General features: G+C 41.8%; 213 protein-coding genes and 3 tRNA genes (1 of these 216 running past the window's edge). 92 read left to right on the top strand and 124 right to left on the bottom strand.

Features of this window, described 5'->3' with window-relative positions:
- Together ACEQZT_RS08035 and ACEQZT_RS08030 are read left to right on the top strand one after the other, a co-directional pair.
- Positions 1–642, top strand: partial view of an aspartate-semialdehyde dehydrogenase gene (locus ACEQZT_RS08035; RefSeq protein ID WP_370088916.1) — the 3' portion only. Its footprint begins 351 nt before the window's first position; 642 of the gene's 993 nt are visible here — the last part of the coding sequence; its start codon lies off the left edge, out of view; it ends in the stop codon at positions 640–642.
- Positions 643–647: 5 nt separating this feature from the next.
- Positions 648–1,844, top strand: a complete 1,197-nt coding sequence (locus tag ACEQZT_RS08030) for an RsmD family RNA methyltransferase (protein ID WP_370088915.1) — start codon at positions 648–650, stop codon at positions 1,842–1,844.
- Here ACEQZT_RS08030 and ACEQZT_RS08025 read toward each other — a convergent pair.
- The 13 genes from ACEQZT_RS08025 to ACEQZT_RS07965 all read right to left on the bottom strand — a co-directional run bounded on the left by ACEQZT_RS08025 (position 1,813) and on the right by ACEQZT_RS07965 (position 16,146).
- Positions 1,813–3,630 carry an ATP-binding protein gene (locus tag ACEQZT_RS08025; protein ID WP_370088914.1) on the bottom strand — a complete coding sequence of 606 codons (1,818 nt, stop codon included), beginning with the start codon at positions 3,628–3,630 and terminating at the stop codon, positions 1,813–1,815. The genes ACEQZT_RS08030 and ACEQZT_RS08025 overlap by 32 nt on opposite strands.
- A 46-nt stretch (positions 3,631–3,676) precedes the next feature.
- Positions 3,677–4,327 carry a hypothetical protein gene (locus ACEQZT_RS08020; RefSeq protein ID WP_370088913.1) on the bottom strand — a complete coding sequence of 217 codons (651 nt, stop codon included), beginning with the start codon at positions 4,325–4,327 and terminating at the stop codon, positions 3,677–3,679.
- 1 nt (position 4,328) lies between these two features.
- Positions 4,329–4,838 (bottom strand): hypothetical protein, encoded by a 510-nt coding sequence (locus ACEQZT_RS08015; RefSeq protein WP_370088912.1) that lies wholly within the window; start codon positions 4,836–4,838, stop codon positions 4,329–4,331.
- Positions 4,839–4,860: 22 nt separating this feature from the next.
- Positions 4,861–5,964: a hypothetical protein gene (locus ACEQZT_RS08010; protein ID WP_370088911.1), complete on the bottom strand. Its 1,104-nt coding sequence runs from the start codon at positions 5,962–5,964 to the stop codon at positions 4,861–4,863.
- Positions 5,948–6,427, bottom strand: a complete 480-nt coding sequence (locus ACEQZT_RS08005) for a hypothetical protein (RefSeq protein ID WP_370088910.1) — start codon at positions 6,425–6,427, stop codon at positions 5,948–5,950. The genes ACEQZT_RS08010 and ACEQZT_RS08005 overlap by 17 nt, the downstream gene beginning before the upstream one ends.
- A complete protein-coding gene (locus ACEQZT_RS08000; protein WP_370088909.1) occupies positions 6,417–6,974 on the bottom strand; it encodes an RNA polymerase sigma factor in 558 nt (185 codons plus the stop codon). Before ACEQZT_RS08000 ends, ACEQZT_RS08005 begins: the two co-directional genes overlap by 11 nt.
- An 88-nt stretch (positions 6,975–7,062) precedes the next feature.
- Positions 7,063–8,568 carry an o-succinylbenzoate--CoA ligase gene (menE, locus tag ACEQZT_RS07995; RefSeq protein ID WP_370088908.1) on the bottom strand — a complete coding sequence of 502 codons (1,506 nt, stop codon included), beginning with the start codon at positions 8,566–8,568 and terminating at the stop codon, positions 7,063–7,065.
- A 6-nt stretch (positions 8,569–8,574) separates the two neighbouring features.
- Positions 8,575–9,564, bottom strand: a complete 990-nt coding sequence (locus tag ACEQZT_RS07990) for a 3-oxoacyl-ACP synthase III family protein (RefSeq protein ID WP_370088907.1) — start codon at positions 9,562–9,564, stop codon at positions 8,575–8,577.
- Between the two features lies 1 nt (position 9,565).
- A complete protein-coding gene (locus ACEQZT_RS07985; RefSeq protein WP_370088906.1) occupies positions 9,566–10,294 on the bottom strand; it encodes a beta-ketoacyl-ACP reductase in 729 nt (242 codons plus the stop codon).
- A gap of 68 nt (positions 10,295–10,362) precedes the next feature.
- Positions 10,363–12,798 carry a TonB-dependent receptor domain-containing protein gene (locus tag ACEQZT_RS07980; protein ID WP_370088905.1) on the bottom strand — a complete coding sequence of 812 codons (2,436 nt, stop codon included), beginning with the start codon at positions 12,796–12,798 and terminating at the stop codon, positions 10,363–10,365.
- 4 nt (positions 12,799–12,802) lie between these two features.
- The gene (locus ACEQZT_RS07975) at positions 12,803–13,666 is read right to left on the bottom strand and encodes an alpha/beta fold hydrolase (protein ID WP_370088904.1); all 864 of its coding nucleotides are present in this window, start codon (positions 13,664–13,666) and stop codon (positions 12,803–12,805) included.
- A 65-nt stretch (positions 13,667–13,731) separates the two neighbouring features.
- On the bottom strand, positions 13,732–15,228 hold the full coding sequence (locus tag ACEQZT_RS07970; RefSeq protein ID WP_370088903.1) for a sodium/pantothenate symporter: 1,497 nt from the start codon (positions 15,226–15,228) through the stop codon (positions 13,732–13,734).
- 189 nt (positions 15,229–15,417) lie between these two features.
- Positions 15,418–16,146, bottom strand: a complete 729-nt coding sequence (locus ACEQZT_RS07965) for a LytR/AlgR family response regulator transcription factor (protein ID WP_370088902.1) — start codon at positions 16,144–16,146, stop codon at positions 15,418–15,420.
- Positions 16,147–16,218: 72 nt separating this feature from the next.
- Here ACEQZT_RS07965 and ACEQZT_RS07960 point away from each other — a divergent pair, with 72 nt between their 5' ends.
- Positions 16,219–18,132, top strand: a complete 1,914-nt coding sequence (locus tag ACEQZT_RS07960) for a 7TM diverse intracellular signaling domain-containing protein (protein ID WP_370088901.1) — start codon at positions 16,219–16,221, stop codon at positions 18,130–18,132.
- On the opposite strand, the gene ACEQZT_RS07955 is transcribed toward ACEQZT_RS07960, so the two are convergent.
- The 12 genes from ACEQZT_RS07955 to ACEQZT_RS07900 form a co-directional block, all read right to left on the bottom strand.
- On the bottom strand, positions 18,098–18,706 hold the full coding sequence (locus ACEQZT_RS07955; protein ID WP_370088900.1) for a class I SAM-dependent methyltransferase: 609 nt from the start codon (positions 18,704–18,706) through the stop codon (positions 18,098–18,100). The genes ACEQZT_RS07960 and ACEQZT_RS07955 overlap by 35 nt on opposite strands.
- Positions 18,697–19,485, bottom strand: a complete 789-nt coding sequence (locus tag ACEQZT_RS07950; protein WP_370088899.1) for a hypothetical protein — start codon at positions 19,483–19,485, stop codon at positions 18,697–18,699. Before ACEQZT_RS07950 ends, ACEQZT_RS07955 begins: the two co-directional genes overlap by 10 nt.
- Complete coding sequence (atpG, locus tag ACEQZT_RS07945; RefSeq protein WP_370088898.1) at positions 19,485–20,366, bottom strand: ATP synthase F1 subunit gamma; 882 nt, start codon at positions 20,364–20,366, stop codon at positions 19,485–19,487. The genes ACEQZT_RS07950 and atpG overlap by 1 nt, the downstream gene beginning before the upstream one ends.
- Before the next feature lie 19 nt (positions 20,367–20,385).
- The gene (atpA, locus tag ACEQZT_RS07940; RefSeq protein ID WP_370088897.1) at positions 20,386–21,966 is read right to left on the bottom strand and encodes a F0F1 ATP synthase subunit alpha; all 1,581 of its coding nucleotides are present in this window, start codon (positions 21,964–21,966) and stop codon (positions 20,386–20,388) included.
- Positions 21,967–22,000: 34 nt separating this feature from the next.
- Positions 22,001–22,537, bottom strand: a complete 537-nt coding sequence (atpH, locus tag ACEQZT_RS07935) for an ATP synthase F1 subunit delta (protein ID WP_370088896.1) — start codon at positions 22,535–22,537, stop codon at positions 22,001–22,003.
- A 2-nt stretch (positions 22,538–22,539) separates the two neighbouring features.
- Complete coding sequence (locus ACEQZT_RS07930) at positions 22,540–23,034, bottom strand: F0F1 ATP synthase subunit B (RefSeq protein ID WP_370088895.1); 495 nt, start codon at positions 23,032–23,034, stop codon at positions 22,540–22,542.
- A gap of 82 nt (positions 23,035–23,116) precedes the next feature.
- Positions 23,117–23,320 carry an ATP synthase F0 subunit C gene (gene atpE, locus ACEQZT_RS07925; RefSeq protein ID WP_370088894.1) on the bottom strand — a complete coding sequence of 68 codons (204 nt, stop codon included), beginning with the start codon at positions 23,318–23,320 and terminating at the stop codon, positions 23,117–23,119.
- A gap of 35 nt (positions 23,321–23,355) precedes the next feature.
- Positions 23,356–24,387, bottom strand: coding sequence for a F0F1 ATP synthase subunit A (gene atpB, locus ACEQZT_RS07920; protein WP_370088893.1), 1,032 nt, complete (start codon positions 24,385–24,387; stop codon positions 23,356–23,358).
- Positions 24,388–24,420: 33 nt separating this feature from the next.
- Entirely contained in the window at positions 24,421–24,768 is a 348-nt protein-coding gene (locus ACEQZT_RS07915; protein ID WP_370088892.1) for a hypothetical protein, read from the bottom strand.
- Positions 24,765–24,932: an AtpZ/AtpI family protein gene (locus ACEQZT_RS07910; RefSeq protein ID WP_370088891.1), complete on the bottom strand. Its 168-nt coding sequence runs from the start codon at positions 24,930–24,932 to the stop codon at positions 24,765–24,767. The genes ACEQZT_RS07915 and ACEQZT_RS07910 overlap by 4 nt, the downstream gene beginning before the upstream one ends.
- Before the next feature lie 25 nt (positions 24,933–24,957).
- Positions 24,958–25,374 (bottom strand): polymer-forming cytoskeletal protein, encoded by a 417-nt coding sequence (locus ACEQZT_RS07905; protein ID WP_370088890.1) that lies wholly within the window; start codon positions 25,372–25,374, stop codon positions 24,958–24,960.
- Positions 25,375–25,383: 9 nt separating this feature from the next.
- On the bottom strand, positions 25,384–26,253 hold the full coding sequence (locus ACEQZT_RS07900; protein ID WP_370088889.1) for a M23 family metallopeptidase: 870 nt from the start codon (positions 26,251–26,253) through the stop codon (positions 25,384–25,386).
- Positions 26,254–26,425: 172 nt separating this feature from the next.
- On the opposite strand from ACEQZT_RS07900, the gene ACEQZT_RS07895 reads away from it, so the two are divergent.
- Genes ACEQZT_RS07895 through uvrC form a run of 3 tightly spaced genes read left to right on the top strand, consistent with a single transcriptional unit; the run spans position 26,426 to position 32,969 of the window.
- Positions 26,426–28,906, top strand: coding sequence for a methyltransferase (locus ACEQZT_RS07895; protein WP_370088888.1), 2,481 nt, complete (start codon positions 26,426–26,428; stop codon positions 28,904–28,906).
- Positions 28,903–31,170, top strand: coding sequence for a penicillin-binding protein 1A (locus ACEQZT_RS07890; RefSeq protein ID WP_370088887.1), 2,268 nt, complete (start codon positions 28,903–28,905; stop codon positions 31,168–31,170). The genes ACEQZT_RS07895 and ACEQZT_RS07890 overlap by 4 nt, the downstream gene beginning before the upstream one ends.
- Positions 31,170–32,969: an excinuclease ABC subunit UvrC gene (gene uvrC / locus ACEQZT_RS07885; protein ID WP_370088886.1), complete on the top strand. Its 1,800-nt coding sequence runs from the start codon at positions 31,170–31,172 to the stop codon at positions 32,967–32,969. The genes ACEQZT_RS07890 and uvrC overlap by 1 nt, the downstream gene beginning before the upstream one ends.
- A 29-nt stretch (positions 32,970–32,998) precedes the next feature.
- Here uvrC and ACEQZT_RS07880 read toward each other — a convergent pair whose 3' ends face one another.
- The 9 genes from ACEQZT_RS07880 to ACEQZT_RS07840 all read right to left on the bottom strand — a co-directional run bounded on the left by ACEQZT_RS07880 (position 32,999) and on the right by ACEQZT_RS07840 (position 42,694).
- The gene (locus ACEQZT_RS07880) at positions 32,999–33,586 is read right to left on the bottom strand and encodes an FISUMP domain-containing protein (RefSeq protein ID WP_370088885.1); all 588 of its coding nucleotides are present in this window, start codon (positions 33,584–33,586) and stop codon (positions 32,999–33,001) included.
- Positions 33,587–33,619: 33 nt separating this feature from the next.
- Positions 33,620–34,477 (bottom strand): gliding motility protein GldN, encoded by an 858-nt coding sequence (gldN, locus tag ACEQZT_RS07875; protein ID WP_370088884.1) that lies wholly within the window; start codon positions 34,475–34,477, stop codon positions 33,620–33,622.
- 22 nt (positions 34,478–34,499) lie between these two features.
- On the bottom strand, positions 34,500–36,131 hold the full coding sequence (gene gldM, locus ACEQZT_RS07870; protein ID WP_370088883.1) for a gliding motility protein GldM: 1,632 nt from the start codon (positions 36,129–36,131) through the stop codon (positions 34,500–34,502).
- A gap of 22 nt (positions 36,132–36,153) precedes the next feature.
- Entirely contained in the window at positions 36,154–36,963 is an 810-nt protein-coding gene (gldL, locus tag ACEQZT_RS07865) for a gliding motility protein GldL (protein WP_370088882.1), read from the bottom strand.
- Between the two features lie 44 nt (positions 36,964–37,007).
- Positions 37,008–38,042 (bottom strand): SUMF1/EgtB/PvdO family nonheme iron enzyme, encoded by a 1,035-nt coding sequence (locus ACEQZT_RS07860; RefSeq protein WP_370088881.1) that lies wholly within the window; start codon positions 38,040–38,042, stop codon positions 37,008–37,010.
- 145 nt (positions 38,043–38,187) lie between these two features.
- A complete protein-coding gene (locus ACEQZT_RS07855; protein WP_370088880.1) occupies positions 38,188–39,141 on the bottom strand; it encodes a PorP/SprF family type IX secretion system membrane protein in 954 nt (317 codons plus the stop codon).
- Between the two features lie 43 nt (positions 39,142–39,184).
- Positions 39,185–39,976 (bottom strand): uroporphyrinogen-III synthase, encoded by a 792-nt coding sequence (locus tag ACEQZT_RS07850; RefSeq protein ID WP_370088879.1) that lies wholly within the window; start codon positions 39,974–39,976, stop codon positions 39,185–39,187.
- Positions 39,977–39,997: 21 nt separating this feature from the next.
- Positions 39,998–41,080, bottom strand: coding sequence for a DUF4271 domain-containing protein (locus tag ACEQZT_RS07845; protein ID WP_370088878.1), 1,083 nt, complete (start codon positions 41,078–41,080; stop codon positions 39,998–40,000).
- Positions 41,081–42,694, bottom strand: coding sequence for a hypothetical protein (locus ACEQZT_RS07840; protein WP_370088877.1), 1,614 nt, complete (start codon positions 42,692–42,694; stop codon positions 41,081–41,083).
- Between the two features lie 26 nt (positions 42,695–42,720).
- On the opposite strand from ACEQZT_RS07840, the gene hemW reads away from it, so the two are divergent.
- The 3 genes from hemW (at position 42,721) to ACEQZT_RS07825 (ending at position 45,433) form a co-directional block, all read left to right on the top strand.
- A complete protein-coding gene (gene hemW / locus ACEQZT_RS07835) occupies positions 42,721–43,851 on the top strand; it encodes a radical SAM family heme chaperone HemW (protein WP_370088876.1) in 1,131 nt (376 codons plus the stop codon).
- A gap of 70 nt (positions 43,852–43,921) precedes the next feature.
- Entirely contained in the window at positions 43,922–44,287 is a 366-nt protein-coding gene (locus ACEQZT_RS07830; protein ID WP_370088875.1) for a hypothetical protein, read from the top strand.
- Positions 44,288–44,341: 54 nt separating this feature from the next.
- A complete protein-coding gene (locus ACEQZT_RS07825) occupies positions 44,342–45,433 on the top strand; it encodes a YARHG domain-containing protein (RefSeq protein WP_370088874.1) in 1,092 nt (363 codons plus the stop codon).
- A 10-nt stretch (positions 45,434–45,443) separates the two neighbouring features.
- Here the strand turns inward: ACEQZT_RS07825 and ACEQZT_RS07820 are convergent, their stop codons facing one another.
- Positions 45,444–46,154 carry a LytR/AlgR family response regulator transcription factor gene (locus tag ACEQZT_RS07820; RefSeq protein ID WP_370088873.1) on the bottom strand — a complete coding sequence of 237 codons (711 nt, stop codon included), beginning with the start codon at positions 46,152–46,154 and terminating at the stop codon, positions 45,444–45,446.
- Positions 46,155–46,172: 18 nt separating this feature from the next.
- Complete coding sequence (locus tag ACEQZT_RS07815; protein ID WP_370088872.1) at positions 46,173–47,216, bottom strand: sensor histidine kinase; 1,044 nt, start codon at positions 47,214–47,216, stop codon at positions 46,173–46,175.
- 190 nt (positions 47,217–47,406) lie between these two features.
- Between ACEQZT_RS07815 and ACEQZT_RS07810 the strand changes: the two genes are divergently transcribed.
- On the top strand, positions 47,407–47,712 hold the full coding sequence (locus ACEQZT_RS07810) for a hypothetical protein (RefSeq protein ID WP_370088871.1): 306 nt from the start codon (positions 47,407–47,409) through the stop codon (positions 47,710–47,712).
- On the opposite strand, the gene uvrA is transcribed toward ACEQZT_RS07810, so the two are convergent.
- From uvrA to ACEQZT_RS07795, 3 genes are read right to left on the bottom strand one after another with little or no spacing between them, the layout of a single operon-like run.
- Positions 47,699–50,521: an excinuclease ABC subunit UvrA gene (gene uvrA / locus ACEQZT_RS07805; protein ID WP_370088870.1), complete on the bottom strand. Its 2,823-nt coding sequence runs from the start codon at positions 50,519–50,521 to the stop codon at positions 47,699–47,701. The two genes, ACEQZT_RS07810 and uvrA, sit on opposite strands and share 14 nt — an antisense overlap.
- A gap of 16 nt (positions 50,522–50,537) precedes the next feature.
- The gene (locus ACEQZT_RS07800) at positions 50,538–51,269 is read right to left on the bottom strand and encodes a TIGR00730 family Rossman fold protein (RefSeq protein WP_370088869.1); all 732 of its coding nucleotides are present in this window, start codon (positions 51,267–51,269) and stop codon (positions 50,538–50,540) included.
- 1 nt (position 51,270) lies between these two features.
- Positions 51,271–52,197 carry a TIGR01777 family oxidoreductase gene (locus tag ACEQZT_RS07795; RefSeq protein ID WP_370088868.1) on the bottom strand — a complete coding sequence of 309 codons (927 nt, stop codon included), beginning with the start codon at positions 52,195–52,197 and terminating at the stop codon, positions 51,271–51,273.
- Between ACEQZT_RS07795 and ACEQZT_RS07790 the strand changes: the two genes are divergently transcribed.
- Together ACEQZT_RS07790 and ACEQZT_RS07785 are read left to right on the top strand one after the other, a co-directional pair.
- Positions 52,196–52,774, top strand: coding sequence for a hypothetical protein (locus tag ACEQZT_RS07790; RefSeq protein WP_370088867.1), 579 nt, complete (start codon positions 52,196–52,198; stop codon positions 52,772–52,774). The genes ACEQZT_RS07795 and ACEQZT_RS07790 overlap by 2 nt on opposite strands.
- 59 nt (positions 52,775–52,833) lie before the next feature.
- Entirely contained in the window at positions 52,834–53,229 is a 396-nt protein-coding gene (locus ACEQZT_RS07785) for a lysozyme inhibitor LprI family protein (protein WP_370088866.1), read from the top strand.
- Positions 53,230–53,283: 54 nt separating this feature from the next.
- On the opposite strand, the gene ACEQZT_RS07780 is transcribed toward ACEQZT_RS07785, so the two are convergent.
- The 8 genes from ACEQZT_RS07780 to arsB form a co-directional block, all read right to left on the bottom strand.
- Positions 53,284–56,145, bottom strand: a complete 2,862-nt coding sequence (locus ACEQZT_RS07780) for a TonB-dependent receptor domain-containing protein (RefSeq protein ID WP_370088865.1) — start codon at positions 56,143–56,145, stop codon at positions 53,284–53,286.
- A gap of 82 nt (positions 56,146–56,227) precedes the next feature.
- Complete coding sequence (locus ACEQZT_RS07775) at positions 56,228–57,415, bottom strand: hypothetical protein (RefSeq protein WP_370088864.1); 1,188 nt, start codon at positions 57,413–57,415, stop codon at positions 56,228–56,230.
- Between the two features lie 223 nt (positions 57,416–57,638).
- Positions 57,639–58,634, bottom strand: a complete 996-nt coding sequence (locus ACEQZT_RS07770; RefSeq protein ID WP_370088863.1) for an AAA family ATPase — start codon at positions 58,632–58,634, stop codon at positions 57,639–57,641.
- Positions 58,635–58,729: 95 nt separating this feature from the next.
- Positions 58,730–60,055 carry an NAD(P)/FAD-dependent oxidoreductase gene (locus ACEQZT_RS07765; protein ID WP_370088862.1) on the bottom strand — a complete coding sequence of 442 codons (1,326 nt, stop codon included), beginning with the start codon at positions 60,053–60,055 and terminating at the stop codon, positions 58,730–58,732.
- A gap of 54 nt (positions 60,056–60,109) precedes the next feature.
- A complete protein-coding gene (locus ACEQZT_RS07760; protein ID WP_370088861.1) occupies positions 60,110–60,703 on the bottom strand; it encodes a protein-tyrosine-phosphatase in 594 nt (197 codons plus the stop codon).
- 74 nt (positions 60,704–60,777) lie between these two features.
- Complete coding sequence (locus ACEQZT_RS07755) at positions 60,778–61,197, bottom strand: ArsI/CadI family heavy metal resistance metalloenzyme (RefSeq protein WP_370088860.1); 420 nt, start codon at positions 61,195–61,197, stop codon at positions 60,778–60,780.
- A 66-nt stretch (positions 61,198–61,263) separates the two neighbouring features.
- Complete coding sequence (locus tag ACEQZT_RS07750) at positions 61,264–61,587, bottom strand: ArsR/SmtB family transcription factor (RefSeq protein ID WP_370088859.1); 324 nt, start codon at positions 61,585–61,587, stop codon at positions 61,264–61,266.
- A gap of 23 nt (positions 61,588–61,610) precedes the next feature.
- Entirely contained in the window at positions 61,611–62,657 is a 1,047-nt protein-coding gene (gene arsB, locus ACEQZT_RS07745) for an ACR3 family arsenite efflux transporter (RefSeq protein ID WP_370088858.1), read from the bottom strand.
- A 58-nt stretch (positions 62,658–62,715) separates the two neighbouring features.
- Between arsB and ACEQZT_RS07740 the strand changes: the two genes are divergently transcribed.
- The 6 genes from ACEQZT_RS07740 (at position 62,716) to ACEQZT_RS07715 (ending at position 66,154) form a co-directional block, all read left to right on the top strand.
- Positions 62,716–63,366, top strand: coding sequence for a DUF4230 domain-containing protein (locus ACEQZT_RS07740; protein ID WP_370088857.1), 651 nt, complete (start codon positions 62,716–62,718; stop codon positions 63,364–63,366).
- Positions 63,367–63,431: 65 nt separating this feature from the next.
- Positions 63,432–64,247 carry a 1-acyl-sn-glycerol-3-phosphate acyltransferase gene (locus ACEQZT_RS07735; RefSeq protein WP_370088856.1) on the top strand — a complete coding sequence of 272 codons (816 nt, stop codon included), beginning with the start codon at positions 63,432–63,434 and terminating at the stop codon, positions 64,245–64,247.
- 117 nt (positions 64,248–64,364) lie between these two features.
- Positions 64,365–65,294: a GNAT family N-acetyltransferase gene (locus ACEQZT_RS07730; RefSeq protein WP_370088855.1), complete on the top strand. Its 930-nt coding sequence runs from the start codon at positions 64,365–64,367 to the stop codon at positions 65,292–65,294.
- Positions 65,295–65,374: 80 nt separating this feature from the next.
- A tRNA-Gly gene (locus ACEQZT_RS07725) sits at positions 65,375–65,447 on the top strand.
- Between the two features lie 128 nt (positions 65,448–65,575).
- Positions 65,576–65,660, top strand: a tRNA-Leu gene (locus ACEQZT_RS07720).
- 323 nt (positions 65,661–65,983) lie between these two features.
- On the top strand, positions 65,984–66,154 hold the full coding sequence (locus ACEQZT_RS07715; RefSeq protein ID WP_370088854.1) for a hypothetical protein: 171 nt from the start codon (positions 65,984–65,986) through the stop codon (positions 66,152–66,154).
- On the opposite strand, the gene mutS is transcribed toward ACEQZT_RS07715, so the two are convergent.
- A complete protein-coding gene (gene mutS, locus ACEQZT_RS07710; protein ID WP_370088853.1) occupies positions 66,151–68,757 on the bottom strand; it encodes a DNA mismatch repair protein MutS in 2,607 nt (868 codons plus the stop codon). The two genes, ACEQZT_RS07715 and mutS, sit on opposite strands and share 4 nt — an antisense overlap.
- 181 nt (positions 68,758–68,938) lie before the next feature.
- Here mutS and ACEQZT_RS07705 point away from each other — a divergent pair, with 181 nt between their 5' ends.
- Complete coding sequence (locus ACEQZT_RS07705) at positions 68,939–69,472, top strand: RNA methyltransferase (RefSeq protein WP_370088852.1); 534 nt, start codon at positions 68,939–68,941, stop codon at positions 69,470–69,472.
- 62 nt (positions 69,473–69,534) lie between these two features.
- On the opposite strand, the gene ACEQZT_RS07700 is transcribed toward ACEQZT_RS07705, so the two are convergent.
- The 3 genes from ACEQZT_RS07700 to ACEQZT_RS07690 form a co-directional block, all read right to left on the bottom strand.
- Entirely contained in the window at positions 69,535–70,377 is an 843-nt protein-coding gene (locus ACEQZT_RS07700) for a hypothetical protein (protein WP_370088851.1), read from the bottom strand.
- Between the two features lie 71 nt (positions 70,378–70,448).
- Positions 70,449–71,810, bottom strand: coding sequence for an ATP-binding protein (locus ACEQZT_RS07695; RefSeq protein WP_370088850.1), 1,362 nt, complete (start codon positions 71,808–71,810; stop codon positions 70,449–70,451).
- On the bottom strand, positions 71,800–72,486 hold the full coding sequence (locus tag ACEQZT_RS07690) for a response regulator (RefSeq protein ID WP_370088849.1): 687 nt from the start codon (positions 72,484–72,486) through the stop codon (positions 71,800–71,802). Before ACEQZT_RS07690 ends, ACEQZT_RS07695 begins: the two co-directional genes overlap by 11 nt.
- A gap of 87 nt (positions 72,487–72,573) precedes the next feature.
- Between ACEQZT_RS07690 and ACEQZT_RS07685 the strand changes: the two genes are divergently transcribed.
- Together ACEQZT_RS07685 and ACEQZT_RS07680 are read left to right on the top strand one after the other, a co-directional pair.
- Positions 72,574–74,181, top strand: a complete 1,608-nt coding sequence (locus tag ACEQZT_RS07685; protein ID WP_370088848.1) for a murein L,D-transpeptidase — start codon at positions 72,574–72,576, stop codon at positions 74,179–74,181.
- A 3-nt stretch (positions 74,182–74,184) separates the two neighbouring features.
- Positions 74,185–75,102: a hypothetical protein gene (locus ACEQZT_RS07680; RefSeq protein ID WP_370088847.1), complete on the top strand. Its 918-nt coding sequence runs from the start codon at positions 74,185–74,187 to the stop codon at positions 75,100–75,102.
- 78 nt (positions 75,103–75,180) lie between these two features.
- Here the strand turns inward: ACEQZT_RS07680 and ACEQZT_RS07675 are convergent, their stop codons facing one another.
- The 8 genes from ACEQZT_RS07675 to ACEQZT_RS07640 all read right to left on the bottom strand — a co-directional run bounded on the left by ACEQZT_RS07675 (position 75,181) and on the right by ACEQZT_RS07640 (position 83,175).
- The gene (locus tag ACEQZT_RS07675; protein WP_370088846.1) at positions 75,181–75,708 is read right to left on the bottom strand and encodes a ferritin; all 528 of its coding nucleotides are present in this window, start codon (positions 75,706–75,708) and stop codon (positions 75,181–75,183) included.
- A 34-nt stretch (positions 75,709–75,742) separates the two neighbouring features.
- Entirely contained in the window at positions 75,743–76,078 is a 336-nt protein-coding gene (locus ACEQZT_RS07670) for a hypothetical protein (RefSeq protein ID WP_370088845.1), read from the bottom strand.
- Positions 76,059–76,244, bottom strand: a complete 186-nt coding sequence (locus ACEQZT_RS07665) for a hypothetical protein (protein WP_370088844.1) — start codon at positions 76,242–76,244, stop codon at positions 76,059–76,061. Before ACEQZT_RS07665 ends, ACEQZT_RS07670 begins: the two co-directional genes overlap by 20 nt.
- Before the next feature lie 218 nt (positions 76,245–76,462).
- Positions 76,463–76,906 (bottom strand): hypothetical protein, encoded by a 444-nt coding sequence (locus ACEQZT_RS07660; RefSeq protein ID WP_370088843.1) that lies wholly within the window; start codon positions 76,904–76,906, stop codon positions 76,463–76,465.
- Positions 76,903–79,365, bottom strand: coding sequence for a TonB-dependent receptor domain-containing protein (locus tag ACEQZT_RS07655; RefSeq protein WP_370088842.1), 2,463 nt, complete (start codon positions 79,363–79,365; stop codon positions 76,903–76,905). Before ACEQZT_RS07655 ends, ACEQZT_RS07660 begins: the two co-directional genes overlap by 4 nt.
- Complete coding sequence (locus tag ACEQZT_RS07650; RefSeq protein ID WP_370088841.1) at positions 79,346–80,758, bottom strand: HTTM domain-containing protein; 1,413 nt, start codon at positions 80,756–80,758, stop codon at positions 79,346–79,348. The genes ACEQZT_RS07655 and ACEQZT_RS07650 overlap by 20 nt, the downstream gene beginning before the upstream one ends.
- Entirely contained in the window at positions 80,758–81,879 is a 1,122-nt protein-coding gene (locus ACEQZT_RS07645) for an imelysin family protein (protein WP_370088840.1), read from the bottom strand. Before ACEQZT_RS07645 ends, ACEQZT_RS07650 begins: the two co-directional genes overlap by 1 nt.
- 69 nt (positions 81,880–81,948) lie before the next feature.
- Entirely contained in the window at positions 81,949–83,175 is a 1,227-nt protein-coding gene (locus ACEQZT_RS07640; RefSeq protein WP_370088839.1) for a DUF4856 domain-containing protein, read from the bottom strand.
- Positions 83,176–83,411: 236 nt separating this feature from the next.
- On the opposite strand from ACEQZT_RS07640, the gene ACEQZT_RS07635 reads away from it, so the two are divergent.
- Positions 83,412–83,798 carry an acyl-CoA thioesterase gene (locus tag ACEQZT_RS07635; protein WP_370088838.1) on the top strand — a complete coding sequence of 129 codons (387 nt, stop codon included), beginning with the start codon at positions 83,412–83,414 and terminating at the stop codon, positions 83,796–83,798.
- Here the strand turns inward: ACEQZT_RS07635 and ACEQZT_RS07630 are convergent, their stop codons facing one another.
- A complete protein-coding gene (locus ACEQZT_RS07630; protein ID WP_372530144.1) occupies positions 83,799–84,485 on the bottom strand; it encodes a LuxR C-terminal-related transcriptional regulator in 687 nt (228 codons plus the stop codon). It abuts the gene before it with no gap.
- A 68-nt stretch (positions 84,486–84,553) separates the two neighbouring features.
- On the opposite strand from ACEQZT_RS07630, the gene fumC reads away from it, so the two are divergent.
- The 6 genes from fumC (at position 84,554) to ACEQZT_RS07600 (ending at position 90,871) form a co-directional block, all read left to right on the top strand.
- Positions 84,554–85,957, top strand: coding sequence for a class II fumarate hydratase (gene fumC, locus ACEQZT_RS07625; protein WP_370088836.1), 1,404 nt, complete (start codon positions 84,554–84,556; stop codon positions 85,955–85,957).
- Between the two features lie 77 nt (positions 85,958–86,034).
- A complete protein-coding gene (locus ACEQZT_RS07620) occupies positions 86,035–86,652 on the top strand; it encodes an Ezrin/radixin/moesin family protein (RefSeq protein ID WP_370088835.1) in 618 nt (205 codons plus the stop codon).
- Positions 86,653–86,727: 75 nt separating this feature from the next.
- The gene (gene map, locus ACEQZT_RS07615) at positions 86,728–87,519 is read left to right on the top strand and encodes a type I methionyl aminopeptidase (RefSeq protein ID WP_370088833.1); all 792 of its coding nucleotides are present in this window, start codon (positions 86,728–86,730) and stop codon (positions 87,517–87,519) included.
- 50 nt (positions 87,520–87,569) lie between these two features.
- Positions 87,570–89,363 carry a chloride channel protein gene (locus ACEQZT_RS07610; protein ID WP_370088832.1) on the top strand — a complete coding sequence of 598 codons (1,794 nt, stop codon included), beginning with the start codon at positions 87,570–87,572 and terminating at the stop codon, positions 89,361–89,363.
- A 398-nt stretch (positions 89,364–89,761) separates the two neighbouring features.
- Positions 89,762–90,232 carry a TlpA family protein disulfide reductase gene (locus ACEQZT_RS07605; protein WP_370088830.1) on the top strand — a complete coding sequence of 157 codons (471 nt, stop codon included), beginning with the start codon at positions 89,762–89,764 and terminating at the stop codon, positions 90,230–90,232.
- Between the two features lie 15 nt (positions 90,233–90,247).
- Positions 90,248–90,871, top strand: a complete 624-nt coding sequence (locus ACEQZT_RS07600; protein WP_370088828.1) for a thioredoxin family protein — start codon at positions 90,248–90,250, stop codon at positions 90,869–90,871.
- A 75-nt stretch (positions 90,872–90,946) separates the two neighbouring features.
- Here the strand turns inward: ACEQZT_RS07600 and hpf are convergent, their stop codons facing one another.
- The 4 genes from hpf to ACEQZT_RS07580 form a co-directional block, all read right to left on the bottom strand.
- The gene (gene hpf / locus ACEQZT_RS07595) at positions 90,947–91,246 is read right to left on the bottom strand and encodes a ribosome hibernation-promoting factor, HPF/YfiA family (RefSeq protein ID WP_370088827.1); all 300 of its coding nucleotides are present in this window, start codon (positions 91,244–91,246) and stop codon (positions 90,947–90,949) included.
- 25 nt (positions 91,247–91,271) lie between these two features.
- Positions 91,272–92,147 carry a tyrosine-type recombinase/integrase gene (locus tag ACEQZT_RS07590; RefSeq protein WP_370089540.1) on the bottom strand — a complete coding sequence of 292 codons (876 nt, stop codon included), beginning with the start codon at positions 92,145–92,147 and terminating at the stop codon, positions 91,272–91,274.
- A gap of 73 nt (positions 92,148–92,220) precedes the next feature.
- Positions 92,221–92,415 carry a 30S ribosomal protein S21 gene (gene rpsU / locus ACEQZT_RS07585; protein WP_348283332.1) on the bottom strand — a complete coding sequence of 65 codons (195 nt, stop codon included), beginning with the start codon at positions 92,413–92,415 and terminating at the stop codon, positions 92,221–92,223.
- A 52-nt stretch (positions 92,416–92,467) separates the two neighbouring features.
- On the bottom strand, positions 92,468–93,631 hold the full coding sequence (locus tag ACEQZT_RS07580) for an acyl-CoA dehydrogenase family protein (protein ID WP_370088825.1): 1,164 nt from the start codon (positions 93,629–93,631) through the stop codon (positions 92,468–92,470).
- A gap of 126 nt (positions 93,632–93,757) precedes the next feature.
- Here ACEQZT_RS07580 and ACEQZT_RS07575 point away from each other — a divergent pair, with 126 nt between their 5' ends.
- Positions 93,758–95,068, top strand: coding sequence for a UDP-glucose/GDP-mannose dehydrogenase family protein (locus tag ACEQZT_RS07575; RefSeq protein ID WP_370088823.1), 1,311 nt, complete (start codon positions 93,758–93,760; stop codon positions 95,066–95,068).
- 46 nt (positions 95,069–95,114) lie between these two features.
- Here the strand turns inward: ACEQZT_RS07575 and ACEQZT_RS07570 are convergent, their stop codons facing one another.
- Complete coding sequence (locus ACEQZT_RS07570) at positions 95,115–95,858, bottom strand: DUF547 domain-containing protein (RefSeq protein ID WP_370088822.1); 744 nt, start codon at positions 95,856–95,858, stop codon at positions 95,115–95,117.
- Between the two features lie 169 nt (positions 95,859–96,027).
- Between ACEQZT_RS07570 and ACEQZT_RS07565 the strand changes: the two genes are divergently transcribed.
- From ACEQZT_RS07565 to ACEQZT_RS07555, 3 genes are read left to right on the top strand one after another with little or no spacing between them, the layout of a single operon-like run.
- Entirely contained in the window at positions 96,028–97,575 is a 1,548-nt protein-coding gene (locus tag ACEQZT_RS07565; protein WP_370088820.1) for a glycine--tRNA ligase, read from the top strand.
- Positions 97,572–98,363, top strand: coding sequence for a zinc-dependent peptidase (locus ACEQZT_RS07560; RefSeq protein WP_370088818.1), 792 nt, complete (start codon positions 97,572–97,574; stop codon positions 98,361–98,363). The genes ACEQZT_RS07565 and ACEQZT_RS07560 overlap by 4 nt, the downstream gene beginning before the upstream one ends.
- Before the next feature lie 9 nt (positions 98,364–98,372).
- Entirely contained in the window at positions 98,373–99,704 is a 1,332-nt protein-coding gene (locus ACEQZT_RS07555; protein WP_370088816.1) for a deoxyguanosinetriphosphate triphosphohydrolase, read from the top strand.
- Here the strand turns inward: ACEQZT_RS07555 and ACEQZT_RS07550 are convergent.
- The 6 genes from ACEQZT_RS07550 to ACEQZT_RS07525 all read right to left on the bottom strand — a co-directional run bounded on the left by ACEQZT_RS07550 (position 99,701) and on the right by ACEQZT_RS07525 (position 113,719).
- Positions 99,701–100,066, bottom strand: coding sequence for a hypothetical protein (locus ACEQZT_RS07550; protein ID WP_370088814.1), 366 nt, complete (start codon positions 100,064–100,066; stop codon positions 99,701–99,703). The genes ACEQZT_RS07555 and ACEQZT_RS07550 overlap by 4 nt on opposite strands.
- A gap of 94 nt (positions 100,067–100,160) precedes the next feature.
- Entirely contained in the window at positions 100,161–102,764 is a 2,604-nt protein-coding gene (locus ACEQZT_RS07545; RefSeq protein WP_370088812.1) for a T9SS type A sorting domain-containing protein, read from the bottom strand.
- A gap of 103 nt (positions 102,765–102,867) precedes the next feature.
- Positions 102,868–103,614 (bottom strand): LytR/AlgR family response regulator transcription factor, encoded by a 747-nt coding sequence (locus ACEQZT_RS07540; protein WP_370088811.1) that lies wholly within the window; start codon positions 103,612–103,614, stop codon positions 102,868–102,870.
- A 1-nt stretch (position 103,615) separates the two neighbouring features.
- Positions 103,616–105,445 (bottom strand): histidine kinase, encoded by a 1,830-nt coding sequence (locus tag ACEQZT_RS07535; RefSeq protein ID WP_370088809.1) that lies wholly within the window; start codon positions 105,443–105,445, stop codon positions 103,616–103,618.
- Between the two features lie 216 nt (positions 105,446–105,661).
- Positions 105,662–109,657: a choice-of-anchor Q domain-containing protein gene (locus ACEQZT_RS07530; protein WP_370088807.1), complete on the bottom strand. Its 3,996-nt coding sequence runs from the start codon at positions 109,655–109,657 to the stop codon at positions 105,662–105,664.
- A 126-nt stretch (positions 109,658–109,783) separates the two neighbouring features.
- Positions 109,784–113,719 carry a response regulator gene (locus tag ACEQZT_RS07525; protein ID WP_370088805.1) on the bottom strand — a complete coding sequence of 1,312 codons (3,936 nt, stop codon included), beginning with the start codon at positions 113,717–113,719 and terminating at the stop codon, positions 109,784–109,786.
- 186 nt (positions 113,720–113,905) lie between these two features.
- Here ACEQZT_RS07525 and ACEQZT_RS07520 point away from each other — a divergent pair, with 186 nt between their 5' ends.
- Genes ACEQZT_RS07520 through ACEQZT_RS07495 form a run of 6 tightly spaced genes read left to right on the top strand, consistent with a single transcriptional unit; the run spans position 113,906 to position 122,153 of the window.
- Positions 113,906–116,299: an RND family transporter gene (locus ACEQZT_RS07520; protein WP_370088804.1), complete on the top strand. Its 2,394-nt coding sequence runs from the start codon at positions 113,906–113,908 to the stop codon at positions 116,297–116,299.
- A gap of 17 nt (positions 116,300–116,316) precedes the next feature.
- Positions 116,317–119,667, top strand: coding sequence for an isoleucine--tRNA ligase (gene ileS / locus ACEQZT_RS07515; protein WP_370088802.1), 3,351 nt, complete (start codon positions 116,317–116,319; stop codon positions 119,665–119,667).
- Positions 119,667–120,305 carry a lipoprotein signal peptidase gene (locus ACEQZT_RS07510; RefSeq protein ID WP_370088800.1) on the top strand — a complete coding sequence of 213 codons (639 nt, stop codon included), beginning with the start codon at positions 119,667–119,669 and terminating at the stop codon, positions 120,303–120,305. The genes ileS and ACEQZT_RS07510 overlap by 1 nt, the downstream gene beginning before the upstream one ends.
- Positions 120,292–121,038 (top strand): DUF1835 domain-containing protein, encoded by a 747-nt coding sequence (locus ACEQZT_RS07505; RefSeq protein WP_370088798.1) that lies wholly within the window; start codon positions 120,292–120,294, stop codon positions 121,036–121,038. The genes ACEQZT_RS07510 and ACEQZT_RS07505 overlap by 14 nt, the downstream gene beginning before the upstream one ends.
- 45 nt (positions 121,039–121,083) lie before the next feature.
- Entirely contained in the window at positions 121,084–121,809 is a 726-nt protein-coding gene (locus ACEQZT_RS07500) for a hypothetical protein (protein WP_370088797.1), read from the top strand.
- A 38-nt stretch (positions 121,810–121,847) separates the two neighbouring features.
- Positions 121,848–122,153 carry a hypothetical protein gene (locus ACEQZT_RS07495; RefSeq protein WP_370088795.1) on the top strand — a complete coding sequence of 102 codons (306 nt, stop codon included), beginning with the start codon at positions 121,848–121,850 and terminating at the stop codon, positions 122,151–122,153.
- 54 nt (positions 122,154–122,207) lie between these two features.
- Here the strand turns inward: ACEQZT_RS07495 and ACEQZT_RS07490 are convergent, their stop codons facing one another.
- The 3 genes from ACEQZT_RS07490 to ACEQZT_RS07480 form a co-directional block, all read right to left on the bottom strand.
- On the bottom strand, positions 122,208–123,230 hold the full coding sequence (locus tag ACEQZT_RS07490; RefSeq protein WP_370088793.1) for a hypothetical protein: 1,023 nt from the start codon (positions 123,228–123,230) through the stop codon (positions 122,208–122,210).
- 30 nt (positions 123,231–123,260) lie between these two features.
- Complete coding sequence (locus ACEQZT_RS07485) at positions 123,261–125,966, bottom strand: CHAT domain-containing protein (RefSeq protein ID WP_370088791.1); 2,706 nt, start codon at positions 125,964–125,966, stop codon at positions 123,261–123,263.
- Between the two features lie 127 nt (positions 125,967–126,093).
- Positions 126,094–127,563: an Ig-like domain-containing protein gene (locus ACEQZT_RS07480; RefSeq protein WP_370088789.1), complete on the bottom strand. Its 1,470-nt coding sequence runs from the start codon at positions 127,561–127,563 to the stop codon at positions 126,094–126,096.
- 218 nt (positions 127,564–127,781) lie between these two features.
- Between ACEQZT_RS07480 and ACEQZT_RS07475 the strand changes: the two genes are divergently transcribed.
- Together ACEQZT_RS07475 and ACEQZT_RS07470 are read left to right on the top strand one after the other, a co-directional pair.
- The gene (locus ACEQZT_RS07475; protein ID WP_370088787.1) at positions 127,782–130,202 is read left to right on the top strand and encodes a tetratricopeptide repeat protein; all 2,421 of its coding nucleotides are present in this window, start codon (positions 127,782–127,784) and stop codon (positions 130,200–130,202) included.
- The gene (locus tag ACEQZT_RS07470) at positions 130,202–130,936 is read left to right on the top strand and encodes a LytR/AlgR family response regulator transcription factor (RefSeq protein ID WP_370088785.1); all 735 of its coding nucleotides are present in this window, start codon (positions 130,202–130,204) and stop codon (positions 130,934–130,936) included. Before ACEQZT_RS07475 ends, ACEQZT_RS07470 begins: the two co-directional genes overlap by 1 nt.
- On the opposite strand, the gene ACEQZT_RS07465 is transcribed toward ACEQZT_RS07470, so the two are convergent.
- Complete coding sequence (locus tag ACEQZT_RS07465; RefSeq protein WP_370088783.1) at positions 130,937–132,145, bottom strand: alpha/beta fold hydrolase; 1,209 nt, start codon at positions 132,143–132,145, stop codon at positions 130,937–130,939.
- Positions 132,146–132,223: 78 nt separating this feature from the next.
- Here ACEQZT_RS07465 and ACEQZT_RS07460 point away from each other — a divergent pair, with 78 nt between their 5' ends.
- The gene (locus ACEQZT_RS07460) at positions 132,224–132,862 is read left to right on the top strand and encodes a DUF6134 family protein (protein ID WP_370088781.1); all 639 of its coding nucleotides are present in this window, start codon (positions 132,224–132,226) and stop codon (positions 132,860–132,862) included.
- Positions 132,863–133,038: 176 nt separating this feature from the next.
- On the top strand, positions 133,039–133,404 hold the full coding sequence (locus tag ACEQZT_RS07455; protein ID WP_370088779.1) for a LytR/AlgR family response regulator transcription factor: 366 nt from the start codon (positions 133,039–133,041) through the stop codon (positions 133,402–133,404).
- Here the strand turns inward: ACEQZT_RS07455 and ftsY are convergent.
- The 6 genes from ftsY to ACEQZT_RS07425 form a co-directional block, all read right to left on the bottom strand.
- Complete coding sequence (gene ftsY / locus ACEQZT_RS07450; protein WP_370088777.1) at positions 133,394–134,347, bottom strand: signal recognition particle-docking protein FtsY; 954 nt, start codon at positions 134,345–134,347, stop codon at positions 133,394–133,396. The genes ACEQZT_RS07455 and ftsY overlap by 11 nt on opposite strands.
- A 94-nt stretch (positions 134,348–134,441) precedes the next feature.
- Positions 134,442–134,591 carry a DUF4295 family protein gene (locus tag ACEQZT_RS07445; RefSeq protein ID WP_370088775.1) on the bottom strand — a complete coding sequence of 50 codons (150 nt, stop codon included), beginning with the start codon at positions 134,589–134,591 and terminating at the stop codon, positions 134,442–134,444.
- A 2-nt stretch (positions 134,592–134,593) separates the two neighbouring features.
- Positions 134,594–134,776 (bottom strand): 50S ribosomal protein L33, encoded by a 183-nt coding sequence (gene rpmG / locus ACEQZT_RS07440; protein ID WP_370088773.1) that lies wholly within the window; start codon positions 134,774–134,776, stop codon positions 134,594–134,596.
- A 101-nt stretch (positions 134,777–134,877) separates the two neighbouring features.
- The gene (locus ACEQZT_RS07435; protein WP_370088771.1) at positions 134,878–136,326 is read right to left on the bottom strand and encodes an aminopeptidase P N-terminal domain-containing protein; all 1,449 of its coding nucleotides are present in this window, start codon (positions 136,324–136,326) and stop codon (positions 134,878–134,880) included.
- Positions 136,327–136,472: 146 nt separating this feature from the next.
- Complete coding sequence (rpmB, locus tag ACEQZT_RS07430; RefSeq protein ID WP_370088769.1) at positions 136,473–136,712, bottom strand: 50S ribosomal protein L28; 240 nt, start codon at positions 136,710–136,712, stop codon at positions 136,473–136,475.
- Positions 136,713–136,808: 96 nt separating this feature from the next.
- Positions 136,809–136,958, bottom strand: coding sequence for a DUF5522 domain-containing protein (locus tag ACEQZT_RS07425; protein ID WP_370088767.1), 150 nt, complete (start codon positions 136,956–136,958; stop codon positions 136,809–136,811).
- Positions 136,959–137,013: 55 nt separating this feature from the next.
- Here ACEQZT_RS07425 and rocD point away from each other — a divergent pair, with 55 nt between their 5' ends.
- The 13 genes from rocD to ACEQZT_RS07360 all read left to right on the top strand — a co-directional run bounded on the left by rocD (position 137,014) and on the right by ACEQZT_RS07360 (position 155,003).
- Positions 137,014–138,255: an ornithine--oxo-acid transaminase gene (gene rocD / locus ACEQZT_RS07420; protein WP_370088765.1), complete on the top strand. Its 1,242-nt coding sequence runs from the start codon at positions 137,014–137,016 to the stop codon at positions 138,253–138,255.
- 88 nt (positions 138,256–138,343) lie between these two features.
- Positions 138,344–140,242 carry a tetratricopeptide repeat protein gene (locus tag ACEQZT_RS07415; protein ID WP_370088763.1) on the top strand — a complete coding sequence of 633 codons (1,899 nt, stop codon included), beginning with the start codon at positions 138,344–138,346 and terminating at the stop codon, positions 140,240–140,242.
- A 90-nt stretch (positions 140,243–140,332) separates the two neighbouring features.
- Positions 140,333–142,117, top strand: a complete 1,785-nt coding sequence (locus tag ACEQZT_RS07410) for a tetratricopeptide repeat protein (protein ID WP_370088761.1) — start codon at positions 140,333–140,335, stop codon at positions 142,115–142,117.
- A gap of 102 nt (positions 142,118–142,219) precedes the next feature.
- Positions 142,220–142,837, top strand: a complete 618-nt coding sequence (locus tag ACEQZT_RS07405) for a response regulator (protein WP_370088759.1) — start codon at positions 142,220–142,222, stop codon at positions 142,835–142,837.
- 115 nt (positions 142,838–142,952) lie between these two features.
- On the top strand, positions 142,953–144,866 hold the full coding sequence (locus tag ACEQZT_RS07400; RefSeq protein ID WP_370088757.1) for a PQQ-binding-like beta-propeller repeat protein: 1,914 nt from the start codon (positions 142,953–142,955) through the stop codon (positions 144,864–144,866).
- A 69-nt stretch (positions 144,867–144,935) separates the two neighbouring features.
- The gene (locus tag ACEQZT_RS07395) at positions 144,936–148,124 is read left to right on the top strand and encodes a caspase family protein (protein WP_370088755.1); all 3,189 of its coding nucleotides are present in this window, start codon (positions 144,936–144,938) and stop codon (positions 148,122–148,124) included.
- 1 nt (position 148,125) lies between these two features.
- Positions 148,126–148,890: a hypothetical protein gene (locus ACEQZT_RS07390; RefSeq protein ID WP_370088753.1), complete on the top strand. Its 765-nt coding sequence runs from the start codon at positions 148,126–148,128 to the stop codon at positions 148,888–148,890.
- Between the two features lie 8 nt (positions 148,891–148,898).
- Positions 148,899–150,059, top strand: a complete 1,161-nt coding sequence (locus ACEQZT_RS07385) for a hypothetical protein (RefSeq protein ID WP_370088751.1) — start codon at positions 148,899–148,901, stop codon at positions 150,057–150,059.
- Positions 150,060–150,186: 127 nt separating this feature from the next.
- Positions 150,187–151,170, top strand: a complete 984-nt coding sequence (bioB, locus tag ACEQZT_RS07380; RefSeq protein WP_370088749.1) for a biotin synthase BioB — start codon at positions 150,187–150,189, stop codon at positions 151,168–151,170.
- Between the two features lie 101 nt (positions 151,171–151,271).
- A complete protein-coding gene (locus ACEQZT_RS07375; RefSeq protein WP_370088748.1) occupies positions 151,272–152,375 on the top strand; it encodes an aminotransferase class I/II-fold pyridoxal phosphate-dependent enzyme in 1,104 nt (367 codons plus the stop codon).
- Positions 152,376–152,434: 59 nt separating this feature from the next.
- Complete coding sequence (gene bioD, locus ACEQZT_RS07370) at positions 152,435–153,037, top strand: dethiobiotin synthase (protein ID WP_370088746.1); 603 nt, start codon at positions 152,435–152,437, stop codon at positions 153,035–153,037.
- Positions 153,015–154,304, top strand: coding sequence for an adenosylmethionine--8-amino-7-oxononanoate transaminase (bioA, locus tag ACEQZT_RS07365; RefSeq protein ID WP_370088744.1), 1,290 nt, complete (start codon positions 153,015–153,017; stop codon positions 154,302–154,304). The genes bioD and bioA overlap by 23 nt, the downstream gene beginning before the upstream one ends.
- Before the next feature lie 18 nt (positions 154,305–154,322).
- Positions 154,323–155,003, top strand: a complete 681-nt coding sequence (locus ACEQZT_RS07360) for a DUF6090 family protein (RefSeq protein ID WP_370088743.1) — start codon at positions 154,323–154,325, stop codon at positions 155,001–155,003.
- 71 nt (positions 155,004–155,074) lie between these two features.
- Here the strand turns inward: ACEQZT_RS07360 and ACEQZT_RS07355 are convergent, their stop codons facing one another.
- Positions 155,075–158,377 carry a WD40/YVTN/BNR-like repeat-containing protein gene (locus ACEQZT_RS07355; protein WP_370088741.1) on the bottom strand — a complete coding sequence of 1,101 codons (3,303 nt, stop codon included), beginning with the start codon at positions 158,375–158,377 and terminating at the stop codon, positions 155,075–155,077.
- A 222-nt stretch (positions 158,378–158,599) separates the two neighbouring features.
- Between ACEQZT_RS07355 and ACEQZT_RS07350 the strand changes: the two genes are divergently transcribed.
- From ACEQZT_RS07350 to hemB, 5 genes are all read left to right on the top strand, one after another.
- The gene (locus ACEQZT_RS07350; RefSeq protein WP_370088739.1) at positions 158,600–159,343 is read left to right on the top strand and encodes a DUF6090 family protein; all 744 of its coding nucleotides are present in this window, start codon (positions 158,600–158,602) and stop codon (positions 159,341–159,343) included.
- Entirely contained in the window at positions 159,343–160,128 is a 786-nt protein-coding gene (locus ACEQZT_RS07345) for a DUF6090 family protein (protein WP_370088737.1), read from the top strand. Before ACEQZT_RS07350 ends, ACEQZT_RS07345 begins: the two co-directional genes overlap by 1 nt.
- Before the next feature lie 124 nt (positions 160,129–160,252).
- On the top strand, positions 160,253–160,879 hold the full coding sequence (locus tag ACEQZT_RS07340) for a hypothetical protein (RefSeq protein ID WP_370088735.1): 627 nt from the start codon (positions 160,253–160,255) through the stop codon (positions 160,877–160,879).
- Positions 160,828–161,910 (top strand): WD40/YVTN/BNR-like repeat-containing protein, encoded by a 1,083-nt coding sequence (locus tag ACEQZT_RS07335; protein ID WP_370088733.1) that lies wholly within the window; start codon positions 160,828–160,830, stop codon positions 161,908–161,910. The genes ACEQZT_RS07340 and ACEQZT_RS07335 overlap by 52 nt, the downstream gene beginning before the upstream one ends.
- Positions 161,907–162,881, top strand: a complete 975-nt coding sequence (hemB, locus tag ACEQZT_RS07330) for a porphobilinogen synthase (protein WP_370088731.1) — start codon at positions 161,907–161,909, stop codon at positions 162,879–162,881. Before ACEQZT_RS07335 ends, hemB begins: the two co-directional genes overlap by 4 nt.
- Here the strand turns inward: hemB and ACEQZT_RS07325 are convergent.
- From ACEQZT_RS07325 to ACEQZT_RS07310, 4 genes are all read right to left on the bottom strand, one after another.
- Complete coding sequence (locus tag ACEQZT_RS07325) at positions 162,832–163,668, bottom strand: hypothetical protein (protein ID WP_370088729.1); 837 nt, start codon at positions 163,666–163,668, stop codon at positions 162,832–162,834. The genes hemB and ACEQZT_RS07325 overlap by 50 nt on opposite strands.
- 74 nt (positions 163,669–163,742) lie before the next feature.
- Positions 163,743–164,120, bottom strand: coding sequence for a co-chaperone GroES (locus ACEQZT_RS07320; RefSeq protein WP_370088727.1), 378 nt, complete (start codon positions 164,118–164,120; stop codon positions 163,743–163,745).
- 22 nt (positions 164,121–164,142) lie between these two features.
- Complete coding sequence (gene rmuC / locus ACEQZT_RS07315; protein WP_370088725.1) at positions 164,143–165,498, bottom strand: DNA recombination protein RmuC; 1,356 nt, start codon at positions 165,496–165,498, stop codon at positions 164,143–164,145.
- Positions 165,499–165,525: 27 nt separating this feature from the next.
- Complete coding sequence (locus ACEQZT_RS07310; protein WP_370088723.1) at positions 165,526–166,251, bottom strand: pyridoxine 5'-phosphate synthase; 726 nt, start codon at positions 166,249–166,251, stop codon at positions 165,526–165,528.
- Positions 166,252–166,303: 52 nt separating this feature from the next.
- Between ACEQZT_RS07310 and ACEQZT_RS07305 the strand changes: the two genes are divergently transcribed.
- The 10 genes from ACEQZT_RS07305 to ACEQZT_RS07260 all read left to right on the top strand — a co-directional run bounded on the left by ACEQZT_RS07305 (position 166,304) and on the right by ACEQZT_RS07260 (position 175,410).
- Positions 166,304–166,753, top strand: a complete 450-nt coding sequence (locus tag ACEQZT_RS07305; protein ID WP_370088721.1) for a GatB/YqeY domain-containing protein — start codon at positions 166,304–166,306, stop codon at positions 166,751–166,753.
- A 1-nt stretch (position 166,754) separates the two neighbouring features.
- Positions 166,755–167,327, top strand: a complete 573-nt coding sequence (locus ACEQZT_RS07300) for a CvpA family protein (protein ID WP_370088719.1) — start codon at positions 166,755–166,757, stop codon at positions 167,325–167,327.
- 2 nt (positions 167,328–167,329) lie between these two features.
- Complete coding sequence (locus tag ACEQZT_RS07295) at positions 167,330–168,001, top strand: hypothetical protein (RefSeq protein ID WP_372530142.1); 672 nt, start codon at positions 167,330–167,332, stop codon at positions 167,999–168,001.
- 5 nt (positions 168,002–168,006) lie between these two features.
- Positions 168,007–168,870, top strand: a complete 864-nt coding sequence (locus ACEQZT_RS07290; RefSeq protein ID WP_370088716.1) for an NAD kinase — start codon at positions 168,007–168,009, stop codon at positions 168,868–168,870.
- 159 nt (positions 168,871–169,029) lie between these two features.
- Complete coding sequence (locus ACEQZT_RS07285; RefSeq protein WP_370088714.1) at positions 169,030–170,112, top strand: hypothetical protein; 1,083 nt, start codon at positions 169,030–169,032, stop codon at positions 170,110–170,112.
- A 3-nt stretch (positions 170,113–170,115) separates the two neighbouring features.
- The gene (locus ACEQZT_RS07280) at positions 170,116–170,805 is read left to right on the top strand and encodes a DUF6089 family protein (RefSeq protein ID WP_370088712.1); all 690 of its coding nucleotides are present in this window, start codon (positions 170,116–170,118) and stop codon (positions 170,803–170,805) included.
- Positions 170,806–170,889: 84 nt separating this feature from the next.
- On the top strand, positions 170,890–171,609 hold the full coding sequence (locus ACEQZT_RS07275) for an isoprenyl transferase (protein ID WP_370089539.1): 720 nt from the start codon (positions 170,890–170,892) through the stop codon (positions 171,607–171,609).
- Entirely contained in the window at positions 171,606–174,260 is a 2,655-nt protein-coding gene (locus tag ACEQZT_RS07270) for an outer membrane protein assembly factor (protein ID WP_370088710.1), read from the top strand. The genes ACEQZT_RS07275 and ACEQZT_RS07270 overlap by 4 nt, the downstream gene beginning before the upstream one ends.
- Before the next feature lie 25 nt (positions 174,261–174,285).
- Positions 174,286–174,819, top strand: a complete 534-nt coding sequence (locus ACEQZT_RS07265) for an OmpH family outer membrane protein (RefSeq protein ID WP_370088709.1) — start codon at positions 174,286–174,288, stop codon at positions 174,817–174,819.
- 63 nt (positions 174,820–174,882) lie between these two features.
- Positions 174,883–175,410 (top strand): OmpH family outer membrane protein, encoded by a 528-nt coding sequence (locus ACEQZT_RS07260; RefSeq protein WP_370088707.1) that lies wholly within the window; start codon positions 174,883–174,885, stop codon positions 175,408–175,410.
- 48 nt (positions 175,411–175,458) lie between these two features.
- On the opposite strand, the gene chrA is transcribed toward ACEQZT_RS07260, so the two are convergent.
- The 6 genes from chrA to ACEQZT_RS07230 are packed head-to-tail and all read right to left on the bottom strand — an operon-like array spanning position 175,459 to position 181,343.
- Positions 175,459–176,640, bottom strand: a complete 1,182-nt coding sequence (chrA, locus tag ACEQZT_RS07255; RefSeq protein ID WP_370088705.1) for a chromate efflux transporter — start codon at positions 176,638–176,640, stop codon at positions 175,459–175,461.
- On the bottom strand, positions 176,640–177,602 hold the full coding sequence (locus ACEQZT_RS07250; RefSeq protein WP_370088703.1) for an isopenicillin N synthase family dioxygenase: 963 nt from the start codon (positions 177,600–177,602) through the stop codon (positions 176,640–176,642). Before ACEQZT_RS07250 ends, chrA begins: the two co-directional genes overlap by 1 nt.
- Positions 177,603–177,647: 45 nt before the next feature.
- Positions 177,648–178,325 (bottom strand): DNA repair protein RecO, encoded by a 678-nt coding sequence (gene recO, locus ACEQZT_RS07245; protein WP_370088701.1) that lies wholly within the window; start codon positions 178,323–178,325, stop codon positions 177,648–177,650.
- On the bottom strand, positions 178,325–180,484 hold the full coding sequence (locus tag ACEQZT_RS07240) for a hypothetical protein (RefSeq protein ID WP_370088699.1): 2,160 nt from the start codon (positions 180,482–180,484) through the stop codon (positions 178,325–178,327). Before ACEQZT_RS07240 ends, recO begins: the two co-directional genes overlap by 1 nt.
- Positions 180,435–181,022 (bottom strand): thymidine kinase, encoded by a 588-nt coding sequence (locus ACEQZT_RS07235; RefSeq protein ID WP_370088697.1) that lies wholly within the window; start codon positions 181,020–181,022, stop codon positions 180,435–180,437. The genes ACEQZT_RS07240 and ACEQZT_RS07235 overlap by 50 nt, the downstream gene beginning before the upstream one ends.
- Positions 181,023–181,343, bottom strand: coding sequence for a 2Fe-2S iron-sulfur cluster-binding protein (locus ACEQZT_RS07230; protein ID WP_370088695.1), 321 nt, complete (start codon positions 181,341–181,343; stop codon positions 181,023–181,025). It lies immediately after the preceding gene.
- 19 nt (positions 181,344–181,362) lie between these two features.
- Between ACEQZT_RS07230 and ACEQZT_RS07225 the strand changes: the two genes are divergently transcribed.
- The 4 genes from ACEQZT_RS07225 to ACEQZT_RS07210 all read left to right on the top strand — a co-directional run bounded on the left by ACEQZT_RS07225 (position 181,363) and on the right by ACEQZT_RS07210 (position 184,645).
- On the top strand, positions 181,363–182,631 hold the full coding sequence (locus ACEQZT_RS07225) for a hypothetical protein (protein WP_370088693.1): 1,269 nt from the start codon (positions 181,363–181,365) through the stop codon (positions 182,629–182,631).
- Between the two features lie 54 nt (positions 182,632–182,685).
- On the top strand, positions 182,686–183,192 hold the full coding sequence (locus ACEQZT_RS07220) for an RNA polymerase sigma factor (RefSeq protein ID WP_370088692.1): 507 nt from the start codon (positions 182,686–182,688) through the stop codon (positions 183,190–183,192).
- The gene (locus ACEQZT_RS07215; RefSeq protein WP_370088690.1) at positions 183,189–184,001 is read left to right on the top strand and encodes an anti-sigma factor domain-containing protein; all 813 of its coding nucleotides are present in this window, start codon (positions 183,189–183,191) and stop codon (positions 183,999–184,001) included. The genes ACEQZT_RS07220 and ACEQZT_RS07215 overlap by 4 nt, the downstream gene beginning before the upstream one ends.
- Before the next feature lie 344 nt (positions 184,002–184,345).
- Positions 184,346–184,645 (top strand): GIY-YIG nuclease family protein, encoded by a 300-nt coding sequence (locus ACEQZT_RS07210; protein WP_370088688.1) that lies wholly within the window; start codon positions 184,346–184,348, stop codon positions 184,643–184,645.
- A gap of 110 nt (positions 184,646–184,755) precedes the next feature.
- On the opposite strand, the gene ACEQZT_RS07205 is transcribed toward ACEQZT_RS07210, so the two are convergent.
- Positions 184,756–185,190: a hypothetical protein gene (locus ACEQZT_RS07205; protein WP_370088686.1), complete on the bottom strand. Its 435-nt coding sequence runs from the start codon at positions 185,188–185,190 to the stop codon at positions 184,756–184,758.
- 74 nt (positions 185,191–185,264) lie between these two features.
- On the opposite strand from ACEQZT_RS07205, the gene ACEQZT_RS07200 reads away from it, so the two are divergent.
- Positions 185,265–185,504, top strand: a complete 240-nt coding sequence (locus tag ACEQZT_RS07200; protein WP_370088685.1) for a hypothetical protein — start codon at positions 185,265–185,267, stop codon at positions 185,502–185,504.
- Between the two features lie 30 nt (positions 185,505–185,534).
- Here the strand turns inward: ACEQZT_RS07200 and ACEQZT_RS07195 are convergent, their stop codons facing one another.
- From ACEQZT_RS07195 to ACEQZT_RS07155, 9 genes are all read right to left on the bottom strand, one after another.
- A complete protein-coding gene (locus ACEQZT_RS07195) occupies positions 185,535–186,377 on the bottom strand; it encodes a tetratricopeptide repeat protein (RefSeq protein ID WP_370088683.1) in 843 nt (280 codons plus the stop codon).
- Positions 186,349–187,467: a hypothetical protein gene (locus tag ACEQZT_RS07190; RefSeq protein ID WP_370088681.1), complete on the bottom strand. Its 1,119-nt coding sequence runs from the start codon at positions 187,465–187,467 to the stop codon at positions 186,349–186,351. Before ACEQZT_RS07190 ends, ACEQZT_RS07195 begins: the two co-directional genes overlap by 29 nt.
- 224 nt (positions 187,468–187,691) lie before the next feature.
- The gene (locus tag ACEQZT_RS07185) at positions 187,692–188,615 is read right to left on the bottom strand and encodes a DUF4249 domain-containing protein (RefSeq protein WP_370088679.1); all 924 of its coding nucleotides are present in this window, start codon (positions 188,613–188,615) and stop codon (positions 187,692–187,694) included.
- Complete coding sequence (locus ACEQZT_RS07180; RefSeq protein ID WP_370088677.1) at positions 188,615–190,987, bottom strand: carboxypeptidase-like regulatory domain-containing protein; 2,373 nt, start codon at positions 190,985–190,987, stop codon at positions 188,615–188,617. The genes ACEQZT_RS07185 and ACEQZT_RS07180 overlap by 1 nt, the downstream gene beginning before the upstream one ends.
- Positions 190,988–191,099: 112 nt before the next feature.
- Positions 191,100–191,600, bottom strand: a complete 501-nt coding sequence (tpx, locus tag ACEQZT_RS07175; protein WP_370088676.1) for a thiol peroxidase — start codon at positions 191,598–191,600, stop codon at positions 191,100–191,102.
- Positions 191,593–192,165 (bottom strand): 5-formyltetrahydrofolate cyclo-ligase, encoded by a 573-nt coding sequence (locus tag ACEQZT_RS07170; protein WP_370088674.1) that lies wholly within the window; start codon positions 192,163–192,165, stop codon positions 191,593–191,595. The genes tpx and ACEQZT_RS07170 overlap by 8 nt, the downstream gene beginning before the upstream one ends.
- Before the next feature lie 13 nt (positions 192,166–192,178).
- Positions 192,179–193,717 (bottom strand): YifB family Mg chelatase-like AAA ATPase, encoded by a 1,539-nt coding sequence (locus ACEQZT_RS07165; RefSeq protein WP_370088672.1) that lies wholly within the window; start codon positions 193,715–193,717, stop codon positions 192,179–192,181.
- Positions 193,718–193,797: 80 nt separating this feature from the next.
- Complete coding sequence (locus ACEQZT_RS07160; protein ID WP_370088670.1) at positions 193,798–194,157, bottom strand: hypothetical protein; 360 nt, start codon at positions 194,155–194,157, stop codon at positions 193,798–193,800.
- A 116-nt stretch (positions 194,158–194,273) separates the two neighbouring features.
- Positions 194,274–195,914 carry a hypothetical protein gene (locus tag ACEQZT_RS07155; RefSeq protein WP_370088668.1) on the bottom strand — a complete coding sequence of 547 codons (1,641 nt, stop codon included), beginning with the start codon at positions 195,912–195,914 and terminating at the stop codon, positions 194,274–194,276.
- Positions 195,915–196,011: 97 nt separating this feature from the next.
- Between ACEQZT_RS07155 and ACEQZT_RS07150 the strand changes: the two genes are divergently transcribed.
- The 9 genes from ACEQZT_RS07150 (at position 196,012) to ACEQZT_RS07110 (ending at position 203,049) form a co-directional block, all read left to right on the top strand.
- Positions 196,012–196,257, top strand: coding sequence for a type B 50S ribosomal protein L31 (locus tag ACEQZT_RS07150; RefSeq protein ID WP_089355172.1), 246 nt, complete (start codon positions 196,012–196,014; stop codon positions 196,255–196,257).
- A gap of 88 nt (positions 196,258–196,345) precedes the next feature.
- Positions 196,346–197,527, top strand: coding sequence for a GlmU family protein (locus ACEQZT_RS07145; RefSeq protein WP_370088666.1), 1,182 nt, complete (start codon positions 196,346–196,348; stop codon positions 197,525–197,527).
- A 1-nt stretch (position 197,528) separates the two neighbouring features.
- Positions 197,529–198,644, top strand: a complete 1,116-nt coding sequence (locus ACEQZT_RS07140; RefSeq protein ID WP_370088664.1) for an ATP-binding protein — start codon at positions 197,529–197,531, stop codon at positions 198,642–198,644.
- Positions 198,637–199,059 (top strand): ATP-dependent zinc protease, encoded by a 423-nt coding sequence (locus tag ACEQZT_RS07135; protein ID WP_370088662.1) that lies wholly within the window; start codon positions 198,637–198,639, stop codon positions 199,057–199,059. The genes ACEQZT_RS07140 and ACEQZT_RS07135 overlap by 8 nt, the downstream gene beginning before the upstream one ends.
- Complete coding sequence (hemC, locus tag ACEQZT_RS07130) at positions 199,059–199,988, top strand: hydroxymethylbilane synthase (RefSeq protein WP_370088660.1); 930 nt, start codon at positions 199,059–199,061, stop codon at positions 199,986–199,988. The genes ACEQZT_RS07135 and hemC overlap by 1 nt, the downstream gene beginning before the upstream one ends.
- Positions 199,989–200,005: 17 nt before the next feature.
- The gene (locus ACEQZT_RS07125) at positions 200,006–200,854 is read left to right on the top strand and encodes a peptidylprolyl isomerase (protein WP_372530141.1); all 849 of its coding nucleotides are present in this window, start codon (positions 200,006–200,008) and stop codon (positions 200,852–200,854) included.
- Positions 200,854–201,756, top strand: coding sequence for an NAD(P)-dependent oxidoreductase (locus ACEQZT_RS07120; protein ID WP_370088656.1), 903 nt, complete (start codon positions 200,854–200,856; stop codon positions 201,754–201,756). Before ACEQZT_RS07125 ends, ACEQZT_RS07120 begins: the two co-directional genes overlap by 1 nt.
- Complete coding sequence (locus ACEQZT_RS07115) at positions 201,749–202,639, top strand: RimK family alpha-L-glutamate ligase (protein WP_370088654.1); 891 nt, start codon at positions 201,749–201,751, stop codon at positions 202,637–202,639. The genes ACEQZT_RS07120 and ACEQZT_RS07115 overlap by 8 nt, the downstream gene beginning before the upstream one ends.
- Positions 202,640–202,677: 38 nt before the next feature.
- Positions 202,678–203,049 carry a hypothetical protein gene (locus tag ACEQZT_RS07110; RefSeq protein ID WP_370088652.1) on the top strand — a complete coding sequence of 124 codons (372 nt, stop codon included), beginning with the start codon at positions 202,678–202,680 and terminating at the stop codon, positions 203,047–203,049.
- On the opposite strand, the gene ACEQZT_RS07105 is transcribed toward ACEQZT_RS07110, so the two are convergent.
- The 5 genes from ACEQZT_RS07105 to ACEQZT_RS07085 all read right to left on the bottom strand — a co-directional run bounded on the left by ACEQZT_RS07105 (position 203,046) and on the right by ACEQZT_RS07085 (position 207,306).
- A complete protein-coding gene (locus ACEQZT_RS07105) occupies positions 203,046–203,879 on the bottom strand; it encodes a biotin-dependent carboxyltransferase family protein (protein ID WP_370088651.1) in 834 nt (277 codons plus the stop codon). The genes ACEQZT_RS07110 and ACEQZT_RS07105 overlap by 4 nt on opposite strands.
- A complete protein-coding gene (gene pxpB / locus ACEQZT_RS07100; protein WP_370088649.1) occupies positions 203,867–204,505 on the bottom strand; it encodes a 5-oxoprolinase subunit PxpB in 639 nt (212 codons plus the stop codon). Before pxpB ends, ACEQZT_RS07105 begins: the two co-directional genes overlap by 13 nt.
- Before the next feature lie 16 nt (positions 204,506–204,521).
- Positions 204,522–205,271, bottom strand: coding sequence for a 5-oxoprolinase subunit PxpA (gene pxpA / locus ACEQZT_RS07095; RefSeq protein ID WP_370088647.1), 750 nt, complete (start codon positions 205,269–205,271; stop codon positions 204,522–204,524).
- Positions 205,272–205,345: 74 nt separating this feature from the next.
- On the bottom strand, positions 205,346–206,548 hold the full coding sequence (locus ACEQZT_RS07090; RefSeq protein ID WP_370088645.1) for an Nramp family divalent metal transporter: 1,203 nt from the start codon (positions 206,546–206,548) through the stop codon (positions 205,346–205,348).
- Positions 206,545–207,306, bottom strand: coding sequence for an NRDE family protein (locus ACEQZT_RS07085; RefSeq protein WP_370088643.1), 762 nt, complete (start codon positions 207,304–207,306; stop codon positions 206,545–206,547). Before ACEQZT_RS07085 ends, ACEQZT_RS07090 begins: the two co-directional genes overlap by 4 nt.
- Positions 207,307–207,366: 60 nt before the next feature.
- Here ACEQZT_RS07085 and ACEQZT_RS07080 point away from each other — a divergent pair, with 60 nt between their 5' ends.
- Positions 207,367–208,308, top strand: a complete 942-nt coding sequence (locus ACEQZT_RS07080; RefSeq protein ID WP_370088641.1) for a CPBP family intramembrane glutamic endopeptidase — start codon at positions 207,367–207,369, stop codon at positions 208,306–208,308.
- Between the two features lie 97 nt (positions 208,309–208,405).
- Here the strand turns inward: ACEQZT_RS07080 and ACEQZT_RS07075 are convergent, their stop codons facing one another.
- The 9 genes from ACEQZT_RS07075 to ACEQZT_RS07035 form a co-directional block, all read right to left on the bottom strand.
- Positions 208,406–208,843 carry a hypothetical protein gene (locus ACEQZT_RS07075; RefSeq protein ID WP_370088639.1) on the bottom strand — a complete coding sequence of 146 codons (438 nt, stop codon included), beginning with the start codon at positions 208,841–208,843 and terminating at the stop codon, positions 208,406–208,408.
- A 10-nt stretch (positions 208,844–208,853) separates the two neighbouring features.
- Positions 208,854–210,452 (bottom strand): WD40/YVTN/BNR-like repeat-containing protein, encoded by a 1,599-nt coding sequence (locus ACEQZT_RS07070; RefSeq protein WP_370088637.1) that lies wholly within the window; start codon positions 210,450–210,452, stop codon positions 208,854–208,856.
- Position 210,453: 1 nt separating this feature from the next.
- Entirely contained in the window at positions 210,454–210,990 is a 537-nt protein-coding gene (locus ACEQZT_RS07065; protein ID WP_370088635.1) for a hypothetical protein, read from the bottom strand.
- Positions 210,991–211,165: 175 nt separating this feature from the next.
- Positions 211,166–211,561 (bottom strand): hypothetical protein, encoded by a 396-nt coding sequence (locus ACEQZT_RS07060; protein ID WP_370088634.1) that lies wholly within the window; start codon positions 211,559–211,561, stop codon positions 211,166–211,168.
- 283 nt (positions 211,562–211,844) lie between these two features.
- Positions 211,845–212,273 (bottom strand): DoxX family protein, encoded by a 429-nt coding sequence (locus ACEQZT_RS07055; RefSeq protein ID WP_370088632.1) that lies wholly within the window; start codon positions 212,271–212,273, stop codon positions 211,845–211,847.
- A 22-nt stretch (positions 212,274–212,295) separates the two neighbouring features.
- Positions 212,296–213,780: an ankyrin repeat domain-containing protein gene (locus ACEQZT_RS07050; RefSeq protein WP_370088630.1), complete on the bottom strand. Its 1,485-nt coding sequence runs from the start codon at positions 213,778–213,780 to the stop codon at positions 212,296–212,298.
- Positions 213,767–214,339 carry a hypothetical protein gene (locus ACEQZT_RS07045; protein WP_370088628.1) on the bottom strand — a complete coding sequence of 191 codons (573 nt, stop codon included), beginning with the start codon at positions 214,337–214,339 and terminating at the stop codon, positions 213,767–213,769. Before ACEQZT_RS07045 ends, ACEQZT_RS07050 begins: the two co-directional genes overlap by 14 nt.
- A gap of 5 nt (positions 214,340–214,344) precedes the next feature.
- A complete protein-coding gene (locus ACEQZT_RS07040; protein ID WP_370088627.1) occupies positions 214,345–216,027 on the bottom strand; it encodes a T9SS type A sorting domain-containing protein in 1,683 nt (560 codons plus the stop codon).
- A gap of 529 nt (positions 216,028–216,556) precedes the next feature.
- Entirely contained in the window at positions 216,557–217,312 is a 756-nt protein-coding gene (locus ACEQZT_RS07035; protein ID WP_370088625.1) for a helix-turn-helix domain-containing protein, read from the bottom strand.
- A gap of 412 nt (positions 217,313–217,724) precedes the next feature.
- Here ACEQZT_RS07035 and ACEQZT_RS07030 point away from each other — a divergent pair.
- Positions 217,725–217,799 (top strand) — tRNA-Pro (locus ACEQZT_RS07030).
- Positions 217,800–217,828: 29 nt separating this feature from the next.
- Here the strand turns inward: ACEQZT_RS07030 and yaaA are convergent.
- The gene (gene yaaA / locus ACEQZT_RS07025; protein WP_370088623.1) at positions 217,829–218,602 is read right to left on the bottom strand and encodes a peroxide stress protein YaaA; all 774 of its coding nucleotides are present in this window, start codon (positions 218,600–218,602) and stop codon (positions 217,829–217,831) included.
- A 51-nt stretch (positions 218,603–218,653) separates the two neighbouring features.
- Positions 218,654–219,619, bottom strand: coding sequence for a polyprenyl synthetase family protein (locus ACEQZT_RS07020; RefSeq protein WP_370088621.1), 966 nt, complete (start codon positions 219,617–219,619; stop codon positions 218,654–218,656).
- Positions 219,620–219,807: 188 nt separating this feature from the next.
- On the opposite strand from ACEQZT_RS07020, the gene ACEQZT_RS07015 reads away from it, so the two are divergent.
- A complete protein-coding gene (locus tag ACEQZT_RS07015) occupies positions 219,808–220,419 on the top strand; it encodes an NYN domain-containing protein (protein ID WP_370088619.1) in 612 nt (203 codons plus the stop codon).
- Here ACEQZT_RS07015 and ACEQZT_RS07010 read toward each other — a convergent pair whose 3' ends face one another.
- Genes ACEQZT_RS07010 through ACEQZT_RS07000 form a run of 3 tightly spaced genes read right to left on the bottom strand, consistent with a single transcriptional unit; the run spans position 220,420 to position 223,482 of the window.
- Positions 220,420–221,508 (bottom strand): chorismate mutase, encoded by a 1,089-nt coding sequence (locus tag ACEQZT_RS07010; protein ID WP_370088617.1) that lies wholly within the window; start codon positions 221,506–221,508, stop codon positions 220,420–220,422.
- A complete protein-coding gene (locus tag ACEQZT_RS07005) occupies positions 221,505–222,668 on the bottom strand; it encodes a pyridoxal phosphate-dependent aminotransferase (RefSeq protein WP_370088615.1) in 1,164 nt (387 codons plus the stop codon). The genes ACEQZT_RS07010 and ACEQZT_RS07005 overlap by 4 nt, the downstream gene beginning before the upstream one ends.
- Complete coding sequence (locus tag ACEQZT_RS07000) at positions 222,661–223,482, bottom strand: prephenate dehydratase (RefSeq protein ID WP_370088613.1); 822 nt, start codon at positions 223,480–223,482, stop codon at positions 222,661–222,663. Before ACEQZT_RS07000 ends, ACEQZT_RS07005 begins: the two co-directional genes overlap by 8 nt.
- 264 nt (positions 223,483–223,746) lie before the next feature.
- Here ACEQZT_RS07000 and ACEQZT_RS06995 point away from each other — a divergent pair, with 264 nt between their 5' ends.
- Positions 223,747–223,893 (top strand): hypothetical protein, encoded by a 147-nt coding sequence (locus ACEQZT_RS06995; RefSeq protein WP_370088611.1) that lies wholly within the window; start codon positions 223,747–223,749, stop codon positions 223,891–223,893.
- Between the two features lie 64 nt (positions 223,894–223,957).
- Here ACEQZT_RS06995 and ACEQZT_RS06990 read toward each other — a convergent pair whose 3' ends face one another.
- Both ACEQZT_RS06990 and ACEQZT_RS06985 read right to left on the bottom strand, forming a co-directional pair.
- Entirely contained in the window at positions 223,958–224,377 is a 420-nt protein-coding gene (locus ACEQZT_RS06990; protein WP_370088609.1) for a transposase, read from the bottom strand.
- Between the two features lie 225 nt (positions 224,378–224,602).
- Positions 224,603–227,056: a zinc-dependent metalloprotease gene (locus tag ACEQZT_RS06985; protein ID WP_370088608.1), complete on the bottom strand. Its 2,454-nt coding sequence runs from the start codon at positions 227,054–227,056 to the stop codon at positions 224,603–224,605.
- A 47-nt stretch (positions 227,057–227,103) separates the two neighbouring features.
- Between ACEQZT_RS06985 and ACEQZT_RS06980 the strand changes: the two genes are divergently transcribed.
- The 4 genes from ACEQZT_RS06980 to ACEQZT_RS06965 are packed head-to-tail and all read left to right on the top strand — an operon-like array spanning position 227,104 to position 229,719.
- The gene (locus ACEQZT_RS06980; protein ID WP_370088606.1) at positions 227,104–227,967 is read left to right on the top strand and encodes an alpha/beta hydrolase; all 864 of its coding nucleotides are present in this window, start codon (positions 227,104–227,106) and stop codon (positions 227,965–227,967) included.
- Positions 227,964–228,764: an alpha/beta hydrolase gene (locus ACEQZT_RS06975; RefSeq protein ID WP_370088604.1), complete on the top strand. Its 801-nt coding sequence runs from the start codon at positions 227,964–227,966 to the stop codon at positions 228,762–228,764. The genes ACEQZT_RS06980 and ACEQZT_RS06975 overlap by 4 nt, the downstream gene beginning before the upstream one ends.
- Complete coding sequence (gene thpR, locus ACEQZT_RS06970; protein ID WP_370088602.1) at positions 228,757–229,290, top strand: RNA 2',3'-cyclic phosphodiesterase; 534 nt, start codon at positions 228,757–228,759, stop codon at positions 229,288–229,290. The genes ACEQZT_RS06975 and thpR overlap by 8 nt, the downstream gene beginning before the upstream one ends.
- A 12-nt stretch (positions 229,291–229,302) precedes the next feature.
- Positions 229,303–229,719 (top strand): energy transducer TonB, encoded by a 417-nt coding sequence (locus ACEQZT_RS06965; protein WP_370088600.1) that lies wholly within the window; start codon positions 229,303–229,305, stop codon positions 229,717–229,719.
- A 386-nt stretch (positions 229,720–230,105) separates the two neighbouring features.
- Here the strand turns inward: ACEQZT_RS06965 and ACEQZT_RS06960 are convergent, their stop codons facing one another.
- Positions 230,106–230,591, bottom strand: a complete 486-nt coding sequence (locus ACEQZT_RS06960; RefSeq protein WP_370088598.1) for a DUF6702 family protein — start codon at positions 230,589–230,591, stop codon at positions 230,106–230,108.
- Between the last annotated feature and the right edge of the window lie 95 nt (positions 230,592–230,686).

Genomic DNA, 230,686 nt, shown 5'->3' with positions numbered 1-230,686 from the left:
GATCGAATCATCGCCAACCCGAATTGCTCAACCATCCAAATGGTGGTAGCATTGAAACCACTGCACGATGCATTTAAAATCAAGCGAATTGTTGTATCCACGTATCAGTCTGTGACGGGATCCGGAAAGGGAGCAGTAGATCAGCTCGAAGGGGAACGAAGTGGTAAAGACATTCAAAAAGTATATCCTCATAAAATTGATATGAATGCCCTTCCTCATATTGATGTATTTCAGGAAAATGGATATACCAAAGAGGAGATGAAAATGGTAAAGGAAACCATGAAAATCATGGGTGATGATTCGATCAAAGTAACATCCACATGTGTTCGGATTCCAACCATTGGTGGTCATTCTGAAGCAATCAATGTAGAGTTCGAAAATGAATATACACTAGAGCAGGTTTATTCACTACTTTCAAAAGCACCGGGTGTAACTGTGGTGGATGACCCCTCAAAGAATGAGTATCCAATGCCATTAAGTGCTCATGACAAGGACGATGTGTTTGTGGGTAGAATCCGGCGAGATGAAACTCAACCTAAAACATTAAACATGTGGGTAGTTTCTGATAACTTGAGAAAAGGTGCTGCCACCAATACCATTCAGATAGCTGAGTACATGCTGGCACACAGCCTCGTGTATTAAGGTCGATGAATCAGCTTGATCTTCTCTTGCAGAAAGATGTGAAGGAATTCATTCGTGAAAACGCGGATTCCGATCCGAAAAAGCTGATTCTGAATCCTCCTGGTGAGTTTAAGGAGTACATCAAGGAAATTGCTGATCAAATCCAGTCTAGACAGAAAGCAAAAAACAAACTCGCTGATTGGGCTGAGGATTTTGACCTTATAATGCCCCCTGCTCTCTCGATCGAACAGGCCTCCTCAGAATCAACGTGTCACTACAAGCAAGAACTTATTCATGGTAAACATCTTATTGACCTCACAGGAGGCATGGGCATTGACTGCATTGCCTTAAGTGAAAAGTTTGAAAGAACAACTTATGTTGAAGAGCAAGCTGAATTATGTGAAGTTTTCAAACACAATGCTCAAACTCTTGGTAAAGAAATCGAAGTTGTAAATGAATCCGCAGAATCATTCCTTTCCCGATTTGATGATAATACTACCGACACCACTTTTTACATTGATCCGGCTAGAAGAGATATTCATAAAAACAGAGTTTTTCGCATTGAGGATTGTTCTCCCAATTTGATTGAGATTCTTCCATTGCTTAAAACGAAAGGACACAAGACATTGGTGAAGTTTTCTCCAATTCTGGATTTACAGGCTATCACATCAACCGTAAACGGGATTCAAGAAATTCACATCGTTTCGGTGAAAAATGACTGCAAGGAAATCCTTCTTTTACTCGATTTTGAATCCAGAAGCAATGTGCAAATCATCGCTGCAAATCTTCAAACAAACCAGCCTAATTACGCCTTCTTCTCAGGTAATGAATCCAACTCGAAGGTAGCATACGGCATGCTCAATAAATACCTCCTCGAACCTAACAGTTCGGTGATGAAGGCAGGAGCGTTTAAGAGGATTTCGGAGGATTTTGGACTATGTAAACTTGGTGATAACACACACCTTTATACATCAGACAGCCAGGTTAGCAGTTTCCCAGGTAGAACTTTCGAGGTAATTGCCACTGCTAACAAAAAGAACATTTCTCGCTATGCCGACAAAGGAAAGATCAATGTGATTACCAGAAATTACCCCTTGAATGCGAGCGAATTGAAGAAAAAATGGAAGCTGAAGGATGGTGGAGATCTTTTTCTAATTGGCTTTAGAGATATTTACGGAAAGCCTCAGACGGTTATAGGTCAGAAGATTGATCGTTCAGAATAACTCTAAATACCGAACCCTTACCCAGCTCACTTTCAACCTCCATTTTACCACCTAGCCCTTTTACAAAATCGAAGCAAAGTGCAAGTCCCAGACCATTTCCTGTTTCTCCCGCCGTTCCATCTGTACTTGTTAATCCCCCTGTAAAAATACTCTCCTGCATTTCCTCTGAGATACCAACGCCCTGATCAATCACCTCAATCACTGTCACCTGATCACCCTTCACAGCACTGATTTCCACCTTGGAGTTTTTATTGGAAAATTTGATAGCGTTTACCAGCAAGTTCCTCAATAAAATACGAACTATGCCTCTGTTAGAATGAAGGCTGATGGTACTATTTCGATCATATACCAGCTCAATTTTCTTTTCCTCCAGCCGTTCTCGCAACTCATCCTCCAGCTCTATAATTACGTAGTTCAATTCAAAGGTTTCTCTCTGCAAATTTTCTCCCTCCATCTGGCCCTCAGCCCATTGAAAGATGTTGTTTAAAAGATTAAGTAGGTTAGAAGTTTTCTCTCTCACCTCCGGTAAATGAGGCTCTATCTCTTCCTTGCTAATCAGTTTCTGGTTAAACATTTCTATCACTGAAGATACAGATTGAATGGGGGACTTCAAATCGTGCGAGACAATAGCGAATATTTTGGTCTTGAACGCATTTAGCTTTTCAAGCTCCTTCTTTTGCCTGCCAATTTCCCTCACCACAAGCACAATGATGGTGATCAAAACAGCAGCGATCACAAGGGCAACCACCAGTCCCTGAATGATAAATTGTCTCTGCTCAGCGAGTGTGGTGCTGATTTGATTTTTTTCTTCCAGAACTCTCAGCCTAAACAGTCGTTGGTAATAAGCTAGCAACTCAAGCTCATTTCTAACCTGAGCGTTTTGTACACTGTCTTTGTATACCTCATACCTTATTTGGTTTTCATATGCTTTTTGATATTCGCCCAAATCTCCGTAGCAATTCGCAAGGGTCTTGCTTGAGATATAGATAAGCTCCTTTACGCCCATTTCGGTCGCCATCTCACTAGCTAAAATGGCATGCTCCAAAGCATGAGCTGCATCTCCTTTCTTTCGTTCCAACTCCGCCTTTAGCTGATTCGCTATCAGGCTCGTCCGCTTAATATCATATTTTTTGGAGGTGGTATGGGTGAGCTCAAGCAGCGAGTCAGCTATATCCAATTTCCCCTGCTTCAGATAGGTCTCGGCCATATTTGAATAAAGAATAGGGGAAAGGTGAATGAAAGAATCTTCAAGTTTGTTCTCTGCTTTGTTCAAGTAGTAGTGTGCCGAATCATATTGATTCAGATTAAAAAAAGCACGAGCAATATTGTTGTAAACTGCAAAAAGCCTTCGTGATCGCTGATACTTTTCCTGAATGCCAAGCTCTAATCGATAATAGTTAATAGCATCCAGATTGAACCCTACTGCATTGTAAACATTTCCAATGTTACCATAATTCTTTGCTACCAGCTCTTCGAAATTATTCGTTTCTGATAGTTGCAAAGATTTTTGAAGAGACTCGATGGCATCCATTTGATTTCCCAGGGACCAATGGGCATTGCCAATCCGATTGAGTGCGGCGGCTTTTAGTGAATCATTGTTAATTTTTTCAGCAAGGCTCAGAGCCTCTTGTGATCTTTCTAAACTCTCGTTGGGATCATCATATAGGTCATCTTGTGCTTCGGTAAGCAGCTTTAATATTTGCTCACGACCCTGACCGTTCTGGGAGAGAACCTGACCAGAAATCAAAACACAAATCAAAATCCATGTGAGATTGGTGAGTTTCACAATGAGAAGATAATTCGTTTTTGATACTTCCCAAAGTTAATTACCCCTAGAACCTGCCAAATCGAAAACTAATCATCGCCGTGGTGCCCGAGACGTCTTCATCCTTTACATTTTCCAGTTCTGTTCCGGAAATATATCTGTACGTCATTCCTGCGCCTAGCCGGAAGTATTTTGTAATATTGAATTCCACTTCAATCCCTGGCTCTGCTACAAAAAACACTGAGTTTTCAATTGTGAACTCTGAGTCAGCTGGGTTATTCACAAAGTAATCTTTGTCTACCACCTCCATTGTGCCAGCCCCTAAGACTACTGGAATGCTGATATGAATAAGTTCTCTTGGCGCAATAGTGCCCCCTATTAAAATTCCTCCATATCCGCCGTGAAGATTTAACTGTTTTGGTTCTGTTTGACCTGGTACTAACCCATCAAACTCAATGGCGGTAACCAGCCCGTACCCTGCTACTCCAAATAAGTATCTTCTGTTTATAATGAAACCTCCGTACGCCCCAACCAGCATGCCACGCTCGCCCATCAAGTCACCTATTTTCAAATCGAGAGCACCAAAAGCATTGAGGTCATTTTTTTTACTTAGGAGCGATTTCACTTCTTCATCCTTAGGATCATTGGTATCCATGTATCGCTGACCAAAGGAGGTGACAGTGCAAAATATAAGGATGAGGTACGCTAACTTCTTCATATCAGAAAACATATTTGAAAGAAATCGCTGCATCCCAAAACCTTGCTTTGGTGTGTCGCATACCAATGAAATTGAAGTAGGGTTTGATATCAAAGCCAAATGTAGCTGGCACTTCTAGCCACCGATACTCAAGGCCCAGACTGGCATCCACTCCCATTGCAAAGAAGCTTTTCTCCTCATACAAGAATGCATCACCGGCGGCATTGGAAAGTATTTTGGAGATATCATCAAATTTCTCGTACCCCACATGCCCACCAATACCGTAATGAAGATAAAATCGATCATTGAATGAAAACTCCATTGGCTCATGAAACAGGTACTGTGCGGTAAACTGCATACCTTCATTTCGTCCACTTAGGATCATTTCCACTGCTTCATCTTCGTTGATGAATTTTTTGTAAGTGATCCCTGAAGTGTGTCCAAGTCTGAGGCCTGAGGACTTTTCGTACAACTGCTGGCCTGAAGCGGAAATAATGGTCAGGGAGAAAAAGACAAGTAGGAGTTGTTTCATGGGCTTCCGGTGGTGACGGTGCTTAGTCTCTATCTACGAAAATAGGAGTTTCCTTTATGGCTACAATCAACTCTCCCCCGTCTGCCTCCACAATCAACTGACTGTGACGGCTGTTGGTGTTTCCAACAAAACCGGAAAGCGAAATCTTGCCTTCATTTGCAAACAATTCCTTTTGCATGGTAAGCATGCTATTGGGTAAAATCATCTGATCCTCCGGCCCTTTGATGTAGGTTTTGATGTATGAAGCCTGGTTTAAAATAAGATTTATATCTGTGGATTTTCCAGTGATATCTATGCTATTAAAGTCTTTTACGATTCGGCTCAGATAGATGTCTCCATAGCTGAAATCTAGCCTAGCTGAGCCAGTCAATAGATCGGAGGTGAGGTTGGTAAAAGATCCCTCACACATAATTTCGTTTGCTTCCAGTAAATGGATTTTATCGTTTCTTGAGTTGAATTGAATCCTTCCGATTTTGTCTACTCTTATTTCAGAGCTTCCACTTTCAATATTTAGATTCTGTGCCTCGTCTATTCGGATTTCTGACCCTCGCAGAGTGAAAATCCCATCTTTCAATTTCCCGAATGAGGCCTTGCCGAAACTATGCTTAAGATTGAGTGACTCTGTTAGATTATTGGCTTTGATATCTCCATGAGAAATATTCAGGTCCACTCTTCCTTCTAAGTTGGTCATGTACAGGTCTCCGTACTTATTTTCGACGCTTAACATTACGTTTTTAGGCAGCCACACCTGATAATCGACTTTCAGTTTGTTACTGCCGATGGCTCCTTCCACTTCGCTAACTACACTTCCAAAAAATCCACCTGAACTCCCAATTTCTGTAACAGCTGAAATCACGCTCCCAACTTTTCGAAATTTCACCTCCACACGTGACATGGATTTTGCAACCGCAGCGGAATTTTTTCCTTCCGCTCTTACGAGAACTTCAAACCGCACAGAGTCGTGATTCCAGGTGCGCACGATCACCTCACCGTATTTGCTCACCACCTCTACTTTGGCATTTTCAGGAACGGCAAAAGAGCGTTTGAAATCACGCTCCTGCCTCACTTGTGCCAAAAGTGGTACAGCAATAAATAAGCTTAATAATATGTTAAAGCACTTCTTCACTCTTCTCTTTTTCCAGCTCCGATAATATTTGTTCCAAAATCTGCAGCTTCAACTGATAGTTTTCCATCATGGCGGTGATTACCTCCTGATTGTCCACATTATCCTTTAGGTCTGCCTTTAGCTCTGCGAATGCCAGATCCATCAATTGCAAATCCTTCAAAATTCTGTCATCCTTCAGCTTGCTTTTTACCAGAGTGATTTTCTGATTGATCTCACCATTATAGTAACTTTCCAACTCTGCCAATTCATTGCTTGCTTTAGACTGTGGGTTCATGAAGAAAATGGCTCCTGCTATCACAAATGCAAAGCATGCTACTTTTCCAATAACCTGCCAGGGGTCATTCTTTCTTGACTCTGAAGGAATTATCCCGGAGATTTCGTTCCATCCTTTCTCAGTATCAAAAGGATAGAGCTCAAAATCTTCCATATTGTTCTCGATATGTTCTTTTAGACTATCCCGCATTTTGACTCCTTTCTTCAACTAATAGTTTCCTTATCCTTGCTTTCGCCTTACAATACTGCGCTTTCGAAGCTGATTCCGACACGCCTAAAATTTCGCCAATCTCTTTATGATCATAACCTTCAAACAGATATAGATTCAATACAGTCTTGCAGCCTTCCGGCAAGAGATCTATAACCTGCATGATCTGTGCTGCCTGAAACTGCGTATACTCAAAATCATCTTCCTCTTCCTCTACAAAATCAGCATTTTCTTCTAACTGAGCTGTATCCAATTTCTTCTTGCGAATCGCATTAATGCAATTATTGATCACAATTCGCTTGATCCATGAGCTAAATGTGTTCACTTCTCTAAGCGATGGCAGCTTCTGGAAAGCATCAATAAACGATTCCTGAAGCAAGTCCTTTGCCTCTTCCTCATCACCCATCATCCGTCGACATATGTTATACATCGCCTTTGCATAGAGGCCATAAAGTGACGACATGGCCGCCTGGTCTCCCTGCTGACTCTGTATAATCAGGTGCTTATGGATGGTCTGTGTGGTGCTCACGATCTATAAAAAGACAATACTTTTTATCAAAGGTTTCTCCCCTTTACGATTTTTCTAAAAAAAGGGTGAGTCAAAGGTATATAACCTGTTAGAGCTTCTTGGAAAAAAGAGTATTCAGGCTCTTCCGATCAATCTTTCCACTCTCCGTCTTGGGGATTTCAGACACAAATTGAATGTGCTTGGGGATTTTGTATTTAGCCAATTTTCCAGCACAAAAATCGAGAATATCAGCTTGGTTAAGACTTGAATCTGCCACAATGATAGCTTTTCCCACTTCGCCCCAACGATCATCCGGGACTCCAATAACTGCTACTTCATGAATTGAAGGGTGCGTTTGCAGTAATTTCTCCACTTCGGCTGGGTACACATTTTCGCCTCCAGAGATAAACATGTTCTTGATTCGATCCTTGACATAATAGTATCCCTCAGCGTCTCTGACCAGAATATCCCCAGTGCGAAACCACCCACCTGTCAAGGCCTCTTTTGTAGCTACATCGTTGTTCCAATAACCCGGAGTAACCACCGGTCCACTAATTAATAGTTCACCTTCTTCTTCCTCATTGGCTTCTGAGCCGTCCTGCTTCATCAATTTCACATTCACAAAAAAGTTTGGTGTACCAATGGATCCAATTTTTCGGATGGCATCATCGTGATGGAGAGAATAAATATTGGGTCCGGCTTCCGTCAGTCCGAATCCCTGTCTAATAGGTACCCCTTTCGATTCCCATAGTTTTATCAATTGAAGTGGCATTGCCTCTCCACCAACTATAAAATAGCGTACGGATTCAAGTCCAACCTCGTTAAGTACTTCTTCATCCGCCATCATTTTGAGCATGGTAGGAACGCCCATAAACAGTGTGGCCTCTTCATTTTCGAGTAACCTCAACACATTGGCTGCATCAAATTTCCTGAGCAAGGTGAAAGACCCTCCCTGGAGCAGAAAAGGCATTAGCAATACATTCCATCCTCCAGTATGGAAGGGCGGCATGCAGATAACTGTGTGATCACGCGAGGTGATATCCAACCTGATTTGTGTATTTACCGCATTCCAAAAAGCCATTTTGTATGAGTAAATAGCTCCTTTTGGGAAACCAGTAGTGCCTGAGGTATAAATGATGAAAAGTGGATCATCATCTTTCAGACTTATTGAATTAAACGAATGCTCAGGATCGCTGACGTCTTTTGAATATGAAGTGAGTTCACTCATTTTCCAGCGATGCTCCGGATTGCATTTTATTTCGTTTGGATCAAAAAGAGAGTCAAACTTTTCTTCAGAGATAAGCATCCGTGGCTCACAGTTGTTCACCATGTACCCAATTTCTCTGGCTGACAGGCGGTAATTCAAGGGTACAATGATGAACCCCAGTTTCATGGCTGCCCCAAGGAGCACAACGTATTCCAGCCTAAATTCTGACAGAACAGCCACACGATCACCTGGCTGAATACCTTTATTTTGTAAATGCTGAGCTAGTAAATTGGAAAGATTGTTGAGTTGGCGATAGGTGAGACTATCGCCTGTCTCTGCATCCGAAACCGCTACTTTAATGGGGGCATATTCCGCCCACCGCTCAATCCAATCTTTTCGAAAACTCATAACGCCTTAAAATCTAAATGCGGCACTGGCAAATGCGAGACCACCACCAGAGCCAATGAAATAGATTAAATCTCCTTTTTTTACTTTCCCTAGCTGGACAGCTTCATCCAATGCCATAGGAATGCATGCAGAACCAGTATAACCGTATTCATGCATCACTGTGTGTGCTTTCTCTTTGGGTAGGCCTAGTTTGTCCAGTGTTGCCCAAATGCTGTTGATGTTGATCTGCGTGAACATAAACTGATCCACGTCCTCCACTTTTGTGCCTGATCTTTTGGCCAACTCATGCGCCATGTCCGACCATACGTCGGGATTCAATTCACTTGGAAATCGCTTGACAAATTTTAACAAGTGATCTTTATTCTCCACCACCTCTTGAGTCGTCGGCTGAAAAGTTCCGCCTGCATAGATGCCCATCCAGTCGCAATATTCTCCTTTGGTTCTAAGCTCGCTGGCAAGATATCCTGTATCTGAATCTTCGGTGGCCGCCAGAATCACCGCACCTGCACCATCGGCAAACAGATTGCAGGTTTTTTTATCCAATTTATTCAGGTACTTGCTCATTGCGTAAGCACCTATGACCATCACTTTATTGTAGTTTTCGTCAGCTTTGATGTACTTAACAGCAGTGTCCAGCCCGATGACAAAACCTGCACATGCAGAATTTAGATCAAAGGTTCCGGCGTTGATCATGCCCATTTTGTACTGAACCTTGGAGGCTGTCGAAGGAGAAATGTATTCGGGTGTGTCTGTGCAAACGATCAGCAAGTCGATATCTTCCGGCTTCAAACCTGCACGCTCCAGATTTACTTTTGCCGCTTTGATGCAGAGGTCGGCTGTTGACTCATCCTCATCACACCATCGACGGTTTAGAATGTGCACATTGGCTTCCAGCCACTCCGAAACATTTTCACCTAAAATCTCATCAAAATAGGTATTAGGAATGATGTTTTTGGGAACATACATCCCGGTTGAAATGATTCTGGCGTTTCTCATATTATACAGTCATTCCTCCATCCACACTAATTGTTGCTCCGTTGATATAACCTGCTTCTTCTGAAGCTAAAAAGCAGTAGGCATTTGCGATATCTTCCGGCTTGCCCAAAGTACCAGTTGGCACTTTTGATTTCATCATGTCAATGACATTATCCGGCATAGCCATCACCATATCGGTGGCAATAAAACCTGGTGCAACGGCATTTACAGTCACCCCTTTCCGACCTAATTCTCTGGCCCACACCTTTGTCATCCCAATCACTCCAGCTTTGGTAGCCACATAATTGGATTGACCAAAATTTCCATAAATACCCACAACGGATGACGTATTTACAATTCGACCATAACCTGCTTCTGTCATGTATCCTTGTATGTGCTGACCACAATTAAACACTCCGGTCAGGTTCACATCAATCACTTGCTGCCACTGCTCAGGCGTCATTTTTTTCAAGGTGGCATCTCTTGTGATGCCCGCATTGTTGATCAGAATGTCGATTTTTCCATGTTTCTCAATCACGGCACTTGTAGCCTTACCAACCGCTTCATAATCTGCGGTATTCACTTTATAAAACTCACCATCAATCTCGGCTGCCAGCGCATTACCAGCCTCTTCATTGAGATCCCAAATAATAACTTTCGCTCCCTCAGATGCGAATTTTTGACAGGTTGCTTTTCCAATCCCATTTGAACCACCAGTCACGATGGCAACTCTATTTTCTAGTCTTTTCATTTATATCAGTATTTAAAGGCCGATAACTGATTGTTACCGGCCTCTATATTGCACAACTCTACTTATTCCTATTTTCCAGGAATGTTTAGTTTCAATTCAATGCTGTATAGTCTTCCAATGAATGGTGATGCAGTGAATTCACGATATTCTCTATCGAAGAGATTAGTCACAGCCATTGATCCGGTTAGCGTATCAGTGATTCGATAGCCGAGTCCAAGATCCACATTCACAAATCCTGCGAGTGGTCCATAGTTCCATGAATCTGTACCTCGTGCATTCTCAACAATGGGAGTCCCTCTATACGTCAGATCCTGAGTGGCTGCAGCGATTTGGAAACTAGAGAAGTAATCATACTCCTCAACCCATCGGACAAATACATTTCCGAAAATTTTGTTCTTGTTGTAATTGAATCCAATGCTTGCCTTGTTTTTAGGTGCATTAACAAGTAAATCTAATTTATTCACTGTGCCATCCCCATCAAAATCATTTTCTAAATCATTCTCATCTATTGGATAGTCGAAATAAGAGTAATTAAAATCCAGAGTGATATTCTGATTTACCAGATAGTTTAATCCAATGTCAAATCCGTAGGTGTTGAACTTTCCGAAGTTTACATACGTGGCAACTAGCCCGCCATAAACTCCATATGCAGATTGAACATCTTCAATTGGCGTGTCGCCTCTATGTGTTGTAACGCCCACAACTGTCACAGGGCTTAAAAAATCCTCAGAAATATTGTAGTAGGCATTTACATCAGCATAGAGCTTTTTTGAACCGACATTTCCTTTATAGCCTATTTCATATGTTTGAAGTTTTTCAATACTCTGCTTCTCGACTTTAGATCCATCAGCCAACGTAAACCCTTCTGCATTCCCCAAAATGAGGCCTCCAAATAAGTCTCCGTACATATTGAGAATGGTTGGAGCAGCTACACCCTGACCATACGTAATACGAAATGTTCCACTTTCAACAGTCTTCGTCAAGCCTAGTTTAGGTACGAGGTTGAACCCATACACTTCATGGTTATCTGCGCGAACAGCGGCAGTTGCTTTAAATCCAGATCCAAAGCTGTATTGTCCCTGACCATACCAGCCTATTTGGCTTACGGTTATGAAATCATCTTCATTTTCATCCAACAAATAGGTACCATGTGAGTTTGCAAAATCCTTTTGATACTGAACTCCAGTTACGAAGTTGAAGGCTCCCCAATTGTTGTTGTACTGAACTTCCCCGTTCCACCTTTTGGAATCATCAATGAATCTTGCACCACCTTCCAATGAAGATGCAAAAGCTTGCTCATGGGTAGCTCCACCATCTCTGGCAGCATAGTAGGCTTTTGTCCGATCATCCAAGGAATGAGTATCACGTGTGTCACTCAGGCTCAAATAAGCTTGAGCAAAAATGCGAGGTGACACATAGCGCATATGGAATGTCTGGATTTTCCAGTCAACAATTTCGTTTCGACCTACATTCGTTGGAGACAGGTACGTACTATTGCTCGCATCATATGAGAAGATGAGATCTGAGTCATCGTTTAGCGAGTAGTACATACCCAATCCTCCCTTTATAAATTCAAAACCATTATCCAGGTCAAGTTCTTCATATCCTTCCTTACCTGGGTTTCCGTCCCTGTCTATGTATACAGAATCAGCAAATTGGAATTCTTCGCCACGGGTATATTCAAAGTTTAGTTTGAATGCGAGTTTGTCATTTAAAATCTGAGCGTGACGCAAACGGCCGGTGAAAACACTTTGATTTCCTGCTCCGAGTGCAACGGTAGTACCCTCAGATGCTCTTGGATCTTTGGTGATGATGTTGACTAATCCATTGTGGGCATTTGGTCCGTAAAGTGCTGAGTTTGGACCAAGGATTACCTCCACGCGATCAATATCTTCTTTGATCTGTGGGCTCAACGGGCCAAATGGAAGTCCTGTCGCAACAAGACTTGAAAATCGACCGTCGGTCACCTGCGTGTTTTTTGCGTTGAAGTTGCTATTGAATCCCCGAACGTTTATTCCTGTTCCAACCACTCCAGATCGGATATAATCAACTCCTTTTAGTCTGGATAGTAATTCTCCCGTATTAAACGAGCCCCAATTTTCCAGGTCTTTGCTTGATATTATTTCGATTGTTGCTGGAGTCTCTGTGATCTTCTCTGGTTGTCTACTACCGGAGATTACCACCTCTTCTCCGAATACGGTTCCTTCCGCCAGTTGAAAGTCGATGGTCACAGCCGACCCACTAACAGATACAGATTGCTCCATGGCCTGGAATCCAACAAAGCTAGCCACGACTACATAAGTGCCATTGGCTAATCCTTTGATTTCGAATTTTCCGCTGGGGTCAGTCACATCGCCATTGGTGGTTCCTTTAATTACTACATTGGCACCAATGAGTGCCTCCCCGGTCTCACTGTCTGTGACAGTACCGGTAATGCTTCCTCCCTGAGCAAATATGCTCACAGAAAGCAGCGTTAAAACGAGGGTTAAGTACAGGTTTTTCATAACTTTAGTTTGTTAGCATTTGTTTAACAGCTCGATTGAAGCCTGCCGGATTATCCATTTGTAACATGTGTCCGGCAGCTTCAATCATTTTAATTTTCACATTAGGTATTTTATTTCCCATCTCAGCCACTTGCTGGGTGGTCATTCCTGCATGCAGGTATCTATTAGGTATTAAAAAGTCTTTTTCTCCAAAGAGCACATAGGTAGGAACCTCAATTTGATCCAACTCATTGTAAATCGGATGACTTAACATCCCTTTCACTCCCATTTCTCTTACTTTGGCATATTCTGGAAACCAGGGAGCTTCTTTGGCTTTCAGTCGGTCCTGGATCATCTCCTCTGCCAGTTCGGGCATATCCACAAAGTTGATTTTATATGCAGCTCTAATTTGATCCTCTGTATGACTCATCAAAGCAGTGGCACTGGAAAACTGCTCGAGTATTTTAGCTTCCTCTGCGGTGAACGTTTCAAATCCTGCCGGAGCAGCCAGGATCAACTGGCTTAACCAATTCGGTTTCTTAAGTGCGGTTACGATGCTCACCTGCCCGCCCATTGAATGGCCCATAAGAATGACATTATTCAGCTCTTGTTTTTGAACAAATGCGTCGAGCGATCGAGCGAAAAAGTCTATATAATCCTCCTCTTCAAAATCTCTCAAAGTGGACTGACCATATCCGGGCAGATCTAATGCTATACATCGATACGCATCACTTAGGCCATCAATTGTAGGGTACCAGTTTTTGATGTAGCCACCGAGACCATGCACCATGACAATAACAGGTGCTTCTTCAGCACCTTCATCTACATAGGCGATTTGAATATCATCGAAGATCGTGACCTTCTTTGTTTCATATTTATAGTTAGGCATGAATTCATCATTTTGAGCAATTGTGAATTGCGCTAAGCACAGAATCGATATCGTGATCAGGCTTTTCATGCGATGGATACTTTTTCTTTTCTTGACCTGGCATATGCATACAATATCAGGCCTATTGCAAGCGATCCTAAAATCGCAAGTGTTGATGCAATGGCGGGATTTCTAATTTCTTCCTGCATGTAGGGAGTTAGGCGGCCGTAATACACCGAAAAGTGAATAACTATTGCCGAAACTGAACTGATAAAAGGAACATGCACTGGCACTTGTTTTAGAAACGTCCCAAAAAGTACCGGCACAAAGGCCGCCGAGAAATAGGCATAAACGCCATTCTGTGCGAAAATTCCAACACTTAGATCCGGTGATATTAGTTGTTGCCAGCTAAATGCAAATGAGGCAATAGCAAGAAACGCAATAGTAAGTCTATTCAAAATCACCGGTTGTATTTTTGGCTCTCCGAAAATGGGCCGAATCACGTCTTGTGTAATAGTTGTACTTAGGCTTTGAATCAAGCCTTCTAAAGTAGACAGACCCGCAGAAATCAATCCCATTACCACAACAATTCCAATCCCGGCAGTGAACTTTTTCACTACGTATGCAGAAAGCACTCCATCGAGGCTGAGCAGGCTGCCATCAGCTGTAAGATTAGGAAATTCCAGCCTGGCATACAGACCTGCAAAAACCACGAGGAAGAAGAGGAATTCAACTATTACTCCTACAATAAGGTACGTATTGACCTGATTGTCATTTTTTAGAAGAAGTGATTTAGTAATGATGTGGGGCTGGCAAACAATGGCGATACCCACAACGACTTGACAAAAAATTATTTCGAAGTAGTCCCTAAACATGGGGCTGCCAGGATTCGTCCCCTGCGCCAATGCCGGATCTATAGCCTCCAACTTTGCTAAAAAGCCATCCACCCCATTTGAAAAGTGTTCAAAACCAGACGTGAGCAGAATGAAAGCAACAACAATCATTAGAGAAGCCTGGATCATATTGGTGTACACCATAGAGTTTGCCCCTCCGAACATCATGTAACCAAATACGAAGACCACCACAGAGATAAGAACGTAGATTTCTTCTACATTCAGGGCTTTGGAAAGTAGCTTACTTAGACCCACACAAATAAGTACGATGAACGTGATGAGCAGCAAGGACACGAAACCAAAGAAGAGGGCATAACTTCTATTTTCATATCGGCTTCCAATCCATTGCGCCATGGTTAATGCTTTTACGGATGTGCCTATTTTTCTAAACCCTTTGGTGATTACAATCAAGGATACCAGTGCTGAGATAGACATTACCAGTCCAAATGAAAGAAATCCGCTGATTCCGTAAAAAGCGATGAAACCAGGATTGATGATGAATGTGGCGGCACTGGTCATGGATGCTGCCAAGGCCAATCCCACAGCAACAGGAGAAAAGGCAATATTGCCAAGGGCATAATCTGAGATGTTTTTCGTTTGAATCGCTCCTCTGATCACAAAGAAGAGAATCAGCGCCATATATGCGATCACTGCCACCCAAACATATCCTGTAAAACTCTCAGAAGCCATATTTTTCACTTAATACAGCTACCAATTTTTGCTTATTCGAGCGTATTGACAACCACATTCAGGTGAAGGCAGGATTTTTTAAGGTGAACGAAACCATTGTCGTGGTAAAAGGAAAATCCTCAATCAATCATTTAATCGATTGAAAAAAAGACAATACAAGCATTCGTAAAAGACAGAAAATTTAAAATTTCATATTATTGAGAGTCGCCTCATGAGATCCTCGCGATAGGTTTTCCCGATAGGAATGTTCTTTTCCGAAATCTGAATGTAGTTATCCTCAATTGCCTGAATGTGCTCTACATTGACAATGTAAGAGCGGTGTACCCGCATAAACTTAGAGGCCGGGAGCTTTTCCTCGAGTGTCTTGAGTGAATAGCTAAGGATATAATTGCTCTGCTTGGTCATCAGAATCGAATAGATATCATTTGCTTCTATGTATCGCACATCTTCAAATTTCAACTTCTCAAGTCTGTTTTTAACCTTAACAAACAGGTGCGACTCGCTCACCACCGTGTCCTCTTTTTGGTTTCCGGATGCCAGGTGGTGTCGGTGTAAGGCAATCTCAATAGCTGATACAAGCTCATCATCATCAAAAGGCTTGATCAGGTATCCGTCCGGGTTGGTCAGTTTAGCCCGCTCCAGGGTTTTTTGATCTCTGTCTGACGTCAGGTACAAAACAGGTGTGTTGGTTTTGTTCTTAATGAGTGAAGTCACCTCTATGCCGTCCATTAGCCCGGCAAGATTTATATCCATGATTACGATATCCGTTTGCTGCTTACCCAACGATTGGAGCAACTCTTCGCCAGACTCACTAATTCCCAAAATATCATAGCCTCGCTCCTCAAGCGTAATGCTTAGGTTTTTAGCCACAACAAAATCATCTTCGGCAATGAGCACTCTGGTTTTTCCATCAGACATCCTTCAAATGTAACCGCAAATTCCGAACTAAAGCGGACACGATTATATTGCAGGTCAATATTTTATTTCTGAATGCGCCGAGCTACCATTTCTCTTCTGTTCATTATAGGAGTCTTGTTCTTAAAGGCTCAAGGACTTTACCTTGATAGTCTCTTACAGCAACCGGCAGATTCCAATGCGTTTTCGAATAGTGAATGGTACTGGACCATGCTTGTCCTTGACGAAGACAATCAACTGGTAGAAATCCCGGGATGGAGTCATGTAATTGTGTATGACGAAGATAAAATTCATCGAACAGGTACGATGCTAAAAGGAGATCAAAAAAGTTATTTCTCTTATAAGAATATCATTGATGCAAATGCAGATTCATTGCTAATTAAGTTAAAAGGGGATCATCCACTTTTTGAATTAGCCAATTCCACTATCTCACAGTTTACTCCAAGCACATGGCGATTTCATGAAAGGCAAAGACTAATAGCTCATGGTTTGTTTTTCGGGATTTTGATCGTGATGGCACTCTACAACCTGATGATATACATGGCGGTAAAGGATCAAAGTTACCTCTGGTATGTACTCTCTATCATTGGTTTTGGTCTTTACATGGCGTTTTACTACGGTTTTTCTTTTGAACATTTCTGGCCCGATCGACCTCACTGGAATGCATATTTCTTTGCATTGATCATCCCATTAACCAACATCAGCAGGATACTTTTTACAAAAACATACTTGCATACGAGTGAATATGTTCCACGTTGGAATACATTCTTTACCGTCATTCTTATCCTATATCTCACTCCAATCATTATGTGGCTGATTAGCTGGTTGGAAATTAAAGATTGGCTGGTAGAAACCAACTACGTGATTGGCCTACTGGGTGCAATAACCATGACCGCCATCACGCTAACCAGCATTATCGTGTATAAGCGCGGATACAAGCCGGCACTGTGGTTTCTTGTGGCATTTGCACTTTTCAATATTGGTGGCATTCTGTTCATCTTTCGGGAGCTTAATTATCTCCCTGATAATTTTCTAACACGATACATCGTGCAAATAGGGGCTGTGGCACAGGTTGTCTTATTTTCTCTGGGACTGTCTGACCGGCTAAACCGCACGCGAAAAATGCTGGCACTTGAAACCATAGAAAAGGAAAAAATAGCCAGAGAGAAGGAGATGGAAAAGAAGCTTTTGGCTGAAAAACAAAAGGATGAATTGGAGCGGCAGGTAAAGGAGCGGACGAAGGAGTTGGAGGAAACCCTCAGTCAGTTAAAGATTTCAGAAAGCGAGTTGAGGGAGTTGAATCAAGTTAAGTCGAAGCTTTTTTCCATTATTTCCCATGAGCTTAAAAGCCCATTAACAACTGTAGATTCATATCTTAATCTTTTTATAAATCACTATAATAAACTCACACCAGAGGAAATTTCAGAGCTGAGTGATAAAACTCGATTTTCACTCCAAAACCTTATCCTTCTGATGGACAACCTCCTTCTATGGTCTCGTCTCCAGCAAGAGAGTTTAACTTTTAACCCAACAAAAGTTGATTTACGTAAGGCGATTGATAAGTCACTTAAACTTTTTACTTTGTCATTAGAACAAAAGAAAATTCGAATAGAAATTGAATCAGGTGTTGATGACGCTATGGTGCATGCAGATAAAGACATGCTGGAGTTTGTAGTTAGAAACCTGATTCATAACTCCATCAAGTTTACTCCTAAGAATGGTCGAATTAAGATAACTGCTGAAAACAACGAAGGGTACTCTCGGATATCAATTATTGACACAGGAATTGGGATGACCAAGGACATGATACGTCAAATTCTGGATCGTGAAGAGAGCTTTACCCGAGTGGGAACTGAACAGGAAAAAGGCTCTGGGATTGGCCTGCTGATGTGCAAAGATTTTATTGAGAAGAATGATGGGACACTCGAAATAAGTACTGATAAAGGAACCACTGTTACTTTTTCTCTTCCTGAACATACACCGCACTAAATATCCCTCTTTTGAAGAAAACCATTGATTTTTCTATAAATCCGTTATTTATTATGGCTAGCGGAATATTCGACAGCTTTTTCGAATCCAAACCAGATGTTGCTTTGAAAAACCAATGCATAATCATCAAAAGAGTACGCTTGGCTCTTTCGGGGTGAAAGTCTGTGACAAATAAACTCCCGTTCACTTTGAGCATACCCTTGCACTTTACAAGAACAGATCTAAGATTCCTTTCACCAAAACAATCGAGAAAAAAGGGGCAAATAATAATATCGTACTTTCTGTCAGACGTGTAATCCAAAAAATCGCTATGAATAAAGTCAGTGTGGCGATTGACCATTCTCTTCTTGGCAAGCTTGAGCATCTTCTTAGATTTTTCTACATAATCTATCCTTTCACAATTGGGAATGTGCTCCAAAATTTTTCCTGTACCACCTCCTAGAATAAGTACACGATCCTTACTATCTATTTCATTCAAGTGCATAGATTGAGCTTCAATCAAAGATTTACCAAATACCATTTTGGAAAGTCGATCATAAAATGGGGCAATGAAATCAAAATCATTTACAGCCATTCAAAAAGTATTGGCACTAAAAATACGCCATCTCCAATGGATCGATACCGTTGATTCGTGTTAAACCACGTAGGATAAATCGCCATTAATCCATATGTGAAGAACCCCAGAAAGAAATAAAATGCCATTAGGTTTAACAGCAAGAGTGAAATCGCAATCCCAATAGATAACAGAATCAGAATCAATTTTTCAAGCTTCTTTTCGCTCAATTCTGTAGCAATAGATAAAAAACCATCTACCGAATCTTCATTCTTTTCAAACCAGCTGAATAATATGAGATTGATGAAAGTAAGTAAAAAGAGTAACAGAAAAACACTCCAATCATACATCTCGCTTAGAACCATTGGCACCATCAAAATTCCCAAAGAATAAATCAGCGCCACATAAAACTCTTTTGACAAGTAACGTGAAAGACGATATTGGACCAATAAATAAATAAATGAAAGTGATGCCAAAGCCACCCCTCCTTTTAAAATCACGACAGGAATAAAAAACAGCAGTACAGTCATTAAGCATAGCATTACACTGGCTAAGACTATAAGTAACTTTCTGTGTTTTTTATGAAATAAGTATCTCTCCCTATTCGATTCTATCTGACTAGTCGCATCTCTTAGGTGGTCTGCCGTATATATCAGCCATACTGTGCCACCAAGTAAAGCATACACTTCCCAGCCCGGCTTTACCCCAAATTGGACACAAAAAAATCGGAGCAGTATTACCGCTCCGATTACAATGTCTATAGATAAAATTTGAGCTATTCGATATGCTCGACCGATCATTACCCTTGAGCCAAAGCCTCAGCACCACCAACAATCTCAAGAATCTCCTTGGTAATTGCTGCCTGACGAGTTCGGTTATAAGTCAATCGAAGTTCTTTCAAAAGATCATCAGCATTTTCAGTTGCCTTATCCATGGCTGTCATCCTGGCTCCATGCTCAGACGCATTTGATTCGAGTAACGTCTTATAGAATTGAATCTTCAGAGACTTTGGCACCAGCTCGTTGAAGATAAATTCCTTAGAAGGCTCATAGATATAATCAATCTCGCCCTCAGTTTCCTCAGCTTCAATTTCCTGAATTGGCAGAAACTGCTCTTTCTGAACGATCTGAGTAGCCACGTTTTTAAACTCATTGTAAACAATATCTACTCTGTCGTACTTCCCATCTAGGAAACCAGCCATTACCATCTCTGCAGCTTCTTTTGCATCAGCAAAGTTTAGCTTCTCTATCAAGTGTGAGTAGGTCTTGATCACATTGTATTTTCTCTTTGCGAAATGCTCAAATGCTTTCTTTCCTATAGGAAGGATTTCCAAATTCCCACTTGCCTCTGCATGGCTATACTTCTCAGCAATCAAAGCTTTCACTCCTTTGAAAACGCTACTGTTGAATGCACCGCAAAGCCCCCTGTCTGAAGAAACGACTACAATCAGTACCCGCTCAATATTTCGCTCCTCAGAGAATGGATTGTCGCCTGCATCCGTTCCGCCAGCCGATACATTCTGAATAATTTCAGAAAGCTTTTGGGAATATGGCCTCATTTGAATGATACGATCTTGCGCTCTTCTCAACTTGGCAGCAGCAACCATTTTCATGGCTTTTGTGATCTGCTGTGTCGATACAACCGATTGAATCCTACCTTTTACCTCTTTAAGATTGGCCATCTTATAATTGTTGTCTTATTTATTTCTTAAACCTTGATGCAATATCCTTAGCGATCTCTTCTGTTTTTGCAACAGCCTCATCGCTTAGTTTACCAGCTTTGAAGTCTGCCAAAGCATCCTTACCAGTGGTCCTCATTGCATTAATAAATTCTGTCTGGAATTCTCTTGCTTTGTTCACCGGAACTGGATCAAGGAATCCTTTAGTAGACGCATAGATAATCGCAACTTGCTCCTCTACCGGAATAGGAGAGAACTGAGGCTGTTTCAGGATTTCCTGGTTCTTTCTACCTCTGTCAATGGTTCTTTGGGTTGCAGCATCCAGATCAGATCCAAACTTAGCGAATGCTTCGAGCTCACGGAACTGTGCCTGATCTAGCTTCAAGGTACCAGATACTTTCTTCATTGACTTAATCTGGGCGTTACCTCCCACACGTGATACCGAGATACCTACGTTAATCGCCGGTCTGATACCTGAATTGAAAAGGTTCGTCTCCAAGAAGATCTGACCATCCGTAATCGAGATTACGTTCGTAGGAATGTAAGCAGATACGTCACCTGCCTGGGTTTCGATAATCGGAAGAGCTGTCAATGAACCACCACCCTTTACTTTTCCTTTCAATGAAGGAGGAAGGTCGTTCATCTGGCTAGCAATAGAATCATCGTTGATCACTTTTGCAGCACGCTCAAGTAGTCTTGAGTGAAGGTAGAATACATCTCCAGGGTATGCTTCACGTCCCGGAGGTCTTCTTAATAGAAGCGACACCTCACGGTATGAAACAGCCTGTTTAGAAAGGTCATCATATACCACAAGTGCAGGTCGTCCAGTATCTCGGAAGTACTCACCAATAGCAGCACCAGTCATTGGAGCGTAGAACTGCATTGGAGCAGGATCAGATGCAGAAGCACTAACCACTACTGTATACTTCATGGCACCAGCCTTCTCAAGCTGAGCAACGATTCCAGCTACCGTAGAAGCTTTCTGACCTATGGCAACATAGATACAGAATACTGGCTCACCTTTATCGTAAAATTCTTTTTGGTTAATGATGGTGTCAATTACCACAGCAGTCTTACCAGTCTGACGGTCACCAATTACCAACTCTCTTTGACCTCTTCCCACAGGAATCATTGAGTCAATTGCAGTAATACCTGTTTGAAGCGGCTCACTTACAGGCTCACGGAAGATTACCCCAGGTGCTTTTCTTTCAAGTGGCATTTCAAAAGTTTCACCAGTGATCTCTCCTTTTCCATCAATAGGCATTCCCAATGTGTCCACTACTCGCCCACACATTCCATCACCTACTTTGATGGAAGCAATTCTTCCTGTCCTTTTTACGGTATCTCCCTCATTTACCTCACTTGAATCTCCAAGAAGTACTGCTCCTACGTTATCCTCTTCAAGGTTAAGTACAAGAGCATTCAAGCCGTTTTCAAACTCCAAAAGCTCACCCGCCTGAGCATTTGAAAGTCCGTAGATTCTGGCTACACCATCACCTACCTGTAGTACGGTACCTACTTCTTCAAGTTCAGCTTCAGTTTTGTGGTTTGAAAGCTGCTCTCTTAAAATTGCTGAAACCTCATCAGGTCTTACTTGTGCCATAATTTTATCTGTTTAGCCTGTCGGCTTAATGTTATTATTTTGAAAACTTCAGTTTTAAATCTTTTAGCTGTCCGCTTACGCTCTCATCTAATTGACGATCACCAAGTCGAAGAATGTATCCTCCCACAATTTCAGGGTCTACTTTCTCCTTAAGTATCGGCTCTTTGCCTGTAATGTCTTTTGCTAGTTTTTCGAATGCTTTCTTCATGTCTGCATCCAGCTTTATGCTTGTAGTTACAGAAACTTCAGAAAAACCTTTCTTAACATTGTATAGGTGAAGAAACTCCTTTGCAATATCCTCCAACAAGCTTTCTCTACTCTTCCGCGTAATGATATCAAATGATTGAAGAGTTAACTCATTCACCTTACCTGTAAATACTTTTTTTAAGATGTCGGCTTTCTTAAAGTGCGAAATGATAGGGCTTTTCAGCATTAGTGAAAAATCCCTGCTCTCTTCACAAACGTTAAGAAAAGATTCCATGTCTGCTTTCACACTATCCAGCACATTCTTTTCTTCAGCCAATTCTAAAATTGGTGTCGCATACCGAACCGCTATTCTGCCTACAGACATTCTTAATTAACTTTTACGTCCTTGATAAACTTATCAACCAAAGCTTTTTGAGACTTATCGTCTGAAAGCTTCTCTCTCAATACTTTCTCTGCAATTTCCAATGACAATGAAGCAACTAAATCCTTCACTTCTGTCAGAGCAGCCTTTTTCTCTACTTCGATTGCATCTCTTGCATCCTGAATCATCCTTGACGTGATGTCAGATGTCTCGGCTTTCGCATGCTCAATGATGTGGCCTGCTTCAGTTTTTGCTTCTTTTAAAATGGCATCTCGCTCAATTCGAGCCTCCTGCAGAAGGTACTCATTGTCAGCTTTGATTTGCTCCATTTCCTCTTTCGCATTGTCAGCAGCTCGAAGTGAATCTTCAATTTGGTGCTCACGTGCTTTGAGTGCACTTAGGATAGGTCTCCAAACGAATGCACGAAGGATGAAAAGAACAATAAGGAATACGATCAGTTGCCAAATGATCAGTCCAATGTCGGGGGTTACTAGTGCCACGATATATATTGTTTAATAGTAAAAGTCTTTGTTAAAACCTGGCCATGCCACCTAATGTGGTCATAGCCAAGTTTGATAAGGATTAATTTCCTGATCCAGCCAATAGTCCAACTACAACGCCGAAAAGAGCCGCACCCTCAATAAGGGCTGCTGCAATAATCATTGCTGTCTGGATTTTACCAGCTGCTTCTGGTTGTCTTGCAATACTTTCAGTTGCTCCTTTACCGATCAAACCGATACCAAGACCCGCTCCTAGTACTGCTAAACCTGCTCCAATTGCTCCCATGATAAATTATTTATAGTTTAAAAATTGGTTTCTAATTAATGGTGCTCCTCTACTGCCTGACCGAAGTACAAAGCGGAAAGAAGCGTAAATACATATGCCTGCAACACTGCCACAAAAAGTTCCAACATGTTCATCACCGTAGCGAAAACCGCCCCAACCACACCTATCGTTAAGCTTTGGAAAATGAAAGCCAAACTGATGATACTAAGTATCAAAATGTGGCCTGCTGTAATGTTTGCAAACAATCGAATCATCAGTGAAAATGGCTTGGTGAAAATTCCGATGATCTCAACCGGCCAAAGTATGATGTATAATAAAATCTTACCGGCCCATGGCATGGACTTACCTAATGGATCCACAATGTGAAGCCAGTATGTTTTTCTTCCGGAAAAAGTGGTGATAATTAAAGTAAGTACAGCAAGCGTAAGTGTCACTGAAATATTTCCAGTCATATTCGCCGCACCTGGCAATAACCCTAGCAAGTTTCCGAACCAGATGAAGAAAAAGACAGTAAGTAGAAAAGGCATGAACTTCTCATACTTTTTGCCGATGTTTTCTTTGGCAATATCATCTCTAATAAACATGATGATTGGCTCGAAAAAGGATTGAATTCCTTTTGGTGCTCTTCCCACATTTTTCTTATATCCTCTCGCAACCGCTGAAAAAACAAGGATTAACAATGCCGCGTCGATGAAAAGGAAGAGAACATTTTTAGTTATGGAAATGTCAAAAACATGCGCGCCACTCTCCAAAGAGATGTGCTCATGATCCATCACATAACCATTGTATGGCTTGATGTTGTGATCTTCATCATAAAAATTAGCAGATGAAAAAACATCAAGACCTTTTTCTTCTGAGTAAACGATTACAGGAAGGTGAACGGTAAGTCCGTGATAAATTTCCCAAACATGAGAATCCGAAATGTGGTGATTGATTAATTCACTTGGATTGAAAGGTTCATCATCACCTTTTTCGCCTCCACCACCGGCCAGAGAAAGGCCTGGTATTGTGAGCAGCAAAATGACCAAAAACTTGTTGATTTTCAGAAAGTTATATTGCTTCAACATGGAGCGCATTTTCATCGGATATTCGTTCGTTCCTCAATTTCGGCGCAAGTTAGTCAAAGCCATAACTATTTCAAAGATCATGTAAACCAAATAGAGGATAATAAACTGAACAACCAGATTAAAAAGATCTGTCTGAGTGTACATCAACACTAAAATGAAAATCAAAGAAGAAAGAAGTCTAAGAACAACTTTGACCAATGATACCTGGGTGCTCCACTCCTTGGGTGCCCAGCTTTCCATCCGAAACAGAACGAATGTTTGGATGGCAAAAAACATAACCATCAACAGGTATGCAGGATGAAATTCTATTTTAGATGCAAGAAGCTGCTCGGCTGCAATAAGCAAAACCGTGAGTAAAATCAGGGTAATCCACTTCTTCATTTGAGTGCCTTTAACAATAACCAGATGGTTCCCGCCATCGCCAGGAATGTGCCAACTAAAATAAATATTGGACTTGTAGACAGAAATCCGTCCAGATAGTATCCTCCCAAAATCAATGCTAAATTCAAAGCAACCAGCTCAAAAGCCAGTCCATAGAATTTCATGTAAGACTTTTCTCTATTTCCCTCCTCAGGCCTTGAGGGCTTGTGGCTCTTCTTTGTCTTCGGGCTTTCCAATCTTTATTTCTTTGCTTTTTACGCCCATTTTACATTTTCCATTGAAGGTAGCTCCTGATTCGACCAAAAGCTTATTGGTAATGATGTCACCGTCTATGGTAGCCGTTGCTTTGAGAACTAACTGCTCGGTAACTTCAATTGTGCCTGCAATGTGCCCTGCTACTTCTGCATTTTGAGCTAGCACACTTCCATCTACCTGAGATGAGTGGCCAAAAGCAGCTTTTGATTTTGTTTTGATGTCTCCGATAACCTTGCCCTCTACACGAATGTTGCCAAAAGTCTCAATGCTTCCGTTTACAATCGTGCCTTTCCCAATTATATTACTAGAGTTACTTAGTTCCTCTACTTCTTTTTGATTCTTATTCAACATAGCGTGATTTTAAAGTGCAATATACTCCTGAGGGTTTACAGGGTTGCCATTGTGCCAAAGTTCTAAATGCAAATGTGGCCCTGAAGTTAGCTCACCCGTATTTCCAATTGTGGCTACTACTTCCCCAGCTGCCACAAAATTACCAACGTTTTTAAATAATTCCGAATTGTGTTTATATACAGAAATTAAATTGCCGGGGTGCTGAATTGCTATAATATAACCTCCATCCAGTGTCCAGGATGACATAATTACCACTCCATCTGCCACTGAGCGAACAGGTTCATTTTCCTGAGCCACGATATCTACACCATAATGGTCCTTCTTCGGGTTAAATTCATCTGTTATTATTCCATCAAATAGTGGGCTGAACAGGTATACATCTCTTAGCTCATAGACATTTGATGATACGGCGATAGGTAGTGCAGTTATTTCTGCAAGTTCAGATCCTTCAAATTCTGCCCTAAACTGAGAATCCACGGGCTGAATACTCTCGGTTAGCTCTGTTGGCTGCAGGTCTGATTCAGGACTTACCTCCAGATTCTGAGCCAGTTCCTCGCCGGCAATGATTCTCCTGATATTTTCTATATAAATGTCCTTGTTACTAACCTCTTGCTCCAGGGAATCAATCATCATAGATAATTCCAGCACCTGACGATTGGCCTCCATTTGCGCGTGTCTTGGATCTAGCCATTGCTCCAATGCTACGGTTACAAGATAAATGGCAGATGATAGCACCAAGACTCCAACACCCGCTAGTAATAAAAACAGCCTGGCATAATTGAAACTAAATGTGGTCTTTTCCGCAAAATTCTCTTCATTGCGAATAATGAGCAGGTATTTGTTCGTTAGCCAATTACTAAATGTCTTTCTTGCAGCCATAAATTGGAATTTAAGGCGACAAAGGTATGCAATCACCCCTTGTTTTATCTTTACACCAATTTGAATTTGAGATCGTTATTTATTGAATCAGTCTAAACCCATTTTGAAGAAACTTATCTCCATTTGTTTTATTGCTTTTGTGATTGGGTGCTCACCATACAAAAACAATCCCATGAGCAACTCTTTCCACGATCTCACTGCTCATTACAATGCATATTTCATCGCAAATGAGCGAATCAATGAAATTGAAAAATCAATTTTCGAGAGTCAGGAATGGAACTACAACAAAGTGCTTCCTATCTATGCTCAATTTGATTCAGTAAAGTCAGCTTCTTTCAAAACCCAAATTGAAGATTGTATTCAAAAAGCATCGATAGCCATACAGCGGCATCCGAATAGCAAGTGGGAGGATGATAGCTATATTTTGGTGGGTAAAGCCAGATATTACGCAATGGAGTTTCCGGATGCAATCGAAACCTTTAAGTATGTAAACACACACAGTGAGGATGATGATGCCAGGCACCAGGCGTTAACGAATTTGATAAGAAGTTTTACTGAATTTGGAGAATATAAAAATGCAATAGCAGTTACAGATTATCTGGCTAAGGAAAAACTTAACAAGGATAATCTACGAAGACTTCACTTAAACACGGCATATCTATACCAGAAGAAGGGAGATAAAAGCAAAATGGTTGGGGCTTTAGTTAAGGCAGAAGAATTGCTGAATTCATCTGATAAAGCTAGGATCAATTTCATTATAGGTCAGGTATATCATGAGCTCGAATTTGAGGGTGAAGCCTTCAGGTATTATAGAAATGTATTAAAAAACAGTCCAACCTACGAGCTAGAGTTTTACGCTAAACTCTACATGGCGCAAGTGACTGAGCTGGCCAAAGAAAACGACTTAAAAAAGATTCAGCGTTACTTTAAGAACTTGCTTCGAGATCCAAAAAACAAAGAATATCAAGACAAAATTTATTTTGAGCTTGCAGGTTTTGAATTGAAGAATGGCAACATAGATGAGGCCATTGTAAACTACAAACAATCTGTGAGGACCAGTAAAAACAACAACAGACAAAAAGCCTATTCATACCTGAGTCTTGGGAAAATTTATTATGACACCCTGAAAAACTTCGTGCTTGCAAAAAGCTATTATGACAGCACAGTGAGCTCCATGCCAAAAGACGAAGAAAACTTTGAAGCCATCAAAGTACGGCAAGAAATTCTGGTTGATTTTGTAAAGCAGATAGTAACAATTCAGGAAAATGACAGTCTCCTCCATCTATCCACTTTACCTAAAGATTCGGTACTTTCAATGCTAACAGCTCAAATTGAAAGTGAACGCGCGGTAGAAAAGGAAAGAAAGAAAAAAGAAAAGCAGGCAGCTATCAATAGAGCCAGGAACATCACACAAAGTAGCGGAGATAATTTAATCACTACCGCATCTGCGGGCTCTGTTTGGTATTTCAATAACTCTAATGCTCTCGGAAAAGGAAGGAGTGATTTTATTCGAAAATGGGGAGATCGGCCGCTTGAAGACGACTGGAGAAGGAAAAATAAAGCAGTGGTAAGTAGCTCCAATGAGGAAACGTTGGTTTCCAATAATGTTTCAGAAGCTACTGGTGAAGAAGAGGTGGAATCACCTGCTGAAGAAGAAGCTCAAAAAATGATGAGCTCAATCCCTTATACAGAAGAAGCCAAAGCTTCCCTGCTTGATGCTATTGAAGATGCGCTCTATACTTTAGGAAATATATACAGCCTGCGACTCGAAGAAGATGCCAATGCTGCTCAATCATTTGAAGATTTACTTAGTCGCTTTCCTACAACAGAATACGAACCGGAGGTTCTTTACCAACTATACCTACTTTACAAAGAGCTGAACCCTGAAAAGTCGAAAGAAAAGGGAGAGCTGCTCAAAAGAAAGTATCCTGAAACTATCTATGCGAAGCTTGTCGACAACCCAAACTATCGTGAGGAGAGTTTTGCAATAAGTGAGCAGCTTAAGAAGCTATACAAGAAGCTATATGGAAAGTACAAAGAAGGCTCCTACAATGAAGTGTTGTTTTCATCAGATAGCGCATTGCACCAGCATCCTGACAATGAGTTTAGTGACAACCTAGCGCTATTAAGGGCACTCACAGTTGGAAAAACAGAGGAGAACCATAAATATCAGTTTGAGCTTGGCGAGTTCATAAAAAAATATCCTGATAGCGAGCTTAATCCATATGCAAACTCACTACTAAAAGCATCAGAAGATTTCCAGCAAAAAAGATACAATAGCGCTAAAGCCAAATTCATAGAAGACTTCAACCAAAAGCATTTGTTCGTGATCGCCTACGACATTAAATCTGACATGACAGACAAGCTACCATCGTTGGTCGATGCATATTTGAAATCCAAGAATCTCACGAATCTAAAAACGGGCAACCTAATTTTAAGCGATGATAAATCGATGTTGTTGATCAACATCTTTCCCGGGAAGGGCACTGCCACCAGCTTTCTGAAAACCTTCAATGAGGAAGCCAACTTGAAAGATACTTTTAAGGGTCAAAAATTTGACACTTTTGTGATAACTGAAGATAACTTTGACATATTCTACAGAACCAAGGATGTGTCTGCGTATCTCACATTTTTTGAAAAACATTATCAATGAAGCAAAAGCTTATTAAATACTCACTAAGAACCTTATGGATCTTGTTTATCCTCGGAGTGATCGGCGTTCCAAGCATCTTCATGATGGTAAAAAATGATGCGTTCGGATGGTTTGGCGGACTACCCAGCCTTCAGGCACTTGAGCGTCCTGATCCTGATTTGTCGTCTGAGCTTATTAGTGCTGATGGTGTCTCACTAGGAAAATATTTTCGAAAAAACAGAACACCAGTTACTTACGATGAACTTTCCCCTGAGTTAGTAAACACGCTTTTGGTTACAGAGGATGTCCGATTCAAGAATCATTCAGGAATTGACCTCAAAGGTTTGGTTAGGGCCATCGTTGGGAAAATGACCTTCTCCTTTCAAGGTGGCGGAAGTACGCTCACTATGCAGCTGGCAGAAAATTTGTTTAAAACAAACAGTGCAGAGCAGGGTACACTTTATAAGTCAAGAGCTCTTGGCCAAATCATTACCAAGATAAAAGAATGGATCATTGCCGTACAGCTTGAGAAATCATACACGAAGGAGGAAATCCTGGCCATGTACCTCAATACTGTCGAGTTTGGAAGCAACTCATACGGTATTAAAGTCGCTGCGAGTACGTTCTTTAACAAACTCCCATCTCAACTCAATTATTCAGAATCAGCTGTATTGGTTGGAGCCATAAATGCGCCCACTCGCTGGAGTCCAGTATTGAATCCTGACAATGCGCATAGAAAGAGAACGGAAGTACTTTGGAACCTGCACAAATATGGCCTGATTGATCGTATTCGCTTTGATACCCTCAATCGTGATTCCATCCAGCTCAACTATAAAGTAGAAAATCAAAATGAAGGCCTTGCGACCTATTTCAGGACAGTAGCAAGAAACTATCTAGTAAACTGGGCGATAGAGAATGGATACGACCTTTTTGATGATGGTCTCAAAATCTATACAACCATAGATAGTCGAATGCAGCAATATGCGGAAGAAGCGGTGGCTGAAAGTATGGATACGCTACAGCAGATTTTTGATGAACATTGGAAAGGAGAAAACCCATGGATTGATAACGATAATAATGAAATTCCTGAGTTTTTGGATATGGCAATGAAGCGTACAGATGCTTACAAGAATCTAAGATCGAGGTTTGGAGCACAAAAAGACTCAATCGAATATTACCTCAATAAGAAAAAGAAAATGACTGTCTTTTCCTGGCAAGGAGAAATTGACACCCTTTTCAGCTCCTATGATTCGCTGAATTATTACAAGCGGTTTCTTCAGGCCGGTTTTATGTCAATGGATCCAAGAACAGGATACATCAAAGCGTGGGTAGGAGGAATCAATCACAAGTATTTCAAATTTGATCATGTCCAGCAGAGCAAAAGGCAACCAGGCTCTACATTTAAACCGATTGTTTACACCGCCGCGCTTGATAATGGATGGTCGCCGTGTCAAACAGCCGTTGACGCTCCGGTTTCATTTAGTTTGCCAGGTCAAGACCCACCCACCTGGGTACCTCAAAATTCTAACGGAAAGTTTTCTGGAGAAATAATGACACTTAGACAGGCTATGGCTCAATCGGTAAATAGCATCACAGCGTTTATGATGAATCGAATTGGCCCATCGACTGTTGTTGATTATGCTAAAAGGCTTGGGGTGAAGAGTCATTTAGATGCAGTTCCCTCCCTATGTCTTGGAGCCGGAGGAGACGTTTCCATTTATGAAATGGTGGGTGCCTATTCCACCTTTGTAAATAAAGGAACTTTCATAGAGCCATTTTTCATTTCAAGAATTGAAGACAAAAATGGAAATGTCATTCAGCAATTTGTGCCGGACGAACAAGAAGCAATCAATGAGGAAACCTCTTACCTAATGCTTCATATGTTGAAGGGAGTGGTAGAAATGGGTACTGGTCGTGGACTTGATCCAAGTTTAAAAATTGATAATGAGTTAGGAGCCAAAACTGGAACCACTCAAAATGCCTCTGACGGTTGGTTCATTGGGGTAACCAAAGACTTAGTTTCCGGTGCATGGGTTGGTGGAGATGATCGCAGCATCCGATTCAGATATTGGGCCATGGGACAAGGAGGTCGAACAGCCATGCCTATCTGGGAAAGATACATGATGAAGGTCTATGCGGATAAGACACTTGGATATGAAAAAGGCTACTTCGAAAAACCAACTAAACCATTAAGAACTGTCATTGATTGCGAGCTCTATGACGAGAACATAAATCCGTCTGACACTGTTGATTACGATGTAGTTGATGAAGACGATTTCATGTAATGCAATTTCAACGGTATTCTAGAGAGGACTACTTAAGACTTCCTGAAAAACCCGGGATCTATAAGTTTTTAGATAGTGAAGAAACAATCATTTATGTAGGTAAGGCGAAAATTTTAAAGAAAAGAGTAGCAAGCTATTTTACCAAGGCTAACCTCGACAATCGAAAAACGTACCGTCTTGTATCAGAGATCCGATCGATAGAATTTATTATCGTCTCGTCTGAGTTTGATGCACTTTTACTAGAGAACAATCTCATTAAAGAGCATCAGCCCAGATACAACATCCTCCTAAAGGATGACAAAAGTTTTCCGAGCATTTGCATCACCAACGAGCGATTTCCACGCATTTATTCTACCAGGCGAATTGACCATACGAAAGGTGAGTATTTTGGTCCATATACAAGTGTGAAAGCAATGAATGGGGTGCTAGATCTCATTCGCAAACTCCATAAAATACGAACTTGTAAATACAATCTGTCCGAGGAAAACGTAAAAAAGAAGAAGTACAAAGTTTGCTTGGAATATCACATTGGAAACTGTCTTGGCCCGTGCGAAGGATTACAATCAGAGGAAGACTACCTTAAAGACATTGATGAAGCCAAGAAAATATTAAAGGGGAAGTTGAGCATTGTTGGTAAATCATATAAAGAGAAAATGCAAAATGCAGCTTCCGATCTAAAATTTGAACTAGCTCAAACTTATAAAGATAAACTGGAGCGACTTGAACAGTTCCAATCCAGATCTCTGATTGTAAATCAGAAAATTACGAGCACAGATGTATTTTCTATGACCACCACAGAAAATGAAAAATCACTTTTCATTAACTATATGAGAATAGAAAATGGTGCCATTGTAAACTCAGAAACAATAGAAGTCAAGAAGAAAATTGAAGAAGAAAACGAAGAAGTGTTTCGCTTTTCAATTTTCGATCTTAGAAAAAAATATAACAGCACTAATCCAACAATACTCACGAATACTCCTGTAGAGCCTTGGGAGGATGTTGAAATCACGGTACCTAAAATCGGTGACAAAAAACACCTGGTTGACCTTTCCTTCAAAAATGCGCTTTTCTATAAGAAAGAGAGACTTTCTAAAAAGAGTACACAACCCAACGAAGGCCTGCTCCAAACACTTCAGCAAGATCTAAAACTCCCGGATTTACCGATCCACATTGAGTGTTTCGACAACTCGAATATTCAGGGAACAAACCCTGTGGCTTCAATGGTATGTTTCAAAAATGGCAAACCATCAAAATCAAACTATCGAAAGTTTAAGATTAAGACGGTAGTCGGTCCTGATGACTTTGCCTCCATGAAAGAAATTGTTGGGAGAAGATACTCGCACTTGAAAAGAGAGGGCATGCCTTTCCCTAATCTCATTGTCATCGATGGTGGCAAGGGACAATTGAATGCTGCATGTGAGGCACTAAAAGAACTGGATATCTATGGTCAAATCCCCGTTATCGGCATAGCAAAGAAGCTTGAAGAAATATACTTTCCGGAAGACAACATTCCCATTTATATAAGCAAGAAATCTACATCGCTAAAGCTGATACAGCAGCTCAGAGATGAGGCACACAGGTTTGCTATTACCTTCCATCGTCAAAAAAGAAGCAAGGCATCAATTCAATCAGGATTGGATGCAATCAAAGGGATTGGGAAAAACACAAGAGAGAAGTTGATGAAAGAGTTTGGCAGTGTCAACCGATTAAAGCAGAGTTCTGAAAAAGATCTATCAGATCTAATTGGTCCCTCCAAGTCGAAAATGATTTTTGAAGCCATAAAAAAAGGAGACCTGTAAGATCTCCTTTTTTTCTTCAGTGATACTTCTTATTCACTATCCTTTACGCATCTACAACTGTTTCTATGCCAGTCACCGATCACGCTATGATAAATCTCTTTAGAACCTTTTTGAACTGAGATAAGTCCGGAGGTATTGTCTGATTTCTTTTCGGCATCCCAATAGTTTCCACTGATTCCGATATTTTTAAATACTCTACCCGGATCTCCGAATCCACCCAAAGCTAAATCAATACCACTTTCTCCACCTTTCTGCAACGCAATACCAGCATCATGAATGCCTCCAAATGTACCAAATAGAAGTTTCCACTCACCGATGGTTGGCACATGCCATCCATCCGGGCAAGCCTCCACTGCCGCCTTGAATGTATAAAGTCTTCCAAACGCCTCACAATATGCTGACTCATTCTTGTAGCAAAATGAGTCAGGAACCTCATAAGCCAAATTCTCTGCCATCCAGGTTCTCTTGATTGTCACTCCTCCTTCAAGCATTATGTCAATGGTAACAGTCTTATACGTTTTCCCATCACGGGAATCTGTAAACTCTCCATATTCTTGAGCAGAAACTAAAAAACAACAGATAATCAGAATTGAGGAAAGTAAATTTCTAATATTCATCTTACGGTGGATTAGGGTTAGGTTCATATCACATTAATATTCCCAGAGCTCTGATTCGTACTCCATCAAGTCATACTCATACTTCTGCTGGATTACAATCACACTCATAGGGTCTCTTGCCATATCATCGGCATATATTTGTCTAATATCCAGATTTTTAGCATTTGACACCTTAATGATTGGTGCGTTAAACAATCTTAGTTCGAACGCATCACTCATGTTCATATGCTTACCTGGATTATGGTTATTAAAATACAGTGCCTTATCAGCATATGGTCCTCTGAAAAGGTCTACTACATCATCATATCTGAAATGTGCAACTGTCTTCTCAAAACCTGCAGGATTGTACAATGATCCAGCTGATCTTGGTAAAGCGATACTAATTGTACGGATGTAATTGTACATTCTTGATCGGTTTCGATCGAAAATCACATCTTCCTTCAAATAAAGTACTGAAAACAAATCCGGGGGAATTGCTTCTTGTCTTGCTTCCTCAGTTTGTGTATCAGCAGCATCAGCACTCGAGTCATCCCCGAAAGAATCGAACCCTCCAGAGTTAAAGCCTCCACCTACGAAAGGATTTTGCTCTCTCTCTACTGAAATGTTCGACACAAAAATGATGTCAGGCATAAAGTTGATACAAGAATCTGATCGATATGGGGTAAGTAATCCTTCATCCACAGCTTCAATCAACAATCGAGACACCTCACCATTCAATGAAAAGAAAGGCAAATTTTGCTTTTCTTTCATGTCCATGCGTCTCCAGACAGTCTTCTTAAACATCACCTGAGACTCCTCGACCTCCGGTTTCACCAAAGGTGCAAGCTCTTCCTGTGCATAACCAAAGGAAAGCGAGAGACTAAACACGATTACATAACCTAATTTTTTCATAACACTGTTTTAACTGACAAGTTTATTTCAACGATATGTTGATAAAGCGCTGGAATTTTTGAAAATCTTCCACTTGCTTTCTAAAGTTTTGTCTTTGTACTTTTTTGATTTCAATCACTAACTGATCTCCCTTTCTACCAGACATTCCTCGCAGGTTAATTTGCTCACCAGCTCTTATAGAGCCACGGCCCAAACCACCACTAACCAACGTGATTTCTGCTTCGGCAACTCTGAATTTCGCATCATTAGGTAGGAACTGAGCAAAACTCTCATCAGGTATGGCTCTCAAGAAAAGCTCAGGAGTTCTTGCAGGAATTCCTTCTTTCTGATTTACCTCCCCAGCACTTGTGAAAACCTTAATATCCGGTGCAGGAATACCTCTTACGCCAAACTCTCTTGATCCAATTACATTGCCATTTGAAGAAACCGTTAATGTAACTTTGTTTGCTTTTGGAACAACTGTAACCTGCCCCGTTTGTGAGCCTTTGATTGCATCACCGCCCTTAGCAGTGAATGATGGATTGTAAGAAGTTCCCAATGCAGGAACTTGCACGTCTAGCGCGTTACCACAGTTGTAGTAAAGTGCATTTACAGACTGAGATTGAATCTGAATAACCGGACGTACAACATAATAATCAATAGTATCTGTGAACGTAGTATCAGTACCACCTCCCTGAGGAACGGTGATTGATGCAATGATCTGCTTCTTGGCATTTCCATTTTTATCGTAATTGCCAGGGGTTGCTGTAAATTCAACTTTACCAACGCCTCCAACAACTGGTGCTTCTTCTCCATTGTAAGTCATGATCAATTTATCATTAAGACCTGATGCAGAAGCAGCAATAAACATATCTGCTTTGTACTTAGTACCAGCTGCTACATATTGAGATTCCGGCATTACAACCGGCTTGATCTGATCGAAAGTGATGTCTTTAAGACCAACTCTTTTCACAAGGAAATCCAGCGCTGAAGTCTCAAACGCAAGCACATTAGCCTGAAACTCACTCACCGTAGCAAGACCAGCGTGAGTTGGTGAATTTTCAAAAGCCAACTGAGACCACTTCTTACCTTTTTGATTCTCATCCTTGCTGTAGATAGGATCTTCCTCAGCATCCAAAGCAATCTTGTGGTATAGTTTCAACTTAGATTCATCTGCTCCATTCTTTTTAAGCAATTCTTGAATATATTCAGCATATCCATTAAGTTTTTGCTTCATAGCAGCACCATTTCCTTCACCACCTTCTTCCACAGGCATCATGTAGTTACCAACCTTATCATAGTCAGTCTTTCCATTGATGAATCGTCTGTCTCCTTTGTGGCCTTCCATATAGCCTCCAGTGATTTCTACAAATTTTTCTTTGTACTCCTCCATTTCAGCCATGATTTTGGTTGTTTCTGCGCGTAATGCCTCCGCGTCAGCAACAACTTTCAAATCGTCAGCTCTGTTTCCCTTATCTTTTGCGGCAGACTTCATACCAGAAATAGTCCGAGCATTACGCTCAGATGTCTCAGCATTCGCTCGCTCCAAACTCTCATTGATAAAGGCGAATTTGTCTAGAACTGTGGAACTAACGTTTAGTGCTAATAATGCTGTCAGCACCAAATACATCATGCCGATCATTTTCTGCCGTGGGGTTTCTTTTCCTCCTGCCATAATTAAATCGTTTTAAGGGTTATTATTGATTACCTCTCATTGCGGTAAGCATATTACCGTATACTTTATTAAGAGCAGAAATGTTCGATGTTAGCTTATTAAGCTCAGCCTGGAAAGCAGAAGTTTCCTTACCTGCTTCAGCCATGCTCTCAAGCGCTCCACTAATATTTGAGTAAAATTTGTTCAACGCCTTAGTGTGGCTCTGAGCATCTTTTAATTCCATTTCATAAACTGCATTAAGAGCACCAAGACTCTTAGTTACATTCTGAACCTGGCTATGATATTCTTTGGTATCTTTTGTTGCATCAGCCATACCGGACATAGCCTCCATAGCCTGAGCGTAAGATTTGTTCATTTCAGCAAGCGATTTAGAAGCAGATTTTACATTGCCAGCATACTCGTTAGTTGCTACTGCTGCATCGCTAAGGTTTGACATTTTCTTAGCTGACTCAGCCATGTTTCTCATGCCTTCACCCAAGCTTTTGATCAACTCAGGGCCAACTTTTGCCTCGGCAAGCATTTTATCCATCTGTGCTGCAGCACCTGTGGCCTGAGGAACTGCTTTACGAGGAGCCGCTGCAGGACCATCATAGTCGTCAGCTAACTCTGGATAAACCTTTGCCCAATCTGGCTCAGCATGCTTTGGTTCGAAAGCACTCAAAAAGAAAATAACAGCCTCAGTGGTGAGACCAACCCCAAGCATTAGGGCTGCACCAGGCATGTGAAGAATTTTAAACATCGCTCCCACGATAACAACTGCAGCACCTATTCCATAGATTTTTGGCATTATAGTGGAATAGAGTAGCTCCTGAAATCCGCCTTTTTTGCTCATTGTAATAATATTTAGGTTAGTAATTTATTCGTTTATTGTTTTTATTAAAATTCGTATCCTGATGATCTTCCTAGGTATGTCATAGCACATCTAAACCCAATTGAAGCTCTGGTAGTATCCTGGTGTTCAAAAGCTCGAGTACCTGTTTCAAGGTAGTAAGCAATATCCTTCCATGATCCACCTCTGATCACTTTAAATGGAATATTTTCATCAAAATAAGTTGGGTTCAAATCCCAAGTTAGTGGCATGGCTGATTGGTTATACGCATCTTCACACCATTCGGCTACATTTCCAGCCATATCGTATAGACCATACTCATTAGCAAAGTAGGTTCCAATCGGTGATGTGTAGGCATAGCCATCATCAAAGTAGTTACCTCTGCCAGGCTTGAAGTTTGCCAGCAAACAACCTTTAGCATTCCTTATATAAGGGTTACCCCAAGGGTACTTTGCCATATCTCTACCGCCTCTTGAAGCATACTCCCACTCTGCTTCAGACGGAAGTCTGAAGTTTGGCATAACAGGAAGGCCAACGCTTCTTCTGTAATCATTTAAATAATTCGTTCTCCACTCACTAAAGTATTTTGCAGCATTCCAATCAACGCCCACTACCGGGTAATCATCGAATGCTGGGTGAGACCAATAGTAAACCACCAATGGATCTCCCATGTGGTGAGTATAGTCTCTTGTCCATACTGTAGTATCTGGCATTAAATCAGCAATTGAATATCCAGTTGGTAAATCAATTTCAGAACTTTCCTGCAGATTTTGTGTAAACTGTCGGTACTCATTGTTTGTGATTTCAGTATCATCCATAAAGAATGCACCAATGGTTACCTGTTTATTAAAATTTATCTGAGTAGCGGCTACATCTTCGTCCGCCTGCCCCATATGGAACGTACCAGATGGAACTGACACCATACCAAATGGTCTGGTCATTTCCCACCCTTGTCTGTCTGGAGCTCCAATTAGCTCTCCTCTGTCACCTTGATCTCCGCCAAAAAGACCACAACCTGAAAGAATTATGGCGCAGCAAAGGACAATACAATTTGAGATTGTAAAAACACGCATTTTATTCATAACACCTTTATTGAACATGCAAGTATGTAAAATAAACAAACTTTAACAAGAATTATTGCACGATATTCTGCCTAAATATATAATCATAAATCGATTTAGGACAAGTTTTGCTTTCAAATTTGGATGAAGGCTTTTTTCCACCTGACTAAAATGTGAACCTCGGAGTTTTAACTGCCTTCCGTCCACCGAACACCAAATCAGGTAAATCATAGCGAATATACACCTCGTGAGAGGTTGGTTGCTTAGCATTTTTATCCTTCACCACATAGTCAAACGAATAACCAGCCTTTAACTTATTGTCCTCTAGAAAAGAATATCCTAATAATAGACTCAATGACTCTGCTCTGCGGAATGCAAGTCCTCCCCACATTCGCTCCTGATAAACAGCTATCGCACTAACATCATACGTATAGGTGTTGAGATCTGAACGCACCATGACTGTAGGATTAAGAACCAACTCCCTCATAATTCCTAGTGAGGTTCCTCCCATTAATATGTAATTCATTGGGATTTCGTTTCTGGCTTGCGTTCCAAAATCAAAAGATGGCTGTAATAAATTCTCTACAGAGACTCCAACGAAGTAGTCCTTTCTGGATTGAAAATACACTCCCATGTGAAGGTTAGGTTTTAGCTGCGATTCTTTTCCATCTGGTATGTATGGATCTGGATTATCCACTGCTCGATAATTGGGATTTAATGCCTGAGAGTTTATTGCCGGCATTAATCCAATAGATAAATCACCAAAGCTGAATGATTTTTTGGCTGAAATAGAAATTCGAGCCTGAATTGAGTTGATCGGACCTACCTGATCATTGGCTATCGAAATACCAACTCCTGAAAAAGTGCTCTTCACTGGCACTACCAATGAAAGCAATTGGGTAGTAGGAGCTCCCTCCGGATCGAAACTAGCATCATAGCCCGCCCACTGGCTTCTATGATGTGCCGCCGCAAAGGCTTGATCTTCTGTCCCAACCCAGGCAGGATTATAATAGGACGGATTGAACATGTAATGATTGAAAAAGAAATCATTCTGCCCAAACCCGAAGTGAGTAAGACAGATCAATAGAAACGCAAAAAATATCCGCGAGCCTTTTTTCATATTGTAAGTATAACTCTTACAATTTACATACCCTTATTTTCTCCTAAAGGTTATTTGCCTCTTTAATATATACCTCTAAAGCACCAGTCATAGACGGAGCATTGGGTAGTGGAGCCTGAATATCCAAAATCAATCCAGCTTCTTTCACGGCTTTAGATGTTGTAGGGCCAAAAGCTGCAATTCGGGTATTGTTTTGCTTAAACTTCGGGAAGTTTTGAAGCAAAGACTCAATACCTGAAGGACTGAAAAATGCGATGATATCATAAGTCACATCATCAAGGTCTGACAAGTCTGACGCTACAGTTCTATAGATAGTCGCTTCAGACCATTCAAATCCATTCTCATTCAGAAAATTAGGAATATCATCGGTTCGGATGTTCGAACATGGGAAAATAAACTTCTCTCCCTTGTGTTTCTTGATTACGTTGAGTAAATCTGAAGCGGTACGCTCTCCTGTAAATATTTTTCGTTTACGAATTACGATGTACTTCTGAAGATAATTAGCCGTGGTTTCTGAAATACAGAAGTACTTCATATCCGTTGGGATTTCGATCTTACTCTCAGTGGCAAGCCGAAAGAAATGATCTACCGCATTTCGGCTGGTAAAGATTACAGCAGTGTGATCAAGAATGTTCACTTTTTGCTTCCTGAACTCTTTTATATCAACCGGATCAATTTCGATGAATTGACGAAAGTCAATTTTCAATTTGTATTTTTCCGCTAATTTGTGATAAGGTGAGTTTGGGTCGGAGGGTTCAGGTTGAGAAACTAAAATACTCTTCACTGCCTTTAAACGCTCTTTATCCATTACCAAAAGATCATCAGTCGCACTCATGTAAGTCTCTACTTTTTATAATTATTTGTAGAAAAATCCCAGTAAAATAATAGCAGGGATGATTTCCGTGGCACAAAGGTAGGAAATAATAACAAGTTTTTTACGAGGAGAATTATTAACAAACTTTAATGTGAACCATACCACGAATAAGATTAGGGTAATGGGGAACAAGACAATAAATCCGCTGGAAATCCAAGTCTCTGAAGAGGTATTGAGAATAAAATCTACAACTAAAAACAACAGGACTGGTATCAGAAAGACCAGGCTAAAATTTAAATAATCAAAAAGCTGAAAATTTTTCAGCCCCCGGAATTTGAAAAGCTGTGCGACTACAGTGATCACCACCCACTTGGCCATCACTAGCATAAAAATCAGAACAGATAATTGTATCCACTTCCATAGATACTCACCGAGTGAGACAGGCGTAGCTACAAATTCTACATCTACAAGTCCGTTTAAGTATAGCCCAATAAAAGCAAGCGAAAGAGCGTAAAATGAAACCAAATTCATACTCACCCCACTAAGGAAGTTTGTATTCACAAATTCATAAGAACTGATCTTGAAAGTAAACGTTTTGCCAACGAGGTAGGAAATCCGAGATGGGTAAGAGGCTGTGATGACGCCAGCGAGCCCCAACAAAAGAAGCAACGCAATAATGGTGAATTCCTTGAACTCGCTTCGCACAGCTCGCGGAACGGACACCTCATCCTTCACTACAAGAAGCTCCTCGAAAATGACTACCTCACATTTCAAATCCGCCAAGCTGCTCTTGGAACTTAACGAAACATAAAGCGTATCAGAATCAGCATTGGCATACAGAGCTGATGGTTCGTAAAATTTGCATTCATTAATAACATCAATCAGCTTGCCATTGACCCAGACAAAAAGCTCATCTGAGTGACATATTCTGATTTGTCCTTCAGGTCGGGTATTGATGAAAAACCCGGCCTGACCTGTGCCTTCCAGTGCCGTAATAGGGATGATTTTACCATCCGAATCTGTGGCCATCATTACCTTGGTGTAATCCGTCACCACAATGGTGTCCCTCTGGGCAACTGCGCACCCTGCAAAAATCAGAAATACAAAAAAGGTAATTGATCTCATTTAAAATTTTGAAACGTATCCAAAGTGAATCTTCATGGTGGAAAAAGAAATAGCCTGCGCGTCTGAATCTCCAACAGCCAGCGCAAAACTAAATTGACCAGCCGAAGTAGCAAGTGCAAATCCCAGTCCTAATCCATAAGGCTGATCTGAAATATTTCCACTCGTATAAATAAGCTGATCATAAAAGACATATGCAAAGCTGTTGTTTTCAAAAAATGATCTAAACTCCGCTCGACTCAACAGATATCGCTCCGCAAAAATTGACTTCTCATTGAAACCCCTCATTGAATTTAATCCACCTAAGCGATAAAGCTCATTGGTCAGCAATTCGTCATTTTGCAAAAACCCACTTTCAATTCTGTGGAAAAATGCCTGACGCTTCATCAACCTCTTTTGATACATGAGTATTGCCTCTAAACGATAAAAGTTTGTCTCTGCTTGAATCGTATCGTAGTAGCTATCGGGTAAACTGAGGTTGCGATTTATATTTTTTCTTCCTGCGGATATAGCTCCTTTCCAGACCACCCCTTCTTTGAGTACCCCCAATGAAGAAGCTCTACCTTTTGAAAGTTGAAGTCCATAAATATTTCGGGTAAAGTCCGCCAGGCCTGAGCTGACAATAGTTTCCAAATCCGTGGATAGCAGCGAGCCATTTGTTCGCTCAAACTCAAGGAAAAGCTCTGAGCGTGGCGAAATAAAAGTATGCAGTCCAAGGCCGGTTTTTCTGGTTATGAACGTAGTGTCTTGCTTGAGTAGGTCGAAGCGAAAAGAAGGCGCTAGCTTAGACTCCAGAAAGAAGGGATGTTTGTAAAACAGATTTAAACTCTGCGACTCTTCAGAAAATCGCTCCCAGTGCAATTGGAACTCCTTTCCGGATCGAAAGAGGTTTTGCAAGTCCAGATCTATACTGCCTACAGCTACTGTCTTTCCGGCTTGCACCTGCTGCAGACCCAGCACGCCCTGAAATGAGCTAGAGGTGGATTCCTGAATATCCAAAAACACTTTTGCTCTATTATCCTTAAACGACAGGTCTGTTGGTCTGCCTAGGCTGAGAAACGACGATCGCTCAATTTTCTGCCCAATCAACCGATAATCTTTTTCACTAAACAACTCCCCCGGAACAATGTCAAGTAATTGAAAAATGTATGATCTGTTGGTTTTGGGAGTCTCAAAAAAATAAGAAGAATCATAGCGAATTTCCGGACCAGGAGAGATCATTAATTTCCCTGTAAGTATCCGGTCTGAGAGTCGGGTTGAGTCCAGATAGATGGAAGCAAAAGGGTATCCATTGTTCGCAAATTCTTTTAGCTGCTCACTCAAAAACTTAGGCAACTTCTTCCCCCGAAAGTCAGGCAGATTGACCTTCAGTCGGTCACCCTTGTGCAGGTAAACAAAAGTGGGGGCCCCTCTTTCTATCAAAGAATCAATCCCTGAAAAATAGTAGCCGTCGTTAAGCCACCTTAGCTGGAGGTCTTTTAGATGTCTGACAAATTGAATCGAGTCTTTGAATTCGATACGATCTTGCGCTTTTCCATCCACAAACAATTCTGCGCTAATCTGGGCATTGGCAGAAAATGCACACACAAAAACCAGTGGAATCAGGATTCTTTGCATCGGTCTTTGCAATTTAGCTCCAAATCATGGCAGGTATTTACATCCACATTCCTTTTTGCCGACAGGCGTGTCATTACTGTGACTTCCACTTTAGCACCAACCTGAAGACGCAGGGGGAGATGGTAAAGTCCATTGCCACAGAGATTCGGAATCGAAAAGATTACCTCAACGAACCTGTAAAAACAATCTACTTCGGGGGTGGCACACCCTCACTTTTGAATGTGCAGCAGCTTCACCATCTACTACAAACCATCAGTGATAATTTCAAGGTGGTAGATGGGGCCGAGGTTACACTAGAAGCAAATCCTGAAGATCTTACTTTAGAGAAATCGAAAATGCTTCTGGCCTCAGGCATCAACCGTCTGAGTATTGGTATGCAGACGTTTGACGAAACTAAACTTCAGTGGATGAATCGTGCACACTCCTCAACTGAAGCGAGAAAAGCATATGAAAATGTTCGAAAAGCAGGATTTAAAAACATCTCACTGGACTTGATCTACGCCATCCCTGATCATGATCAAAGCGCCTGGGAGACAGACATCAAATCCATCACCGAGCTGCAGCCCGAACACATTTCCATGTACGGACTCACCATCGAAGAGAAGACCGTTTTTGGAAAGTGGGAGGAGCAAGACAAGTTGGTGCAGGTGCCTGAAGATGAAGCGGCCAATCAGTACCTGTATGCGATTGATTATTTGAAGGATTCCGGATACATACAATACGAAGTTTCCAATTTTGGAAAGGAGGGGTTTTACTCCCGACACAACAATGCCTACTGGGCGGGTGTGCCCTACCTGGGTGTTGGACCAGGGGCTCACTCTTTTGATGGCTCATCAAGGAGATTCAATGTTCGAAACAATGCACGCTACATCAAAGCAATCAATGAAGGCCTGTCTTTTTCTGAAACGGAAATACTTTCTGAAACACAAAGGCTGAATGAACAGATTCTCACTCAGCTAAGGACAGCTAAGGGACTGGACTTAGAGACATTCGAAAAATCGAGTGGGAAATCACTGGCCCAGCTTCATGCTGCCTTCATTGATGAAATGAGACAAAAAGAGCTAATCGAGATTGAAGATAATTGCCTCCGTCTCAAGCCGCTCGGCTTTTTGGTTGCGGATGAAATTGCCTTGCGGATGTTTTTTCCAGAGGAATAAATTTCATAACTACCCTCCTATCAAAATATCATGGGATAATGCGCCTTTAGCCCTACTTTTGCGAACGCACATGGACGCAACGACTAAAAAAGCCCTTCTACTACTCAAATCACTGATCTTTCACTATCACGGCCTGGACGATGAGGAAAGAGAGATGCTAGAGCAGACGGCCTCCAAGATGCAGGCAGCTGATGAAATGGAGTGGGCTAATAAGTTTATAGCCGAAGATTACCTCTCAGCTTTTGAGCGTTCGCGAGAGTTTCTCTCCAAGGTGTTTTCTAAGATGAGTGAGTTTGAGCGCATCAAACACCTGATGGAGGTGTGGGAGGAAACCCACAAAAAAGGCTATGTGACCGAGATGGAAACCACCGCGATCCTGACATTATCTAAAGACTGGCATGTAGAAAAACAGTTTTTGGAGATGGTGAAGGATTGATATCATTCGCGGAATATTCAAATTTATTTTAATCAAAACCATTATTTTCGAATAATGAAGTATTGTGTCATTTTATTCTTTATTTGTCCTGTTCTTTGTTTAAGTCAAGCAGTTCTACCAGTTCAGCAGCCCATTCCAGAATTCGCACTAAAAGGAAAGTCCGCTAATGAATTGAGAATTATGAGGAACGAGATTTTTGCGCGCTATGGTTACATATTTAATTCTGAAGACCTAGCTAACCATTTTAATACTAAAGCATGGTATTCTCCAATAAATTCAAACGTCGATGACCACTTAACTAATGTAGATAAATCAAATATTGAATTGATTTTGAGGTTTGAAAATCTCGCCAAAAAACAATCATTTCAACCAACAATTGAAAGTAAGACGGATGCTTATTTCAGAGTCATTAATGATCCAATAACGGGAGATAAGCTCGAAATTTCCAGGAATGTAACTTTTCATAGACACTATAAATTTGGCACAATTAGAAAAATAATTGAAAGAACCTTTACCGGGGCTGAGAAAAATCCTACAGTTATATACTCTGAAACGATTGACTCTAACAGTCATTATTGGGCGACAACTAAATATTTTGATGATTTAAAATTCGAAACCGACTTTTACCATGCTATAGAGTATGGTTGCTGTGGTGCCGAAAATTATGGGGAGCTTTATAGCTACTCTTCAGATGAACCTATTCTCAAATTCAATAATGATTTCTTTTTTGTTGACATTCCAAATAGTAAAATTGAAATGTTTATTGGGTATAGTCACCAAGAATTTCGAAGGGATGGTTTATCAATTGCAAAACTCTCCTTATCCTCATTAGAAGGAGTAATTAGTACAATTACATTTATAGCCAAAGATCAGAGAACTAAAGAAGATTTGCCTTGGTATTGGACCCCAAAAATTGAACTACGATCCGATGACGAAAAGAATCAAATTATTACAGATTTGAATGAGATCAGGTTGTGGGGATGTGATTTCGCAAAAACCCTCAATGACATAAATGGTTTTTCAGTTTTTGTTGAGTTTCAACACGAAGGATCAGGAAAAATTAAAAATTATGAAATTCCAATCACAAAAGGGAAGTTTTATGGACTTAGTCAATCAGACACAGAAATAATTTTAGATTTTGATTAAGCTTTCACCCTTACAAACTCATCATCTCCCTAAACCTCGCCGACTGCCTTCGGCTTACTTCTATTTTTTCGCCTCCTTTTAGCTGTACCAGCAAGCCTCCATTAAACCACGTGTCGATGGATTCCACCCAGCCCAAGTTGATGATGTGCTTACGGCTGGCACGGAAAAAATGACGGTCATCCAGCCGCTCATCAAGCGCATTAAGCGACTTGTGAATCATGGGTTTGAACTTATCAAAATAGACTTTGATGTAGTTGCCATCAGACTCGAACAAGCGCACATCCTCCAGTTTCACGAACCAGCACTTGTCCCCATCTTTGACAAATACCTGATCCTTGCTGCTTAGCTTCTCGTCTTTTGCAGATTTTTTTGACGCCTTAATAGTGACTTTATTCAGCGCTTCAGTAAGCCGCTCCGGCTGTATGGGCTTTAGCAAATAATCAAGCGCATTGTATTCAAACGCCTTCAACGCAAATTCGTCATAGGCCGTGGTGAAGATAACCTGCGGTACACGCTCCATGTCTTCCAGCATTTCAAAACCTGTTTTGCCCGGCATTTGGATATCCAAAAAGACTACATCAGGGTCTTGCTTTTCTATCTTCTCGATGGCCTCATCAGGATTGGCAGCCTCGTCTATTATTTCTATTTCCGGGTGGCTGGCCAGAAGAGAGGTCAGTTCTTTTCTTGCCAGTCTTTCGTCATCTACAATAATCGCTTTCATATTCGTCAGGTTGAAAATCTATTCCAGATCCCTCATGGTTTGATCAAAATGTGGGATTGTGATAGAAGTTAATACAGTGTCTTTTGTTTCGTTTCTAATTTCAAATTTGGCTGCCTCTCCGAAAATAAGCTCCAGTCGCTTCTTGGTGTTTTCCAACCCAAAGCCCTCTTCTGCCACATTCGCATTCGCAAGCTGTCCGGTATTACGGATTTGCAGTATCAGTTGTTTTCTCTTCACCACCGTGGTGATGCTGATCTCCCCTCCGTCCTTTAAGTTAGATATTCCGTGCTTAATTCCATTCTCCACCAGTGTTTGAAGCATCAAAGGTGGTATCATGTATTTGCCTGAGTTTCGATCGATATTAAACTTAGTGGTCAATCGTTCTTCATAGCGTATCGATTCCAGAGCCAGATAATCCATGACCGTTTTTAGCTCTTCAGTAAATGGAATCAGCTTTTTTCGGTCGCTTATTAGTGAATTTCTGAGGATATGGGAAAGTTGTGTAATAGACTCTTTGGACTTTCGTGGGTTCTCATCCACCAGCGCGCGGATGCTGTTTAGCGCATTGAAAATAAAATGTGGATTTAGCTGTGCCTTTAGGTTAATCAGCTCCACCTCACGTGCGGCAGTCTCCGCCTTCAGCGACTTATTATACCGCTCCACATAGTGGAAGGCAAAATAAAAAATGGTCCAGATGAAGTAAACCGCCCAGGAGCCAAGCGTGTTGATCAGGATGGTCAAAACCATCAGATCGGCTTTAGAAAGGCTGCCAGTGAAGTACTCGATGATGAGTAGATAGCCATAGTTTAGCACACTCAGCAAAAACGTGACCGCCAGCAACCGGGGGATTAAAAAGCTAAGACGATAATTGAGCCACCCATTTTTTACAATGATATTTCTAAAAATGTGGGTGGAAACGATAAAATAGATGACCTGATAGCCCACGCCAAATACCTGCGACATGTCGAATCGTTCGGCTATGGTATACAGGAAAATCTGGATGAAGCCGTAAATCCCCCAACCTAAAATCTGGCATAACCAATATATTTTGCTCTTCGTCATCCGGGGCTAAAGCTACAAAATCAGGTTTTATAAAAATCCAGAAACTTCATGGGTGAAAACATACGCTGATGAGTGGTTTTTTAACAAATCATTAACGCTTAAGGCGGTTTTATTAATGATAATTAACAAACCTGCGCCTTAATTCATCGTAATGTAGACAGGACTAAACTCAAATAAATAAAGACTAAAAATGAAATCACTACTCTTAATTTTAGCGCTATCAGCCACCGCTTTTGTAAGTACAGCCGAGGCGCCACAGCATATCGATCGAGGATTGAATATGCAGTTAGATACCGATCTGGTATTCCAGCAAATGGTACGAATCTATAGCTATGAAGGTGAGCTTGTTCGGGAATTTCCCGTTTCTGCAGTAGCCAATAATCAGATCAGCGTAGTAGATCACATGATTTTGGAAGATAGCGATTTTGCCTTTGATGATAGAGGCGACTATTACTACTTTGGAGACTCTGAAAACATTCAGGCTATTGTAAACTGAGCTCTTCTTTCAGAAACTTCGCAGTATAACTTTTTTTGACTTTCACGATCTCTTCCGGAGTGCCCTGGGCAATTATTTCCCCACCGGCAGAACCTCCCTCCGGACCCAGATCGATGATGTAATCCGCCACCTTAATCACGTCCATGTTGTGCTCAATAATGAGTACCGTGTTTCCTTTATTCACCAGCTTTTGAAGAACATCCAGCAGGTGTTCTATGTCTTGAAAGTGCAAGCCTGTTGTAGGCTCGTCCAAAATATAAAATGTTTTACCTGTGTCTTTTTTGGAAAGCTCACTTGCCAGTTTCACACGTTGAGCCTCTCCACCCGAAAGCGTAGTGGCATGCTGACCAAGCGATATATAGCCAAGACCCACTTCATCCAGTGTCTTGAGTTTCCTTACAATTCGAGGTTGGTTTTCAAAGAATTCAACCGACTGTGACACGGTCATATCCAGCACGTCTGAAATCGATTTTCCTTTGAATCTTACCTCAAGCGTTTCCCGATTGTAGCGCTTGCCTTTACAGGTTTCACATGGCACGTGTACATCCGGAAGAAAATCCATTTCGATCAAGCGCATGCCTCCACCCCCACAAGTTTCGCATCTGCCTCCTTTTACATTAAATGAGAATCTTCCGGGTTTGTAGCCTCTGATTTTTGATTCAGGAAGCTGGGCGAAAAGGCTTCTGATCTCTGAAAAAACTCCGGTATATGTTGCCGGATTAGATCGTGGTGTCCGCCCGATAGGTGACTGATCCACTTCGATGATTTTATCGAACTGATCAATTCCCTCGATTTTTTTATACTCAAGCGGCTCCTGTCTGCTTTTGTACAGGTGCTTTCGCAAAATTGGGTAGAGTGTTTCATGGATCAACGTCGATTTACCGCTTCCTGAAACTCCGGTGACCAGAATCAAATTGCCCAGCGGCAGTTTCAAATCAACTCCTTTCAGGTTGTGGCCCTTTGCTCCATAGAGTTCCAGCCACTTACCATTCGTGCCTCTGCGCTCTTTCGGAATTTCGATTTTGCGTTTGCCATTTAGATAATCAGCAGTAGAACTGCCCAGCTTCAAAAATTCTTGCGGATTCCCCTGAGCCACCACATGCCCGCCATGCCGTCCTGCTCCCGGCCCAATATCCAACACCTCGTCGGCCTCAATCATCATGTCCTTGTCGTGTTCCACCACGATGACTGTGTTGCCAAAATCTCTCAGATCTTTTAAAGCCTGAATCAACTTCACATTGTCCCGCTGATGAAGCCCAATGCTGGGCTCATCCAAAATGTAAAGGACATTTACCAGCTGTGTACCAATCTGAGTGGCCAGCCTGATTCGCTGAGCTTCTCCCCCGGATAAAGTTTTTAGTGGTCGATTCAGACTGAGATAATCCAAGCCAACATCTAGTAGAAAACCAATTCGCTTTCTTAGTTCTTTCAGAATTTCGGTTGCAATCACCAGCTGGCGTTCATTTAGTCTCTCCTCCAGATTTTCCATCCACTGACCCAGCGAATGAATATCCATTTCAGCTAGCTCCCCAATGTGTTTATCCGAGATTTTATAATGTAGGGCCTCCTTCTTCAGCCGATACCCATTGCACAAAGGGCATGTCCGGGTGTCTGTAAATTCCTTTACCCAAGCTTGAATTTTTTCTGAGCCACCATCTTTTTGTTTTTCCAGAAAGTTGATGATCCCTTCGAATTTTGTATGCCAGTCTGTGCCCGGATATTTTACAGAACTGACGGCTACCGGAACACTGTCACCATACAAAAGCACATCGATGATCTCTGACGGTATTTTCTTGATAGGGGTTGAAAGATTGACCTTATTTCGCTTGAGTATCGCATCAATTTTCTTGAAGATCCAGATATCACGGTACTCACCTAATGGAGCAATTCCACCGCGACTGATACTCAAGGAGGGGTCCGGGATGACGGACTCTTTAGAGATTTCTTCGATCTGTCCCAGGCCATTGCATTCCTGACATGCGCCATACGGTGAGTTGAAGGAAAAAGTGTTTGGCGCAGGTTCGTCATAAGCGAGTCCTGTCTCTGGATCCATAAGGTTTTTGGAGAAGTGAGCGATGCTCCCATCTTCTTTCTGGATCATCATCACACCATCCCCATGACGCAGCGAGAGGTTAACTGATTCTCTGATCCGCTTTTTATCTTTTTCTGACACTTTGATTCGATCGGTTACAATCTCAATGTCATGGGTTTTGTACCGGTCCACCTGCATTTTTGGCACCAGATCCTGAACTTCTCCGTTCACTCGAACCTTGGTGAATCCTAGCTTTCTGATCTGTACAAACAGCTCTCGATAGTGACCCTTTCTCCCTTTCACCACCGGTGCAAGGAGTACCAGTTTTTGCCCGTCATAGTTTTTCAGGATCATGTCGATGATCTGATCTTCTGACTGGCGGGTCATCTTATTTCCCGAAAGGTAGGAGTAAGCCTCTCCTGCACGTGCATATAGCAGACGAAAGAAATCGTAAATCTCAGTAACCGTACCTACCGTGGATCTGGGGTTTCGAGAGGTTGTTTTTTGCTCAATGGAGATCACAGGACTCAACCCGTCGATTTTGTCAACGTCCGGGCGCTCCATGTCCCCTATGAAAGCTCTGGCATAAGCACTGAAGCTCTCCATGTATCTACGCTGACCCTCGGCATAGATCGTATCAAAAGCAAGGGATGACTTGCCACTACCACTGATACCGGTAATGACAATCAGCTTATTTCTTGGCAGGGTGACGTCAATATTCTTGAGGTTGTGCTCCCTCGCCCCAATAATCTCAATTACTTCCTCTCGCTTTTTCAATTCCTGTGACCCTGTTTTAGAAGTTAGGGCTCAAGTTGTATTTACTGTAGAAATCGTCAATCACGGCAACCGCCTCAGTGGCAGTATCAACCACATGGAACAGATCAAGGTCTTTCGGGCTGATGTTGGCCTCCATTTCCAGCATGGTATTTTTCAGCCAATCTACCAATCCTGACCAGTACTCTTTTCCAACAAGGACAATCGGAAACTGACCAATCTTCTTGGTCTGAATGAGTGTGAGTGCCTCGAAGAGTTCGTCCATGGTACCAAAACCTCCAGGCAACACGATGAAGCCCTGAGAGTACTTAACGAACATAACTTTGCGAACGAAGAAGTAATCGAAATCGATACTCTTGTCTATGTCTATGTAAATATTGTTGCTCTGCTCAAAAGGCAGGTCGATGTTCAATCCTACTGACTTTCCGCCTTGCGCATTGGCTCCTTTGTTACCCGCTTCCATGATACCAGGTCCACCACCGGTGATCACCCCATATCCATGTCGTACCACCTTAGCAGCTATTTCCTCAGCAATTTTGTAGTATTTATTGTCGGGCTTGGTTCGTGCCGATCCGAAGATGGATACACACGGACCAATTTTGGCCATCTTTTCAAACCCTTGTACAAACTCACCCATCACTTTGAATATCACCCACGAGTCTGCACTCTTAATTTCATTCCAATCTTTTTCCTTGAAGGCCTCAAGTATTCTTGCTTCCTCCTCCTTTGTTATAATCTTTTTTTCTTCCATTCTATTGTAGTAAATCTTGCAGCGCATGATCTAACGCCACATACTTAAAATTAAATCCCGCGTCCTCAATTTTTTTGCTGGACACGCGATTGCCACCCACTAATATATCTGCCATTTCACCCACAATCAATCGGAGCGCAAATTTAGGAACATTCGGCAGCCAAAGTGGCTTCTTTAGTTCAGTTGCTATTGATTTTGTGAATTCCTTGTTTGTCGCAGGTGCAGGAGACACTCCATTAAAGGTGCCAGCCTTACCATTTTCCAATATGTGAGCAAAGATGCCACAAAGGTCATCCATGTGAATCCAGCTCATATACTGATTGCCGGAAGCCAGCGGTGCTCCAACCCCAAACTTAATGGGTTTCATCATTTCGACCAGCGCACCTCCTTCATCACTCAGCACAATCCCAATTCTAACCTTAGATGTTCTGATGTTCAATTCATCAAAAGTATTTACTTCCTTTTCCCAATCTGCCACCACATCAGCTAAAAATCCATCACCCTTTTCAGAACTCTCATCAACCAACGTATCACCGCTATCCCATCCATAGTATCCAATTGCCGAAGCTGATATGAAGTGCTTGAGGTTGGGGTTAAGGACAGAAACCTTATCCTTTAGCAACCTCGTTGAGTCGATTCGGCTATTGTAAATCTCCTTCTTCCATGCATCAGACCATCGCTTATCAGAGACTCCAGCTCCCGCCAAATGAATGATCGCATCGGCAGATGTAATGGCCTCATCTTCGATCTCCATCTTTTTCACATCCCAGTAGAATGTCTGGTAGTGTTTTTGCGTTGGATTCCGAGAAAGATGATGGACGGTATATCCTTTGGAGCTGAGAAGCTCATTAAGTCTGGATCCTACCAGGCCAGTTCCGCCGGTAATGAGTACTGTTTTGATTTGGTCGTTTAGATTTGTTGAAGACATGAGAAAAATCGTTTATAAACATACTCTCGGATTCCTGCTTTTGTTTGTTTTAGGGACCTTATTTAGTCAAAATAAATATGATGCGAAAGCAACCCCAACACAGATCAGTCTGGAAGGTAAGACTTTGAAGGGATACAAAACAAATTTTGATTTCAACTGGGAAAATGTGCGCAGGGGCTGGTGGAAATATGCGCGTGAGTTTGGCACTCCGCTTAATATGAAGACCTACTATAAGGTCACCATTCCGTCGAGCACAACAGACGGCAATGTAGATCTGGAAATATTCACTCAAACGACGGAGGTAAAGGGTGGATCAGAATTCTTTCTGGGGCTTGAAAATGAAAAATATAAAGCTCAGGCCATGGCTCTGATTCTTGATTTCAAAAAGAAATATTACATCGATGTATTGGTAGCCACCATTGACCTAAACTTGAAAAAGGCAAACGAGCTGGGAGATCGATATAAAGCTGCAACTTCGGAAAAGGAACAGCAGGAATTGCTGAAAGAGATCACCGAACTGGAAAAGGAGAATGATCAACTGAAGGAGTGGATAAAGGGAATTGAGAGAGAAAATTAATTACAATTTGGTAACTCGTTTCTATTAAAAATTTTTCCTCCTTCTACTTATTTTGCTAAATGCGACAAATCAAATACTTCCTCGTTGCTATGGTTGTTTTCTCGTGCAGTGAAAACCGAGAAGACCCATGCACGGAATTTGACAAGGTGGATTTAGAAATGCTAAACCTGATCAATCAAATTAAGTCTAAACATGGAGACAATAAAAAATTTCTCAGCAACTTCAATATGGAACAGGTTTATTGGGTTCAATACAGAGATCATCATTTGAAGAGCATTTATCCGGAAGACTGGAATCGGCACTATCGTAAAGAACATGGGAAGGATGTGTTTAACCCATGTAAGTGCAAGGAAATGACTCGCTTTACCAAACGTCGGATCGAGGAATTGAAGCTCTGGTTAAATAATAATGGCCCAACAACACAAGATGAATGCCCTAGTCTATGGAATAGATAAAAAAAGGAGATGCATTGCACCCCCATTTTATCTATGATTTGAACTACCTTAATTTTAATTGAAAGAGTATCGGAAACCAACGTTAACTGTTGTTCCAATTGACCGTGCCTCGAAAGGTCTGTCTTCAACACCAAAGCTCTGATATTCCCACTCACGCTTATCGTTAAGAATATTATTCACCTTAAGGGTAAGTCTCATTTTTTCATTCTCACCGAAGGTCTTGTTAGCACTAAAGTTTACACTTGAGAACGGTACACTATACACATCTGGAATTCCATTTACTCCTCCTGTGTAGGTAAGAGTAGGGCCTTGTACGTTGTAGTACAACCCAAGTTCCAAGCCTTTTGACACACCATCATAGGACAATCCAGCATTGATGATGTAAGGAGCCTGCCCCTGAAGCTCTCGCTCTCTGGAAACATTTTCATTAGTTCTTGCTGATCTTTGTCTAGCTTCAAATTCCTGGTTAGTCATGGTGATTTGTGAAACGGACCAGGTAGTGTTTCCACTAAGGAATAAGTCGGATATTGCTGGATTAAGTACACCAAGGCTTTGTCTGATCTCTAATTCAGCACCATATACGGTAGCGTCCCCTACGTTTTGAGGCTGAAAGTTGTTGTCAGCGCCTGAAATTTGAACGATTTCGATAGGGTCATTGAATTTTTTGTAAAAACCTGACACAGAAAGAATCTGTCCTCTATCTCCAAATCGCTCCCATCTCAAATCAAAGTTATTGATGAGTGTAGATCTGATATTTCCATCCCAAATTTGATTACCCTGGTTATCCTCAATGGGGCTCAAAGAACCCAAGAAAGTTCTGCCAGTCAACGGATCATAGTACTCAATGAATGAGGCTTCTTTGAAAGAGTATCGAGCAATCGTTTTGGTGTAAGCAAATCTTACATTTTGGCTTTGGCTTAAGGAATATGTGAAATTTCCTGTAGGGAAAAGATTAAATTCATTGATTACCTCCTCATTGTTAAGAACCACTCCACTTTGGTTTTGACCAGTATAAAACTGAGAATAAGCCTCAGCCCTTAAACCGACGATAGCTTTTAGATTTTCCAAAGGAATAAATTCATTGGAAGCATATATGGAGTAGTTGCTGGTAGAAGCATCAAATTGATTAACGTTACCACCTACATATTGAGCTACGTGGAAGTTAGCATCCTCATTTGGCCAAAGGTTTTCTTCTTCCATCAACTCATTGAATGAGCCATCAAAATCGTTTTGGTTTACATCCAGGTCAAACTGACGAATGATGAAGTCCCTGTTTTTGAAAGTAGCACCAACTCCGAATTTAATGTTTGCGTCACGACCAGATATTTCATATTCTCTCTTCGCATCCAGTCTGCTTGAATAATTTATTTCATTTAGCTCTCTCCAAATTCGCTGTGGTAAACCAGAGTTTCCAGTTCCGATCTCATATTCTCCACCATTAGGAAGGACTTCATACTTTGTAAATCGAATATCTGGATCATTGATTGAAGATCTAGTTGGAGAAAATCTCCAGTTTAAAATCCATTTATCCAAGAAGTACTCGCCGGATAATAGAAGGTTCGTCATTGACTTTTGAGAATACTCAAGGTTTGACTGAATAGCATCTACATCAGTACCGATAGCTTCTGTTGTCTCTGAATTGAAAAAACCAGCTTTTGATTCACCATTTTGAAGCCGAAGAATGTTGATACGGTATTTGGAGTTATCTCGCTTCAGAGCAAATCCTGCCATTCCGCCGAGGAGTACATTTCTCACTCCATACGAACCAATCTGCTCCTCAGCTAAAACAAGCTGAGATTGATTCTGATCTATAAGATATCTGCTGAATAATGCATCGTCATAAAACTCTGAACTACTTCGATAGGTAAATGCGAAATTATAGCCTAATGTACCTAGGCTGATATCTTTTTGATTACCCGTTGCAAAACCTAAATTATAATTCATGAAGCTTGACTTTTTGGTAGCGCCAAGTTGTTTATTGAAGCCATCCAGTTGTTGCTTGTAGATCATTCCCTGCTCAGATGATGGATTCAGGATGTATGCATTCTGAACGTCAGTAACTTGTGCGTCAGAGATGTGAAGTTTTCTTGTTCCATCATCAAATCCAAGCCAATCTGTTTTTCCCCCTTCATAAGTAAGGAAATCACTATTGAAGTGCATCTGTGGGTTGAATCCCATGCCTATTTGTGCCGTTGTGGTTTTGATATCCGGTACATCCTGAGTTTCGATATTCACAAGTCCTCCTGTGAAATCAGCCGGAAGATCGGCAGTAAAAGTTTTTGCCACCACAATGTTTGAAAGCACGTTTGTTGGGAAGATGTCCATTTGCAATGTGTTTCTATCAGGATCAAGACCTGGAATTTCCATTCCGTTAAGGAGCGTCTTTGTATATCTGTCTCCGAGTCCTCTTACATATACATACTTGCCACCTTCAATGGAAACACCTGTAATTCTCTTTGCAGCAGATGCAGCATCACTATCTCCGATTTTCCGGAAGCTAGCTGCTGAAATTCCATCGATCAGGTTGGCTGACTTACGCTTTACCGTTATCATGGCTGCCTCTGTGGTATTAATAACTTCTGCTGTTACCACCACTTCTTCAAGCAACTCCACATCCTCCTTCAAGCTGATTTGATCTATTAAAGTAGTCTCATCAGCAGAAACTTGTAGCCCACTTATTGTTACTGTTTGGAATGAAACAAATGAAGCTTGTAAGTCATATGTTCCTGGTGTGGTCTGAATTTCAAATTTTCCATCAAAATCAGTGATGGCTCCAGTTGTGGTGCCTTTTATTTGCACCGTCACTCCGAAAAGAGGTTCACCGTTTGCGTCCTCTATTACTGTCCCTCGAATAATTCCTTTTTGTCCAAATGCGTTGATCGAAATAATCAAAAAGGCGAATAAAATGTATCTCATTTGTGTTAAAAATTTCTCTATCAAAATGTGCAAAAGCCCGGTGATCGCACACCGGGCCTTTTTGTCAATATGTTTGTTTCTCTTAGTACGCTCCTCTTAGTGAGGCCATAGTCCATGAGTTAAACTCAGAAGTTGTGGCTCCAACTGTTGCTGCAGATACTAGTGTTTCAAAAGCTGCATCTGCAAACTGTCCTGCAGTTACTGCAGTAGACACACCATCGTTATCCCACATATCAGCTACTTCAATGTTGGTGAATGTGCTTGTTGTAGCGTCGAAATCGTAAGAGCTACCAGTATCTTCATTCATTCCATAGAAGTATACTCCAGTGATATCTACGTTAGTATCTGAATCGGTATCGATTGACCCTCCAGCACCGCCAAGCATCACAGAGAAGTTTGTGATCGCATGTGCAGGCTCAGCTGTTCCTTCTCCTCCGTCAAGTTCAAAAGCCTTATCACCAGGGTTGATGATTAGTCCATTGTTGATGGTTCCTACATATCCCTGATCTGTATCGATTGCATCGTCACCGTTGTTCCACACAAGTACGTGATCTACATCAACAGCACCTCCGAAGAATTCAACTCCGTCATCCTGATTAGCAACCACTTCGATGTGATGAACTGTAGTTCCAGAACCTACACCACCGAAAGTAATTCCGTTGATTTCGTTTCCTTCACCAATGTTTGAACCGCCGTGTCTTACAGATACATAAGTAATTGTTCCTGAATTATCATTGTCAGCAGTTCCTCCGTAAAGACCATTTGCATCTGTTGCAGGGATACCTTCAATGTTTGTTGATTCAGCATCACCTGAAACTGAGATAGTAGCATTACCTAAAACAATAAGGCCACCCCAAAGCCCGTCCACATCAGCGGAAAGGTTCGGACTGTCGATATCACCTGGCTCAATTTCATCAGCAATAGAGGTCATGATGATTGGAGCAGCTGCAGTACCTTGAGCGTTTAGCGTAGCGCCTCTTGCAATAATTAAGGCTGTTGCGTTTGCTCCTGTTCCTGCTTTTCCTTTGATAATCGTACCTGCTTCAATAGTAAGTGTAGCACCAGATTCAACAGCAATTCTTCCAGCTAATACATAAACAGAATCAGAAGACCATGTTGTATTCGCGGTGATGTTGTTTTCAACAAGCACACCCAAACCACCTTCCAATTCGTTTACCGGTACCTCTATGGTCGTGGTATCATCATCTCCACAAGAAACCACCATGAGGGCTCCTGTTATCAACGTTGCGATTGCAAATAATTTTTTCATTTCAGTTTTGCGATTTAAATATTTTGATAGATCAATTTGTGATCGCAAAATTGAATTTCAGATGTTACCTGAGGTCGTTCTGGCTGTTATGAAAGGATTAACGATTGCCGCATTTTGTTAAAAGCGTATTAGGAATATTACGGGATTGTTAACAGCTCATGTTTTGGCACAAAAAAAACCTGTCAGAACAGCTCTAACAGGCTTTTTTACATAATATGAATGTCTATTTTGATATATTCACTTTAGAGAGGATAGATTTGATGATATCGTGTGTAGTGACCTCATCTGCTTCAGCTTCATAGTTTAGCAATATCCTGTGGTTCAGCACATCATCGGCAATTTCCTTGATATCCTCAGGAAGCACATAATCTCGCTGATTAAAGAATGCCATTGCCTTAGCAGCAAGATTTAGGTTGATGGATGCTCTTGGAGATGCACCAAACTGAATGTATTGCGCTTCGTCTTTTAGACCATACTCCATTGGGTTTCGCGTAGCAAATACCAACTCAATGATGTATTTCTCTACTGATTCTGAGATAGTCACCTGATTGATTTCCTGTCTGATTGAAAATATGTCTTCCTTGGTGAGCACAGTCTCGAGCTGAGGATTAAAGCTCATATTTGATATTCTTCTCATCACCTCCAGCTCATCATCTTTGCTCAAATAATCCACATGAACTTTTAGCATGAATCGGTCTACCTGTGCTTCCGGTAGTGGATAAGTACCCTCCTGATCAATAGGGTTTTGTGTAGCCAATACAAGAAACGGACGATCCAGCTTATAAGTGGTATCACCTATGGAAACAGTTTTTTCCTGCATAGCTTCAAGCAATGCGGATTGAACTTTAGCAGGAGATCGGTTTACCTCATCTGCCAGGATCAAGTTTGCGAAGATCGGTCCCTTTTTCACCTCAAACTCTGCCTTCTGCTGATTGTAAATCATCGTACCCACCAAGTCTGCAGGTAAAAGGTCCGGCGTAAACTGGATGCGTTGGAAATCTAGTTTTAAAGCATCCGCAAGTGCATTGACTGTGAGAGTTTTTGCAAGCCCGGGCACTCCCTCCAAAAGGATATGACCCTGAGTGAACAAGCCAACCAACAGTCGATTGACCATATACTCCTGACCAATAACCACTTTACCAACTTCAGAAATTACTTTGTGAATTTTCTCCTGATGCTCTTTCTGAAGATCCTTATCTACTACTACTTGCTCTTCCATGCTTTTTCGTTTCAGTTTGGCTTGCAAAAATATGACTTGATTACAAATAGAAAAGGAACCATTTGAAGTAAGGAAAAAACGGAGGATTTTCGGTGTTAAATCTTGTTAACGGACGATGGCCTCCTCAAAAATTTCCTATTGAATGTTCGAATGATCAGTCGTGTGCCTTTGTCATAGGTGAAATAACTCCACACCCAGTTATTCAAAGTGATAAGTTTATTTCTAAAACCGATGAGGTACATGATGTGTACAAACATCCAGATTAGCCATGCAAAAAATCCTTTGAAATGCATGCCATTGGGCATATCTACCACGGCTTTATTTTTTCCAATGGTCGCCATGGCTCCTTTGTCAAAGTAACTAAACGGCTCCATCTCTTTCTCTTGTATGTCCCTGGTCAAATTTTTTGCCAGATGCTGCCCTTGCTGTATGGCTACAGGTGCCATCATGGGGTGTCCATTTGGATAATCCTGAAGCTGCATCATCGCCACGTCACCAATTGCGAAAACATTGTCAGTTCCTTTCACCCTATTGAATTCGTCTACTAATATTCTGCTTCGCTCCACTGAGGTAGCATTCAGTCCTTCAACGACATTGCCTCTTACTCCGGCAGACCAGACTACCGTTGCTGTTTCTATTGTGCCATTGTTGAGTTGCACAGTGTCTCCATCATAGTCTTCTACAAAAGTGTTGAGCTGAACATTGATGCCCATCTTTTTGATGTAATTCAATGCTTCTCTGCCAGCAAAGTCACTCATTCCATTGAGAAGTCTGTCTGAGCCTTCGATGAGATGAATCTTCATCTGTGTAAAGTCCAGATCAGGATAATCCTTAGGCAGGATATATCGCTTGAGCTCAGCCAATGCACCACTAACTTCTACCCCGGTAGGGCCACCGCCAACCACCACAATATTCATCAGCTTTTCAAACTCGGCCTTATCCTTCGTCATCACAGCTTGCTCAAAATTCTGCAAGATGTGGCTCCTAATATCCAGCGCATGAACCACCCGCTTCAAAGGCAATACTTTGGGACGGAAATCTTTCTTGTTGAAATAATTAGTGACTGAACCATTTGCCAGCACCAGATAATCATACCTTAGATTCCCAACGGTAGTCTCCACCTGATTGAGAGTCGGATTTACCCCTGTCACTTTTACCATTCGAAAGAAGTAGTTGGGATTTCCTTCGAAGGACTTTCGAAGAGGACCTGCTATAGAGTCTGGCTCCAACCCGGCAGTAGCCACCTGATACAAAAGTGGCTGAAACGTATGGAAGTTATTTTTGTCCAGAAGTACCACCTGAGCCTTCGTTTTTCTCAATCCTTTAGCCAGATTGAGTCCTCCAAAACCACCTCCTACAATTACAATTCTTGGTAAATCAGTATCCGGTATCGTGAGGGAAAGATGAGCTGGAATCGGCATGATGTGATGTGTTTGCTCATAAAACAAATACCGCCAGAAATAATTCTAAAAAGTTTACTTAATTGAAGAAAATATAAAGTGCATCTCATTCGCAATCTGCATAGATCTTTGATCGTACACCTCTTCCTCATTTCCGGTACCATCAGACACTTTTGGATCCTCATAAAATAGCTTAATACGAGCATCTGCTCCGAAAACAATTGGACATTCCGCATCTGCTTCAGAACAAGTCATAATCGCTGCAAATCCCAACCCGGGATTGATAGGATCGTCAAATGTTTTTGAATAGCAGATCATTGGTGCACGTTTCTCTGAGAACTTTACCTCGTAATGGGGATTGTCCCCTTCTCCTTTTTTTATGTCAAAACCTGCTCTTTCAATCGCTGCAACTGCATTGGGATGAAAGGCTGTAGCCTCTGTACCACCGGAATAGGTTTCCACCTTCACACCATAATGATGAGCCATAGTCAGTGCCCAGATTTGACTCAGATGGCTCCTCCGTGAGTTATGGGTACAGATGAAATTGAGTTTAGGATCATCCGCTGACTTTATGTATTGAATGATATCATCCAAAATGGACCTTCGTTCAGCAGTGATTTCGACGGATATCGCCTTTTCAAGGTAGGATGCTATTCGTGGGTAGATCATTGGTATTCTTTGATTTAATAAATAAAAGGGTGGGTAACTAAACCCACCCCTAGCCCCTCCGGGGAGGGGAATTTTTAACAACAAGCTGCTGCCTGTTTCTTCTGATTCTGTTCTACATCTTCCAAGAAGTGATAGACTTCCCATTCATATCCATCCGGATCATTAACCCAGAACTTGTCCTGGATGGCATAGCAACAAGCCGTTTCTGCTTCTTCAAGTTCCACCAACTTATGCCCTCTGGCCAAATTTAGCTTTTCATTTAATTCTTCTTTGGTCTTAACCTGAATGCCGTAGTGGCCTGATGTGTTCACCTTCTCCGGATTTTGAATAAAGGAAATGGTCAATGCCGGAGCGTCCAATTCATACTTGGCGTAATCGTCCTTCACTTTAGCCGCACTTTCGTTGAAGAATTTATCATAAAACTCAAGTGTCTCGCTAATGTCACTTACAAATAATGAAATGTGCGTTCTTGGAAATACATTTTTCTGTTCCATTGTATTGCAATTTAATTATCAAACATTTATATATCGTATTATTACGATGAATTAATTTAAATTTTTTTAGCAGCAGGTTGGATCGTAACTGTCCATCAATCCCTGAAGTCGATTTTTTACTGTACTCCAAACTTCTGGATTAATGCAATAGCACATCGAGGTGCCTTCCACAGTGCCTTTGATCAAGCCGACACTTTTCAGTTCCTTTAGATGCTGAGAAATGGTAGCCTGTGCCAAACCCAATTCCTCTACCAGGTCACTATTGATGCACTGATTTGCTTTAATCAAGTGCTCAATTATTGCCACTCTGGCCGGATGCGCAAATGCCTTGGCTACCAGCGCCAGCTCGTTTTGTTCCGAGGTAAATAAATCAGTTCGGCTAACTCCCATATCGTAATATTACGATGAATAAATTATTTGGTTGCAGTGTAGTATTTTTTTCTTAGCCAGAAAGCTACTCGCACCAGTAAAATTAATGCAGGAACTTCAACAAGCGGACCTATCACACCTGCAAACGCCTGTCCCGAATTCAAGCCGAAAACCGCAATCGCCACTGCAATCGCCAACTCAAAGTTATTTCCAGCAGCAGTGAAAGCGACAGATGCGTTTTTGTCATATTCTGCTCCAACAGCCTTGCTCACAAAGAATCCAATTAGGAACATCAAAATAAAATAGATCAAAAGTGGAACAGCAATTCGGAGTACATCCATAGGAATCTCTACGATTAATTGGCCTTTTAGCGAAAACATTACCACAATAGTGAAAAGTAAAGCAATGAGTGTGACTGGTGAAATTGTAGGAATAAATGTGTTTTGATACCAGCCTTCACCTTTCAGCTTGACAAGCAGCCACCGACTTAGGATTCCGGCCAAAAATGGAATACCCAAATAAATGGCCACACTTTCTGCTATTGTCAATATAGAAATATTCACGATCGCCCCGTCAAATCCAAAGTAGGGTGGAAGTACTGTAATAAAAAGCCAGGCATAGAAACTGTACCCAAAAACCTGAAAAACGCTATTTAATGCAACCAGCCCGGCTCCATATTCGCTACTTCCTTCTGCCAGGTCATTCCATACAAGCACCATAGCAATACATCGGGCCAGACCAATCAGTATCAAACCTATCATGTACTCCGGATAGTCCTGAAGAAATGCGATGGCTAGTATGAACATCAAAAGCGGTCCGATGATCCAGTTGAGCAATAATGAGAGAGATAGAATCTTGACATTTCGAAACACTTTGGGCAATAGTGAATAATTGACCTTTGCAAGCGGCGGATACATCATTAAGATTAGGCCAATCGCAATCGGGACGTTCGTGCTTCCCGAACTCATCCCATTGACCTGATCTGCTACACCCGGAAAAAAATAGCCAATTCCGACCCCAAACAACATCGCTATGAAAATCCATAAGGTAAGATTTCGATCCAAAAAGCTCAGTTTCTTCATGTCATTCATTTATTTATCGCAATATTACAATGAATAAACAAACAATCAAAAGTTGTATCTTAAACCCATGATCAATCTGGCAAAACTGATTTTGAAAATCCTTCCATGGCTACTGACTGTTGGTCTTCTGGGATGGATGCTCATCCAGGAGAAAATGAGTTTTTCGGGAGAGCGTATTACGGAAATTGAAACAAATACCATTCTGACCAAAGTGGAGCAGCTTGGCAACATGGAGCTGGTGAAATATAATTTTCAGGAAGTCACGGAAATCAGAAAAATTGCCAATTCGATCGATTTCAAGCTATTCAAGTACAAGCCACTCCCTGACTCCAAAGGAGTGCTGATCAGCCAGGGGAGTGCTGCCGGGTGCATCGATCTCAGCAAGATAAAAATGGAGGATATCCGAAGTGAAGGCGACACCATTTACCTTTCATTGCCTGCTCCAGAAATCTGCTATTTCAAAATCGATCTGGAAAAATCCAGACTCTACGATCTACAGATTGAATACATGCGACAGGAAGATCGCAAAAACTTTGTGCAAGAGCTCTATAAGGTGGCAGAGGAGCAAATCAAAACTTCAGCCCTGGAGTCAGGCATTTTGGAGCAGACCAAAGAAAACGCCCACTCCGTACTCAGGCCCATTTTAGAAACGATTTCAGACAAAACCATCATACTAAGTTTTGAGCTGGAGCAGCCCCCGATCATTATGAATGACTAATACTTTTTGCCCATGCCCTCAAACCATTTTATCATTGCCGTTACTCAAAGTTGAAGGCACACCTGATGGAGAAATTTGTAGAAGTTCGGAAACTGATTGCTGACAAGAACCCTTCCCTGCTCAAGTGGCTGCCGGGGTTCGTGATTCGATGGGTAGAGCGGATCATTCATCAGGATCGGGTGAATGCCTTCATGTGGGAAAATAAAGATTCGGATGCGTTTGAGTTTAGTGAAGCTGCCGTCAAACTACTTAATCAAAAGCTGAGCATCAAAGGAACTGAAAACATTCCTCCAATATCTGAAAGCTGTATTTTCGTAAGCAATCATCCGTTTGGAGGTATGGATGCCATCACTATCATCCATTTACTGAAGGATGTACGACCAGATATCACCTTCATTGTAAACGACCTCCTCATGGCAGTTAAAAACCTGAAGAAAAAGTTTGTGGGGGTAAACAAAGTAGGTCGCAGCGCTGCACAATCCCTTCAAAAAGTAGAAGAGCAATTTGCTTCTGATTCTGCCACCTTTCTCTTTCCGGCCGGACTGGTTAGTCGGAAAATTGCCGGAGAAATAATGGATCTGGAATGGAAAAAAACGTTTGTCACCAAAGCCAAAAAGTATAAGAAGCCTGTGATCCCTGTACACATTGACGGACGACTGACCAACCGTTTTTATCGATTGGCCAAAATCAGAAAATTTTTAGGCATTAAATTGAATATCGAAATGTTCTTTTTGGTGGACGAGCTTTTCAAACAGGAAAACAAGGAAGTGAATATTGTGATCGGAAAGCCTATGCTGCCTGAAACATTTACCCGGGACAGGACTGATTTTGAATGGGCCCAGTGGGTTAAAGGAGAAGTGTATAAATTAAAGAATAGCTGATGTTAATAACAGCTTTTAAATAAATAACAATTCCTCCCTTGAGGGAGGTTAGGAGGGTGTTAATCAATTTTTACATCCGGGTAGTCCCCTCAAGGGACAATAAGAATAGCGCAAGAAATGCAAAACCAGCAAGATATCATACCACCAATCGATCGGGAGCTGCTAGAGCAGGAGCTCAATGAGGAGCGATTTATCAGAGATACCAATAAAGGAGGAAATAAAATCTACATTGTCAATCATCACAACTCGCCCAACACCATGCGTGAAATCGGGAGGTTGCGGGAGGTCTCTTTTCGCTATGCAGGAGGTGGTACCGGACAGGAGGTAGATATCGATGAGGCAGACACCAGCGAGCGATGCTATGAACAACTGGTGGTGTATAGTCCGGAAGACCGGGAGATTGTAGGAGGGTATAGGTTTATTACGGGTGAACGATCTAAAAACCCCGAAACAGGAGCGTTTGAGCTATCCACAGCACATTATTTCAACTTCTCCGATCAGATGAAGCAGGAATTTCTGCCATGCTCTATCGAGCTGGGTCGCTCATGGGTGCAACCGAATTATCAGCCAGCGATCAACCCACGCAAGGGCCTGTTTGCATTGATGAACATCTGGGACGGACTGGGATGCCTGGTGACGAACTATCCCGAGATCAATTACTTCTTTGGGAAGGTGACCATGTACACCAGCTACAACAAAGAAGCGCGGGACATTCTGTTGTCATTCATGGCGCACTATTTCCCTAACCGACTGGGTCTCTGCGAGCCGAAACCAGAACTAAAAGCTGGATTTGATGATACGCTTTTCAAAGAGCACTTCACCACGGAAATGAACTATCAGGAAGGATTTAAGCTTCTGCACAAACTACTCAAAGAACGCGGTGAGTTTGTCCCTCCATTAATCAACATCTACATGAGCCTGTCTGATACCATGATGACCTTTGGTACGGCCCAAAATCCGGATTTTGGAGATGTGGAAGAGACGGCTATTCTGGTAACTATTGCTGATATCCACCAGGAGGTGATTGACCGGCATGTGAATTATTAAGAAAAAAGAGCTTGGATTTGGTATTGCAATTTTGAATGGTTCATATAAATTTGCAGTCCTTTTCAAAGGAAGAAGGATAAGCGAGAGTAGCTCAGCTGGTAGAGCACAACCTTGCCAAGGTTGGGGTCGCGGGTTCGAATCCCGTCTCCCGCTCAAACAGATTGTAGATTTAAGAATTTACGATTTTAGATTTTGGCCCTTAGGGGCCATTTTTGTTAAAAGCATGTTTTGTGCTCGAAAAATCTAAAATCCAGAAATCAAAAAATCCACAATACTAATTTGCCTCGGTGGTGGAATTGGTAGACACGCAGGACTTAAAATCCTGTGACCATTGCGGTCGTATGGGTTCAAGTCCCATCCGAGGTACAAAGCCTGATTCGAATGAGTCGGGCTTTTTTTGTTGGCACCCTCCGCACAGGCAGCACCTTCACAGGCTCAGGGTGACATTCACACCTTAAAAAAGGTTAATCTAATTTTCCCTTAACAACAAATTCTTTCGATCAACACAGCCCTTTGAATCGACTAATCTCCCTATAAGATCGAAAGGAAAAACACTGCAAAATCGGCCTAGTAATTTCACCTAGATGAAATCCATGATTTACCGAGGAATTAGGCCTCAGGTTTTTTATCAGCTTTGTATTGTCCTAAGAAGACAAAAAAAATTAAACCACACTTTTAAGAATAAACATATGTTTAACGAAGAACTAGAAATGACCCTGGAATGTGCAGTGAAAGTGAGAAAGCACCTGGTGCGAATTCTTGAAGGTAGACAGGATTCAAGGTTAGAGATGCAGCTGCAATACGTAAATGGCCTGATCATGGAAGCCAACTCCATGCAAGACGAAGTGCTGGCGGCTTAAGATCCTTTTAGCACTTCTTTTAGTTCATTGAGCTTAAGCAGTGCTTCCACCGGTGAGGTGGTATTCACATCAATATTTCTAAGGATATCCAGCATGCGCTCCATGCGCGGATCCGCTTCAAACAAATTCATCTGGAACTGCTGAGTAGGCAGTTCCTCCAGTTTCTGACGGTCTTTGTCCGTCAGTTTTTCTTTTTCCAGGTGTTTCAGAATTTCATTGGCCCTAATAACGATCTCATTGGGCATCCCGGCCATCTGCGCCACATGAATACCAAAGCTGTGTTCGCTTCCACCCTCAACCAGCTTACGCATAAAGATCACTTTGTTTTCCAGCTCTTTTACTGAAACGTTAAAGTTCTTCACTCGAGGGAGATCCTTTGCCAGCTCGTTGAGCTCATGGTAGTGGGTAGCAAATAAAGTCTTGGCTTTTGCTTTTGGGTGATTGTGCAAATGCTCCACAATGGACCAGGCAATGGAAATTCCATCATACGTACTCGTTCCCCGTCCAATCTCATCCATCAGCACCAGTGAGCGATCGCTCAGGTTGTTGAGGATGCTGGCAGTCTCCGTCATCTCCACCATGAATGTAGACTCCCCGCGAGACAGGTTATCCGATGCACCCACTCGGGTAAAGACCTTATCCACCAGTCCGATTTTTGCATATCCGGCAGGCACAAATGATCCCATCTGAGCCATTAAAGTGATCAATGCAGTTTGACGAAGGAGTGCGGACTTACCGGCCATGTTCGGCCCGGTGATGATCATTACCTGCTGAGATTCATTATCCAGGTACAGGTCATTGGAAATGTACTCTTCCCCTTGTGCCAGGTTTCGCTCGATCACCGGATGGCGTCCCTCCTTGATGTCAATTACCTTTTCCTCAGAAATATTCGGCCTACAGTAGTTGTAGGATTGAGCTTGCTGTGCAAAGCACGACAGGCAATCAAGTTGCGCAATCACCTTGGCATTTTGCTGGATGGCGTCAATGTATGAGTGAGCAAACGAAACAATTTCAGCATATAGCTTTTGCTCCAACACCTGAATTTTAGATTCTGCACCAAGGATTTTTTCCTCGTATTGCTTCAGCTCCTCGGTGATGTATCGTTCTGCATTGACAAGCGTCTGCTTTCTAATCCACTCCTCAGGTACCTTGTCTTTGTGCGCATTGGACACCTCCAGGTAATAGCCAAATACTTTGTTGTAGGCGATCTTCAGGGAACTGATTCCGGTTCGCTCCGTCTCACGATCTCGGATCCCTGCCAGAAAATCTTTTCCCGATGTTGAGATAGCTCTCAACACATCCAGCTCATCATTTACACCCGTCTGAATGACATTGCCCTGATGAAGCTGAAGAGGAGCGTCATCCTTGAGTTCGCTGGCAAGCTTTTCAATCAGTTTCTCACACGGATTCAGTAGGTCGTGAAAAGCATCAAATGCCTTTTGGCCTTTCAGTAATTCACGAATCGGATGAACCTGCATCAAGCTCTTTTTGAGTTGAAGCAACTCCCTTGGATTCACCCTGCTGGTAGCTACCTTCCCAACCAAACGTTCCAGATCACCAATCTTTTCCAGATATTCATTGAGTGATGATTGAATGTCATCATCTCCGGTGAGTGCCTCCACCACATCCAATCGCTGGTCGATTTCAGGTTTACTTTTTAGCGGGAGAACCATCCATTTCCTCAGCAGCCTCCCACCCATGGGTGTCTGCGTCTGGTTGATAGTCTCTATCAATGAAATTCCGTCCGGTTGTGCGGATTGGATGAGCTCCAGATTTCGAATGGTGAAGCGATCCAGCCATACGTATTTGTTCTCCTCAATTCTGGAGATAGACTTGATGTGATTCGTTTCTTTATGTTCGGTCTCGTCGAGGTAGTACAGGATGGCTCCTGCAGCTAGCACACCTTCCGTCAACTCTTCAATTCCATAACCTTTCAGGTTTGGCACATTGAAGTGGGTTGTGAGCTTTTCGTACCCATAATCCTTACTGAAGATCCAGTCTTCCAGCGCGAAGGAAGAAAAGTGTTCGCCGTATCGAGCTCCGTACCAATCCCGATTCGGTTTGGGGTAGATAATCTCTGATGGCTGAAATCCACGAATAAGCTTATCTACATAATCTTCAGAACCTGCCGACACCATGAACTCTCCTGTGGACAAATCGAGAAATGCGACACCACTTTTTTCCTTACCGGGATAGATAGAGGCCAGGAAATTATTTTTACGCTGATCGAGTACATTATCATTCAAAGAGAGACCGGGCGTCACAAGTTCAGTCACTCCTCGTTTCACAATTCCCTTCACCGATTTTGGGTCTTCCAGCTGATCACAGATCGCCACCCGGTAGCCGGCTCGAACTAATCTGGGCAGATAGTTATCCATTGCGTGATGAGGAAATCCCGCCAGCTCCATTTCTTTCTGCGAACCATTGGCTCGTTTGGTCAGTACAATATCAAGCGCCTTACTAGCTTTCACTGCATCCTCCCCAAACGTCTCATAAAAATCCCCAACCCGAAACAAAAGCAATGCACCCGGATACTTGGTCTTGATCGCATTGTATTGCTTCATCAAGGGTGTTTCTTTTGCTTTCGTCTTTGTGCCTGCCATTGCAGATGGATCGGTTTAGTTTTGTGGTTTGGATTGCAATATTAATAGTTACCGATCGATTAATGTTGACTAGAAGTGAAGACCATTTATCAATATGTCATCCTGAGGGACGGAGGATCTAACTAGCAAGTAAAAAAGATTCTTCACTGCGTTCAGAATGACACTGTTTATAAAATAAGAAATGCGAAAAATTAAGAACGAGGAGCTTAATCGTTTGTCGACGGATGAATATAAAAGTGCTGAAAAAAATCCTGTGGTTTTGGTGCTGGATGATGTGCGCAGTGCCATGAACGTAGGGTCAGCTTTTCGGACATCCGACGCGTTTCGTGTTGAAAAAATATACTTGTGTGGCATCACCGCTCAGCCACCTCACCGGGAGATTAATAAAACGGCACTTGGAGCACAGGATTCGGTTGAGTGGGAGCATGCAGAGCAAATCACCGATTGCATTACCAACCTAAAACAAGCAGGCTATCAAATTGTGGCCGTTGAGCAAGCGGACGAAAGTACCAGCCTCCTCAATTTTAAAATTCGATCAGATCAGAAATACGCTTTTGTATTCGGTAACGAAGTATTTGGAGTGAATGACAAGGTAGTAGAAACGGCAGATACCGTGCTGGAAATACCTCAATATGGCACCAAGCATTCACTGAATATTTCAGTGAGTATTGGGGTGGTGCTTTGGGATTTTGTGTCAAAATATAAGCCCGCCTAAAAAAGAAAGGCCAGATCACAAAAGACCCAGCCATTCACCGCTTAAACCATAGTTCAGGAGAACTATTTTCCTAACCTAATTTGAGCTGATCCCACCTCGTCATTTTCATGATACACAAGGATGGAATAAATTCCTTCTTTCAGTTTTTGCTCTGGTTGAAACTTCAACTCAATTCTCTTTTTGCTCTTCTCAATCATGTTGCTTGTTGAAGCATAGTAAACCGGAATTTCAGTGACATTTACCGCCAGTTTACCACTGAGCTCTCTACCGGTCTGCTCTCTCACCACCAGACGATAGTTTGAATCTATACCGTATGAAAGCGCGTCAAAACTTACCTCCAGTTTGCCCATTTTCTTAGCACGTACTGTCAGCTTATCGTTCTTTTTCTTCATCGCATCTATTCGATAGTTTTCAGTAGAAAGCACATTGTCCACAAACTTATCATCCGGACTTTCTTTTAGACTTGCAATCATCAGATTTGCCTGGCTCAGTTCATTAGACAGCCTTTCATTTTCACGAGATAGTTCAGCTATTCTTGCGTTCAACTCATCATTGAGTTTTTTGATTTTTGAAGACTCGGCTTGATAAACAATCGCTGGTGTGTCCTTAGACATCTTGGCCAGAGCTTTCTCCTTTTCAGCCAACTTCGCTTTCAGTTTTTCCAGATCTTTATCGAGATTTTTATTCTTGCCTTCATAAGATGCTAATTGGGATTTGAAGTTTTTAATCTCTTTTTCCAACTTCATCTTTTCAGAAAGGGCTTTTTCAGATTTTAATTTCTCGCGATCCAACTGCCCTGATATATCCTTATTAAGCGCGATTTTCTCAAAGGCCACAAACATTACCACTAGCAGTAAGGCAGTAGATGCTATTGCCACTACTTTTGATTTACTTTCTGTTTTCATTTTCAATTTCCATTTTGATCATTCAAACGAACCGATCATTAAAGCCTTCTTAAAAGGAAATTAAAATCACATTAAAATTTTCGAGGAAAATCAATATGCATTCTGGTACCTGGATTTTCATTCTTCACCTCTATTCTGGCATTGTGTAGCAAGATGATTTGCTTAACCAGGGCAAGCCCAATTCCATAACCACGAAAGGAAGATGTTCTGCTTCCCCTAAAAAATGGTTCAAAAATTTTTTCAACCTCATCAGGTTCAATCCCAATACCACTGTCTACAATATCGATACACAACGACATGGAGCTGATGCTGAGGATCACCTTCACTTTTGATCCTTCGGAATATTTACATGCATTTTCAATCAGATTGCTAATTGCCAAAACCAACATTTCTTCATTCCCCTGGATGATAAACTCGTTTTCTGCCTCAGGTAAATCCTGATAAATAATTTCAATAGGGGAATCACGCTCCTTTCTTACCTGCTCTACTGAGAGAAATAAAATTTCATCAATTCGAACAGATTCCGGTTTCAGGGCAGCCTCGGAAGATGTTAATTGGAACAAGCGCAAAAGGCCGTTAGTCAGTTTTTTTAGTTTTAGCAGTTCTTCATTTACAGAAATCAACACCTCTCTGTACTCAGTTTCATTTCGCTCCTGCATTAGCACAACCTCAATCTGGCCAAGAATGGTTGTGAGGGGTGTTCTTAGTTCATGAGATGCGTACGAAACGAATCCTTTTTGCGTAGCGAAGGCATTTTCAAGACGATTGAGCATCCGATTGAAGGTCAAAGCCAGGTTAGCCAGTTCATCTTTTCCATTTCCTTCATCAAGTCGGCTGCTCAAGCTCTTTTCTGTAATTTGATTCACTTCTTCAATGATGTCGTTTACTGTCTTGAAGGCTCTGGAAACGAATACCATTCCAGAGAGCCAAACAATGATGAGGGAGATAGGAAATACAATCAGTAAGACAGTCCTTAGGTATGAAAGCTTACCCAGCCCATATCTGTCGTAAGCTGAAGCAATCACCACAAAACGATCGTATTCGCTTATATAAAGCGCTCCCACGTAATCTTTAGTATTATGTGTAAACTCAACTTTCTGCTCCAACCGTATCTTGTCAATTAGCTGCTGATCAATATGGTCTCCAATAATTGTCGGGTTAGAATAAACCATCTGATTGAGGAAGTCGTAAACGATCACTTGCTCATCTGGTAGCGAAGCAGTGTTTTCATCAATAATCCTTAGCAGTTGCTCATCTATTTCTTCAACATCCACCAACAGTTTAGCCGTGTTTATCGCCTTTTCATACAGACGATCATAAAACTGTTCTTTTCTAAAGTTGGCTGACAATACGTAGATAAGTAGAAAGGCAAACAAATTGATTCCTGCAAGAATCAAGGTGAAAATGATGACCAGTCTTGTTTTAATCTTCATCTGGTTCTCTAAGTGTATAACCCATACCTATCACCGTATGAATCAGTTTTTTTGAAGCATCCTTATCTATCTTCTTTCGAAGGAAGTTTACGTATACGTCGATCACGTTTGTGCCGGTATCAAAATTCAGATCCCAGACTTTTTCCGCAATGTCTATTCTGGAAATTACCTTTCCGCGGTTTCGTATCAGGTATTCTAGGAGTGCATACTCCTTGGCGGTAAGGTCTATTCTTTTGTTTGCTCTTTTTACCATCTTGGTTTCAAGATCGAGTTCCAGGTCTGCAACCGTTAGCAGCTTTTTGTGTGATGAACCTTCAGAGCGCTTTATCAGCACATTGAGCCTGGCAAGCAACTCCCTGAATTCGAATGGCTTTAGCAAATAATCATCAGCTCCTGATTCAAACCCACTAATTTTATCTTCAATGGTACCCATCGCAGTTAGCATCAAAATCGGGACATTACTGTTTGTCTCTCGAATCTTTCTAGCGACATCATATCCATTTGCACCTGGCAGATTTACATCAAGTATGATTGCATGAAAAGATCCTGAGCTGGCTAGCCTGGAGCCAATGACTCCATCGTAAGCTAATTCGACATCAAATTGATTTTCTAAAAGACCCTTTTGTATAAGCTTAGCGACTTTCGCTTCATCTTCAATGATGAGGATTTTTTTCATCTATTTGCTAACATGCCCTGCTTCAACGTAAACGGATTTTGCTTGTTGCTTAGAAACTCGGAACTAAAACAAAGTACCTTTAACGCCATGAAGCCTTTAAAAATCTTATTATTCACAATTGGTGTAATCTCGTCCTTGGCTCTCTCCCCTGTAGATCAAGACGAATTCATTCGTCAGAAAGTGGAGATGATATCGTCAGGAATTCCGGTCCTTGTTGGAGAAGATCCAATCTACTGCAGAACAGTACTCCCTAGATTTTATCAAGAGCGTCAATTTAAGAAAGCATGGAATGATAAGGATGCAAAAGAATTGATTCAGGCTGTTTCTGATGCAGATGAAGAAGGACTCACCCCGACCGACTATCATCTGGAACTACTTCAGAAACTTCAGGTCACAGAGAAAGATGAAATACAGAAAGCTGAATATGATTTGTTATTGACAGATGCTTTTTTACTCTACGCCTCTCACTTTCTAAATGGAAAAATAAACCCGGAAACAGTTGATAGTGAGTGGCAGGCTGTTAGGCGCGAAGGAGATGCTAAGGTAGTATTGGAGGAGGCGCTCAATAAAAATAAAGTTCGTGAAGTGCTCAAAGAATTAGCTCCTGACCATATTGGTTATAAAGGGCTGAGAAATGCCCTCAGAGAATACAGATCCGTGGCAAAAAAAGGAGGCTGGGAATCGATCCCCGCTGGTGAAACCTTAAAGCCAGGCATGGTTGACAGTGTTCGAATACCACGATTGATCAGCCGACTTAAAACTTCATTAGATCTAAAGCAAAATCCAGCCGATCAGTTTACCTATTCGGAGCAATTGGCAGAAGCTGTCAAAAATTATCAGGTAAGAAATGGGCTGGAGGCCGACGGCAATCTTGGGAAGCTCACAACTGCCTCTCTCAATGTACCGGTTGAGGATCGCATCAATCAAATAATCATAAACATGGAGCGCTATCGCTGGGCGGCTGAAGAAATGGGTAGCCACTATGTGATTGTGAATATTGCTGATTATCAACTTCAAGTTTTTAAGGATAAGAAGAAAACTTTTGAAGAGAAAGTGATCGTGGGGAAACCCTTTCGGAAAACTCCGGTTTTTAGTAGCAAAATGTCTTACATGGTATTGAACCCAACCTGGACAGTACCACCTACCATTCTTTTCAACGACATTCTACCGGAAGCCAAAAAAGATCCCGGCTATCTGGTGAACAAGAACATTAGGGTGTTAAGCGGGCAAGGCAGCAATGCCACCATCATCGATCCATACACCATTGATTGGAGTACTCTTTCCAAATCAAATTTTCCTTACACTCTCCGACAAGATTCTGGTCCTACTAATGCTTTAGGTGCCGTAAAATTTATGTTCCCAAACAAGTACAACGTTTACATACATGACACGCCAAGCAGGGAACTGTTTAATAGGACAGACCGTGCCTTTAGTTCCGGATGTATTCGACTGAATAACCCATTGCAATTTGCAGGCTACCTGATGCAGGGGCGGTCAGATTGGACACTGGAAAAAATTCAGCAGGCAGTGAAAGAAGGAAAAGAGCAATCCGTTATGCTAAAAGAGCCTTTGATGGTGCATATTTTGTATTTGACATCATGGGTTAGCGAAGGCAAGGTTCAGTTTAGAAGTGACCTTTACGAAAGAGACCGTCCAATCCTAAAAGCTTTGGGAGATAAGCCTCCTACTATTTAGTCTATGAAGAAATATTTGCTATTCGTGGTGAGTGTTTGTGCACTCCTTCAATCGAGTGCATACACCGATGAACGAGCGGGATTTACGATTACAGTCAATGGTGAATTGAATCCTTATCGCATATTTTCGACTTTCGTGATGCCGGGCTCTGAAGTTATCATTAGCAGTACGGAGGCCATCACCGTGAAAAGCACTCAACTGACAGTCAATTCTACTTCATTTAATACACGCTGGCGGGTTATTGCTTCTTCAAAATCAGGAGCTTACACGGTTGATGTCACCAATCAGTCTGGGAAATTGATCAAAGTAAATGTGCTGACCCTCACTCCGTTGACTCAATTGAAAGGTGAATACCTAAATGGCTATCGAATTGGCCTTTACCCGGAGCAACCACTCAGGGGCAACCCCATTTACAACGCACCGAAAGGATTATTTGAAGTCACACCTGATAATAAAGATTTGATGCTGACGCCTCACTTTTCTGTGCGCCAGTTCTTGTGCAAACAAGCCGGAGGGTTTCCCAAATATGTCATTGTCAGAGAGCGGTTGCTTTTGAAGTTGGAATACATGCTGGAACGGGTAAATGAAAAAGGATATGCCATAGAAACCTTCGGATTCATCAGCGGGTATCGTACGCCTTTTTATAATAAATCAATCAAAAACGTTCAATACAGTCGTCATGTGTATGGTGGAGCAGCTGATATCTTCATCGATCAGAATAAAGATGGTAGCATGGATGACCTGAATAAGGATGGAAAGATTGATGAGAAAGACGTACGGATCTTTTATGATATTGTAGACAATGAGTACACAAAAGATCGTTACTCAGCCTTTGTAGGCGGGCTGGGCTTCTATCGTAAAAACAGTAACCACAATGGCTTTATCCATGTGGATGTGAGAGGAAGTAAGGCAAGGTGGTAATAAAAAAGCTTCCCGTTGGGAAGCTTTAGATATCTCAATAACGTCTCCTTCGACAAGCTCAGGATGGCATTTATTTGCTTACCCTTCTTCGTACTTTATTTCAAGGATACGCTCCTCAAACATACCAAGTGCGATTTTGTCTTCGCCAAGTACATCGAACAATTCGAGCGCTCTTCTTGCCACATACTCTTCTTCGATCTGCTCTTGAACGAACCATCGCATAAATTCCTCTGTAGCAATGTCATTGTATTTTCGGCACTCGCCCACGATCTCATGAATAGCGTCAGAAACTGCAATCTCATGCTCTAGTGCTTTTTCAAACACCTCACGAAGTGAACCAAAATCATGTTGACTTTCACCTACTGTTGGAGATACCGCATCGCACTCCATATCGCACAGGTAATGAAATAATTTCAACTGATGCTTACGTTCCTCATCCGACTGCTTAAAGAAAAAGTCAGCACTATTATCATACCCTCTCACATCACACCAGGCAGCCATCGCCAGGTAGGCAGCTGATGAGTGTGCTTCCATCTTAATTTGTCTGTTCAACACATCAACGATCTCATCTTTGAGAACATGATGTCTTCTTAAAATATCTTTCATAACAAGTTCTTTTCCCTTTTTTACTTATAACTGCTCAGAAGTTGAATACGTTCTTTCTTAAAATCTTCTGAACAGCGCTATTAAGTGCTAAGGTATCGAAGGTTCCGTTTAGAAGCTCTCTAAATTCCAGTATCTCGCGAAGGGATAATACGAGGAATCGATCGCAGTGAGGGAGGTGTATGATCTCTACATCAGGAGCTGTGCTTTCCAGTAGTTCCATGATATCAAAAGCCATGATGCTTTTTCTGAAAGCATACAAATCGCAAAGTTTGAAAGCGATCTCTTCCTGATCATACATCAGCAAAAATGAGTCTGTAAGCTCGCATTGCTTGATTGAAGCACTTCTGGTTTTATAAATCTCTTCCTGCATTTTGACACATGGCATGTAATGTTGGACATGACTTACAGTACTTTCCCTTTTTCTTCATGTACTTAAAGCAGCACTCTTCCTTCAGTTTTTTCCCCTTCTTTTTCTTCTTAAGAAGGTGCTCTTCATAGAGCTTGGAAACCGGAAGTTGTAAAGGGATACTACTCATTCGTCAAATCCTTATTTAGAATCTATCTAAATACAACGCAAACGTAAATCCAGTTCACGAATGTTCCAAGCTTATTTAGAATTATTCTAAAGTTGCAAGCGGCGACAAGCATTAACTCAAAAACTGTTCAGAATATTCCCACTTATAGGAGGGTTAGGAGATGGTTTTTAAAACACCCCTAGTCCCCTCAAGGGGACATTTGATAATCTAAAGTTTAGTCAAAAATCCTGATTCCAGATGGAAGAATCGTTTGGGATGGTGATTTTAATAAACTTATGTTTGGTGGCATTGTGGCACAGGTTGCAGCTACTGATCATCAATTCATAATTCTCCAGAAACAGCACTTCATTTTTCTGCCTGATTGCTTCCTCTACCTTTTCGATTTTGGGTAAAAGCATCGCCTCTGAAAGGTTGCTCAAATTGAAGTTGTCATGAATGACATCACTCGCAATCAAATTCTCTGTAACTTCCTCCAGTTCATGGGTGTAGAAGTCCGCCAACTCCCAGTTTTGGTTTGTTCCAGCCAGATATAACTTCTGTGAAAAACGCTGATAATACCCCATGGTTTCAATGACAGGGTATTCTTTTACTTCCTTTTTCTGCTCTTTTTGAGAACAGGAAAACAGGAGTGCTGCTAGAAATAACAAACTCACATACTTCATAACTTCAATTGCAGAGTTAGGTAATAGTTTCTTGGCTCAGACGGAATGATCCCCGGTCCGGGATATCCGGTAGCTCTCCTTGTGAAATACTTCTCATCCAACAAATTGTTTACCCCGGTTTCAATTTTAAATCGTTTGATCACATACGATAGGGACAAGTCCATGATGCTGTAGGCTGGGATTATTCCTTTGATACCAGCCTGATCCGGATCCCTAGAGTTTTCTACATCTGTGAATTGGTCAGATATGTGCGTGAACTGGAAGCTGCCCAACAAATTCCTGTATCCAAACCTCAATCCGGTTTTTAAATTCACGTCCGGTACAGCCGCCACCTCACGGCCTTTTACATTGTTATCCTCAGAATTCAAAAATCTAGATTTTGTAAAAGCGGAATTGATAAACCAATTCAGCTTGTAGTCACCAGACATCTTCATAGTCTTGGCCAAATTCCAATCTACAAAAATTTCCAAACCCAGAATCAACGCATCACCCACATTCTTTCGCTCCCTGCCTGCCCTGTCATTGGTCACATCATCTATTTTACCTTCATATAAAATTCCGTATATCCCGGCATCATAAGATATAATGCCTTTCCACTTTCCCCTAACCCCCAGATCGAAGGTGTAACCATTTTCATCTGTGATATTTGGATCAACAACAAAGGTTGGATTAGTGATCCGAATGTTGCTAAAAGTAACCGAGCGATAGTTTTGAGAGAGGTTCGAATAAATTTCCAGATTATCATCCTTGCTATAGCTCAACCCCACTCCCAGTAAAAGAAAAGATCGCTGAAATAATCTGTTTTCAGTAGAATCACCAAGAGGTGTCACATTATTAGCAAGGTCTAAAGTTTCTACATTGTATACGCCATTAGCTTCGGTTTTTATGTACTCGTACCTAAGTCCCGGAGTTATAGACAATCGCTCATTTATGAAAATGATATTTTCACCAAATAACGCCAAATTCCTATTTGGGTATCGGTAGTTTGCCTGATTCACATAATCGGGATCTTCATCTAACGCCAAGTTAAAATCTGCGTCAGCACCTTTACTGCCTGGGCCTTGAAGATCGGCATTGTTAGCATGGTAATATTTTGATCCCAGCAACAATACTGCATCCTTTTTTCCTAGCCCATAACGTGTTAGGTATCTTAATTCAGCTCCCCAATTCTTAAATTCTGACTTCAGCAAGTCGCGGGAAAAAGTATAATTTCCATTTTGATCCCTCTCGTCTTTCTGCTCCACAGGATTGACCATTGGATCTCTTGGGTTCCCTCTAAACCCAACTGCATTTCGCTCGGCATCAAGTCCAAATAGTGTGAGGCTTAAATCTGATCGTGTGGAAAGCTTATGCTCGAGCTTCAGTGCATATAACTTCCAGTTTACTTCGAACCAATTTCGGGATCGATTACTCACAGTGTAAGCGGAATCAGACTGAAACCATGAATCCGTCAGGCCTCCCGGCTGCTGAGCTAAATAATTGAGTGATGTGAATTCAAACGTAGCGGATGTGTTTTCAGTGAATGCATAGCCGAAGCTGCCAAAATAATTTTTGGACTCAAATCCGGAGTTCGGGCGAAATCCATCGCCCGTCTTGTAGTTGAAGTAGGTGTAATAAGAGAATTTGTCAACTGTCCCGCTAAGGGAATTAAATGAATTGAACAAACCAAAGGAACCAACTGACTGTCGGCTGATCAATTCGATCGGTTTCTCTGCCGGTTGCTTCATTTTAAAATTGATCAGTCCTCCGAATTGCGTTCCATATTGTAGCGATGCGGCACCCCTCACAACCTGAATTTCGCTAAGGGCCTCTGCTGGTGGAGTGTAGTAGCTTTCCGGATAACCCAACACATCTGCACTGATGTCATACCCATTTTGACGAGTGTTGAAGTTTGAGGTTCTGTTTGGATCGAGCCCTCTTCCTCCTACATTTAGTTGCAGGCCTGCATCTATACTTTCGTAGATATTGAGCCCAACTACCTGAGAATAAATCTGGCGAGCATTATTGGTTGCTGCATTGCCTACCATCTGATCTAACAAAACAACCTCCGATTTTTTTCCGGCATAAATGGCCGTTCCTTCCACAGGCTGCAGCCTGTTAAGTGCGAAAATCTCCTCTCGCTTTCGGCTGATCACTACTTCAGAAAGCTCTTGCTGAAATTCTTCCATTGTGATGGTGATTTCCTGGTTTCCTGTGATCTCAACTTCAAACTCCTGAGTCTGATATTCCAGCGACATCACCACAATCTGATGTGTGCCCGACGGCAAGTTATTTATCCTAAAAGCTCCGGATATTCCGGTGCTCGTCAGTTGGCTGGTGTTGCGATTATAGACCTCTGCCTTACTGATGGGCTTGCCGCTTTCACTATCTATTACGGTACCCGAAAGCGTATACTGAGCCATCAGTGGCCCTACCATCAATATCCCTGCAACCGCTAGTTTAAATCCCTTTAATCTCATCCTTGAATGGCAGTATCCAGTTTTTATGTTTGAATGATTCTTGTTGCTTGGCCAAATCAACCGAGGGGTCTATAAATGGTTGGCTCCTCCGGCCATTTAATGCAGCATGGCTCTCTACATAGACCTCAACTTCTTTTCCCTGTGCTGCAAAATGATCGCGAAGATAGTGCGCATATTCCAGGACAAAATCAGGCTGAAATGACATTTGTTTCTCCTGAAAGGAGGTTAGAAAATCACTATTGTCAATGTAAAAAATCTCGTTGTTAGTTCGATCAATAATCTTGAAATTGGCATAACCAGCTTTTTCCATCAGCATCACTCTCCATGAAAAACGAAAGCCCTCTTCTGTCCAGAAAAGCTCACCGGGATACAAGAGGTATCGCCAGGGAAGTAACAGCTGGATAACAAAGAAGATAGTAAGGAGAGTGAGTTTCCATTTTGGTGTCCTTGGTGAATTTGATTTAGATGTCATCTCGAATGTAGTGAGAGATCTATCCTCTTTATAAATGCTCTCTCCTTTTGATAGTAGATTTCTCGTTGCACTCGAAATGACACTTATAATTTTATTTATTGCTTCTATTATTCTTTCATTCACCCTCGCATCAAAGAATATCAGTGCACTCACAATCATAATGTATGGGAACATGCCAATTGGGAAAAGTACGCGAGTGAGCATATGGAAGATAATCACCATGGCAAATGCAAAGAGCCTAGTTCTTCGCCACAATAACAGAAATGGAATGCATAAATCATAAATCACTCCCCCCCAGCTGAAAGCGTAAATAACCCATTCCTGATGAAGAAAGTCTCCTAGAATTGGAACGTCGTATTTTCCGGGAAGCCATATTTTGAGGGGCATTGCACGAAACAGCCAATCGGAATTAAGCTTGGCTAAACCTGCGTAGAAATAAACAATACAAAGTAGCAGCTTGATACTATCAACACTCCATTTGGGCACATACTGCTGTGATCCTTTTTGGCTTGCATCCCGTGAAAAGTATCGTTCTGCAGGTAGAAAAATCATAAGAAAACTCAGCAGGCTTATGAAATAATAGTGGTTCAGGTAGGTGGTTTTATCCATCAGCTCGATGTAGGTGAAGCTGAGAAAAAAAGTGACGATTGATAATCTGTATCGATATCCGATGGCTACAGCAAGAGCAGCAAGTCCACAAATGATGAAAAGTAAGTACGTATAACCTCCAAGCGGCTTGACCCACTCAAACCCATAATACGAAAAGAAAAAAGACGGTTCTATGTATAGCTTTTTGATCCAGCCGTTCCCCCAAAATCGAATGATGCTGACGAACATCATCAAGCCAAAGAAAATACGAAAGACTGCCAGTGGGGCAGCCTTTGTTTCTTTTAGGAAATATGGTTGATCAAAGAAGGACATCAATCTCCATCAGCATCTACATAGTCCACACGTATATTGAGTGCCTGAAGCATATCCACTTTCATATTGATGACATTTTTTTGGAGCTCATCGTATGTCTCAAGCATCATAGAGTTGTCACTCTCAATCTGCACTGAAAAATTAGCTTCTAATCCTTCAGCCTCATTTTTTGCCAAATCAAATTGAGCATTGATAAGTTCTCCCAAGTCTTCACCCTGACTAATCTCCTGAACAAAGTCGAGGTATGCTTTTAAGCCTAAACCTTCTACAGGAAGGTTTGAATCCGGTGACTTTCCGTTGAAGAATGTTTGCATCGCATTTAGGCCAGCCATGAAAAGCTCTTTTGATTTTCCACTGTACAATCCTTCTACTTTTTCAGAGGCAGTCGATCCAGTAAACACCCCTGCCGGAATGCCAATTTTTCCTGCTCTTAAGTGCTTCTCGTAATAGAAGATGTAATCATTGACCAGCTTATTGACTGAGGAAGTTGCTTCAGATCCACTATTGTTGACAAACGTATCACGATATCCATTTTTCCAATCATCCAGTACGGTAGTAGCTAATGTTTCTAACCTTTCTGTCAGATCCAGTAAGAAAACCTTGTATGGATGATTGACCATCTCCTGCGAATACAAATCAATGATTGCCTGATCTGTGTCTCTGACTCCATAAATCAAATATTCAATTGCAGGAAATCCTTGTTCATCTTGTTTGTTGACAGACGTCAGATCATAGTTTCCATCCTCAATGGTTTTGACCAGATCACCAATATTGGTTGGATAGATGTTGGTATAGTTGATCAGCGTGATTGATTCAGCTTTTCCAATTTCAAACATCGCCACCTTTTGCCATGCGATATTCGCATTCAGCCAGGCAATTCTTATGTTTTCCAGATTTTCCTGAGAAGGTGTTGAAGTGAATGTCTCAGTATTTGCATGAAGTTCTGTCAAGGCAGAAACATATGATTCATAGCCGGGGATAATGATATTATCCGCCCAGTTTTCCAGCATCGCCTTTCGGTCAAAATTATCATTGGCGATTCCACCCTCATCTTCAGAGCATCCGATGAGAGTTAAGCCTGCAACAGCTATGAGGCTAAAAATCAAATGTATTTTCTTCATTCTTCTCAATTTCTCAAACCTTTCAAAGGGGGCATTTAACCCCCTTCAATTTTTAATTTGTCTTTACACTTAGCTGCCAGCCTCCTCTACGGTAAAGGAGAATTTTGCAGCTATGTCATTTGAAATATCATCCAGGGTAGTTGTGGTTACATCCCAGAATCCATTTCCGGCCATCAAATCGTCGATCATGGTATTCACTTCAGCATTCGTAAAGTATGATGCTTCACTATTTGGCTGTCTGGTGAATTGAAGGCTGTACACAAAGCCTATTCCTTCAGACAGGTCATGAAATACGGAAGCATAATCTATCGTCTCCGCTTCCAGTCCTGCTTTACCTTGCTGTAGGTAGTATACCGCTCTGATCGCAATGATCATCGAAAGCTTTTCCCTTATGATTTCTGCCTGAGTATCTCTTACCTGATAATCGCCCGCTACAATTGCAGCTCTTCCTAGTTTGAATGCATTGAAGATATCATCAGCAATTCCAGTAAAATCTTCATCACCCTCCACTCTTCCGATGTATTTGTACAGGAAACTATCATTGTCTCCAAGTGTAGCATTGGGATTTGCTTCGTTTGTCGCTTTCGCATAAGCATAGCCGTATGCTTCATCCCACTTGTGCTCCATGCTAGTATACACTTTGCCATCTTCAAGCATACCTGCATCATTATCTTCAACATTGGTTCCTCCATCCAGCACAGATGTGCTTATATAATTGTTGACAATCTGATCCACGAATAGTGCACCGATCAATCCTTTACCAAAAAGTTGATTTAACTCTAAACCTTTGCCATTTACGTATCGGACAGAACCACCACCTGCTTGTTGGATCTGACCAGCAACACCGGCACTTGCCTCTGTTTCCCAATTAGGAAATACATCAGCTACTTGTTCCGCAATCCAGCTATCAAAATCGGACTTGATCTCTGCAGAAAGCGTGGCATTTGCAGAAAAGAAATCAGCGGATGCGGCTGTTTTACTTCTTACACTTTTGTCAGAAGCATTCAGCCCAAAATTGGATTCATCGGCAAAATCCTGAGCACCTTCTTCATGCGCAAACATGGCATCTATGGTAGCTTCTGAAAGAGCAGGATTGCTAAGAGCAGATACAATTTCCTCCGCCATAAGCGTGCGTGTGGTCTGGCCACTAAAAGATACGGTGGACTCGCCATCTCTACTAAAACTATATGTATCCGGTACTGTAATCTCGATTCCCGGATTATCGTCATCTCCACAGCTGGTTGAGCATATGGTTATCCCCAAAAGGAGTGCTAAAATTTTTGTTTGTTTGATCATAATTATAAGCGTTGCAAAAATATATTCTGTTGTTCTGTTTAGAATCATTCTAAACAATGCAAAATTGAATTTCAGACCAGTTTCCTACAATCGCTATCGGTGGGGAAATTTTGTATCACTAGAAGTAGTGATGTGACTAGCTAAGGCTAGTGATTATATAACTAGTTTTCGTGACACTAGCTAAGATTAAAACCTTAAATCGAAGATGTCTGTTATTCTCCGTAAATGATTCCAATATGACCTTAGACGAACGAATAGAAAAATCAGAAACGCGAATTTTCAAAGCGGTTTTCCCAAATACTACTAATCATTACGACACACTTTTCGGGGGCACGGCAATGCATGCCATGGATGAAGTAGCGTTTATCACGGCCACCAGATTTAGCAGAATGCGAATGGTGACGGTGAGTAGCAGCAAGATCGATTTTAAAAAGCCTATTCCAGCCGGAACAATTGTCGAATTGATAGGAAGAGTTACTGAAATAGGAAATACGAGTCTGAAAGTTTCCGTCCAGATTTTTATTGAAGAAATGTACTCAGAAAGTCGTGAGCAGGCGATTGAAGGCGAGTTTTCATTTGTAGCAATTGATTCTGACAGAAATCCAATACCTATTCCAAAATAATCAGGAACGGACTATGCCCGACTCCAGTGCATAAACGATCAATTCTGCTGGTGAATTCAGGTTTAATTTTCTAAGAATATTCTTTCTGTGAGAGTTAATTGTATGAATGCTCAAATGCAATTCCTCAGCTATTTGGGCTGTGGTTTTTCCTTTGGTAATCAACTCCAATACCTCATATTCCCGAGGTGAAAGAGAGGTGGGTTCACAATCTTCCTCCTTTTCAGGATTATGTACAACCAAGTCCAGAATATTATTGCAGAAGAATCGGTTGCCCTGAGCAACGGCTCGGAGCGCATTGACAATTTCTTCCTCACTGCAATTTTTCGTTAGAATGCCCTTAATTCCCATTGCCAGAAGCTGTTGAATGGACTCCCTGGTCTGACTATTTGAGATTACCAGAAAACTACAAGAGGTACTCTTCTTTAGCTCCTTTAGAACAGGAATAAGCTCTCTGTCCTTATCTGATATGTCAATCACCACCAGATCTGGAGAGGTAGTTTGCACTGAGTTACTCAGATTAGATGGAGTATCGATCATTTTCACCACCTCAAATCCTGGCATTGCCTTGATCAAAGAGGCAATACCCTGACGGGTCAGATACTGAAAATCTGCAAGTAGGACTGAGGTTGTCAATGTCTTATTTAGAATAATTCTAAACAAAAGTATGTCGGAAATTTGATTAAGCAAAAAGCCGACTCATTTGAAATTCAAAAGCACAATCCCGTGTTAGATTTGTGCCAACAAATTATTGCAACATGGAATACCGAATAGAACATGATACAATGGGCGAAGTGAAAGTGCCTGCCGATAAATATTGGGGTGCACAGACTCAGCGCTCACGAGACAACTTCAAAATAGGAGGCGAAAAAAATCAAATGCCGATGGAGATCATCCGAGCGTTTGCGATTTTGAAAAAATCAGCCGCCGAAACTAACATGGAGTTAGGTGTTCTGGCTAAAGAAAAATCTGACCTGATTGGGAAAGTATGCGATGAAATCCTGGAGGGAAAACTCGATGATCAGTTTCCGCTTGTGGTTTGGCAAACAGGATCGGGAACTCAATCTAACATGAACTCTAATGAGGTTATTGCAAATCGAGCACATGTTCTTAATGGTGGATCTTTATCCGACGATAAAAAAATCATCCACCCTAATGACGATGTAAACAAGAGCCAAAGCTCCAATGATACCTTCCCAACAGCCATGCATATTGCGAGCTACAAGATGGTTGTAGAAAATACCATTCCGAAGGTGAAGAAGTTGAGAGATACACTTCATAAGAAGGCAGAGGCTTTTATGAATGTGGTGAAGATTGGTCGAACTCACTTCATGGATGCAACACCGCTTAGTCTTGGACAGGAATTTTCTGGTTATGTATCCCAACTGGATCATGGCCTGAAGGCATTGAATAACACGCTGGATCACCTGTCTGAGTTGGCACTTGGTGGTACGGCTGTTGGAACAGGTCTAAATACGCCTGAAGGATATGCAGAGCTCGTTGCAAAGAAAATTGCCAAGTATTCAGGTATGCCAATGAAAACTGCCGAAAACAAATTTGAGGCGCTGGCCGCTCATGATGCTATAGTTGAAACACACGGAGCTTTAAAGCAGCTTGCTGTAAGTCTAATGAAAATCGGCAATGATATCAGGATGCTTTGCTCAGGTCCTAGAAGTGGAATTGGAGAAATCCTGATTCCTGAGAATGAACCTGGGTCATCCATAATGCCAGGAAAGGTAAACCCAACGCAATGTGAAGCCCTCACGATGGTGTGTGCTCAGGTGATTGGAAATGACGTAGCTGTCTCCGCTGGAGGTATGACCGGACATTTCGAACTGAATGTATTCAAACCGATGATGGTATTCAATTTGCTCAATTCTGCCCGATTAATTGGAGATGCATGTGAATCTTTTAATGATAATTGCGCCATAGGAATAGAGCCAAATCATGAGGTGATTAAGGAAAAATTGGAAAATTCCCTGATGCTGGTAACGGCCCTTAACACTCACATTGGCTATGAGAATGCGGCTAAAATTGCCAAAAAAGCTCATAAGGAAGGCACTACTCTTAGAAAAGCGGCCATCGAGTTGGGACTTGTTACGGATGAACAATTTACGGAATGGGTTAAGCCTGAAGATATGATCGGATCGCTAAAAAGTTGATTCTTTATCCATTATCAAGAGATTTTTGTACTTTAGTAACATTAATGATTGCGTAAAAACCCAATTTCAACAGGAAGATGAAAAAATCAATATCACTTATCGCATTGGCACTCTGCTGTGTATTTGCATTTGAAGCAAATGCTCAGATGGATAAAAAGGAAGCTAAAGAGTGGAAAAAAAGAATCAAAAAGCTTGAGCCAGAACAGTACAAGCAACTCCTTGACGAGAATAAATCTTTGAAAGGTCAGGTAACAAGTCTAAAAACAGAGCTTGGAAATATCGATGATAGACTTGCTGAAAAAGATGAGCAAATTTTGACTTACCAAACACAAATTGGTGACTTGCGAACAGAGCTATCAAGGCTGCAAAGTAAGCAACCAGCTGATAATGTAGCTACCAAGAACACAGGTGGTGGAATTGATGAAAGCAAAGGAATTGTTTTCAAAGTGCAGCTAGGTGCTTACGGCAAGAAAGAAGATCTTTCTAAGTATGACAACTCTCCAAACTTTGGTGCGGAAAGTGCTGATGGCCTTCAGAAATACACCATCGGTGTATTCAGAGATTACTGGGAAGCAGACAATTTCAAAAAGCACCTAAGATCGATGGGTGTGAAGGATGCCTGGGTAGTTTCTTACAAAGATGGGGTGAGAGTTCCAATCAAAGATGTGCTTGAGGGGGTGACCAAAAAGTCATAAAAATTTACACAAAACATGTGAAGCCCTGATTCTTAGCTAAGAGTCAGGGCTTTTTGTTTGTATTTTTGCAGTCGCATGATCAAATACAAAACACCAGAGGAAATAGAAATCATGAGGGAAAGTGCCCTCACCGTCTCCAAGACATTAGGTCTTATGGCTGAAAAAATTGAACCCGGCGTGAATCTATTAGATCTTGATCGCCTGGCTGATGAGTTCATCCGAGACCATGGTGGGGTACCCGCTTTTTTAGGTTTATATGATTACCCAAAGTCGATCATTACCTCAGTAAACGAGCAAGTGGTTCATGGAATTCCAACAGACCGACATCTGGAAGAAGGGGATGTTGTTGGTGTTGATATAGGTGTTTTAAAAAATGAATATTACGGTGATCATGCATACACCTTTGCTGTAGGAGAAATTGATGATGAGGTGAAGCAATTATTACGAGTAACCAAAGAATGCCTAGACAAAGGCATTGAACAGTTGGTGGCCGGAAATAGAATCGGTGACTTGAGCTTCGCTATTCAGCAGCATGCCGAAAGTCATGGCTATGGAGTAGTGCGGGAGTTAGTGGGACATGGTTTGGGAAGGAAAATGCATGAATCTCCCGAAGTGCCAAACTTTGGTAAGCGTGGTAAAGGCAGCAAAATTCAGGAAGGATTGGTTGTGGCTATTGAACCGATGATCAACATGGGAACGCGAAGAGTCATCCAACTAAATGATGGCTGGACAATCATTACAGCTGATAAAAAACCATCTGCTCACTTCGAGCATGACGTTGCTGTTGTAAATGGTAAACCTGAAGTCCTCTCTACCTTTAAGTACGTGGAGGAAGCTCTCGAAAAGAAAAATGCAGTGATTATTTAGCTTCCTTTGTATGCTGAATCTATCGCATACCTTTGCCCTAGTTACGTAAAATGGCAAGTCAAGGAAAAAGTACGTTCAGCACATTGATGATGAAGTTTTTGGTGTGGCGAATCAGACACATCAGCGACAACAACTTCTTGCTTATTACTGCCGGACTGATTGGGGTTTTTTCCGGTTTGGCCGCTGTTCTCCTGAAAACCACCGTTCATGCGATCATTCATTATCTGGAATTGAATTTAAATCTTTTCGGATTCAATTATTTATACCTCGGATATCCCCTCATTGGCATCTTGCTAACCGTGATTGTCGCCCGCTATGTTTTCAAAGAAAATCTTGGACATGGCATCACTCAGATACTTTACTCTATCTCCAAAAATTCAAGCATCATCCGCAGCACCAGGATGTACTCCCGGATGGTCACCAGTGCTATCACTGTTGGATTTGGGGGATCGGTTGGACTGGAGGCCCCTATTGTGGTAACAGGTTCAGCTATTGGATCAAATCTGGCACGGCTCTTCCATCTTGGCTATAAAAACAGAACCGTGCTACTTGGTTGTGGTGCTGCAGGAGCTATTTCTGCAATCTTTAATTCACCGGTTACGGGGGTGATTTTTGCTATGGAGGTTATCCTGACTGAGGTGAAAATCAGCAGATTTATTCCATTGCTAATTGCTTCTGTTTGTGGCCAGTTGGTTGCTTTGGTTTTGCTAGGTGAAGACATCCTTTTCTCGTTTAAGCTCACTGAAAATTTTGTTACTGGCGAAACAGGATATTATCTATTGCTAGGGGCAGTTTGCGGCCTGATTTCCCTCTACTTTACTCGGATCATGTATTTTTTTGAGGGCAACATCAAAAAGCTTAAAAATGAATTTGGGAGAGCTGCTGTTGGTGGCATTTCATTAGCACTTATTATCCTCACTTTTCCACCCATCTACGGAGAAGGATATGATACGATCAAAAGCCTTTTGCAAGGAAACTCTGCCAGCGTATTTCATCACAGTTTCTTTTATCAATTATCAGAACATCAGGCCTCTCTGATTATTTTTCTTTTCTTGATTTTACTGGTAAAACCAATTGCAACCGCACTCACCATAGGTGCCGGAGGTAGTGGTGGAATTTTTGCTCCTTCCCTTTTTATGGGTGGGCTTTCGGGTTTTGTGTTTAGCTCCACATCCAACTCCATCCTCAACACCTCGCTGAGTACAAGCAATTTTACTCTCGTTGGGATGTGCGGAGTAATGAGCGGGGTGCTACATGCACCTCTCACAGCGATATTTCTAATCGCAGAAATCACAAGTGGATATGGCTTATTTGTTCCATTGATGCTGGTCTCAGCTATATCGTTTAGCACTATCTCGTATTTTGAAAAGCATAGCATCTACACAAAGCGTTTGATTGAAACCGGTGACCTCATCGTGTATGACAAAGACCAGATCGTTCTTAGCCTGATTGACTTGAAAAAGATTATTGAAAAAGACCTGCTGATCATTCGTCCTGACTCAACGCTCGAAGACCTGGTTAAGCTAGTCATGAAAAGCAAGCGAAACATTTTTCCGGTAGTAGATGAGAATAAAGAATTGCAAGGAATAGTGACCCTGGATGATATCAGGGAAATGATGTTCGATGAAGAATCAAGACAAAATGTGATTGTAAAAACAATTATGCAAAAACCCCCTGCGAGTGTTTCTCCTCAAGAAAAAATGCAATCTGTTATGAATAAGTTTGAAGTAACACAAGCATGGAATCTACCCGTCATTGACAATGGAAAGTATATCGGTTTTATTTCCAAATCCAGAATTTTCAACGCTTACCGTAAAAAGCTAATCAGGCAGACTGCTGAGTGATTATCATTTGATAAAAAACTGAAAGTCAGCTATTTAGGTAATCACATTTATAGTTATCAACAAATAGCCATTCAAGAATTCATATAGTAACTTATTGATTTTGAATCGCTTAGATTAAAAGATTGATGAAGTGTGGATAAGTGGCCAATAATGTGGATAACTTATTTGATTAAAATTTGCTTTAGTTTAATCGTTGATTTTCAGATTCTTCAATTAATGACTTAAGAAATACTTATTGTGCTCCTGTAAGGCGATAAAGAGACTCTCTAGAGTAACTAACCAAATGTCAATTCCAATCCCCACGATCTTATATTAATAAAGCCATGATCTAGGTTTCGTCCAAAATCTTGTTTTCAATTTTTACAATAAAACCTCTATAAAGTAATTTCGTATTTGATATGATGAAGAAAATTGCATTGACTCTTTGTATAGTAGCAACTTTACAACTGACAGCTCAAGAGGTGGAGGTAGTTAAGTTTGCCGATCTTCAGAAAAAGATGATTTCCACGGAGGCTCAGCTTACTGTTTTTAACTTTTGGGCTACCTGGTGTGGGCCATGTATAAAGGAGTTGCCCCATTTTGATGCATTAGAAAGTGAGAATAAAAATGTGAAGGTCTACCTCGTGAGTATTGATTTTCAAAGTGAGTTGGAGAAGGTGAAAAAGTTTGTGGAGAAAAAATCATTGCAATCCGAAGTACTTTTTCTAGATGAAAAGGACCCTGATGATTACATGGAAAAAGTAAGTACTCAATGGACGGGAGCAATTCCTGCCACGTTATTTGTCACTGACTTGGGTAAAACGTATTTCCACGAAAGTGCGTTTACAAAGGAAGAATTAGAGAAAACCATTAAAAAATATTTGAATTAACGAATGTCTAAAACCATGAAAAGAACATTTATACTCATCATTGGAGTAATGGCTGTGGTGGCCGTACTCTTTATGAACGCCTCAGAGCCAGCAGCCGGATATGGAGTGGGAGATTACGCCGCAGATTTCAAGCTACCTAACGTAGATGGCAAAATGGTGTCTATGTCGGATTATAGCTCAGCAAAAGGCTTTATAGTCGTATTTACTTGCAATACCTGCCCTTATGCCAAGGCGTATGAGTCGAGAATTATTGATTTGGATAAGAATTATGCAAGCAAAGGATTTCCTGTAATCGCTATTAATCCTAACGATGTTTCTCAGCAGCCTGGTGACTCTATGGATGAGATGAAGAAAAGATCTAACAATAAAGGATATACCTTCCCATATCTGAGAGATGACAGTCAGGAAGTGGCTAAAGCTTTTGGTGCGACAAAGACTCCACATGTTTATGTGTTAAACAAGGAAGCCGCTGGGAAGTTTAAAGTTGAGTTCATTGGCGCTATTGATGATAGTCCCAACGACCCTTCTGATGTTTCAGAAACCTACGTTGAAGATGCAATCAATGCGGTACTTTCTGGAAGCAAACCATCAGTGACGGAAAAAAGAGCAATCGGCTGTACCATCAAATGGAAAAGTTGATAAGGCAATAAGTAAAAAATTAAGCCCCACAATCGGTTGATTGTGGGGCTTTTCTTTTTTAGAAATAAACTGCTCTTAGTGAGCCAGCACTTTCTCCTTGTGCTTCTTCAATTGCCTCCTTAGCGCCTCAACAGCTGCATCAGCACCCGCCTCAAAAGAACGTGCCTTCTCTTTTGAGAAGAACTGGTTCTTTGGTCCATTCAATTTTATCTCTACTATTTTATTCTCCTTAGATTCATCATTCTCAACTCTGAGAAAGACTTCTCCATCAATAATCCGATCATAGAACGTCTCTAGCTTGTCAACTTTCTTTTGGATGAAATCGAGCAGCTTAACGTCTGCGTCGAAGTGAATGGAATGCATCTGTAACTTCATGTCTGTCACTTTTAAAGGTTATACATTAAGCTTTTGGGTGAGCCTGATCAAAGGCTGCCTTCAGCTTCTCTATTGAATTGTGGGTATAGACCTGAGTGGCTGCAAGGCTGGTATGTCCCAGCAAATCCTTAACAGCATTCAAATCTGCCCCTTTGTTTAATAAATGAGTTGCAAAAGTGTGTCGCATTACATGCGGGCTTTTTTTGCTAAGTGTTGTCACCGCATTGAGGTAGTTTTTCACCTTACGGTATATGAACATGGGATACATGGGATCTCCAGAGTCTGTCAATAATAATGCACCTTCTTTTGAACCCATTTCCTTTCGTAATTTTTGATAATCAGCTATCAGATGTATTAACGAATTCCCTATCGGGATGATACGTTCTTTGTTCCTTTTTCCTAAAACACGGATGGTATTTTCATAAAAATTAACATCTGTCTCTTTTAGTCCGATCAACTCCGACAATCGAATCCCGGTGGAGTAAAGCAACTCTAGCAACAAGCGATCTCGTTGGCCGGAAAAGTCAGCTGAAAACTCAACTCTATCGAGCAGATTGGTGATCTCACTCTCTTTGACAAAAGAGGGCAAATCCTTTTCGGTCTTGAGAGGTTTAATCTGTGACGTTGGGTTTGTCTCTATGTATTCTCTTGCTAACAGGAACTTGTAGAGAGATTTTAGCGTGGCTATTTTTCGATTCACGGATTTTGGAGATAAGTCCTTATCCATGAGTGATACTATCCAACTGCGGATGTGAGGATGCCGTGCTTCCTCTACATTGGTTATATCAAATTCGGAAAATAAAAATTCGGAAAATTGCTGCAGGTCTTTCCTGTAAGCGTCAACGGTATGCTGACTGTAGCGTTTTTCAAAGGAAAGGTATTTCAGGAAAGTCTCCACCATAAGCAGCATCACCTCTGATATTGAGGTGAATACTAACTTATCAAAATCTTATGTGAAGATGAAGGAGAAGAGGTTATTTATTTTCCTCGTCTCTGATCTGCTGGATGTATCGAGCTTTGATGATTTCTTCTCTTCTGGCCACAGAAGGCTTCTTGAAGTGAGTTCTGGATCTCAATTCTCTTAGAACACCAGTTTTTTCGAATTTCTTCTTAAATCTTTTAAGCGCTCTGTCTATCGACTCGTTCTCTTTAACGTTGATTATTAACATTTCAGAATTTTTAATGGGCCGCAAATATAGCAGCTATTTTTATGCATTACAATTATTGATTCAACAACGTTCGAGAAATTACCACCTTTTGAATTTCTGATGTCCCCTCTCCAATAGTGCAAAGCTTGGCATCCCTGTAGTATTTCTCCGCAGGGTAATCTTTAGTGTATCCATATCCTCCAAAAATTTGAACTCCATCATTAGCTACCTCTACAGCAATTTCAGAAGAATACAACTTTGCCATTGCTGATTCACGATTCACGCTTTTACCTTGATTTTTCAACTCAGCAGCCTGGTAAGTTAAAAGTTTTGCTGCCTCAACCTTCATAGCCATATCTGCCAGCTTGAAGGATATTCCCTGAAATTTGGAAATGGACTTACCGAACTGTTCACGTTCTTGTGAATATGCCAATGCTGCTTCAAATGCTCCTTCTGCAATTCCACATCCTAATGCTGCAATCGAAATTCGTCCACCATCTAACACTTTCAAGGCCTGAACAAAACCATCCCCAACCTCTCCTATTAAGCTTTCTGCTGGAATTCTGCAGTCTTCAAAAATCATTTCAGAAGTTTCCGAGGCACGCATTCCCAATTTATCTTCCTTCCTCCCTTGCTTAAACCCAGGATTTGTTCGTTCAACAATAAACGCACTTGCATTTCTGGATTTTCCTGCCTCTCCTGTTCTTGCGATAACTACAGCAACATTTCCTGAATTACCGTGAGTAATAAAATTTTTTGCCCCGTTTAATACCCATTCATCTCCATCCTGCTCAGCAACCGTTTTCATATTTCCCGCATCTGAACCTGTGTTAGGTTCTGTAAGTCCCCATGCTCCAATCCACTCACCAGTAGCCAGTTTAGGCAGGTACTTCTTCTTTTGATTTTCACTGCCATGCTGAAGGATGTGACCCGTACACAGAGAGTTATGAGCGGCCATTGACAGTCCAATTGACCCATCAACTTTTGATAACTCAATTATGGCAGTAACATATTCATGATACCCAAAGCCCGCACCACCGTATTCCTGCGGCACAAGCACTCCCAATAGACCCAACTCACCCATTTTTCGAAAGGTGTCAATAGGAAACTCCTGAGATTCATCCCACTTCATTTTGTGTGGTTCTATTTCTCTTTCACAGAAATCCCTGACCATTTGAGCGATCATTTCCTTGTTTTCGCTTACTTCCTGAGGGGTGGTTAATGTTGCTGTTGACATAGTTAAAACGTTTGCTTTAATTGGGAACGCAAAATTACTAATGTTGTTCGTCTAAAAATAGGCAACTCGAATTATGTCAAACAAAGTTTACTTTTGCACATTCTTAGGAATTACTTATTGATAATTATGAAAATTGCTGTAGTTGGAACTGGATATGTGGGCCTAGTAACAGGCACCTGTTTTGCAGAGACAGGAAACCACGTAACCTGTATCGATATAGATGAAAAGAAGGTGAACAAACTTAGAAATAAGCAAATCACTATCTACGAACCTGGACTTGAAGTGCTTTTTGAGCGAAACATCAGGCAGGGTCGATTGGAGTTCACTACTAATCTGAAGGAAGGAATAAAAGGCGCCCAAATAATTTTTCTTGCCTTGCCAACCCCTCCTGGCGAGGATGGATCTGCAGACCTACAATATGTACTGAAGGTAGCTGAAGATTTGGGACCCCTTTTAGAGGATTTCACTGTAATTGTTGATAAAAGTACCGTACCGGTTGGAACAGCAGAAAAAGTTACCGCCAAAGTAAAAGAAGGTGCTAAAGTGGATTTTGAAGTAGTTTCTAATCCTGAGTTCTTGAGAGAAGGAGTTGCCGTGGACGATTTCATGAAGCCTGACAGGGTCGTGATTGGAGCAGAAGAGCCAAGGTCTATAAAAGTGATGGAAAAATTATATGCTCCATTCGTTCGTCAGGGAAATCCAATCATCTTTATGGATGTGAGGTCTGCTGAGCTTACCAAATATGCTGCAAACTCTTTCCTTGCTACTAAAATCACTTTCATGAATGAGATTGCAAACCTTTGCGAGCTTATGGGTGCAGATGTGGACAAAGTAAGAAAGGGAATTGGTACAGATAGCCGGATTGGCAACAGGTTCTTATTTGCAGGAATCGGCTATGGGGGTAGTTGCTTCCCCAAAGACGTTCAGGCACTGGCCAAGTCGTCATCAGAGGTTGATTATGACTTCAGAATTTTGAATGCTGTGATGGGGGTAAATCAAGCTCAAAAGCAAAAACTAATTGATCCTTTGAAAAATTACTTCAATGGAAATCTTAGTGGAAAAACCATCGCAGTTTGGGGTTTGGCTTTTAAACCTTACACAGATGATATTCGGGAAGCTCCTGCTTTGGAAAATATTAAAACACTTCTTAGCCAGGGTGCTGAGGTTAGAGCATATGATCCCGAAGCAATGGAGAACGTCAAAGAGCAGTTTGGGGATAAAATCTATTTTGCCGAAGATCAATACGATGCACTCCAAGATGCTGATGCTCTAATGATTATGACTGAATGGCCAATTTTCAGAACACCAGAGTTTGAAAAGATGACGTCTTCACTTAAAAATAAAGTGATTTTTGACGGCCGAAACTTATATGATCTTGAGCAAATGGAAGAGCTTGGCTTTGAATACTACAGCATTGGTAGAAGGACAGTCAAATAGCAACCAAAGAAATATTCAATAAAAGCCTGACATTGTCAGGCTTTTATTATTTCTGCTCATTCAACGCCCAGTTGTAATCCATCCAGTCAATGTTCGCATCCTTGTTCAACTTGACAGGTGCATACTGATTAACATATTCAATCAGGGTTCCATTATTGTTAAAATCCCCTCTATACCAGTTGAATAGCTTGGATAGGGTAGCCCTTTCAGCACTTTTGATTTCATTCTTAGATGGATTTGATAGAAACTCCTTTGCCGCTTTCGTCAATTGTGCGTCCAATGTTTCCGGGAAATAAGCTTTATTTTGAAGCTTAGGGCAAGAAATAGCCGCACAAACCAGTGCAAAATGGATTCTTGGCTCTTCAAATTCCTTGCGTATGATGCCATGTTCAATATTGTTCAGGTCATACTCCTTATCACCAATATTGATGAATTTGATATCCCACGCAGTACTCACGAATGGAATTTTAATAGTGGATCCAATGTCTTTAATGCTGGCCACAGGATAATGTTCCAAAATTAAATCCAGCGTGTAAGCATTGTAAGCATTGATCCAGTAAGCCAATTTTTCATCTCTCGTCCAGGATTTTTGCGGAGGATTAGATTCCAAAATAGATAAATAAGATTTTAGTTTCTGCCGTTCCGACTTTAACTCCTTGTAGCTGACCAAACCTTGATCATCGACATGCTTTTGGAGCAAAGCATCATAAGATGCGTGAGAAACACCTGGCTGAGCTTGAATATTGCCAAGAAAGAAAAGCAACAATAAAGATGTGAATTGGACTTTCATATTTTTCTATGTTTTTCAACACTTAAACCAACGGCATTTTTGAGAAACTGGATGTCATCAGTTTCTCATAAGGTAGCAAGATGTACGCCAAAAGACAATTCAATGATCGCGGTAAAAAGGGTGAGATGAGGAAGTCAAATGATGTAATGGAAATATATCTTTGCGGCCTATGAGCAATACACCAGACGGAGGATCTTTAAAAAACATTGTTTCACACTGCAAAGAGTACGGTTTTATCTACCCTTCCAGTGATATTTATGACGGACTAGCTGCCACCTACGATTATGGTCCGAATGGGTCGGAGTTGAAAAACAACATCAAGGAATATTGGTGGCAGTCGATGGTGCGCATGCATGAAAACATTGTTGGTATTGATGCATCTATTTTCATGCACCCCACTACATGGAAAGCTTCAGGTCACGTTGACGCATTCAACGACCCACTAATTGACAATAAGGATTCAAAAAAACGCTACCGTGCTGATGTATTAATCGAGGAGTACATTGCTAAAGTCGAAGGGAAAGTAGCGAAAGAGGTAGCAAAAGCTGCCAAACGATTTGGTGATTCATTTGATGAGGAACAATTCGTATCTACCAACCCAAGAGTGGTAGGCTACAAGGAAAAGATCAATGAAATTGAACAGCGAATGGGTGCTGCGCTCGGTTCAGGCGATCTTGCTGGGGTAAAAGCACTCATCGAAGAACTAGAGATTGCAGACCCGGTTTCCGGCTCAAAAAACTGGACCGATGTGCGTCAGTTCAACCTAATGTTCTCCACCGAAATGGGATCGTTGGCAGATGGTGCTGACAAAATTTATCTAAGACCAGAAACAGCTCAAGGAATTTTTGTGAACTACCTAAATGTTCAAAAAACATCTCGTGTGAAGCCACCATTTGGCATTGCTCAGATTGGCAAAGCATTTAGAAACGAGATCATTGCCCGGCAATTCATCTTCCGCATGCGAGAATTTGAACAGATGGAGATGCAATTTTTTGTAAAACCTGGTGAAGAGATGGAATGGTACGAGCACTGGAAGCAAAAACGAATCAACTGGCACAAAGCGCTAGGTCTTGGAGAAGAAAATTATCGATTCCACGACCATGTGAACCTGGCGCACTATGCTAATGCTGCCGCAGACATTGAGTTCAATTTCCCAATGGGCTTTAAAGAGCTGGAAGGAATCCACTCACGAACAGATTTTGACCTAAAGGCACACGAAAAGTATTCAGGGAAGAAACTACAATTCTTTGATCAGAACACCAACGAAAGCTATGTTCCGTATGTAGTTGAAACCTCTATTGGTTTAGACAGGATGTTTCTGGCAGTGATGTCAGCTGCTTATACGGAGGAAAAACTAGAGGATGGTAGTGAGCGTACCGTTCTCCGAATTCCTCCTGCTTTAGCACCAAATAAAGTAGCTATTTTACCCCTGGTGAATAAAGACGGTCTCCCGGAAAAAGCTGAAGAAATTCTAAACGAAATTCGGTTTGACTTTTCTTTCCAGTACGATGTGAAAGACGCAATTGGACGGAGATACAGAAGGCAAGATGCGATTGGAACTCCATATTGTGTCACCATAGATCACCAAACTTTGGAGGATAATACAGTGACCATTAGAGAGCGAGACACGATGAGTCAGGAGCGAGTTTCAGTAGCGGAATTAATTCAAAAACTACACGACAAGGTGGATATGAAGCATCTGCTGAAAAAGCAATGATCATTCTTGTTCTTTTTTTTGGGGTTATTGCCATTCTTATCCTTGGAATTTTTCGAGATCTTTTTGTTTTCTTTTTTTTAGAAGCAAAGTCATACGTTTCTCCATACTTCTTTCCGGAAAGGCATATCCAATTTCTAGAAAAACACTTCACCTATTATAAAAAGCTGCCAGAAAAATCGAAGCGAATCTTTATTCATAAGGTCGCGAGGTTTATGTCCAGCAAAGAATTTATAGCTAGAAAAATGAGTGAAGTTACGGATGAGATGAAGGTGCTGATTTCGGCTTCTGCTGCCCAGCTTACTTTCGGATTTCGAGGTATTACCTTCCCTTATTTTTATAAAATCTTTGTCTTTCCTGAGTCATTTTATAATCACACCAACAAAGCCTATCACAAGGGTGAAGTAAACCCACGGCTTAAGGCCATAGCTTTATCATGGAGGGATTTCGTAGAAGGCTATCTTAAAGAGGACGGGCGAAACCTTGGACTTCATGAAATGGCTCATGCTTTGAGGCTGGAAAATAAAATTATTAATGAAGAACACAGCTTTCTTGAGGAATGGGTGCTAAAGGAATGGGAAGTCCATGCTCGGCGCACCATGAAAGAAATTAAAGAAGGAACCGAGACATTCTTCAGGAAATATGGCGGAGTGAACAATGAAGAATTTTTTGCAGTCGCAGTAGAAAACTTCTTCGAGCGTCCGGTAGAATTCCTAGAAAAACATCCCCAAACCTATCGAACCATGTGCCGGCTACTCCGTCAGGATCCTGTATTGCTGGAAAACAACTAATTTTTCGTTATGAATTGGCTTCAACTGCTTTCGCATAGACGACCCGGAGAGACAAAAACAGTAGCTCATGATCAAACCAGAAGCCGGTTTGAGCAGGACTTTGACCGTATTATTTTCTCGCACCCGTTCAGAAAGCTTCAGGACAAAACACAGGTCTTTCCGCTTCCGGAAGATGATTTTGTTCACACTCGGCTCACGCATAGTCTGGAGGTCTCGGTTGTTGGTCGTTCCTTAGCAAAAAACGCAGGCAACTATCTACTTAAAAAATATCCTGAGCTGAACAAAGCCGGCTTTACCGTCCATGATTTTGGGGGGATAGTAGGAGCAGCGTGCCTCGCTCATGACCTGGGCAACCCTCCATTTGGACATTCGGGTGAAGACAGTATTTCGTCATTCTTTCTTACTAATAAGAAGGGTCTGTTTTTCAGGGATAAAGTTTCCGATGAAGAGTGGAAGGACCTAACCACATTTGAAGGCAATGCTCAGGGTCTCAGGATTCTGAATAGCAAAGGAAATGGAGGATTGAAACTCACATATGCTACTCTGGGAGCCTTCACAAAATATCCACTGTCCTCCTCTGGCGAAAAGGAAAAAGGTCGAAAAAGCCAAAAGAAATTTGGCTACTACCAGTGCAATGCTGATCTCTTCAGAGAGATGGCTGATGAAATGGGGCTGAAGGCGCTTGGCAAGGACACCTGGTGCCGACATCCATTGGCATTTCTTGTAGAAGCAGCTGATGATATCTGCTACCATATTATCGATCTTGAAGATGGGTGTCGACTTGGGCTGGTGCCTTTCGATACGGTAAAATCACTACTTGCTGAAATTATTGGTTCATCTTATTCGGAAGAGAAGGTTCTAGCCATAGAGTCTCAAAATGAGCGTCTCGGCACATTAAGAGCTATGGCAATTGGTCAGCTGATCCAGGAGTGTTCAGATGCATTTATCGAACATGAGGAGGCGATGTTGGATGGGAGTTTTGATAAAGACCTGACCAGCTTAATTCCATCAGCTCCTGCAATGGAAAAAATCATTAAGCTATCGATCGAAAAAATCTATCGCTCCAAGCTGGTGCTGGAAAAAGAGGCAGGTGGTTATGAAGTCATTGATACCCTGATCGAAGTATTCGCCACTTCTGTTTATGCCAACCAATTTGAGAAACCGCTTCCAAAGCACAAGTCCATTTTACGATTGCTCCCAGAGGAGTATGAGGTTCAATTGAAGAATTCAAAAACGGTTTATGAGGCCTTGCAAATAGTCATTGACTTCATCAGCGGACTCACTGACTCGCATGCTGTGAGACTTTACAAAACCATCAAAGGATACAGGCTGCCTGTTTAGTCATCTACTGACTTTCCATCCTTATCAAGGATCTCCCAAAACATCAGGTAACTGGCTGTGCTGTTTCGTTCAAGCAAGGTCATCGAAGTGCTATATTTTCCAGGAGTACTATCCACCTTGAACTTAAAAACTCCCAGTTTGTCATTTAGGCTAACAAAATCATAGTCCCAAACCTCTACCTCATTCCAGCCCTCAGAGACATCCAAAGTCACCCCAACCTGCTCCACATCTCCTGAATCCACCCGATGATACAGTTCACCTTCCGGCCAGATTTTATGACCATCCTTCTTTAGGTACATTTCATCTTTATCGATTTCATCGGGGGTAGTGCACTGCACGGAGTTGATTCGAATTTTGGGCATGATTGTGTTTTTTGAACAAATAAAAATACGCACATAAAAATAAAAAAAGCGACCCCCTTGGAGTCGCTCGCCATAAGCCTCAGCTTATGCCACCTTAGTTAATTATCAATTTCTGATTGTGGATTTCTCTTTGATCCTTGAAGAGACGTAGAATGTAAGTTCCTTTTGCAAACCTTCTTACCGGAATAGAAACCCTGTTGCTTTTATGTAATTCCTGACCCATTAAGTTGACAATGGACACCACATCAAACTCGGCACCTTCAATTTTAAGGAGATCACTTACCGGATTGGGGTAGACAGATATTTCTGGACTCTTGACCCCTAGTACCACATCATACTCTTCTGATTCAATCATACACCCGTTGGCATCTCGAGCCATAAATGTGTATGAACCGGGATCCAAATCGAAAAAAGATCCGGAACTCTGAAAGTTGGTGCCGTCAGTCGAATATTCGTAGGGGGAAGTCCCTCCGGTAGCCTCAAGTGTAAAATTTCTATCGCTTTGAGTTACAGAAAGAGAAAGTACGATATCAGCACCTACTTCTATTCCCGAAAGGATAGGCCCACAACCATTTGCATCAACAATTTCAACTTTATATGTACCTGGATCTAATTGATCAAATACATTATTTGAAACGGGAACCCCATCATTCAAAATATAAGTGACCGGTGAAATTGCATTCGTAGTAGATATGGTGATTGATCCATTCAGGCTACCAAAACAGCTTGCATTGGATGTAACTACGCTTGCTATCACTTCTACAGGCTCTACTATAGTAGTCATATCATTCAACTCACATCCGTTTGCATCTTCTACAAAAATTGAATAGTTCCCTGGGCTCAGTCCAGAAAATTGCGGAGATGCTTGATAGTTGATGCCATCCAAGCTATAAGACAATGAGCCTGTTCCTCCCACAGCAGAAATACTAATTCCACCATCCTCCTCTCCATTGCATGAAATTTGAACCACGTCAATGGTAGCTGAGAGAACGTCAGGCTCCTCAATTAAGATATTTGATGAACTCGTATGTGTACAACCATTACCATCTACAATGGTAATTTCATAGGTCCCTGGATCAAGATTGTCGATTACCGTATTGGCTGTAAACTGGGTTGATGCGGTGGTCGCTCCCCCATCAAAACTCACCTGATATGGTGTAGAACCTCCAGAAACGCTGATACTTATACTTCCATCGCCTTCACCACTGCAGGTAATGTGCGTCTGGGTGATGGTGTTGATACTGATCATTGTGGGTTCATTAATTACCACCGTTTCATCATCTGTACACCCGGTTGCATCCCTCGCGTATACAGTATATGTCCCAGGAGCTAAGTTTAAAAAGCTAGTAGAAGACACATAGTTGGAATTGTCCAAACTAAACTCAATCGGAAGGAAATAACTACCAGCATTTACATGTATCTGTCCATCGTCTTCACCATTGCAGGAAACATCCCCCGTTTCTATGGCAGAAAAACTCACCGGAAAACCCTGAACTTCATATGCTCCGATATCAACAACATTGTTAAACTCACGTGATCCGAGACTTAAATCGCTAAACAGACCTGTTGGAACGCTTGAGGAAGTGCCTGCATCTACCGCGGGAGACAAGCAGGGGTTTAGTGAAAAATCATCATTGTCCGGATCTAAAAACTCAGGATCAGGTTCGTTTACCGAAAAGTCAATAATGTTCGTTGTATAGATCGGAAAATTAGAGCTGCCTCCCACATAAATTGCGTTTCCTGCTAATCCGGTATTTCCCCAGACGATATTATTGGCAATTTGAGCACTGCTCGTATTGGCATTCAATTGATAATATATGGCTCCTCCCCATCCAAAGCCCTGAGAGCCAGTATTGATGTTTCGAGTTATGGTATTGTTGTAAAAACTCACACGGTGATTTTCTACATAGATTGCTCCTCCCAAATAATGAGAAGTATTATCATAAAACAAGCAATTGATCACTTTAGATTCAACGTTGTGGTAAGTAGTAGAGCGAAAGGCAATAGCCCCTCCCGATCGGGCACTATTATCATAAAATATACAAGATTGAATCAGAGGGTTAGACTCTGTGACAGCCAAAATAGCACCCCCTCTGGTGAGCCCATTGGCTAATTGTGCATTGACGTTATTTCTAAAAATACAATTTCGAATCGTAGGGCTGGAGTTGTTGTTTCGCATGCCTGCACCGCCAGTCAATGATGCATCGTCCATGTATCCATCCTCGACAATGAATCCATCCAGAACAGCGCTCAACTCAAGTGGAGTACTCGGAGCATTGGAGTTGTGAATTACCACTTGCGAATTATCTGTATTCACATTCTTTGTTCCTATATCTCCTGATAGGATTGTTTCATTTTTTATCCAATCCCGATCTATCAGGTTCACTTCATTTCCCATGAAACCACCGTAGATCTGAACGTCATTTTTCATAATAAATGAAATGGTTCTATCCGTGCCTGCTGTGGGATAATACGTATCTGCTTTCACCCAAACCAAAACAGGACTTGCAGGTGTGGCCGCTGCTGCCGCCAAATCAATACCTGCTTGTAAGTCCGTGACTGCATTTGCCCAGGATGACCCATCACCGGTACCAGTGGCACTTTGATCCACATAAACAATTTGTGCATTTGCTGAGATTCCAAGCATAAATGAGATTAGGAATGCTAAAAATCTAAAGGCAGTAGTTTTTCTCTCCATGACATTTTCTTTTCTCCGAAAATGGCAACTAAATCATGGAAAAATTCTAAGCTTTGATGGGGACGAGATTTTGATTCACGGGAGGGAAATATAATTTGACGGGCTAGCTCTGAAGTTTACCCAAAATAGACTTTAACAGATCAGGAGCTATCGAAATGGGCAGTGTTTCATCATTCTTCATTCGAATCTCTCCTTTGGATCGCTCTATCTTGCTAATGTTGTAAATATTTACAATATAAGACCTGTGTACCCTCATGAGTCCATGATCTACCAGCATTGATTCATAAGTTTTTAAATGCTTTGATACGGTTAATGTCTCCCCGTTTTGCATATGAAACTCTGTATAGCTTCCGTTGGCGTGACACCATAAGATGTCTGGTATATCAATGATATGAAGTCCTTCCATATCAGAAAGTACGATCTTCTTTTTCTGACTTCCAGGCATCAGGTTATGGGCTAATGCGGTTAGCTGAGAATGAATTTGATCTTTCTCAATGTCAGCAGTAGCCCGGTGCACTGCCTCGATTAGTTCATCCGCATCTACAGGCTTCAGCAGGTAGTCAACAGCACTTAGCTTGAAAGCTTCTATGGCATACTGATCGTGTGCTGTAACAAATATCACCCGTGCATTTCCAAGATCCAGTTGGCGAACCAGATCTAGCCCTGAAACCTCATCGATATTTATATCCATAAAGATCAAATGAGGCTGCAATGATTTGATTCCCAGAAGTGCTTCCTGAGAAGTATTGGAAGTACCTATTACCTCAACTTCAGGACAATTCATTTCCAACAATCCTTTCAGGTCCTGAATTACATATTGTTCATCATCAACAATGTATGCCTTATACATATTACGCTTTTAGCAATGGAAGTTCATAAGTCACCAGTGTCCCGTGCTGACCCTCTTTATTTCCTAAATCTGCAATTTTAAATTGAAACCGCATTTTCATTCGTTTGCCAATAAGACTCAACCGCTCAGTAAAAATCCGAATAGCATGGGATTGATGATTTTCTTTTGGCGTAACGTGATCGATTCCTATACCATTGTCCTGTATTTTGAAAACGAGTTTTCGATCTTTTTTCAAGCATTCGATTTCCACCACGCCATCATTCTCAATTCCTTTGAGACCATGCTCTATTGCATTTTCTATGAATGGCTGAGCTGTAAGTGGCGGAACAAGTATTTCATCTAGTCTCAATTCGGGATCAATTGAAAATTTAAACTCAAAAGTCTTGTTAAACCTTAATTGTTGAATCTCAAGATAAAGTTCAAGCGCCCTCATCTCCTCTTCAAGAGAAACCCATTCTTTGGAGCTTAAGTCCAGTATCATTCTCATGAGTTTGGCGAACTTGCCCAGATACGTAATGGCGGGTTTGGTATCACCGCTTTCAAATAAAAAGCCTCGAATAGAGGATAAAGAATTGAAAATAAAGTGTGGATTGATCTGAGAGCGTAACAATTGCTGCTTATGAATGGCCGATTGTTCTTTGGCTTTGCTCAATCGTTTTTGATAGTAAAACCAAATGGCAATGGCCACTAAAATTGCAAAAATGGTAAAGGAACCAATAATCCAGTTTTGCCTCGACGTTTTCAATTTCTGAATAGCAATTTGATTTTGTAGCCTGACAATCTCACTTGCCTTAAGTTCGGCTTCAAACTGAGCCTCCAACTCATTTAAATAATTGGATTGCTCTTCCTTCATATACTCTTTATAAACCATAAAGAATTTTTTCTGATAGGACAGTGCCAGTTCTGGCTTTCCCATGGTCTCATAGATGATAGCCATAGTCTCAAATAAGTGCTCTTTCATGGAAAGTTCCAGTTCCAGAGACTCCAATTCCTTACAAATACTCATCGCTTCAGCTACGCGATTAAGCTGTAGTAACGCTTCGGCTTCAAAAAGCTTCATGAGGCGAGTGGTTTCAAGTGCGCCCATTTCTTCAAACAATGCTTTCCCCTGCTTCGCTAATTCATATCCTTTGTGCGGATGGCCTGATTTCGTGAAAGAAGGTGCCAAAACCACCAACGCTTTCGCCTGTCCAAACTTGAAATTCATTCGCTCGGAAATTTCAAAACATTGCTGAGCATAAAGTATCGCCGAATCGTATTTCTCCTGCTTTTGATAAACCGTAGATATGTTGACCAATGCTGGTAGCTTCTTGTCTTCAAGCTTCAATTCATTAAAAATTTCAATCGCTGATTTGAAGTAATGGAGAGCTTTGTTGTCATTATCGTTGGTGTTCATAATGATCCCAATATTGGTATAGGCAGATCCAAGCCTTTCTCGATTCCCCGCTTTATCAAAATATTCCGCTGCTTGCAAAAAATTTGTAAGGGCTGCATCAAAGGACCTCTTCGAATAGAAGATGCCGCCGAGCCCCATTTTTACATTGGCCTTTTGAATGTCTGTTTCAGCCACTCCGTCAGATTGCTGAAACCAGTACAATGCAGAGTCATATTTGTTTTTGTGCCTCAAGCCTACGCCCATCCAGTAGAAAGCATCAAAACTATTTTCATGATCACTTTCTAATGCCTTCCATGCAAAATGAAGCACAGAGTCAGGATTGCTCGATTCAAAGGATTGTGCTTTATCTATTAATTCTGAATACTCTTCCTGTCCTTGAGCAAGGGTGCCATTTAGCAAAAGAATCAGAAATGAAAGATGGATGGTCTTCTTCACAGTTTGTAGAGGTAATCTAGAAAAATAGAGTTTAAGTCACAATCTCAGCATGCTCAGTTCATGATCCCACTATTTAAATTGATGGAGGTAAGAAATAATTTGACGAATGTCTTGTGATGATGGGAGCTAGCCACCTTGTGTAAATCTTATTTCAGGCAAATAAAAAAAGCGACCCCCTTGGAGTCGCCCTAGCAATAAGCCTTAGCTTATGCTGCCTTAGTTTATTATTAATCTCTGATTGTGGATTTCTCTTTGATCCTTGAAGAGGCGGAGAATGTAAGTTCCCTTTACAAATCTTTCTACAGGAATTGAACTACTACTACTTCTAAGTAATTCCTGACCCATTAAGTTGAGAATGGACACCTCATCAAACTCAGCTCCTTCAATCTTAAGGAGATCACTTACCGGATTGGGATAGATCGATACATCCGGATTCGAAATACCGAGCGTCATTTCATCTACATCGGATACTGAAATTGTGAAAACCTTCTCAACTGTAGCTTCCCCATCGCTTGAAGACAATCTCAGACTCAAAGAATTCTTGATCTCAAAATCAAATGATGCACTTGCCCGAAGTGTATTACCATCTATATTAAAAGAGGAATTGTCTGTGTCCCCAGTTCCTGCTACCAGTGAATAGGTGAAAGAATCATTTTCATCAATATCTATCGTACTCAGCGTTCCGATCACTGCGTCTACTGAGTTGTTTTCATCGATGCTGGCATTGGACAAAGTAATATCGGTTGGTACGTCGTTCGTGCTATTGACATTTATAGTCATGGTATAAACCTCCTGACTGATTTCAGTTTCAGAATAATCTGATATTACTCTAAATGTGAACGAAGCGTAGTTCGAACCGCTTTCATCCTGATCCGATTTAAAAGTAAGCGCAGAAATATTTGTAAATACTTCTTCCAAAGTAACACTCGTCCCATCGTACAACAAAGTACCATCGCCTGTCACTGACTCAATTAAAATCCCGTCAAAAACATCGCCATCCAAGTCATCAAAAATGAAATCGCTTGCTTGAAATTCGTACGTGATGTCTTCTAAAGCCTCGATTGAACCATTATCTGAAGTAGGGTAGTGCAGGACATCTAAAAGCGCCCCGGACGAAATGTTTTCACATAGTCCATTTATCACCACACGATAGCTGTTCCCATCCAGGTCATCTGATAATTCAGCAATCGTAAGCTCACTTGTCTGAGTACCTGAATAAGTGGCATCATCAGCCAGATCTGTATATTCACCCCCAGTGCTGACCTGCCATTGATAGCTTGCTTCTTCGGCACTCGCTTCTACTGTAAAAGAGACTTCATTCCCAATATATTCTGCCAAATCCTCTGGTTGACTGGTAATAAATCCTTGAGATTCTACAGCTCCAACGTCAGAGACACCCTGTCGCGCATTACCTAGCTGATCCGTCTCGGGAGCCACTGAGTCATCTCCGGCATCCAGTGCAGGAGAAGTACACGTGATCAGTTCATGCACCAAAAGTCCAGTACCGCTTGGGTTGGTCAAGGTCAAGTTGATCACGTCCGAAGCTACACCTGAAAAGGTAGGATAGCCAATATTGTTGGATTCTGTTACTGTGGCCTCACCGGTGGATGTATAAACGTTACTAATCGTGTTCCCCACAAAAATGGAGTTCTTGATAGTTGCCAGGGCACTTCCTCCGGAAACTTCATCATAGCTAATGGCAATTGCATTTTGCGCGAAGGTACAATTGGTAAGAATCGCCTCAGAATTCTTGTTGGCCAATGCCGAGATATAGGTGGTTTCACTATCCAGGTTGTCGTCATACGATCGAATACCATTTCCGGAGAAGGTACAATTAGTAAAATGAGCGATGATTTGATCATTCCCGTCAGATGCGTTAAGGTTAGCTCCACTGGCATACGCATTGATAAAAGACACATTGGTGATGTAATGCGTAGTAGTGAAGCTTCCTGATGAGTTGTAAAGATTGATTTGCAATCCTCCGTCGTATTCATCCTGGTTGTTTTTGATCACTACATTCTCAATGGTTGAGGTTGTGAAGGACTGAAAATCATTAATAAATACAGATGTTTCATTATTATCAAACTCAGAGTTTGTCAACGAAACACTTGCGGGTACTTCCGAGGAAGTCTGGCCACCTAATTGAGAACTATAGAATAAAATGCCCTTGCTATTATCAGATAAGAATAATTGATCAAAATCATTGTCCATGGATACGGTGCTTATCCCGTTCTGTGTATAACCTGACACTGCTATTTCTGAAAGAATAGTCATACTTGACTCAAGCCTCAACCCGTCACTGGTATTTTCCTGATCATGGAAAAGTTCAAATCCTGACATTTCAAGGTATTCCATGTCTTGAGAACTTATGGAATAACCTGAAGGAGTCGTGTCTTCAAATCTAAGTAGATCCCGTCCTGGCCCCACTATCTTCAATCGGCTGGCAGTTATCAGTATCCCGCTGATGTTGATGGTGGAATTGTTCGGCAAGCCAGTCAAATCAACTGTAACAGTTTGATCACAAGCTGCGGCATTGGCCAAATCAATAGCCCAAGCGAAACTACCACTACCTGAGGAAGCATCCGTAGTGACTGCTATGATGTCACTTTCTTCTATCGTAATGATCTCAGATGTTGCCGCAGTTCTAGAATAGCAAGAGCCTGGTTCGCTCAAAATGACACTTATTTCATCTCCTGGAGAAACCTCATAAGTAAAACTCTCATTGGTTTCTTCTTCGATTTCCTCACCATTGACCAACCATTGATATGCAGGTGTAGTTTCCACATTTCCCGCAACTGCAGTAAACGTATTCTCTTGTGCTCCGCATAGCACATAATTCGGTCCCGTAATGGTGACCTCTAGTGGCAGTGCAGCATTCACAGTAAGGGTTGCTGCTTCGGAAGTCTCAGTATTCAGCGTTCCTTCCACAACACATCGAAATTGGTACTGATCCCAGCTAATATCAAGGCAGGTGAGGCTCAGTTCTTCTGTATCAGCTCCGCTTATTTGCGCATCGTCTTCCAGGTCTGCCCAGTTACTTCCATCATTTACCTGCCACTGATAGGTGGCTCCACTTCCGATGACCGCCACCGAAAAGACCACATCTTCACCTTCGGATATTTCATCGTTTTCCGGATTGGATTCAATCACAATATTGGTAAGAATATTCAATGTGCCGTAGTTGTTATTATTATCGGAATCATCCTCTCCGGCATCCGAAGCAGTGTTGTTAATAAAAGAAACTCCTACTCCTTCGGCTGCAACTCCATCCATTAGGAAGAGCGCTCCTCCTTTTCCCTGGCCATCATTGGAATAAGCTCCACCCAGACCTTTGGAGGCCTGGTTATTTGAGAGTGTCACATCGGCCATTTCTACGGATCCAGATCTAACAAACAGTGCACCCCCAAGGCCACCGCCTCCACCGCCGGATCTTGCACTAGAGCTTGAACTTCCGTTAAATGAATTTGTACTTCCACCAAAGGTTCCGCCTGTTCCGCCAGGTGATGTACCAGGTGCTTGAAAATTGGCAACCCCTGGTGCTCCTGCTCCTCCTCCAAATCCTCCGGTACCTCCTCCACCGTTGGCGCCACCGCCATAGACAGTAGCTGATCCGCCTACTCCGCCACCAGAACCAAAACCTCCAGCACCTCCCGGATTTCCATTAGGTCCATTTGAACCTATGGATCCTCCTGTATCAAAGGGTCCTGCTCCACCACTATCGGGTCCAGTGACTCCCCCGTTTCCACCTTGGGCTGTGTTTCCATCAAGGACTACATTTTCTAAACTCAGATTTGCATTATCCGCATAGATGGCTCCTCCCATTCCAGCACCTGCTCCGCCATATCGCGTGTCTTCCCCTTTAGCTAATCCATTCTGAAGAGTCAGATCGTTGATTACAACCGTTGGAGCAGTTTCATTTAAAATAAAAAAGATACGATAAGTATCCGCTCCGTCTATAGCCAGATCAGCTGATCCTGGTCCATTGATCGTCAGATCTTGCGTGATGTCAGGAAGCGCACTCCCCAAAGTGATCGTCCCGGAAATTCCGGTCATGTCAATTACATCCGCTCCGGAAGTACCTTCAGCGAGGGTCATTGCTTCGCGTAGTGACCCAGAGCCCTCGTCGTTCGTGTTTGTTACTGTATAAGTGGTTTGGGAAAAGCCCAAAACACTTAATAATATCAGTGCATATTGAAGTAGAAATTTTTTCATGGCTTTAAATTTTTATTTAAACCTTTCGGCAGCTATAAGTTTTGAGACAAAGCTATGAGCAGGCCAGTGCCAAAATCAGGACATTCTCTTCCCGAAATCAGACAATTAACGCAGTATGGAGGGGTTTTATAGGTTGTTCAGGTACTCTGACGGACGCTTGCCGAACCTCTTCGTATAAATTTCTGTGAAGTATCCCGGCTTTTCAAACCCTACCGCATAACACGCTTCGGAAACGGTGTGGTAGGCTTTATTTTCTAGTAGAATGCGGGCTTCATTTAGCCTCACTTCCCTGATAAAGTTTCCTGCTGTTAGTCCGGTGATTTTCTTAATATTTCTGTTCAGTTGTCGTTCGCTGATGGCCACTGCATTGGCTAGTGACATCACCGTAAATGAACTGTCTTTCAAATGATCCTTTATGATTCCTTTTAGCTCAGAGACAAGTTGTTCGTCGGCTGATTCCGGCTGATCTGCAGTTAGTTCTTTGAGCATGGAAAGCTGGTTGACCAGGATGTTATTGACTCTTGCTCTAAGTTCGCTTGGGTTGAATGGCTTGATGATGTAATCATTGATCCCTGCCTTTAGCCCCCTTACGATATCGTCATCTTCTGCACGAGCTGTCAGCATGATTAAAGAAAGATGCTTGTAATTTTCAGCCTTCTTAATTTCTGAAACCAGATCAAGCCCATCCATCTTAGGCATCATTAAATCAGTGATTACGAGATGATATTCATTTTCTTCAATTTTCCGCAATGCTTCCACACCATTTTCGGCTTCATCCACAGAGTATATGTCCAACTCTTTCTTAATATACTCACGCATTTGAGGATCATCTTCGACAATCAAAATTTTTGCGGTTTTTATATCGAGCGGATCTGTAGTCAGATCAATTGGAACAGCTTCCTCATCCTCCTGGTATGGAGCTATAGACATTTCCTCCTGATCACCGGCTATCATAGGAAGGACAAGGGTGAAAACTGTGCCAACTCCAAGCTCACTTTGCACGGTCAATTCTCCACCCATTAATGTAGTCATCTCCTGGGCAAGTGATAGCCCAATGCCTGTGCCTCCGGCGTACTTATTTGCCATGCCCGCCTGATAAAATCGATCAAAGATCTGTGCAACCTCTTCCTGGTCTATGCCAACACCAGTATCTCGCACTTTGATTTCAAGTCGATCATTATGTTCATTGACAGTCATAGTGATACTACCTGATTCTGGGGTGAACTTAACAGCATTGGAAAGAAGGTTATCAAGTACTTTTTCGAACTTTCCAATATCAATTTTTAGGATAAGGTTTTCGGGTAAATGATAGTCAAGCTGGAGCGTTACATCATTTTTTTGGGCGGCAGATTTGTAGGTAAAGAATACACGACGAATCAAGTCGTGGAATTTTATGGCCTCCGGGTTGAGTTGAAGCTTACCAGCTTCCAACTTTGATAAATCCAGAATTTCTTCAACCAGCCCTAACAACTTTCGGGTACTGGTTCGGGACAGATCCAGCTTCGACTTAATACTCTCATTGACTTTCCCCAAATTCCCGCTTAACACTGATTCGAGCGGGCCCTGGATGAGTGTTAGAGGCGTCCTCAATTCATGGGAAATATTGGCAAAGAATCTGGACTTGGCATTGTCCAGCGTTTGAAGTTTTTCTGCCTGGAATCTAATCTCCTCCGTCCTTTCAAAGATGATCTCTTCCAGCTTCTGATTTATCTTTTTCAGCCGTAGCGTGTTCAGTTTTACAATTCCCCAAATTCCCACGATCAGAACTATAAAGTAGCCCGAAAAAGCCCAATAGGTAAGAAACCAGGGATTTTGAATAATAAACTGGTACTCACCCGCTTTTGTAACCACTCCGTATCCATTCATCGCTGATACTTTCATGGTGTATGATCCTGGTGAAAGATTGGTGTATTCTTTTTCTGCCTTAGTTGACCATGAAGACCACCCTTTGTCAAATCCTTCTAGTTTGTAAGAATACTTCACTTTTTCAGGCATGACACTTGACGGATATGCATAGCTAAAGAATAAGGAATTTTGTTCGGGATTGAATACAGGTACTTCCCGGCTGATACTTTTTCCGAAAAAGACCGTCGAGTCTGTTTGATTGTCAATGATTTTCACCTGACGAATGAGTGTTTTTACACTCGTTTCTAATTCCAACTTTTCCGAACTTTTTGCCAGATATATTCCATTAAAACCACCAATTAATGCCCCTTTTGAAGAGGATTTGATAACCTGTTGATTGGCACTCAGAATAGTTGTCATTCGTTGCGATTCAATCTTAAATGGTTCTCCAGAATTATTTCTGAAAATGGTTCCTTTGGTACCATCTCTGGAGGCGTACCAATAGGTGTTTTCATCTTCCTTATCCAGCAAGTAAAATCCGTTGGTATCAAACAAATCTCCGAAGCGCCCATCCTTTATAAACTTCGTTTGAGAATGATCAAAATAGAAAAGTCCGGAATCGGATAGAAATCTAATTTCTTCACCTAGTTTAACAACGGCATTCTTCTGCTTCTGTGGCAGGCCATCTTCTCTTCCGTAGCTATTGAATGATAGTAATTTGGTGAAGTCCTTGTCAAACTTGAAACTAAACACATCATTCCCGCTGGTTCCCCAATAGTGCTGAGCTTCCTCATCCCAAAAAATCTTCTTGAAAACATTAAAGGTGCTGGAATAAGCCTTGGTATCTATTCTATGAGATAATTTCCAGTCTCCACCCTGGATAGTAAATACAACTATCTCTTCACCGGCATCACCTGTTGCGATGACCTTTGTTGAGTCTGGTGAAAAAGTAACAAACCCATTGGAACTATTTTTTGATACTAGCTTTCGAAAGCGGTCATTTCTAATAATGCCAACACCTTCATAAGCATTTACAAAAAAACCATTTTCCAAAGGCAGCAAATCATAAGAATATATGCCTGATCCAGGGATCTTAGTGAAAAGTCTTTCATCATTTTCCAGAACATTCACTTTTCCTTCCCAAGGTTTTGTGTAAACGCCATCAAATGTGGCAACATAAAGTAAGCCATCACGCTCTTCAATATCTGTAACTAGTCCTTTAAGCCCTGTGGCTTTATTGTGAAGCGTAATCTGGGAATTTAAGTCCAATACATAAACACCACTGTTGGTACAAATCCAAAGTTCATTCTGTCCTGTCAAGTGGATATTAAGAACGATATCGCTTAGACCTACCTGCTCATCTAGCAATAAAACCGGATTGAATTGATTATCTGTTATAACCAGTCCGCCCTCCAGAAAACTAAATCCGTAATACTCAGATGAAATCTGATCTACTAAATACAATTTTTTCTTTTTCAGAAAATCATCCCAACCAATTTCAAATTGTCGAAATCCGTGAGAATCCAGGAGCATAGCTCCATATGAACTGTCAAAAAGGACTAGTGAATCATTTGAGAGTGGCGCTACACTTGTTGCGCCAAAATTTTCAAAATAGGTGTTGGACTCAATCTCTTTTAATTCTCCATTCACCAGTTCGAAAATACCTGCCTCTTCAATGATGGAATACACTTTGCCATCCATTTGATATATCGGATAGGCTCTTGATTCGGTTTTGTAAACGATCAGACTATCGGCCGATTCGTCATATTGATAAATGCGTGAATAGCCCGCAAAGAAAATCTGATTATCGTGGATAAAGATTTGTTCAACAATCTCACTCTTATTTTCTTCACTAAGCTTAGGAGTTAAAGAATGATAAACCACCCGGCCGAGACTATCGTTATCTAAATAGCCAATCTCTTTCTTACCCGCAGCATATATCCTTCCATTTTCTGTTTTAGCAAAATGATTGATAAGACCCGATACAAAAATATTCCGATACGACACTCCATCGTATTCCAAAATATCTCCTCCTTTTGCCAAGTAGACTAGTCCATTATCATCAGAGATAACATCCCATACCTGGTTGGACTCAAGGAGATAAACGTACGGTGGGATGCCCTCACTAGAAAAATTTAATTGCTTCGGATTCTGAGAGTGAAGAGGATGTATGCATAAGAAAAATAAGATAATTTGAAGTGTGTTCTTTCTTCGCATTTGAAAATATTAGACAGTAATTTAATCTAGAGAGATTTTCTGCAAAACTGTGATTACAAAATATATCCTCTCCAACCATCACATACTGAAGTCAACTTAGCAATTTGAATTATTTTCAATTCATCATAAACCGCTGAAAATCTTGCCCCTAAGAGCAGGTTCATTACCTTTGCGCACTATTTTATTATGTGGTCCAAACTCGCTCATAACATCCTCCGATTTCGTGTCACGCTCATGGTCATTTTGGCCTTGGTGACCATTTTCATGGGGTACCAATCTCAAAATATTAAATGGTCTTATGACCTTGCCAACATTGTTCCTGAGAGGGACCCTGATATGGTTTACTTCAAACAGTTTAGAGAGACTTTTGGAGAAGATGGAAATATCATGGCGCTGGGCATTCAGGACAGTGCTGTATACCAATTAGAAACCTTTAAAAGGTTCAGCGAACTCACCAAAGAATTGGAGAGTAAAGAAGGTATTCGCAATGTGCTGGGATTGGCAAATCTGCAAAAACTTGAAAAGAATAATAAGACAAGGGCTTTCGAACTAGAGCCTGTTTTTCCTGAAATTCCTCAAACACAAGAAGAACTTGACAGCCTATTAAGAGGAGCAGCCAGCCTGAAGTTTTACAGTGGACAGTTGATCAATTCTGAAAATGGTGCAACTCTGATTTTAGTCACCATTCAACGGGAAATTCTGAACTCCAAAAATCGAGATGATCTGGTGAACAGCATTATTGATGCTGGTGAAAAGTTTGAGAAGGAGACTGGAGTGGATGTTCATTTTGCAGGACTGCCATACTCCAGATCCATAACCACAAGTAAAGTAAAAGCAGAGCTCAACATGTTTCTTGTGCTCTCACTGATCGTAACAGGCATCATTTTGTTCTTGTTTTTCAGATCATTCAAGGCAGTATTCTTCCCTCTGATTATCATCGGAGTTGTAGTGATTTGGGTCATGGGGACACTGGCATTATTGGAGTATAAGATCACATTGCTTACAGGCCTGATCCCTCCAATCATTGTGGTCATTGGGATACCAAACAGTGTCTACATGCTGAATCGATATCACCATGAGTTTAGCCAACATGGTGATCAAATGAAGGCACTCAGCAGAATCATTAGAAAAATTGGGGTGGTGACCTTCATCACTAACCTCACAACAGCGGTTGGATTTTTTGTGCTTGCAACTACTCAAATCAATGTTTTAGTTGAATTTGGTATCGTTGCTGGCATCAATATCATGGCGACATTCGTGGTGAGCATTATCCTGATCCCAGGAGTTTTCTCTCTTTACAAGCCACCAACTCAAAAGCACCTGAAGCACCTTAAATTCAAGATGCTAGATTCAGTCATCCAATGGCTTGACGTCATTGTCCACAAACTAAGGCCTGCGATTTTTGCCATCACGATTGCTGTGGCCGGTGTGTCAGCCTATGGCTTAAGTAAAATCAAGGCGGTATCCTATATGGTGGATGATATCCCTGAAAACAGTCCACTAAAACAAGATCTTTACTTCTTTGAAAACAACTTCAGTGGAGTGATGCCTCTTGAAGTAATCATTGATACAGGAGCGAAGAAAGGAGTTCAAAATCTCAAGAATCTCAGAAAAATAGATGAGCTGGAAACTTTCATTTCATCTATCGATTATATCTCTCAACCAGTATCGGTTGTCAGCTTTGCTAAGGCAGCAAGACAAGCATTCTATAATCAAAGCCCGGCATTCTACTCTTTACCCACGAACAGAGATATGGCCTTCATCATGCGATACTTGAGTGAAGGAGAAACCGAAGATCTCTCTCAATCATTTATTGACTCTACCGGCAGGTATGTAAGAGTTTCATTGAAAATCGCAGATATCGGATCGAATAGACTTGACTCACTGGTCAATGGTGTTATCACTCCTAAAATTGATTCCATTTTTGCGGACTCCAAAATGGATGTGAATGTAACAGGGACTACCCTGATGTTTATCAAAGGCAACAAATTTCTAATTGAAAATCTGCTTACTTCAATGATCATCGCATTCTTCATTATAGCGCTGATCATGGGACTGCTCTTCAGAAACCTGAAGATGATCATCATTTCAATTATCCCCAACATCATCCCATTGCTCATTACAGCCGGGATCATGGGGTATTTTGGTATCCCTCTCAAACCAAGTACTGCGCTTATTTTCAGTATAGTATTTGGTATTTCGGTAGATGATTCCATCCACTTTTTAGCAAAGTACCGTCAGGAATTATTTGCCAATAAATTCAATGTGTCTAAGGCCATAAGCAAAAGTATTCGAGAGACAGGTTCAAGCATGATTTACACATCTATCATCTTGTTTTTCGGATTTATCATATTCGTGCTTTCTGAGTTTGGAGGCACGATCGCACTTGGTAAGCTTACCTCTATCACATTGTTTTTTGCGATGATCACAAACGTAGTAGTACTACCTGCTCTGATCCTGCAGTTTGACAGTGGTAAGCGTAGCAAAACAAGCCACCCACTTATCGATAGTGTACCTGAACTTGCCGAAGGAATCGACGAGGACGGGAAGCCAAAAAAGAAGAAGAAAAAGAAAAAATAATAATAGAGTTTACGGAAGTGAGTTATCCTGAATTTAAGAAAATCAGCTATTCGGAAATTGCCAAGGAAATCCTCAAATTTTGGGAGGATAACAAGGTTTTTGAGCAATCAGTAAGCACTCGTGAGGGGAAGGATACCTTCACTTTTTATGAAGGTCCGCCATCGGCAAATGGAACACCAGGCATCCACCACGTGATGGCCAGAACGGTGAAGGATATTTTCTGCCGATATAAAACCCTTCAAGGATATCAGGTGAAAAGAAAAGGAGGATGGGATACCCATGGTCTTCCTGTTGAGCTTCAGGTCGAAAAAGAACTCGGCATTACCAAGGATGACATTGGTAAAAAGATCTCCGTAGAGGATTATAATGCCAAGTGTCGTGAGGCTGTAATGAAATTCAAAAGCCAGTGGGATGATCTAACCCGCCAGATGGGATACTGGGTGGATTTGGATAATCCCTACGTGACGTTTGAGAAGGAATACATTGAGTCTGTATGGAACCTGTTGAAGCGACTTTTTGATAAAGGATTGCTTTACAAAGGCTACACCGTTCAGCCATATTCACCAGCAGCTGGTACTGGGCTAAGCTCTCACGAACTCAATCAGCCGGGGACTTACCGAGATGTGAAAGACACCTCAATCGTAGCTCAGTTCAAGGTTAAAAAAGATGATCGTTCTGCTTTCCTTTTTGATGGAGACGAAGATGTAAGAGTGATCGCCTGGACCACTACACCCTGGACATTACCCTCAAACTGTGCTCTGGCCATTGGGGAGAAGATCACATACGTAAAAGTTAAAACCTACAATCAGTATTCTTTCGAGCCCGTTTCTGTCATTTTAGCCAAAGATCTGGTTGGTAAATTTTTCTCTGAAAAGGCTAAGGATATTGCGCTCGAAGATTACAAAGCTGGAGATAAACTCATTCCGTTTGAAATAGCTCAGGAATTCCAAGGAACTGATCTGGTAGACATACGATACGAGCAGCTGATGCCATACGTTACTAATGCTGAGTTGGAAGAAAAAGCTTTCCGCATCATCCCTGGAGATTTTGTTTCTACCGAAGATGGTACAGGAGTAGTTCATACAGCTTCTGTCTTTGGAGCTGATGACTTTAGAGTAACCCAGCAAGCTGGCGTGCCATCGGTGATGGTCAAAGATGAGAAAGATCAGGACGTTCCTTTGGTGGACAAGCAGGGAAGGTTTGTAGCAGAGGTTACCGATTTTGCAGGCAAGTTTGTGAAGGAAGAATACTATTCAGATGAAAAAAGAAATAATCCCGATTTCAAGCCAACAGATGTTCTCATAGCCATCAAACTGAAGGAGGACAACAAGGCCTTTAAAGTAGAAAAGTATGAACACTCCTACCCACACTGCTGGCGAACAGATAAACCAGTGCTTTACTATCCGCTGGATTCCTGGTTCATCAAAACCACGGCGTTAAAAGATCGTCTGGTTGACCTGAACAAAACCATCAACTGGAAGCCTGCATCTACCGGAACAGGAAGATTTGGAAACTGGCTGGAAAATTTGGTAGACTGGAACTTAAGCAGATCCCGATTCTGGGGAACTCCACTCCCTATTTGGGTAACTGAGGATCGAACTGAAATAAAATGTATCGGCAGCATTGAGGAACTCCAAAAAGAAGTTCACAAAGCAGCTGAAGCCGGATTCATGAGCGCTGATCTTCCGGAAGACTTTGACTTACACAGACCTTATGTAGATGATGTCTATCTGGTAAGTGATTCCGGGCAAAAGATGACACGTGAGTCTGACCTGATTGATGTCTGGTTTGACTCTGGCGCTATGCCTTATGCTCAGTGGCATTATCCATTTGAAAATAATGACACATTCAAGGCTAACTATCCTGCAGATTTTATAGCCGAAGGTGTTGATCAAACACGTGGCTGGTTCTTTACTTTGCATGCCATCGCTGTGCTTTTGAATGACTCTGTAGCCTACAAAAATGTGATTGCCAATGGGCTGGTGTTGGATAAGAATGGCAACAAGATGTCTAAGCGTCTTGGTAATGCGATCAACCCGTTTGAAACGCTGGATCAGTATGGCGCTGACCCTACCAGGTGGTACATGATTGTCAATGCCAACCCCTGGGACAACTTGAAATTTGATCTTGAAGGGGTGGCTGAAGTGCAGCGAAAGTTCTTTGGAACGCTTACCAACACTTATTCATTTTTCGCACTTTACGCAAATCTGGATAAGTTTCAGATGGATGAAAAGAACGCCACACCTATCGCTGATCGTCCAAGGTTTGACCGATGGATAATTTCAGAGTTGCAAATCCTGATAAAAGATGTGACTTCATTTTACGAAGATTATGAACCAACGAAAGCAGCAAGAGCTATTCAGGATTTTGTCAATGATCAGCTGTCAAACTGGTACGTTCGATTGTCAAGAAAGCGGTTCTGGAGAAGTGAGCTGAATGCGGACAAACGAGCTGCTTATGAGACACTTTATGAGTGCCTGGCAACAACCGCACAATTGATGAGCCCGATAGCTCCATTCTATGCAGATTGGCTTTACAGAAACTTAAATGCTGAGACGAAAAGTAAACCAGAATCTGTTCATTTGACTCAGCTGGCAAAGGCTGATGAAAGTAAAATAGATCAGGCATTGACAGAAAGCATGCACTACGCACAAAATATCTCATCGCTTGTACACTCGCTCAGAAAGAAGGAAAAAATCAAAGTGCGTCAGCCACTTCAAAAAGTATTGATTCCTATTTTGAAGCCCGACGTAAAGGAGCGAATTGAGGCGGTGGAAGAGCTCATAAAAACAGAAATCAACGTAAAAGAAGTTGAGTACGTAGATGATGCTTCAGGTATACTGGTGAAAAACATCAAACCAAATTTCAGAAAACTTGGTCAGGCCTACGGACCAAAGATGAAAGCCATTTCGGCAATCATCAACGGGTTTGGGAAAGATGAAATTGCTGCGATAGAGCGTGACAATGCCTTTGAAATCGATGTGGACGGTGAGAAAATCAAACTTACGCTCGAAGATGTGGAAATCACATCCCAGGATATTCCTGGTTGGCTGGTAGCTTCGGAGGGCGGTCTTACCGTAGCACTTGACATCACCATTTCAGATGAGCTGAGAAAAGAGGGACTCAGCAGAGACATGGTCAATAGAATTCAAAATCTAAGAAAAGACAAAGGGCTCGAAGTTCAGGACAAAATTGCGGTGAGCTACAAAACCACTGATGCAATGATGAGTGCTGCCTTGGTTGACTTTTCAGATTATATCAAAGTGGAGACACAGGCCGTTTCTCTTGAAGCAAGAGAAGCCAGTGGAGCCGAGAAGTTTGACATTGACGGGATAGAAATAGACGTACAAATAGAAGTAGCAAATTGATGAAAAATCAGATCATAAAATATTTTCTAATCGCCCTGCTGGTCATCATCGTAGATCAGATTGTGAAAGTTGTAGTTTACTATAACATGGACATGGGCACGCAGGGTCAGATCATGATTTTTGGTCAATGGTTTAAGCTGCACTACCTGACCAATCCCGGAATGGCATTCGGAATGAAATTAAATTTTGAATACGGTAAATTGATCCTAACTGTATTCCGCATTGGAGCCATGATCGCGATTGGCTACTACCTCTATTCCTTGATCCAAAAACAGGCAAATTCCGGTCTTATCATCTGCATCGCCTTGATTTTAGGTGGTGCCATTGGCAATCTTATTGATTCGGTATTTTATGGAATCTGGTTTGACAATGCACCATATGATGCGCCCTCTCCATGGTTTCATGGACAGGTGATAGATATGTTCTACATTGACATATGGGAGGGCTACCTTCCTAACTGGATTCCTCTTTTAGGTGGAGACTATATGGCTCTTTGGCCTGTATTTAATATTGCCGATGCTTCCATCTTTGTGGCCATCTGCTTTATTATAGTATTTCAAAAAAGGTATTTCAAGAAGGAAGAAGGACATTCGGCAACTGAAAAAGAATCGACTGAATTAAGCGGTGAAAACATATAACATTCTCAACGGTGACGCACTAAATGATCAATTTCCTGCTGGTCTTGAAGGGGATGTCATTGTCATGAGAGAATGTTTGGTGGATGGTCCCGTGCATGGCGATTCACTAGATAAATTTTTGAATACAAGGGCTGAATTTATAGACAGCACCTATCATGGTACTGATGGAACGTACGACCAAAAGGTAGTCCCGGAAATAACCAAAATAGTCAATATCGATTCTGGAGAAGTGAATCTTTGGTTTGAGGACGACTTGTTTTGTCAGGTCAATTTTTGGTTTGTGTGTAGCCTCCTCTACACCAAAAGTGTTCAGGTCAATTTAGTGCGTCCCACCGGCTCCACGTTGCAATATGGTTTTGGTGGTTTGGATGAAAAGGGGTTGCTGAATGCATTCAATCAGAAGCAAGCTCTCACTCCAATCAATGTCAATCAGTTTGCCCTACTTTGGTTTAACTATCGCAAGAACGGGATAGAGCGTTTGCTCAAGCTTTCTGTACAAGTACACGAAGAATTCCCGTTTGTGAAAGCTACAGTAAATGCCCAGGTAGAGCGAGATTTAAATGATGGGAAGCCTGGAAGACCGGAACAAACGATCCTAAGCATTATCAAAGAAAAATCCACTCAAGATTTTGGCCTGGTATTTCAGGAATTTTCCAAAAGAGAACCGATATACGGTTTTGGAGATTTACAAGTCAAACGCATATTTGATCGCGTGATTGAGCAGCACATTTAGCCCATCGCAAATCTTTGATATATTTTTGGTTTAAAGCCTTTAAATATGTCAAGCTCAAAAATCAATTTCAGACACATCTTAATTGAAGCGATTTTAATCGTTTTTACTGTTTCCCTTGCACTTGCGCTAAGTGAGTGGCGGCAGCAGATCAAAACTGACAATCTTGTAGATAGGGTACTTGTGACCCTTCAGGATGAGATGCAAAAAAATGTTGAGAGCCTTGAAAAGGCGATATCCTACCATGAAAAATTAGTCAAAGACCTGAGGGCTGGTAGGCATGTAATGGTTGGGCTGCCCTTGGAATCTCTCCCATTCAATCCTAGAAATGATGATGAACTTTTAAGCTTCATTAAGCAATCCATAGTAACATCTACTTCGACGTACATTGAGCCCATTGAGATTATTTATGGTGATGAACAACGTTTTCTTCGATTAGATAAATCCATTAATGAGATTGTGCTGACATCAGATTCTATTTTTGTTTATGGGACTGGTAATATCATTCTGAGATCCGCAGATGTGAGTATCAATAGCTGGCAGATTGCTCAAGCAACTAATTCATTGATCGAAATGGATTATGAAATGATCAAGATGCTAGGCGAGGCAACATCATCTGTTGATGTCTATCAAAAGACATCCGAAAAAGCGGTGGAGCTTTTATATGGTAATGGAACTGGCGTTACATCTGCATTGGAAGATATGTTCTGGATGGAGAAGGACTTGCTGGTAAAATGTGAACGGATTTTGAATTATTTAGAAGAAGAATATTAAGGACTTCATTTTTTCAGAAATATTTTTAGATTAGTCCCATGAATAATAAGCCTCGCGTACTAAAGGCCTTTGAAAATCTGGATGTGGAGATACAAGAGCAAATCAAGCTTGCTTACCCATATGGTTTCAAAGAGCACTTGATCAAATTTGTGAATAAAGATGGTGAGTATCAAAGCGGACTTCCCTTTGAAACTGAAGACAGGTATTACCTAGTGAAAATGACTGTGGCAGAAGCTAAAGAGATCATTGCAGATGATGACGACTATGATGATGAAGGAAACCTAAGAGATGATATCCGGGATGAGTACGAGGATAAGTACGAAGATGATGACGATGACTTTTAAAAAATAAAAGGCAACTCTACTGAGTTGCCTTTTTTGATTCATGATTTTAGTCGTTTAGTCGCAGGCATTTTCTTTAAGAAAAACCATCACATTGTCCAGTTCTGTTACCCTGGCCACTTCTTCTATTTCGCTGCTTGTCACCCCGCAATCTCCGAGAAATTTATTAAGAACTTCTTCTACATTCTTTTTATACACCAGCTCACTTTGGCCTGTTTTATTATCTACAATGTAATACTCCCTGAATGTAATGGTCATATCCTCTGTATTTACAGCTCCTCGTATTCCATTGTACACATTCATAGCATCAGCAGTAGCATTTCCTACTGATGTACTCAAGCTCTCTCCACTGTTCATGCTACTTTCAAAGCTTTTCTGCGCTGTAGCCTGAGCCGCCTCCTCAGCCAGCTCTTCAGTCACCTCTTCTACAGCATATCGGGTAAGGTTGGTAGCTCCTTCTCTCACATGGGTAGGTTTTGGATTTCTGAAGTAGCTAAACCTTCCGTTTGGATTTTCAACTGTAACATACACACCGTGTGCATTTACAAAGTGGTATTCCTCCCCGTTGATGTTTTGCATGTAATAAGAAACCTCAAAGTCTGCGCCCATATATTCGGTGATTTCCTCAGATTCATCAGCAAATTTCACCCCTATTGGCCCTAGCATTTTGGTGCCATCAGACTCTGCTAGCTCGCGTTTTCTTGAGGCCACCATGCCCTCTACTTTTTTACCATTAGACAGCACAATGTAGCCCGGATGAAAATTTTGGATTTCATTTTTATAGTCGTTTTTCACCTCTGAAACCAGAAGTTTGGCAGGACCATAATCCAGAATTTTCATTCTATCAAATTTCAATTTTTCCTTATTCGGCCCTTTATACCGAATCTCGGTTGTATCTGTATTTACAATCTTTAGCTGGATTTCTCCTTCATATTCTTTCCCAGATCCATCCACTACATATCCTTTGATGTAGTTGGTAGTGATGATTTCCTTTTTCCCTGAAACCATCTTTGATTTTACTGTGTACTGCCCCAACACAGCAATTGGAGCCAGAATCAAAGCGAATAATAGTTTTTTCATAGTTTAAAAATTTAAGTGATTAGTTTTTCTTTAATTGATTAAAACAAAGGCTCCCCAGTAGTATGGGTGCGGATAATCCTTCCGCACTTTCTGTTGAGCCATGTTAAATGAGGTTCGCATATCTCCGGTGGCAAGCCACTCTTTGTAAAAATTTGTCATCAAGAGCTGAGTGGCCGTATCATCTACTTTCCACAAGCTATTGATGATTGCACCTGCGCCGGCTACCTGGAATGAGCGCTGCAAACCAAACACGCCTTCCCCCGCCTTCACGTCACCAAGACCTGTTTCACATGCACTCAGGATCACAAGATCTGTTTCTTCGAGCTGAAAATTCATTACCTCATAGGCTGTGAGCAGGCCATCCTCTCCGGAAATAGGAGTCATGAAATCCTGCGGCTTCCTCTTGGGATTTGAAAGGACAAGTCCTGATCTAAGCAGTGGGTGGACTTGAACTTTATCAAGTCGCTCTCCAACAACCACCTTTTTCTGATGCGATTCATCTGGTAGAAAATAACCATGAGTTGATATATGCAAAACCTTCGGGTTGTCTACCTGCCTTTTCAGCACGTCTTCCTGCGCCATCTCCGCTCGGATAGTGATAGGCTTCAGTTCATTTTCTTTGACCAAATTTTCAATCAAATCGATCTCTACTGCTGTGCCTGGAAGTGCATCATAGCCCGGGCCAAAAGAAGGGTTCCCAAGAAGTAGCACATCATTTTTGGTGCTTGGTTGCTCGTCTTTCAGGAGCTGCTTTCCTCCCGAAATCTGAACAATAGAAAGCTCATTCAGGAGGTATTCATCAGATTTTCTCTGCAACGTATTTGGGTTGATTTGATTGTAAATGCCATCATTGGAGATATACACCCGTTTGCTTCCGGTGAGGTGAGGAGCAATTGGTTCCCAGTATTTTATATAGGATATAGTGTCTTTCAACTTTAGCCGAATGGCATTTTTGTAATATCCAAAATAGGTAGTTTCCAGATGCTCGCCATTTTCAATATTTACAAGCTTTGGTTGAGGATCATCTGCTTTGAGGACAATTGCGGCATACGCCACGGGGTGGTTACCATTCACACGCTCTATTCTGATAACTTCTAAGAGCGACTCACCTTCGCTTAGCTTCGACTGGATGGCTTCTTTCCCAATCGCCACAGTGTCATAAGACTGCTGAAACAGCATTGACTCTTCCCGGAGTTCAAACTCCATTTTTTCTATTCGCTTTCCCATTCTATAGAGGTTTACTCCCATCTGAATGACCAGCTTCTTTGGCATGGCCGAATATTGTGCGAACTGCTCTTTTTGATCAAGCCAGGACAGGTACTTATCCCTGAGTTCTTCACTGGAGTTGCCAATGATCGACTTTCTTATTTTTTGCGATTCCGAAAGGATTAGGCCTTTTGTAGCCAAATGCATGTTCAACATGGTACTCACCAGTTCAGGATACGCTCGATGATTATCCAGCACAAATGAGTAAAATACCATCAAGGTACTTCTGGATCGATCCCAAAACTTCATCTGATCTTCTTCGCTCATCACAGGAAAATAATTAACCACCTGATCCATCAAGCTGGCATTCAGCTCTTCAAATACATCTTTTGCTTTAGCCGTCTGATTTGATTTCCAGTAAGACTGAGCCAAGGTTTCCAATGTGGTGACATACTCAGCATGAAACTTTCCTAGCAAGTAAGTCTGAAGAGATTTGGCATCTTCTAGCCATTGAATTGAAAGCGAATAGTTTCCAATCTGATAATAGTAAATTCCATACAGGCTAATGATATAAGCTGTCGTAGGATGATTCCTTCCATAAAAATCCATGTAAATCTCATGGGCAGTGGCCAGTAAGGGTTCTACTTCATCTATCCGGTTTGTTTCCATGTAAAGCCCCGCCAGATTGACAAGAGCACGGGCATATTGAGAGCTCTTTTTCCCAAATCTATTTTCCTTGATTTCCTTGATCTGGAGGAGTAAGGATTCTGCAACTGAATAATTTTCTAATGACTGATTGATGATAGCAGAATTGAGAAGAAAAGACAGAAAGTCCTTCGATTTATCACCGGTCTGTCGATCAGCAATGGCAATGGATTGATCGCTTTTGGATTTGGCTTCCTCTGTCTGACCAAGCATAAAGTGAAGCGTGCTAAGATTGTTTAGCGCTACCGCATATTCCATGCTTTCTTGCATTCCCAGTTTGCCAAGCTCCTCTACAGCTTTTTTCAACAGCTTAACCGACTCAGCATATTTACCCATGTCTCTATAGAGAGCTCCCAAATTGTTGTAGGTAGAAATGGTAGCCAGGTGGCTTTGGCCTAGTCCTTTTATCCTCAAATCAGCCGCCTGAAGTGTCACACGCTCAGATTTTTTGAACAGACCCAAGTGATGGTATACAATCCCCAGATCGGTAAGAGCTCGACTTAAAACAATCAGTTCAATTTCATCCAACCTTGAAATATTGCTAATGTCAATACCATTTACCAATCTCTCCAACTGGCTTTTAATCATCCAGGTTTGCCCAAATCGAAAGGCTCTTTCGTGCGAAAACAAATCCAGCATCATGTTAGCTGCGGCTGTGCCTCCTTCACCAGCCTTCCTGGCAAGTGGGAGATCCACATACATGGCTACATTGCGTCCATCAAGCAGCGCATATGGAAAATCCTTATAATCCTTATTTATGATTTTGGGCTGAGCACAAACTGAAGTCAGCAGAAATATCAGAAATATGTAAAGGAATGGCTTCATAATCAGGCAATAGGAGTGGTAATGAATTTCAATTTACACTATTTCCAGAAGCTTATTTTGTTTTAGAAAGCAAATGGCGGCCTCCAAGAGGACCGTCTTATCGACCACCAAATGCTTTGGAATGGATTTAATTTACCGAGACAGGCTGTCGCCAAAAATACCACCATCGATATCCACTACTTGTGCTTTGATCACTTGTCATTTTCAAGTTCTGTCCGTCCAACAAGTTTCCGCGTGAGCTCATAGTTCTAACACCATTGGTAGGCGTTGTAAAGGACCAAAGTGATCCTGTGCTTATAAAGTCTAGATAGCCTAAATCATCGTCAACCGTTAGTGGAAGGCTGAACAAGAACGATAAACTGTAATTGTTTTTTTGAAGGTGGTAATTGCGGATTGCAAATTGATCTCCACTTTTTACAAATCTCCATAATCTGAAATTGCTACTTACTTCTGCTTCAGTCACATAAGTAACCTGGGGATCGGCATCTTGAAAAGCGAGGTATTCACCAACCTCATAGTTTCTTATAAAATAGTAGTAGCGTTCACTTACAAAAATGGTAGTGAATGAGAGCTCAGCGGTAGAAGCTAGGACATTGCCATTTACATCCTTAATGCTAGAGCTAATATTCAGTTGATAATCACTTTCAAACTCCGTCCATGAGCTTGAGGGAGTGACAGTCAAAACTTTTCCATTGACAGACGTATTAAATGAGGGTCCTCCTCCAGACCAATATAAAGTAACCGTAGATTCATCGATAGGCTCAGAGAAAGTAATTACGAGTTCCTGATCTACTTCTACATCCACTGAATTATCCTCTGGAGTCATACTCACAATTGTCAATGGTACGGTGGCAGTTTTAAACACTCTAGCCTTGGCAAAGTCCAGTTTATTTCCGGCAAGATCAGTCACATTTACAGTCACATCAATCACATACTCCACCAGACCCTTCATTTTCTCGGCAGGTGTAATGATCACGTCATTGCCTGATACTTCAAGTGTAACATCGAGGTAATCCGTAGTTCCAAGTTTTCTAAAAAGAATATTTCCTTCAAGCGAATTTGGATCCATTGGTTCGGTAAAGGTTGCCACTATGCTTGCGTCTGCGGCCACATTTTCCTCCCCATTTATTATTGAAAAGGAAGTAAGACTGGGCGCAACATCATCAATAAATTCTGTCGTAAAGGAAGAGGTAAAATCTGAAGTCAGATTATTTCCTTCATCATCGGCCAATCCTATGGTGAGTGTCAATGTGTACTCAGAGTCACTCTCCAAATCTTCTGTCGGGTCAATAGTCATTACATTCCCTGACATAGTTACAATTAATTCCACATTGGCAGATGATGATGAAAGCGTAACCGTAGTGGCGGTAACCGTACTCATATCAATAGGCTCGGAGAATGTCACCTGAATCTCCGTAGAGACAGCAACATTCGTGGCATTGTTGGATGGAGATACACTGGAAATGGTAGGTGCAGTGGTGTCCACTTCTTCATCCTCATTATCTGGAGCTGGAGCATCCTTTTCGTCTCCACATGATGTAAGCGCAAGAATCGATAAGCACGTTGCGATAAAAGCAAGTTTCAATAAGATCTTCATGGCAATATTGTTTAGTGTTTTACATATTCCAAGGAGCCATGACTTAGGCCAATATTTAATAGTTGGCAAAGACGGTCCTGTAGATTAACACAGCCAAAGTATGTAGTAGATCTATCCGAATTTTGACAATGTGTGTGAATGACATCACCAGGGTTGTGAGCTGCAGATTCTAGGAAGTGAGCCAAAACGAGGCTATATTGGAAATATAATCCGCATGCATGAGACGCCTACTCTATTTTCTTGCAGCACTTGCAGTAGCACATTCGTTTTTATTTGCTCAAATCAATAGCCTGGATAGCCTAGAGGAATACTCTAAAAGAGCCAAGCCAGGATGGGATCAAATAGATAATGCAATCGGGCTGGGTCGCCAGTACATAGGTGCCACCAACGAAGTAGAAAAGGGAAGGGCCCAGATAAAACTGATCTATAAGCTAGCTGATAAACATAACCTCCCTGATGCAAAGAGTTATGCACTTATTTTGGAAAATCTGATCGCCTACTTGCATGAATATGATGCAGATGCAGCTATCCGTTTTTGTGAGGAAGCAATCAAAATTGCCAACGAAACCGGAAACAAAGATGCCCTGGCATACGCCACCTATCAGCTGGCTGAAAACTACACCTATGAAAAGGGAAATCCGGAAAAAGCAAAGGAGATTCTTCTAGATGTGGTGAATGGAATGGATAAAACCGTATCTCTCAAAAATCAGGGGGGCGTTCATAAGAACCTGGGGTATGTTTATGGATTGTTGGGAGATTATGAAAATGGACTCCTTCATTTCAATAAAGCGTTAAACCTCTTTCAGTCCATTGTAGATAATCCACCAATTGATCCGAGAATAAACAGGATAAGCTCACAACTCAACACCCCGATATCTCATGTGTGCTACACGCACAATTTCATTGGTGATTTGTATTTGAAAAAGGGAGAACCTGAAAAAGCCATCTATCACAAAGAGCAAGCCCTGGAGGCAGCCATCAAATCTGAATCTAACGTGGATATTGGATGGATGTACAATAACCTTTCGCTCCTGCATTCAAGCCTGGGCAACTATAAAACGGCTCTGGACTATATCCAAAATGCAAGATTACTGTTTGAAGAAATTGGGCTGAAAACTGAGCTGGCAAGGTCTAGCTCAACGATGATTTCCCTCTATATAGATTTGGAGGATTATGCCTCTGCTAAAGACTTGATTAAGAAAAATCTGGAGTATTACAAGGAAGTAGATCACCAGCTCTTTTATGCCAATACACTTCTTCAAATGATTAACACATTAATGAATCTCAACGAAATTGAAGAGGCAAAGAGTTACGTGAACCTGGCCAGCAAGCAAATAGGTGGAATGGATAATCAGGCCAACATGGCCCTGCTATCCCAAATAAATGGGCAGATAGCTTTGATAGAAAATCAGCCAGAAAAAGCCATCCCGGCGTTTCGAAAAGCACTCATCATTGACAAAGAACTTGAGAGTCAAGGAAGCATTGCAAAAAACGAGCACCTGCTTTCCAGTGCTTTCTTTTCTTTAAAAGAATATGATTCTGCACTGAATCATGCAAAAACCGCAATGAAGGTTAGTAAAGCCGTTGGGGATTTAAAGCTGTCTCGGGATAGCTACTTGCTGCTGAGCCAAATTCATCAAGCCACCAATGACCATGAGGAAGCATTGAAAAATTATCAATCCTACTTTGCTTTCAATGATAGCATCTATACTACTGACGCACAGGCGAAGTTGAAAGAAGAACAAGTGCGTCAAAACATAGTTGGCTATCAAAATGAAAAAGAACTCGCCGAACAGAATGCTGCCCTCCTAGCTCAGCAAAACAAAATCTACTTTGCTGTGGGAGTAGTGATTTTTCTCATCCTGCTGATGATGGCATTCCTTTACCTGAACCTCAGGAAGGTCAAAGCAAAAATTCAATTGCAAAATGAGCAGTTGGCCAACCTCAATCAAACGAAAGACAAGTTCTTTGGCATCATAGCCCATGACCTGAGAAGCCCCTTGCTGGGATTACAGGGTGTAGGTGATCAGGTAAATTTCTTTTTGAAAAAAGGCAAGACAGATCGGCTGGAGGAAATTGCCGTGAGCATTAGTAACACTACAAAAAAATTAACAGATCTACTGGACAACTTGCTCAATTGGGCCTTGCTGCAAAATGGAATGATCCCATATCAACCCGAAAAAGTGAATATCAAAAATTCCATTGATTCCGTCTTCGAGCTGCTAAAGCCTCTGGCCGAAATGAAGGGGCTGGAATTGATCAATCAAAGTGATGAAAACGTATTTGTTTACGCTGATGAAAAAGCTGTGAATACCATTTTGAGAAACCTGATTTCGAATGCCATAAAATATACAGATGACGATGGTCAGGTAAAAGTGGACATCAAAGATGAAGGTGTGTCAGCATCCATCATTATTAATGACTCTGGCACAGGCATTAGCGCTGAGCAGCTTCCTAAGATTTTTGAGCTGGAGAAAGAAAGCAAACAGGGAACCAGAGGAGAAAAAGGGTCTGGGCTGGGGCTCGTACTTTGCAAGGAATTGGTGGAGCTAAACAAAGGATCTATTGGAGTGGAAAGCAGCCCTGGAAACGGATCGACATTTAAATTTAACCTTCCAAAAAACCCCGAAGCTGCCTGATGTCTAACCTCCGCATCTATATTGTAGAAGACGAGTCACTTTATGCCAATCAACTTGAAATGATTGTGGATGAACTGGGATACGATTTGGCAGGGATGTCCGACAATAGCGACACAGCTCGAGAGCAAATTGTCTCGCTCAATCCAGATTTGATATTGGTCGATGTAAAAATCAATGGCTCTATGAACGGAATAGATCTGATCGCTTCATTGGATCAAAATGTACCAGTCATTTTCATTACTTCTTTTGATGATCAAGCTACCTTCAACCGAGCAAAAAGTACCAATCCCTATGCTTACATCACAAAACCATTTGATGCTCAAAATCTGCAAAGAACCATAGAGTTGGCCTTTAATTCTTCAACTCAGCCTGCCGAAAAAAAAAGTGAGTGGGAAAAGGATGTGGTTTTCGAAAACAGCTTCTTCATAAAAACTCGAAATAAACTCGAGAAAGTAGCTATCACTGAAGTTCTGTATTTAGAAGTAGAGGATCGTTATTGCACCATATTTACTGATGCAGGAAAAAAGTATGTATTACGCATGAGTATGGGGGATGTGCAAGACAAGCTCCCGAGCAAAGAATTCATGAGGGTACATCGTAAGTACACCGTGAATCTGAGAAAAATCAAATCAATTGACACACAGGACAATCTGATCTACGTGAATGATGCTGAATTACCTATCAGTCGTTCGCACAAAGAGGAGTTGTTGCAGAAGCTAGAGTGGTTGCAGTAGTTATTTTACCTCTTCTGTCAAAATCTCCGGCTTTCCTTCCAGGGTTTTATGCACGGGACATCTATCCGCGATCTCGATTAATCGTTTCCTTTGCTCATCTGTAAGATCTCCTGTTAATTTAATTTTTCGCTTGATCTGATCGATCTTTCCTTTCGAGCTCTCACTGTTTTCTCCATCCTGCTGATGGATTTTGTCATGAGTAAGTTTTACCTCTACCTCTTTCAAGTCAATCTTTTTGTGATCGGCATACATCCGCATCGTCATCGCCGTACAAGCACCAAGACCCGCAAGTAAATACCCATAAGGTGTTGGACCTTCATCCGCACCGCCCACACTTGGTGGCTCATCTGCTATCATTTGATGCCGCCCGGCTATTACCTCTGTGGTAAATCCTTTTTCTCCAATTCGGGTCCACACCTCACCTTCAGGTGCCTCATCTTGCTCTTTTTGTTCAATGTATCGACTTGACCAGCTCGAAATAATCGATCCAACATACCTCGCATCCTTCTCATTTTGCATCAAATGATCTGCTCCATCGAGCGATACAAAACTTTTAGGGTGCATGGCCTGCTCATAAATCTCCTGAGCATTATTGATCCCAACAATTTTGTCCTGTGGTGAGTGTATGACCAAAAGGGATTTTTTAAGATTCTTTATGACGCCTTTTCTTTCACTGTTTTCCAGATCATCCAAAAATTGTTTTTTCATCTTGAATGTACGGCCTCCAATATTCACCTCTGCCTCTCCTTTTTCTTCCAGCTCTTTTCTTCCTTTATCCAGCAAATGAGTAACATGATCAGGAGATGATGGAGCACCTATGGTTGCAACCGCTCTTACTTTTTCCAGATCGCCAGACACATGCAAAACAGCCGCACCACCCAGCGAATGACCCACCATGATTTGTGGAGCTTGATGGTTTTCTTCCAGGTAAGCATAGGCATCTTTTAGGTCTGATAGATTTGACGAAAAGTTGGTGTCAGCAAACTCTCCTTTGCTTTGACCCAGGCCAGTAAAATCAAATCTCAAAACAGCCATGCCCTGCTGAGTAAATGCAGAACTTATGTGATCTACAGACTTTAAATTTTTGGAGCAAGTGAAACAGTGCGCAAACAGCACAAAGGCCTTTGGCTTTCCAATCAACGGGAAATCTAATCTTGCAGAAAGTTCATGTCCGTCGGTATTTTTGAAACTAACTTTTTTAAATCGCATGAGTTGGATGTTTTTAATCTATCTTGAGCGGAAACAATATGAAACCATTTGTGTCATTAAGCTAATGATTTCTGAATAATGAGAAGTTCCCTCATCATATTAATCCTATCAATTGTCTCCCAGGCTTCTATGGGACAAACCCTCCACTACGAGGTAGTAAAAGGAAGCAAAAAACTTGGGGACATGACTGTGGATAGAACTATTTCTGAGAATCAGGTGAAGTATGAGATTAACAGTCAAGTGACTTTTAGAATCCTGTTTTCATTCACAGTGGACTATGAGTCCACCAGCGAATACAAAAATGGAAGGCTGATAAAAGAGTATACACACAACATGCTCAATGGATCAACACAAAAAAAATCCACAATCTGGTTTGATGGTCAAAAGTATACGCTCGATCTTGATGGGGCGAGAATCACAGTTAAAGAACCAATTGAATACTCAGTAGCAGCCATTTATTTCCAAGAACCTAAGGATGGTCAAAGAGTGTATTCGCCACAGTTTGGCGATTACCTCACATTCGTAAAAATAGGTGATCATGAATATGAGATGGAGTCCCCTGACGGCTTAAATACCTATACATACATCAATGGAATTTGCTCTGAAGTGAAAGTGTCTCGTGATTTTGCAAAGTTCTATTTTATAATGACTCCCGAATCTCTTTTGGCAGTTAAACAGAAGAAAATCATCAGTGGCAGTACGTCTGTAGTAGACTAAATCCTGCGCAGATTCCGGAGGTATTTGAATTAATTGGAAACTCTAACAAGATATTCTATTCGTAACATGGCTGGCTCAATTGAGGTAAAGTCGGAGATAGGAAGAGGATCAAAAATTTATCTTTTCTATTTGGAAAGTAAATAGAGGTAATTTAGCCTTTCAATTTACTTTATCACATGATCACCTGCATAGCCATAGATGACGACCCACTCTTCCTTCAATCACTGAAAGCTTATTTCTGGGAGTATGAAGGAATAGAACTTATCGGGACATTTCAAAATCCGGTAAATGGGATCATGAAAGTGGTAAAGGAAAAACCAGACGTATTGCTTCTGGACCTGGAAATGCCCTATCTGGATGGTTTTGAAGCTCTGGAATCAATGGACAAAAAGCCTAAGGTAATTATGATTTCCGCACACGTAAATCAGCCTTCAAAAGCAAAGCAAATTCAGATAGATAAGTACATCAGAAAAGTCCAACTGGACAAAGACTTACTTAAAAGAACGATTCTGGAAATCGTAGAAGCTAAACCTATTTCTTGAAGAAAGAATCTACAAATTCGGTCTTGTTGAAAACTTGGAGGTCTTCCACTTTTTCGCCTACACCGATGTATTTCACAGGAATTTTGAATTGATCTGAGATTCCAATCACTACGCCTCCTTTGGCTGTCCCATCCAGCTTGGTAACCGCCAGTGAGGATACTTCGGTCGCCTTGGTGAATTCCTTAGCCTGAATGAAAGCATTTTGTCCGGTGCTCCCGTCCAGCACAAGCATCACGTCATGAGGTGCTTCAGGAATGAACTTTTGAACCACATTTTTAATCTTGGAAAGCTCATTCATCAGGTTCACCTTCGTATGGAGTCTTCCTGCGGTATCGATGATTACCACATCTGCATTTTCCTCCTTACCACGTTTAGCCGCCTCAAAAGCGACTGCAGCAGGATCGGTATTCATCCCCTTGGATACCACTGGTACACCTACTCGCTCTCCCCACATAATCAGCTGGTCAACGGCTGCTGCACGGAACGTATCTGCCGCACCCAGAATAACGTTTTTACCAAGCGCTTTAAATTGAGCAGCAAGCTTACCAATAGTTGTTGTCTTTCCAACTCCATTTACGCCAACTACAAGGATAACATATGGTCCATCCGTTTTCGGTAAATCAAAGTCAACGAGATCTTCGGTGTTATTTTCTGACAATAGCCCAGCGATCTCCTCACGTAAAATTTGATTGAGTTCAGATGTGTTAAGGTATTTGTCTTTGGCCACCCGCTCTTCAATCCGATCAATGATCTTCACCGTCGTTTCTACTCCTACATCTGACGTAATGAGCACTTCTTCCAGCTCATCCAGCACATCTGCATCCACAGTGGACTTACCAACTACTGCTTTGTTGAGCTTGGTGAAAAAATTCTGCTTAGACTTTTCAAGCCCTTTATCTAGTGACTCTTTCTTGTCTTTTGAGAAAAAACTTTTTAGACCCATTGCTTACAGGATTAGGATGATGTGGTGAATATAAAAAAAGCCACCCTGACGTGTGCGTCGGAGCGGCCCTTTCCTTCTTTTAGGATTTAATTTCTTACTTCGCCAATGTGTCTTTCACATCACCTTCAAGAACCATCTCTTCTCGGTATGTATAAGATCCATTGTCGCTTTTGATCGCCTTGATCACCTTAGCGTATTTCGCTCCACCTGGTTGCTTAAGGGTTGCTACTACTTTCTTTGCCATGGTTACTTAATTTCTTTATGTACTGTATACTTTCTCATGATCGGGTTGTATTTCTTCAACTCAATTCGATCAGGAGTATTTTTTCTGTTCTTGGTAGTGATGTATCTGCTGGTTCCAGCAAGACCACTGTTTTTGTGCTCTGTGCACTCAAGAATTACCTGGACTCTGTTGCCTTTCTTCGCCATTTTATTTTGTCTTTTCCAAAAAGGAGTGCAAATGTAGTGGAATTAGTTGATTTTAAAAACGTTGAGTTCTCTAATTTTCCCAAATTCCACCACCTACCTTATTACTCTTTATCTAATTCAGGCAAGATGAAAGCATCAAGTGGGCTTGGCTCCTTCATCAGCTTTTCTATCTCCTCACTTTTCCTTGGTGCCAAATCCGACAATAGTTCATTTCCATCTTCAGTGATTAGGATGCAATCCTCGATTCGAACGGCTATTCCCCACCATTTCTCATCACAAGGTGCTCCTTCCGGAATGTAGATGCCCGGCTCAATAGTAATGGCCATTCCTGGCTCCAAATATTCATAATTTCCTTTATCATGAACATCCAGGCCAATGTGATGACCCAAACCATGAGGATAATACAAATGACGCTGATCCACACTTTCGATAATTCCCAACTCCACTAAGCCTTCGTTAATAATCCTTCGTGCTATAGCTGCATCTAGATCTCTTCCAATGTTTACTCCTGGTTTGGCTGCATTGATAGCTGCATCTTGAGCTTTATAAACCAAGTCATATATAGCCTTTTCCTCTTTCGAGAATTTACCATCTACAGGAATGGTTCTGGTTACATCCGCCGTGTATCCATGATACTCAGCTCCGAGATCCATCAGGATCATTTTATCACTATTGATCTCCGGTTTGTAGTTCTCTATATAATGAAGGATACATCCGTTGTTTCCTTCTCCTACAATCGATGGGTAGCCCTCATACTCAGCCTGATATTTTTTGAACACAAACTCGTGAATGCCCTGAACTTCTCGCTCACTCAAACCAGGCTTCATTGCTTTCATTACCTCCGCCTGACCAATGCACGAAATATCTACAGCTTTTCTTAACAACTCAATTTCTTCTTTTGTCTTGATACCTCTCAAATCCTTCATGATTTGATCCAGAGTTTCCATATCAATGTTGTTTGCAGCAGATTCAATCGTCAGGTCTCCTTCAGTAGGGTATCCCACCTTTCGTTTGAATGATGCGATCAAATCATACAGGTCACCTTCGGTGTTCGTATCCCTTACATCATTGAAAAAATCGTAGAAGAGGACTTTATCAAATTTTGAGAAGTCAATATTATAATCCTCAAAATCAGTGTTGTTGAATACCTGATTAAACTCCAACTTTTCTTTTACACCGGCAATACCCATCCTTCTGCCGGTCCACATTTCGGCCATTGCGTTTCTTGGCTGGATGAAGATTATTTCATCAAAGTTTCCTTCAGGGCCTTCTTGCTCCGATTTAAAAATCATCAAAACGGCATGAGGCTCCTTATATCCTGTCAGATAATAAAAGTTAGGATCTTGATGATAGACATAATCCACATCATTGGCGCGATTTCTTACGGGATTTGCAAAAAATACAGCCACAGAGTTTTCGGGCATTTTTTCTCTTACCAACGTTCTACGCTCCTTGTGAAATTTGCTTGAAAGGAAATCTGTTGGCTCGTTTTGACCAAATACGGTCAATGAAATAAAACAAACTGCAAGGGTGAGAAACTTCTTCATCATGTTGTAAATTTTTTAGAGCATTAAATATAGCATGCAAGCTCTCCATAAAGGAATTCGAATCCAATAGCTGGTCACATGTTTGGATAAAAGGCACAAAAAAACCCTGACAATTTTTGTCAGGGTTTCAATTTCTTTTTCAATCAACCTTACTTGATCACCATGCCGTTGGCACGTGCCTTTTTCAGCACAGAAGTGATTCCATTTTTGTTGATTGTTCTAAGCGCTGAAGTTGACACTTTCAACGTGATCCACGCATCCTCTTCAGGAATGTAGAAACGCTTCTTCTGAAGATTCGGATTAAATCTTCTTTTGGTTTTATTGTTAGCGTGAGAAACGTTGTTTCCTACTTGTGGTCTCTTACCGGTTATATCGCAAACTTTTGACATCTTTCTCGTCCGTTTTCAAAAATGGAGTGCAAATATCGGGATTTCAATCCAATATGCAAACTATTGATAAACAAATTCCTGAGACTCCCGAACTGATCAATGTTTAATCACATTTTCATGACCGTATGGACAGTGTAAACAGGCATTTCCACAACAATAACCTCGCTTGAGAAGGAACTTCTCCGTAAGAACCATTTTTCCCTGCTTGTTTATATAAAAATCCTCCTGGTCTAACTGATCTTTCAATTGTGCCTCAGTGCTTAAATTGTTAATCTTGCATTTCGGATTAAACGGCAAAATTATGATAGAAAATAAGACAATGACGAGTGAAGAGCTAATAAAGCTGGAAGACAAGCATGGCGCACATAATTATCATCCACTACCAGTGGTGTTGTCAAAAGGTGACGGTGTGTACGTTTGGGATGTAGAAGGAAAAAAATATTTTGATTTTCTATCTGCCTACTCAGCTGTAAACCAAGGGCATTGTCACCCAGCCATTGTGGGTGCCATGAAGGAGCAAGCTGAAACACTAACATTGACCTCCCGGGCTTTCTATAATGATGTGTTAGGTCCTTATGAAAAATTCATTACCGAATACTTTGGTTTTGACAAGGTACTTCCAATGAATACAGGGGCAGAAGCTGTGGAAACAGCCATCAAACTCTGTAGAAAGTGGGCATATGAGAAAAAAGGAATTGATGAAAACAAAGCTCAGATCATCGTTTGTGACAACAACTTCCACGGAAGAACAACCACAATCGTATCATTCTCAAATGATCCGGTAGCCAATAAAAACTTTGGCCCATATACACCTGGCTTTATTCGCATTCCTTATAATGACTTAAACGAGCTTGAGCAGGCAATTCAAGGAGAAAATATAGCCGGATTCCTTGTTGAGCCAATTCAGGGAGAGGCTGGAGTGATGGTTCCTGATGAAGGATACCTGAAAAGGGCAAAAGAAATTTGCGAGAAACACAATGTCCTTTTCATTGCGGATGAGGTTCAAACCGGTATCGCAAGAACTGGAAAAATGCTGGCTGTAGATCATGAAAATGTAAAACCAGATGTACTAATACTTGGTAAAGCTATCTCAGGTGGCGTGTATCCTGTTTCGGCCGTTTTAGCGGATGATCGCGTGATGGAGGTGATCAAGCCTGGTCAGCATGGATCTACATTCGGAGGCAACCCTGTTGGAGCGAAGGTGGCCATCGCTGCACTTACAGTTGTTAAAGATGAAAACCTGGCTGAAAATGCTCAAAAGCTCGGTGAAATTTTCAGAGATCGCATGAACAAAATGATCGAAAAGTCTGATCTGGTTCAGTTGGTAAGGGGTAAAGGCTTGTTGAATGCAATCGTGATCAACGATACAGAGGAAAGCTCAACAGCTTGGGACATCTGCATGAAACTTAGAGACAATGGCCTGCTTGCTAAGCCAACACACGGCAACATTATTCGATTTGCACCACCTTTGGTTATGACTGAAGAGCAACTTCATGAATGTTGTGATATTATCGAAAAGACGATAGCAGAGTTTAAGAAGTAAAATCTACTCTTTAATCGAAAACACCGAAAGCGGATATCTATAAAGGTTTCCGCTTTTTTTATTTTTAGAAAAACTTAGCCTACCACGCATGAAATCTCTAGTTCTTCTTTTCTTGCTTTTAGCAACTCATTTCTCCATTGGCCAAACTAATCCTGATCAGTTCGAGAAACTTAAGACTCTATCTTTTTCAAACCCAGATTCGGTAATTGGAATTGCCAAAAATCAACTAAAAAATAAGCGTTTGGATAATAATGATATATCATATTTTCATCTGTTGATAGGCATTGCTTACCGTAACGCCGGGGATTTTAAAACTGGCCTCCTTCATTCCGATACCGCCTTTCACCTAAGTGAAACAAGAAAAGTAAAAGCCAACTCATATCATAATAAGGCTGTCTGTTACCGATATCTTGGAGAATATGACTCTGCCATCTCCTATAACCTTAAAGCATTGAAAATCTTCGAGGAAGAAGGAGACTTGAAAGAACAGGCTATTGTACTAAATAGCCTTGGAGTTGTCAACATGAAGTCAGGTGATTTTGATCGGGCACTTTATTACTACAACAAAACTTTGGAAATAAATACTGGCGAAGATGTTGACAACTTTTCAGATGTCCTTAATAACATAGCTATTATCTACGCCAACACTGGAAAGCTAGACTCCTCAGAGATGTATTTCAGAAAGTCGCTCAACTATGAGATTGAAGTGAATAACCTGAAAGGAATAAGTGCTGGACTGAACAATTTAGGTGCATTAAAGTACTACCAGCAAGATTTGGACAGTTCGGTGATTTACTTCCAGCGATCTCTTCAAATTGATAAAAAGCTTGGGGACAAACAAGGCATTCCAGCTGTGATGGGGAATATTGCCGAGGTGGCTAAAGAAAATGGAGCCTTTAACCTTGCAGAGGCCTATCTAGATAGTAGTATACTATTAAGTCGGGAAATTGGCAGCAAAAGGGATCTTGAAAATGCATACTTAAATAAATCAGGTCTCTATCAAGCCAAGGGGGACTTTGAGAAAGCATTTGACAATTTGCTAATATCAAAAGCGTATGCGGACAGTTTGATTAGTGAGGAAAAAAACAAGGCTATTGTAGAGCTGGAAACGCAATACGAAACGGAAAAAAAGGAACAACAAATTTCCTTGCAAGAGGCACAATTGGCGGAACAAGAGGCTACCATATCAAGAAATCGTATTGCACTCATTGCTTCGATCTCAGCACTCATCTTTCTTGTAATTATTGGAGCTTTATGGCGAAATCGATTAAGAAAAAAACAACAGTTGAAACTGCAGGAAGCTCAACTAAAAGCACGTGAAAGTGAAATCATTGCAACGATAGCCTCCCAGGAAAAAGAACGCGCCAGATATGCCCGAGACCTCCACGATGGGTTTGGTCAGATGATCTCCATTTTAAATATGAACCTCAAAAACCTAGAAGGAAGTCCTAAACCGGATGAACGTCAGAAAGTTTTTCAAGAATCCTCCAAGGTGATCAATGATATGTACGGCGAACTCAAAAACATCTGTTTCGATTTGATGCCACAGACCCTGATCAAAAATGGACTGGAAAGTGCGCTTCATGAATTTGTTGAGCGCATCAATGCAGCAGGCAAAATCTTCATTGAGCTTAATGTATTTGGAATGGATGAAAGACTTTCTGAGATTCAGGAAATCTCTTTTTATCGTATCTCTCAAGAGTGGATTAACAACATTCTGAAATATTCTGATGCTGAAAAAGTCACACTCCAAATAACCAGAGACGAAGGAGAGATAACACTCTTGATCGAGGATAATGGGTCTGGCTTTGACAAGAACTTATTGACCCAGGGGAAAGGAAACGGCTGGAAAAACCTGAACACAAGGACCAACCTAATCAAGGGTGAACTGGAACTGGAAACACACCCGGACAACAAAGGCAATACGCTTATTGTAAATGCTCCGAGACAATTGCAACATGCGGAACAAAAAGTAGAGATAGCCTAAATAGTCGGAGTTATCCTTCATTCCTCTTAATTCAACGAAAAGGTCAATATAGGAATATCATTCCAACTTTTATTTCCACAAATTAGAAGGATGAAACCAACAGTTTTTGTCATCCTACTGGTTTGCACTCAAGCTCTATTTTCTCAACAAATAGATCAAAAACTACTCTCCACTGTTGCTGAAATTAGAAAAACCAACTGTGATAGTGCACTCAGTCTGCTTCCATCTAATGACATTGAGTCCCTGACAAATCAGGAATTAAAAGCACAAGCATTTCTGGAGCTTGGCTACACCCATTATTGCCTGGGAAATTTCAACCTCGCACTTGAGAATTACCAATCTTCGCTGGATCTTTTCATCACGATAAATTCAAAATCAAAACCTGCAGAAATCCTAAATTTAATCGGCACCCTCCAAAAAAAACAAGGTGACTTTGGGCTGGCTGAAAAGTATTTCAATGAAGGTCTGGAATATGCCATTGCTAAAAATGACTCACTCGGTATTGGAAATAGCCTCAACAATATTGGGGTATCGCTCTTTCAGCAAAACAAGTTTGAAGAGTCACTCCAGTACTACGTAAAATCGACACTTATAAAATCTGATATTGGTGATACGATTGGCCTAAGCTACAATTATGACAACTTAGGCATGACCTACACGAAACTAGGGAGATTTGATAGTGCTGAATACTATTTTGAGAAAGCAGCTCAATTCAAGTTGCTTATTGAAGATAAGGTCGGATATGCGATTGTCAAAAACAATGCCGGTGAGATGTTGCTGGAACTTGGTAAAATACAAGATGCAGAAACTTACTTTCTAGAAGCTCTTGCCATCGCACGTGAGGTGTCTTTTCCAGATTTTAAGCGACATGTCTTATATATGCTCTCCATTGTAAAAGAACAAAGTGAAAATTTTAAAGATGCCCTTAGCTATTTCAAAGAGCATATTGGAGTAAAAGACAGTCTCTTCAATGAAAGAAAAAGTCAGCAGGTAGCCGAGCTAGAAACCAAATATCAAACAGAGAAGAAGGAGGCAGAAATTCAAACACAAAAAGCAGAAATCAAACAAAAAAATTTGATGCTTTATGGGTCTGGAGTTATCATCATGCTCCTTGGCTTAACGTATTTCCAAAATAAGCAGAAGATAAAATTAAAGGCCGAAAAGCTGATAGAAGCTCACCAGCGAATGGCAAGAGAAGCGGAAATAAGAGCAACAATAGCTTCTCAAGAAAAAGAACGATCACGGTATGCCAGAGACCTGCATGATGGATTCGGACAGATGATCTCCATCCTGAACATGAACCTAAAAAATTTGGAAGGAAGCCCCAAACCAAATGAGCGTCAAAAAGTCTTTGAAGAATCATCCAAGGTAATCAATGAAATGTATGGCGAGCTCAAAAACATATGCTTTGACCTGATGCCCCAGACCCTGATTCAAAACGGATTACAAAGCGCACTCCGGGAATTTGTAGAACGCATCAACACCACAGGAAAAATTTTCATCGAGCTAAATGTTTTTGGGCTGTCCACAAGGCTTTCGGAAGTTCAGGAAATCTCCCTTTATCGCATTTCACAAGAGTGGATAAATAATATCTTAAAATATTCTGATGCTGAAAAAGTCACACTGCAAATAACCAAGGACGTTGGGGAAATAACTCTCCTAATAGAAGACAATGGATCTGGTTTTGATAAAACGGCGCTTACTTCTGGAAAGGGAAATGGCTGGAAAAATCTGAACACCAGAACCAATCTGATAAAGGGTGAACTGGAACTGGAAACACACCAAGGGAGAAAAGGGAATACGCTCATTGTCAATGCTCCCTCCACAACTTCACTATCAAAAGTTTCTGATCAATATACCGTGAAAACGGTATAGCTTTCATTTTAATATTAGTCCTTCTTTGGCATTAAATATTAGCGCCAAGAAGGAAACCAAATGAATTTACTATCTTTCATAAGTAGAGATAAACCTGCTCGAATGAAAATTTTTCTTACAGACGATCACGCCATCCTTCTGGGTGGTCTAATCAAAATTTTATCAGCTGAAGATGACCTGGAGGTAGTGGGATCTGCTGGTTCTGTAAAAGAAACTCTGGATTCGCTTACTCAAAAAACAATTGATCTACTCATTACAGACTACAACCTCCCCGATGATGATGGACTCACCCTTGTCCGCAGAGTAAAACAAAAATACCCTGATATAAAAATAATTGTGCTTAGCATGCACGATGAGGCTCATCTTATCAAAGAAATTCTGAAAGAAGGTGTGGACGGATACATCCTCAAAAAGGACTCACATGAAGAGTTAGTGAGTGCAGTAAGGGCTGTGGGTAATGGAAAAGTATACCTCAGTTCCGATGTGAATAGCATGCTGATGAAGGGGCTCAATGGCACGGGAGAACAAAAACTGCTGACAGATCGTGAGCGAGAAATCCTGAAACTTATTGCCAAAGAATATACCAACCGGGATATGGCTGAAGAGCTGTTTATCAGCGAGCGTACGGTGGAAACTCACCGAAAAAACATCTTCCGCAAAACCGGTACCAACAACCTTGTAGGCCTCATCAAATTCGCCTACGCCAACAACCTTATCTGACCTCCATCTACGGGTTTCACGGTATATAAATATCCCCTCCTCAAAGGATTATATCGGAGGTTTTATTCGCCAAACTTTGACTCATAAAATTAACCGCGAATAAATTCGATCCGACATGAAACATTTATTAAAAACTATTTTAAGTCTGGCGCTCATAGTAGTGTTTGGCCAGGCAAAATCACAGGATGCCTTATGGCAGCTGGATTTTGACAGTGAAGTAGAATGGAACAGCATTACCGAGAGTGGTATTTTGCTGGTAGGCACCAAAGACTTCACACTCCATGGTGTAGATAGCCGTGATGGAAACATCCTTTGGTCCAGCGAAGCTTTCGAGCAAGCTAAAAAAATGAAAGGCCCGGATGGCAAAAAAGTGGAAGCAAAATATGCTTTTGAGAATTTCATCCGTGTATTAAAAGATGACGAGTATCCTGAGGTTTCAGATTACATCGAACTGAAGTTTACAGATGGATATCAGTACAGACAGTACGCTGTGATCAATATTCAGACTGGTGAAGAGGTGATCAGCCCCAAAATTGCAGAAATGCCAATCATCAAGATACCGTTCTTCGGTGAGATGGCACAGTTCAACTACAACGGCACAGGGTATATTCCTGAGCTTAGAATGGTGATCATCTCAACCAATTTTGAAGATTATACCAAAAAAGGAGCACCGCTAACAACTCTCACCAAAATGGTAGATCTCCTGTCTCAAAAGATCATTTGGACTAATGAGGAAATTGCAGTGAATGGCTTCCCGGCATTATTAGAGGACGGAGATATCGTGCTTCCCGGCACAACGCAGATTGCTAAGATGAACCCTAAAACAGGCGAGGTAAAATGGGCTTATAATACTGAGCATAGAAAGCAAGTGTTCGAAAGTTTTGACCTAAGTCTTGACCTTTCTAAGGGATACTTCTTCGAAAAGAAGAAAAACAGCGGGTCGCTCTCTGCTCTGGATATGAAAACAGGGAAAAAGCTTTGGGAGCAGGAGCTCAAACTCAAAGTTGTGCCGGTAATGTCAGCTGTAAGAGACGGGGTTGTTGTCATCGATGACAAGTGGTTCACCATGTATGACCTGAAGAATGGAAGTGTGAAATGGGAAGTGAAGAAAATCGATGGATACATCGTGGACTTGGGTGATAAAGGAATCCTGGCGACCTCCAAGGATAAGCAACTCATGTTGATCAATCGAGACAATGGATCTGTAATCTGGGATCAAAAAATCAAAGGAATCAACATTGATCAAATTGCTGCCACAGGGGTAATGTATACTGACCTTAAAGGAAGATTAGGATACATCCAATTTGATGGAGAGCTAATCTGGGACAAAAAAGGAATGCTCGAAGTTCCGTCACTGAGATACAAGCCAGAGCTAACAAAAGAGATCATGGTAATCGACGGGGATCTGTTTGAAGTTGATCTTTTGACAGGAGATTACAAGGTGCTTCATAAGAATCTTTCCGGAAAATTTAAAGGAGAAGATGCAGCACCTACCGAGGTTCAGCTAGTTGCAGGAGGTTACCTCTTTAGCGATGAAAACAACCTGGTGATGCTAGAGCAGGATGGTTCAGTAAGATTTGAAAAATACTGGGAAGCACCGGGCTTGAGTCTTGCTGCAAAAATTGCCCTTAGAGCAGCGCAAGCTTCTGTAATGGCTATGGGGGCAGCCTCTCAAATGAAGTCTTCACAGATTGCTGCAAATTCTTACTATGGAGCGAATGACTACTACAGTAAAATGTATGCTCAGCAAGCAGAAGACCTATTCAAAGCAGCTAGTATGGTTGGTGCAGAGGCTAAGAAGAAATTTAAAGCTTCCGTAACCAAAGGTGACATCCGAATGATCCTGACTCGTGTAGGTGAAGGTGGTCAGGGTAAGAGTTCAGGGCTTGTGAAAGTAGACCGAAGAACAGGCGAGGAGTTGGGTACACTTCAACTTGGAGATAAGGAGCCAATCTATGATTACGATCAGGTTTCCGGACAGGTCTTCTTCAAGTCAGACAAAAAGCAAATCATTAGTTATAGTTTTTAATTTTCTCAAATGGTTCAGCGATCGGCCCGTGCGGCTGATCGCTTTTTTTCTTTAAAAAACCACACCATCATGAAAAAAATACTGCCTCTGATCTCATTATTGGTCGGTAGTTTGATCTTCGCTCAGCAAAGTGAGTTAATCATCCGACAAGGACACACAGCTGGTATCAATATGGTTCAGTATTCTCCTACCGGAAAATACATCTACTCTGCCAGTGATGATAAATCCATCAAGATGTGGGACGTTCAAACCGGCATAGATGTAAATACATTCAACGCACATGAAGCTCCTGTCAACTCCATACATCTTTCCAAAGACGGAAGTCTGCTGGTGAGTGCCGACATGAATGGCACTGTCATTCTTTGGGACGCATTAACCGGAGAGGTCAAAACAAAAATCAACGCCCACACAGGTTCTGCCAACACGGCCAAGCTTTCTCATGATGGTTCCTCCATTTTTACCGGAGGTGATGACGAAAAACTCAAAATGTGGAACATCAGCGGAGACTCCATCAAAACCATTTCAGGATTTTCCGCCCCCATTATGAACCTGGCGGTTTCTCCAAATGGAGATCGCGTAGTGACGGGAGGAGGTAAAAACAATGGTGTTGAAGTAAAGCTCATAGATCCAGAGAAGGGGAAAATTCTGGCGGACGCACTGGACAATGTCAAGGGTTCAGGTGCCGCGCTTGCCTACACCAAAGCAATCATGACTGGATTTGCTGTCATCGGAAACGTAGCAAATGGCAGGGTAGGAAAAGATATGACCACCATCTTCGTGATGACTTACTCAAATATCCAATTCACCAATGACGGAAAAAGAATCCTTTTCTCTCAAAATATTTTCACCCCATTTATCGCCGAAAAAGGTGAAGAAGAGGAGACTGGAAACGCCAGCGTTTCACTCATTGAGTTGAGTGACGATCGGCAATCATTTGGTGAGGTGTCCAAGCCGATCAGATGGCAGCTGAACAACCCTCGAGGGGTGGCCATTTTAAGCCAGGATGAAACCAAGGTAATTGTCAACGAAGAACGATCGATCAAAGTCTATGATATTGAAAACGCAGACTTCCCCGAGCCGGGCAATAAAGAAGCCATCAACTATGTGCCGCCGGTAGCAAAAGAAATTAAGAATGTTACGAGAAACACCAATTGGCTGGCTCTGTCTCCGGACTATCGAACTATTGTCACTTCCGATCAGAAAAGACAACTGAAGCTCTACGATTATGAAACCGGAAGAAAAATCCGCGACATGGAAGGATACGTACAGCCCGCTCTTGCAGCAGATGTAATGCCCGATGGAAAACACATCTTGGTTGGCTCGCTGGATCGGGACATGACCATGTGGGACATTACCACCGGAACGCTGGTCAGAACTTTCGATCGATCCTCGGATATCAACCACATTGATGTTTCAAAGGATGGTAAATACATGGCTACCACCGCTGTAAATACGTCCTTCATGAAAATATGGAATTTCAGCACAGGTCGGCTTTACAAAACACTGAAAGAGAAAAAGGACAACATGGTTTGGGTAAAATTTAATCCAAATGATGAAGACAAAGTGTGGGCACTGACTGATGCCGATGACCTGAACGAATGGTCCATTTCAGACTTTAAAAGCAAACGATACAAGGCAGATTATCGAACCCTTGAAGACAAGTTTGAACGAGGAGATTACTCTATCACCTTTGATGGCTATGAAGTTTCCGTAAAAAAGGGAAACACTGAAATTATCTCCGATACACAGCAAGGTGTTGTAACTGACGCAGTGTTCAGCATAGATGCAAGGTTTGCCATTACTACAAATGAATCAGGAGAAATAGCACTCTATGATCTTCAGCAAGGCAAGAAAACGTTGAGTATGGCACTCATTGAAGAGAGTGGATTCATCGCCTACACCCCAGATTTCTATTATACCTCCTCCAAAAATGCAGCTAAGGCGATCGCATTTAAAGATGGTAACGATGTGCTCCCTTTTGAGCAGTTGGAAATCAAATACAATCGCCCTGATATAGTAGCCAAAACGCTTGGATACGCACCTCAAAAGCTCATAGACTCTTATGCTGCAGCTTATCAGAAACGTCTGAAAAGGCTTGGCTTCAGTGAAGATGATTTATCCAGCTCCAATGAGCTTCCAAAAGTCCATGTCGATATCCTCTCAATACCACTGGAAACAGATCAGAGGATGCTTACTTTCCAAGCCAAGGCGAGTGACAAAAATCAAAACATCAACAGACTGCAGATTTATGTAAACGATGTGCCTGCGTTTGGATCCAAAGGGATTTCCGTGAGCCCATCCAACAAGCTAACCAAGGACATTACCTTGGAGCTCGGCAAGGGATTGAACGAAATAAAAGTCACCGCTATTAACAGCAAAGGATTAGAATCCCTTCCTCAAACTTTTGAGGTACAGCTCACTACAGATTTTGACAAACCGGATTTGTATCTGGTATCTATCGGTGTGTCCAAGTATCAGCAAAGCCAGCACAATCTCGCCTTTGCAGCCAAGGATGCTGCTGATGTAATAGCTGCTATGAATGGCTCTGCAGCCTATGAAAATGTCTTTGAGAAATTGATCATTAATGAGCAGGCAACTGATGCAAACATTCAAGCTGTACGGGCTTTCATTGAAAAAGCTGGAGTTGATGATGTAGTCATGATCTTCATTGCAGGCCATGGCGTGCTGGATGATAGTTACACGTACTACTTCGCCACCCACAACATGGACTTCAACAACCCATCGAGTGGTGGTTTATCCTATGAGCAGTTGCAAGCACTAATTGATGGGATCAAATGCAGAAATAAGCTTTTGATGATGGATACGTGCCATTCCGGGGAGTTGGATGAGGACGATATCGAAGATGCTGAGCAGTCCATTACTTCGGTAGGCTCAGTAGCATTTCGCTCCACCGGATCATTAATCAAGTTAAAAGAAAACAGTTTTGGTTTGGACAATACACTTGAGCTATCCAAGTCACTTTTTGGGGATATGCGAAAAGGAACGGGCGCGACAGTGGTGTCAGCAGCAGGCGGGACAGAGTTTGCCGCAGAGGGCTTAAACTCAGACAATGGACTGTTTACTAGCTGCCTAATCCAGGGATTGAGAACCCGACGCGCCGACCTGAACAGAAATAGAGACTACACTGTCTCTGAAATCAGGCAATACATCGGAGAGCAGGTGATCCTGCTAAGCAATGGCAAACAAGTTCCAACCTCCAGAGAAGAAAACATTAAAAACGATTTTAGAATCTACTAATATGAGATACATAATTTTTTGGGTTGCACTGATTGCTTTTGAGGCATCTGGTCAATCGTATACGGTCATCCACGTTATTGGGAAAATCTATGATGCTCAGTCCGGGCAGTATCTGACTAAGGGAAGCAAGTTGGCATCAGACGCTAATCTGAAATTTGAGACAGAAGATGCCCGTGCAGCAGTTCTAAGTTCCAGTCGGGGTAGGTTTATCGTACAGCACGATGCAACTTCAAATTCACAAAGTGATGCACTTTACGCCCTCTCCTCAGTAATCTCACCGGTCCGAGGCAGGCTGAGTACACGTGCAGGAGGCATCAATAACGCACTGGATTTTCAAAAGCATTTCAACGATGGCGCTGTGGCTTTGCTTGGCAAGCAATATGAAATAGAGGTTTCTCCCTCAGCCTTTCCTATGGCTGAATCAACATTTTTCTACGCTCAATACCAGTTCAATGGGGAGACGATCAATAAAAAGCTGGGGAGCGAAGAGAACAACCTTATCATCGACCTTAGTACTTTTTTCAGTGTAGATGGAAATCCAATTGATCCTTCTCAGGTAAGTGATGCCAAGCTATACTACCACGATGCAAGCAAGGGATCTTCCACATTCATCACAGACATGAATATCAATTATGTGGATGATGAAACGTTGAAATCAATAGCAGAGCAATTTCCTGATAATACTGAATATGTTTACGAGCTGATCAACTCCATGTATGGAAAGTGTACTTCTGAACAAGTTGATAAAGCCCTTGAAGATCTGTAAGAAATAAAATGAAAAAAGGAATTGTCATAGCGCTCATTGGCATCAATACCCTCGCCATGATGGTGCTGACTTTCTATTTAATGAAGCTTCCATGGCTTGCTGGAGACGAAAAGTTTCTTATTTGGGCTACCACCGTCATGGATTTTTCCAATCGGGATCGTCCGGAATCAGAGGACTTTGCCTTGATCAACACTTCCTACGATCTCCAGCTGATCGATCGATATGATGAGTTTGGCTTTCCTATCGGAAATCAGGCCATTACCGACAGGCAAAAACTTACCCGGCTTCTGGAGGTCATAAACAATGGAGAGAAAAAGCCAAAGTACGTTATCATAGACATCCATTTTGTGGATTCAACAGCTTATGATGAGGGCTTGGCTACTCAGCTGGGGCAACTAGATAATGTCATCCTCTCAGCCCACATCAATGATGAGGGTGTTTTGGAAAAACCATTGTTTGAGGAAATAAACTATGGTATTTCAGATTACCTCATTGGAAGTGCCTTCGATGGCGTGTACAAATACCAGTTGATTTATGAAGACTCCCTTAAGCTCTTGCCACTAAAAGTACACGAAGCACTTGATGGAAATGAAAGTGAGAAACAGGGTCCTTTTGTAAAGCTAGGGTCTGCATGGACATTGAATAACTTCATTATGAACTACCGCATACTTCAAAAAGATATCTATGATCTGGATGCTGGATTTAATCCTGTGAGCATGGGCGAACTGCTTTATTTGTCGGATGAAGACGTTCAAAATTTCACATCAGATAAGATTGTGGTCATTGGAGATTTCTTTGAAAATGACATGCATGAAACTGTATTGGAGATCACTGCCGGCCCGTTGATTTTACTCAACGCCTACCTCACATTGCACCACGGAGATACAATTGTTAATTTCTCGTTTCTACTCCTCATGACGGCAGCTTATGCACTACTTAGCTACCTGGTTTTTGTGGAAGGAGATATCATTGAAAATTATATCAACCGGATATCAGGAAAGAAATTGGCCAGATACCTTGCTGGATTTGCGAGCTATCTTATACTGCTGACTTTACTTTCATTAGTCACTTACTGGCTTTTCAATATTCACATCAATGTCTTTTTCATGGCTGTTGCATTTTACTTAATGGATCGTTTTGCGGATCTGATTTTTTATAAATCCTCTTGAGTAAAAAATCATGAATTTTGGTGAGACTAATTCATGACTGGAGCCCCGGCGATCTTTCGTTGGGGTTTTTTATTGCCTCCATCGATTTTGAAGTATTATTGCAATTGAATCACAATCGAAGGATTTTATGGCAGACGTAAGACACAACTGGACTCTGGAGGAAATCTCAGAAATTTACCACAAGCCTCTCATGGAGCTGGTATTCGAAGCAGCTACGATGCATCGAAAATATCATGATCCAAAGGAGGTGCAGGTCAGCAGTCTTATATCCATTAAAACCGGAGGCTGTCCGGAAGATTGTGCCTACTGTCCTCAGGCAGCTCGCTACCATACGGACATCAAAGTGCATAAACTTATGGAAGTGGATGAGGTGCGCGCACAAGCAGAGTCTGCCAAAGCAAACGGAGCTTCCAGAATGTGCCTGGGTGCTGCATGGAGAGAAGTGCGAGACAACCGTGATTTTGATAAAGTGCTGGACATGGTGAAAACGGTGAACAGCTTGGACATGGAAGTGTGCTGTACCCTGGGTATGGTGTCGGAAGAGCAGGCGAAAAAGCTGGCTGATGCAGGTCTGTATGCCTACAACCACAACATCGACACGTCCGAAGCATACTATGACGATATCATCTCCACCAGAGAATATGATGATCGATTGAAAACCATTGATAATGTGCGTAAAGCGAAAATTTCTGTTTGCTCTGGTGGTATCATTGGCATGGGAGAATCTGCAGAAGACCGAATGGGTATGCTCCTAACACTCGCCAATATGGATCAGCACCCTGAATCTGTTCCGGTAAATGCATTGGTACCCGTAGAAGGAACTCCACTTGCTGAACAGCCAAGGGTAGCAGCTCATGAGCTGATTCGGATGATTGCAACAGCACGCTTGGTAATGCCGGAATCTGTGGTAAGATTGTCTGCCGGACGTGAGGGCATGAGCCTGACCGAACAGGCACTTTGCTTCATGGCTGGAGCCAATTCCATTTTCGCTGGTGATAAATTACTTACCACTCCAAACCCGGACTTCAACGACGATAAAGAAATGTTCGATCTGTTGGGTCTGGTACCAAGAGAGGCATTTAAGGGTGTGAAGAAAGAAGAACTTGTATAATAACATCCCCCTAACCCCCTTCGAAGGGGGGTTCCCTTTTTAATTAAGATGTGAATGTTCCCTTGAGGGACAACAGGGGCGTAAATAAGGAGGGTTAAATTTTGAACAGCTATCAAAAAGCACTTCAAGAACGTAAAAACCAACACCTGTTGCGTACGCTTCCCCTCCCTCCAGAAGGGATTGACTTTTATTCCAATGATTATCTAGGGCTCGCTCAATCACAGAGTTTGAGCTTGGCTATTCAAGAAGAATGTAGACAGGCTCCACAACTTAATGGTGCAACCGGCTCCCGACTACTCAGCGGCAACAGTACGTATGCTGAACAAGTCGAGCAGGAAATTGCAGCTTTTCACAACGCTGAAAGCGCACTGGTCTACGCTTCTGGATACACCGCCAATATTGGACTGATCTCCAGCCTTGCCACAAAAGACACAACCATAATCTGCGATGAATTGATTCATGCCAGCCTCATTGACGGGGCGCGGTTAGGACTTGCCAAAAAAGTTCGCTTCAAGCACAACGATCTTGATGACTTGTCAGGCAAACTGAATAAAAATAGCGGCCAGAAAATTGTCCTTGTTGAGTCAGTTTACAGCATGGATGGAGACATCTGTCCGCTGAAAGAAATTAGTACAATGTGCCAGGAAAAAAATGCATTGCTAATTGTGGATGAAGCTCACGCTATTGGGATTTATGGAGAAAATGGAGAAGGGCTGGTTCAACAGGAAGGATTGGAAGATCAGGTTTTTGCTCGTATTATGACCTTTGGGAAGGCACCCGGAATTCATGGAGCGGCGGTGGTCGGCCCGGCATGGCTAAAAGAATATCAGGTCAATTTTTCCAGGTCTCTCATTTTTTCAACTGCTCCATCAAATCACCACTTCGCAAGTATTTCTGCCATGTTTCAGCATCTTCCAAAATGCAGCGCAGATCGTAATCAACTGAAAGAAATAGTATCGTATTTCACCAGTAGAAGGAAAAAGTCTGACCGAAACTGGCTTGATTCAATGACTCACATCCAGTCACTCATCGTACCTGGAAACGAGCAGGTGGTAGCATTGGCAAACAAGCTCAAAGACGCGGGTATCAACGCATTGCCTATTCGAAAGCCAAGTGTACCGGAAGGTGCCGAGCGAATTCGATTCTGTCTTCACGCCTACAATACCAAAGAGGAGATAGATTTGCTGTTTGAAACATTAAAATGACCTGTCACATTGAGCCAATCGAAATGTGTACTTCGACAAGCTCAGCATGACACATTTCTATGAAACAAAAAATCATCATAGCAGGCATCAGCACTGATACTGGCAAAACGGTGGCCTCTGCGATCCTATGCAAAGCACTTGAGGCAGACTACTGGAAACCTGTGCAGGCAGGAGACCTGGAAAACACCGACTCACACAAAGTAAAACGGTGGTCACCGGAGACCATCATTCATCCGGAAGCCTACCGCCTGACACAACCCATGTCGCCTCATGCTGCTTCAGATATTGACAGTGTTCAAATTGAAGCATCCAACCTCCAAATACCAACCGACAAGCCTCTTATCATCGAGCTGGCTGGTGGACTGATGGTTCCTTTGCGCACAGACTTTCTCAACATCGACTGGGTAGCGCAGGTCAAACTTCCAGTGATCCTTGTATCCAACTATTATCTGGGTAGCATCAACCATACACTCCTTTCCCTCTCTGCTTTAAAGAGTAGAAACATTCCGCTTCTGGGTATCATCTTCAATGGTGAAAAGAATCCATCTACTTTTGATGTGATCATGAATCGCTCCAATGCAAAATGCCTGTTAGAGATAAATAGAGAAACAGAAATCACACCTGAAATCATCACAAGCTATGCCGAACAAGTCGACCTTTGATCCAACTCTTCTTGATTTCGATAGGGACCATATCTGGCATCCGTATACCTCACTGACCAACCCTCTGCCTACCTATCCGATAGTTTCAGCTGAAGGTGTAAGATTGAAATTAGAAGATGGACGGGAACTCATCGACGGGATGTCCAGCTGGTGGACAGCCATTCATGGATACAATGTCCCTGAGCTAAATGAAGCGGCCAACGAGCAATTGAGTAAAATGTCTCATGTGATGTTTGGTGGTATCACACATGAACCAGCAATCAAGCTGTGTCAAAAGCTGGTAGAGATCGCTCCGAAAGGATTGAAAAAAGTCTTTCTGGCGGATTCAGGTTCTGTTTCTGTAGAGGTAGCAATGAAGATGGCTATTCAGTATCAACATGCTAAGGGTCAGCCACAGAAAAATAAATTCATGACCATCCGAAACGGCTATCACGGAGACACCACAGGTGCCATGTCAGTCTGCGATCCTGAAGGAGGTATGCATCATTTGTTTGCGGAGTTTTTGCCCAAACATTTCTTTGTAGATCAGCCACACAAGCGATTTGAAGAAACCTATGCGCAGGAAGAATTCGCACAACTCGAGCAATTTTTCAGACTCAATGCGGACAAGTGCGCTGCATTTATTCTCGAACCGATTGTGCAGGGAGCCGGGGGGATGTGGTTTTATTCACCGGACTATTTGAAGAAAATCCGTCAGCTATGTGATGAGCATAACATGCTTTTGATCGCTGACGAAATTGCAACAGGATTTGGACGCACTGGAAAAATTTTCGCCTGTGAGCATGCAGACATTTCACCTGATATCATGTGCGTAGGAAAAGCATTGACAGGAGGATACATGACACTGGCTGCTACACTCACTACTCAACATGCAGCTGAAACCATATGCAATGGTGAAGCTGGAGTATTCATGCATGGCCCTACGTTTATGGGCAATCCTCTTGCCTGTGCCATTGCCAACAAAAGTCTGGAACTACTCCTGAACTCAAACTGGCAGGTGAAAGTCCTTGCTATTGAAAAACAACTAAAAAGGGAATTGATCCCACTGGCCAATGCACTTTCTGTGAAAGATGTGCGGGTGATTGGAGCCATCGGGGTTGTAGAAATGAATGATGCGGTGGATGTTCCTAATGCTCAAAAATTCTTCGTATCGAAAGGAGTATGGATTCGTCCGTTTCGAAACCTGATCTACATCATGCCTCCATATGTGATTGATGAGCAAGATCTTAAAGTTCTTACTTCAGCGATGGTTGACTATATTAGTTAGTCAATCTAACCCGCCAACATGAAACGCATATTCACCACCCTCAAGCAAAAATGGCCAGAGTACCTCCTCGAAATTCTGGTTATCACCATTGGCATTTTGGGCGCTTTTGCCTTAAATAATTGGAATGAAAGTAGAAAAGAGAAAGATGGCGAAATCAGAGTTTTAAATGAAATATTGGAAAATTTAAGAGAGGATAGATTACAGCTTTTAAGTGCCGAAGAACTTTTAGACAACTCGGTACAAAGCATCCAATTTATGATGGAGGCGGACCTCTCTCAATTGGATGATGTGACGATATCTAAACACCTTGCACTCTTTATCAGCTTTTACAAATATTACCCAATCGATAATGCTTATGAAACCCTGAAAACTTCAGACATTATCATCTCAAATAATGATTTAAGAAACAGCATTTCCAAATATTATGAATACGCGCAAAATCGCACCCAATCTGGGCTAATGGATGTAGAAAATCAGTTTCATGGTCATTTAATTCCGTTTGCAAGAACCTATGTTAAGGAGTTTGAGTGGTTAACTGAAGCACTGCCTAAGCAACGAAACGATGCGTTCTATGAAGCATTAAAGACAGAACTTATTGGCGCAAAAGATAATAACACACAAACCCTCGCAGCATTAAGGAGATTCATCAGTAACAATCAGGATTTGCAATCTAAAATTGAACTCCAATTAAAACAATGAAACGAATCCTAACCACCCTCGCTCAAAAATGGCCGGATTGCTCCATTAATATGTCTACCTCTTGACTGGCTTTAATCTTTTATCTCAACTATCCTCCCTGGCGTCCAAGGCGCCTGATTAGCATCCAATTCTGCATTGATGGCCGGTACATCCTCACTCATGATTGCTTTCAAACTTTCAATTACCGGGTTGAGATATTTTTCAGCTATCGTTTTCACCTGCTTTGAGGTTTCCGTTGGATCAGCCAGGCTTGATGTCCCTGTCCAAATGGCCGTATTTACTCTGCTCGCCAAAGAAGGTGCCTGGTCAATTTCCAACTGATTCTTGATTGGATCTCCAAACATGATCATTTGAATTTCTTCAAGCTTAGCCTCCATATCATCAATCTTTTTATTCAGAGAGGTGCTTCTTACAATTCTGGCAGCAGCTTGATAATATTTCAGTGCTTCCTGCAGCTGATCATAATTTCTCCTCGCGCTATTCGCTGATTTAGAAAGCTGCATCAACTGCTGATGAAAAGCAAGCATTGCTGCAGGATCAGCAGGAGGAAGCGTTTGATTATCCAGTGTTTTTACCTCGAATGAAACCGGATCAACCAGCTTGGTCACTACCCCATCAATGCTCTTTGCCAGCTCGACAGTATAAGTTCCAGGCAGCACCATAATACCAGATTCTAAGTTTTTCACTGGATCTGCGAGACTTGTCTTTACCTCGTCTATCATTGGGTATTTCAAATCCCAATGTACCCGATTAATACCTTCCGAAGCTCCCGTACGAATTTCATTTACTACTTCTCCATTTGCATCTTTGATTGTAAAGATCAAAAATGGCTTTTCCTCGTCTTTCTCTGCTTTCAAAGTTTCATAGCTTGGGTAGTAAATGGTCTGTCCATCCTTTCTTTTTTCGCCTTCCGCCTTTTCACGCTTGCTTTCCAGCGTCTCATATTTTTCTTTCAGATAATAGGTGAATGCAGCTCCGAAAGGTGGATTTTCTCCAAGGTAATAGGTCTCTCCCTGAAATCCTTTTGGCCCCAGCCATGAGATCGTCTTGCTCGCTGCAATCGGACTGTATGGTTCGTATTGAAGAGCTTCAGAAACAGGAAATATGTGTGCTTCTTTTTGAAGAAGTTCATTGGATAGCTCGCGAAGTGCTGAATAGTCATCCATGATGTAGAAGCCACGACCAAACGTGCCAAGCACTAAATCTTTTTCTCTTTCCTGAATGTTGATGTCGCGTACAGCAATAGTTGGCAATCCTTTAGATAGTTTTTGCCAGTATGCTCCGCCATCAAGAGTTGCAAAACAGCCAAACTCTGTTCCGACGAATAGCAGGTTTCTTGCTTCCGGATCCTCCTCGATCGCATAAACTGACCCTCGCTCCGGTAAATTAGCATTGATGGATATCCAGCTTTTACCCAGATTTGTACTTTTCAAGAGATATGGCTTGAAGTCACCTCTTTTGTGATTATTAAAAGCCACATAAACAGTATTTCGGTCATGTGCCGATGCAATAATCTCGTTCACGTATGTCATATCAGGTACACCCGGGAATGAACTGTATTTTGTCCAGTTCTCACCACCATCTTGTGACACATGAATCAGTCCATCATCTGTACCCGCATAGAGTAGGTTTTCGTCCAATGGAGACTCTGCAATTGCTACAATATTTCCGTATGGAGTTGTAGACTGATTCTTCGCTACCGCATCCATCGGCCAGACTTTGCCCATCACTTCCAGTCTATTGCGATCAATTTGTCGCGTCAGATCACCACTCACCTCTCTCCAGGTTTGTCCCCGGTCATCGCTTCTGTGCAATCTATCTGAAGCGTAATACAGACGCTTATTATCGTGATTACTGATCAGCAATGGCGCATCCCAGTTCCAGTTGTAAGAGTAGTCTCCATCCGGTGGCTGAGGTACAATGTTTTGTGTTTGTCCGGTCTTGCGGTCGAAGCGTGACAGGTTTCCATACTGCGACTGGCTGTAAATGATATCAGGATTCTCAGGATCTACATGCGGCTCAAACCCATCACCGAGAGTTGTCACAAACCAGTTTCGATTGGTAATACCTGTTGTTTCAGTCGTTTGAGAGGGGCCACCAAGTGTGAAGTTGTCCTGTGTTCCACCATACACATAGTAGAAAGGGTAATCGTTGCTTACTCCCAACTTATAAAACTGTGTCACCGGCAAGTTCGGGAAGAAACGCCAGGTTTTTCCTCTGTCCCAGGATTCATAGACACCTCCGTCATTTCCGTTGAGTAAGTAGCTAGGGTTTTTAGGGTCAATCCACAAAGCATGGTTGTCAATATGCTTATTTTTCTCACCAACATTCTCGAAGGTCTTCCCTCCATCTTCTGATACTCCGGCAAATGTGTTCATCACATAGACCAGATCTACATCCACCGGATCGGCAATGACTTCCTGATAGTAATTTCCGCTGGAAGAATAGTCACTTCTTTTCTCCCATGATTCACCAAGATCAGTGGAGCGGTAAAATCCACCTTTGTCTTCCTGAGCTTCGACCACTGCATAAATCACATCCGGATTAGCTGGTGAGATATCAAGTCCAATTCTACCCAAATCACCCCCTGGCAGGCCTTTGTTGATCTTTCTGAAATTCTTTCCACCATCTGTCGATTTATAGACCGCAGATTCAGGTCCACCGCTGATATAAGTAAACACGTGTCGCCTTCGTTGATGTGCCACCGCATAGATCACATCTGAATTTCTTGGATCAAGATGTACTTCATGAATTCCCGTGTGCTCACTGATGTCAAGGATTTTGTTCCAGCTATCTCCACCATCTGTGGTTTTGTATAGCCCGCGATCACCACCTGCGCTCCAAACCGGGCCGGTTGCAGCCACATAGACCACATCTGAATTGGTCGGGTCAATGGCTATCATGCCAATGTGCTCTGAATTTTTTAGGCCCTTGTGTTCCCAGCTTTTTCCACCATCCACACTTTTGTAAATACCGTCACCATAAGAGACACTTCGCTGGTTGTTGTTTTCTCCGGTACCTACCCAGACCACATTGTGGTTATTGGGATCCATCTCAACAACACCAATGGAATAAGATCCCTGATCATCGAAGACCGGTTCAAAACTGATTCCCCTGTTCGTGGTTTTCCATACACCCCCTGCAGCTGTCCCCACATAAAACTCACTGGGATTATCCGGATTGACCGCAAAATCTGCTATCCGCCCAGATGTAAAAGCAGGACCTATAGAACGAAAGGACAAACTGTTCCAGGCCACTTCGTAGAGCGGGGGCTTTTTCTCCTCTTTTTTTTCTTCCTTTTTTTGAGCTTTTACAAAGGCAGATGAGCAGATAAAAGCCAATAGTACAGGGTAAAGGATTGATTTACGTAGCATGATCGTTCGTTCAGATTAAATTGGATAAGAAAGGTAGAGAAAACTTGAGAAAGTGGCAGACTAGATTACATGAGTGGCAATCAAGATCGTTCATTCAGATGTAGTGTCATAGAATTCGTGAATCTCATTAACTTAGAACACTAGCCTGACTTAAATTCCGGCATTCTTACACTTTGAAAACCGGAAGACATCACAATAAAACGCATCCTAACCACAAAAATAATGCTCTTTCTACTCCGAAAAATCCGCCGAAAGCTTATGAAAGAAAACAAAGTAACCAGCTATCTCCTTTACGCTATTGGAGAGATCGTTTTGGTCATCGTTGGAATATTGGTGGCTATTCAGATTGACAACCTCAACGAAGACAGCAAAGAGAGAAAGAAAGAGATACACTATCTGGTCAATATCAAAAGGGATCTGGAAAACAATCTTGTCAACATGGATAATTTTCTGACACAACGAGCTGCCTGCATTGTCTCAGCGCAAAATGTGGTTGCCCACCTTGAAGGAAAGCCCATCACCGACTGGCATGCCTTCAACGAAGATTGCATTCGGATTTATGACTGGCGCAGGTTCTACCAGGTCAATTACACCTTCGAAGAGCTCACGTATTCTGGCAACCTCGCCATCATCTCAAATGACAGCATCAAGTCCCTTCTGCTAAACCTTGAGTCGCTCTATAAGCAGACCAAAGCAGAAGAAGATCACTTTCGTTTTGACTCAGAAGAAATCATTTATAAGCCCATTTACGAAATTATGGACCTCAATCCCATGCTGAAAAACTACATGGATGAAAGCCAGCCACTTTCACGAGAGCTTTTCGGCACTTTCTTCACTGACACTCGAATCAAAAATGGCTTTCTTATGGCCATTTTGGAATTCTCCAAAATGAATGCCCAGCTGGAAGAAATGAAAGCAACCACCCTGAATCTGATTGATATCATTGATAATGAAATAAAAGAATAATGCTCTTCCTCCTCCGCCAAATTCGAAGAAAAACACTCATGGACAATAAATTCACTACCTATTTCCTATATGCTATCGGAGAGATCATCCTTGTGGTGATAGGTATCCTCATAGCCATCAGCATAGACGACTGGAACGAGAGCAAAAACGAAAGAGCTCGAGAGCAAATCATTCTTCGTCAATTAAAAGTGGAATATCAGAAAAACCTGGAGCAACTGGAGCAAAAAATGGTAATGAGAAATGAAATGCTGGAGGCAGCCACCAGACTACTTCGATTCAAAGACGAAACTTCTGCCAAAAAAGACAGCTTGCTTCTCTGTATGAGTTCACTGATGAGAGATCCTACTTTTGACCCTATTCAAAACGACCTTATCGCTTCAGGAAATCTTAGATTGATCAGAAATGACACACTCAGACAAATGCTCGCCAACTGGACCTCAGACATCCTCCAGGTGCAGGAAGTAGAAAAGCAATGGCAGGAAGTTCGGACCGGCGTTGTGATCCCCAGCTATTTGAAAATGGGAATACTTCGAGACATTACAGATCAGATATGGAAAGACGGTTACACTCCTGTCGAAGCACTGGACCAAACAATCAACATCCAGCACCGGGTAAATCCATCCAAAAACGGGTTGACAGCAAAAGAAATGCTTGAGCATGACGAACTGGAAGGGATAGCATCCCTGGCCATCACATTTTGCCAAATTGGAAACATCCAGTCACAGGCACTCAGGGATCGTATTATCAATATTGACCGGTTGATCACGGAGGGGATAGATAAATAGTTGACCCAGTTCATCTTAGTCTGAATAGCATTCTTTGAAATCAGATTCGGTATTTAAATCCTCAAGTACTTATATCAGAACCATCCATCAACATTAGCTTTGAAACAGAATTCAAAAACAGCCAATGAATCTCAAAAACTTAATCAACCAAATAGTCTCTTCACCAGAACTCCACGCCAAGTGGCTCAACTCCCTCTCCATGATGGAAAATACCGGAGCACGGAAAATATCCGCTTGTGAGCATGACCAACTGGTGGATGAAATCGTGCTTAAGCATGCGGCAGAAGAAGCACGACATGCGTACTATCTCAAAAGTCAGATCAAGAAAACCGGGTTTGAAGGGTGTAAAACCTACTTGCCTCATGAGTTGTTAGCTCCTGTTCAGAGCTTTCAATATCTGCAGGCATTGGATACTTCTATCAGCAGGTATCTCAAAAATGAATTGGGGTTTTCAGGCAATGAATTACGATATGCTGCCTATCTGCTAGTGACCTACGCCATAGAAGTACGCGCCGATGAGCTTTATCCGATTTACGAAGAAGTACTTAGAGAAAAAGACAGTAAAATCAGTGTCCGCATGATTGTGGTGGAAGAGCAGGGACATTTGGAAGAGATGATCCAGCAGATGGATGAATTTTTTGGAGAGTGGAAACAGCACGCAGAGTTTGTTGAAAAACTAGAAAATCAATTGTTCGAAAAATGGATCGAAAAAGTAGAAGAGATGGTAAAGCCACAACCCGAATTGATATGAAAAATCTTTTTATTATTCTTTTAACCCTGACGCTGATTGGATGTACCCAGAAACAAATCCAACCTGAAATTGAGCAATTGGATAGTCCAACAAGTTCACTTCTTCAGGCCATCAGCATCGTGGATGATAATACCGCCTGGATCAGCGGTCATAATGCCACATTTGTTTTGACGACAGATGCTGGAGCTAGTTGGCAAACATTTTCACATCCTACAGGTGATTCTTTACAATTTCGGGATGTTCATGGGTTCAACAGTGAAAAGGCCATTTTAATGACAGCCGGTTCAGGTCCGCTTTCCAGAATTTTCACCTTCACAGAGCCGGATCAGTGGGAAGAAAACTTTGTCATGCAAGACTCTTTGGGCTTTCTTGATTGTATCGACTTTTGGGACGGCCAACGAGGCATTGCCTACGGTGATGCAATAGATGATTACCCATATATTCTATTGACAGCCGATGGTGGCAAAACATGGAATCGAGCTGACTCTACCAACATGCCAAAAGCCGGGAAAGGTGAAGGTGGTTTTGCTGCAAGTGGTACGTGTGTGACCACAGGAGAAAATGGTAAGGCCTGGATCGCAACAGGAGCCGGAGGGAATTGTCGATTCCTCATCACCGAAGATTATGGGCAAACCTGGAATGAGGTTGACTCACCCCTAGCAAAAGGTGATGCAGCAGGAAATACCTCTATTTCATTCATTGGAAATACAGGGGTTGTTACGGGTGGTGATCTTTTAATCACTGATGATTACACTGACAACTGTGCCTTTTCGACCGACGGTGGATTGACGTGGCAGCTGTCTAATCGACCTCAAACAGTGGGAGCTTTCTATGGAAGTGCTATTACCCAAATTGGGGAGCAAACATTCGCATTCGCCTGCGGACCAAAAGGGCTGGACTACACATTTGACATGGGTCAGACCTGGACAAACCTGGACTCGCTCAATTATTGGGCTGTTAGTATCAGAGGAAATTCAGGCTATGCTTCGGGTACCGATGGCAAAATTTTGAAGATATCTTTGCAGCCATGAGGCGACCTAGAAGAAACAGAGTATCTGCAGCAATCCGAGATTTAGCTCAGGAAACTACCCTGACAACCAATGATTTTATTTTTCCGCTTTTCCTTTTGGAAGGAAAAAATAAGAAATCAGAAGTGGAAAGTATGCCGGGTATTTTTCGACTGTCGGAGGATTTGATGTTAAAAGAAATTGAAGCCTGTCTGAAACTCGGGATCAAAGGGTTCGATGTATTTCCTGTTGTAGATGAAAAGCACAAGGACAAACTGGCTACAAATAGTTATGATCCGGATTTCTTCTACCTCAAATCTTTGACCAAAATCAAGAAAGAATTTCCCGAAGCATTGATCATCACAGATGTAGCAATGGATCCATACAGTAGTGATGGACATGATGGAATCGTGGAGGATGGAAAAATTCTCAACGATGAAACATTGGATATTCTTGGGCAAATGGCTCTCGCTCAGGCAGAGACCGGAATAGACATGATAGGACCATCAGATATGATGGATTTTCGGGTAGGTTATCTCAGAAATGTACTGGACGAACAAGGCTATACCAATACCGGGATTATGAGTTACACTGCTAAGTATGCCTCTTCATTTTATGGTCCGTTCAGAGATGCACTGGATTCAGCACCCAAGTTTGGTGATAAAAAAACCTACCAGATGAACCCAGCGAATAGCGATGAAGCAATAATGGAAGCGGAACTTGATTTTAATGAAGGCGCAGATGTGCTTATGGTAAAACCTGCACTTGCATACCTCGATATTATCCAAAGACTTAAAGCCAACTTCAATATACCCATTGCCGCATATAATGTCTCAGGTGAATATGCCATGATCAAAGCAGCTGGACAAAAAGGCTGGTTGGATGCAGATAAAGCAATGATGGAATCACTTCTCTCTATTAAGCGAGCTGGCGCGGATATGATCCTTACTTATTTTGCGAAAGAAGCTGCTCAACATCTTGGCCAGCGGCAGTAAGCAGGTCTTTGTTTCTTACTAAAAACTTCTCAAACAAAGCAAAATAATGTTTTCCATTGGGCTTGGATAATGCCTCGATCCAGACTGTAAGAGCCAGATCAGGGCTCAGTTCCAAATCCAGTGCCTTCAATATCAAATCGGTAGCTTTCTTTTCATAAACAGGAGCTGACTTCAACTGCACTGTATAGGTTTTAGATTCCACCGTCTCTCCTGCAAAAGTGCTCGAAATCTTAAAGGTAAAAGCGCCTTTCTTGAGGCCATAAGTGGTAGGCTTTAGCTCATAATTGTGAAGTCTGGTTCGAAAATCTTGAATTTTAGGTCCCGCATTATCATTTACAGAAAGTACATAATTTAGTACTGGTTCGTCATGAAGATGCCAGTACAATTCAAATGGCTCATTTTCATTCCACTCCAAATAACCAGACCTATCAAATGGTGGATGTAATACCGTAATTATCTTGGTTGGATCCAAAACTGTAGAATCCATATAAAGCAACTCAAGCATGGGTCGATCCTGACGAGTCTTCAACTCCTCCGGTTTTAAATAAAAAGTGAAAATCTTTTCGGTGTGCTCGAAGGTGGTTCCCCCCTTATGAACAAGACTCAGAAATCCTCCCTCCTGCACCTCAATGGAGGTCACATCATCAACCATCTGCAAAGGCTCAACAGGCTTTCCATAAATACTAGCATTTTTGGCGACTAAAACCTGAAAAGGCAGATCGCTGGTATTCTGAGCTGGTACATATAGATAGGTCGAAAGAATTAGAAGGCAAGTGAGAAAACGCATTCTTATTCAGTTAATCTTTTATAAAAGTAAGAATTAACAGAATAATCTCTTAGGAAAGAATGAAAAATTACACTTTATCCAAACAAGTCTTCCTCTCGCTCCAGCATCAAAATCGATGACTGAGGGACAATAAAGTACTTTTCTTTATTGTATTGAACCTCAAATGCTCCTTTTTGTAAAAAGATAGCCAAGTCGCCTTCCTTGGCCTGCAACGGAATATATTTTATTTTTTCATCTTCCGGTTTCCAGTCCTCTTCCTCCACAGAATGAGGAATCGGGTAACCAGGACCTGCCTTTACTATGTAGCCACTTTGCACTTTTTCTTTTTCCTGAACACCAGGTGGCAGGTAAATTCCGCTGGCAGTTTTTTGAGGTTCCTTTACAGGTTTGATCAACACGCGATCACCTACTACGATTATATTTTTCAGCTTGTTGTCTGAAGTCAATTCCATCTCAAAAGATTAAAAAGCAAAATTAAAACAACTTCGGAGTGTCTTCCTCATCATCTTTAGCGCCCGCTCTGTAGAGAAGTTTTTCATCCATTGATTTGGATGTTTTAGAGCCGAGCTCCTTCAAACGCTCAGTTTTCCTGATCAGGTTATCCTTACCTTCTACTAGTTTGTTCATTGCCTGACCGTACTGCTGCTTGGACTTATCTAGTGATTTCCCTACTTCGATCAAATCATCTACAAATGCCTTAAACTTATCATAAAGAGCTCCCCCCTGACGCGCAATCTCGAGTGCGTTTCTGTTTTGATATTCATGCTTCCAAATGCTGGAAACAGTTCGCAATGTAGCTACCAAAGTGGCTGGACTAACTATTATTATGCTTTTCTCATGCGCCTCATTATACAGTTCTCCACCATGCTGCACCACCAATGCGAAGGCCGATTCTATAGGTACAAACATCAGCACATAATCCAAAGAACCTCCATCAAAAAGTTGATGATAATTCTTTTCAGCCAAACCTTTTACATGCGCCTTTACAGATATAATGTGATCTTTCAGGTGTTGCTCTTTTTTGACCTCATCCTCCTCATTCATGTATTTTTCATAAGCTACCAGAGACATTTTGGCATCAATCACCAAATTCTTATTGTCGGGCAGCTTAATGATCACGTCGGGTCGTAAGCGCCTGCCTGCTTCAGAATGTAGTGTCTCCTGAACTATGTATTCTCTATCTTTTTCAAGTCCTGATTTTTCCAGGATACGCTCAAGAATAACCTCTCCCCAATTTCCCTGCATCTTCACATCCCCCTTCAGTGCCTTAGTCAGATTCTCAGCCTCTTTCGTCATGCGGTCATTTAGCTCGCGAAGACCAATGATTTGCTCACGCAATGCTGTACTCCTTTCAAGACTCTCCTTATTTGTTTGCTCCACCTTCTTCTCAAACTCCGTCAATTTTTGGCCAAGCGGATTTAACAGTTCGTGCAAGTTGGTCTTGTTCTGATCTGTGAACTTCTTGCTTTTTTCTTCAAAAATTTCGTTCGCTAGATTTTTAAACTCCAAGGCAAATTTTTCTTGCAGCTGACCCAGCTCACCCTTCTGCTCCTCTAGCCTGATTTGGAGATTCTGGTAGTTCGCCTTTAGTGTAGAGTTTTGATTGTTTAGATGAATGACCTCTTCGCGCTCTCTTCTTAGTTCATCATTTAGCTGCTGAAATTCCTCAGCCAGCTTCTTTGAGCGCTCCATTTCAAGCTTCAGTTGAATTTTGAGTTCATCGCTTTCAGGCACTTGTTGAGTATTTCTCACACGAAATACAAGCCAGCCCATTGGCACACCAATGACCAAACCCACAACCAAAAACATTAAGCTCGAAAATTCCATCATTCAAAAATAATCATTTTACTAAAATGTTTAGCAAAATGAAACATCAAGTTCTCTCAAATACATCTGGATCGTATTTTCCAATCCAAAATAAAGCGCATCGCACACCAAAGCATGACCAATTGATACCTCCTCAAGATACGGAATTTGTTGCTTCAAATACTTCAGATTCTTTAAGTCAAGGTCATGGCCGGCGTTAAGACCCAAGCCAATATTTTGAGCATGCTCGGATGAGGTTTTGTAAGAGTTTATCGCTTTGGCCTTATCCTTATGATATCCAGATGCATACATTTCTGTATAGAGCTCTACACGGTCAGTCCCACACTTTTTAGCTCCGTCCATCAATTTGTTTTCCGGCTCAATGAAAATTGACGTTCTCACCCCCCAACTCTGGATTTGCGCAATGATCTCCGACAGCATTTTTTCATTCTTGATTGTGTCCCAGCCTGCATTTGATGTAAGGACATTTGGCGGGTCAGGAACTAGGGTAGCCTGAGCAGGTCTCACTTCTTCGATGATTTTCATAAACCGATCATCCGGGTACCCCTCAATATTGAATTCTGTTGTTACTACTTCTTTGAGATCATAAACATCTTGCTTTGTTATGTGCCTTTCATCTGGCCGTGGATGCACAGTGATCCCTTGTGCGCCAAATCGCTCACAATCTTTTGCTACTTGCACCACATTGGGATTGTCTCCACCTCTTGCGTTTCGGAGGGTCGCGAACTTGTTGATGTTAACACTAAGTTGGGTCATAGCTTAAGAATGTTTTTCTTCGCAAAGTTGTTCATTCTAAAACAATGTTACCATGAGTTTAAAATCAACCATAGAATCAGAAATAAAGCAGGCCATGCTTGCCAAAGACAAAGATCGTCTTCGTGCCTTAAGGGCAATCAAATCACAAATTTTACTTGCCGAAACTGAAAAAGGCGGAGGCGGTGAACTAACCGAAGATGCCGAGATGAAATTACTCACTAAGGCAGCAAAACAAAGAAAAGATTCTATTGAAGTGTTTGAGCAGCAGAATCGAGATGATCTAGCGGCTACAGAGAAGTCTGAATTAGCTGTGATTGAAAGCTTTTTACCAAAGCAACTTTCTGAATCTGAAGTTGAGGCCGAAGTGAAAAAAGTCATTGAAGAAGTAGGTGCAGCGGGTCCACAGGATATGGGCAAGGTAATGGGAACAGCTACTAAAAAACTAGCTGGCAGAGCAGACGGAAAACTTATTTCTGCGTTAGCTAAAAAACTTTTAAGCTAATTTGAGCACGTTTGATATCATCATTTTAATCCTGCTTGGGTTCGGTGCGGTAAAGGGGTATATGAGGGGCTTTATTGTCGAGATACTCTCATTTGTAGCCTTTTTTATCGGGTTGTTCCTTGCTTTAGAGCTTACTGTCCCGGTCTCAACAGGTCTTTTTGGAGATACCAGCTACTTTGAAGTGGCTGCCATTCTGGTGTTTATTGGTTTGTTTGTACTTCTCAGTTTGGCTATTAAAGCTGGAGCAAAAGCCTTGAAAAACATGATTGACATGACCATTTTTGGGTCTGTCGATAACCTTGCTGGCGCATTTGCCGGATTGTTCAAATGGGCGTTTATCCTCAGTATTGTTTTTTGGGTTTTTGAATCAGTAGGTTTTGATATTGCCAATCGATATGCAGACAATACTATCATTTTTCCGTATATTGTACATATCGGACCCACAGTATTTGAATGGTTGAGTGAGGTGATTCCTTTCATTCGAGACCTGATCGACTCAATGGAAAAGTTGCCTAAAAACAAAGACACTTATATGACCTTACTCTCAGAAATATTAAATGTCCGACTAGCTTGAGTATGAAAACTATGATAGCAGAACAACTCATAAACTACATGGTTCCGCCACTGAAGCCGGGCGATGATATTGCTCGCGCAAAACAATGGATGGATGAGTTTAGAGTAAAAGAACTGCCCGTAGTATCTGAAAATAAACTGCTTGGTTTTGTTTCGGAAGAGCTACTATATGACTCTGAAATAATGCACCCTGAGGTTGGAGCCTATCCACTTATGGGTCAGAGCTGCATCGTTCCTGCCTCGAGTCACTATTATGATATTCTAAAAGTTCAGAATGACCATCGTATGGATATGGTAGCTGTTGTTTTCGATGACCAGTTTAAGGGCGTGGTACTTATTTCAGACATTTTGAAAGAATTTGCCAAAACTGCAATTGTCAATTCACAAGGAGCAATTATTACGCTTCAATCCAGCCTCAACGATTATTCGCTAGCTCAAATTTCCAAAGTTGTAGAAATGAATGGCTCAACTGTACTTGGCGCCAATATCAAACCAGATCTGGATGATCCTTCATTAATTGAAATAGTTCTAAGGATAAATCATCAGGACGTAAATCAAATAGCAACTGGACTTTCGAAAAGCGGCTATAAAGTAACTTCGTCTTTCAACACAGAAGACAACTCATTTGATGAAAAAGACCGTTTTGGGTTACTGATGAAATTTCTTGATCCATGAGACCAATGAAAAAGATAATCCTGCACGGCTTGGCAGTCGAAAAAAATTCTGAGAAATATTTAACCCAAATCATAGACCGCCTAAATAAGGAAGGTGTAAGCATTAGTGTTACGTCTCTTTTTCTCTCTCGCAATTCTGGTTTATTAAATAATTCGCAGGTAGTTAGCGAGATTACTGAGGATTTTGATGCTGTTTTCAGCTTAGGTGGTGATGGTACTTTTTTAGAATCATTGCTTTTGGTAGGAAAAAGTGAGGTGCCAATCCTGGGTATCAATATGGGCAGGCTAGGGTTTCTTGCATCTATTGCTAAAGAATACATCAAAGAGTCACTTTATCTGCTTTTCAAAGGAGAATATGAAATTGAAAGCCGTTCGCTCTTGTCATTGGAAAGCAATTCTGAATTATTTCAGGGGAAAACGTATGCATTGAATGAGTGTGCCATTCTTAGAAAAGACTCGTCAGCCATGATTATGGTAAAATGCTACATCAATGGCCAGTACCTTAATACCTACTGGGCAGACGGACTCATGGTTGCCACGCCTACAGGATCCACAGGTTACTCGTTGAGTTGTGGAGGCCCTTTAATGATGCCCGATTCAAAGGACTTTGTTATCACGCCGGTCAGCCCTCACAATCTCAATGTGAGACCATTAATTGTTTCGGATGATTCTGAATTGCGTTTTGAGATCGAATCCAGAAATAGAAGTTTTCTTATCTCCTTGGATTCAAGGTCTGAAACCATAGAAAATGACGTAGATATAACGGTAAAAAAGGCGCCCTTTCAAGCCAAACTCATTAAAATTGATGGGATCAGCTTCCCAGACACTATCCGAAACAAGCTTGGATGGGGCTTTGACAAGCGTAACTAAAACCTGTTTTTTATTCAATATTTGGTGAATAGACCATTTTTACGGATGAAAAAGCATATTCTTTACCTACTTTTAAGCTTTGATTATTAGCGATTTATCTGAATTTTAAAGATCATTGAATAATCAATAGCATAATTTTGTGTTATAAAAGAGTGAATTATGAAACTCAAAAGCCTATTAGTAATTATCCTTTCTGTAGCCATGCTGGGGCTAGCGGATAATGCAGAAGCTCAAAGAAATAAGTACAAAAAAAGGAGACAAACCAATAAAAAAGTTTCTCACTACAAAGGGGGACTAAGAGGGTACGGTCGATTCGAACCTTACTACTTTGTTGGTGCCCAGATCAACGCAGGAAACTATTTTGGCGACTTGGCTCCTGTAAATAAAGCCGCTAGTACAGACGTTTCATTCACCCGACCTGGCTTTGGCCTTTTGGGTGGTTATAAGTTTCATCACTCCATGGCAGTCACAGCCGAGCTCAATTGGGTGAGGATTTTTGGTGATGATTTTACGTCAGATCCAGGGTCGGAGCAAGGCTTTCCAAGGTATGCAAGAAATCTTAGTTTTAGAAATGACATTAAAGAATTTAGAATTGGCTTACAAATTTTCTTAATTCCGAACTACGGTGGTCCAAATCAGCGATTACCATTTAATGCATACCTTTCTCTTGGGGGAGCTGTTTTCCACCATGAACCAAAAGGCAAGGTGCCAGACGCAGACTATCAAACTGCCATAGATGGATCCGTTGCGGCACCTCAGGCTGGTGAATGGGTAAAACTCAGACCACTCGGAACTGAGGGACAAAATTTGGGTATTGTTGAACCTTACAAAAGCATTGCTTTTTCAATTCCAATATCAGTGGGAGCTCAAATGCGAATTCCAAATACCCAGTTAACAGCAGGCTTAGAGTTTGGCTTGAGATACCTCTTTACTGATTACATTGATGATGTTAGTACAAACTATGTTGGCCTAGACCAATTTAACGATGATCTAGCACGAATTATGTCAGATAAGGGTTCAGTGCCCTTTAGCTCAAAAGGTGAGGCAAGAGATTTAACAAACCTAAGAATCTTAAATGATCATGGTGCTGGTCACAGCTACTTCATAGAAGGTAATGTTGGTACTGGATTAGATGGTTCAAAACGTGGCAATCCAGACGATAATGACATGTTTTTCGTTACTCAGATAAAAGTGTCCTATGTGCTGGGTGGAACCACACGGAGACGTGCGAAATACAGATAAAATTTGCGAAAATTACTCTTCTTTTTTTCTATTCTATTTGGCCTGAGCGCTTCCTCCCAATTCATGGAGTTTGGTGGTGGTTTGGGATCGATGAACTATTCCGGTGACTTAGTCCGAGGATATAGCTTCAGTACATCATCCCTTGCGGGAACCGGCTTTTATCGAATGAATTTTTCCGAAATTCTAACCGTGAAATTGGCTTTGACTGTGGGAAAGGTTCGAGGATCGGAAACGCCAATAGACGCATTTGCTGTTCAAAGAGGCCATTCGTTCAACTCTACCATTTTAGAAGTATCGTCTGTTTTTGAGTATCACTTTCTGGATTTCAAAACTGAAAATTCTCTGGTTAACTACTCACCGTATTTATTTGGGGGAATAGGGTTTATAAATTTTAATGACGTACCGGATAACGAAGGTGTTGGCAAGATTCAACCAGTGCTTCCTGTTGGAGTCGGGTTCAAATATTTGATCCAAAAGAAATATACCATAGGGTTTGAGGCAGGAGCAAGAAAGACTTTTTTTGACTATCTCGATGGCATCTCAGACAATGATCAGACCATCAAAGATTATCAATACGGGAACCCAAAAGATGATGATTGGTACTTTTTTACAGGCTTTTCTTTCAGTATTACCCTCTTCAATGTGCCATGTCCATTCCCTTACCGCCCTAACCAGTCAATTCTTTCTCGTTAATAGAAGTTAAATCATTGGTTTCCATTCCCTTTAAGTAAAAAAAAGACCATTTTTGTAGCCTTTTTGAAAAAGGAGTTGGAGGAACTGAAGAATCAAATAAGCAAAGCCAATATTCCCGATCACATAGCAGTGATAATGGACGGAAATGGGAGATGGGCGCAAAAGCAAGGAGTGAAGCGAATTTTTGGCCATCAAAACGCTATAGAAGCTGTGCGAAGCGTAACGGAAGGATCGGCTGAGCTTGGTGTGAAGTTCCTTACCCTGTATGCATTTTCCACCGAAAACTGGGAAAGGCCCAAATACGAGGTTGATGGACTAATGACACTTTTGGTAAATACTATCAAGGACGAACTTCCGACTCTTCAAGAAAACAACATAAAGTTGGCAACTATTGGTGAAACATCAGGGCTGCCAGAGAAAGCTCAAAACAGGCTTAAAGAAGCCATTGAGCAGACAAGTACCAATACAGGAATGCAGCTGGTACTTGCTCTGAACTATAGTGGTAAGTGGGATTTGGTTCAGGCAATGAATGCGATGCTAAAAAAAGGGAAGACCAATATCGAACCTTTAGACGTTGATGAGCATCTGTCTACTAAGGGGATGCCAGATCCTGATTTGTTAATAAGAACCAGTGGAGAAATGCGCATTAGCAATTTTCTTCTTTGGCAGATGGCATATACAGAGTTGCATTTTACAGAAGTACTTTGGCCTGATTTTAGAAAAAAAGATTTATACGAAGCAATTATTTCCTATCAACACAGAGAAAGAAGATTTGGAAAGACGAGTGATCAAGTGAAAGCATGAAGAAAGCATTTTTAATCGTTTTGGCCCTAGCGGCTTTTTATGAAGCAACATCGCAGGTAGTTTTTGGCAGAACTCAGGGTCAGACCAACAGTGGTGTTTCTATCAACTACTCCAGTCCCAAGGAATATGAAATTGCTGATATTGAAGTACGAGGGGTACAATTCCTAGATAACAATGCATTGATATCCCTTTCCGGATTAAGAGTTGGTGACAAAATCAAAGTGCCTGGTGATGAAATTACCACCGCCATCAAAAAACTGTGGAATCAGGGTATCATCGGCAATGTGTCCATATATGCATCAAAAGTAGAAGACGATAAAATTTGGCTGGTCATCGAGCTAACAGAGCGCCCAAGGTTGACAAAGTATGTCATCGAAGGAGTAAACAAGACAAAGCAGGGAGAAATTGAAGATAAGATAGGCTTGATCCGTGGTAAAGTTTTGACTGATGTAGTAATTAAAAATACCGAACTAGCCGTGATGCGATACATGGAAAGCAAAGGCTTTCTTAACGCTGAGGTTAATGTTTTTCAACAGAATGACACGATTTTAAGAAATAGCGCATATCTCAAAATTGTTATCGATCAGGGGCAGAAAGTAAAAATCAGAAACGTACGTTTCAATGGCAATGAACAATTCACCTCTGCCAAACTGAGATCTAAACTGAAGAGTACCGGAATGGTTCCGAAGTTTTCACTTCCTACAGAAATCATCGAAACAGCAGCATATCTTGTATGGCCTCCAAACCTAATCAACTTCGTTAAAGGCTCGAAAAAAGTGAGCAAAGAGGAAGTTCGAGAATACATGGCAACCCATGTAAACCTCAACTTCTTTAAGTCGGCGAAATTTGTAAAAGAAGACTATGAGGCAGACAAAGACCTTCTAATCGGTTTCTACAATTCCAAAGGATACAGAGATGCTGAAATAATCTCGGACACAACATATGATATTTCAGGAAAGTACATGAATGTTGAGATGACTGTAGATGAAGGGGACAAATACTACTTCAGAAACATTTCATGGTCCGGAAACTACATCTATACTGATGATCAATTGCAGCGAATTTTAGGTATAGAAAAAGGAGATGTATACGACCTGGATCTGGTGAATAAAAAGTTAAACTTCAATCCAAACGGTGCAGATATTAGCTCGCTATATATGGATGATGGCTATCTGTTTTTCAATATCACCCCCGTTGAGGTCGGTGTTTACCAAGATTCAATTGATCTTGAAATGAGAATGTTTGAAGGAGGTCAGGCGACTATCGATAAGGTAATTATCAGTGGGAATGATAAAACCAATGACCATGTGATTCTGCGGGAGCTTCGAACCATGCCTGGTGATAAGTTCAGCAGGGCAGACCTTATCAGAACTCAACGAGAGCTTTCTCAGCTTGGGTATTTCGATCCGGAGCAGGTAAATCCAAACGTAGTGCCTGATCCAGTCAATGAAACCGCAGATATTGAGTGGCAGTTAGTAGAGCGTTCAAATGACCAAATTGAGCTCTCTGGTGGATGGGGAGGTGCTTTCGGGTTCGTAGGAACATTCGGTGTAACCTTCAATAACTTCTCAGTAAGAAACATCACAAAACCTGAAAACTGGAGAGGTCTACCAGTTGGAGATGGTCAAAGCCTTTCTGTAAGATTTCAGGCTAATGGCAGAAGCTTCCAGAGCTACTCTTTCAGCTTTGTGGAGCCTTGGCTAGGAGGAAGAAAGCCAAACTCCTTTGGATTGAGCTATAGTAAATCCATCCAGCGATCAATCAATAGATTTACAAACGAAACGCTTGGCTCACTTAAAGTGACTGGCATTTCAGCTTCTTTGGGTCGTAGAGTAAAGTGGCCAGACGATTTCTTCACCGTAAGTACAGGTATCTCTTATCAGCGCTACGACCTATTCCAATTCAATAGTAGATCATTAGGTTTCCAAACTGGTGATGCTAATAGTTTCACTTTTAACGCCACATTCGCAAGGAACTCTATTAACCAGCCAATGTATCCTAGAAATGGATCCAGTATCTCGTTGAGTGCTTCATTTACTCCTCCTTATTCACTGTGGAGAGATATAGATTATGAAAATGCAGAACCTCAAGACAGGTACAAATGGCTTGAATATCATAAGTGGAATTTTGATAGCAAGTACTTCCTAACTCTAACAGGCAAACTCGTGCTATCGGCTCGCGCACACTTCGGGTACCTGGGTACTTATACGAGCAAGACCGATGTTGGGCCATTTGAGAGATTCCAGCTTGGAGGTGATGGACTCACAGGTCAAAACTTCCTGCTTGGTACAGATGTAGTTGGTTTGAGAGGCTATCCAAACAACTCGATAACTCCTTTTGATCGGGAAAATAACATCGAAGGAGGAACACTTTTCAATAAGTATGTGATGGAGATCAGGTATCCAATTTCATTGGCACAATCTGCTACAATCTATGCTTTGACCTTTGTTGAAGGCGGAAACAACTGGGATCGATTTGCAGAATTTAACCCGTATAACATAAAAAAATCTGCAGGTATAGGCCTTAGAATCTTCATGCCAGCGTTTGGTCTTATGGGAATTGACTGGGCATATGGTTTTGACCGTGTAGATGGCTCATTTGAAAATGCAGGTCCACAGTTCCACTTCTCAATCGGCCAACAGATACGTTAAAAAATGTGTCATAAACATTGATACCATGAAAAAGATATCACTTCTGCTATTTGGACTGTTTTTCAGTGCTTTTACATTTGCGCAAAAATTTGGGTATGTAGACACACAATACATACTTCAAAAAATGCCTGAGTATAAAGATGCTCAAGCAGAAATTGAAAAACTTGCGAAGGGATGGGAAGTGGAGATACAGCAACTTTATCAACAAGTGGAAGCGATGGAGGTAGAGCTAAAGGCCGAGGAGGTTTTGCTTACCAAAGAAATGTGGGAAGAGCGAAATTTAGAAATCGAGAGAAAGTGGAAAGAAGTGAAAGAGTATCAGCAATCCATTTTTGGATTTGACGGGCTTTACTTCCTGAAGAAAAAAGAATTGGTAAAACCTGTGCAGGATCAGGTTTTTGATGCTGTAGAAAGAGTAGCAAAAAACAACAGACTCCAGATAGTTTTCGACAAGTCAGGAGATCTTGTGATGATTTATACCGATCCTATCCATGATTACACGGATTTCGTGCTTGAAGATCTTGGATTGGTAGAAAATCAAAGCGTAAATAATAATTGAGCATAAAAATTGAATCTTAATTGAACCAATGGGCTAAGGCCCAAACCATAAAAACGAATAGTTATGAAAGTTAGAATTTTATTAAGTACTGCCCTTGCTGTGATCGGATTTGGAGTGATGGCGCAGTTGAAAATAGGCTATACAAATGTAGAGTACGTTTTGAGCCTGATGCCGGAGGCAAAACAAATCGAAAGTGAGCTAGCAGCTTATGACAAGCAACTATCCACTCGACTTGAGGCAAAATACAAAGACTACCAAACCAAGGTAGCAGACTATCAAAAAAATGCACAGTCTTATTCTGAGGATGTGAGACTGGATATCGAAAACGAAATTGTGAGTATGCAGACTTCCATACAGGAGTTTGAAGCAGATGCACAAAACAGAATGATTCAGAAAAGAAATCAATTGCTTCAGCCCGCATTTGAAAAAATCGGAACTGCAATTGAGCAAGTATCAAAAGACAATGGCTACACTCATGTATTCAACATGACAGCTAGTGGACAGAGCATCCTTCTTTACGCTCGTGAAGAAGACAATGTGACCAACCTTGTTTTGAAAAAACTAGGAATTGATCCTCCTGCTGGAAACTAATAGAAGCAAAAAGAAAATCGAAACCCTGCTGAGTTCAGCAGGGTTTTTTTATGCTATTACAAATCCGAAAATCAATCCTAAGAGAACGATTATAGGAGTGGGGACTTTGGTGAAATGCATCATCCCAACAGTTGCAAAAAGTAAAACAAAATTGATAATCTTTTGCTCCATGGGCATGAAAAGAAGAAAAGCTGCCGCAATCACCATGCCTGCACTTACGGCAGTGATTCCTTCAAGAGATGCCTTTACAATCCGATATTTTTTTAACTGCTCCCAGAATCTAATTATAAAGAATATCAGAAATGTGCCCGGTAGAAAAATCCCAGCAACAGCCATACTTGAGCCAAGTAGCTGACCCCCAATTCCAAACTCTCTGGCACTGATCGCACCAACATATCCACTAAATGAAAAGACTGGTCCCGGGATTGCCTGAACCAACCCATAACCAGAAATGAACTCTTGAGAGGTGAGATACTCCTTAAACTCGACAAATTCAGTATATAAGAGAGGTACCAAAACCTGCCCTCCTCCAAAAATCAAACTCCCGTTTCGATAAAAGTTCTCGAATATTTTAATCGGCTGATACTGAGTAACCCCACCCAAAACGGCAGCAGCAATCAGTACAGAAATCCACAGAATCAAATTGGACCAATTAATGCTGATCTTTTCCTTCTCCTCTATCGGCTGCTTTTTATACTTCCAGGTGGTAGCTAACCCACCAAGGATGATCAATATCGGAAACGCATAGGGCGACTTGAATGCATACGATGCAAACGCCGAAATCACCATCAGCCCAAATCCTACCTTGGTATTCACAACCTTCACCGAAATCTTGTAGGATGAGTATGCCACGATCCCAACAGCAATCGGCTCGATAAACCTCAAAAAGTCCAGTGAGATGTTCATGTCCTGAGCCGTAGTTACAAAAATGGCAAAGGCAGTCATGATCGATATAGCAGGCAGGGCCCATACAAACAATGTCAGGTAGGCCAAATTTGGACCACCTATTTTATAGCCAAGTGCGGTAATGGTTTGAGTAGAAGTTGGCCCGGGCAAAACCTGACACAGTGCATAAAGCTCGATCAGGTCTTCCTCAGTGAGATAGCCTCTTTTGGTAACAAAAAGGTCTAGAAACATTCCAAAATGACCTTGTGGTCCCCCGAATGCGGTCAAAGACAAAAGGGCAACATCTTTCAGGAAGATTATATTTCTAACTCTACGAATCGACATTAGGCTTTCAATCCGATTTCTCTGAGCCTTTGATCTAAAAATTCGCCAGCCGTAATATCCTCAAATGATTTTGGGTGTTCCATATCGATGCATCCGTCCAGGCAGGAAAGATCCATTTCTGAAATAGGGTGCATGAAAAATGGTATAGAAAATCTGGAAGTATGCATCAATTCACGAGGTGGATTTACCACTCGGTGAATAGTAGATTTCAGCTTTCCGTTTGTGTGTCTCTCCAGCATATCACCCACATTGACCACAATTTGATCCGGCAGTGCTGTGATCGGTATCCACTTTCCATCCCTTCTCAATACTTGAAGGCCATCTGCACTGGCACCCATCAAAAGCGTTATCAGGTTGATATCACCATGCTCAGCAGCCCGAACGGCATCCGGCGGGAGTGAGTCAGGGTCATCGATGGGGAAATAATGAATTGGACGCAAAATGCTGTTGCCTTCTTTCACCTTATCATCAAAGTAGTTTTCGGGAAGTTCAAGAAAGCAGGCAATTGCTCTCAGCATCTGGGTTCCTGTCTTTAAAAGGGTTAAATATGCTTCAGTCGTATATTTTTCAAGTTCCGGAACTTCACTGGGCCAGATGTTCTCCGGGTAATCTTCCCGCTGGTTTTGCTCTGGCTGACCTACGTGGAAGAATTCTTTCAAGTCCCCTGTATTGCTCCCCTTCGCTTTCTCTCTCCCCTTACTTATATATCCTCTTTGCCCGGCTAATTCTTTCTTTTCGTACCTAAGCTTCACCTCATCAGGCAGCCGAAAAAACTTCTCTACCGATTCATACAAATTCTTGGTGAGCTCATCAGAAAGTCCGTGATTTTTGATGGATACAAAACCAATGTTAGTATATGCCTCCCCTAGTGCTTTTACGAATGCGTCTTTTTGAGCTTGTGTCCCCTTCGTAAAATCTGCTAGATCCAGCGAAGGAACCTGATCATAAAGTATATCAGCCATGTCTAGTCAATTAGTTCTACAATTTAATTCAGAATTCAGTGGAAGTCAATTCAAAACACTTCTCAGCACCTCCAAAGATTTTGGTTTTGAAATATGCGCGTGGTGCTCATAGTATTCCAAAATCGTATCGAGCATACTAGCACGATCTTCCCGAGCCATCTTTATCTCATACCCATAAGGCTCCTTCATCAGCAAATCCATCACCCCATGGTTTTCGTGAGATGGTGCCAGCTTATCTGTGGAACTAAACAGGTTGTCAATGTCATCGATGGCATAGCCTAGAAAAGGGCCTACCTTCAGTAGAAATTGAAGGTGAAAATTTTCCACCCTGGTTTTCAGTCCATCAAATGTTTTAATTGATTCCTCGGCGAAATTATAAAGTTCAGGATTAGGTGATTGCTCGGACTGGAGCAATTTTGAAAATACTTCTGTCAAAAAAAGAGTGATCGTGCTTTTGATTAAATCCTGATGAATATGATGAAGCGGATGGTGACTTTTAAACTCGGAAATGCGCTGTAAGTCGCGTGTCTCCTTTACGTAAAGGACCAGGTCCAGCATGGTAAATGGCTGAAAATATCCGATACTTTTCTTTGACTTCTGGCTTCTGATTGAATTTACGATATACGATCCATACCCCTGATCCTCTGTAAATATTCTGGCGATGATCGATGTATCGCCATACTTCATGTAGCTGAGAACGATCCCTTTTGATTTTACAATCATCAGCGTATCACGGCAATTTTCCCAACATAGATCTCCTCTCCATCTAGTGATGAACTGAAGAAAAGATACACGCCTGTAGTAATCTTACCTCCTTTCACATTGGTCAGATCCCACGAAGCAGAGCCTCCATTTGCGTCGATTTCCCTTACCAGATTCCCATTAACATCTGTAATCTTCACGTTCACATTTCTTGCAAGGCCCGTCAAACCGACCAGGCCTTGATATTCAGGCCGGACTGGATTGGGAAAAATATTCACATTGCTGTGTGTTCGGCTTCCAATTGATGATGAACTTCGAAAGGAAACCATCCCTTTATCGGTAAGTACAAACACCTCGCCATTGCTTCCATTGTAGGAAAGCTGGATAATGCTATTGGAAGGGAGAGGACTGTTTTCTTCATTGAAAACCGCCACCTGCTCTGATGTATTCTCATCAAACACCCATAGACCACTATTAGTACCAAACCAAATTCTGTTACCACCATCTGTCATCACAGCATTTATTGTTTGGTCTTCGAAAAGTGTTCGGTTCTCAAATGAAGGACGGATGCCTTGTGAGTCCGAAAAAATAAATGATGCGCTCGGAAAAAGTGCAGGTCCTCTCGATGTTCCCACCCACGCATTGTCCTCCACGCTTATGTCAATATCAATAAATGATGAGGGGAGTCCATCTGCTGTGGTGATCAAATCTGAAAGATTCTCCTCAGGATCTAAAACCGTAATTATTCCCGATGCTGCGCCAAGCCAGCCTATTCCAAGCTCAGCAATATCTATCGTCAAAAACTCATTCTCTCCTAAAAAAAAGGACATCCAGTTTTGTTCTGTATCCATGGTGTGAATAGGGTTGGTAGCACCGAAAGAAGAAACCCACAACCTCTCGGCTGAACCCAATGCAGTGATGACAGTATCCAGTTCGGAAGAGCTGCCGGGTATATCTTTCAGAATGGTTTCACCGGATTCATCATAGATTCCATCACCGATGGATGCGTAATAAAAGCTTCCATTGAATCTTGCTACATCTGACACATTGGTAAATCCTGCAATGGACTTTGATTGCCAGGTGCCTTCAGCAAAAACTGAAAATGAGGCTACCTGCTGAGAGCCATCATAGGCAAAAGGTGACGGAGCGTGAAACCCAAAAAGCTGGTTAGAGATGATACGAAAATTTGAAAACAAATCTGATATTGGTCCAGCAGGTGATAGCACATCGCCTTTATTATCAACAAGACCCAATTCACCATCAGCGATGATGAAGGTGTCAGTTATGCGATCAAGATCATTCACACTTGAGGCAGAAACATTAGCTGTACTTTGAAACACAGTTCCATCAAATGTGTAGATGACTCCATTACCGTAAGTAACCAATTCACCATCGACCTCAAATAGTTTTGTGGCACCAGCCGGCAAATCAGCTCCTGTATCTAGCCAGGAGCCGCTGGTCAAAATCCGTAAATCTGAACCGAATGTAGCATAAAGATCACTGCCTACAAGTGTAAGATTTACAAATCCGGATGTCGCGGGAAACCTTGACCAATTATTAAAATCCAGCAAGTTTGTTGATAAGCTCCCAGCCTGAATTCCTTCACTCGTACGAATAAACAATGAGTCATTTCGGTAAACGATCTCAAGCACTTCTACTTCATTTCCTCCGGTACCGATTTGTACATAATTTTCCGCTATACCAGCCGTGGAGGTGTTAACCACAATGACACCCAAGTCTGTGGCCAGGTAGGTTCTGGATGAGCCAAATTCCACATCGTTGATCGTCTTTTCTACCTCCAGATTTGTTTTAGCAAGATCTGAGATGTTAAGCAGTTTGTCCTCAAATATAAAATCGACATAGCCGGATCGGTACCCGACAACCAGCACATTTAAGTCCGAATTATATCTCATGGCTGAAACCCCTACATCAGACAATCCATCAATTTTGGATAGTCTACGAAGTGACCCGCTTGTTATTTCTCTAGAGAAAAGCCCATTTTCAGAAGCACAAAATATCTTATCTGATGTAACCTCAATAATCCGAGCATTGGAATAGCTAAAATGCGTGCGCCAGGTTCCCATAGCTATGTCCTGAGAAATGGCAACCCATCCTACTAGGAAAGCAAGGCTACTTAGTCCCCACCGCCTCAAAGAAACAAGATCTGCAAAGCGCTTCATAAATATCCTTTTCTCCTAAAACTATCGTTTTCTTCGATTTAGTACGTCGGTGAGAATATGATGCCACATTTCCGCACTTCATACAAACAGCATGCACCTTAGTAATGTATTCGGCAATAGACATCAAAGAGTCCATGGGTTTAAATGGAATGCCTTTAAAATCCATATCCAAACCAGCCACAATTACCCGCTTCCCTTTATTAGCCAGCTCGTTTGCCACATTTACTATCTCTTCATCAAAAAACTGAGCCTCATCAATACCAACCACCTCGCAGTTTCCGGCTCTTAGCAAAATGTCATTGGCAAAATTTACCGGAGTTGATGGAATGGAGGAATCCTTGTGTGAAACAATCTTCACTTTGTCATACCGCTTATCAACAGCAGGTTTGAAAATTTCTACATGTTGATTGGCCAGCATCGCGCGGTTGAGTCTTCGAATCAGCTCCTCTGTTTTTCCTGAAAACATAGATCCACAGACTACCTCAATCCAGCCTCCACGCCTCAGCGTACCTTTTCCTATGTGGGGTTCTACAAACATCTATTCAGAATAAGTCAAATGTGGCAATTGTGTCTCATCAGGAACCCTCACAGTCACATCCCCGGTTACGTGGGTTTGGCAAGTCAGGCGCTCATCTATTCGCAATTTATTCAATTTCAAATATTGCTCCTCCGGCTTTGTTCTGGGGGTTAGGTTCTCAGACCCAGAAATAATTTTTGCCCTACACGTCGTGCACCTCCCTTTGGCTCCACAAGCATGCATCCAGTCCGTGGCACTAAGCAAAATATCCAGCAAACTTTCCCTTTTATCCTCACAATGAATAGTTTTACTTTGTAGGTTGGCGATTACTACTGTAGGCATACGTTATCAAATTTCAAGAATGCAAAAGAAACTAAACGAAGACTTTATAGACGGTTATTGTGAGAAATTTGCATCCAAAGTGACTGCCGATTTTTTCAAAGATGGGAAAGAGGTCATAACCGGAAAAGAAATATTGAAGGTTACTCCTTCCAAGCAAGTCAATTTCTTTGTCATAAAACTTCTCTTCAGATACTGGCAAGAGGAAACCAAAAAACTGGAAAGCCCATTCTTCAACTACAAGCATGAGGAAGTACGTCAGGCCATGATTCAGTTTATGAACGTGCTGTCTCAGCACATAGAAATAAACCGAGATAAGTTTGAAACGCTGCTAAATCATGCAGTAAAAGACACTATCTACCTAGCTGCTATGCCACAAGCCTATGTCGAGATTGACCTTGACAGCAGAGGCGTAGAATCAATCAAAGAAAAATCGGTGGAGGGTACTGTGAAGTACCTCAAAATCCACAAAAAAGAAATTCAAAACTTCCTCTCAGACATGAAGGGCCTCACCATCGATGATGTCATCGATGAACTGCCCGAGGAGTTTGACGATTTTGACACCACGGAGGCCGTGAATGAGGAATGTGCGCTACTCTCTGAGGTACTGGAGATCACAGCTGAAAAAATCTTTTCTGACGATCCTGAGATGGATGAGTTTGATGAGGACGACTTGTTTGAGCCGGGAGAAGAGGATCTGGTGGATGATCGGCCTAGATTCAAAAAAACTGCGCCGGATGCCAATGAAGAAAGTGCAGACGTAGAAATAGATGCTGAGGATGATGCCATGGCAGATGAGGATTTTGATGAAACTCCTACATCCAATCCTCCGGTGGAGTCCGAAAAAGAAATAGCAGAAGTGCAGGAGGAAAAAGCGGATGTTCAAGAAGGTGAAGAAGACGAAGAGGAAAAGGAAGAGGAACCTAAAAGAGAAATGCGCACACCTGTGATGCTGGAAGATGATGACAAGGAAGATGACTTTCCTGAAGAGACCATCAACAAGCAGTTTGAGAAGGAAGAAGAAACCCTTGCAGAGCACCATGAGAAAGCACCGAAGGAAGGGAGTATTTTAAGCCTCATTTCCCTGAATCACCGCTACATGTTTATCAAGGATCTCTTCCGAAATGATAAGAATGAGTTTGAAAACGCTCTTATGGAGTTGGAAGAATATGACAGCTTCGATGCTTCAGTCGAGTTCCTTGTGCAAGGGTATGCTAAGCACAATGAGTGGGACATGCAGTCTGACGAAGTGAAGGAGTTTTTGAAAGTCCTATTTAGAAGATTCAGGTAATAATTAGTGAGTCTGCCAAACCAACAAATCGATCAAGATCAACTGGTCGCTCGCTTGAGGGCGAAGCAGGCAGATGCATTCAGCTACCTATACGACAATTATTCTGCAGCTATCTATGGAGCAATCTCCCGGATTATAAATAATGAAGAAGTGGCACAAGAGGTGCTGCAAGATGCCTTCATGAAGTTTTGGGATAAGATTGAACAGTACGATGCTTCTAAAGGCCGATTCTTTACCTGGATGGTAAATATCAGCCGAAATCTCTCGATCGATAAATTGCGATCGAAAGAAATGAAGAAGGTTGGGAAAACCGATAATATAGAAACCTACGTAACTGGAATAGAGCGATCGAAATTAAACCACCTAAATGTCGATGGAATTGGCTTGAAAGAGACGCTTACCAGCCTCCGGGATGAAGAAAAGTTCATCTTAGAGATGGTGTATTTTAAAGGCTATACCCAATCAGAAATTTCGGAAGAATTTGATATTCCTCTCGGGACAGTAAAGACGCGCCTGAGGATGGGATTGAAGAATATGAGAAAAGTATTGCAAGTAGAGTGAACATAGAAGAATACATATCGTCAGGCATACTGGAAGCCTATGTGATGGATCAGCTTTCGCCGGCTGAGCGCACAGAAGTGGAGCAGGCTGCTGCCAATCACCTTGAGATCAGGGAGGAGCTGGATAAGATTGAGCGATCTATGGAAACGCTTGCCTTTGCTACTGCCGTGAAGCCACCGGCAGGGGTGAAAGAAAAACTGATGGCTCAGATTGAAAAAGGCGCAAGCGATCAGAAAGAAGCACCGGTGGTGCAAATGCAAACTGACCGATCTTATGGTATTCTCAAATTTGCTGCGGCAGCTTCCGTACTTGTGGCATTAGCCTCTGCGGTGCTGGCCTTTACCTATTGGAAAAAATGGCAGGGTGCTGAAGTCAAGCTGGCAGATATGATAGCTCAAAATGCACAGTTTGCCGAAAACTACAATCAGGTAAACCAGCAACTGGATGACATACAGGATGCAGTAGCCATCATGAACAGCTCGGCTTACAGGCGGGTGACCATGAATGGCACAGAAAACTCACCGGGTGCACTGGCCACTGTCTATTGGAATGAAAGTACCGCAGACGTGTACTTGAGCATCCAAAACTTAAAAGAACTTTCTAAAGACCAGCAATATCAGCTTTGGGCGATCATTGATGGTGTGCCTGTTGATGCCGGAGTGTTTGACCCTAACAATGGCAGTCTACTCGTGCAGATGAAAAATATCGGACCAAATGCGGCTGCTTTTGCCGTGACCATAGAGCCTCGCGGTGGTAGCGAAAACCCTAGCCTGGAGACCATGCAGGTGGTGGGGAATGTGGCGACATAGTCGCCTTTTATTATTTTATGAGCCTCCGTCACGGTTCGTGTTCTTACAAATCGATGATTCAAGATCTTCAATTTTTGACGTCACTGCGAGGTTTGCCGAAGCAGCCTTCATGATTACCGTCATTGCGAGAAGTGAGGACGAACGACGAAGCAATCTTAGAATTAAAAAGTCACTTCAAATTGTGAGATCGCTTCACTGCATTCGCGATGACGATTCTAAATTTTAATCGTCACTGCGAGGAGGTACGACGAAGCAGTCTCATAAAAATTAAAGATTCCTTCGCTGCGCTAGGAAGGACCGAAATAGCAACATCTTATCGAAGTAATCTCAATTATTTTTAACTAATGGAAAAAGGCGGAGCTGTTTACATACTTACAAACCAATCCAACTCCACTTTATACGTAGGCGTCACTTCTGATCTCTACACCAGAATTACCAATCATAAGGAAAAGAAAGAGCCAAAAAGCTTTACTGCCCGATACAATTTGAACAAACTTGTCTATTATGAATCATTTCACAGCATTGAAGAAGCTATAGCTCGTGAAAAACAACTAAAGGGAGGTTCCAGAAAGAAGAAGGAGGATTTGATTAACTCTGTAAACCCCAAATGGAATGATCTCTTTGATGAGGTCGCTGAATGGTAGAATGAGATCGCTTCACTGCGTTCGCGATGACGATTCTAATTTTTATACGTCACTGCGAGGAGGTACGACGAAGCAGTCTCATAAAATACGGAAGGAATAATAACAAATCCTCACTTCAACAACTCTATCAATACCCGATTGTACTTGTAGATATTAATCAACCGAAGATTGAGATGAATGCGTGGGTTTTTGTAGTCTTTCTTCAAATAAGAAATCATCAGATAAAGATTTTCGATCAGATCTCCGATACTGAACCCCTGAATGGGCTTGGCTCGGTATCTGGTAGCGATCTCTTCATCCACTTCCTTACGGGAAAGCAGTGTATAAGGAATCTCCAGCTTCACAGCGGAGGCCAGCTCCTCTATCTCCAGCATCTTGAGCATCTCTATCCTGCGCTTGTCATCCACATCTTTGGCCTTCACATCCTGTAGAAACTTATGATTGAGCTTCAGCTCTGTGCGTAGCGCACGCTTGATGGCCGACCTTTTTTGCTTGAGCGCCGCTGCATCATTGGCTACATCATAGATCTCTTTGATTACGGACATAGGTGAGTTCTTAGATCAGGATGGAAAAGTACTAAGCATTGACAAGAAACTCATTTATTTTATCATTGCAGCCCATGCTCAAATTCTTCAAAAAGAAACCAAGAGAAAAACAACCTCCTCAACTGCTGGATATGAATGGACAGCTAATCCAGGAGGGCGATGAGGTCACCGCTCTAAGGTACGAGCTTGGCAAGTGTAAGGTAGAACTTGAAGGTTTGCAGTTTTTCTATGTCTCCATTCACTCCGGCAAGAAGGTAAGCTACGTGAAAATGATTGATGCCATCACGGGGAATCAGAAGGTGAAGAAGTCTTAGGATGACCGTCAGTGAATATCCATATTGTCCTTAAATCGTGCTGATCTCTTTCCTCAGCTCTTGAATATCCTGTAAATAAATTTGCTCTAGTACTTCCACATATGGTCGCTGATGAAAGTAGCCCTTATTGAAATATTCCTCTGCCTGATCTAGCTCCTTAAGCGCCAAATCGAACTGACCTCTGGCCACATAGATTCGAGCCTTATGGTAGTAGCAATCGGATAGCTGAGGATAATACTTTAGCACCCGATCAAACTCAACAATTGCGTCATCCAGACTGTCCAGCTGGATAAGTGCAAGTCCCTTGTAGAGCATCGCATATACATCCACCCACGACTCACCTTCCTCTTCCGTGATCTTGTTGATGTAGCGATTCAAATAATCGAGCGCTGTTGCATACTCCTCCAGACCGTAATAGCAAATGCCTCGCATGTAATCATGACTCTGTCCCTGTGAATACTCCACTTCACCGCTTACCTCATCGCCCAGATTGAAATCTGCAATGGCACGCTCATAATCTCGATAAAAGTAGAGGTAGATATATCCGCGAAAGCCGGCCCATACGATCGGTTTTCTCTTAACCGCCTCATTGTAGTAGTAATACATCTCATCCAGAATTCCACGCTTTACTCGAGCCGTTCCAAATTCCCTCCAGAGATCCGCATCAGTTGAGTCCATTTTAAATGCCTCTTTTAATTGGAACTGCTCGGGAACAGACCCCTGATAATAATACACCCGTCCTCCTCTTAACTGTGGACTAAGCTGCTTCATTTCCTCTGCAGTAAACGTTTTTTTGTACCACTCCCGCTCTGAGCAGGAGATCAAGCCTGAAAGGAGTACCAGACTAAGGAAGTATATCGACGATTTCACCATTTTCAATATTAAATGTGATGTAGAAATATGCGTCTCGAGCCTCGTCCTGTATCATAACAGGACTCCACTCTTTCAGTTTTTGTAAAAGCCCAAATAGATGATCAACCGTCTCTGAATCAAACTCCATTGGTTGGTAATTCAGGTCATATCCTTTAGCAATAAATCGCCCGGCTTTTCCCTCACAGTTTACAACAAACCTGAAAACCAATCGACCACTTTGATCTAAAAGTTTTGACCGATCCAGATTTGAAAATATCGTATCCTCCAAAGCTCTTTTACTATGAATATATGCTCCCTGAGGTGTAGAATTATAGTAATCTGCAATTCGTCTTTCATGCCCACAGATCTTAAAATCTGTATCATTGCTTATAGTGTTTTTCGGATCGATCCATGCCACACGGTGATCTCCATGATTCGCTCTTTCTTCAAACTCCTCAACAGACATCTGTTCCACAAGCTCAATGTGTCGAGTATAATTAGGTGCTTTTATTTGTGACCCGAAAAATCCAAGGTCTTTCACATAATAAGTAGTGGTCTCTCCTTCAGATACAATAGAGTCAGATGCTGCATGTTTATAATTCCAAACCATGTAAAATGTTTTGGCTGGGCTATTGTTTATAATTGTATCAGCAACTGCGGTTTGATGTTCTGTGTATATGTATTCTTCATCGCCGGAGGTATAACTGACCCGATATGGACTTTTTGCTTCACTTTCCCATACCATAATTGTCTTATCAAGAATGTTCATTTCAGTGGTATCCGTCACATCACGAGTGCTAACACCGAACCCTTTTTCAAGAGCAATTGAATCTCCCTCAACGACGTACTGACGAGTGCTGACCAAATCATACCCCGCATTATAGTTTTCGGTAGTATAGTGGGTATCATCCAACTTTACATACTTCGTATACCGAACTTCTGTACCTGCTCGCTGATCGGGATTATCAGGATAATAATGGTAATAGTACTTGCTTACATAGCCATCTTCAAACACCTCTTGAGGAAAGTACTTGAAGACCGGGTGGTTTGATTGTTGTTGCTCACATCCACACAGCAGGGACATGAAAAGGATAGGAATTAGTTTCTTCAAACTTCGCGTGATTTTGAGTGATTGACCCAAGATACGCAAATGGGTTTGTCAGGATTCAGTTTTTTGGAAACATTAACATTTTGTTAGGACGTAAAAACCCCGACCACCTTCATGATCGGGGCTCTATCACCAACCAGCTATAAAACCGCAATCACGGCCTATAATTGTTTTGATGATACGTACGATGTTTTGGTTCAAAATGGATTTTTGATTTCAAAAAATTTCTACTTCGGAACCTCGCGGATTGCATCTTCGGTAAATTTCCTTCCAAGCCCCTTCACTGCGGATACACAGAAAAACCCAACCACCTGCTCATCATCATCTGCCACAATATTGGATTCTACGTTGGCTAAGCTCGTCGCAAACAATTCTCCAAAACTTCCGGGACGGTTTGTTTGAATAAGCACCTGATTCCAGAAAAACCAGGCCTCAGGTGTAATGGAGTTGATCTCAACGTAAACGCTATCTTCTCCGGGTTCGGGAAATGGTGGAACAAACTCATCATTCTCATCCAATTCAAAAGGGTTAATCCCATCGCGAATGGGCTGAATAAAAGTGAGTCCATCGGCATTCCCTCCCGGAGAAAAAGCTCCATCATAGGAGACATTGATCTCAGCGGGCTTATTGAGATACTCTCCATTTTTCCAACTCTTGATCCAGTAGGCATCATTGGCTCCCGGAAAATCCCGCGCCCAAAACTCCGCAAAGTAGGAATCATCGCCTCCAAACATGCCCTCCTCAAAACGCCAGGTGATGCTGTCAATCTCAGGGACTCTGCCCATAGTGCTGACTGATCCGTACTGCTTTCCGTCAATCCGAACATCCAGAAAATACGTCTGACCGACTGTGCCGAAAGAGTCAGCAGCATTGGCTGGAATCCAGCTGTACACACCCGGGCTTTCTTCATCAAACAGAAACCTTTCACCACTCCCATCCTCGATAACCACTTCTGCTCCTGAAATACCCACCGGGTCACTTCCATCAAAGTATGAGTTCGTGCGTGTGATACGAATGGTTTGCTTCTCCGCCTTTCGATAGATCCATGCATCAAATGCCAGCACAGGTTCAGCATCCGGTAGTTGCACATTTACATCATCCTCACACGCGAGAATGGTAATAACCGATAATATGATTAATAGCTTTTTCATTAGAATTTGAAGTTGTAGGTGATGGATGGAATGAATGAAGCGAAAATGGAAACCTGAGTCGCTCGGGTATCGGCCCGCTCTCCCACGTTTACACGATCCGCTCCCTGCCAGAAGTATATCGAAAATGGATTGGCTCGATTGTAAATATTGTATACAGTAAACACCAACTCGTCCCTGTTCTTTCGCGGCGTTCCATCTTTGCGAACGGTGCGCCCTTTTCGGATGGCTGAAAAATCTAGTCGATGATAATCCGGAAGTCTCACATTGTTTCTGGAGTCATCGGAATTGTGAGGAATCGTAATTCCCTGCACTTCATATCGGTGAGTTGGGAAGGTGGTAGGTGTTCCACTAAGGTATGAAAAGGTAGAAGATAATGACCACCGATCGTTGATTTCATAAAATCCGGTCAGCTTCAAATTATGCGTTTGATCATACCTGGTTGGATACCACTCTCCTTTGTTGATTCCGGTTGCCTGAAGCTCTGTTCTGCCGAGTGTATAGCTAACCCATCCATTAAGCCGTCCGGTCAATTTTTTCACATAAAGCTCCAGGCCATAGGCTCGTCCATCACCGGTGAGTAGATCAGCCTCCAATGCTTCATTGATAAGCAAATCAGCTCCGTTAATGTATTCCACCTGTTGCTCCGTTTTCCGATAATACAGTTCCACAGATGTTTCATATTGATTATTCTTCAGGTTCTTGAAAAGACCTATTGCCCACTGCTGGCCTATCTGTGGTTTCAGGTTGTTGGAACTAGGCGTCCAAACGTCAAGTGGGTTAGAAGCAGTGGTGTTTGAGATCAGGTGAATGTATTGCAACATTCTGTTGTAGCTGGCCTTTACCGAGGTGGTCCTGTTCAGCTGATACTTCAAGGACAGGCGAGGCTCCCAACCGTGATGCTTAGCGATCGATTCCCCTTTTGGTACTTCAATGACATCCTCCACGGGTCTTCTTCTTCCAGGAATGGTGTCTCCCAAAATGAACTTGTTTCCGGCACCTATCAAATTGAAGTAGGAGAATCTAAGACCGTACTGTAAGGAAAAATCATCACTTATTCTTTGCTCATTATTGACATATAGTGCTGTTTCAATTGCCTTTCGATTGGGCAAACTCAGGTTGATAGCTTCCCCATCACTGATCCCCGTCGCTTGCGCAGGTTCGAACGTATAGCTGAAGATTTCACCACCAAACGTGAACTCATTTTTCTGATCGATGAAGTAAGTAAAGGATGGCTTGAGCGCAAGGGTGTTGATGTCAGAGTTCCATTTGAACTTATCTCTTGGATTATCTCCAAAAGCCAGCTCGTATTCATAATCGCTGAAAAAGAATGTGAAGTTGGAAAAGAGACGGTCATTGAACAGGTGATTCCACCGGACTGTGGATGTTCGGTTACCCCAATTAAATCCCTGGTCCGCATCAAACTTGAAATTGTCTTGCCCAAAATATCCGGAAAGAAACAATTGATCCCTATCTGAGAACTGAAAGTTGGTCTTGGCTGTCAGATCATAAAAATTAAGTGCAGCTCCATTTCTAAGTTCTTCTACAAACGGTCTTGCCAGAATATCTGCGTAAGATCGACGACCTGCAATTATGAAGGATGACTTCTCCTTTTTAATAGGTGCTTCCACCGAAAACCTGCTGAAAATGGTTCCAATTCCTCCATTGAATTCCGTTTTCTTGTTGTTCCCTTCCTTCATGCGTATATCCAGAATGGACGCCAGCCTACCTCCAAACTGGGCAGGGATGCCTCCTTTGTAGAGCTTCATGTCTTTTACTGCATCGGGATTAAAGACAGAAAAGAATCCGAGCATGTGAGAGGAATTGTAAACGGGAGCCTCATCCAACAGCACTAGGTTTTGACCCACATTGCCACCTCGCACATTAAATCCTGAAGAACCCTCACCAACGGAGGTAACTCCCGGAAGCAGCTGGAGACTTTTGATAATATCAACTTCACCCAGGATGGCAGGCATCTTGCGAACTACCTGGATGTCCAACTCAGCTACGCTCATTTCTGTGGAGGTCACATTCTCATCCTCAGGCTTGGCAGTGACCACCACCTCCTCCAGCTGAGTTTGTTCCTCAGAAAGTTCTATATCTATGCGAGTATTTTCCGTCAGTGATACGGCTCGGGATTGGGTAACAAACCCAATGTATCGGAACTCAACCGTATAATCGCCGGGCGGTATGGTGACAGAATAAAAGCCATACACGTTGGTGATGTTTCCTGTGTTCAGCTCTTTAATCAAAACGGTTGCACCAATGAGCGCCTCTCCATTGGAGGCATCCTTGATGTAACCGTTTATCGTGTACTTTTCCTGAGCACTTATAAAAAGGGGGATAGCCGCAATAAGCAGCAAAAATTTCTTCAAAGCAGTGTTTGTTTTTAGTGATAGACTTTACGAAAGACGCACCAAGACCTAAATAGTTTCGGTCTTAACAAACACTTAATGCAGAATGTTGTGGAATGGTTGCTTTTGCCTGTTAAATGGCCGCCAAGGCCTTCTCATAATCAGGCTCCTGACCCACTTCAGGAACCAACTCTGTGTATTGCACTATACCTTGCTCGTTCACAACCACTATGGCTCTTGCATTCAATCCTTTGAAAGCCCCATCAAAAATTTCAACACCGTAATTCTTTCCGAAGCTACCTCCGTCTCTGAAGTTCGTAAGGTTATCCAGGTTATCTATTCCTTCAGCATCACAATACCTCTTTAGAGCAAATGGCAGGTCTTTGGAAACACAAACAATTCGTGTATTCTCAAGCTTGGAGGCCTCCTGATTAAATTTTTTGGTAGACATAGCACACACGCCTGTATCAATACTTGGATAGATATTGAGAATCACTTTTTGTCCATGGTAGCTCGCGAGCGTTTTTTCCTGCATATCCTTGCTCACAAGTGTGAAATCTGGGGCTGCACTTCCTACCGCAGGCAGATCTCCGATAGTGTTTGTTTCCGTTCCTCCCAAAGTAATTTTAGCCATAGTTGTAGGTTTTAAAAGGTGTAATTAAGTAATCTAATGGAATATCCCATTCCTCCCTCTGCAAAATAATATCCGCAGGAGGAGACAAAGATAACCCCACTTTAAGTGCTTTTGTTTCAGAAAGTAGCCGATCATAATAACCACCTCCATATCCAATGCGAAAGCCCTCTTTATCACATAGAAGCAATGGAACAAAAATGAGGTCAAGATTTTCAATCGAAGCTTCCTCGGAATTGGTTGGTTCCGGAATACCAAATTTGTTCTTCACCAATGCGGTAGATTCTGTTAGAGAAAAATGTCTCATTTCATACATTTCAAAATTCGTTTTTGAAACGATGACTTTTACTCCGGTTTCTGCTAGCCATGGAAAAAGAGGTGAAATATCAGGCTCACAATTTCTTTCCATCGCAAGGAAGGTATGGAGTTTCTTTATATTCTTTCTCGAAAGAAAAAGTTTAACCCGATCTATCAAAAGCTCATTTCTACATGCGAAATCACTCCCTTTAATCAATCTTCGATATTGCAAGATCATCTTACGAAGCAGGGATTTGGATAGGGATTCCATTGGCTATGGAAAGTTACCCCGCCCAGCCTTCACGATCAAGGCTCCTGTATTGAATAGCTTCCGCCAAATGTTCGATAGCTATATCGTTAGTCCCGGCAAGATCGGCGATGGTTCTCGATACGCGTAAGATCCGATCGTAGGCTCGTGCTGAAAGTCCCAATCGCTCCATTGCTGTTTTGAGTAGGGCTTTTCCAGCATCATTGATCTGACAAACTTCTTTCACCATATTGGAACTCATCATGGCATTATTGAAAACTCCCGGTTGATCTTTAAAGCGAATGGCCTGAACTTCTCTAGCTTTAATCACCCGATCTCTTATTTCCGCACTGGATTCTGTTTTCCGATTTTCCGTCATCTGATCAAACGAAACAGGAGTTACCTCCACATGCAAATCAATTCTGTCAAGTAATGGCCCACTTATTTTGTTGAGGTAACGCTGCACGACTCCCGGGGCACAGACACACTCCTTTTCCGGGTGATTGTAATACCCACACGGGCATGGGTTCATGCTGGCAATTAGCATAAAATTGGATGGATAGTCCAGTGAGATTTTTGCTCTGGAAATCGTCACCTTCCGCTCCTCCAACGGCTGGCGCATCACCTCTAAAACTGATCGCTGAAACTCAGGAAGCTCATCTAGAAACAGAACGCCATTATTAGCCAGCGAAATTTCCCCGGGTTGTGGGATGCCTCCTCCACCTACGAGTGCCGCATCAGAAATTGTGTGATGTGGTTGTCTGAAAGGTCTCTGCGCGATTAGCTTACCATCTGTCCCCAACTTGCCCGCTACCGAATGGATCTTGGTCGTTTCCAAAGCTTCATGCAAAGTGAGGGGCGGAAGGATGGAAGGTAGCCGTTTGGCCAACATGGTTTTACCCGCGCCCGGAGGACCAATCATGATTACATTGTGACCTCCTGCCGCAGCAATCTCCATCGCACGTTTGATGTTTTCCTGACCCTGCACGTCAGAAAAGTCTGAAGCGTAATTATCCAGGTCTGCAAAAAAAACATCCCGGGTGTCATACTGTAGTGGGGCAATTATCTCCTCGCCTTCCAAATGCAGAATGGCTTCCTTGATAGTTTCCACACCGATAATTTCAAGTCCATCTACAATCGCCGCTTCAGTAGCATTCTCTTTTGGAAGGATAAATCCTTTGAATCCATTTTTTCTCGCCTCAATCGCAATGGGTAAGGCCCCTTTGATCGGCCGTAGCTCTCCATCCAGGGCTAGTTCGCCCATGATGACATATTCTTCGAGGTTTTCTGCTATGATCTGCTCAGAAGCTTTCAAAATACCCAGTGCTATGGGCAGATCATAAGCCGAGCCTTCTTTTCGAATATCTGCAGGAGCGAGGTTTACCACCACCTTTTGGCGGGGCATCCGATAACCAAAATGTTTAATGGCAGATTCTACGCGCTGCTCACTCTCCTTTACTGCTGAATCAGGCAGTCCAACCATGAAGAATTTGGTGCCTTGACCAACATTGACTTCTACAGTGATTTTGTAAGCATCCACGCCATAAACGGCGCTTCCATAGGTTTTAGCGAGCATTGATACTAAGAATAGTTCGCCTAAAGATATTAATTAAGCAGGTATCGAAAAGGTAAGGGGTTCCGTGTTATGAAATTTTATTAGTCTTCGTCATCATCTTCATCCTCGTCCCCTTTATCTACATCATCAAATGAAAAGTCTTCTTCAGACTGAGACTTGTCATAAAGTTTTGCCTTCAGGTCTTTGATCTCATCTTCCAGATCTTCTATTCCACCCTTTATACTTCTTATTTTCAGCTGCTGCATCACATATTCTGTGATCATCAAAATAGATAAGAAAAAAAACAGTCCCATGACATAGCGGGGAAACTTGATGTAGGACGAAAGCTTAACTTTCGACAGATACTCCTCCGTATTCATAAGAATATCCACTGAGAAATACATGATCACAAGAGCGATGACAACATAAACGATGTGGAAGATAAGCTTAAACCTTTGCATATAGTCTTTTGAGTCTGGGCTGAAAGTTATGAAACTTTTGAACTTTTATTGGTTGCTAATTTTTTCAATGGTTTTCTGGTGATTTTAATAACCGTCTACTGATCATTTCACCTTATTTAGAATAAATAAGTTCGGGATGGTACATTCCATCGCAAGGAGAGACCCAACACCGAAGTAGAAGTATCAATAAATCCATTGCTATCCGATTCATTCCTTAATGTAATATCCGCATCGATAAATAAATTATGACGTGCCATATAGCTGGTCCTGAAAAATAGCATAGTCAAATTTGTCTTATTCCCTTGCAAATGCTCATTCCCAAACTCCTGACTTCCTCCGCTTCCATTAGGTATCCGAAATATATAGTTCTTCAAAATATCCCGTCCATAATTCACATCACCAATATCATTCCCATAAGTAGCTTTCATCAGCACTCCTTCAAAGCTCCATTGATCATTTAGCCGATAATTCGCTCGCCCTATATACTCTGTAAAGTTTGCTCCAAGTGGGTGAGCTAAGGAAAGGTTATAGTGGCTATAGCTTGTAAATCCATCCTCATGAGCATACATATATGGTCGCACTCGGTTTATCTCCCCTTGCACCATCAGATCCTTTACCCCAAATGGGTCAACATATTTTGCTCCCAGTTGGAAACCTTGCTTGTTTCCCCACCAACCGTCTCCGGCCAGCACTTCTCCAATGATCATCTCATCAATCACCAGCTGACCGTATAAGGAAACTCGCTGCTTTATGTTCCACTTAAAATCCAAACCAATCAGGGCATTGTCCTCGCTCCCATTTTGCTGTTCCACCGCGCGGTAGAATATAATTGGATTCAGATACTCAACCTTCAAGCCACCGGTAGAATCTCCATACATCACAGACTCAAACAGTCCGATGTGGAGATTGGGTTTGATTTTCATATTCAAGTGATGGAAAGCCATATACTTCTTCTCAAACCCACCGGAACCTTCCAGCCCAAACGTTCCTCCTCTCACTCCTGCTATTTGCTCAGCGAAAATGTTCGTGTAGTCAAAGATTTTTGTAGTAGTGTTAATTCTCAGGTACGGATAGTTATTTGCATAGTCGGAGAGAATGAGCGATCGTATTCCATTTCCCACGAAATGTTTTCCGAAACCCAGCTGCGCAGATATGCTTTGCGTAAATCCAAAATCAATGTACCCCTGCGCACGAAAAAAATCAACCCCTGTGGTTGCATACTGCTTCCAAAATCCTTCATAAGGCACCACGAGCGTGCTGTCTCTCACGTCATTCACATACTCTGGATACCTCGCCTGATTCTCCGTAAGCATGGTATAAAAGGCGACCTTTTTATCAATCCTACCTCGTATCTCAGCACCCCGACTATTGACATATGATGATCCCAGAGCATCATTGGTCTTACCATAAGAAAACTGAAGCACAGGATTTACATGCAAATCCAGTTTATCATCCTCATAGTAAATAAGATCCGCCGGATACTTAAAAAATCTACCAAGAATTGGCATTCTGGATCTCGCAGAATCAGAGGTATACTCGCGAAGCTCCTTTCGTGTATACGGACTCATATTTTCCCCCAGTAAACCATACACCTCCATTCTGGAAAAGGGCTTCATAGTAGTGTTAAACCCATCATTCGATCGAATATCTTCCATTTCTACAATCGGATAGACTGGGTGCCCTAGTGTAAAATCCGTAGATTGCGCACATAAAATGCTGGTAGTGAGAAGGCTAAGAATCCAGAAAATTTTTCTCATGAATCAAACATATTCGATTTTAGTTGAATAGATGGGTTTGAAGAAGATAAAATAATACCTATCTTTGCCATCCTTTTTGAAAAGAGCACAGAAGAAGATGAAAAAAGACATACATCCGGAGTACAAAGAAGTTGTTTTTCTTGATACCACAAGTGAATTCAAATTCCTTACTAAGTCTACCATGACTTCAAAGGAGACGATCAAGTGGGAAGACGGAAATGAGTACCCTGTAATTAAAGTGGAGGTTAGCTCTGCATCTCACCCATTCTACACTGGTAAGAAGATTTTCTTGGATACTGCTGGTCGAGTGGAGAAATTCAACAAGAAGTACAAGAAGAAGTAATTTACTTCTCAAAGATTTTTAGAAAGTCTTCGGGTTTGCCTGAAGACTTTTTTTGTGCCCTTTTGCCAAAACAAGCTAAGTTTGATTCATGCAAATCACTTTCATAGATACGGAAGAAAGCTGGAAACAAATGCTCCCACTGAGCTACACACGCCCGGTAGCTGAAGTTAGAGTTGGTATTTTAAAAGTACATGAAAAGTGGAGCACAATGCTCAATGCTAGCTCAATTACATTTCGATCTGAAGATTACCTGAGAGGCCTGTTTCCAAAACCTGAGAATAAAACCTTAACTATTCTCGGAAATGTGTTGCCAAACAGAGAACTTGTTGATGCCATTCTTTCGCTGGGTGAAAAGGAGGCAATCCTCTGGAACGATCAACTGATCGCTGGATTTTTTGATCCTGGTGAGCCTTTTGAAACTGGTAATCGAAAAGTCATTGAAATAAGTGAGTTGGACCTGGTGGTTCATCCATGGGACATCTTCCGACTGAATGGATCTGAGATAAAAAAAGATTATGAGCTAATCACCAAGGGACGAAAGTCTCAACCACTGAATGACCCTCACACCAAAACTTACGGGGATCACATCTTTCTAGAAGAAGGCGCAAGTGTAAAGGCAGCAGTGCTGAATGCCGAAAATGGCCCAATTTACATCGGCAAAGATGCGGAAGTTCAGGAAGGCGCTTTGATCAGGGGGCCTTTTGCTCTATGTGAACAATCCGTGGTAAACATGGGGGCTAAGATCAAAGGTGACTCTACTGTTGGGCCACATTCAAAAGTTGGAGGCGAGGTTTCCAACTCGGTTATTTTCGGTTATTCCAACAAAGGCCATGAGGGATTCCTGGGAAATTCGGTTCTCGGTGAGTGGTGCAACCTCGGAGCAGATACCAACAACTCCAACCTGAAGAACAACTATGCGAATGTGAAAATGTGGAATTTTGCATCCGGCAGATTTAAAGATACCGGCCTGCAATTTTGTGGTTTGATTATGGGAGATCATTCTAAATGTGGCATCAATACCATGTTCAACACAGGTACAACCGTGGGAGTATCCGTCAATATTTTTGGTGATGGATTTCCACGAACTATTATTCCTTCATTCGCATGGGGTGGCGCTTCAGGATTCAGCACGTATCAAACAAGAAAGGCATTCGAAACCGCAGAGCTGGTGATGCAAAGACGCAACAAAGAGTTAACCGAAGCAGACAAAGCAATGCTTTCTCATATCTTTGAAATGACATCCGAAAACAGGGTGTGGGAGAAAAAATAACATGCAGTTTTCAGAAATACCCGGCCTTCAGGAATTAAAAAAACAACTTGTTTCGGCACATAAACGAGGAAAAGTTGCGCATGCTCAGCTATTTGCCGGTCGGCCTGGAACAGCGGTACTCCCCATGGCACTGGCCTACGCCACCTACCTGATGTGTGAAAGTAAAATCGAAGACGATAGCTGTGGTAGCTGTCCCAATTGTGTCCGGATTAAGAAACTGGTTCATCCTGACATTCACCTTCATTTTCCGAAAGTATCCGCCGCGGAAAATAAGTACGAGAAAGTACTAGCTGATGCCATTCCACGATTCAGAGAGTTTGTAATGGAGTCTCCCTTTGGGGACCTTGAAGCCTGGACCCGAAAGTATGGTCAGGAGAATAAAAACATCTTAATCAGCAGGGAAGACAGCCGGCAGATGCTAAAAAATGTCAGCATGCGATCCGTGGAGGGGGGCTATAAAATTCTACTAATATGGATTCCTGAGTTGATGAATCCCAGTTCAGCCAATGCCATTCTTAAAATATTGGAAGAGCCACCTGAAAAGACCCTTTATTTGCTTGTTTCGTACAATTATGATAACCTGCTGGCCACCATTACCTCCCGAACACAGCTGGTAAACGTGCCGCCAAATACCGAAGCAGAAGTAAAAAATTATCTGATTGAACAGGGGGTAAATGAGCCGGAAGCTGAACAGGCCGCTAAATTATCTGAAGGAAAAATTGGACTAGGCCTACACCTGGCAAGCGCAGGTGAATCGCAGGAATACGAAGACTTTCAAAAGTGGATGCTGGAGTGTTGGAATAAAAACCTGACCGGATTGGTTCAGCGAAGTGAGGATTTTTCAAAATCAGGAAAAGCCGCACAAAAGAACACCCTCAACTACGCCATAGCTCTAATGCGAAATGCAGTGGTGCATGCTTCCGGGCAAACACCCCCTGTACAAAGCGATTCAGAAAAAATCTTCATCGGAAAATTCGCAGATAAGCTGGGGCTGGGTCGGCTGGAGAAGACATATGCCCTGACCAACGAAGCACTGATTCATTTGGAGCGAAATTCAAACCCTCGTATAACTCACTTAAATTTGTCGCTTGATATCATCAGGGTATTAAATGGCTAAAAAAGAAAAGCAGTTAATCGGACGACTGGACGTGATTGATCTTCCTGATCTTGGAGTAAAGGACATCCACGCCAAAATCGATACGGGGGCTTATCGTTCTTCTCTTCATTGCAAAAAAGTGCATGAAGAGCAAGGCGTGCTTTATTTCACGCTACATACCGATACCGGCTATCAGGAGTACGCCACCAAAGAATGGACTCAGAAAGTTGTGAAAAGTTCCAACGGAAAAGCTCAGAAACGATATGTAATCAAAACCAGGATGAAAATCTATGGCAAAAACTACATGGCATCTATTTCTTTGACTGATAGGAGCGAGATGAAAAATCCACTACTCATAGGGCGAAAAATGCTTTCTCATTTCATTGTAGATGTTACACAAAAGAATCTTTCATATTCAAAAAAGACAGGCGGCTGATGGAGAGACCAATCATTAAAATAGGTACGAGGAAAAGCAAGCTCGCTATGTGGCAGGCAAACTATGTAGCTGATTTGCTCGATGCAGGAGGTTTCCAACCGCAGCTGGTTCCGATTGAAACAAAGGGAGACAAAATACAGCACGTAGCTCTATCGAAAATCGGTAGCAAAGGGGTGTTTACCGAGGAGCTAGAGACGATGCTGCGAAGAGGTCAGATTGATATTGCCGTACACAGTGCAAAGGATCTTCAGTCCAAATTACCAGAAGGATTTAGCGTTCTTTCTTTTTGCGAAAGGGAATCGCCCGATGATGTCATCGTTTCTGACAAAGACATAGATCTGAATAATCCAAGTCTCATTTTGGGCACATCGAGTACGCGTAGAATTGCCATGCTTAAGCATTTTTATCCACACATCACTACCGTGGACGTCCGTGGAAATCTTCAAACAAGATTGGAAAAAATGAAGTCCGGAATCATGGATGGGTTAGTGCTTGCCTATGCAGGTGTTAGACGCATGGGGTATGACGATATGGTTCGGTACTGGTTCGATACGGATCGGTTTGTGCCTCCCGTAGGACAGGGATCGGTAGCTATTGAGATCCATGAAAATCTGGATAAAGACATTGCCCAGAAAATCAAAAAGGCGACAAACCACCCACTTACAGAAAAGATGCTTCTAACAGAACGGGCTTTCCTGAGACGCATGGATGGAGGCTGCAGCATTCCTGTTTTTGGTCATGCACAAATGGAAATGGATGGGCAAATTACCCTCAAAGGCGGTATCGCCAGCCTGGACGGCAAGCAGCTGATTCAGCGCACCATGCATGGATCTGACCCGGAACAATTAGGCACATCTCTGGCTGATGAAATCCTCCAAAGCGGTGGAAAGAAAGTCCTTGAAGACATAAAATCAGTTATTTCGAAATAAGTTTGAACAAATATTAAATGATGAAAAAGCTAATACTCTCACTTATAATCATAGGAACAATCTCAGCGTGTGGTGATAAAAACAAAGACTACCTGGTCAAGATCAAAACTGAATACGGTGACATGACTGTGGTTCTTTATGATGAAACACCTCTTCACAAAAAAAACTTTCTTGAGCTAGCCAAGTCCGGTAGATATGACAGCACCATTTTCCACAGAGTCATTCAAGACTTCATGATTCAGGCAGGAAATGTAGCCGAAAAAGAAGGCGTTCCTGAAAAAGAAGAGGATCGAGTGCCCGCAGAAATTGTTGATGGTCTGTACCATGTGAAAGGGGCTTTGGCTGCAGCACGCCAGCCCGACAATATGAATCCAAAGAAAATGTCTTCCTCTACTCAGTTTTACATCGTGGATGGTATGTCATGGGAAGCAATGGCGACCGATGTGCGCATGCTGAACCAAAAAATGGGTGAGCTTCTTCAGGATACGGCTTACAGTGATTTATTGAAACAATTTCAGGAACTGGCTCAGCAGAGAGACAGTAAAGGTATGAATGATCTGGCTCTTGCAAATAAAGGATTGGTAGAAGAAAAGTATGGAATCGACCTAAGTGTTGACGTTTCTGAATATCCTGAAGCGTATCAGGGTATAGGCGGATACACACCTTTGGATGGTGAGTATACAGTCTTTGGAAAAGTAGTAGATGGATTGGATGTAATTGACAAGATCGCTCAGGTGAAAACGAAGCGAAATCCTATGTCCGGTGAGCAAGCTACCCCGGTAGAAACCATATACCTAACCATGGAGGTGATAGAGATGAAGAAAAAGGAAGTAACTGAAAAGTACGGATATACTTATCCTGAGTAATGAAAACCGTTTTAATTACCGGAGCAAACGGACTTCTTGGTCAAAAACTGGTGCAGCTGTATGATCAGCAGGATGGCATCTCGGTAATTGCTACCGGCAAGGGAGAAAATAGAAATGCTTCGGGCAGATACACCTATACACAAATGGACGTCACTTCCAAAGAGGATGTGAGCCATGTTGTATCTAAATATCAGCCAGATGTGATCATCAACACTGCCGCCATGACACACGTGGACCAGTGTGAGCTTGATCCTGAAACCTGCTGGACGTTAAATGTCACCGCTGTAGAAAATCTAATTGGAGCATGCGAGGCATCAGGGAGCTTTCTGATTCAGCTATCAACTGATTTCATTTTTGATGGTGAGAGTGGCCCTTATGTTGAAGACGATCTGCCCAATCCGCTGAGTAAGTATGCCGAGAGCAAACTCGCTTCAGAAAGGCTTTTGGAAAGCAGTAATGTGAAACACGCCATCGTTCGTACCATGCTGGTTTATGGTATCGTACATGATATGAGCAGGTCGAATATCATTCTTTGGGTGAAGAAAAGTCTGGAAGAGAAAAAGCTGATCAAAGTGGTGAATGATCAATGGCGCACGCCAACGCTTGCTGAAGACTTAGCCAAAGGTTGCGCACTAATAGCTGAAAAAAGAGCAGAGGGAGTCTGGCATATTTCAGGCAAAGACCTTCTCACCCCTTACGATATGGCTATCGCAACTGCTGATTTTTTCAATCTTGACAAGTCGTTTATCGAAAAGGCGGATGGCTCCATTTTCACTCAACCCGCAAAAAGACCGGCAAAGACCGGCTTTATTTTAGACAAGGCAAAGAGGGAATTAGGTTATGAACCTGTTAGCTTTAAAGAAGGATTAGCCATATTAAAATCTCAACTAGCCCATGTTTGATGTTGTTATTCTGACTGACGAGCGGTACGTCAACCCAAAAAAACGGAATGAATATGTAAACAATGTGATGAAGGAAGACCAGCTGGTCATGGATGCTCTGGCTAAGCTTGACCTGAAAACTAAAAAGGTAGCATGGTCTGATACTTCCTTTGACTGGTCACAAACCAAAATGGCCCTCTTCCGAACCACTTGGGACTATGCCGAAAAGTTTGTAGAGTTTAGTGACTGGCTGATGGAGGTATCCATGAAGACGAAGCTGGTCAATGACTATGAAACTATCATCTGGAATCTGGACAAACACTACCTGGATGACCTAAAAAATAAAGATGTGAATGTGGTGGAGACTCACTTCATTGAGCCCGGAGACCCACGTTCGCTCCAGAATATTCATGATGAACTGGGCTGGAAAAACACCGTTCTCAAGCCTGCCATATCTGCTGCTGCGAAAGATACATTCAAACTAGCTCCCGATACCATAGCAGAGCATGAAGATCGATTTACCTATCTGATCAAGGACGAAACCATGATGCTCCAGCCTTTTCAGGATGACGTGCTAACCCGTGGAGAACTTTCGCTCATGCTCATCGGTGGCAAGTATACACATGCCGTGCTCAAAGTGGCCAAGCCTGGTGACTTCCGCGTGCAGGATGATTTTGGTGGAACGGTTGAGGATTACACACCTACACGGGCAGAAATAGATCTGGCCATCGCTGCGGTGAACGCCTGTGAGCACACTCCGCTCTATGCTCGCGTGGATATTGTGAACGACAATAATGGTAATCCTGCCGTTTCAGAACTGGAGCTGGTTGAGCCAGAGATGTGGTTTCGAAAAAACGAACAAGCTGCCGAGATGCTTGCGAAGGAGATTCGGAAGCTTTTGTAGCAATCATTATTCTCCCAATTTTTTTGTATCTTTTACTCATGCCTATTGATCAAACCTTGTACAAAGGCAAGAAGATCATCACGGTAAGCTATGAGGATTTTCAATCCAAAGAGCTGATGATCGAGTCTGCAAAGCGGCTGGCTGATTACATTCTCTCCCAGCCGGAAAAGCACATCCGCGTCTTCATGGATCTGACGGAAGCACTTGGAAGTCGTGAGTTTATGGCAGCCTCCAAAGCTGCCCGTATGCGCGTATATGCAGAAAAGACTACCACCAGTGCCGCCATAGGAGTAACGGGCATGAAAAAAGTGCTACTCAAAGGCTACAATGCCATAAGCAAAACAAAAGGAGTGGTTCCGTTTGATACCAAAGAGCAGGCAATGGAATACCTGATTAGCGAAGGAGATTAAATCAAGCTGAAAAAAATCGATTCTCCCGGCCTCACTTGTGCCAGCTTCCCCATATCCTCCTCCACTACTTTCCCAATCCGAGGGTATCCTCCGGTCGTTTGGCAATCATTCATGAGAACAATCGGCTGACCATTAGGTGGCAGCTGAATAGTTCCGGGAACGACAGCTGATGAGACAATTTCCTGACTGTCATTTTCCAGCTGGCTACCGGTCAATCGAATGCCCATTCGGTTGCTTGATGGATCTATTTGAAAAATCTTTGTATCAGGAAGTTCTCGCAATACATGCCATTCCGGACCTTTCATGATGCTGATTTTTACCGGATGTGTAACCTCCCTGTCGGAGAAGGATGTCGTATGAATTTCCATTTGATCCAGATCTGAACAAAGGAAATCTCCCGCTTTTAACTGCCTCCCATCAATCCCACCAAACCCGGCCATCACATATGTGGAAACACTTCCAAAATCTTCCTGGGCTTCAATTTTTCCTCCAATGCCCAGATATCCGTAAACACCTGCGGGAGCTGAGGTTTCTAAAACATCACCTTGATTCAGGACCAAGCCTGCATCTTTAATAGGGTCGCCGTTTACTTTCAAATCCGCTCCTACTACAGAAACAGAAGTTTTCTCAACAGCCTCCAGCTTCATCCCAAGTATGGCAAATTCCACCACGGGATAATGATCCGGATTACCCACCAGTTGATTTGCAAAACCCATGAGCTCCTTATCCATCGCTCCGGATTGGGGAATACCGTATCGTCGATAACCGAACCGACCAAGATCCTGAATGGTGGACATGGGTCCTGATTTTATGACTTTCAGCTTTCCCATGCCTCAAACTCTGCTTTGCTGATTCGATAAAACTGATATGACGTCCCCACATCGATAAGCATAGGCGGTTTGTTCTTTGGATCAAAAATCTTCTCAGGCGTCCGCCCGATAATGTTCCACCCTCCAGGACTAGCCAAAGAATAGATTCCCGTCTGGTTTCCCCCAATTCCTACCGAGCCTGCCGGAATTTGATTTCTTGGATTTTCTAATCGTACACAGGCTAGCTTTTCATCTAATCCGTCCGCATAAATAAAGCCGGGTGTAAACCCTATAAACAAGGAGCGATAGGTTCCCTTCAAATGCAATTCGATCACCTGATCCTCAGATAGATTTGCAGATGTTGACACTCTTTCAAGATCCATTCCCAGCTCATAGCATATAGGCAGCTTCACTATTCGCTTACTGCTCGCTATTTCTTCTTTGCTCTCATTTTTTCCGTCGAGGGATGCACATATGTATTCAATACTAAGCTTGCTGAAGATGGCGATTGAATGATAGGCTGGTACGATATCCTCCAAATGATCTGAAAGTATTTGCTCGATGAGATGGGTACTTCCGTGTATTCGTTCGATCGGCGTATGGACAGGGCATTCAAGCAAAACCACCTGCTCGTCAAGGAGCGACACCTTCCAAGTGAGGTTATTAAACTGCAGCGATTTGAATTCCCTTTGCGGCAAGGTGTTGATTGATTTCTTTGGCTAAAGATACAGCCCCGGCCGTATCTCCATGCAGGCATATGGATTGTACTTTGAGCCCAAGCCATTTTTCGGCTTTCACCCGCTGATTCATTGCCAACTCCTCTACCTGCTCGATCACCTGATTGGCTGTTAAAACTGCGCCTTCCATAGATCGGGATCGAAGTGATCCATCCAGTTCGTATTGACGGTCTGCAAACCCCTCGGCTATGAAAGGATGGCCGTTTTTCAAAGCTATTTTTTCAGAAACCGAATGAGCAAGTCCCATCCAGTAAATATCAGGAGCAATTTCTCTGAGTACTTCATAAATGAGTTGTGATATAAACTCATCAGCAGCTGCATGGTTGTATAAAGCACCATGAGGCTTCACATGATGCATCTTCACATCCTCCTCCTCACAAATTCGCTGAACCAGCATGATTTGATTGGTAATGCTTTCTGCCAAGTCCTTTGGTTGCATTTCCATAATCTTTCGCCCAAAGTTTTCCGGATCAGGATAGGATGGGTGAGCGCCAATGGCAACTCCATGTTGTTTAGCCAATCGCACAGTGTTTCTCACCGAAACTTCATCACCGATGTGACCTCCACATGCAATGTTGCAGGACGATATGAAGGGCATGATTTGCTCATCCAGGTTGGAGTTTGGGTGCTCTCCCAGATCGGCGTTGAGATCGATGGTTCTTTGTGGGGGTGTCATTTCGAGCGTAGCGAGAATCTTTACTTTCTAAGTAAATATCTCTCCTTTCAATCGAGATGACAAGAAATTGAATGTCATCCTAAAAACCCAAAAACACTATTCAGGCTTCTGAAGCTCACCACCAGGCTGATGAGAATGACTAGAACAGCCAATGCATTTTGCCATGGTTTATTTACGTACTTCTTTAGGAAAGACTTTTTGTTGCACAAATAAATAAGAAAGAAAACGATCACCGGCAGGAGGATCCCGTTGGCGATCTGCGCTACCTGAATGACCTGAATCGGCTTGTAGCCTGCCATCGAAAAGATGGTTCCGATCACAAGTATAAACGCCCAGACACTTCGAAACTTCCAATCACTGGCCTCTACTTTCCACCCGAAAATTCCGCGTGCGGTGTAAGCTGCTGCCAGTGGTGCGGTAATGCATGAAGAAATGCCTGCTGCGAACAATCCTACTCCCAGAAAATAGGCTGACCAGCTGCCAAGAAGTGGCTCCAGCTGCACTGCCATATCACTAATACCTGAAACTCCCTTGCCAAAAATGGTAGTAGCGCTGGTAATGACAATCGCTATGGAAATGATCCCTCCAAGCCCGATAGCGACGGCATTTTCCTTTTTCAGATCACCTAAATCCTCTGCCTTTTTCCATTTCTGACTCACCGATGAGGCGTGAAGAAAAAGGTTGTACGGGACTATAGTCGTGCCAATTAGTCCTAAAATAGCCAGCTGGTTTTCCGAGGTAAATGACGGCATAAACAGTCCGGAAAATGTTGCACCCAAATCCGGCTTTACTACAATGGCTGTGATAATGAATACAAAACTCATGATTACGACCAACCCAATAAGAATCTGCTCAATCAATTTGAAACGACCGATAAATAGAATGACAAAGGAAAGAGCACCTATGACAAGAGCCCATGGAAACTGGCTTCCAAAAACACCCGATATACCAAGAACCGCCCCTGAAATATTTCCGGCTTCATAGGCTGCATTGCCTATTATTATGGCGGTAAATACCAACACAATCGCTATCGTCCTTCCCAGCGGATTTTCAATCTGTGACCGGATCGCTTCGCCAAGTCCACGCTGTGTGATCAGACCAAGGCGAGCTGTCATCTCCTGCAAGATGATTGTGGCCATTGTCGCAAAGAGCAACACCCATAGAAGCGTATACCCAAAATTGGCACCCGAAATGGTACATACTGTGAGCGTGCCGGGACCAATAAAAGCGGCTGTTACCAGTGTGCTGGGGCCAAAATATTTTTTTAGAAACTTCATCTTTCAATCTGAAAACTAAAGGAAACAGCCTGATCTTTTCGGTTTCCAACCGGATAGCTTCTCTCAAGAAATTTCACATTTCCATCGTAATCAATTGTGATGGCTGTAGAGCAACACGTCCCATAATCCGGTGTTTTAATGCACATGGCCGATAGCGCTTTCTCACGTTCATAATCCAGTCCGGTTTCCGGCAGCTGATCATCGTCAGCCGTTTCACCATCCTGCATCATTTCTATTAATTGGTCCAGCTCGAAGGACTGCTGGATCAGTATGCTGAAAGCTCGTTTTGCTCTCTCCACCTTCGGCCAGGGGGTGTCCAGTACTGCGTTGCTGAGTCCGTAGATACCTGGATCTAAAAGATGCACCTCATCGTCATAGTTGCTCACGTGCGTCAGTTCCTGATCCATACAAATGAGGTTAAATCCATTATACTTACTGCCCTCTTTATGTACCTCACGTGAGTAGATAGTTGGCCGATCCGTGCCAAGCAAAAAATTGACCGGTAGATCCCCTCGGGATCTGGCTTCCGCTTTTATGTTTTTAATGTCGCGATAGTTGGTCACGGCGGCAAAGCGTCCATTCTTATGGATAGTCATCCAGGTTCCCAAGGCTTCCAAATCACGTCCACCCAATATTTCCGGATAATCCTCCCACCAATGGGCAACTGCCGTAGGACGAGCATAAAATTCATCCCGGTTTGCTGCAAGGATAAACTTGTACTTGGGATGCGATTTATATGCGAACGTGATTAAACACATGATGACTCCTTTTGGGTTGAATAGTCTAATTTAGAATTTTCAACACCATTAACCTGACCGATGAAGAAAGTTCTTCGATATCTCAAGGATTATCAGCGAGATCATTTTGATTGGAAGCTATACACTTCAATTCTGATCTTCACAGCAATCTGTATTGTGCTAAACTATCGATTTGACTTTGAGGATGGCGTAATAGACTCATACAATGGGCAGCCGATCAAGTGGTTATGGATGTTTCTCTTTCATGGCGTTCCGTTCTTCGTTGTTTGTCTCATCCTGTATTTCTTCGGGAAGAAAAAGGAGTGGCTGACAAGCAAAAGCTACTGGGTTAAGTTCGTCATCGGGTTTGGATTACTTGCGCTTGATCGGTCTTTCTACGGATTTGATGAATGGATTAAGGTGCTACCGGTAATGGAGTATCACTTCGTAATCCGGTGTGTTCACTGGGCTTCAAGCCTGATTTTGGTAGTCATCCCCATGCTGATCCTATATCCAATGCTGGAACGAGATGAGCACAGAAATTTCTATGGACTGAGCTGGAAAAAATTTGATGCTCAGCCATACCTTATCCTTCTGGGTATTGCTGCTGTTTTCATCTGGATCGGGTCGTTCCTGGGAGACATTCAGGAGTTCTATCCAAGATACCGAGGCTCTGGCGCCAACCTGTACCTGCGTGTAAATCCGGAAGTGAATGAGGGCTGGCTGGTGACCATCTATGAACTATGCTATGGAAGTAGCTTTATTTCAGTAGAGCTGATTTTCAGAGGATTTCTCATTTTCGCATTTACCAGAACATTGGGTGGTTATGCAGTGCTGCCTATGGTCGTGACCTACGCTTTTCTACACTTCGGGAAGCCCCTCGGGGAAACCATTAGCTCGGTGTTTGGGGGATATGTGCTTGGAATCATTTCCTACAACAGCCGCAATATCTGGGGTGGAATTTTCATCCACCTTGGGGTGGCATGGCTGATGGAATTATTTGGGTGGATGCAATCATCTTAGTGTGTACCTATCTATGATCTTAAGTTCTCTTTCATTTAAACTTATTATTCCTTCATTTACTGATTGCTTTATAGCAGCTAGATATTTCTTATTCATATCAAAATCTTTCAGCCAATATGATGCTTTCAGCATTTCCAGGTATGCTCCAACTTCTGTTGGAAAGAACTTTTGGGCTAACTCCAAATAGGGCAAGCCTTCTTGTATATTCCCAGTCCAGGTTAGGTTTCTGCCTAAATAAAAGAGCATTTTTTTGTGATTGATTTAATCTTTTGCGTTCCTGAAATTCCTGTTTGATCAGTTGATAATTCCAATGAGACATAGCTTGAAGATTTCCATCACTTAAGGCAGGATACCAGATGTGAATTAAAAGAGGTCTGAATCGGGTTTCAGGAGATTTTCTTAAAAAATTACTTGGGGATTGCTCTTGCCTCAATGAGTCGATGACCTCTATGGCTGAATAACCTACTGAATAACCCTGAGCAGCAAGTTGCTGCAATGTGGTATAGAGTATGATTGCTATAACTAGACGAATCATGCCTTCGCATTTAATCATAGATATCATCGTTAATCTGGACAGGGGATTTTAAATATCCGTTATGCAATGATTTGTCCAGTTCGTCATCGCCTGTCAAAGAAACTTCCTCTCCACCCAGAAAGAATAGTGTTTGGTACTCTTCTCCCCTCACAGCAGAAAAGCTAACCAGCAATTTTGATTGGTCTGCAAAGTGTTGATTCGAAATCAACATCTCAAACTCCCGATAGGAGCCCATCGTCCAGGTACTTGCCATCCATCCAAAACGATCATAAAAAGATTCAATCGAATTCGCACCTTCCGGGTGTTTTTCATCCCAACTATTTGGATCTCTGTAGATCCACTCGAACTCATCACTTTGAGTTGTGAAATTTTGCTTTTCTCTTTGATAACTTACCTCTCCCAGCGCTGCTGAGGCATGAAATACTTTAAAGGAATCCGCATTGATTAAATAGGCATTGAGAATTGTAGAATTGTTTGACCGAATGCCGATGTAGGTAAACTCCTTCGATCGTTTTATCACATGAAAGGTGGATCTGGAGATCTGCTTGAATGCAGCAGTGTCTCTAATCTCTAAGCCGGAAATACTCCCGTCTATTTGATATTTCAAATCGAGCTCTTCTAAGCTTGTCCACGGGGATCTCAAAGTGGATGGGTCAATAACCTTGAAAAAACCATTCTTTCCTGAAATAAAAATGCTGTTCTCCACAAGAATTGCATCATGAATATGTGGCCAATCCACTTCGTGCTGTACCCAGTTAAGACCTCCGTCATGTGTTAGAAAAAGTAGGGCCTTCTCTTTATCGTCAAGTGTTCCTCCAAAGACTAATCCCCTTTGATTGTCAAGAAATAAGATTTTTCTAAGCATCCACTTGTCCTTTCCATTGTATCCAGGCAGTCTTGATGCATCCCATGATTGCCCTCCATCCGAAGATTTCTGAACCACAAATTCCCCTTCAACTTTTTTTGTGCGCCACTTAAGCTGATCGCCCAAGGAAAACACTCCGCCTTGATAGACTTGTTCTTGTTCTTCAGTGGGTATGAATTCGTGTTTTTTTAATTCCTTGATTGTTGTTTCGTCCCAGGAGATACCACCATCCTGAGTAGTGAATGCAAGTGGCTGAAAAGAACTTCCACCAACCTTGGGTCTCATTTTAAATCCGGAGACAAAACCATTTTTTGAATCTTTAAAAGACATATCGTAGTAAGCAATGAACTGACCTTCAGGTTGTTGAGATTTTGTAGAATCATTTCTGTAGCGCTCGGTAATCCGACCATCAATTGGGGGACTTATTTCCTTCCAGCTTTTTCCTCCATCATTTGTCTTGTATACATACCCGTAATCACCACATACAAAGCCTACCAAATCATCTATAAACTGAATTTTTTCGAAATATTCTGCTTTGAGAATCGCCGCACTTTCCCAACTTTTACCTGTATCAGTGCTCCTAAGTATAATTCCAGTGCCATAGTCTACACCCCATAAAACCTGATTTTTATAGGCTAGTTTATGGATGGTAAGGCTGTCTGAAAGTGGTTTTGCTGGTTCGGTAGTTTGACCTGAGCCATTGAAAAATGTCAGGTGGATAATGATGTATACTGCTAGTTTCATGCTAAAAATCAATTTGATGCCAATGTTTTGTGTCCTTTCTGCTGGAGGAGGCAGGGAAAACAACCGTTTCAAAACCCTCCGGCCCAATCATATTTCTAATCTCAATTCTGAGCTTTGATTCTTCAAGCCTGAATTGTCGCTTACTAAACTGAAGTTCAAAACCATCATAAGGAATATAGGAGGCTGAATAGGGATTTGCTTCAGGATCATTTTGTCTGATTTCAGTCATCTTACGACGATCAAACTTTACAGCGTTTGCGGTCCAGCCTTCATTGTAGCCCCATTGGGTCGCAGGCTCATAATCCGTCCAGGTTGTATCTATCAGTACTCTGTCTCCTAGTTGGGAGGAGGCATGTATGTTTTTAATAACTCCATTTTCCTCAATAAATAAGTCTACATAGAATGGTTTTGGGAGCTGACTATTTATAGCTAGGTAGTAATAAAAATTATCAGATTTATAGTAAATGCTATTTTGTGGATCAATCATGATTTGTTTAGAACCAATCCATTCATTCTCTTCAATCTTCCCATCTGCCATTATTGAATTTCCTTTTTCAAATGAGCATTTAATTAAACAAAGGCTGATTATTAAAATCAATAAGCTGGAAGATTTCATATTCAATGGTAGAAAGTAGATGCTATTCGTGTACGCCAATTCATTAGACTTAGTTTTTTCATTTAATTGGAATGATTGAAGTAATCAGATTGGAAAATCATAATAAAAACAGATTTCTTGCAGCTGCTTGCCACAAATCAGTGGATGAGAACGAATAATAAGCCCAATGCATAAGTACATAAGCCCCCAAACCGAAATAATAAGGTGTACTTTTTAGCTTATTGATTTGGTCATAGATAATGAACCCACCTAAGGTTAAATTCATAAACCACAAATCCATATCTATCGCACCAAGCCCTACCGCCTCAAAGTTTATTCTGCCAATGGTTGGTCCGAGGAGTGATACGGATGAGACGATTATATATCTCATGTGAATTGCTGATTTGTGTCTGTTTAAAATGGCCAGGAGATAAAACACACCAAAGAGGAGCATTTGAGAAAAGGGAAAGAAGATCATTGCAAGGTTTGCCTCTGGTGCAAGTTGTGATTCCATTCTGAAAAAAGAATGACGGATCACCAACCAAATCGAAAGGAGGATAATAGGAACCAGAAAGTATGATGCCCGGCCAATCAACTTATGACTGCTGTATTGTTTTTTGCTAATCAATATGGGCTGAACAATGAGCATTAGGCACCATATTGTCATCACAGCTAAATGAAAATGTACTGTCCAGTTCTGTAGTTCCCCACTAAAAAGTGCTGAAAAATACCTCCTGAAACCTATTGGTACGAGAAGAAGAATCAGCACGAAAAAGACAACAATATATCTATACTTTTTACTCACCAGATTTTCTTTGGTTTATCCATTCATCCAATGATGGTTTGCCACTACCAGCAAAGAGAAAAAAGCAAGACATGGCCAGCATTTGAAGTGCAGGGTAAGCATCCTGATATGAGTCATTAAGGTGAACCATGAAGTATGCAACCAAAAAGGTTATAATTAGAGGGACAGCAAACATTCTAACCCTAAATCCGATAATCAACGCCATGCCACCCAAGAATTCTGTAAACAGGTAAGCCCAGGCAGCAAGTGTAGGCAGAGGCACGCCATGGGCAGCCAGCCAGGAGGCATCTCCAGATACATCGAGTGATGTGACAGACCCCCACGAATAGTACAATAAATGTATTCCAAAGGCTATTCTAGGGAAGAGAAATCCATAATCAGCCATTGAAGCCAGCTTCTGATCTATTGATAAAATTTTCATACGAAAGAATTACGACGTAGAATTATTCTTTAGTTAAAATGAATTGCACTTCAACTTTCCCATACCACTCCGGCTTGTCCCCATTCGGATAAGTCTCGTCATACATTCTGAAAAAGAGCTTATCACCTTCAAGCCTGTATCGATAATACTGTTTTCCTCCTTCGAATCCCGGCACCTTAGCCAGGTCTGGATGCGCAAGCATCACATCATCGGTTATCTCATAGGGGCCGGTATTAAAAACAATGCTTCGAAAACCTGCCAACATTTCTTCCTCAGTGGGTTTGGATAAGGATTCGAAAGCCTTTCTTGGACGGGGCGATGGATTGTACATAATGCTGTACCTTTTTTCATCTATGAGCAAACTCCCCTGAAGCACTTCCATCTTGTAGGTAGTGTCCGGATATACGTAGTGGATTTCGTTCATTTTCCATGATCCGATAAGCTCATTTTGCATAGCTCTATGATTCTCAATGTAATTCTTAAGCTCTTTATTTTCGTATCCAATCACCAGCGTATATGCAGTGTATTGGCCGTCCAGACATTTCTTTGTATAGCTAGCTCCCCGATCGATCAGGAGTTTGGCCACCTCATTATTTTGATAGAATATGGCCCAATGCAAGGCTGTCGATTGATTGACAACATCCTCAAAATCAAGTTTTGCACCTGCATCTAATAAAACTTCTGCTACCTCTGGTTTTCCAGACACTGCAGCGGCTATTAATGGTGTCAGCCGATACTCATCATCCGCCTTGTTTACATCGGCTCCTTTTTTGATTAGCAGATTAACTATATCTAAATAACCAAAACGTGCCGCAATAGTCAATGGAGTTTGACCCACTCGATTGTAGATGTCAGGACTGGCTCCATTATTCAACAAGGTTGAAACCGCCTTGATGTTGTTTGCCCGCACTGCGTGATGCAATGCTGACATCTCCAATCCATCTTTCACATTAGCGTTAGAACCTTTCGAGAGCATCGATTCAACTCGAGAAATTTTTCCATCTCTTATAGCTCTGATCAGCTGTGTGGTTTCTTTCGGTACACTTTTGTCCAGAATTGTTCCACGAAAAACGTCTATCACAGAATCTGCATGCCATAGTCTATAGGCCACATCCAGCGCATCTCCATGTTTGCTTTCGATTTCAATGTCAGCGCCAGCATCTATCAATTTTTGCATGTTTTGAACATACCCATAGTAGGTAGCCCAATTGATTGCTGGATCGCCATTGGTATCGATTTCGTCCAATGGCACCCTTTGCTTCAAAAGCATATCAAGTATTTCACCATCTGCAAATGCGCTTGCATACATTAGGGGAGTAGGTTCCAAACCAGAGTCGAATTTCAATTCAGGATTTGCTCCGTCTTCTAAAAGTTGCTTTACCTTTTGAATATCATTTGATTGAATTGCAACTTGTAACAAACTATCTAGCTGAGTTCTAGTTGATGCACTGACTTGCAACGCAACGAAAGAAGTTGCTATACTTAGTATTATCCTAATTTTTCTCATAGTTCTTTTTTAAACAGATGATATGGAGAATCCATCCGGCCAGCACTAATCCCACCACATGATCAGCGATAGCTGGCCAGACAAAACTCCATGGTAACTGATACCAGTTCATCAGTGCCAAATCCGACATGACTGTTATTAAAACCCCCAGTAGGGCGGAATTTGCAAGTGTCTGTTTTAGGCCGGATGATTTCGTAGAAATTAATATGATGAGCACTACACTAACGGTGCTGAGGTTTAGCAGCAAACTCACCAAAAAATCATTGGGATTAAATAATTCAGAAGGCCCGGGCTTAAATACCATCAGAGGAACTCGTGGACCATCCTTTAGTTTTTGTTGAAGGCTTTTGATAGCCTCCGGACTACTATTCTCAGGCAGTCCCGGATAATGATAAACACCTTCTTCCAACTGAATGGAACTCAGTTCTGTAAATTTTACTACCTGATCCGGAAGGGTGTTTAGCGATTGAGAATGAAAAGGCAATGCCATCCATGAAACGGCATTCCAAATAAATAATAAAATAGTAGCGGCTAAAACCGCAAGGATTTTTTGTCTCATGATTGTTAGTTTTTTTGAAAGCGATAGATCGACTGATTTCCTTGCTTGTCAGTGAGCTGAAGTAGATAAGTCCCTGAGGGAACATTTTCGGGGATCTCCATTTCAGTTTCTCCATTTAAGATCCATGAGTGGATAACATTGCCTGTGAGGCTAAGCAACGTGGCATTCGCAATACTGAAATTACCTGATCGTATATTCAGCTTATCGGTGGCTGGAATTGGGAATAGTGTGATTTCATCTATTTTTTTATCAGCACCAAGTGGACGAGGGTCTATTAGTTTTAGAAGAAATGCGTCATCTTGATGAACGCTAGTGATTTCGAATTGATCTTCAGAGAAATTGAAATCTACTGTACCTCTAAAGCTACCTCCAACAAAAACATCCCCGTTAGTTGAAACATCAATGGTAGTCCCCCAATCAAATCCATCACTACCAACAGAAATTGCCCATACAAACTCGCCCGAAGTAGTCATCTTTTGGACAAAAATGTCATCAGATCCGTCAACTGAGCTAAGGTTATAGGTGCCTTCGCCAGGGTCCATATCTACAATTTCTGCATATAAACCTGTAGTGTATACTGATCCACTTTTATCTGAAGCTATACCGTAAGCTGAGTCCCATGAATAACCTCCCATTGAGTGTGCCCATACCAATTCTCCATTTGATGAGAGTTTGATCAGAATTATGTCAACGTCACCCCTAGCTGTTAATTCGTGTTCACCATATGTCACTGTCCCATAAAAATTACCTGCTGTATAAACATTGTCAGCCTCATCAATCGTGATGTAGTAACCAGCTTCATTTTCTACATTGGTAAATTGGGTTACCCACTGAAAATTCCCATTTTTATTCAGTTTTAGAATAAATGCATCGGGTTGACCAGTGTTAGTTGAGTTAACTTCATGTGTTCCCTCACCACTATCAAAGTCCACAGAATTTGTAAAGTATCCTGATACAACAATTTCATCATTGCTATCTAATAACAGGTCATAAGTATATTCCCAGTCATTGCCTCCATAGCTTATTGCCCAGATGAAATTGCCATTCTCATCTAATTTTAATAGATAGTTGTCATAATTTCCATTAGATGTTAGATCGTAGGTTGCCTGGTTAGGATTGAAGTCCGCTGTACCTCTAAAGTTACCTGCAATTACTACATTGCCATTATTGTCGGTTACTATTCTTGTGGCACTCTGATTGTCATCTCCCCCGATTTGTTTTGCCCATATAAACTCTCCTTCTGAATTAAGTTTCAAAATAAGGCCATCCCTTCCCGTGGGTGTCAAGATATATTCAGCCTCACCTGGATCAGCATCTAATGTATAAATAGAAAAGGTGGCGGATAGAAAAATATTTCCAGACTGATCAATACTAATAGAAGGACTATATACATTTCCAGTAATTTGTTTTGCCCATAAAAGACCTCCCTTTTCATCAAGTTTTTGAATGTAAATGTTTTCTCCATTTTCTCCACCTGAAGCGGCAAATATCAACTCATCATCGCCTGGGTCTACGTCTATGTCCCCATAAAATGTACCCGTCGATAATGTTGACCCATCTTCATTAATGACAATGTCATATGTAGTTTGATAAGATTCACCCCCATTGGCGATGGCCCAATCAAAGTTTTGACTTCTCGTTAGCCCACCTATAAATAAAAGAGCAATCGTGATTATTTCCTTTTTCATCTTCAATCATTTGTACTCAAAAAATAGCAGGGAATGGATGTGCTGCCTTATGCCACCTCACCCCCTGCCGCTCCATTGGTTTATTATGAGAAGATTAAACCGAAATGCTATCACATACTCTACTATGATGTCACTTGATTAAGTGATCTGATTTCACTCCGATTCATCAATTGTTTTAATGAAGCTGGGCTAAAGTACTCGTCTAAAGATGCCCTTGATCTGAAAAAAAGAGGGTTGTGGTAACGATAAATTTTATTTAACCCTTTTTTTAGGCCAAGCTAAGTATCGGGGATCAATGTAAATGGAGTCAAAATAAAGGGGATGGATGCTTGAGCATCTCACCCCCACCAACTACTCGCATTACCATTGCTAAAAAGAAGTAACTAATTCCTCTTCATACTTTTTAGTAACAAAATATTTCAACAAAAGCAGTATTTCAGAATGAAGTCCTGTGAAGTAGTCGTGGCTAAAGTATTCCTCTTTTTCCAGGTTTTTCTATCCATGAAGACGGAAGTGGTAATGATTAATTTTATTTAACCCTTTCGTAGATGTGCGCTTTGCGGAAGGCAGAAGGAGTCATCTGGTGTATAGCAGTAAAAGCCTTGTAGAAAGTCACCTTATTGTTAAAGCCAGAATCTATTGCTATTGCTTCGATTTTATAATGCTGGAAGTCACTGCTCTTGAGCAAGTTCTCTGCATGCTTGATTCTATGTTTATTCACATAGTCGTTAAAGTTCTCAGCTAAATGGGTGGAAAGGGATTGTGAAATTTTGTAGGACGGTATGTTTAGCTTTTCGGCTACCTGACTAAGGCTAAGGTTTCTTTGAAGAAAAACCCCCTCACTTTTAAACAAGGCGTCCATTTTTGCAACGATGGCCTTCATTTCCTCTTCACCCAGATTTGAGCTAAAATACTTTCCACCTATGCTGGTGAGGAACTTTGGATTTGTATAAAGCAGATATCCTACTAGCAAAAAATAGACAGAAATGGTGAGGTAGTAAGGAGTAAAGTCTCTCCAGCTCCCAGCAAATTCAACGAAGAAAGCATGCATAACCATGCTCAACAGGTATATGGAACAAACGCCAAAAACATATGTTTTGTCTACTGTTGACAGCTTATGCCTTAAGTGCTTTATTTCCAAAAGGATCACTACCCCATAAGCAACAATATGTGCTACAATAGCATAATTGTAATAAAGAATTCTATTGAAAAACTGACTTTCAATGATCTGCATCCTGTCATACCCATCCAGAGTAAGGTAAAAATCTCTGGTAAGCCAAATCATTACCAAACACGGAATAAGATGGAATAGATGCTTCCATCTAATTTTTTTCTTATTTTCATTAAATGACCTAACATGAAAATAGAATAGTGGTCCGTACAAGAATCCACTGGTAAAAAAGTAAAGTCCTATAAATTGTGGATACAAATAGACAATCTGACTCGTTCCATATAAAAAGTTGAGAATCTGAAGGCTAAAAAGCAGAATGAAGAAAGACAGGGAACGATTCCGCAAATTTGGGGTGCGAAAAAAGAGTGAACCTGATATAAATATGCCAATTAGTGAAAGAAATAATAATACAAAACGAAGAATCATCTATGAAAACTATTAGGCAAGCAAAAACCCTGAATTCAGATATAAGAAGTTTTCTAAACGAGATTTAACCCAGAACGTTTTCTTATCTTTGACTGGAGTTCGGGATGTGGCTCAGTCCGGTTAGAGTACCCGCTTAGGGTGCGGGAGGTCGCTGGTTCGAATCCAGTCATCCCGACTGTTTAAGCCACCTAATGGTGGCTTTTTTTATTTCTTGCTTTCTCTCTTGAAGGCCAGTTTATTCTCCGTCGACTCTTTCTCATCAAAGTAGTATCCTTCATAATCAAAGCCTCTCAAGTCCTCCGGATTGGTGATTTGATTTTCAATCACATACCGGGACATCATACCACGAGCCTTCTTCGCATAGAATGAAATGATCTTGTACTTACCATTTTTGAAGTGCTTGAACTCCACCTCAATCACCCTGGCTGGGATGTCTTTCTTATCAATAGACTTAAAGTATTCGTTAGAGGCCAGGTTCAAAATGATGTCATCACCCTGGGCTTTCAGGTCTTCCAGTAGCAAGTTCAAAATCTTTCGATCCCAATAATCATAGAGCGTCTTATAATCGTCAAACGCCAGCTTAGTCCCCATTTCCAGCCTGTATGGCTGGATCAAATCCAAAGGACGAAGGAGTCCGTATAGTCCGGACAAGATTCGAAAATGCTTCTGAGCAAAGGCCATCTTCTTTTCATCAAAAGCCTCCGCCTTAAGCCCCTGATAGACATCCCCATTGAACGCGAGTGCGGCAGGCTTGGCATTCTCAATCGTATGCTCGGCCTCAAATTCCTTGAATCGATGAACATTCAATCCTGCCAATTGCTTACTAATGCTCATCAGGTCTTTCACCTCATCAACAGATTTTTTCCGCATCACATCGATCAGCTCCTTAGTGCATTCCATCAATCTTGGCTGAGTGGTAGCTGTCTCATACGGTGTTTTGAAATCCAGGTTTTTGGCGGGGGATACTACTGCAATCATGTCTGTCTCCTTTTTCTATTTAAACAGGCTAAAACAAAGATGGTTAGTGATTTACCTTTCCCTCTTCATTAGTTTTCTGAAGAAGTCAGCAAGTTGTTGTTTGCCTTCAGCACGGGCATCTAGCTCATCCAGCAAGGTAAACGCCTCATCGTAATAGCCGTTCATTTTTGATTGTGTGAGCTCAAAGATGCCAAGCTCCTCATAAATATTTTTTATAGCCTCTACTTTTTCACTTATATCAAACTCGGAGGCCGAGAGCCAACCATCCAGCTCTTTTCTTTGAGATGCATTGGCCAACTCTAATGCTTTGATCAATAAATACGTCTTTTTATTGGAGACTATATCACCACCTACCTGTTTGCCAAACTTGGTCTTATCACCATAGACATCCAGAAGGTCATCCATTAATTGAAAACCAATTCCAGCCTTCTGTCCAATCTCATTAAGCTTGGTCAGCTGTTCTTCATTCATCCCAGATAGCAGTCCTCCGTATTCCAAACTGAAACCAAGGAGCACTGCCGTTTTCAACCGAATCATCTCGATATACTGATCTTCTGTGACTGTTTCAAATTCCTCGAAATTCATATCCAGCTGCTGTCCTTCACATACCTCCACAGCACATCTGTTGAATTTTTGAATAGCGGATGCAAGCGATTCTTTTGGCCCAGTCAATAGCTGATCGTAGGCCTTCACCATCATGGTGTCACCACTCAGAATAGCAACGGTATTGTTCCACTTTTCATGCACAGTTGGCTTGCCTCTTCTGATTGGCGCCAGATCCATGATATCGTCATGCATCAACGTGAAATTATGAAAGACTTCTACTGTCAGCGCCGGGTCTATTACTGATTCCGGATCATCCTTTTTCAATCCATAGCCTAGCAAAACAAGCATGGGTCGCAATCGCTTACCGCCAAGAGATAATATGTACCTGATTGGATCATACAGGTTTTGAGGATGTTTGCCTAGGGGTAAACTGGCAAGGGCAGTATCAATTTTTGCGAGTAAATCCTTCATTGGCCGCAAGATATAACACGTCTTTCGTAAAAGTGTTTGTATTATTCGTGGAACAATTTGATTTATTTAACGTTTTTATGATTGTGAATACTTGTATCTTTAAGAATACATGTTATTTTCGCGTAACCCCTCCAGTGTGAGATATCGCTGGATCCGCTCCGGAAACGGAGCTTTTTTTTGTCCCTAGAATGATCAAAGTTAACGTCTATATAGATGGGTTCAATTTTTATTATGGATTGAAAAATAAAGGTTGGAAAAAGTATTACTGGCTAGATATAGTATCCTTCTTTGAATGTTTCATGAATGAAGGCCAAGTACTAAATGAGGTATTTTACTGCACTGCTATTCCAATTAACAATCAGGGTAAAAAAGATCGTCAAGACCTTTTCTTTAGCGCCAATTTGTTGAATCCTAAATTCAAATTGGTGCTTGGAAAGTATGTGAATAAAAAAATCAACTATAAAGGAAAGATTCTAAAAACATTTGAAGAGAAACAAACCGATGTAAACATTGCTGTTGAAATGATTCGTAATGTTATTCAAGGAAATTGTGACACATCAATACTAGTTAGTGCGGATAGTGATTTAGTTCCACCCATCAAACTAATAAAGCAACTATATCAAAAACATAAAATTTATACCCATTTCCCTCCTGATAGACACTCGGTAGATTTAAAAAACAACAGTGACTCAATCATAAAATTAGGTCATTTTGAGAAGAGATTTAAGCAAAGCCTTCTACCGAATATTGTAACACTAAAAAACGGTCATAAAATAAAAAAACCACGAAGTTGGAAATGATTACCTCTCTTTTAGCTCCGACTGGTTCATCACATCATTTTGATGTTCAATAGACTCCTGATGAATCGCATTCAGGTATCGGATCATGAAGGTTTTGGACAATCCCTGAAGCATTCCATTGGATGAGGCCTTCTCAATGATTTCCTCCCATCTGTTGGTTTGGAGAATGGTGATGCCCTTCTCTCTTTTCACCAATCCTATCTCCTCTGCAACCTTCATTCGCTCACCTAAAAGCTTAATCAGATCATCATCAATAAGGTCAATTTGGCTTCTAAGCATAGATAGTTTTTGCGAGAGATCTTCGTCCGAAATAGTAGGTCTCCTAACTACCAGATTGTCAATGATGACTTCCAAATCTGCTGGTGTCACTTGCTGATCTTTATCACTCATGGCGATGGACGGATCAATGTGAGACTCGAGCATCAAACCGTCAAAATCCATATCCAATGCTTGCTGAGCAACTGCATGAAGAAGGTCGCGCTTTCCACAGATGTGGCTTGGATCGCAGACCAGAGGTATATCCGGAAACCTTCGTTTCATTTCGATAGGAAGTTGCCATTTCGGATCATTGCGATATACTGAATTTCCATATTGCGCAAACCCTCGGTGAATTAGTCCAAGCCTGGTAATACCAGCTCCATGCAATCGCTCTAATGCTCCGGTCCACAGTTCTATATCCGCATGCACAGGATTTTTGACCATCACCGTAGCATCCGTTCCCTTCAGAGCATCTGCAATTTCCTGTACTGAAAATGGATTTACCGTGGTGCGAGCACCAACCCACAACACATCTATTTCCTGTTTCAATGCCTCGTCTACATGTGATGCGTTGGCAACTTCTACTGCTACTGGAAGACCCGCATCCTTACCTGCCTGCTTTAGCCATTTCAATGCCGGGGCACCCATTCCCTCAAAGGAATTGGGTCTGGTTCTGGGCTTCCATATCCCAGCTCTGAGGATGTCTACTTTGCCTGATTTCGTTATTGCAGCACATGTTTCGAGCACCTGCTCTTCAGATTCTGCACTGCAGGGCCCTGAAATAATAACCGGACGCTTTTGCTCAAATATTTCAATCGGAGATGTCTTCATTTTGTTTCTTTTAGGCGATTTAATGTTTCATTCCACACGCTTTCAGGACTACAAAGTGAAAAGCGAATGTACCTTTTTCCATTGGATCCGAAAATGGAACCCGGTGGAACGAAGATTTTATACTTCTCCAAAAGCCAATCCGAAAAGCACTCAGCGCTCTCCACTTGAGGTGGGATTTGCCCCCAAACAAACATGCCTGAGGTGTCCGGATTGTACTTACAATTCAGGGTATCCAGAATTTTATGTACCAGGTTTTTTCTCTGCCTATACGCTTTGTTCACCTCATCAATCCAACTTTGATCCAGGCTCAGTGCTTTGATCGCGGCTTTCAACATTGGCTTAAACTGGCCAGAATCCACTTGACTTTTGAAGGTTAAAACTGTTTCAATCAGCTTCTGGTTTCCCAGTAACATCCCAACACGCCAGCCAGCCATATTGTGAGATTTGGAAAGACTATTTAACTCAAGTACATGATCTTCTTTAGAACGATATGACAGAAGGCTTCCTGGGGTTTTGGTAAGTATGAATGCATACGGATTATCATTTATCAAAATGATGTTGTGATTCCTGGTAAACTGAATCAAATCTTTGAAAAGCTGATCCGAACCTGACGTCCCTGTAGGCATATGGGGGTAATTGACCCACATGAGTTTCACTTTGGTTAGATCCATTTTTTCCAACTCACTGAAATTCGGATGGTATCCATTTTCCTCCAACAAATCATAGTGCACCACTTTGCCTCCGGCAATTTTAGAAGCTGTCTCATAGGCAGGATATCCCGGATTTGGGACAAGCACTTCATCACCTTCATCCAACAGCGACATGCTGATGTGAGTGATGCCCTCCTTAGACCCAATCAAAGGCAAGATCTCCATCTCTGAATCAAGCTCGCACTGAAAATATTGGCGATACCAAGTTGCAATCGCCTGACGAAGCTCAGGCAGCCCTTTATAACTCTGATATTGATGCGCACCCTCCTCTAGAATAGCCATGTTAAATTCCTGGATGACTGCCGGGTGTGGCGGGAGGTCGGGGCTTCCGATTCCCAGGTTTAGCACTTCAATCCCCTTCTTTCGAATGGCATCAATTTGCTGAAGTTTACTTGAAAAATAGTATTCGCCGATACCATTGATTCGTCTGGCTGATAATGTGCTATTCATACGTTTTTCCTTTTTTGTAAATCCCCAATACATCCAAAACCACAGTCAAGCCTTGCAGAGCTGCCTTGGTTTTATGCCATTGATCCATGGAGTCAAACTCGAGATCAATAAAAAATCCATAGGTTCTTTTTCGCCCGGAAACAGGGTGCGATTGCAGCTTGCTCAGGTTGATACCATGCTCACTAATGACATTTAGAACACTCGCCAGTGAACCTGGCTCATGGGCAGTCTCCATATAAAGAGATGCCTTGTTGAAGTCCGTTGAAATGTCCTCTTTAGACAAGACTAGAAAGCGTGTGAAGCTTTCCTCATTTTCAATTCCCTTTTCAATAATTGATAATCCATAGGTTTTGGCTGCCTCAGCACTGGCAATAGCTGCCACATGCTTTAGCTTATTTTCCCGAATGAATTGTGCACTCCCGGCCGTATCAAAAGCCTCCACAATTTTCACTGATGGGTGAGTCTGAAGGAATGCGGAGCACTGGCGAATGGCCATCTGATGCGAATGGATTTCTTTGACATCATTGAGCGTCGTGTTGTTGTAAACCATCAGGTTCATTCTTACCCGAAGAATAATTTCTCCACAGATGCTCAGCTCTTTTTGTCTGAGTAGGGAGTAATTTGGGATGATGCTCCCGGCCAGTGAGTTTTCTATCGCCATCAAGGCAAAATCAACTTCTGATTTGAGCACCTTACTCACCACTTCAGGGAATGTTTTACATTCCACCGGCACAACTTGTTCTCCAAAGTAGTGCTGTGCTGCCTCGTGATGGAAGCTTCCTTTTAAGCCCTGTATTGCGACCTTCTTTTTCATTTTATCTAATCCACAATTTGAAATTTGAGCAATAAAAAAGGCCTCCCTTTTGGGGAGGCCTTCTGTAAATTTCTTTACACCAGATATACTATAGCCACCCCGTTATCCGCTTTGGATAAAAGAAATAAAAGCTAAAGTAAAATGATCTGAGTGCGTTCATACGTGGGTAAATAGAAGCGAGAAATTTTTTAAATGCAAGGTGGAAAGGGAATTATTTTGCTTGACTTCAAAAAAAGAATGAACTTTCAATTATTAAATATGCTGATGAAGCAAACTAATTGCAATTACATTGACCAACTAAATAAAGCCGAATATGCTAAATCATACAAGTCTCTTGGCGATGATGATAGCATTATAAGAATAGCTGAAGAAGGAGTTGATGATTACAATTGGAGGGATCTCTTAAAGTAGGGAAGATAAAGTAGGTCTTAGAATATCTGACAGGTTTTGAAAACCTGTCAGATATAGCCCTTTATCAGGTAAACTCTAATTCGAGTTTTTCGAGTCCCTTAATCGCCTGATTATGAAACTCTCTAAAATCCCTTTTTGAACCAAACCAGTTTTGAACCTCTTTCCGTTTTAATCTAGTCAGTTTATTCGATACGATCGCATGATAGCTGCTATGCTCCCAATCAGCTATTGATTTCGTGAATCCATGGTGAAGAGGATTGTGATGGATATAGAAAATTATATTCGTTAAATAATTTTCATTTTCAATCTCCTTCGCTTTGAAAGGACGATTAAATAATGATCCTCTTCTTTCATACATTTTGTTGTATGCCTTTGCATAACTAACAAACAGATTACTAAACTTCTTAGATATAAGATCTGACAGGTTTTCGAAACCTGTCAGATCTAACTTTTCTAATTCAACTTCATCCTTTATTCGAACCAAAAAATGAAAGTGATTGGGCAATAGGCATAAGAATCTGCAATGGATTCAATATGATGACTCCATTTTTTTAGAAAGAAATTATAATTTTCATCACAGCGAAAAAGGTTTTCATTCCCATTCGCGTGATTATAAATATGATAAAACTTACCAGCTTCCATGATAGTTATTAAGCCCTGACAGGTCTTCGAGATCTTTCAGGATTGAGTCAATCAGAGTTTAATCTTTTTAAAAATCACAACTCCCTATCGGAGAACCATCCGGTGCTGTAATTGGATCCGGAATTTTAAATTCATTTGGCTCCTCAAGAAAACGATCTATCTGAGACACTACATACTGATAGTAAACTCCATCATCATTTGTCTTTCTTGCTGTTCGGCCGGATGCAAATGACTTGATTTCCTTGATTTTAGCAATGGCCTTTGCCCGGACCTCATCGTATGCCCGATCATGGACAGCCAGACCCATGAGGTGCTTCAGCATTTCCATCTCTACCACTCGTTCAATGGTTCGATCCGAAGCATTGGCGGATGGCGACATCCAAACTGCAGTAGCGACACGGTTAAGGACAGCATCCACTCCCGGCTGATTTGCATTACGCGATTTGTACGCTAGAAGCCTATTGAATCGATCAGCATTGAAAATGAAGCCGAACGGAAGGCTGGCTGCCGTCTCCACTGCCGCCAGGTAGTCAAAAGCAGGCCCGGTGCGAGACTGGAAGGTCTCTCGTGAACGCCCATAGCCAAAAGCACGTGGCGGAATTTGACCCAATAGTTGTTCCGGTAATTTGAGATTCTCGACTTTCAACGTATTGAGCAACGCCTCTAAAGCAGCCATTTGCTCGTCTGACGACAGCATTTCTGTAACGACCTCATCTCCTCCTCGCAGCGCATAGCTGTAGTTTAGGCCCCCAATCAATTTAGAAGTTCCGTCTACCTGATATCTGTGAAACAAATACATCGGTACTAGTACCTCCTCAATGGAACTCATCGCCATTCCTGTTTTGATGGCTTTTTCAGAGAACTTATCCAAGATGGTTTTTCTGATTTTCATCATTCGATTCAGCTCTACCGCAGCGTTGGTTCCATTGTCCCAAAGGTGCGCCTCAGGATGAAGACCGCTTGATGGACGTGCATCCTGATCGGTGATGTATCTTAAATCATTGTCAAACGCTTCATCTAAAATGGCATTCAGCTTATCTTGATTCTCACCTTCCGGAAAATCACTGTACCCGTAGGTAATGGTCACTTTATCCCACGCGCCAATTTTATCGTCATATGCCTCACTGAGATCAATATTCCCCTGATCATCCATCTTTACATATGGGTGAGGGTAGTCCATCACCGATGCACGATCATTTACGCTCGCCGCAAAATTGTGTGCCAAGCCGATGGTATGTCCCACCTCATGGGCAGACAGCTGTCGTAATCGGGCCAGTGCCATTTCTGTCATGGCATTTGGAGTTTCATCTCCGTTTTCATAGGGCTGTAATAGACCTGTAGCTATTAAAAAATCTTGTCTTACTCTAAGTGACCCAAGGCTTACATGTCCCTTGATCATTTCTCCCGTACGAGGATCGGTAACGCCTCCACCATAGCTCCAGCCACGGGTAGATCGATGCACCCATTGAATGACATTGTATCGCACATCCAACGGATGGGCTCCTTCCGGCATCACCTTCACCTGAAAAGCGTCTTTGTATCCTGCAGCCTCAAAGGCCTGATTCCACCAGCTAGCCCCTTCAATTAGTACTGACCTTACAGGCTCTGGGGCTCCTCTGTCTACATAATAAATGATTGGCTCAATAGCCTCACTCACCTCCGCATTGGGATCTTTCTTTTTTAGTCGGTGACGCACAATGAATCGCTTCACCAATGGCTCCTCGATAGGGGTTGCATAATCCTGATAGGAGATGTTAAAAAAGCCACTTCTTGGGTCAAATACTCGTGGCGTGTAATCATCGTCTGGCAATTCAATAAATGAATGATGCGTGCGGACCGTAACAGCATCAGGTGTGGGAGTAACTGACCTAAGCCACCAACCTTTTGCATCTCCGCTGAAAGTAAGAAGCGACTCAAACTCTGTATTTTTAGGAAAATTGAACGTACCATCAATGTAGATGGCGGATCGTGATTTGTCAACTGAAAAACTACCTTGATTGGATCCTCTCAATCGCCCACTCACGTCATGCGAATCCCGAAGTAGAAAATCGGTGATGTCAATCAGGTACGCCGAACTATTTTTTGAGGTGATTTCAAAACCACCAATGACCGAGCTCGCAAAAGCCTCCGCAACTGATCTCACCTCATCCTGATTGTCACTCACCGCCCTATAGTCCAAATTTGGCTGGATGAGCAACAGCTTATTTCCATGCTTATCAAAACGAACAACACGTTCTCCTCCCAACTGACCTCTGTCCAAACCAATGTCATTGGAACCAATACCTGCAGCGAGGGAATTCACGTAAAGAAATTCCTGTCCCACTTTGTCAACTTCCAGAAATATTCTGCCCACTTCTTCATCGTAATAGAAATTGAAGAAGCCTTCCTGCTTATTCATTTCTGAAGTGAATTCAGCGATCGGGTCTGTACTTTGCTGGGGGGCAGAAGTAGCCGGAGTTTGCTGGCAACCAACTAAAAACATGATCACTAAAATGGTGAGGGTGAGTTGTGGGTTTTTCATTTCGTTATATTTAATGAGCCGTAGAATTAAAACCATAAATTAAAACATTGGTCACAACAATCATCATAGTAATTGTATCAACCTATGTTATCGTCAATGTAGCGGCATATTTCTTACAGGAGAAGTTTTTATTTAAGCCCGAAAAGCTTCCATCCGATTTCAAATTCAAGTATGGTGAGCAAAAAGTGCAGGAGCACAACCTGTATATCGGGGATGATGTGCGCATCAATGGAGTGCACTTTAGTGTGGAAAAACCCAAAGGGGTGATTATGTATCTGAAGGGCAATTCACGATCTATTAAAGGCTGGGGAAAGTTTGCGATTGATTTTAATCGTTTGGGATTTGACGTGGTGATGGTGGACTACCGGGGATTTGGAAAAAGCACCGGGAGAAGGTCTGAGAAAGAAATCAAAAGTGACCTGCAAAAGGTGTATGAAATTTTGAAATCCCGAGTAGACGAAAAATACATCATCATTTATGGTAGATCGATGGGCTCAGGATTTGCCGCAAAACTTGCCAGCAACAACAATCCCAGAATGTTGGTGCTGGAATCACCTTATTACAGCATGCGAAAAGTGGCTAAGCGATACATCCCGTTTTTACCTGCTTCACTAATTCTAAAATTTCCATTAACAACCTACAAGTGGATAAAATATGTAAAGTGCCCGATCAAAATCATTCATGGAACAAAGGACAGGTTGATACCCTTCAAATCAAGTCTAGCCCTTGCTAACATTAAGCCTGACTTGACACGGCTCTACTCAGTGATTGGTGGAGGACACAACAACCTGCACACTTTTGAAGAGTATCACCGGATGCTGGAGGAAGCGCTGAACTCCTCAGAGCTGAAGCCCATCGATCCGGAAAAATCAAGTTTGAATTTTACCCGAAATAAGAAGGCCAAACAGTGAACAGTTTTAAAATTTTCATCTTTATTCTGCTGGCAACTTACCTCCTGGGAGGAGCCATTCTTTACTTTCTGCAGGAGCAGTTTATCTTCTTGCCAGAATCGCTGGATCAGGATTATGAATATTCATTCGAACAGAACTTTGAAGAACATAATCTGGAAATGGAAGACGGGGCAAAGATCAATTTACTGCACTTCACACTTCCCGAATCAAAAGAGCTGATTGTCTACTTTCATGGCAATGCCGGTAGTTTGGCCCGATGGGGAGAGGTCGTCAGTCCGTTTGTGGATTTGGGATATGAAGTATTGATTGTGGATTACCGAGGCTATGGAAAAAGTACCGGCAAACGATCTCAAGTGCGGATGTTGCATGATGCCGATGCAATTTATGAGTTTGCAAAAACGAAAGAAACAGAAGATCGAATTATCCTTTTCGGTCGCTCGCTGGGATCTGGGTTTGCATCTTATCTTGCTGGAAAAAATAATCCTAAAAAACTGATTTTAGAAACACCTTTTTACAGTTTGAGAGAGGTGGCCGGATCTCTCATCCCGATTTACCCTACCGGGTTTTTGCTAAAGTATCAGCTTCCTAATTTTCAATACCTGGAAAAGGTAGAAACACCCATCTACATCTTCCACGGAGATCAGGATGAAATTGTACCGTTCGCATCCGGAAAGCGACTTTATGAAACGCTGGGAGAAAATGCAAAGTTCATCACCATCGAAGGAGGGCATCACAACGATCTCTCTGCCTTTGATGCCTATTGGGCAGAAATGGAAAAAGTTCTGAACGATGAGTGAGTCGCTTTACTTCATAGCGCTGGTTCCTCCTCCTGAAATTCAGGAAGAAATAACCAAGCTGAAGCAGGAAGTAGCTGAAAAGTATGAGAGCAGACATGCCCTGAAGTCACCTCCTCATATCACCCTCCACATGCCATTTAAGTGGAAGGATAAGCGTGATGAAGAATTGGTAGCAGTGATGGAAGAACTAAACAGTGATTTCGACCCTTTTGAGGTGCAGCTAAAAGATTTTAATTTCTTCGAGCCGAGGGTGGTATTTCTGGATGTGGTGGAAAATGAAAAGCTAAATCAGCTACAAAAAGAAGTGGTAGATGTCTGCCGAAAACAGCTCAAGCTGGACAATGCCAACTACAAGAATCGACCATTTCATCCACATGTGACGATCGCTTTCCGGGATTTGAAAAAGCGAATGTTTTACGAAGCGAAGAAAGAATTCGAGTTTCTAGAAGTTAGTTTCAATTTTCATGTGAAGAAAATCTCACTACTCAAACATGATGGTACGAAATGGAATGTGGTGGATTTTTAGTAGGATTGTGGGATGAAAACTATTGCTTCAATCTGCTTTATACTGACGGTTGCCCTTTCTACTGCCCAAGAGTTGGACTCAATGAGCAGCAAATACCCGGGTGTGTACACGATAGTCGATGAGCCTGCATCCTTTCCTGGTGGGCTGGTTGCTTTTTATGATTTTTTAGACTCTGAAATGGGCTATCCAGAAACCGCTTTAAAAGAAGGAGTAGAAGGCAGGATCTTCGTGGAATTGATTGTGGAAGAAAACGGAGAATTAACAAATATGCGAGTGGCTAAGGGAATTGGTTCTGGCTGTGATGAAGAAGCAATGAGGGCTATTGCCAAGTCATCTCCTTGGAATCCTGGAAAGATCAACGGTAAACCTGTGCGTCAAATTCTGATTCAGAATATTCTTTTTAAGCTGGAGGATGGCAAAAAGGACTAATCACTCTCACTCAAAACCCCATCATTGTATTTAATTGTGCTTTTAAATAGAAGTAGGATTAAAATAGGATCCAATTGATGCCAGTAAAAAGACTATTTCAATACAAATCACAATCACTGTTATTTGGCTGTATTGTCTCTTTACTAGAAGAATTATCGAGTGAGATAAAACTGCAAAAATTCCAAGCACTAGAAATTCGTCTCTTGAATAATTCCTTAACAAACTTATAGAGTATACAAAACCTATCAAGAAGGGAATTATTATAGATTCCTGAAAAGACAGCTTCGTTTTAAAATCGTTGACATCATTTGATAGCTTCCTTTTCTTGAAATTGTGTAATAGCATTTGTCCAAATGTTATCATTGGAAAGATAATATACTTTTCCATTACTCCCACTCAAAAACCTCTGTATCCTCACCTTTAAATAATCTCGCGCTCCTCACTTTATTGAAAGCTCGGAAGTGAATCAGGTTTTCCTGATCACCCCATACCTCATGCAGGAGAGTGTTTTTCACTCGCACCCTCTCCAGCTTCTTCACCTTTTGTATTTCGATGTAGCACCACATCACATCATCCTCAATCTCCGCCCCAATGTAGTTGAGCTCATACTCCCGATCCTTTTCATCCCATAGTGTAATTCGCTCCAGCATATACGGTTTCAGGTTTTCGTTCACAAAATCCCAGTTTTCCTTTTTCAGGATATCCAGTGTTTCATTTCCGGTATAGGCGCGCAACGCAAGCTCAAGGTCATCCAAAAAAATCCGTGTGCTAATCTGAATCGCTTTCTTCTCCTCCTTGTACTTGATGTCAGACACACTCACATGGAATGGGTGCATCAGCGATTGGAAAAAGATGAGTGCCAGTGTAATCATAGGCCAAATCTACGCAAACAGTGTACCCACAATCAATACCGCTTATCAAATCATTTTCTAGAACAAATCATGAGATCAGCTCCTTGATTTATATT

Origin of the sequence: Ekhidna sp. (assembly GCF_964218185.1) — a bacterium.
In the GTDB taxonomy this organism is placed as follows: Bacteria; Bacteroidota; Bacteroidia; order Cytophagales; family Cyclobacteriaceae; genus Ekhidna.
The sequence above is the reverse complement of the archived record's forward strand: the minus strand, read 5'-3'. Positions and strand labels throughout refer to the sequence as shown.

What these genes read in the sequence shown, in the direction of transcription:
- ACEQZT_RS07020 (WP_370088621.1), bottom strand. Translation starts at nt 219,619, where the DNA reads ATGAAGGATTTACTCGCAAAAATTGATACTGCCCTTGCCAGTTTACCC.
- ACEQZT_RS07580 (WP_370088825.1), bottom strand. Translation starts at nt 93,631, where the DNA reads ATGTCAACAGCAACATTAACCACCCCTCAGGAAGTAAGCGAAAACAAG.
- ACEQZT_RS07590 (WP_370089540.1), bottom strand. Translation starts at nt 92,147, where the DNA reads ATGGTGGAGACTTTCCTGAAATACCTTTCCTTTGAAAAACGCTACAGT.
- atpH (WP_370088896.1), bottom strand. Translation starts at nt 22,537, where the DNA reads ATGTCTGTAGGCAGAATAGCGGTTCGGTATGCGACACCAATTTTAGAA.
- rpmB (WP_370088769.1), bottom strand. Translation starts at nt 136,712, where the DNA reads ATGTCAAAAGTTTGCGATATAACCGGTAAGAGACCACAAGTAGGAAAC.
- ACEQZT_RS07545 (WP_370088812.1), bottom strand. Translation starts at nt 102,764, where the DNA reads ATGGAGAGAAAAACTACTGCCTTTAGATTTTTAGCATTCCTAATCTCA.
- ACEQZT_RS07200 (WP_370088685.1), top strand. Translation starts at nt 185,265, where the DNA reads ATGCTCAAATTCTTCAAAAAGAAACCAAGAGAAAAACAACCTCCTCAA.
- map (WP_370088833.1), top strand. Translation starts at nt 86,728, where the DNA reads ATGATCAAATACAAAACACCAGAGGAAATAGAAATCATGAGGGAAAGT.
- ACEQZT_RS07415 (WP_370088763.1), top strand. Translation starts at nt 138,344, where the DNA reads ATGAAATCTCTAGTTCTTCTTTTCTTGCTTTTAGCAACTCATTTCTCC.
- ACEQZT_RS07895 (WP_370088888.1), top strand. Translation starts at nt 26,426, where the DNA reads ATGAGCAACTCTTTCCACGATCTCACTGCTCATTACAATGCATATTTC.
- ACEQZT_RS08015 (WP_370088912.1), bottom strand. Translation starts at nt 4,838, where the DNA reads ATGAAACAACTCCTACTTGTCTTTTTCTCCCTGACCATTATTTCCGCT.
- ACEQZT_RS07685 (WP_370088848.1), top strand. Translation starts at nt 72,574, where the DNA reads ATGAAGCCTTTAAAAATCTTATTATTCACAATTGGTGTAATCTCGTCC.
- ACEQZT_RS07775 (WP_370088864.1), bottom strand. Translation starts at nt 57,415, where the DNA reads ATGAAAAAATTATTTGCAATCGCAACGTTGATAACAGGAGCCCTCATG.
- ACEQZT_RS07055 (WP_370088632.1), bottom strand. Translation starts at nt 212,273, where the DNA reads ATGAAAATTTTATCAATAGATCAGAAGCTGGCTTCAATGGCTGATTAT.
- ACEQZT_RS07695 (WP_370088850.1), bottom strand. Translation starts at nt 71,810, where the DNA reads ATGAAGATTAAAACAAGACTGGTCATCATTTTCACCTTGATTCTTGCA.
- ACEQZT_RS07465 (WP_370088783.1), bottom strand. Translation starts at nt 132,145, where the DNA reads ATGCGATTTAAAAAAGTTAGTTTCAAAAATACCGACGGACATGAACTT.
- ACEQZT_RS07765 (WP_370088862.1), bottom strand. Translation starts at nt 60,055, where the DNA reads ATGCCGATTCCAGCTCATCTTTCCCTCACGATACCGGATACTGATTTA.
- ACEQZT_RS07760 (WP_370088861.1), bottom strand. Translation starts at nt 60,703, where the DNA reads ATGATCTACCCACGAATAGCATCCTACCTTGAAAAGGCGATATCCGTC.
- ACEQZT_RS07880 (WP_370088885.1), bottom strand. Translation starts at nt 33,586, where the DNA reads ATGAATATTAGAAATTTACTTTCCTCAATTCTGATTATCTGTTGTTTT.
- ACEQZT_RS07320 (WP_370088727.1), bottom strand. Translation starts at nt 164,120, where the DNA reads ATGGAATTGACTTCAGACAACAAGCTGAAAAATATAATCGTAGTAGGT.
- ACEQZT_RS07445 (WP_370088775.1), bottom strand. Translation starts at nt 134,591, where the DNA reads ATGGCAAAGAAAGTAGTAGCAACCCTTAAGCAACCAGGTGGAGCGAAA.
- ACEQZT_RS07655 (WP_370088842.1), bottom strand. Translation starts at nt 79,365, where the DNA reads ATGAGATTAAAGGGATTTAAACTAGCGGTTGCAGGGATATTGATGGTA.
- arsB (WP_370088858.1), bottom strand. Translation starts at nt 62,657, where the DNA reads ATGAATGACATGAAGAAACTGAGCTTTTTGGATCGAAATCTTACCTTA.
- ACEQZT_RS07650 (WP_370088841.1), bottom strand. Translation starts at nt 80,758, where the DNA reads ATGTCCTTCTTTGATCAACCATATTTCCTAAAAGAAACAAAGGCTGCC.
- ACEQZT_RS07965 (WP_370088902.1), bottom strand. Translation starts at nt 16,146, where the DNA reads ATGTCTGATGGAAAAACCAGAGTGCTCATTGCCGAAGATGATTTTGTT.
- ACEQZT_RS07575 (WP_370088823.1), top strand. Translation starts at nt 93,758, where the DNA reads ATGAAAATTGCTGTAGTTGGAACTGGATATGTGGGCCTAGTAACAGGC.
- pxpA (WP_370088647.1), bottom strand. Translation starts at nt 205,271, where the DNA reads ATGACACCCCCACAAAGAACCATCGATCTCAACGCCGATCTGGGAGAG.
- ACEQZT_RS07815 (WP_370088872.1), bottom strand. Translation starts at nt 47,216, where the DNA reads ATGACGAAGAGCAAAATATATTGGTTATGCCAGATTTTAGGTTGGGGG.
- ACEQZT_RS07700 (WP_370088851.1), bottom strand. Translation starts at nt 70,377, where the DNA reads ATGAAAACAGAAAGTAAATCAAAAGTAGTGGCAATAGCATCTACTGCC.
- ACEQZT_RS07640 (WP_370088839.1), bottom strand. Translation starts at nt 83,175, where the DNA reads ATGATCAAACAAACAAAAATTTTAGCACTCCTTTTGGGGATAACCATA.
- ACEQZT_RS07680 (WP_370088847.1), top strand. Translation starts at nt 74,185, where the DNA reads ATGAAGAAATATTTGCTATTCGTGGTGAGTGTTTGTGCACTCCTTCAA.
- ACEQZT_RS07010 (WP_370088617.1), bottom strand. Translation starts at nt 221,508, where the DNA reads ATGAAGACATCTCCGATTGAAATATTTGAGCAAAAGCGTCCGGTTATT.
- ACEQZT_RS07770 (WP_370088863.1), bottom strand. Translation starts at nt 58,634, where the DNA reads ATGGAAGAGCAAGTAGTAGTAGATAAGGATCTTCAGAAAGAGCATCAG.
- ACEQZT_RS06995 (WP_370088611.1), top strand. Translation starts at nt 223,747, where the DNA reads ATGAAGCAAACTAATTGCAATTACATTGACCAACTAAATAAAGCCGAA.
- ACEQZT_RS07830 (WP_370088875.1), top strand. Translation starts at nt 43,922, where the DNA reads ATGGACGCAACGACTAAAAAAGCCCTTCTACTACTCAAATCACTGATC.
- ACEQZT_RS07290 (WP_370088716.1), top strand. Translation starts at nt 168,007, where the DNA reads ATGAAAAAGATAATCCTGCACGGCTTGGCAGTCGAAAAAAATTCTGAG.
- ACEQZT_RS07960 (WP_370088901.1), top strand. Translation starts at nt 16,219, where the DNA reads ATGCGCCGAGCTACCATTTCTCTTCTGTTCATTATAGGAGTCTTGTTC.
- ACEQZT_RS07405 (WP_370088759.1), top strand. Translation starts at nt 142,220, where the DNA reads ATGAAAATTTTTCTTACAGACGATCACGCCATCCTTCTGGGTGGTCTA.
- ACEQZT_RS07310 (WP_370088723.1), bottom strand. Translation starts at nt 166,251, where the DNA reads ATGACCCAACTTAGTGTTAACATCAACAAGTTCGCGACCCTCCGAAAC.
- ACEQZT_RS07110 (WP_370088652.1), top strand. Translation starts at nt 202,678, where the DNA reads ATGCCTATTGATCAAACCTTGTACAAAGGCAAGAAGATCATCACGGTA.
- ACEQZT_RS07510 (WP_370088800.1), top strand. Translation starts at nt 119,667, where the DNA reads ATGAAAAATCAGATCATAAAATATTTTCTAATCGCCCTGCTGGTCATC.
- gldN (WP_370088884.1), bottom strand. Translation starts at nt 34,477, where the DNA reads ATGAAAAAATTAGGTTATGTAATCGTGTTTAGTCTCTCGCTTTCCTTT.
- ACEQZT_RS07155 (WP_370088668.1), bottom strand. Translation starts at nt 195,914, where the DNA reads ATGAGAAAAATTTTCTGGATTCTTAGCCTTCTCACTACCAGCATTTTA.
- rmuC (WP_370088725.1), bottom strand. Translation starts at nt 165,498, where the DNA reads ATGATGGAATTTTCGAGCTTAATGTTTTTGGTTGTGGGTTTGGTCATT.
- ACEQZT_RS07840 (WP_370088877.1), bottom strand. Translation starts at nt 42,694, where the DNA reads ATGCAAAGAATCCTGATTCCACTGGTTTTTGTGTGTGCATTTTCTGCC.
- ACEQZT_RS07570 (WP_370088822.1), bottom strand. Translation starts at nt 95,858, where the DNA reads ATGAAAGTCCAATTCACATCTTTATTGTTGCTTTTCTTTCTTGGCAAT.
- ACEQZT_RS07470 (WP_370088785.1), top strand. Translation starts at nt 130,202, where the DNA reads ATGTCTAACCTCCGCATCTATATTGTAGAAGACGAGTCACTTTATGCC.
- ACEQZT_RS07165 (WP_370088672.1), bottom strand. Translation starts at nt 193,717, where the DNA reads ATGCTCGCTAAAACCTATGGAAGCGCCGTTTATGGCGTGGATGCTTAC.
- ACEQZT_RS07755 (WP_370088860.1), bottom strand. Translation starts at nt 61,197, where the DNA reads ATGGAACAGAAAAATGTATTTCCAAGAACGCACATTTCATTATTTGTA.
- ACEQZT_RS07740 (WP_370088857.1), top strand. Translation starts at nt 62,716, where the DNA reads ATGATCAATCTGGCAAAACTGATTTTGAAAATCCTTCCATGGCTACTG.
- ACEQZT_RS07005 (WP_370088615.1), bottom strand. Translation starts at nt 222,668, where the DNA reads ATGAATAGCACATTATCAGCCAGACGAATCAATGGTATCGGCGAATAC.
- ACEQZT_RS07235 (WP_370088697.1), bottom strand. Translation starts at nt 181,022, where the DNA reads ATGTTTGTAGAACCCCACATAGGAAAAGGTACGCTGAGGCGTGGAGGC.
- ACEQZT_RS07455 (WP_370088779.1), top strand. Translation starts at nt 133,039, where the DNA reads ATGATCACCTGCATAGCCATAGATGACGACCCACTCTTCCTTCAATCA.
- ACEQZT_RS07035 (WP_370088625.1), bottom strand. Translation starts at nt 217,312, where the DNA reads ATGATTTGGCTTACCAGAGATTTTTACCTTACTCTGGATGGGTATGAC.
- ACEQZT_RS07410 (WP_370088761.1), top strand. Translation starts at nt 140,333, where the DNA reads ATGAAACCAACAGTTTTTGTCATCCTACTGGTTTGCACTCAAGCTCTA.
- ACEQZT_RS07890 (WP_370088887.1), top strand. Translation starts at nt 28,903, where the DNA reads ATGAAGCAAAAGCTTATTAAATACTCACTAAGAACCTTATGGATCTTG.
- ACEQZT_RS07915 (WP_370088892.1), bottom strand. Translation starts at nt 24,768, where the DNA reads ATGAAGAAGTGGATTACCCTGATTTTACTCACGGTTTTGCTTATTGCA.
- ACEQZT_RS07905 (WP_370088890.1), bottom strand. Translation starts at nt 25,374, where the DNA reads ATGTTGAATAAGAATCAAAAAGAAGTAGAGGAACTAAGTAACTCTAGT.
- recO (WP_370088701.1), bottom strand. Translation starts at nt 178,325, where the DNA reads ATGATTGTAAAATCAAAAGGGATCGTTCTCAGCTACATGAAGTATGGC.
- hemW (WP_370088876.1), top strand. Translation starts at nt 42,721, where the DNA reads ATGGCAGGTATTTACATCCACATTCCTTTTTGCCGACAGGCGTGTCAT.
- ACEQZT_RS08030 (WP_370088915.1), top strand. Translation starts at nt 648, where the DNA reads ATGAATCAGCTTGATCTTCTCTTGCAGAAAGATGTGAAGGAATTCATT.
- ACEQZT_RS07250 (WP_370088703.1), bottom strand. Translation starts at nt 177,602, where the DNA reads ATGGCTGATATACTTTATGATCAGGTTCCTTCGCTGGATCTAGCAGAT.
- menE (WP_370088908.1), bottom strand. Translation starts at nt 8,568, where the DNA reads ATGAGTTTTCGAAAAGATTGGATTGAGCGGTGGGCGGAATATGCCCCC.
- ACEQZT_RS08005 (WP_370088910.1), bottom strand. Translation starts at nt 6,427, where the DNA reads ATGCGGGATAGTCTAAAAGAACATATCGAGAACAATATGGAAGATTTT.
- ACEQZT_RS07210 (WP_370088688.1), top strand. Translation starts at nt 184,346, where the DNA reads ATGGAAAAAGGCGGAGCTGTTTACATACTTACAAACCAATCCAACTCC.
- ACEQZT_RS07900 (WP_370088889.1), bottom strand. Translation starts at nt 26,253, where the DNA reads ATGGCTGCAAGAAAGACATTTAGTAATTGGCTAACGAACAAATACCTG.
- ACEQZT_RS07670 (WP_370088845.1), bottom strand. Translation starts at nt 76,078, where the DNA reads ATGCAGGAAGAGATTTATAAAACCAGAAGTGCTTCAATCAAGCAATGC.
- ACEQZT_RS07490 (WP_370088793.1), bottom strand. Translation starts at nt 123,230, where the DNA reads ATGAAAAAACTATTATTCGCTTTGATTCTGGCTCCAATTGCTGTGTTG.
- ACEQZT_RS07715 (WP_370088854.1), top strand. Translation starts at nt 65,984, where the DNA reads ATGTTTAACGAAGAACTAGAAATGACCCTGGAATGTGCAGTGAAAGTG.
- ACEQZT_RS07820 (WP_370088873.1), bottom strand. Translation starts at nt 46,154, where the DNA reads ATGAAAGCGATTATTGTAGATGACGAAAGACTGGCAAGAAAAGAACTG.
- ACEQZT_RS07115 (WP_370088654.1), top strand. Translation starts at nt 201,749, where the DNA reads ATGTTTGATGTTGTTATTCTGACTGACGAGCGGTACGTCAACCCAAAA.
- ACEQZT_RS07340 (WP_370088735.1), top strand. Translation starts at nt 160,253, where the DNA reads ATGAATCTCAAAAACTTAATCAACCAAATAGTCTCTTCACCAGAACTC.
- ACEQZT_RS07850 (WP_370088879.1), bottom strand. Translation starts at nt 39,976, where the DNA reads ATGAGTGCGACTGATGATCTTTTGGTAATGGATAAAGAGCGTTTAAAG.
- ACEQZT_RS07305 (WP_370088721.1), top strand. Translation starts at nt 166,304, where the DNA reads ATGAGTTTAAAATCAACCATAGAATCAGAAATAAAGCAGGCCATGCTT.
- ACEQZT_RS07170 (WP_370088674.1), bottom strand. Translation starts at nt 192,165, where the DNA reads ATGGAATCCCTATCCAAATCCCTGCTTCGTAAGATGATCTTGCAATAT.
- ACEQZT_RS07620 (WP_370088835.1), top strand. Translation starts at nt 86,035, where the DNA reads ATGAAAAAATCAATATCACTTATCGCATTGGCACTCTGCTGTGTATTT.
- ACEQZT_RS07040 (WP_370088627.1), bottom strand. Translation starts at nt 216,027, where the DNA reads ATGAAAAAGGAAATAATCACGATTGCTCTTTTATTTATAGGTGGGCTA.
- ACEQZT_RS07750 (WP_370088859.1), bottom strand. Translation starts at nt 61,587, where the DNA reads ATGGGAGTTAGCCGAACTGATTTATTTACCTCGGAACAAAACGAGCTG.
- ACEQZT_RS07970 (WP_370088903.1), bottom strand. Translation starts at nt 15,228, where the DNA reads ATGGCTTCTGAGAGTTTTACAGGATATGTTTGGGTGGCAGTGATCGCA.
- ACEQZT_RS07145 (WP_370088666.1), top strand. Translation starts at nt 196,346, where the DNA reads ATGCAAATCACTTTCATAGATACGGAAGAAAGCTGGAAACAAATGCTC.
- ACEQZT_RS07665 (WP_370088844.1), bottom strand. Translation starts at nt 76,244, where the DNA reads ATGAGTAGTATCCCTTTACAACTTCCGGTTTCCAAGCTCTATGAAGAG.
- ACEQZT_RS07125 (WP_372530141.1), top strand. Translation starts at nt 200,006, where the DNA reads ATGATGAAAAAGCTAATACTCTCACTTATAATCATAGGAACAATCTCA.
- bioA (WP_370088744.1), top strand. Translation starts at nt 153,015, where the DNA reads ATGCCGAACAAGTCGACCTTTGATCCAACTCTTCTTGATTTCGATAGG.
- rocD (WP_370088765.1), top strand. Translation starts at nt 137,014, where the DNA reads ATGATAGAAAATAAGACAATGACGAGTGAAGAGCTAATAAAGCTGGAA.
- ACEQZT_RS07185 (WP_370088679.1), bottom strand. Translation starts at nt 188,615, where the DNA reads ATGAAAAAGCTATTAATCATATTATCGGTTATTACCATTCTCGCGTGT.
- ACEQZT_RS07790 (WP_370088867.1), top strand. Translation starts at nt 52,196, where the DNA reads ATGAGAAAAATCGTTTATAAACATACTCTCGGATTCCTGCTTTTGTTT.
- ACEQZT_RS07325 (WP_370088729.1), bottom strand. Translation starts at nt 163,668, where the DNA reads ATGCGTTTTCTCACTTGCCTTCTAATTCTTTCGACCTATCTATATGTA.
- ACEQZT_RS07485 (WP_370088791.1), bottom strand. Translation starts at nt 125,966, where the DNA reads ATGAAGCCATTCCTTTACATATTTCTGATATTTCTGCTGACTTCAGTT.
- ACEQZT_RS07675 (WP_370088846.1), bottom strand. Translation starts at nt 75,708, where the DNA reads ATGAAAGATATTTTAAGAAGACATCATGTTCTCAAAGATGAGATCGTT.
- ACEQZT_RS07540 (WP_370088811.1), bottom strand. Translation starts at nt 103,614, where the DNA reads ATGTATAAGGCATACATTGTTGATGATGAACAATATGTAATTCAGGAC.
- hpf (WP_370088827.1), bottom strand. Translation starts at nt 91,246, where the DNA reads ATGAAGTTACAGATGCATTCCATTCACTTCGACGCAGACGTTAAGCTG.
- ACEQZT_RS07530 (WP_370088807.1), bottom strand. Translation starts at nt 109,657, where the DNA reads ATGAAAAAATTTCTACTTCAATATGCACTGATATTATTAAGTGTTTTG.
- ACEQZT_RS07635 (WP_370088838.1), top strand. Translation starts at nt 83,412, where the DNA reads ATGACCTTAGACGAACGAATAGAAAAATCAGAAACGCGAATTTTCAAA.
- rpmG (WP_370088773.1), bottom strand. Translation starts at nt 134,776, where the DNA reads ATGGCGAAGAAAGGCAACAGAGTCCAGGTAATTCTTGAGTGCACAGAG.
- ACEQZT_RS07950 (WP_370088899.1), bottom strand. Translation starts at nt 19,485, where the DNA reads ATGATCGGTCGAGCATATCGAATAGCTCAAATTTTATCTATAGACATT.
- ACEQZT_RS07990 (WP_370088907.1), bottom strand. Translation starts at nt 9,564, where the DNA reads ATGAGAAACGCCAGAATCATTTCAACCGGGATGTATGTTCCCAAAAAC.
- ACEQZT_RS07265 (WP_370088709.1), top strand. Translation starts at nt 174,286, where the DNA reads ATGAAAAAGATATCACTTCTGCTATTTGGACTGTTTTTCAGTGCTTTT.
- ACEQZT_RS07860 (WP_370088881.1), bottom strand. Translation starts at nt 38,042, where the DNA reads ATGAATAAAATGCGTGTTTTTACAATCTCAAATTGTATTGTCCTTTGC.
- ACEQZT_RS06965 (WP_370088600.1), top strand. Translation starts at nt 229,303, where the DNA reads ATGAAAACTATTGCTTCAATCTGCTTTATACTGACGGTTGCCCTTTCT.
- ACEQZT_RS07345 (WP_370088737.1), top strand. Translation starts at nt 159,343, where the DNA reads ATGCTCTTCCTCCTCCGCCAAATTCGAAGAAAAACACTCATGGACAAT.
- atpA (WP_370088897.1), bottom strand. Translation starts at nt 21,966, where the DNA reads ATGGCACAAGTAAGACCTGATGAGGTTTCAGCAATTTTAAGAGAGCAG.
- ACEQZT_RS07645 (WP_370088840.1), bottom strand. Translation starts at nt 81,879, where the DNA reads ATGAAGAAAATACATTTGATTTTTAGCCTCATAGCTGTTGCAGGCTTA.
- ACEQZT_RS07550 (WP_370088814.1), bottom strand. Translation starts at nt 100,066, where the DNA reads ATGCCCAAAATTCGAATCAACTCCGTGCAGTGCACTACCCCCGATGAA.
- gldM (WP_370088883.1), bottom strand. Translation starts at nt 36,131, where the DNA reads ATGGCAGGAGGAAAAGAAACCCCACGGCAGAAAATGATCGGCATGATG.
- ACEQZT_RS07975 (WP_370088904.1), bottom strand. Translation starts at nt 13,666, where the DNA reads ATGCCTAACTATAAATATGAAACAAAGAAGGTCACGATCTTCGATGAT.
- ACEQZT_RS07795 (WP_370088868.1), bottom strand. Translation starts at nt 52,197, where the DNA reads ATGTCTTCAACAAATCTAAACGACCAAATCAAAACAGTACTCATTACC.
- ACEQZT_RS07480 (WP_370088789.1), bottom strand. Translation starts at nt 127,563, where the DNA reads ATGAAGATCTTATTGAAACTTGCTTTTATCGCAACGTGCTTATCGATT.
- ACEQZT_RS07910 (WP_370088891.1), bottom strand. Translation starts at nt 24,932, where the DNA reads ATGAAATTCTATGGACTGGCTTTTGAGCTGGTTGCTTTGAATTTAGCA.
- ACEQZT_RS07350 (WP_370088739.1), top strand. Translation starts at nt 158,600, where the DNA reads ATGCTCTTTCTACTCCGAAAAATCCGCCGAAAGCTTATGAAAGAAAAC.
- ACEQZT_RS07735 (WP_370088856.1), top strand. Translation starts at nt 63,432, where the DNA reads ATGGAGAAATTTGTAGAAGTTCGGAAACTGATTGCTGACAAGAACCCT.
- ACEQZT_RS07475 (WP_370088787.1), top strand. Translation starts at nt 127,782, where the DNA reads ATGAGACGCCTACTCTATTTTCTTGCAGCACTTGCAGTAGCACATTCG.
- ACEQZT_RS08020 (WP_370088913.1), bottom strand. Translation starts at nt 4,327, where the DNA reads ATGAAGAAGTTAGCGTACCTCATCCTTATATTTTGCACTGTCACCTCC.
- ACEQZT_RS07355 (WP_370088741.1), bottom strand. Translation starts at nt 158,377, where the DNA reads ATGCTACGTAAATCAATCCTTTACCCTGTACTATTGGCTTTTATCTGC.
- ACEQZT_RS07560 (WP_370088818.1), top strand. Translation starts at nt 97,572, where the DNA reads ATGATCATTCTTGTTCTTTTTTTTGGGGTTATTGCCATTCTTATCCTT.
- ftsY (WP_370088777.1), bottom strand. Translation starts at nt 134,347, where the DNA reads ATGGGTCTAAAAAGTTTTTTCTCAAAAGACAAGAAAGAGTCACTAGAT.
- bioD (WP_370088746.1), top strand. Translation starts at nt 152,435, where the DNA reads ATGAAACAAAAAATCATCATAGCAGGCATCAGCACTGATACTGGCAAA.
- ACEQZT_RS07140 (WP_370088664.1), top strand. Translation starts at nt 197,529, where the DNA reads ATGCAGTTTTCAGAAATACCCGGCCTTCAGGAATTAAAAAAACAACTT.
- ACEQZT_RS07085 (WP_370088643.1), bottom strand. Translation starts at nt 207,306, where the DNA reads ATGTGTTTAATCACGTTCGCATATAAATCGCATCCCAAGTACAAGTTT.
- ACEQZT_RS07985 (WP_370088906.1), bottom strand. Translation starts at nt 10,294, where the DNA reads ATGAAAAGACTAGAAAATAGAGTTGCCATCGTGACTGGTGGTTCAAAT.
- ACEQZT_RS07120 (WP_370088656.1), top strand. Translation starts at nt 200,854, where the DNA reads ATGAAAACCGTTTTAATTACCGGAGCAAACGGACTTCTTGGTCAAAAA.
- rpsU (WP_348283332.1), bottom strand. Translation starts at nt 92,415, where the DNA reads ATGTTAATAATCAACGTTAAAGAGAACGAGTCGATAGACAGAGCGCTT.
- ACEQZT_RS07855 (WP_370088880.1), bottom strand. Translation starts at nt 39,141, where the DNA reads ATGAAAAAAGGCTCGCGGATATTTTTTGCGTTTCTATTGATCTGTCTT.
- ACEQZT_RS07000 (WP_370088613.1), bottom strand. Translation starts at nt 223,482, where the DNA reads ATGAAAAAGAAGGTCGCAATACAGGGCTTAAAAGGAAGCTTCCATCAC.
- ACEQZT_RS07705 (WP_370088852.1), top strand. Translation starts at nt 68,939, where the DNA reads ATGCGAAAAATTAAGAACGAGGAGCTTAATCGTTTGTCGACGGATGAA.
- ACEQZT_RS07810 (WP_370088871.1), top strand. Translation starts at nt 47,407, where the DNA reads ATGAAATCACTACTCTTAATTTTAGCGCTATCAGCCACCGCTTTTGTA.
- gldL (WP_370088882.1), bottom strand. Translation starts at nt 36,963, where the DNA reads ATGAGCAAAAAAGGCGGATTTCAGGAGCTACTCTATTCCACTATAATG.
- ACEQZT_RS07500 (WP_370088797.1), top strand. Translation starts at nt 121,084, where the DNA reads ATGTCAAGCTCAAAAATCAATTTCAGACACATCTTAATTGAAGCGATT.
- ACEQZT_RS07270 (WP_370088710.1), top strand. Translation starts at nt 171,606, where the DNA reads ATGAAGAAAGCATTTTTAATCGTTTTGGCCCTAGCGGCTTTTTATGAA.
- ACEQZT_RS07610 (WP_370088832.1), top strand. Translation starts at nt 87,570, where the DNA reads ATGGCAAGTCAAGGAAAAAGTACGTTCAGCACATTGATGATGAAGTTT.
- ACEQZT_RS07080 (WP_370088641.1), top strand. Translation starts at nt 207,367, where the DNA reads ATGAAGAAAGTTCTTCGATATCTCAAGGATTATCAGCGAGATCATTTT.
- ACEQZT_RS07780 (WP_370088865.1), bottom strand. Translation starts at nt 56,145, where the DNA reads ATGAGATACATTTTATTCGCCTTTTTGATTATTTCGATCAACGCATTT.
- ACEQZT_RS07260 (WP_370088707.1), top strand. Translation starts at nt 174,883, where the DNA reads ATGAAAGTTAGAATTTTATTAAGTACTGCCCTTGCTGTGATCGGATTT.
- tpx (WP_370088676.1), bottom strand. Translation starts at nt 191,600, where the DNA reads ATGGCTAAAATTACTTTGGGAGGAACGGAAACAAACACTATCGGAGAT.
- ACEQZT_RS07690 (WP_370088849.1), bottom strand. Translation starts at nt 72,486, where the DNA reads ATGAAAAAAATCCTCATCATTGAAGATGAAGCGAAAGTCGCTAAGCTT.
- ACEQZT_RS07555 (WP_370088816.1), top strand. Translation starts at nt 98,373, where the DNA reads ATGAATTGGCTTCAACTGCTTTCGCATAGACGACCCGGAGAGACAAAA.
- ACEQZT_RS07135 (WP_370088662.1), top strand. Translation starts at nt 198,637, where the DNA reads ATGGCTAAAAAAGAAAAGCAGTTAATCGGACGACTGGACGTGATTGAT.
- ACEQZT_RS06985 (WP_370088608.1), bottom strand. Translation starts at nt 227,056, where the DNA reads ATGAAAAACCCACAACTCACCCTCACCATTTTAGTGATCATGTTTTTA.
- ACEQZT_RS07495 (WP_370088795.1), top strand. Translation starts at nt 121,848, where the DNA reads ATGAATAATAAGCCTCGCGTACTAAAGGCCTTTGAAAATCTGGATGTG.
- ACEQZT_RS07295 (WP_372530142.1), top strand. Translation starts at nt 167,330, where the DNA reads ATGAAAACTATGATAGCAGAACAACTCATAAACTACATGGTTCCGCCA.
- ACEQZT_RS07015 (WP_370088619.1), top strand. Translation starts at nt 219,808, where the DNA reads ATGATCAAAGTTAACGTCTATATAGATGGGTTCAATTTTTATTATGGA.
- ACEQZT_RS07525 (WP_370088805.1), bottom strand. Translation starts at nt 113,719, where the DNA reads ATGCGAAGAAAGAACACACTTCAAATTATCTTATTTTTCTTATGCATA.
- ACEQZT_RS07335 (WP_370088733.1), top strand. Translation starts at nt 160,828, where the DNA reads ATGGATCGAAAAAGTAGAAGAGATGGTAAAGCCACAACCCGAATTGAT.
- atpB (WP_370088893.1), bottom strand. Translation starts at nt 24,387, where the DNA reads ATGTTGAAGCAATATAACTTTCTGAAAATCAACAAGTTTTTGGTCATT.
- ACEQZT_RS07565 (WP_370088820.1), top strand. Translation starts at nt 96,028, where the DNA reads ATGAGCAATACACCAGACGGAGGATCTTTAAAAAACATTGTTTCACAC.
- ACEQZT_RS07070 (WP_370088637.1), bottom strand. Translation starts at nt 210,452, where the DNA reads ATGAAACTAGCAGTATACATCATTATCCACCTGACATTTTTCAATGGC.
- ACEQZT_RS07360 (WP_370088743.1), top strand. Translation starts at nt 154,323, where the DNA reads ATGAAACGCATATTCACCACCCTCAAGCAAAAATGGCCAGAGTACCTC.
- yaaA (WP_370088623.1), bottom strand. Translation starts at nt 218,602, where the DNA reads ATGATTGCAGTAGTATCCCCCGCCAAAAACCTGGATTTCAAAACACCG.
- ACEQZT_RS07660 (WP_370088843.1), bottom strand. Translation starts at nt 76,906, where the DNA reads ATGAAGTATGTGAGTTTGTTATTTCTAGCAGCACTCCTGTTTTCCTGT.
- ACEQZT_RS07980 (WP_370088905.1), bottom strand. Translation starts at nt 12,798, where the DNA reads ATGAAAAACCTGTACTTAACCCTCGTTTTAACGCTGCTTTCTGTGAGC.
- ACEQZT_RS07395 (WP_370088755.1), top strand. Translation starts at nt 144,936, where the DNA reads ATGAAAAAAATACTGCCTCTGATCTCATTATTGGTCGGTAGTTTGATC.
- mutS (WP_370088853.1), bottom strand. Translation starts at nt 68,757, where the DNA reads ATGGCAGGCACAAAGACGAAAGCAAAAGAAACACCCTTGATGAAGCAA.
- ACEQZT_RS07225 (WP_370088693.1), top strand. Translation starts at nt 181,363, where the DNA reads ATGCAAAAGAAACTAAACGAAGACTTTATAGACGGTTATTGTGAGAAA.
- ACEQZT_RS07050 (WP_370088630.1), bottom strand. Translation starts at nt 213,780, where the DNA reads ATGAGAAAAATTAGGATAATACTAAGTATAGCAACTTCTTTCGTTGCG.
- ACEQZT_RS07090 (WP_370088645.1), bottom strand. Translation starts at nt 206,548, where the DNA reads ATGAAGTTTCTAAAAAAATATTTTGGCCCCAGCACACTGGTAACAGCC.
- ACEQZT_RS07385 (WP_370088751.1), top strand. Translation starts at nt 148,899, where the DNA reads ATGAAAAAAGGAATTGTCATAGCGCTCATTGGCATCAATACCCTCGCC.
- ACEQZT_RS06960 (WP_370088598.1), bottom strand. Translation starts at nt 230,591, where the DNA reads ATGATTACACTGGCACTCATCTTTTTCCAATCGCTGATGCACCCATTC.
- ACEQZT_RS07160 (WP_370088670.1), bottom strand. Translation starts at nt 194,157, where the DNA reads ATGCAAAGGTTTAAGCTTATCTTCCACATCGTTTATGTTGTCATCGCT.
- ACEQZT_RS07240 (WP_370088699.1), bottom strand. Translation starts at nt 180,484, where the DNA reads ATGAAGCGCTTTGCAGATCTTGTTTCTTTGAGGCGGTGGGGACTAAGT.
- ACEQZT_RS07955 (WP_370088900.1), bottom strand. Translation starts at nt 18,706, where the DNA reads ATGGCTGTAAATGATTTTGATTTCATTGCCCCATTTTATGATCGACTT.
- hemC (WP_370088660.1), top strand. Translation starts at nt 199,059, where the DNA reads ATGGAGAGACCAATCATTAAAATAGGTACGAGGAAAAGCAAGCTCGCT.
- ACEQZT_RS07390 (WP_370088753.1), top strand. Translation starts at nt 148,126, where the DNA reads ATGAGATACATAATTTTTTGGGTTGCACTGATTGCTTTTGAGGCATCT.
- atpE (WP_370088894.1), bottom strand. Translation starts at nt 23,320, where the DNA reads ATGGGAGCAATTGGAGCAGGTTTAGCAGTACTAGGAGCGGGTCTTGGT.
- ACEQZT_RS07045 (WP_370088628.1), bottom strand. Translation starts at nt 214,339, where the DNA reads ATGAGACAAAAAATCCTTGCGGTTTTAGCCGCTACTATTTTATTATTT.
- ACEQZT_RS07600 (WP_370088828.1), top strand. Translation starts at nt 90,248, where the DNA reads ATGAAAAGAACATTTATACTCATCATTGGAGTAATGGCTGTGGTGGCC.
- ACEQZT_RS07400 (WP_370088757.1), top strand. Translation starts at nt 142,953, where the DNA reads ATGAAACATTTATTAAAAACTATTTTAAGTCTGGCGCTCATAGTAGTG.
- ACEQZT_RS07065 (WP_370088635.1), bottom strand. Translation starts at nt 210,990, where the DNA reads ATGGCAGATGGGAAGATTGAAGAGAATGAATGGATTGGTTCTAAACAA.
- ACEQZT_RS07435 (WP_370088771.1), bottom strand. Translation starts at nt 136,326, where the DNA reads ATGATGAAGAAGTTTCTCACCCTTGCAGTTTGTTTTATTTCATTGACC.
- ACEQZT_RS07845 (WP_370088878.1), bottom strand. Translation starts at nt 41,080, where the DNA reads ATGAGATCAATTACCTTTTTTGTATTTCTGATTTTTGCAGGGTGCGCA.
- ACEQZT_RS07785 (WP_370088866.1), top strand. Translation starts at nt 52,834, where the DNA reads ATGCGACAAATCAAATACTTCCTCGTTGCTATGGTTGTTTTCTCGTGC.
- ACEQZT_RS07285 (WP_370088714.1), top strand. Translation starts at nt 169,030, where the DNA reads ATGAAACTCAAAAGCCTATTAGTAATTATCCTTTCTGTAGCCATGCTG.
- ACEQZT_RS07520 (WP_370088804.1), top strand. Translation starts at nt 113,906, where the DNA reads ATGTGGTCCAAACTCGCTCATAACATCCTCCGATTTCGTGTCACGCTC.
- uvrC (WP_370088886.1), top strand. Translation starts at nt 31,170, where the DNA reads ATGCAATTTCAACGGTATTCTAGAGAGGACTACTTAAGACTTCCTGAA.
- atpG (WP_370088898.1), bottom strand. Translation starts at nt 20,366, where the DNA reads ATGGCCAATCTTAAAGAGGTAAAAGGTAGGATTCAATCGGTTGTATCG.
- ACEQZT_RS07605 (WP_370088830.1), top strand. Translation starts at nt 89,762, where the DNA reads ATGATGAAGAAAATTGCATTGACTCTTTGTATAGTAGCAACTTTACAA.
- ACEQZT_RS07105 (WP_370088651.1), bottom strand. Translation starts at nt 203,879, where the DNA reads ATGGGAAAGCTGAAAGTCATAAAATCAGGACCCATGTCCACCATTCAG.
- hemB (WP_370088731.1), top strand. Translation starts at nt 161,907, where the DNA reads ATGAGGCGACCTAGAAGAAACAGAGTATCTGCAGCAATCCGAGATTTA.
- ACEQZT_RS07060 (WP_370088634.1), bottom strand. Translation starts at nt 211,561, where the DNA reads ATGGAATCACAACTTGCACCAGAGGCAAACCTTGCAATGATCTTCTTT.
- ACEQZT_RS07460 (WP_370088781.1), top strand. Translation starts at nt 132,224, where the DNA reads ATGAGAAGTTCCCTCATCATATTAATCCTATCAATTGTCTCCCAGGCT.
- ACEQZT_RS07825 (WP_370088874.1), top strand. Translation starts at nt 44,342, where the DNA reads ATGAAGTATTGTGTCATTTTATTCTTTATTTGTCCTGTTCTTTGTTTA.
- ACEQZT_RS07730 (WP_370088855.1), top strand. Translation starts at nt 64,365, where the DNA reads ATGCAAAACCAGCAAGATATCATACCACCAATCGATCGGGAGCTGCTA.
- ACEQZT_RS07230 (WP_370088695.1), bottom strand. Translation starts at nt 181,343, where the DNA reads ATGCCTACAGTAGTAATCGCCAACCTACAAAGTAAAACTATTCATTGT.
- chrA (WP_370088705.1), bottom strand. Translation starts at nt 176,640, where the DNA reads ATGTCGATTCGTAGAGTTAGAAATATAATCTTCCTGAAAGATGTTGCC.
- fumC (WP_370088836.1), top strand. Translation starts at nt 84,554, where the DNA reads ATGGAATACCGAATAGAACATGATACAATGGGCGAAGTGAAAGTGCCT.
- ACEQZT_RS07075 (WP_370088639.1), bottom strand. Translation starts at nt 208,843, where the DNA reads ATGATTCGTCTAGTTATAGCAATCATACTCTATACCACATTGCAGCAA.
- ACEQZT_RS07800 (WP_370088869.1), bottom strand. Translation starts at nt 51,269, where the DNA reads ATGGAAGAAAAAAAGATTATAACAAAGGAGGAGGAAGCAAGAATACTT.
- bioB (WP_370088749.1), top strand. Translation starts at nt 150,187, where the DNA reads ATGGCAGACGTAAGACACAACTGGACTCTGGAGGAAATCTCAGAAATT.
- ACEQZT_RS07150 (WP_089355172.1), top strand. Translation starts at nt 196,012, where the DNA reads ATGAAAAAAGACATACATCCGGAGTACAAAGAAGTTGTTTTTCTTGAT.
- ACEQZT_RS07195 (WP_370088683.1), bottom strand. Translation starts at nt 186,377, where the DNA reads ATGGTGAAATCGTCGATATACTTCCTTAGTCTGGTACTCCTTTCAGGC.
- thpR (WP_370088602.1), top strand. Translation starts at nt 228,757, where the DNA reads ATGAGTGAGTCGCTTTACTTCATAGCGCTGGTTCCTCCTCCTGAAATT.
- ACEQZT_RS07205 (WP_370088686.1), bottom strand. Translation starts at nt 185,190, where the DNA reads ATGTCCGTAATCAAAGAGATCTATGATGTAGCCAATGATGCAGCGGCG.